We start from the raw sequence: 230,686 nt of genomic DNA on the forward strand, positions 1-230,686 counted from the left end.
ACTTCATAACTTCATCAACTTACTGGAAAACAATGGACAACAGGGCACGCGGGCGCGGGGCTGCTATCAACACGCCCAACAAATTCTTCAAGCACGAGATCGAGTACACCTCCGAAGACTGGCAGCAGTGGGAGGATCCCGAAGTTAATCCCAAAACACAATTCATCGAAGAGGAATCCAAGACGCTCATGAGCGTTTCGGACAGTCCTGATCTGCCCAATTTTCATTCGATCAATCCCTACCGCGGCTGCGAGCACGGGTGCATTTACTGCTATGCCCGTAATTCACATGAGTATTGGGGCTTTTCAGCCGGATTGGATTTCGAGACTAAAATTGTAGTGAAAAAGAATGCACCGCAATTGCTGGAAAAGCTTTTCAATTCTAAAAAGTGGGTGCCACATCAAATTCACATTTCCGGAAATACGGATTGTTATCAGCCGGGCGAGAAAAAGTACAGGCTGACACGGCAGTTGCTGGAAATATGCCTGCGGTACCGAAACCCGGTGAGCATTCTCACCAAGAACGCATTGATCCTTCGAGATCTGGATGTGCTGGAAAAAATGGCCAAGCTGAATCTCGTTCACGCTGCGCTTTCCATTACCTCGCTGAATGAAGAGCTGCGAAGCGCATTGGAGCCACGGACGGTGACGGGCAAAAGGCGCCTGCAAGTATTGAAAACGCTCAGCGACGCCGGCATTCCGACGGGAGTGATGACAGCACCGATCATTCCGGGGCTGAATGACCAGGAAATCCCTGCGCTGATACAAGCCATTGCCGAGAATGGGGCATTATGGTCGCATTACACGGTGGTGAGGCTGAATGGAGCGATCTCGACGTTGTTTGATGAATGGATCCATCACCATTTTCCTGACCGGGCGGCGAAGGTATTGAACCAGATCAAAGAATGCCACGGCGGAGTGGTGAATGACTCGCGGTTTGGGATCAGGATGGTGGGCGAGGGGAACTTTGCGGAGCATATCAGGCAACTGCATGAACATTCCTGCCGGAAATACCTTGCCGGACGCGAGTTACCTCCATTGGATACCTCGCAATTCATGCGGGCCGGGCAAATGCGGCTTTTCTAGGACCGCGAAAATCCATGCCTAATCGTGTCTTCGTGGCATTAATACCTTATTTTAGTCTTCCTAATCCCAATTACATGAAAACAATAGCATTAGCCATAAGCCTGGCCACCGCATTAGCCGCCAACAGCAATTGCGTCAATTCCACTTCCCAGAAAAGTCCGGCCATGGCGGATTCGCTTTCGTCGGCACCCGAAGACGTGCTCAAAGCGAAAGGCCCGACCACAGGCGCGGACCAGATTTCAAAATATCTCGACTATTTGAAAGGCAAGAAAATAGGCATTGTCGTGAACCAGACTTCCATCATCGGCACTAAACCTATAGTGGATAGTCTTGTGGCATTGGGCGTCAACATCGTCACCATTTTCGGCCCGGAACACGGTTTCAGGGGCACAGCCAGTAATGGCGATAAAGTAAATGACAGTGTCGACCCGAAAACCGGTATCCCTGCCATTTCACTTTACGGGAAGCTCAAAAAGCCGACAAAAGAACAAATGGCCGCCATTGACCTCATGATTTTCGACATACAGGATGTAGGCGCGCGCTTTTATACCTACATCAACACGCTCGGGCATGTGATGGAGGCATGCGCGGAGAACAACAAGGAAATGCTGATCCTGGACCGCCCCAATCCGAATGGTTTCCTCGTCGACGGCCCTATCCTCGAAGACCATCTGCATTCAGGGATCGGGATGTACAAAATACCCATCTCGCATGGGCTCACGATCGCGGAATTTGCCCAGATGATCAATGGGGAAGGTTGGTTGCCGAACAAAATGCAATGCAAATTGAAAATCATCAAAATAGCCGACTACACCCACGACACACCCTACGTGCTACCTGTAATGCCTTCACCGAACCTCAATACCCAGCAATCGGTGATGTTGTACCCGCATATTTGTATGTTCGAAGGCACGATCCTCAGCCAGGGGCGCGGTACGTATATGCCTTTCACAGTATTGGGGGCGCCGTTGCTAAAAGGGAAGTACGACTTCTCATTCGCCCCACACAGCATCAAAGGGATGAGCGAAACGCCGCTGCACCAGGATCAGGAATGCTATGGCCTCGATTTGCGGAAATATAACCTGAAAGACATCCGCAAAAGTGGTAGGATCCATCTGAAATGGCTTATCGAGCTCTATAACGCGTATCCTGAGAAGGAGAAGTTCTTCGACATGAGCCAAAGCAAGCAGATGGGTAATTTTGACAAGCTATCCGGCACGGAAAACCTCAAAAAACAGATTATCGCCGGTACATCCGAAGAAGAGATCCGGAAAAGCTGGGAACCCGGACTGGGGCAGTTCAAGGAAATGCGGAAAAAATACCTGATTTACCCTTAGTAGTCTCAATAACAGACTTTTATAAACAAAACATCCCTGAGAAAACTCCCAGGGATGTTCAATTATTCTCAACGATATTTAATTAAAACTGATAGCGATTTAGTTTAGGTTTATATGTTAGTATCGTGTGTCTTTGAAAACAAATGTGTGCATAATGCTCAATATCATGCCATAAATGCTCAATCGACTTAATTACGTTTTTTGTAGTAAAACAGATGCCTGGACCTCATAAAAACTTTAAAAATTTATTGAAGCCCAGGCTTTCTGTCGGGGTAAAGTATATATGAATAATAGAAGAGGGTGTTTACGTGCTATAAAATTACTTCGCATATAAGTCCTCAACAAATCAAAGGGGTGAAGCATAAGTTTCTTGGGGTGAAATCAGCGAAAACGTAAGTAACCGTTTTTCGAGCGTACGCTACTAATTATCAGGAGAAAGTCTTGATGCGGCTAAGCAGTTCCGTCCGGTTATCGTTGGTGATCGGGATTTCAATGTCGTTGATCATCACATGTACATAGTCGATGGCCGTAATGGCGTTCAGATTGACGATAAACGACTTGTGCACCCTGAAAAAATAGTTGGTAGGAAGCTGCTGAAGCATGTTTTTCAGCGTCTCGCGGATCGTGTATTTTTTCTTGGTCGTGTGCAGCTCCAGATAGTTGTCGTCGCTGCGGATATACAGAATGTCGGTAAGCATGATCTTGGTGAACATATGCTTTTCCTTGATAAAAAGCGCATCCGTGATCACCGTCGTGTCCTCCTTCTCCTCCGCTGTAGTTTCGCCCGCGAGCGCCGCCAAACGGTAATTTTTCAGGGCCAGCTTTACAGCTGTATACACCGTAATTTTCTGAAAAGGTTTCTGCAAAAAAGCGTGGGGTGCTGCCTGTAATGCAGCATTGACTACCGCTATGTCGTCGTGTGCAGAAAGAAAGAGGAAAGGGATCTTGAAATTTTCCCGTATATAATGTGCCAGATCGATACCGGTTTGATAACCATTGAGATTGATATCCAGCAGAGCGAGGTGAAAGACCTTACTGTCGAGGAGTTCTGTGGCAGTCGTATAGTCGGTAGCAATATCGTTTGCTTCGTAGCCGAAACCATTGAGCAAAAATTGAAGGTGTTTCGCAATGATAAAGTCGTCCTCAACGATTAGAATATTCATTTTTGATGTAGACAGCCTTTGCCCGCCTTAAAATGTGAATGTAGATGGTTTTTATTTTGAATCAGCACGGTAAAAGAGCCGCACCTGCAAATTGTAGGATAATATACGAATTAATTACAAAGTAGGATTTACATGCAATATCGAACTATTTTTCGAAACGGGCTCCCAAACTATCCTGTTCAATAAAGTAAGGGGAAAATGTCCGATCCCACAACCGGCTGTGGTAATATGTAAATAGTTTTACGAAGAGCGTTACGGCAAAACCCGACATTTTTGCTTTGATTTATTTAACTTAATACCCGCATAATTATATCTGCTCATTATCCAGGCTCCAAATTTTTTGCCGGTTCGCACATCCGGCGTCATACACATGGCGTATATATGCCAGAATGGTTGTTAACACCGCTTTTACCCTTCGTTAATAATTGCTTGTAAACTCCCGGGTTATCCCCGGCACCGGTTCGCTTTTTCCGGAATTTCGGCCTTTTTCCAGGGTCGGGATTTGCATCGATGTCTTTGCGCTTTACGATCACTTTAATTCCCGTTTCCGTATCTAAACTTTTACCCCATGCAAGTTTCTATGTTGGATCCTTGCAGGTTCAGGAGAACGCTTCTGTGCCTGTTGTTACTGCCTTGTGCGCTAAGCAGTCTGGCTTCGAGCCACCGCGAAGCGCCACTGATTTCCAATGATCCGCTCGCCGATAATACGGATTTGTACGCTTTTAAAAGTCCTGATGATCCTAATTCCATCACGATTATCGCGAACTACATTCCGTTCGAATCGCCTGAGGGTGGCCCCAATTATTTCAATTTCGGGCCTAATGTGCGTTATGAGATCCATATCAAGAACCAGGCCGGAACGCCGGGCGACGATATCACGTACCGCTTCACGTTTTCCAGCACAAACGAGGACCCGACGACTTTTTTCAACATCAGGCTGGGTAAACAAAACCTGAAAACCACCTACAAATGCGAGAAAAGTACCGATGGCGGCCACAGTTTCACGACTATCATCGCGAACGGCGTCGTGCCTCCCAACAACATCGGACCGCGGTCTATCGAAGGTAAAACGGTCGGACTGGAAGCTCCTGACTACAACTCGCTCGTAGAAAAAGCCATTGCAACGGCTTCCAGCGGCGAAAAAGTGTTCTGTGGTCCGGTCGATGACCCATTTTTCGTGGACCTCGCAGGTGCGTTCGATGCAGGTAATTTCAGGCCGGAAGGAAACACCACCAACGCGCCTAAGGACGGTCTGGCGCGCTTCAATGTGCACACGATCGCTTTGAAAATCCCTGTCAACCTGTTGCAAAAGAACGGCAAAAACGTCGCCCAGGCAGCCAACATCCTCGATCCGGATTACGTGATCGGCGTGTGGGCCTCTGCGAGCCGCCAGATGATCAAAACGCTTTATAATGGCGGTGATGTAGGTTACGACGGCGACTACGTTCAGGTTTCGCGCCTGGGTATGCCGCTTACCAATGAGGCGGTCATACCGCTGGGAATGAAGGACAAATGGAATGCTACGACGCCCTATGCGGGACAGGACCTTCAATTTGCCAAGTACTTCACCAACCCTGAACTCGCCCTTTACATGGACGATTCCAAGTTTGGAGCAGCGGTACCATCGTTGAGCGCCCTCCGTATTCAGACGAATTCCCTGGGTGCATTTGACTTCCGCAACGGCAGGCCGGGATTGTACGGGTTGAAAGGCTCTTCAGCATTGACCGGCACGGCGCTGGACGATGCGATATTCGGTACCCTGCTGCTACCCGACAACGGCAGTCCGCGAGCGGTGGATTTGCTACCTATATTCTACACGGGTGTTCCCAACCTGGCCCCTTACCAGCTTGCGACGGGGAAAAACAACAATCCGCTGGCAAAAGGAAAGCCGTTTATCAATAATTTCCTGCCAACACTTGGCGACATGCTGCGGCTGAATATGGCTGTACCGGCAACACCACGTGACGATCCGAAATTCAGCCACCTGGGTTTGGTTCAGGCTGCCGTACTGGGCATTACCGATCCGGCTTACAATGCCAACGCCAACCTGCAATGGATCCCGAATATGGATGGTTTCCCGAATGGCCGCAGGCTGGAAGACGACGTGACGACCATCGAATTGCAGGCCGTATCAGGTGTGGTACTGGCGGCGGTGGGCTTGTTCTATGACGACGCTACCCCGCAGGCACCGGTTTCACAGCAATTGCTGAACGTCCTGACCTTCACTGCCGGACCTACGAAAAACGATGCTGCCCTGAAAGGTACTTTCCCTTATTTGGCGAATCCCTGGAGAGGTTACGACTATCCTGAAAAAGCCCGGTTCTGATCCCACACTTTTAGCAAGAATAATATGAAAAATCTTCTTTATCTGATCGGGCTATGGGCGATCATTTGTACCGGGGCTCCCGCGGCAATGGCCTCCTCGCACCGCGAAGCGCCACTCATCTCAACGGACCCGCTGGCGGACAACACCGATGTTTATGCATTTAAAAGTCCGGTGAACAAGGAAAACATTGTGCTCATTGCCAATTACATTCCATTTGAACACCCTGCCGGTGGTCCTAACTGGTATTCGTTTGGCGAAAACATCCGCTACGAAATCCATGTAGATAACAATGCAGGAACTCCCGGCGCGGACGTCATCTATCGCTTTACTTTCAAGAAAATGAATGAGGACCCGTCCACATTCTTTCTGATACGTCTTGGCAAAGAAAACCTGAAAACCACCTACACCTGCGAAAGGAGTACCGATGGCGGACACAGCTTCTCGACCATCGTTTCGAACGGCATCGTTCCTCCGCCGAACATCGGGCCGCGCTCGATCAAAAGCACGCCGGTTGGGCTGGGTTCGGAGTACAATACATTGGTGGATAAGGCCATTATGACGGCCAGCACCGGAGAGAAAATCTTCGCCGGTCCCGTCGACGACCCTTTCTTCGTAGATCTGGGTGGAATTTTTGACCTGGGTAACGTCCGTAAATCGGGGGCGCGCGACGGTGTCGCGAAGTTCAACTGCCATTCGATCGTGATCGAGGTGCCTGTTTCCACATTGCAGAAAAGCCATAAAACCGTAGCCGAAGCCAGTAACATCCTCGATCCAGATTACGTGATCGGTGTTTATGCGTCGTCGAGCCGCAGAAAGATCACGACCCTTTACGGTGGTGGAGATGTAGGTTATGACGGCGATTGGGTGCAGGTGTCGCGTCTTGGAATGCCGCTTACCAACGAGGCGGTGATCCCGATAGGCATGAAAGACAAGTGGAATGCCACTTCGCCTGCGAACGATTTGCAGTTTGCCAAATACTTCACAAACCCGGAACTAGCATTGTATATGGACGATTCGCAGTTCGGAGGCGCAGTTCCCGGACTCGCTGCATTGCGTATTCAAAGCAAATCCCTGGGGTCGTTCGACTTTCGTAATGGTAAAATGGGCCTTTATGGTTTGAAAGGCAATCCCGCGCTGGATGGTACCGCCTTGTCGGAAGCCGCATTCGGAAGCGTGCTGCTCCCCGATGCGACCAGTCCGCGGGCCGTCGACATCCTACCTATTTTCTACACCGGTGTACCCAATTTGCCACCATACCAGCTTGCAACAGGCAAAGCAGGTAATCCGCTTGCGGCAGGTAAGCCATTTATCCATAACTTTTTACCAACACTTGGAGACTGGCTGCGGTTGAATATGGCCGTGCCGGCTACGCCTCGTAATGATCCTAAATTCAGTTCATTAGGGCTCGTTCAGGCGGCTGCACTGGGATTGACCGATCCGGCCTACAATGGTAACAAGGATTTGCAATGGATACCTAATATGGATGGTTTCCCGAATGGTCGCCGCCTTGAAGACGACGTGTCTACGATCGAATTACAGGCTGTGGGTGGAGTGGTACTGGCAGCCATAGGCTTGTGGTACGACGATTTTGTACCGGGAACCTCTACCACCCCCGTTACACCCAACCTTGTTAATGTGCTGTCATTCAATGCGGGTGTGACCAAAAACGATACCACGCTGAAAGGAAACTTCCCGTACCTTCAAAATCCATGGCCAGGCTTCCGTGGCCCGGGCTACGAAGGACCTGCGCCGGGTGGTATGGAACCGCTGGCGGTAACGATCGAAAATTTCGATTGCCTTACCGGTGGCTTCATGTTCGGCCATACCGGCGGCATACCAGGCAACCCTGTGGAATATTCTGCTGCGGGTGTGGTTAATGGCGTGTGGGGTACTAGCGTGAGCCGGATGGTTGAGTCCGAACTTTTCAAAGACGCGAACAGCAGTGGTGTGCTGTGGTTGAAAGCACGTTACGTAGGCGACCCGTCTTCGGAGGTGACCATGAAATTCGATTTCCGGGCCTATTGCGGGAGTAAAACCTTGCGGCAGGGCGCACCGGAGGCCGAGGAATCTTCCACTTCCCTGAAAGCGGTGGTAATGGGTAACCCGAGTACGACGGACGAGGTAGTGATCGAAATTCGAGGAGCTGCCGGCAAAGCAGTACGTCTGGACCTTGCTAACAGCAAAGGTCAGGTGATTGGTCAGCAGAACATCGGAAAAGCGGTCGCCAACGAAAGAAGGGTCGTGAAACTGAACAGCCAGCCCGGTATTTACTACCTGCGGGTTATGACGGCCGATGATCGCTACACAGTAAAAATTCTCAGAAGATAAAAACACGATGCCGGGGGCGCCTGCTCCCGGCATTTAAAATCTCCTTCCGCATTTAATTTGAAAGCCTTATGAAAACTTATCTTTCAATTATACTTATTGCATTGCTGATAGCGGTAACGGGTTGTGGCAAAAAAAAGCAGCATAATGAAGCAGCCAAACAGCCGGCGGCCCCGGCCGTTACCAACGAAATTCCGGCATTATATGAAAGGCAGGGCGAGCTCGCTTCGGCGACCGAATGGGCAAAGACCAAGGACAAAGTGAAAGAATTAAGGCAAAAGGTCAGTGAGAACCCCTCGGACGTGAAGCCGCGGCTCCAAATCGCCGTCATTTACCTCTCCGAAGCCCGCATTACCGGAGAGCACCCTTATTATTACCCTGCCGTACTCAAAATACTGGACGACGTACTGGCCATCGAACCGCAGAACTTTGAGGCTACCACATTTAAAGCTTCGGTGAAAATGTCGCAGCACCAGTTTGCCGAAGCGCGCGACCTGGCAGAGCGTGCCCGCAAAATCAATCCAAACAATGCCTATGTATACGGCGTGCTGGTGGATGCCAATGTGGAACTGGGCAACTACGACGATGCCGTGGCAATGTCCGACAAAATGCAGGCTTTGAAGCCATCACTCGAAGCCTATTCGAGGGCATCTTACCTGCGGGAAATTTATGGAAACTATCCCGGTTCGATTGAAGCCATGAAACTGGCCGTTGATGCTGGATTACCCGGTTCGGAACCACAATGCTGGGCTAAAAATACATTAGGTCACCTTTACGAAACTACCGGCCAATTGAAACAGGCCGAAATCCAATACCAGGAAATACTCGCCATGCGCCCGAGCTACGCCTTCGCGCTGCGCGGGCTCGCACAGGTACACAAGGCTGCCGGCCAATACGACAAAGCGTTGGCTGAGCTCGACAAGGCCGCGAAAGTGATGCCGGAATTTTCTTTTCATGAAGAGATGGCCGATATCTATGCATTGCAGGGTAATAAACAGAAAGCGGCCGACAAATACCGGGAAGTAGCTAAAATGCTGGACGAAGATGCCCGGTCGGGACATTCCGTGGATCTTGAACTTTGCAAGCTGTATACCAAAACAAACCAACTCGACTCGGCTATTGCCTTCGGATTGAAGGAATATGCCAAACGGCCGAAGAATATAGATGTAAACCATGCATTGGCAGCCGCGTATTTTAAGGATAAAAACAATGACAAGGCAAAACAGCATATCAAGGTAGCATTACGTACAGGCAGCCGCGATCCGGAGTTACTTCAGGTGGCGAGTGCCATTGCGGTCGCTACGGGAGATAAGGCACAAGGCAACCGGCTTTTGGCGCAGGCAAGAAAAACTAATCCTAGATTTGTGCTCTGACGGCATTTCTATTTAATATCCTTTTCCACATGAAGAGATTTACGCTCCTGTTTTGTTTCCTGATCGTAAGCCTGCGCGCATTGGCTCACCTGGGCGGTATTTCAGGGGTGGTGTACGACCAGTCGAGCCGGCTGCCGCTCAAAGATGTGACCGTGCAGCTTTCGGGAACAGGGAAGGTGACCACTACCAACGAACTAGGTCAATACCGGTTCGAAGACCTGGTGGCGGCAAAGTATAAGGTAGAACTCTCGCACGTGAGCTTCCAAGCACAGGTGTTGGAAGTGAGTGTAACCGACGATGAAACGTCCTTTCTGAAAACCGAATTGGCCGGCGCAAATGTAGAGCTGAGCGAAGTGACGGTTTCGACCCGGCGGGCGCACGATCAGCAACTGATCAGCAACCTCGATATCCGTTTGCGGCCCATTACCAACTCGCAGGAAATCCTGCGCATTGTGCCGGGGTTGTTTATCGGGCAGCACGCGGGCGGCGGAAAGGCCGAGCAGATATTCCTGCGCGGCTTCGATATCGACCACGGAACGGACATCCGGCTGACCGTAGATGGAATGCCGGTGAATATGGTCTCCCACGCGCACGGCCAGGGCTATGCAGACCTCCATTTCGTAATTCCGGAGCTTGTCAGTGGAATTGATTTCAAAAAAGGGCCTTACACGACCGATAAGGGCAATTTTAGCACCGCAGGCTGGGTCGACTTCCGTACCAAGGACGCGCTGGATAAATCGTTCGTAAAGCTGGAAGCGGGGCAGTTTGATACTTATCGCGCAGTAGCGGGCATTGATTTGCTAGGACAAAAGGGTCGGGAGAAAAACCAGGCGGCATACATTGCTTCGGAATATTCATTTACCAATTCCTATTTCGATAACCCGCAGCATTTCAACCGGTTGAATCTGGTAGGGAAGTATCACGGGCACATTACACCCAATACAAACCTGACTTTGACAGGCTCTACATTTTGGAGCAAATGGAACCATTCGGGCCAAATCCCCGACCGTGCGATTGAGTCAGGACTCATCGGTTTTTACGGCTCCATAGATCCAACCGAAGGCGGTGAAACGAGCCGTACCAATTTCAATGCTGAGTTTGTGACGGTTACCCCGCGGAATTTTGTGATCAAAAACCAACTCTTTTACAGTAATTACAATTTCGAGCTGTATTCCAATTTTACATTCTTTCTCGAGGATTCGCTGAATGGCGACCAGATCCGGCAGAAGGAACGGCGTAACCTTTATGGTTATAATGGCAGTATTTCAAAGGAATCTTTCATCGGAAAAAACAGCTGGGTAACCACGCTGGGCGTCCAATATCGGCACGACCTCACCCGTGGTACCGAGCTTTCGCACACCAAAAACCGGACGGAAACGCTCGAACATGATAAGCTGGGAAACATCAATGAACTGAACGCATCTGTATACATCGACGAAGTGGTGCGCTTTAACGACCGCTTCTCGATGAATGCAGGCGTTCGCGTCGATTATTTCAGGGACCAGTATGAAGACCTGCTCCCCCGGGCAGTTACCAACCAGCATGCGGGCGATGCCATTGTTTCTCCCAAACTCAATTTTTACTACACCTTTAATCCCAACCTGCAACTATACCTGAACACCGGCAAAGGCTTCCATTCCAACGACACCCGCGTGGTGGTGCCGCAGGGAGGAAAGCAGATCCTGCCGGGCGCATACGGGTCGGACCTGGGCGTGATCTTCAAACCATTTCCTAAAATGGTCGTGAATGCGGCCGCGTGGTATTTGTGGATGGAGCAGGAGTTCGTGTATGTAGGCGACGCCGGCGTGGTGGAGCCGAGCGGCAAGTCCCGCAGGCAGGGGCTCGACTTATCAGTCCGGTACCAGCTCACAAAAACGCTTTATGCAGATGCCGATTTCAATACGGCCAGGCCAAGGGCCGTGGGTGAAATGGAAGGAATGAATTACTTGCCTTTGGCACCCATATTCACGTCGGCAGGAGGGCTATCCCTGCAAATGCCGAACGGCCTGAACGGCTCGCTGCGCTACCGGCACATCGCCAACCGGCCTGCCAACGAGGACAATTCCATTGTGGCAAAGGGGTATTTTGTCAGTGATATGCAATTGAATTACACCAAAACGAAATACAGCGTCGGCCTTTCGGTTCAGAATTTGTTCAATACCAAATGGAAGGAGACGCAATTTGCGACGGAGAGCCGGTTGAAAAATGAAACAGAGCCGGTGGAAGAGATCCATTTTACGCCGGGTACGCCGTTTTTTGCCAAGCTAGGCGTGACGCTCTTCTTCTGAGGGTTGTGGTACTTCGTGCTTTTTGTGTCGGCCCGTAAGGCCAAAAATAATCGCGGTCACCGCCAAGCCAACAAAAAACCAAAGGCTGAGCTTCCAGTTATGGTACACAATAGCAAGCAGGCAAAGTATGGAAATCGCAAGGGCGATGGCCGGAAAGTAGGGGAATGCGGGTACTTTAAAGGGCCTTTCGAGATGAGGTTCTTTATTCCTTAATGCAAATAACGCGACCATACTGATAATGTACATGACTACGGCGCCTAATGCAGCGAGAATAATGACCTGGTCGGTAGTACCGAGCGATAATGCCAGACATCCGGCGATCCCGCCCGCGATCAGCGCCCAGTGCGGCGTCTGGAAACGCGCATTCACATTTCCCAGGAATGAAGGGAGGTAGCCTTCGCGTGCGAGGGCGAAAATTTGCCTTGAATAACCAATGATCGTTCCATGAAAGGATGCGATAAGGCCAAAAAGTCCCAGACTGGCGAACAGCTGGGTTAGTCCGCTGTCACGACCGAGTACAATACCGAGTGCCGCCGGAAGCGGGTAGTCGATATGGCTGAGTTGCTGCCATGGGGCAACGCCGCCCGTAAAAACCATCACGGAAAGAGCCAGTACTACTAAGGTCAGAATTCCGTAAATGTAACCCCGCGAAATCGTCCTTTTCGGGTCTTCCACCTCTTCGGCGACCATCGCCACACCTTCGATCGCCAGATAGAACCAGATCGCGAAAGGCAATGCGGCAAACACACCGGTCCATCCGAAAGGCATCGGTTCGGAAACAAACGTGTCATAGGAAAAATGGGGGGCAACGATGCCGATGTAAATCAATAGCTCCAACACTGCTAGCAAAGTGACTACGAGCGAGAATGTGGCCGATTCTTTGATTCCAAGCAGGTTAATCAGGATGAAAATCACGTAGCAGGCAAAAGCGACTTCCAGCACCTGCAAATTGGGATACAAAAAATGGGTGTAGCTGCCCAATGCAAATGCGATGGCTGGTGGTGTAACCAGGAATTCTACTAATGTGGCGTAACCCGCTATAAGCCCGCCCCAGGAGCCAAAGGCCCGGTAGGCGTAGGAAAACGGCCCGCCAGCTTGCGGAATCGAGGTGGTCAGCTCCGTAAAACTGAAAATAAATGTCACGTACATGACCGTCACGACCAGTGTCGCAATGAGAAAACCGATGGTACCTGATACGCCCCAGCCGTAATTCCAGCCGAAATACTCGCCCGAAATGACAAGGCCGACGGCAATGGCCCAGAGGTGGATCGGTTTAAGAACTTTTTTGAGCGCAGCGGATTGTTCGGCAGACATGAAGGATAGGTTAGACTAATTGATGGCAGTACAATATAGTCTATAACTCTTCCAAAGCCATTTGATACTATTGAAAAATTATCGCAGGCCGTATTTTGTTTTGCAAAACTACCTGGGAGCAGTACGAAGGTAGTCGCCGAGCTCGCGAACCTTGTCGGTATTGAGGTAATCGACGTCCAGGGCCATCATGGTTTTCCAGGAGTTGATATTGTCGGGCGTGGCCCATATTCGCACCTTTTTGCCCAGGTCGTGCACTTCGCCGATCATCTTCTGGATCTTCTTTTTATCCTTTTCTAAAATGGGCCCTTCGCCGTTCCATTTGGAATACTTCTGAAATGCCTGGCTGATCAGCCCCACATGCGCCAGTTGCGCGGGGGTGTAAACGTTTTCGGGGCGGCCGTCGAAATAGATGAAATTCGGGTATTGCTCGAACAGGGTGGGGTCGGGAACATTACCGCTGACGACCACTTTGACACTCCCCGTCGGTGCAAAGATGTTTTTGTGAGGTTCCAGCACCTTGATCAACGCCGCCAGCGTAGGTTCGCCTTCCGTTTTAAGATCGATCAGTAATTGCAGCGGAATATTGTCCTGGGCGTAAATCCGCCCGCCGTTCTGTTCTGTTTTTTGAAGAATCGGAAGCAGGTATAATGCGGTGAAAGTCCGGTCGGGGCGGATGTCTTTCAGGTTATGGGCAACAAAAAGCGTATCGTTGACGAGGAAAATATCGGCTTCCATTGATCCGAACTGCTGCTCATATGCGTCCGTAAACGGGTGTGCCCTTTCATAATCATTGTGCGAATGTGCCTGGGCAGTAGAATAGGACTTAACGCTTTGGGCCGCAATGAATTGAATGGACAGACTGACGCTGATGAAGAATGTAGTGATTTTTTTCATGGGCAAATAGGCGGATCGTAGTAACGGGGAATAGTTCGATAACGCAATCATTACCAGTTTGATTTCCCTGTTAAAGAATTTTCTACGGATTTTTTGGGATAAAAGGAACAAATTTTCAGGCAATGCCGGGATCGTTTTAGAATATCATTATTTTTAGCCCTACTTATTACAAACTGATACCTGATAAATTGACGCCTGCATGAGCCAGAATTCTCCTCTTTTCCGAAAAAAAACCGTCGACCAGATTCTGAAAGATGCCCATGAGGGAAGCGGAGGAGGGCTAGCTAAAATACTGGGGGTGCGGGACCTGGTTTCGTTGGGGATAGCTGCCATTATCGGGGCAGGTATTTTCAGCACCATCGGAATCGCGAGTTATAATGGCGGACCTGCTGTTTCGCTGTTATTCGTTTTTACAGCTGTCGCCTGCGTTTTCACGGCATTGTCGTATGCGCAGTTCGCGAGCACTGTGCCGGTGTCCGGCAGTGCATACACGTATGCGTACGTTGCTTTCGGTGAATTGTTCGCGTGGATCATCGGCTGGGCCCTCATTCTCGAATACGCGGTTTCCAATATGGTGGTGGCGATTTCCTGGTCACAGTACTTTGTGAGCATGCTGAACGGTTTTGGCATTAATCTGCCAGGCTGGCTGACGATAAACGGGCAGACGGCACGGGAAGCATTCCTGAAATTACAGGCGTCGGGCGCGTCAGCACTTTCTGAATATGAGCGTTTTGCAGCTAACGCCTATGAAACTGCCCCTGCAATCGGCGATTTTCACATACTGCTGAACCTTCCGGCCGGATTGGTCACCCTGCTGATAACCGCGCTTGTTTACATTGGAATACGCGAATCCCGGACGGCAAGCAATATCATGGTTGTCTTGAAGATCGGCGTGGTATTACTGGTAATCCTGGCCGGGGCATTTTATGTAAAACCTGCAAACTGGTCACCTTTTGCCCCGAACGGTGTGAAAGGTGTGCTAAGCGGAGTCGCTTCGGTGTTCTTTGCATTTATCGGATTTGATTCGATATCAACGACGGCCGAGGAATGCCGGAATCCGCAGCGCGATATGCCCAGGGCGATGATCTATTGCCTCGTCATTTGTACCGTATTATATGTGCTCATTACGCTTGTGCTTACGGGAATGGTGAATTATACCGAGCTGAAAGTGAGCGACCCGCTGGCATTTGTATTCCAAAAAAATGGCCTGGATTTTATGGCGGGCGTCATTTCGGTAAGCTCGGTAATCGCAATTACCAGTGCATTGCTGGTTTACCAATTGGGCCAGCCGAGGATCTGGATGACGATGAGCCGCGACGGCCTGCTTTGGAAACGTTTTGCCAAAATCCACCCTAAGTACCAGACACCATCGTTTGCGACGATCGTAACGGGTTTTGTGGTAGGTATTCCGGCATTGTTTTTCAAAATGGATTTCTTCGTCGACCTCACGAGCGTGGGGACTTTCTTCGCATTCATCCTCGTGTGCGGCGGCGTGCTTTACCTCGATCATAAAGGCATTTCAGCGAGATCCAAATTCCGGGTGCCTTATATCAATGGCAAATATCTTGTAGGTATATTGTTCTTCCTGGCGATATTGGGGATCCTTACTTACGGACAAAGTGTAATCCTCGAATGGAGAATGCTCAGCTTTACGGAAATTATGGAGCATAAGCTATTGACCATTATCTTCTGGATCACCTGGTGTACCCTGTCGATATTGAGCTACCAGCATAACTTTTCCGTGCTTCCCGTGGCGGGAATCCTGACCAATTTGTACCTGATGACCGAACTGGGAGCCTCTAACTGGCTGATCTTCGTGATCTGGCTGGCGATAGGTCTCGTGATTTATTTCAGCTACGGATATAAGCAAAGCAAACTGGCAAAAAAATAGGGAAGCGGTGAGCTTCCATATTTCCTAAAACACCAGCGTAAACACCGTTCCCTTTCCTACCTGTGACTCGACGTTCAGCTGCCCGTTGTGTTGTTGCAGGATCTGTCGGGAAAGGCTTAATCCAATCCCGGAGCCGGTTTTTTTGGTCGTGTAGAAAGGAATGAAAATGTTCTCCAGTGCCTCAGGTTCGATGCCGTCACCATTGTCGGCCACTTCGATGATGACCGTGCCGTCGACCTGGTAAGCGGAAAGCGTGATGAGCCGGTCGGTCTGATGGGAGAATGCCTCGGAGGCGTTCTTAATAAGATTGATCAACACCTGCTGAATCTGGCTGGCATCGGCTTTTACGGTCAGTAATTCAGGTTTAACCGACAGTTTCCAAAGCACGCCGGATTGCGTCAGTTCGGTTTGAAGCAATTGTAATACTTCCTGCAAAAGCTCGGCGACGCCCAGGTTGGCGAATACGGGCTTGGGCAACGTCGTGAAGTCGCGGTAGGCGTTCACGAACTGCATCATGCCTTTGCTGCGCTTTTCGAGGGTCGATAGCGCTTCTTTCAGATCATTTACAGCCTCCTGGTCGCTTGTAGAGCGCTCGATATCTTCATTCACAATCAGGCGCATGGTACCCACGAGCGATACGATGGGCGTCATCGAGTTCATGATCTCGTGCCGCAGCACCCGGGTAAGGTTTTGCCAAGACTCGACTTCCTGTTGCTGCAACTCAGTTTGAATGTTCTGCAAAACCACAATTTTGACCCACATCCCACGGAGTTGAATGGCGGCTGCCTGCAAAGCGAGCGGCTGGTCGCTGGGCGTGCGGTAAAGTTCGCGCACCCCGGTATCGAGGTCGGAAATGAGTTCGTACAGGCGTGGATGCTTGTCTTTAAGCTCGATCAGCTGGTGCAGGCGGTAAATGCCCAGCATACGCAATGCGGCGTTGTTGATCAGGTTTACCTGGCCGTTGGCGTCGAAAGTGATAAGGCCCGTTCCGATGTGCTGGACAATGGTGTTCAGGTATTGCAGGTTCGCCTCTTTCTCTGCACGCGCCTGCCTGAATGCCAGTAAGACTTCATTGAACTGCTGGTTGAGTTCCTTGAACGTGCGGCCCATTTTGTTGTCGGACCGGAAGTTGATAGTAAAATCCGAATACCGTACGGATTCGAGGAAATAGGTCAGCTTGCGGTTGACATTCGTAACATACTGGTACAGCAGCGAGCCTTGTATGAATATGAAAATGGTGCCCAGAATGTACACCAGCGTTTCATTGGTGTGCTTGGACGCGAGCCATGCGAGGGCAACGACACTCAGGACAATTATTGCTATCCTGATCATAATCATAATACTGAAATGCCGGAGTCCGATCATGCGGGGAAAGCGGAATAGGGTCGGGGGTTAGTTTTCGGTCACACTTTGCGGCACGCCCGACATCTCGTTCAGAATGTACTTTTCGAGCGAAGGGATCTTGTAATGTGCCATATTAAACTTTTTATCTTCAAAAACTTCCGCCGCAGGTACCGAAATCGTGATCATACCCGCCGCGTGGGCTGCGCGCAGGCCAGCGTGTGAGTCTTCAAAAGCAATGCATTCTTCGGGCAAAACACCCAGTTTCCTGGCAGTTGTCAGGTATACGGCCGGGTGAGGCTTGGTGTGTTCTTCCAACTCGCCCGAATGCCAGGTGTCAAAATAGTCAATAATTTCGAGTCTTTTTAATACGCCTTCAATGAGCTCCATATGCGAAGCCGAGGCAACCGCCAGTTTCAGCCCCTCCTTTTTCAGTTCTTTGACCAAAGCAATGGCGCCGGGCATTGCTTCGGCACTTGCCAGAATGTCGTGATGCGCCTTTTCCAGTATTTCCATTTCCAGCTCTTCGAAAGTTGGCGTGTTCCAGGGCTGGATTTGGTGACAGAAATCGAGAAATAGCTTGATAGATAAGCCGGTACTTTGAAGGCGAAGCGCGTCGGTGATTTCAAAATTTACTTTTTGCATGACAGAACGGGCCGCTTCCGTCCACATCGGTTCGGAGTCGATAAGCAAGCCGTCCATGTCGAAAATTGCCGCTTTGATCATGATCAGGGGAGTGTATGGATTTTTGATAACCACCCAAAACTACTACATTCGTCGGTCACGAAGAAGGACCTTTGGTGAAAAGGGACGAACGGGATGAAAGGGACGAAAAGGAGGAAGGGGATGAAAGGGAGGAAGGGGATGAAAGGGAGGAAGGGGACGAAAGGGAAGAAGGGGACGAGAGGGAAGAAGGGGACGAAAGGGAGTGCATTCAGTTTCCCCTTTTCCTTCCTCCCTTTCCTCCTTCCTCCCCTTCATCCCATCTTCCTTCCTCCCATTAAAAAGCAACAACAATGGCTATTCAGTTACAAGCAAATCTGGAAAAACTGCGCGGCTCGGCTCCGCTGGTTCATAACATTACCAATTTCGTTGTAATGAATTTCACCGCCAATGCATTACTGGCAGTTGGGGCGTCGCCCGTGATGGCGCACGCGGTGGAGGAAGTAGAGGGGATGGTTTCGATTGCGGGAGCCCTGGTTATCAATATAGGGACGCTTTCCGGCCATTGGGTTGAGGGAATGAAGCTTGCCATGAAAAGGGCGGCCGAGCTCGGCAAACCTATCATCCTCGACCCGGTAGGCGCTGGTGCGACGACGTACCGGAACAAAGTGCTTACCGAACTGCTGGAAACGGCGCCGCCGACCATTATCCGCGGCAACGGTTCGGAGATACTCGCATTGGCGGGCGCAAATGTTCAGACGAAGGGCGTCGACAGCACCACGGATTCCGTCGATAGCATCGGCGCCGCACAGGCGTTGAGTGTGCGCTTCGGCTCGGTTGTAAGCGTGAGCGGGGCCGTGGATGTGATCGTGTATGGCGACCGCACCGCCTGGGTTTCGAATGGAGTGCCTCTGATGACGAAAGTGACAGGTATGGGATGTTCCGCATCCGCCATTGCGGGGGCTTTCGCGGCAGTTTGCAACGATCCGTTCGAAGCTGCTGTTTCGGCTGCGGCTACCATGGGTGTTTGCGGGGAACTGGCATACCGGAATGCGAAACTGCCCGGTTCGTTTCAGATTGCGTTTCTGGATACCTTAGCGGAGGTGAGCCCGGCACATCTGGCCGAATTGAGCAGGGTTAAGTTTGAATAACTGTATTTTGAAATGCATATAAATTCAAACCTCGAACTGTATTTGGTAACCGACGAGGCTGCGTGCCTTGGCCGCGACTTTTACTGGGTCGTGGAAGAGGCCGTGAAGGGTGGTGTTACAATGGTGCAATTGCGGGAGAAATCGCTTTCGACCCGCGCATTTATCGATCGTGCAAAGCGTTTGAAAAGCCTTTTGGAAATTTATAATGTGCCATTGATCATTAATGACCGCGTGGATGTGGCTTTGGCCGCGGATGTAGACGGCGTTCATATCGGGCAGAGCGATATGCCTTTTCAAATGGCCCATCGTTTGCTTGGCGAGGGGAAAATTATTGGTTTGTCGGCGGAAAAGCAGCCCGATGTGCTCGAAGCGGAGCATTGGAACCTGTCGTATCTTGCTGTAAGCCCATTGTTTGCTACGCCTACCAAGACCGACATTGAAAAGCCCTGGGAGATTGAAGGGTTGCAATGGGTGCGGCAGCAAAGCCGACATCCGCTGGTGGTCATCGGTGGGCTTCATGCGGGCAATGTCCGCGAGGCAGTAATGAACGGCGCAAGCGGCATTGCGGTAGTATCGGCGATTTGCAGCGCACCGTCGCCGCGAGAGGCTGCGAGGGAACTTAAAACAATTGTTCAGGAATCAATGTTATGGCCGGCCAAGACTACTTCCTGACAACACCTGACCTTAAAAAACATTCATATGAACCGCTACCCAACTGTACTTACCATTGCCGGATCCGATAGCGGAGGTGGCGCAGGCATCCAGGCCGATCTGAAAACGATTGCCGCACTGGGAGCCTACGGGACTTCGGCCATCACGGCACTTACTGCCCAGAATACCCGGGGCGTAAGGGCCATACACTCCGTGCCGCCCGCTTTCTTGCAGGAACAGTTGGAAGCTGTTTTTGAAGATATAACCATTGATGCCGTTAAAATCGGTATGGTTAATACCGTGGAAGTAGCACTGGTGATCGCGCATGCGCTCGATCGTTTCCGGCCGCGTTTTGTGGTTTTCGACCCGGTGATGGTGTCTACCAGCGGATCGAAACTCATTCAGGACGAAACGGTTGCGGTGCTATGGGAAGAGCTTTTTCCCCGCGCGGATCTCATTACTCCCAACCTCGACGAGGCTGAAATACTAATCGGCGGCAAGATCCGTACCCCGGCAACCATGAAGGGAGCAGCGATTCAAATGGTCGAAAAAGGATGTAAGGCCGTGTTGTTGAAAGGTGGTCACCTCGTAGCGCCGACAATCTACGACGTATTGGCGCAGAGCGGGCAGGCGCCGCTGATCCTTGAATCGGACTATATTGAAAGCCGGAACGTACATGGTACGGGCTGCACATTGTCGTCGGCCATCGCCACATACCTGGCCAGGGGCTATTCGCTGGCGGAGTCGATCATTTTCGCGAAGGACTACATTGCCGGTGCTATCAGGGAAGGCAAAGACGTCGTTACAGGTCATGGTCCCGGTCCGCTGAATCATTCTTTTTCACCACTTTCCATGCAGATTCTTTCATGAAATTTACTGATTTGCTCTGGGCCGAGGCGCTACCCATCTTTGAAAAAATACAGCAGCATCCCTTCAATCAGGAGCTGAAAGAGGGCACATTACCGCTCGAGAAATTCAAATTTTACATTTACCAGGATTCCCTCTACCTCGCTGATTTCGCGCGGGCCCTGGCCGTAGCGGGTACAAAGGCCGGTAACAGCCACGAGTTGCTCGATTTCCTTCAATTTGCTCAAAATGCCATTCTCGTAGAACGGGCATTGCATTTGGGGTACTTCAAGGAATATGTCATCGACTACCAATCGGGTAAAGCGCCAGGCTGTTTTGCCTATACCAATTATCTGATGGCTACCAGTGCATTTGAATCCTACGAAGTGGCGGTCGCCGCGTTGCTTCCCTGCTTTTGGATTTATAAACAAATCGGTGACTATATCTACGCCAACCAGGCCACACCCAATTCCTATCAGAACTGGATTAATGCTTACGCAGGAGAAGATTTCGCCCATTCGGTGCAAAAGGCGCTGGATATCTGCAACCAACTCGCCGAAAATGCGTCGGAAATCACGCGAGCCAAAATGATTGAAGCTTACGTAACCGCTTCGCGCCTCGAATATGTTTTTTGGGATAGCGCATACCAATTGGAGGAATGGCCAGCCTAAGGGGCCACGCCGCCCACCAACAACTATTCCTGACTACTTTTGCCCCCTCCTGACTACCCCTGACTACTCTTGACAGTCCCCGCCTACCACCCATGACGACTCTTGACGATCATTGACAATCCCGAACGTTACCCAGCCGCCAGAAACACCTGTGTCCCAAAAAAATTGTCATAACTTTTAGGGTACCTCATTGCTGAGTTGTCAGAATTACAAAACAACCAGCCATGAAAAAATTTATCCTGACCATAATGGCCGGGGCCGTGAGTGCCCTGGCCATTGCCCAACCTGCCCAGACCGTCAAAGGACGCGTCGTCGATACCGAATCGCAGCAACCGGTGATCGGAGCTAATGTGATCGTGACTACGGTGACACCCATCATCGGCGGGGTGACTGATACCGAGGGGAATTTCCGCATTGAGAAAGTGCCCGTCGGCCGGCATTCGTTTAAAATCACCAGTATAGGATATGACGATGCATTCGTGCAGGAAATTAATGTCGGCTCGGGAAAAGAGGTCGAATTGAATATCAAGCTGACGGAATCGTTCCGGGCTCTGAATGAAGTCGTTGTAAAAGCCCAGAAAGAAAATGGCGCGCCTTTAAATGACATGGTAAGCGTGAGCGGCCGCTCGTTCACGGTGGACCAGACGAAGCGTTTTGCCGCATCTGTGAACGACCCGGCACGGATGGCGATGTCGTTTGCCGGCGTAGCGGCTACCGATGATGGCAGTAATCAGCTCATCATCAGGGGGAACAGCCCGAAAGGAATGTTGTGGCGGATGGAAGGCGTAGAAATCCCGAACCCGAACCACTTCGCGCAGGAAGGGGCGAGCGGAGGAGGTATTAGTGCATTGAGTGCCAACGTGCTGGGTAACTCCGACTTTCTGACGGGCGCCTTTCCCGCAGAATACGGTAATGCAACATCCGGTGTTTTTGACCTCAAACTCAGAAAAGGGAACAATGAAAAACGTGAATATGCAATGCAGGCCGGGATTCTCGGGCTCGATTTCGCCGCCGAAGGTCCCATTGGCACCAGGGGCGGTGCTTCTTATCTGGCCAATTACCGCTATTCTACTCTTTCCGTGCTTAATAAGATCGGGGTTAATCTTAATGGCGATGCTTCGATCGATTTTCAGGATGGCGCTTTTAAGGTATATATTCCTTACGACGATAAAGTGGTGGTAAGCGTCTGGGGCTTAGGGGGCATTAGCACGTCAAAGGTTAATGATGATGATTTTAAGGAAACTTTCAAGTCTAACCGTGGAATGGTTGGCGTGAACTATCTCCGGTATATCAATAGTAAATCCTACATGGAGAGCATTGTTTCGTACTCGGCGACAAGCCAAACCGGGGATTTTTATGACAAAAATATCGACGCAACTTACCAGCAGAAATTTGTAAACCAGGTACTTAGGCTCTCCTCTTTATACAACTACAAACTCAATGCGCGCAATACGGTGCGTTTGGGGGTGGTTATCAATCATATGGATTTTAACCTCTACGATAAGGATAATGAGGACGGTCCCTATGAAATCAATGTGGACAGGAAGGGGAATACCCAGCTGTTTCAGGCCTATGCGCAATGGAAGTCGCGTCTAACACCCACCGTTACTATGAATGCGGGTTTGCATGGTATGCTGCTGGCACTGAACAACCGCTATTCGATCGAACCGAGAGTGGGCCTGAGATGGGCGGTTGCCCCGCGTTCGACGGTTAGTTTCGGGGCAGGTTTGCATAGCAAGACAGAATCCATTTCGACTTATTTTGCCCAGGTAAAAGTGTCGGACGGTAAAACTGATTTATTGAATAAAAACCTCAAACTGACCAAATCAGCCCATTTTGTAGCAGGATATGAATTCAGGCCGTCGGCGAGTTGGCGGGTGCTTGCAGAAACTTATTACCAGCACCATTATAATATCCCGATCGGCCCTGTGAACACGACCACGCCCTATTTGCTCCACAATTCGCAGTTGAATGAGATCAGCGGTTTTGTGAGCGATTCACTGACGAGCGATGGAAAAGGAAGAAGTTATGGTTTGGAATTGACTGTCGAGAAATCGCTGACCGCCGGCATTTATCTGATGAGCACGACTTCGTTGTATCAATCCAAATACACTGGCCGCGACGGTATCGAGCGCGACAGCCGCTTCAATGGCAATTATGTGCAGAACTTCCTCGCGGGTAAGGAATGGCGGGTCGGCAAGAGCAAAACCAACATATTCGCGGCAAATATCAAGCTTCTTGCCGCTGGCGGTAACCGTACCACGCCGATCGATCTGGAAAAATCAAGGGAAAAGAGCCGCACGGAACGGGATTGGTCGCGCAGCTATTCCGAGCAACTTCCTGCCTATTTCCGTGGCGACCTGCGTGTGAGTTACACCAAAAACAAAAAGCGCACAACCTCGACCATTTCGCTCGATATCCAGAATGTGACCAACCGGCTGAATGCATTCGACCGCTATTACAACAAGAAGGAGGACCGGGTGAAGCTGATTACCCAGACAGGTATGCTGCCGATCCTGAATTACCGGCTGGAATTCTAGGTGCTCTTTGGAACGGTTGTTTTATGAATTCTGGCTCAAACCAAAATTTCAACGGATCTAAAAACAACGGTTATGGAAAAGGATTTTGAAGATAATCAGGCCATTAAGAAACTGAAAACGCTGGCTGAGGATATCCGGTTCTGTATGTACACGACGTACGAGGACGGCCGGATCGTATCGCGGCCGATGACGACGCTGGACATCGACGCCGAAGGTAATGTGTGGTTCTTCACCAGCAGGCATACCGGGCTTGTGAAAGATGCGCACCGCGGCGATCCCGTAACATTGATTTACTCAGACCCTAAAAACAATACTTATCTGAGTGTGTCGGGCACAGCCTCGATCGTGGAGAGCGAACGCCGTAAGGAAGAACTGTGGAATCTGATGTCGAAAGCCTGGTTTCCGGGTGGAAAGGATGATCCGGATCTGGCAGTTCTCAGGGTTACCACACAAGAAGCTGCTTATTGGGATAGTACTTCTTCCAAAATGGTCGTATTCTTTTCGATGCTCAAAGCGGTGATCACGGGCAGTACACCGGATGGAGGGGATCATGGCAGGTTGAATCTGGTGTAGATGTATATATTGAATGCAAAAGAGGCGGTCGGGATTCCCGATCGCCTCTCTGCTTTATAAAAGGCAGACGCCTTTACTCTACACTTGCTTCCTCGTTCACATAGGCCTCTGCCAGTTCGGTGAGCTTGTGATCAGTTTCACCTTCCTGGTCGAGCGTTAGTTGCAGCATATCGGCTACGTCGTTGTGGCCCAGCGTGCGGGCGATGTTGCGTAGGGTACCGTATGATGCCATTTCGTAATGTTCCACTTTCTGTGCGGCCATAATCAGTCCACAGTCGCGTACCATCGTGCCTTTGTCGGTATTTTCCAGGATTTCGTTTGCTTCTTCGATCAGCCCTTCCATTGCCGCACATTTTTTGGCCTGTGCTTTTTCGCCGATCAGCCCGAAAATCTCTTCCACGCGTGCTGCGTGTTCTTCGGTTTCAGTGGTATGCTGTTCGAATGCGGCTTTCAGCTCGTCCGATGTGGTATTTTTAGCCATTTTCGTGAGGGCCTTCGCCAGGTTCTTTTCAGCCCAATAAATGTCTTTAAGACCATCTACAAATAATTCTTTCAGCTTATTGCTTTCCGCTTCGGTGATTTTCTTAGGACTTGTTTTGCTTTTTGTCGCTTTCATGATCATAAAGTTTTAATGGTCGTGGTTTTGTTGAAGTGATGGCGATCGCCATCCAGTTGCGGCATTGTTTTTAAAAATCCATACCAGCAGCCCAATCCCGTTTGCGGCAAGTCTGTGGCCCATCCTTGAAGATATTCCTACACATATACGTGGGGCGCGGGCCTGAAAGAAGTGGGAATACTTTTTTAAGCCAGCACGATAAATCATCTGACATCATGAAACAACGGAAACCATTTAAACCGGTCATCATCATCCTACTCCTTGCCGCTGTCGCCTTCGGGGTTTGGTATTTCTTCAAAAAGAGTAAGCCCGACGCCGTTACAGGCCTCAAACCACATGTAGAAATGAGCATTGCGCACATTAGCGATGTGACGGACAGTACGATCAAAATGAACCTCAAAATGCTCGTCAACAATCCACTGCCGGTGGGCATGCATTTGAAAAACATCAACTATGTCGTGAAAATGAACGGCACGACGATCGTAGAGGACCATTACGATCAACCATTGGAAGTAAATGCAGCCGACAGCTCATTGCTGACATTACCCGCCAAGGTCAAGATCAAAAAACTCCGTATCGAAGGCGACGATCTGGCGGCAAAAGGACAGGATAGTGCCGAGTATCATTTCAAAACCATCCTGCATTTTGAAAAGTCGTTTCTCGGCAAGGATTCACTGGTACTCGAAATGGACAAACGGCTGCCGCTCTACCGCCTTCCCATGATCAAATTGGCGGGCTATGATTTCAAAAAGCTGGGGCTAAAAGAATCGGACATTGTCGTAAAAGTGGAAGTTACCAATCTCAACCCGTTCTCACTGGAATTTCAGGATCCACGTTATGCCATGGATCTGGGAAAGCAAAAGCGCTTTGCCGAAGGAGCTGTGACGGGTATCACGAAGGTGAAATCCAAGAGCAAAGACATTTACGAAATTCCTTTGTCTGTAAGCCTTGGAAAAGTGATCAAAGCAGGGGCTCAGATGATCGGCAAAGGGAAGGAACTGCCTTTTACATTCTATTTCAAAGGTAAGATCAAGTCGGAGAGCGAAGTTTTAAACAATAGCGATATCAACCTCGTCATGGACGGAGAATTGAAGGATGTGGAGGCTTTTCAGAAGAATTTGGGCAGGGAATAGAAAACCCGGGCAATGTGAAGTTGCCCGGGTTAATGCCGGTTAAACAGTTACTGTTTGTCGAACCAGATCGTCATTTCATTCGCACCGCGGTTGGCCCATGCGTAGTAGGGGATCAATGTAATGTTCTGCTCTTTTGTTTTCAACACATTAATACCACCGAGTATTTCTTTTTGATAGGAAGGCGTAAATTCCTGTGTGCCGGATATTTTAATGGAAAGTGCTTTTCCACCATTGTCATGGCCTTCCGCGCAGTAAAGTACCGGCCCGCGCTCGATCGCGACCTTGCCCTGGTTGCTTTTCAGCTTTTCATTGGCGATTACCTTGCGCACGGGCATGTCCAGCACGAGTTCGATCACATCTCCCTTTTTCCAGGTACGGTTCAATTTCAGGTAGCCGTTTTCAATGGTAGCTTCCGTTTTTTTGCCATTGATAATCAGGTCTGTGGGTTTGGTCAACTTGTCTTCATAACTATATAAATCACCCGGAATGGCCTCACCTGTTGCCCAGCCAGGAATGCGGATATGGAGCGGGAATGCGCTGCTCTTTTCCGGGTCTATCTGAATGCGGATATTTCCCTGCCATGGATATTGCGTCTGCTGGGTAATCTGAACCGCCGTGTTCGGAAGTTTGATGTCCGCTTTTGTATCACCGAAAAGATTGATAACTAATGTATTACCCTGCGTTGCATACATATAGGCAGGCATCGAAGGCAGGAATCGCGAGACATTGGTAGGGCAGCAAGCGGTACCGAACCATTCGTGCCGTACCGCCCCGGAGCCTTTGTTGAAATCATTGGTGCCGTTGGACGACATTGGATTGACATAAAAGAATGTATTGCCCTTTACACCCATTCCCCCCAGAAAACCATTGTAAAGTACTCGCTCGAAGACATCCATATATTTTGCCTCGCCGGTCAACAGGTACATTTTATGGTTCCAGAGCATGTTCGCGATCGCGGCGCAGGTTTCTGCGTAGGCATTGTCGTTGGGCAAAATGTAGGGTTTATCGAATGCTTCGCCGTCCTCCCGAGCGCCCATTCCGCCCGTTACATATTGTTTTTTAAATGTCGCATCGTCCCAGATAGCGTGCACGGCTGCATCATTTTTCGGGTCGGGTTGCAGACTGAGCAGATCGGCTACGCCCGTATACAGGTATTGTGCGCGCACCGCGTGCCCTACCGCCTCGCGCTGGCGCACGAAGGGAACCTGGTCCTGGAAATAGGCGGGCCCCAGCTTGTGCTCGTCGAGGAAGAGGGTGCGCTTGTCGGAACGGCCGCGCATATCGATGAAGAATTTCGAAAGGGCAAGGTATTCGGGCTTGCCTGTGACGCGGTAGAGGCGGATCAACGCGAGTTCGGTTTCCTCATGGCCAGGTACCACCACTATTTGTCCCGGTTTTGGACCAATGGTTTTGACCAGATGGTCGGCATTTTTGATAGCGATATTCAGCAATGTTTTTTTACCGGTGGCCTCATAATGTGCTACGGCCGCCTCGTAAAGGTGGCCCACGTTGTAAAGTTCATGGCTTCCGTTTTCGAACGAATAGCGGTAGGGACCGGCGATCCAGTCGTAGGAACCGGTGGTATCCTTATTAATGGTCCTGATGGTATAGAGATACCCGTCGGGCTCCTGTGCCGCCGCAAACAGCGTAATCAGCGAGTCGAGGTAATGGTCGAGTTTCGGGTCGTATTGATTTTGAAGTACATAGGAAGCGCCTTCCACGACTTTGAAAACATCAGAATCATCAAAGCGCGCGCCTTTGAATACCCCTTTCTTTAATCCGCCAGCGACGGCAAAGTTGTCGAAGCGCCCCGATTCCTCGCATTGATGCAATGCATGCGGGATGGTCACCGCCCGGGCGATCTCAACGCGATCATGCCAGAAACCAGCGGTGGTTGTAACGTTTTTCAGCGGAACGGGTTTGATGCCGCCGGTTTGTGCAAATAGGATGTGGGTAAAAAGAACGAGGATGAATATAGGAAGCGATTTGGTCATCGGAAGTACAAAGTTGGAATGCTGTTGAGCTTTTAATCAGATCTAAACCCAAAAAACATGCCAAGTTTGTACTTCCGTACGGCTTGATACTGCTTAGAGGCCGTATTTTTCCATCCGTCGGTAAAGCGCTGCGCGGCTGAGACCCAGCTCACGGGCTGCGTCGGTGATGTTTCCATTGAAGCGTTTCAAGGCTTTGATGATCATCGTTTTTTCCATGTCTTCGAGGTCAAAACCGGTTGCGGTGGCAGGCTGCCCGGCCGAACTTTTGAGGAAAAGATCATCAGGTTGCAAGGTTTTTTCCTGTGAAAGGATCACCGCACGCTCCACGGCGTGTTGCAGTTCCCGGATATTGCCCGGCCAGTTGTACTGCTGCATTTTCTTGACCAACGCATTGCTGATATCGTTGACGGGACGGTTATACTTTTTGGCGTATAGTTTGAGATAATATTCGGCCAATGCACTGATATCCTCGGGCCTGTCGCGCAAGGGCGGTAGTTCGAGTTCGATGGTATTGATCCGGTAAAGCAGATCCTGGCGGAATACCTTGTCGGCTACCATTTTTTCGATATTCATATTCGTCGCGCACATCAGGCGGACGTCCAGCGCAATGGGCTTGTTGGAGCCGACACGGGTTACTTTACGTTCCTGAATGACCGTCAACAGCTTGGCCTGCAATGGCAGTGTCAGGTTACCGATTTCGTCGAGGAAAATGGTGCCGCCTTTGGCTTCTTCAAACCGGCCGGCGCGGTCTTCTTTCGCGTCCGTAAATGCCCCTTTCACATGACCGAACAGTTCGCTTTCAAACAATGTCTCGCTGATCGCGCCCAGGTCGACGGCTACAAATGGCTTGTCCGCACGTTTGGAATGCTGGTGAACATGCTTGGCGAGCTGCGTTTTGCCGGTACCGTTTTCTCCTAATATGAGCACATTAGCGTCGGTTGCCGCCACACGCTCGGCGGTCAGCAGTACCTGGCGCATGCTATCGCTGGTGGCTACTATGGCATCGGATGCAGCCTTATTGTTGTTTTTCTTGCTATCGTCCTTGGATTTCTCTTCCTGAACCGGTACGATCTTGTCTTTGCCGCCTTCCAGGGCCGTGCTGATCGTCGCTAGCAGTTTGTCATTTTCCCAGGGTTTCAGCACAAAATCGATCGCTCCGGCCTTGATCGCGCGGATAGCCATTTCTATGTCGCCGTAAGCGGTGATCATAATCACCTTTGCAGCCGGATTGATGTCCAGGATGCGGTCGAGCCAATGGAATCCTTCACGACCGCTGTTGACGTCGCGGGTGAAGTTCATGTCGAGCAGGATCAGGTTGTAATCGCCGTTGGTGACGAGGAATGGCAGTTTTTGGGGATTCTTTTCTATGTCGACCGCTTTGGCGTGCCGTTTCAGTAAAAGTTTGGCGGCACTGAGCACGTCAACATCGTCGTCGATAATCAGGATTTTGGCTTCTGATAGTAGCATGGCTGTTCTTTCTTGTGGTGCGCAGGCGGGTTAACACTGCCGGATAAGGACTTAACGCAATTGTTTGTCAAGATAAGGACGCAATTTCAAATATTATTTCCTAACAAGCTAAAATGTCACTATTTTACCTTAAAAACGCCCTAAAAGCGGCTTGTCCGCGCCCGAACAAACTTGTCCGATAACGAACATTATTCCCGGTGTTCTGAATTTAAATTATATTGATTTTCAGATGATTAGATAGCGTTGTTTTCTTTGGCATAGTGATTGGACTATAAAAGCCAAATACAAAGGCGAACTCAATCACTAGCATATAATGGAAGTTAAGACACCTAACTCGACAAGCAGCAGCAACGGATTTTCCGGAGGATCAACAATGGACCGAGTCAAACCCAAGAAATTCTGGAATACCAAACGCATCAGTATTATTGGCGGTAGCGTTTTGCTGGTATCATTTCTGATCTATCAGTTCTTTTTTGCCGATAAAAGAAGCAAGCTGAATGTGGAGCAGGATAAACTGACAATATCGACAGTCCAAAAAGGCAAATTCGACGAATTTATTGTTGTAACCGGGGTGGTTCAGCCACTTAAAACCATTCAGCTCGATGCGATCGTGGGTGGTTATGTGACCGAGAAACTGGTTGAAGGCGGTAATATGGTGAAGCAGGGCGACGTGCTGCTCCGCCTCGAAAACCAAAATCTGAAGCTGAGCTTTCTCCAATCGGAAACAGAGGCAAGTCGCCTGGTAAACGATCTTCAAAATACACGTCAGAACTTGAAAGTGGCGCGTTTTACGCTGCAAAAGACGTTGAGCGACCTCGATTTCCAACTCGATCAGGCGAAAGATGCACACGACCGTAACGTGAAGCTCTATAAAGACAAGGTCATTCCGGAAGCGGACTACCTGAAAACGAAGCGTGAATACGAAAAGCTGGTAAGACAACGCGAAATCGAAATTGAATCGCAGAAATACCAGGAAGAAAATGCCAAAATGCAGATTAACCAGCTCGAAGGAACTTTGGCCAGCACGCAGAAAAACGTGAGCCTGTGGCGCCAGACGCTCGACAACCTCGTCGTAAAAGCACCGGTATCGGGCCTGTTGTCGTCCATGAATATAGAAGTCGGTTCCAACATCAGCCAAGGCCAGAATATCGGCCAGATCGACGACCTGAATGGTTTCAAAATGCGTGTCAGTGTGGATGAACACTACTTGTCACGGATTTTCGTCGGGCTGAGTGGCTCCATGGAGTTCAACGGCAAAGACTACGGTTTGAAAATCATCAAAATATATCCGGAGATTTTGAGCGGACGTTTCGAAGTGGACATGAAGTTTGACAACGGCGCTCCCGAGCTGGTAAAAAGAGGTCAGTCTGCACCGATCCGTCTCCAACTCGGCCAGCCTTCACAGGCAACATTGCTCCCGGTGGGCGGTTTCTTCTCGGAAACAGGCGGAAACTGGGTGTATGTGGTAGGCGACGGCGGCAAGCGTGCTTCGAAACGTAAGATTACGCTAGGCCGTAAAAACCCTGAATATTTCGAAGTACTCGAAGGTCTGCAACCCGGTGAGAAGGTGATTACCAGCTCATATGAGAACTTTGGGGATAACGAGGTGTTGGAATTTTAATTGGGAAGAAAGGGAGGATGGAGGAAGGGGAGGAACGGTGAGTGGGTGAGCTTAGAAGTTTGTTTCTCTTGTTTTGATCAGGTTTTGAATCATCGCGGACAGGAGGCGGCTTTTGGAGATAAGTTCTGTTCCTTTTTCCCCGCTTATCAAACCCGTTGCCATGGCGATGTAAATTTGGGTTCTTAGTTCACCGGAAGATCCTTTTGCAATTCTTAAAAAACGTATAAACTCTTTGTTAGAATGACGCTCGAAACCCTCAGCAATGTTAGACGGAACCGAAACCGCGGCTCGGCACATCTGATCTTTGAGACTAAAATCACGGCAAGCGTCGAGCGTTTGATAAACATGGATGGATAAGTTGATCCCATCCTGCCAAATTTTTAAATCTTCAAATTTTTCAACTTTTGACATAACTAACAGGATTGATGAAAGATAAGGGCAATAATAACCATTTTCCCCTTCCTCCTTCCTCCCTTTCCTCCAAGCCTTTAAAACAATGATCAAAATCAGCAACATGCACAAGGTGTTTTCTACGGAAGAGGTAGAAACAACTGCCCTCAATGGGATTGACCTGGAAATTAAGGATGGCGAATTTGTGGCTATCATGGGACCTTCCGGTTGTGGGAAATCGACTTTACTGAACATCCTCGGATTGCTCGATAACCCGAGCGAAGGTTCGTATGAATTTTACGGCACGGAGGTAGCGAAAATGTCGGAACGCCAGCGTGCGCAGATCCGCAAGGGTAACATCGGTTTCGTGTTCCAGAGCTTTAACCTGATCGACGAACTGACGGTTTATGAAAACGTGGAGCTGCCGTTGCTTTACCTCAAAACACCTCCCGCAGAACGCAAGGAAAAAGTAGAGGCTGCGCTTACCCGTATGAACATGATGCACCGCCGCAATCACTTCCCGCAACAGTTATCAGGTGGTCAGCAGCAGCGTACCGCCATCGCCCGCGCCGTGGTTGCCACGCCGAAGACTATTCTGGCGGATGAGCCGACGGGTAACCTTGACTCCAAGAACGGAGAAGAAGTAATGAATCTGCTAAGCCAGTTGAACGGTGCCGGAACGACGATCCTGATGGTAACGCACTCGCCTTACGATGCCGGTTTCGCACACCGGGTAGTGAACTTGTTTGACGGCAAGATCGTGACTGAGAAAATACATGTTTAGAAATCCTCCGGCTATTGACGACTAGCGCGGCTTTATAGCAGGAACCTTTGACGCGGGGCAGAGGCCCCCTTGAATGCAATGTGGAGTCCCAGACCGGATCCCCCGGCCGAAGCTAGTTTGAACAATATGCCAAATCTAACCATGAAGAAAATCTTAACCATCCTTTTGGCCGGCGCAAGCACGCTGGCCATTGCCCAGAAAAGGGCTTACCTGAGCAGAAGCATCGATGACGACGGCAGAAAGCTGTCGATAAAAATTTCCGGAACGCTGGACGGCAAAGAGGTCGATATCGATAAGACGTTCGACGTAGATGGCATGAGCCAGGAGGACCGCGAGGCATTACGCGATAAGGTATTATCATCCATTGCCGAGGGAAATCTGGAATTACCTGCCCCGAAAGGCGTTTGCAAGGAATCGGTTGCCGTAGCTTCGCCTTCACCTAAGCGCAAGCCCAAACCATCGGCGCCTCCTGTTGCCCCTAAACCTTCGGCCGACGAATGGTCGGATGATGGCGTATCCGATGAAGGTCCGGAAACAATGGCATTCTCTTCCAATGAGATGAATGCTGAAATGATTTCCTCGGGCAAAGGTTTTATCAAAGAACCCGCTTCAAAGTATCCGAAAGATTTTTCGAGGCACGTGCGCTACAATTCCGAAACGGGCGAGATGTTTATCAAATACAGGTTTACAAAGGATGGCGATGAGTATATCTACGAAAAGACCGTGAATGCCGCCGAAAAATCGGAAAAAGAGCGCCAACGGATTATCGAAAAATTTGAATGCGAAATGGGCTTGCCGGGAAACGGCATGGAAATGTAAAAGCTTGAATTAATGCTAAAAAACTATCTGAAAATTGCCTGGCGGAATCTGCGTAAACACAAGTTTTACACGTTTCTAAACATATTCGGTTTGTCGCTTGGGCTGGCGAGCTGCCTGCTTATCACGCTTTATGTGGTCGACGAGCTGAGTTATGACCGCGCATTCGCGAATGCCGACCGTATTTTCCGGGTCAATGCGGATATCCGTTTTGGCGGAGCTGATATGTCGCTCGCAGTAGCGCCCGATCCTTTGGCATTTACCCTGAAAAAGGACTATCCTCAAATCGAGCAGGTAGTGCGCATGCGTGAAAACGGCAGCCAGCTCGTACGACGGGCGGATGCAGCTGAGAATTTAAAGGAAGAGCGCGTTTTCTTCGTCGATTCTACATTCTTCAATGTCTTCTCCGTACCTCTTTTGCAAGGTGACCCCAACACGGCATTGCATAATCCGCAAACTGTTGTGCTCTCGGAAACAGATGCCCGGAAATATTTCGGAGATGCTAACCCGATGGGTAAGGCGTTGATGGTGGATAACAGCGTTACGTATACCGTTACGGGTGTTATGCAGGACATTCCCGCACAGTCACACATGCGCGACCTGAATATGTTGCTTTCCATGAGTTCAACAGAAGAAAGCAGAAGTAACGCCTGGGGTAGCCATAATTTTAATACTTATATCCTGTTCCGTGAGGGAGTTAATGCAAGGCAGTTTGAGAAAAATTTCGAAACTGTTTTGCAAAAGTATACTTCCAAATGGATCAAGACCTTTCTGGGCTCCACGCTGGACGAGGTCAGGAAATCGGGCAATTACCTCGTTTATACATTAATGCCGCTTACGGATATCCATCTGCATTCGGATCGCACGGCGGAGATTAATGCAAACGGCAACATCCAGTATGTCTACATTTTCGGTGTAGTCGCTATTTTTCTGCTGGCCATTGCCTGCGTCAATTTCATGAACCTCGCCACGGCGCGCTCGGCCAACCGGGCAAAGGAAGTGGGCGTACGCAAGGCATTGGGTTCGGAACGGTCGTCGCTGGTGAGCCAGTTCCTGACTGAGTCGGTAATGCTGAGCTTCTTTTCTCTCGTTCTTGCGATGCTGATCGCCTACCTGGCGTTGCCGTTATTCAACAATCTGGCCAGCAAGCAAATCCAGTTCCCAATCACGAATATGTGGTTCTGGTCTGTCACGCTGCTTACCGGCAGTATAGTAGGCGTGCTTGCGGGAAGTTATCCTGCATTTTTCCTCTCGGCATTCCAGCCACTGAAAGTTCTGAAAAATACGATCGAGCTTGAAGGGAAGGGAAGCGGTTACCTGCGGAATGCGTTGGTAGTATTCCAATTCGTCATTTCTGTAATGCTGATTGTCGGTACGGGCGTTATTCATCGGCAGCTCAACTACATTCAAACCAAAAAGCTTGGATTCAATAAAGATCAAATGCTGATTGTGAACGATGCTTATGCATTGGACAACCAGGTAAAGGCATTCAAAGAGCAGGTTTTGCAGCTACCCAATGTGGAAAATGCCACGGTTACCAGCTTCCTGCCGACACCTTCTTCCCGCACGGACCACACGTTTTTCCCCGTTGGTCAGATGCAGCAGGACAAGGGCATCAATATGCAGAAATGGGCTGTGGACTACGATTTTGTGAAAACAATGCAGCTCAAAATGGCCAACGGCCGCGCTTTTGAAGAAACATTCCCGTCGGACTCTACAGGTATTGTCATCAACGAGGCCGCAGCAAAAGTGCTGGGCTATGCGGATCCGATTGGTAAGAAGATATTTGGTTATGAAGACGCGGCATTAACGAAACGGGTCGACAACACCATCATCGGAGTCGTGAAAAATTTCCATTTTGAATCGCTCCGGAAGAATATCGGTGCATTGAGCCTTATCCTTTCCAAAAGCTCGGGCTCCGTAGTGTTCCGCATGAAAGGCGGGGATGCACAGCGAACAGTAGAGCAAGTGGAAGCACTCTGGAAGAAAATGGCGCCCGGCCAGCCATTCAATTACCGGTTCATGGACCAGGATTTCGATAACGTCTATCGCAGCGAACAGCGGGTAGGGCAGATATTTATCACTTTCGCCACCATTTCCATCATTATTGGTTGCCTGGGTTTGTTCGGCCTGTCGGCGTTCACAGCCGAGCGCCGCACGAAGGAGATCGGTGTACGCAAAGTGCTTGGAGCGAGTGTCGCCAATATTGTAGCCCTGCTTTCCAAAGAGTTTATCAAGCTGATTGTCATAGCCATCGTTATCGGCAGTCCGATCGCCTGGTTTGGGATGAACCACTGGCTAAGCGACTTCGCTTACCACGTCGACCTGGCCTGGTGGATGTTCGCCGCGGCAGGATTGCTGGCGATCGTTATCGCATTGCTCACGGTAAGTTTTCAAAGTATAAAAGCTGCGCTGATGAACCCGGTGAAGTCTTTGAAGTCGGAGTAGGTTATTGGAGTTCGAGGTAGGGATTGATAATTGTCAGTTGATGTTCAACAACGAAGTCATGTTGAAAATCCTCTGAATAAAGAATTTCGCAGCCCGCCAGTAATGCAGATGCGACAATAATGCTATCAAAGACTTGAAAGTCATATTTGATCACAAGATCGCGTGCTTTGAGCATGATTTCATGATCCATGCCGATAATCGTACAATCCTCAGTTAATGTAATGCAGTGATCAATCAGAATTGCCTTAGGTGGACGTAACAGCCGGTTTAATACATTGACATACTCTGAAATAACCTGGCTCGATATGACAGGTAAATTCCGGACAATATACTTTGAGATCTCGTTTTTAAAAGTTGGTGTGTCTTCATGAAGGTAAATAAGAACATTCGTATCGACAGCAATTCTATTCGTCGTAGTTATTTGCTTCATTCCTATCAAATTTCCAGTTAGTAAGGTCTACTTTCAGGTTAGATAAGGAATCGTTGATTTTTTTCATTCTGGCATCGGTATCGACAGGAATTGAGGAGCCGACTTCAACAGCAGTCACCTCAATTTGCTTTCCAACCATTTCCTTCGGCAGTGTTAGAAGGTATGAGTCAGTAGCAGGGACAATAATTTTTCTGACCAATTCCATAGTGTCTGAATTTACTGTTAGTCAAATATATCAAATAACATATTGTGGAACCTATTTATTCCATAACCAATGAACAAACGGTATGCTTAAAAACTATCTGAAAATCGCCTGGCGGAATTTGTTGAAAAACAAGATGTTCAGCTCGATTAACATCCTTGGGCTGGCGCTCGGAATGGCCTGCAGTTTGCTGATTATGCTTTGGGTGCAGGACGAAATCAAAATGGACCGGTTTCATGAAAACGACGCCCGGCTTTATTCGGTCATGGAAAACCAGCATTATTCCGGGGAGATCAACACCTACGCTGCTACGCCCGGGATTCTGGCAGAGCATATCGTGAAAGACATTCCGGAGATTGAAAAGGCCAGCCAGATACTTTGGGAGGTTCAACCGGTTTTGAGGGCTGGAAATGTATTTGACAATGAAAAGGGCCGCTATGTGCAGGGCGATTTTCTGTCGATGTTTTCGTTTAAACTCAAACAGGGAGATGCCCGGACAGCCCTCAAACGCCCCGACGGCATTGTGATTTCCCAAAAACTGGCCGACAAATACTTCAAAGGCCAGGACCCGATGGGAAAAGCGATGCGCGTCGACAATAAGGACGACGTTGTGGTTACCGGGATACTGGAAGAGATTCCGCGGTATTCGTCTATGAAATTTGACTTCATCATGAGCTACGACCGCTGGCTCAAAGGTGCTGCCTGGGCAAAGGAATGGGGCAATAACGGTCCTCGCTGCGCGGTATTACTGGCAAAAAATGCTGATATCAACAAGGTCAACGCAAAGATCAGGGGTTATATCAAAACCAAAAATAAGGACAGTAACGTCGATCTCTTCCTGATCAATTACGGGGAGTCGTACCTGTATTCAAACTGGGAGGCGGGCAAGCAGAACGGCGGCCGCATAGAGTATGTGCGGATGTTTACAGTTGTGGCGGTATTTATTCTGATCATTGCCTGCATCAACTTCATGAACCTGGCCACAGCCCGTTCGGTGAAAAGGGCGAAAGAGGTGGGCTTGCGCAAAGTGGTAGGCGCTTATAAGACAAGCCTGATCGCGCAGTTTATGGGTGAGTCGATCCTGATTACGCTGCTTGCGCTAGTGGTCGCGATTGCGATTGTATTTGCATTGTTGCCTGGTTTTAACTCCCTGACCGACAAACAACTCTCGCTCGATTTTCTGGACCCGGCATTTCTACTCCTGCTGCTGGTACTGACATTGATCACAGGCCTTGTAGCCGGAAGTTATCCTGCATTGTTCATGTCGTCGCTCAACCCGGTCACGATTTTGAAAGGTGCATTGAAGTTCAAGCCGACTGCTACTTATTTCCGGCAGGGACTGGTGGTATTTCAGTTCGGATTGTCGATCCTGCTGATCCTTTCAATGATCGTCATTTACCGACAGATAGATTATATCCAGCATAAAAACCTCGGTTTCAGTCAGGAAAACCTGCTTTACATTCCTGATATCGAAAATACAATGAGTACTAATTTCGATGCATTCAAGCAGGCGCTCGAAGCAGAGCCAGGCATCAAGTCGGTGGCGCGCTCACAGGCGAGCCCGCTGGCATACGGCAGCTCTACGATGGGCGTAAACTGGCCCGGCAAGGACACGACCAAGCAGTTGCTTTTCAACGTGAACCCGGTGGGCTTCAATTTTATCGAAACGATGGGTGTCAAGCTGATCGATGGCCGCGATTTCAGCCCTGCATTTGGAACGGACACTTCCAATTACCTGGTGAATGAAGCGGCTGCGAAGAAGATCGGCTACAAGGACCCTGTCGGCAAGGAACTGACCATGTGGGGTAAAAAAGGCAAGATCATCGGTTTGATGAAAGACTTTCACATCGGCTCGCTACACGTGGCGATCGAGCCTTTGATTATTAGCCTTCAACCTAAAAAAGAGGCATGGGGAGTAGGTATGGTACGTGCGGAGGCAGGGAAAACAAAACAGGCGATCGAAAGCCTCGAAAAGGTTTTCAGACGGTACAACTCTGGCGTGCCGTTCAAATACCATTTTGCGGATGAAGAATTTGGTAACCTGTACAAAGCCGAAACGGTTGTCGGTAAGCTCTCCAATTACTTTGCATTTCTGGCCATTTTTATATCCTGTCTGGGGTTGTTCGGCCTGGCAGCATTTACCGCCGAGCAGCGGACGAAGGAAATCGGAGTGCGCAAGGTACTGGGAGCCAGTATTTCAAATGTAGTTGGGATGCTGTCGGCTGATTTCCTGAAACTGGTAGGCATCGCCGCTATCATTGCATTCCCTGTCGCCTGGTATTTCCTGAATGGTTGGCTTGAAAAATATGCCTTCCGGATCGATATGGAATGGTGGTATTTCGCAGTCGCCGGTGTGGCCGCCTTGCTGATAGCACTGCTTACGGTGAGTTTCCAGGCGATCAAGGCAGCGCTGATGAACCCGGTCAAATCATTGAAATCGGAATGAAAGGAGAGGGAGAAAAGGGAGGATGGAGGAAGGGGAGGAAAGGAGGGATGTACCCCTCTTGGTAACTTCCCTTCCTTCCCTTCCACCCCTTCCTACCTTTCCTCCCTTTTCTCCCTTTTCTCCTAATAAATAGAGCCATGCTAAGAAACTATTTTAAAATCGCTGTCCGAAATCTGACGAGAAACAAGGTTTTCTCGGTGATTAACATTGCAGGATTATCTCTCGGGCTTACCTGCTGTATGCTCATTGTCCTCTATACCAAGGACGAGGTGAGTTTCGACCGCTTTCAGAAGAACAGGGACCAATTGTACCGGATAATGGTCACCCACTCGGACGAGCACGAAACCCGCACATTCGGAAGCACAAATGCGATCCACGGGCCGACATTCAAGCAGGACATTCCGGAGATCAAAGAGGTGATCCGGGCTCAGAGCAATTCTTTTGTTATTAAAAAAGGTAATGAGGTACTGAAAGAGGATGTACTGTTTGCGGACGCACCTTTTTTCTCCGTTTTCTCGATGCCATTGCTTTCCGGCGATCCCAAGACGGTGCTGTCGGATATTCACTCTATCGTTCTGAGCGAGGATCTTGCTGAAAAATATTTTGGCTCAAAGAATGCGGTGGGGCAGACGATGAACCTGAAAATCGGGGATGAATTTGAACCGTTTATAGTGTCAGGGGTAGCGAAGCGCTGTCCTGAAAATTCATCTGTTCAGTTCGATGCCGTGTTGCCTTTCGCATATCAGGAAGCAAAGGGCTGGACAGATAGCGAATGGATGGGTTTTTATATGAATACTTTCATTTTGCTGCATGAAAAGGCTGATTATCATGCGGTAGTGAATAAGATGAACCAGGTTTCGAAAAGCAAAACAATTGTCGAGCCTGGTAAGGAGAAGGATCAAAACCAGTTCGTCTTCGGCCTGATGCCTTTTCTCGATATACATTTACAAAGTAACAACGGCGACCTGCGTAATGGCCTGGACCACGCCAGTAGTCCCATCTATTCATACATATTGTCGGGTATCGCCATTTTTATTTTGCTGATAGCCTGCATCAATTTTGTAAACCTCACCGTGGCGCGTTCCCTTAACCGGGCGAAGGAGATCGGCGTACGGAAAGTGGTGGGCGGCTTGCGGAAACAGCTGATTTACCAGTTTCTGGGCGAATCATTTTTGCTTTCGTTCCTCGCATTTGCCCTGGCGGTTGTTTTTACGCAAATAGCCTTGCCGGTTTTCAATGAGCTTGCCAACAAACGACTGGCACTTTCGTACTTGCTCGATACCGGCCTGGTGTCCGGTTATGTCACATTGTTTTTCATGACGAGCCTTGTGGCGGGCATGTATCCTGCGCTGGTACTTTCGGGTTTCAGCCCGGTCCAGACGCTTTACAACCGCACGAAGCTGACACAGAAGAACTATCTGACGAAAGGACTTGTCATCTTCCAGTTCGCATTGTCGGTGTGCCTCGTCATTGGCACCATTGTGATTTATTCTCAATTCAAATATCTGACTAACAAAGACCTGGGTTATAACGACGAAAACCTGATGAGTTTTAATTTGGGCCGTGGTCGTCCGGACAAGGAAGTAATGGGGGTTGTTCAAAACGAATTGAGGAACACGGCCGGGGTAGCCTCTGTGGCGGCATTCAATGGCAACTATAACAGTACCGGTGCCAAAATCGACGGGCATGAGATCGGCTTCGGCTACATTGGTGTGAGCGATGAATTCCTGAGCACATTGCAAATACCGGTGCTGAAAGGGCGGAATTTCTCCAAGAGCTTTTCTACTGATCCTGAGGAAGCTATTGTGGTTAACGAGGCATTCGTGAAGCGCGCAGGACTGAAAAATCCGATCGGGCAGGAGGTGAATTTTGAATGGAAGAATAAAAAAATGAAGATCATCGGCGTGATTCGTGATTATCACTACGCGTCTTTAAAAGATACCATCAGTCCGTTGGTACTGACCCAGGACCCGAACTATCGGCTCGGCACCATCTTCGCGAAGCTCGATAGCAAGGATGTTCCGGCGACGATCAAGGCCATTGAGAAAATTTTCCGGAGCCATATCAAAACCCTGCCTTTTGAATACAAATTCGAAGATGAAGCAAACCTGAAGCGTTACGAATCCGAGGCGAAGTGGAAGCAGATGATCACGCTCGCTGCGGTATTGTCGATTTTTGTTTCCTGCATCGGCCTGTTTGGCCTGGCCACATTCAATGCCGAAATGCGGGTTAAGGAAATTGGCATCCGTAAAGTTCTGGGCGCGTCCGTCGCCAGCATTACTACGTTGCTTTCGATGGATTTTGTCAAACTCGTCATCATCTCGATCATCATCGCTTTGCCGATTTCCTATTATGGCGCCAATATGTGGTTGCAGGATTTTCCTTACCGCATCCCCATGTCATGGTCGTATTTCGCCGTGGCAGCCGTGTTAGCCATTGCGATCGCGGTGCTCACGGTAAGCTACCAAAGTATCCGGGCTGCAATGCTGAATCCTGTTAAATCTTTGAGAACGGAGTAGATGGAGAGGGGAAAGGGAAGAAGGGGATGAAAGGGAGGAAGGGGATGTAGGAAATATACATCCTCCCTTTCCTCCTTCGTCCCTTTCCTCCTTCGTCCCTTTCCTCCTTCGTCCCTTTCCTCCTTCGTCCCTTTCCTCCTTCCTCCCTCTCCTCCCTTTCCCCAAATCCTTTTCCAAATGCTGAAAAACTACTTCAAAATCGCTTTCCGTACACTGTGGAAAAACCGGCTGTTTACTGTGATCAATGTGCTGGGGCTTTCGCTGGGATTGGCCAGTGCGGGGGTTCTGATTCTTTTTATCCAGAGAGGTATCACGTTCGATACCTTCCACAAAGACAACGACCAGATCTATTTTGTGCAGACGGCTGATGCTACCTCGCGTTATAACCAGACCGTTTACCCGATTCTGGGCCAAATGGTTAAAACCTTTCCGGAGATCGAAACCGGTACGCATGTGCAAGGGTGGAATGATGTGTGGCTGAACCGGAAGAGTAAAGATCTGCAAAGGCGGACGAAATATGTCGACAGTACTTTTTTCGATGTTTTTTCCTTCCAATTGAAATACGGAAATGCCACTGCCGCCTTGAAGCGAAAGCAATCGATTGTATTAAGCGACCAGACTGCCGAAGCGCTTTTCGGAGACATTAACCCGGTCGGTGAGACCGTGACAGTGGAGGATTCCATGTCTTTCACGGTAACAGGCGTGCTCGAACCGGTCCCGGCGAATTCGTCCATCCAGTTTGAAGTACTGCTTCCCATATCCAATCTTGAAGACAATAAGAACTTTGCATCCAATGCCGACTGGTACAATACTTTCACCTCCGTCTATCTCAAACTGCGGAAGGATACGGATGTGGCTAAGCTGGAAGCTCAATTCCCTGCTTTTGTCAAAAGCCACTTCCATGCAGAGGGGCAGAAGAGGCAGATCCGCATTGCGCCGCTTGCAGAATATATCCATTACGAGAATCCCAACTTTCGGTGGATGATTTACGGTGCGCTGACTATTGCCGTGTTTATTGTATTGATTATCAGTATTAATATGGTCAATCTGAACACCGCAATGTCGTTCACCCGCGTAAAAGAAGTGGCCGTACGGAAGGTAACCGGCTCGACGCTCGGACAAGTGCTGGCACAATTCTGGACTGAATCGGCGCTGGTTTTGGTGGGTTCGCTGCTGATCGCTGTCGTGTTCGGGATATTGTATCTGGTACCGCAGTTCAACGAATTCAGGGAGGGAAGGATGCAATTGGTAGTCAACTGGCAGCAGGATTCGGCTACGTTTCTTACTTTGATGGGAATCATCGGCCTCATTACGTTCGTGGCAGGTACCATTCCAGCGGCCTACCTGCACAGGCTTGACTTACGGGATACCCTGAAAGGAAAGCTGGCGGGCAACCCCGGATCGGGAAACTGGGCGCAGGGAACGCTGATTGTGGTTCAGCTGGTGATCGCCATTGTGCTGGTAATAGGGGCGATAGCGGTTCGGTGGCAGATCAACTTCATGCGGCAGGCAGATACGGGTTTCAAAGGAGAGAATGTTGTTGTAGTATCATCGGATCTGCAATACAAAGACGAGAATGCGGCTGTCCGGCAGTTTGTTCCTATTCTTAATGGGTTAAAACAAAATTCAAAAATCGAAAGTATTGCTATTTCGGGCATTGTTCCGACACGCTATTGGAGCAACTATAATGTATATACGCCTGAGGGAGAAGATCAGAAAAATATCCGCTTGCGCCATGTCGGCACAAGTACAAATTACACCGGCACCTATGATATCCGGATGGTGGAAGGGAGGGATTTTTCGGAGGAACTCGACCGGAATGGTGATCAGCATCCGGTAGTAATCAACGAGGCGGCCCGCAAGGCGTTCGGCTGGAAGAGCGCTGTTGGGAAAAGGCTCCGGCAGGGTAACAATGCGGAGGTTTACACGGTGGTGGGAGTGATGAAGGACTTTCATTACGGCCCCTTGAAAGAGCGTATCGAACCATTGTTGCACTGGTACGACGGCCCACCAAGCCTGAACAGTTACCTTACATTGAAATTTGCCGACATTTCCCAGGCGAAAGGGGTCTTAGCCGGCCTCGAAAAGGCGATGAAGAAAATACCTTCCAGGCGCCCGTTCCAGTATTTTTACATGCAGGAGGAGCTTAGCCGGCAGTATAATGACCTCGACGGGATTTGGAAAATGGTCAATTTTGTGACGCTATTGGCAGTAGTAATCGCATTGGCAGGCATTTTCGGCCTTGTATCGCTCGCTGCGAGCAAGCGCACAAAAGAAATTGGTATCCGTAAGGTGCTTGGCGCCAGTGTGCAGGGGATTGCCGTGCTGCTCTCCCGCGACTTTGTTATCCTCCTTATTATCGCCATGTTGGCGGGGCTGCCGCTGGCTTACACTTTTGTGGTCAAATATCTCGCGAGCTTTGAATACCATGTTAACTTGCCCTGGTACATTTTTGTGCTGGTTGCGCTGGGAGCATTGCTGCTCACAATTTTGACCGTCGGGTTCCAGGGAATCAAAGCCGCATTGGCGGATCCGGTGAAGAGTTTAAGGAGTGAATAGCGGGAGTTAATGGATTGCTGGATATTGCTTAACTTTAAGAAAAAATGACCTATGGAACTTAATAGAATCACTTTTGATCCGAATGTCATGGGCGGGAAACCTTGCATCAGAGGAATGCGGGTAACAGTCGGGGCGATTGTGGGGTTGATTGCTTCGGGCAAAAGCTTCGATGAAGTGCTGGAATTTTATCCGTATCTCGAAGTTGAAGATATCAGTGAAGCACTGGCCTATGCCGCCTGGCGTGCGGACGAGATTGAGATTCCTTTTCAAGCTGCATGAAGATACTGATCGATATGAACTTGTCGCCAGTTTGGGTGCAATACTTCTCAGAAAATGCGTTCGTGTCGAGGCACTGGTCTCAAATTGGCAAAGCTACCGATCCTGATAAAGTAATTTTCGAGTATGCCAAACAGAATGGTTTTATAGTATTTACTCACGATCTTGACTTTGGAGCGATTCTTGCCGCAACAAATGCCAAAGCACTCAGTGTTTTCCAGATTCGCAGTCATAATCTTTTACCTGAGGCCATCGGGCCAACGGTATTGAAATGCTTCCATGATTATGGCGACTTTTTGAGATCGGGATGTTTGATAACGTTGTTTGATCAGAAATCAAAAATCAGGTTGCTGCCACTGAATTAGTCCATATTTACAATATCGAACAAGAGTGTCCAGTTTCGGACACTCTTTGTTGTTATATTGGAGTTTATTTAATTGATTATGAGCTAATTGATTTAATAATAGCTGGTTGGTACAATTATTCATTCCAAAATCCCGGAATGCAATCCGTAGCCCAGCCATGATCAAAAACTATCTGAAAATTGCTTGGAGAAATGTCTTGAAAAGCAAGATGTTCTCTGTTATCAACGTCTTCGGCCTCTCGGTCGGGATGACCTGTTGCATGCTCCTGCTGCTTTACATTCTGAGCGAGGTTTCGTTCGATAAGCATCAGGAGCATGTCAACGATTTGTACCTGGTGCGCTCTGAGAATGTGCAGCCGAATGGGGAGAAAATGGATAACCCGCGCGCGCCGGCGCCTTACGCGCATGCGCTGAAAGCCGAATATCCGGAAGTGGTGCAGGCCACGCGCCTCTGGCAGAATTTCTTGGAAGATAAGGCACTACTGACGGTGGAGCAGCCCGGAAAAGACCCGCTGTCATTCTACGAAACCAAAGGCACACACGTCGATTCGACGTTTTTTGACGTTTTTACCTATCAATTCCTGGAAGGCGACCACCGGACGGCGCTTGACGATCCGCATTCGATCGTGCTCTCCGATGTTCTTGCCCATAAGCTTTTTGGTAACGAACCTGCATTGAACCGCACCGTGAAAGTAGGCGGAAAGACGGGGCATAACGAGAACTTCAAAGTCACGGGCGTATTTCGAGACGAAAGTACCCGGTCGCACATAGACGCTCATTATTTTGTATCCTTCCAGGTTGGCTGGATAGGCGATTACCTGCGGCAGCCCGACCTCAATTTCACAAACAACAACATGTTTTACCACTACCTGCGCCTCAGGCCAGGTACGGATGCGGCGGCTTTCGAGGCGAAACTGCCTGCCTTCATTGAGAAATATGCGCGCAAAGACCTTAAAATCGCGGGGTATGATAAGAAACTAGTCTTACTGGCTGTCAGGGATATTCATCTTTTCAGCCAGATCGACCGCATTGTGTCAGCTACCACGAGCTCAACCTATCTGTATGTTCTGGCATGCATCGCCGTATTTACGTTGCTGATCGCCTGCATCAATTTCATGAACCTCGCCACCGCGCGCTCCGCGAAACGGGCGGCTGAGGTAGGTATGCGTAAGGTGATGGGCGCGGGCAAGGGCAGCCTGGTTGGCCAGTTTCTGGGCGAATCCATGGTTCTTACATTTCTTGGCCTCGCGATCGCCATGGCGCTTGTAGTGATATTGTTGCCATTCTTTAACCAGCTTGCCGACAAGTCGCTGGATGTGCATGAGCTTCTGCAACCGAAAATTGTCGGCGGATTTGTGTTGCTGGCATTGATCACCGGCTTGCTGGCAGGAAGCTACCCGGCGTTCTATTTGTCGGTGTTTAATCCGCTGGACGTGATCAAGGGGCGGTTTGTGAATTCGGTATCCGCTACTACATTGCGCCGCGGCCTGGTGGTGTTCCAGTTCGTGATTTCGATTGGTTTGGTAGTAGCTACGATCGTTATTCAGGGCCAGATCCGTTTCATGAAAAATCAGCCGCTCGGCTTTACAAAAGACCAGCAGATTGTAATTCCTTTCCGGAGCGAGGAAGCGCGGCATGCTTACGCTGCATTGAAAAACGAACTTTTGCGGGATAGCAGGATCACGGCTGCGTCGGGGACGGCCTATTATCCGGGTATTCTCAATCCGAGTGATATGTCGGTTTATTTGCCGGGGCAGACGGTGAATGACGATAACATAATCAAAACCAATTGGGTAGCGCCGGATTTTATGGAAACGATGGGTTTCAAGCCGGTGGTCGGACGTATGTTCTCAAAGGAATTTCCGGCTGATACGAATTACAAAATAGTAGTTAACGAGGCTACACTCAGGAAATTCAATGTGCCGCTGAACAAGGCGATTGGCCAAAAGTTCCTGTTCAACAACGGTGGCGATACGCCAGGATCGGTAGAGGTGGTAGGGGTTGTCCAGGATTTCCATTTTCAGGATTTACATAAAGTCATCGAACCTTACGCTTTTTTCCTGAACATGGATCCGAGTTATAACTACCTGATCGCGCATATCGACGGAAAAGATGTGACGGCCGCGCTCCCATTCATAGAAAGTAAATGGAAGTCCCTCGTGCCCGGCGAGCCTTTTGCATACACATTTCTGGATGAGGATTTTCAGAAGAACTATGCAGCCGATACACGGACTTCGAGGCTGGTCAATGCCTTTACCATTATTTCAATTCTCATTTCCTGCCTCGGATTATTTGGCCTGGCTGCCTTTGCCGCCCAGCAGCGTATCAAGGAAATTGGGGTGCGAAAAGTGCTTGGGGCCTCGGTGGCTAATATTGTGGGGCTGTTATCAGGTGATTTCGTGAAACTCGTGGTCATTTCCATCGTCATAGCCACCCCGCTTACCTGGTATCTCATGAACCGTTGGCTGGACGATTTTGCCTATAAAATCAGCCTGCAATGGTGGATGTTCGCCGGGGCAGGTGCATTGGCGGTGATCATCGCATTGCTTACTGTAAGCACCCAGGCTATCAAAGCAGCTATTACGAACCCTGTGAAATCGTTGAAAACGGAATAGGGAATAAGGAGAAAGGGGAGGAAAGGGAAGAAGGTGAGGAAAGGGATTTTCCCAGTTCCAGTCCCTCCTCCCTTTCCTCCTTCCTCCCTCTCCTCCTTATTCTTCCAAACACACCTTCTTATGTTTCAAAACTATATCAAAATCGCATTGCGCAACCTTTGGAAGAGCAAGGGTTATGCTTTTATCAACATCGTCGGATTGGCTGTCGCTTTTTGCGTCAGTGTTTTTCTATTTCTGACGGCCTACTTTGCGCTGTCGTACGATGATTTTCACGCAGACAAAGACCGGATTTACGAGCCCTATTTCTTTTCGAATGACCCGGAGCGCGTAGATCGCACGGCCTCGATGCCGTTTCCGATCACGCCCGCATTGAAGGCCGAATATCCCGACATTGAGGCCGTTGCCAGGATCGTCAACGGGTCGGATGTGGTGGAGTATAAAGGGAAATATCTCGACAAGAACATCAAGTTTACCGAGCCGGATTTTTTCAGGATCTTTTCATTTCCGTTCATCCAGGGCAATGCACAAACGGCCTTGCAGGACCTGAGCAGCATTGTGATCACGGAACATATGGCAAAAGCCGTCTTTGGGAAAGAAGACCCGATGGGCAAGCACATTCAGCTGGGATTACAGGAAAACAAGAAGGAGTATGTAGTTAGCGCGGTTCTCGCAGACTTTCCGGAGAACTCATCGCTGCAATTCGACGCCTTCATACGCAGCGAGAATGTTGGCGGGTATCAGCATCAAAAGGATCAGTGGGACGCATTTTCTCACAATATTTTCCTGAAACTGAAACCCGGAGTGGACAAGCTTGCATTTGAAAGAAAACTGAAACCCTTTACCGCCAAGTACTTTGCGGAAACGATTACAAAACTTAAAAAGAAAGGCGCCAAACCGGACGAAAGAGGGGATTTGTATGCGCTCAGGCTTCAAAAACTCGAAGACATCCACTTTAACCGGGAGATCTCGGGCGGTAAGGAAGGATCGCTGATCTACGCGTTAATGGGTATCGGCCTGTTTATTCTGCTGATCGCCTGCATCAACTTTATCAATCTTAATGTCGCCCGCTCATTTATCCGCGCCCGTGAGGTGGGTGTGCGTAAGTCGCTTGGGGCGCTGAAACAACAGCTGTTCTTTCAGATCTGGGGTGAAGCCGGCGTGATTTGCTTTCTGGGTTTTTTGACCGGTATCGTGCTTGCAATACTTTTATTGCCGGCATTCAACACAGCTTTCAGGTCCAAACTCACTTTGGAATACATTTTCGAGCCTGATAAGATCGCATTGCTGATCGGGTTGTTTTTGTTTGTGACGTTGTTGGCGGGTGGTTATCCCGCATTGCAAATGTCGAAGTTTAATGCCGTGGAGGTACTGAAAGGTAAAGTGTCTCTGAAAAAGCCGGGGATATTAAGAAACTCGCTCATCGTCGCACAGTTTGCGTTATCGAGCCTGCTGATTTGCTGTACGATCATTGCAGTACAGCAAGTGGATCATCTTCGCAAGCAGCCGCTGGGTTTTAAGAAAGAGGAAGTGATCAGTATTCCGGTTGGGAACAAGGTGAATGGCCAGACTGCATTGCGCAGAATGCGTAACCGCCTTGCCGACGATCCCAACATCGTAAGCATTACCGGTTCGGGTGTGAACCTGGGAACAGGTCGTGACCGGAGTACCTCGCGCAGCTCCATCGGCTTCACATTCAAAGAGCGAGAAGTAGAAACCGACTGGCTGCATATCAGCTATGACTATCTCAAAACGCTCAACATCAAGCTGATCGACGGACGGGAGTTCAATCCCGCCTATCCGACCGACTCGATGGGAAGGGTTATCATTACCGAAAGCATGGCCAAAGCCATCGGCGAAAAAAATCCCGTTGGCAAGTTCTTCCAGACCGACACTGCCGGTATAAAACATCAGATCATCGGCGTGGTACCTGATTTTAACCTGTATTCGTCCAAAACAGACAAAAAGCCTATCACGATGTACCTGTCTCATACGGAGGGTATCGGCTATATTTTTGTGCGGGTTAGGCCACAAGCCCTGGCGTCGTCGATGGAGAAGCTGAAAACGGTCTGGAAGGAGATTACGCCGGAGTCGGAATTTATCGGCTCATTTCTCGATGAAAACACTAATAACTGGTACAAAGAGGAAGAACGGCTTTCCCAGATTTTCGGTCTTGCGTCCGCCGTTGCGGTGATATTATCGTGTCTGGGGCTATTCGCGGTGGCATTAATCGTCATGGAGCAACGCACGAAGGAAATCGGCGTCCGGAAAGTACTTGGTGCGAGCATCGCAAGCCTTGTCTTCGTACTATCCAGGGATTTCGTAAAACTGGTCCTTATCGCGATCCTGATTGCCACACCGGCCGCCTGGTATTTCATGCAGCTATGGTTGGATAACTATCCCTACCGCATTGAAATCAGTCCGCTGGTATTTGTCGGAGTGGGAGCGGCGGCGGTGCTCGTCGCGGTGGCAACGGTTAGTTTCCAAAGTATCAAAGCAGCCCTGATGAACCCGGTGAAGTCGCTGAGGAGTGAATAGAGTCAATTTAGGAGGACCTGAACGATCGGTTGATAGCGTTCGAATTTTTCGTCGGATGAGATGATCGGTATTTGTTCAGAAGTTGTCGGGTGGCTTCCTCTATGCTCACCTTGAACTGGGGGAGTTTTCCAAGTTTAAGTTTGATCGATATTTCGATCAGGCTTATCGGGCTGATAAGTAGCGTGTTGGTTGGGTTTTCAAGAATATTGCGGACCTGGGGTTTGAGAAGGGAGTTGTCTTCCAGTGACCAGATGGCAATTTGTGTATCCAGAAGGTATTTAATCAAAGCATATAGTCGTTTAGGTCATCCAAGGGAGCATTAAAGTCATCGGGAGTTCCGACCTTTCCTTTGAGGCCGCCTAGTTGGCGTCTCGGGCGGATCGGTTCTTCCATTTCTTCCAGGAACGTTACGACAATCTTTGATCTTTTTTGGATCGCAGGAATTTCGTCTAAAGTGATTTTCCCGTCTTCATAAACTCCGCTAACCGACGTCAACATAGCCATATCATTTGATTGTATTCAAAAATAGAAAATAAGATGCCATGATCAAAAACTATCTGACGACCTCATTCAGGAACCTTCGGCGTAACTGGAATTTTACATTAATCAACATTACAGGCCTTACATTGAGCCTTGCTTGTTGCCTGCTCATCTTTTTTACCGTGCGGTATGAGCTGAGTTTCGATGCCCATCACAAGAATGCCGAGCGGCTTTACCGGCTGCTCAATCATAGCATCGAGGATGGCGAGAAGGGGTTCAGTGCAGGGATTCCGCTTCCGGCCCTGGCCGCGCTACGCAATGACTATCCCGAGATCCGCGAGCACGTCACGTGTACCTACGGCCTGCGTGAGACGCTGATCACGGTTACCCAGGGCACTGAAAAGAAGAAATTTTCGGATCCCGGCTACAATATCGCATTCATCGGCCCCGAGTATTTCCGGATGTTCGATTATAAATGGCTGAAAGGCTCGCCTTCACAAGCACTTAAAAATCCTGGCTCGGTGGTTCTGACGGAAGGCCAGGCGCTAAGGTATTTCGGGGACGCGGACCCGATTGGTAAGAGTATAAGAGTAAGGAACCAAATGGATTTCGTCGTGACCGGCATCGTGGCCGACCCGCCTGCCACGACCAACCTGCCGTTCACAACAATGCTCTCCTTCGCCTCATTGAAGGAATTTGGCGCGTTTACGAACTGGGACGATTGGGTTTCGACCTACGGAGGTGGTCAGGTGTATCTGATGTTGCCCAAAAATGTAAGTGAGGCACAGTTTGAAAAACAGCTATTGGCATTCAATAAAAAATACAGAAAACCGAAGGACGCTGAAAAGGTAAAATTCGTTTTGCAGCCGGTAAAGGACATTCATTTTGCCACAAAGACGGGTAATTACGCCAACCGCTCGATCAGCAAGGGGATGATCTGGGCCATGTCGCTGGTCGGGGTTTTTATCCTGATCACCGCTTGCGTGAACTTTGTGAACCTCGCCACCGCACAGGCATTGCGCCGCTCGCGTGAGGTGGGTGTGCGAAAAGTGCTCGGCAGTACCCGCGGACAGTTGCTACGCCAGTATTTCTCTGAAACAGGGATCATTACCGTATTTTCGGTGATCCTGGCATTGATTTCTGCGCAGCTGCTGCTGCCTTACATTGCGGGTATTCTCAATATCCAGACGCTGAATGTGGTGTTTTTCAAGGATCCGGCTATTTTGCTTTGCTGTGTGGTGTTGACGGTTGTTACCACTTTTCTCGCCGGTTTTTACCCCGCATTGATTGTCTCCGGCTATCAACCGGTGTTAGCGTTGAAAGGAAAAATGCGCACGGCCGGAAGTAGTCAGTCTAATTTGCGCAGAGGCCTGATTGTGCTCCAATTTTCGATTTCGCAGGTAATCCTCATCGGGACGCTGATCGCATATAGCCAGATGAAGTATTTCAGTACGCTCGACCTGGGCTTTGAGAAGGACGAGATCGTGACGATCGCTATACCTGAACAGCCGGAAGGGAAGCTGGAAGCGCTGCGGCAACAGGTGAGCGCGATCCCCGGCGTAAAATCCATTGCATACAGTGCATTTACACCGATGTCGAGAAGCAATTGGCAAACCGGATTCAGATATGAAAACGACGCGGAAGACCTCGATTTTACCGTCGTAATGCGCCCGGCCGATACTGCATACTTCAATACTTTCGGACTGAAAATGGCCGCGGGAAGAATGTATTTGTCAGCGGACACGATCCGCGAGTATATCGTGAATGAAGCATTTGCCCAAAAACTGGGCTTTAAAAAGCCCGAAGAAATTATAGGTAAGCGGCTAACGATCGGCGGGGGAAATGTGAAGCTCCCGGTAGTGGGTGTCGTGAAAAATTTCAATACGTACTCGCTTCACCAGGAAATTATCCCGTGCGTCATGACGACCATGCGTGACAACTACCGTACATTAAGTGTAAAGCTGGATAAAAACGCCGGATTGGAACAGATCAACCGGATCGAAAAGGTATGGGCGGAGGCTTTCCCGGATTATTTGTTTAAATACACTTTCTACGACCAGACACTGGATAGTTTTTATGAAAAGGAAGCTAAGTTCTTCTCGCTCTTCAAAATACTGAGTTTCATCGCCATTTTTATCGGGTGCCTCGGCTTGTATGGCGTGGTAGCGTTTATGGTCGAATCGCGTACGAAAGAGATGGGCATCCGTAAAGCCATCGGAGCGTCGGTGATGAACATTTTTGGACTGTTTTCAGTCGATTTTATCAAACTGGTAGTCATAGCATTGGTCATTGCGTCGCCTATTGCCTGGTATTTTATGAATGAATGGTTGCAGGATTTCAGCTATAAGGTGAGCATCAGCTGGTGGCTTTTTGCCGTGGCGGGTGTAGCCGCGGTACTGATAGCGCTGGTTACCATCAGCTTTCAGAGCGTCAAGGCTGCGATGACTAATCCGGTAAAAGCATTAAGAAGTGAATAATCAACTGATTACAGATGCAACCGGCGGACTGGTTTTTACATCTTTCGCGAAATGCATACTAAACGCTCATTCCATCTGACCTGGCCATGATCAAGAATTATCTCGTAATCGCACTCCGAAACCTTCTTAAAAACAAAGTTTATTCTCTGATTAATATCGTCGGACTGGCAGTAGGTATAGCGGTCACCATGCTGATCGGGCTGTGGGTGTGGGATGAACTGTCCTATAACAAATACCACAAAAACTATGACCGCGTGGTGCAGGCGTGGATCAGCCAGACCTTCAATGGCGAAACCGGGACGGGTACCGCGGTTTCCATTCCGTCCGTCACCGAAATGGCCACCAAGTATCCGGCAGACTTCAAACATACTGCGCTGGCATCCTGGAATTTCGGCCATTTGCTGGCCAATGGCGATAAGAAGATTAATAAGACGGGCATGTGGGCGCAGCCATCTTTTCCGGAAATGCTGGGCCTGAAAATGATCCGGGGCGATTACAGCGCATTGAAAAACCCTGGATCGGTCGTGATCTGCGAGTCGTTGGCGAAAGCACTTTTCGGAGAAGTGGATCCTCTGAACAAGACGCTCAAACTCGATATCAAAAAGGATGTGAAAGTGACGGGCGTTTATGAGGATGTTCCCTTCAATTCGAGTTTCAATGAGCTGTACCTGATCCTGCCCTGGAACGACTACCTGCAAGCAGAGGGCTGGGTGAAGGAGGCACAAACACAGTGGGGTAACCACTCTTTCCAATGGTTTGCTCAGGTGGCCGACCACGCGGAGATCGCAACGGTTTCCCGCAAAATCCGCGATGTGGAAATGCCGCATGCATTCTCCAAAACCGATAAGCCGCAATACATGCTCCATCCAATGAGCCGCTGGCACCTGTATTCGGATTTCAAGGACGGGCAGAATGTCGGAGGGCGCATCCAGTTTGTTTGGCTTTTCGGTATTATCGGCGCATTTGTATTGCTTTTGGCCTGCATTAATTTTATGAACCTGAGCACGGCTCGCTCAGAGAAACGGGCCAAGGAAGTAGGTATCCGGAAGTCGATCGGTTCGCTTAAAAGCCAGCTGGTATTCCAGTTTCTGAGCGAATCGTTCCTGGTGGTGATGTTCGCGCTGGTGCTCGCGATCCTGATCGTACTCGTTTCGCTACCCGCATTCAACGACCTCGCCGGCAAACATGTGAAGTTTCCGTTCTTCTATTGGCAGTTCTGGTTGACGCTGATCGTCTTTGCATTGTTTACAGGCCTGGTGGCAGGCAGTTACCCGGCATTTTACCTGTCGTCGTTCAACCCGTTATCGGTTTTGAAAGGAACCTTCAAAGTCGGGAAATACTCGGGAGTGCCGCGGAAAGTAATGGTTGTGTTGCAGTTCACGGTATCGATTACCCTCATCATCGGGACGATCATCGTATTCCAGCAAATCCAGCACGCGAAGGACAGGCCGGTTGGTTACGACCGTCAGGGGCTTTTGCAGATTAATATTTCTCCCAATTTGTGGGGCAAATACGATCCGTTGCGTGACGATCTCCTTAAAACAGGAAGTGTATACGAAATGAGCGAATCGTCGAGTCCTACCACGGGTATTTATTCCAATCAGATCGGGTTCGAATGGGAGGGGTTGGAACCAGGCTCAGTGCCGCTGTTCGGTACCATTGCCTGTACGCACGATTTTGGTAAAACGATCGGTTGGAAAATCATCGACGGCCGCGACTTTTCCAGGGATTTCTCAACGGATACGGCCGCTTTTGTCCTTAATGAATCGGCCGTGAAGCTCACGGGCCTGAAAAATATCATCGGCAAAACGATCCGTTACAATGGCAAACCGCGGCAGGTTGTGGGCGTGATCAAGGATATGGTGATGCAGTCGCCCTACGAACCGGCGGTACCGACTATCTTCATGCTGAACTACGAATGGGCTAACCTGGTCAACGTGAAACTCACACCGGGAACGCCGGTAGACAAGGCTTTGAAGAAGGTAGAAGCAGTTTTCCGCAAGCACGATCCGGATTCGCCGTTTGAATTCAAGTTTGCCGATGAGGAATACGACGCCAAATTCCGGGCTGAGGAGCGGATCGGGAAACTGGCCCGGGTATTTGCCGTGCTGGCGGTGTTTATTTCCTGTCTTGGGCTATTTGGACTGGCAGCTTACACGGCCGAGCAGCGTACGAAGGAAATTGGTATCCGCAAAGCGTTAGGCGCCAGTGTCGCGCAGATGTGGGCGATGCTTTCCAAAGAGTTTGTCTACCTGGTCGTAATCTCCTGCGTCATCGCCTCGCCGATCGCACTCTATTTTCTGAGCGACTGGCTGGATAAATATGAATATCACATTAAACTGAGCTGGGTGGTATTCGTTGTGGCAGCGTTGCTGGCCGTAGCCATTACGTTGCTAACCGTCAGTTTCCAGGCGATCAAGGCGGCGCTTATGAACCCGGTAAAATCGTTACGGAGTGAATGATGCTTTCAGTTACTATCCCATTCGTCGATTAAAACCCAAGGACTATCTACCAGCAGTGACATTTCGCAGATTGCGTTTCCAGTGCGTTAAACTTAGGGGGGAAATATGCCTCTAAAAGACATAAACAAACAATTTAAATACTGGAAACCATGAAAAAGATCATTTTCGCCATCGCTGCAATCGTTACTTTCTCAGCCGGAAACTCTTTCGCTCAGCGATATAACAGACCCAATCCTGCCGTAATCGACGCCCGCGCCGACAATGCTGCCGAGGAGTTCAAAATTAACAAGCTGGACGAAATTGTGAAGCTTAGCCGCAAACAGGAAAATCAGATCAAAAAAATCGAAAACAGATATGATCGCCTGATTGGCAAAAACCAGAGATACCATACCTATCAGGGCATGAAGAGACTCGAAGAGGAGAAACAAAAGGAAATCCTGTCTGTACTGACCCCCGTGCAACGCCAGCGCCTGTTCGCCTATCAGCACCGGTTTGAAAACCGTTACAACCGCAGAGGGTAACCGATTGAAAAGATAGCCATCAACGAACGGCCAGGTCTCAGGATCTGGCCGTTTTATTGAGCAATATCCATTTGTTTCGCAGAAAATAGTCAAGCAATATAAGACCCGACAGCCCGATGACCGTAAGTATAACGGGCTGTGGAATGGTGGAGAATTTTTGGTTGAAAACCTGATTCGATATCATCAGCCCATTCAGCTTGTCGGAAAATTCGGACTGCGGCTCGTTACCGGGCAGAAAAAAACAAGCGATAATCAATGCCGCCCAGGCAGCGGCGATCCAGTACCAGGTTGGGCGTGATATGACGGGTTTTGGTGCGACGACCTTCCGGCTCGCCTGAATTTGCGCCATCACCTCCCCGCTGAATGCCTTGGGGGCTAGGTCAACAGCATTTTGCTGCACCAAGGCGTGGAATGCCGCTTCCTCGCGTAGGTGCAGCATAACCGCCCGCGTGAATGCGTCCGAAGGTATGTCACCCCCCGTTTCCCGGATCAGTTTTTTGAAATGCTCTTCCTGTTTGTCCTCTATCGGCTTCATAATTCCCGCATTATAACAAAAATTGCAATTCTTTGCCCAAGACCTTTCTGGCCCTGAACAGCTTTACTTTCACATTACTGTTCGAAAGACCGGTTATCTGTTCAATTTCTTCGATAGGGCTTTCATTCAGATAATATAAGGTGATGATCAGCGCTTCCATTTTGGGCAGGCGGTTGATCGCCTCCTTCACAAACTGCTCACGTTCACGGGCCTGCAAGCTTTCAAGCGGCGGTGGGCTGTGTTCGTAATGGTAATTTTCTTCCAATTCATCATCAATACTTTGCAATGCGAGGCGGGGCTGCTGTAATTTAGAAACTGCCGTTCGGTAAACGATAGTGTAAAGCCAGGTAGAAAATTTGGACTTACCTTCGAAGCTGGCGATTTGCATATAAGCCTTCACAAAGCTCTCCTGCGCCGCATCCTCCGCGTCCTGCGCATTCGAGAGGATCTTCACTGCAATGGTGAATGCCATGTTTTTATACTTGTCGACCAGATAAGTATACGAGGCCAGGTTGCCCTGCTTTACATTCTCAATATGGACCCGGTCGTCTTGGTTTTTCATGCATTCGGTGGCTCGCCTGCTGATTAGACTGCATTGCGGTAAGGTCGGTTACAATGTCGGGGCGATATTTTTTGTGAAATTTTTTTTGGAGTAAAACTGTAACCGGAAATACCCCGCCGCTGTCCAATGGGTAACATTCGAAATTTAACCATCTTTTAGTCATGAACGGCGTACTTGTTTCTGTTGCAGCTTTTTTGGGCATTTTCGGGATTGTCTATGTGTTCCTGATGACGCGCCACCGTGAACGTATAGCGTTAATCGAGAAGGGCGCCGACGCTTCGATTTTCACGGACAAGAACCAATCCTACTACCCGACGCTGAAATTCGGTATGCTCTTCGTGGGTATAGCGCTCGGCATACTGATGGGTAATTGGCTGGATAAAACCTATGATTTCAGTAAAGGAACGGCTTACCTGGCTATGGTATTCCTTTTTGGGGGTACCAGTCTCATCCTGAATTTTCTCGTTGAAAGATATTTGAACAGGTCCCAACCATCGGAAAGGCATTAAGGGGCTGCCGGTCAACTGCGTTATTCGCCGTCCATCACTTAATTCGAAAAATCAGGCCTAGTACCTTGCATCGCAAAGTACCTTCCAATACATTTGTAATGTCAAATTTAGGTTAGTCTGTATTGGTATATCAATATAATATTTATATTTAATTTATTGATATATTGATCATCGTCCGAAAGAGCCCAAATCTCTTGCGGGAATTCCTATGCCCATTCAAAAATCTATTAGCCATGAAAATTTTATCCATGAAAACATTATTCCAACTACTCATGTCCATACTGATCCCGGGGTTGATTTGCTGCCAGGATTCGTTCGCGCAAGTTGTTCCCACAGGAGGGAGTATCAAAGGCATTATTGCCGATTCCGCTAGCGGTAAGGTGCTGGATTTCATTACCGTTAACCTGATGAAAGACAAAACCACCGCCGTGAAAGCCGATTTTTCCAAAGCCGACGGTTCTTTTGCTTTTCAAAACCTAAAACCCATGAAGTACGCGCTGGTACTGGTTGGGGTGGGGTATAAAAACAAGACAATAGACGTAGATCTGACGGATAGCACGCGTAAGCATGTCGATTTGGGCAATATCATGATCAGCTCGCAGGCGGTAGGGCTTAAAGAGGTGACGGTTACGGCATTGAAACCGATCGTCAAACAGGAGGTAGACCGGATCAGTTACGATCTCGAAGCCGATCCGGAAAGCAAGGTTTACAGCGTGCTCGAAATGATGCGGAAGGTGCCGTACCTGTCGCTCGATGCCGAGGATAATATCTTTCTCAAAGGCAATTCCGATTTCAAGATCCTGATCAACGGAAAACCGTCGAGCATGGTGGAACGGAGCTATAAAGATGTGCTGCGCAGCATGCCGGCGTCGTCTATCGTGCGCATCGAGGTGATCACCACGCCGCCTGCGAAGTATGATGCGGAAGGCCTGGCGGGGATTATCAACATCATTACCAACAAAAAAATCGATAATGGTTATAATGGTACGCTCAATGTCAGTGAACGCTTCCCGACGGGCGGACCGGGAGTTGGTGGCTCGCTCTCGGCCCAGCTCGGGAAGATCGGAATGTCGCTGAATGCGGGTTTGAATCAGTATAAAAACCCTTCTACCCAGACGATCTCGAACCGTACCACGACCGGCACTAATCCCACGGAACTCGACCAGCGCGGCTGGAATGAGAGCAACAACAAGAACGGCTACATAGGCTACGAGATCACTTACGAAGCCGATACGCTGAACCTGCTGAGCGCGCAACTGAATGTGAATGGCGGACGGAACCGCTCGAATGGCTATCAATCGTCGCTGCTGAATGCCGGTGATGAAATCCTGCAACGCTATAATGTAACGAACGATAATTCCGATCGAGGCAACGGACGCGACGCAGCGGTAAATTACCAGAAGGGTTTCAAAGCGGACAAGAACCGCCTGCTGACTTTCTCGTACCGGTATTATGGCTACGATAACAAGCAGACCGGCAACCTCCTTATCGCCGACCGCATTAATTACGACCGCCCAAATTACCGGCAAATCAACGACCAGAGCTTTTCGGAACAGACATTCCAGGTGGACCTGGTGTACCCGGTCAAAAAACTGAATATTGAAGCGGGTTTGAAGGGCATTATGCGTGATAATAAAAGCGATTTTAAATACGCGATTTTCAACCCGGAGACCAATTCTTACGACACGGATGCCGCGATGAGCAACAAATACAACAATACCCAGAAGGTTTTCGGCGCTTACAACACGTATCAATACAATTTCAAAAACTGGGGTGTGAAGGCGGGCGCACGTGTGGAGCAGACGATCATCGACGCCGATTTTATCTCGACCGATTCAAAAGTGAAGCAGAATTACTTTAACCTTATCCCTTCTGTGTCGATTAACCGGAAGCTTAAAAACAATGCGGGGATCAACTTCGGGTACACTCAGCGCATTCAGCGCCCGGGTATCTGGCAACTCAACCCATTCGTCGACCGTTCCAACCCGAGCTACGAACGGACCGGTAACCCTGACCTCCGGCCTGCGTATGTGAACGATTTGCAATTGAGCTTCAACAAGGCGAAAAAGGGAAACATCAATTTCGGGATAGGATATACGCATTTCAAAGACCTGATCTTCCCGATCGCTGTTTACAATCCCGAAACGCAGATCACACGCACTTCCTACGGCAATACTGGCCGTGCACGACTCATCAGCGGTAACCTGAATGCGAATTACCCATTCACAAAAAAATGGAATTTCAGCACTAATTTCCGCATCGCGCATGGTAAGGTGACGGGCATTGTGAATGGCGTTGAAATCACTAACAGCGGGGTAATGTACCAGTTGTCGGTTTCGACAGGCTATAAGCTGCCGAAGGACTGGCGCGTGAATGCGAACTTCAATGCGAACGGACCGGGTGTCAACCTGCAAGGCACCACGAATTCGATTCAAAGCACTTCATTCAGCGTGAATAAGGATGTGATAAAGGACAAGCTTTCACTTTCAGCTGCTGTGAGTAATCCCTTTACGAAATTCAGAAGGTACCATAATGTGACCTTCGGCCCGGATTTCGATCAATTCACCGACCGTTGGCAGTACTTCCGGTCATTCAATTTCAGCCTGAACTACAAGTTTGGGAAATTGAAAGACGGCATTAAAAAGAATAAAAGAGGCATTCGGAACGACGATGTGCAGAATGGAGGAAACTAACAGCAAATGCCGGGCCCGACAGCCCGGCATTTTTTTAATCTGTCAGATATTGATGCGCAGGTACTACAAGCGCTTTCATGCCGTCCCGCTCGAATTCGTCGGTCTGGTTGAATGTAACGAGCGTTCCCCCATTTAGCCCGAAATGTGCTATGGCTTCAAAAAGGCCCTTTAATTCGCGATCCATATTGTCGTGGTTGAGATCATAGCAAACCTGCACCACCTTCCGCACAATCCCTTTTTCCGACAGCACAAAGTCGCATTCGCCCTTTTCTGAGAAATAGTAGATTTCCTTGTAATTTCTGCGCAGATGTAGGAAAACGAGGTTTTCGAATACACTGCCGAAATCATCCGTAAACGAGCCGGAGTTGGCATTCACAACCCCCGTGTCGATCGCGTATACCTTACGCGGATTGATGAGCTGCCAGGACAGAGAGGTTGGCCTTTTGTGCCTCTGCGACGCTTGCTATGGTACTTTTTAAGATCATTGCTCTGCTTTACAATTCGACGTTACAATTTTGTATGCTAATATCAAACAAAAGTGTCTATTACTAAAATACACTTTTATCTATTATAGGTTAATATATTGACCGGTGTCCGGTTTTGGACACCTATTTTCGAATAAGTATTTGATATTGAGTGGTTTGATGTGGTGGTACGGATTTGTTGACTGATGGTTTAAATCGACAATCAATGTCTGTCCGCTACACCTATGCTCAAAAACTATCTTAAAATCGCTGTTCGAAGCCTTTTCCGGCACAGAACATATGCACTGATCAACATCCTGGGATTGGCAGCGGGGATATGCGTGTCTACGCTCATATTGATGTTTGTCGTCCACGAGCATAGTTACGACCGCTTTCATGCCCGGCACCGCGACATTCACCGGGTATTGGGAAAGGTAAAAATGGGCGACAATGAGTTCCAGATGAATGCTTTCGCCGCGAGTTTCGGGCCCGCACTGGCGGAAGGCGTTCCGCAGGTGTCGGATTACGTGCGGATTTTGCCCTCGTACAGAAACGTTGCCATTGCCGATCCTGCACGGAAAGCGGAAGCGGTCCTGGAAAAGAATGTCATGTTCGCCGATCCGTCGTTTTTTAAAATATTTAGTTTTCCGCTTGAAAAAGGGAATCCGGCGGAGGCGTTGCAAAAGCCGTTTACGATGGTGGTTTCGGAGCGTACGGCGGTGAAGTATTTTGGAAAAGCGGACGTCATCGGCAAGGCGCTGTTGTATGAAGGCAAGCACCTCGTTCAGATTACCGGCGTGGCCAAAAACCCGCCTTCCAATTCTTCGCTGGACTTTGATTTTGTTATTTCCAGTGCTACCTATCCCGCATTGAGCGAGGCAAACCATAAAAATTGGGAAAACGGAGGCGGGATTTTCAACGTGTACCTGCTTCTGAATTCCGCAGACTCGAAAGCGCTTGTAGAGAAAGGTATCAATCGCGTTAGCCATTTAAAGGAAGGTCAGCCTGACCTAAAACCGCAGTACACGCTGGAAAGCCTCGACGACATGCACCTCGGTGGGGCGTTCAACGAAGCCGGGAACAGCAAACTGATCCCGATTTTCACAGCTGCCGCCATAGCTATTCTAATGCTCGCGCTCTTCAACTATATGAGCCTCACCACCGCGCGGGCAACGCAGCGCGCACGTGAGGTGGGCGTGCGGAAGGTCGTAGGCGCCACCCGTGCGGGCCTGAGTGGCCAGTTTTATATGGAATCAGCATTGGTGTGTTTACTGGCTTTCGGTCTGGGACTGCTGATGGTTTTTTACCTGAGTCAGCCGTTTTATGCGCTGCTGGGTTTGAAAATCGATACTTCTTTTGTGATATCGCCTTTCTTTTTGTCGTTCCTGGCTGGTCTATTGGCCATTACCGCATTAGTCGCGGGGAGTTACCCGGCGTTCGTGTTGTCGGGCTTCGCGCCTTTGGAAGTGATCAAAGGGCGGTTTACGGGCAGTATCGGCGGGGTAGGTGTGAGGCGCGTTTTCACCGTTTTTCAGTTTGCGGTTTCGATGGCGCTCATCGTCGGAAGCCTGATCGTGCGCGAACAGCTCGCTTTTATGCAAAGGAAGGACCTCGGGCTTAACAAGGAGCAGGTGCTGAGTATTCCCCTGGGGCCGTCGATGGCCGCCAATTATATTCCCTTCCGGAATGCGGTGCGGCAGCAGGCCGGCGTGTCGAGCGCGACCTTTGCGAATGTGGGCCTCTTCAAGGGGTATAATATGTTTTTTCTTCCGAACAAAACCACCCAAAAAGACATTTCGGTCGCGCAAATGGTGGTGGATGAGCAGTTTGTGGGTACCCTTGGACTGAAATGGAAAACACCGCCGCAGGTGGGAAAACGCACCAACCAGGCCCTGTTGAATGAACTGGCGGTTGCGCAACTTGGCTTCAAAGGCGACCCGATCGGGCAGCAGATTAGCGAAGGCATGAACCTGGACGGAATAGTAAAAAACTTCGACTTCACGGACGTGCAGCATGGCGCCAGGGCAATGATGCTGTCGGTAGCGGGCGATACGACAAACATGCTGCGCATGCCCGGCTCGTCACGGGGTGTGTTGTATGTGCGGATGGGCGCGCAGGCGGACATGGCCGGCAGCGTAAAAGCAATAGGCCGACTTTTCAAAAAATACGATCTGGAAACCCCTTTCGAATATTATTTCCTCGACGAGGCATTCAACGAGACATTCAAAAACGAAATGCGTCTCTCCGGCATGTTCTCGGTATTCACGGCACTCGCCATTTTCATTGCCTGCATGGGGCTCTTCGGACTTGTTACGTTCACCACGGAAACGCGGACAAAGGAAATCGGCATACGGAAAGTGCTCGGCGCCACGGCTGCGGGCATTGTGGGCATGCTTTCGAGGGAGTTTGTTGTGCTGGTACTCGTATCGGGTGTTATAGCCATGCCTGTTGCCTGGTACTTTATGTCGCATTGGTTGGAGGATTTTGCTTACCGGATCGGCGCCCCGCTGTGGGTGCATTTCGCAACGATCGCCATGATGCTGGTTATAACTCTTCTGACCGTGGGCTTCAAGGCCATACATGCAGCGACGGTCAATCCAGCGGCCTCTTTAAAGAATGACTAATAGTTATGTCAGATACCGTGCTTCACAAACTTGTGACCCGCCGAATATCAGAATTCCGCTCAGCTGTCCGTTTTCGGACAGCTGAGTTTTTGTTTTAGGAGGTTATGTTTTGATTATCAGATGGTTATTTATTTTGGTACACATTTAATATAGGTCAGGTTTAAAGCCTTATTTACCTGACAGCCATGTTAAAAAACTATTTCAAAATCGCCTTCCGCAATCTTTGGAAGCACAAGGTATTTTCGTTGATCAACATCCTTGGACTAACCGTCGGGATGTCGGCCTGCCTGCTGATTTCGCTGTACGTCAATTTCGAGCTGACTTACGACGCGTTCCATTCCAAATCGGACCGCATTTACAGGTTGGTGACCGACGTGATCACACCTTCCGAAACGATTAATGCAGGCATTACTTCATGGGCATACGGCCCGACGATCAAACAGGATTTTCCCGAAGTTGAAGCCTATGCACGCATTAACGGTGGCAGTTTCCTGGTACGGAAGGGAGATCTCAAATTTCAGGAAGAAGCAACGGTCTTTGCCGATTCATCGCTTTTCCGGGTTTTTGATTTTAAATTAATTCAGGGCGATCCTAAAACGGCACTGAAAGAGCCGCTGAGCCTGGTTTTTACGGAAAAGGCCGCTAAAAAGTATTTTGGTGAAATCGATCCTGTCGGGCAAACCTTGCTGCTGTCGGGGGAAGGCCTTCCGGCGAAAGTGACTGGGGTTATGAAAGATATCCCCGAGAACTCACTCATTAAAGGCGATATGTTCGTTTCGATGACCACCATGACCCAGCGTTTCAACCGCGGTATCGACGATGAATGGGGTAATTTCGGCGCAACGACCTACTTGCTTCTGAAACCAGGGACGGATAGCAAAGCTTTGGAAAAGAAGTTCCCGGCCTATCTCCAGCGCCGTGCGGGCAAGCTCATGCGGGAGTCGAAAATGTCGTATAAGCTTTTCCTGGAACCGCTGCTGGACGTGCATTTGCGTTCGGAGCGAGATGTACCGGAAAAGGGCAGCATAAGCAACGTATATGTGTTCTCGGTTGTTGCTGCATTTATTCTGCTGATCGCCTGCATCAACTTCGTGAACCTCACTACGGCGCGTTCGGCGGAGCGGGCGAAGGAAGTAGGGATACGCAAGGCGGTAGGAGCTGCCAAAGGATTGCTGGCGAGCCAGTTTGTGAGTGAATCGGTATTGCTTTGTTTGATCGCCTTTGTGTTTTCAATCACGCTTTCGGCTGCGCTGGTACCGTTATTCAACAATCTGGCAGGCAAAGTGATCGTTTCCGGCATATTTGCCGATCCTTTATTTCTGATATACATGCTGGTGGCCGCAATTCTGATCGGGGTACTGGCCGGTATTTATCCGGCATTGGTACTATCGTCGTTTGAGCCGGTAACGGTTTTGAAAGGAAGGTTTACGACCAGTATCAAAGGTATTTTGTTGCGAAAAGGGCTGGTGACGGTTCAGTTTGCTATTTCGATTGCGCTGATTATTGCAACGATGATCGTCTATATTCAGATGAACTATATGCGTAACCGGGACCTCGGTTTCAGCAAGGACCAGATGCTGGTGCTCAACACGGAGGGTGACCCCAAGCGGCAGGCATTCAAAGAGTCGCTGAACGGGTTGGCGGGCGTAAAATCTACCGCGGCATCATCGAGTGTTCCGGGTAGCTCGAACCCCGGCGCGTATTCCGAAATCGAGAACAGGAGCGGTGATTTGCAGGTCGCGAACCTGGACCTATATTTCGTAGATTTTGACTATATCCCGCAATTTGGCCTGAAAATGGCAGCCGGTCGCCCGTTTTCGAGGGAGTTTGGCACGGATACTACCCAGGCGATGGTGATCAACGAGGCGGCTGTGAAACTTTTGGGTTATGCCAAACCCGAGGATGCGCTCGGGCGCCGCTTCAAGCAATGGGGGCGCGAGGGTAAGATCGTCGGCGTGATTAAGGACTTCCATTTCCGGTCATTGCAGGAAAACATCAAACCACTCACCATGCGTATTGAGCCCGGCGGGGCAAATCTTGTTTCGGTCAAGATTGAAGGTAACCGTTTGAAGGAAACCGTCGCCGCTGTGGAGGCGAAGTGGAAAGAAGCGATTCCAGGCAGACCGTTTAGCTACTATTTTATGGACGAGTTCTTCGACCGACAATACCGCAGCGAAGAGCGGTTTGAAAAGCTGTTTTTCAATTTTGCGGTCCTGGCGATATTCATTTCCTGCCTGGGCTTGCTGGGGCTGGCGTCTTACAGCACCACGCAACGCACGAAGGAAATCGGTGTGAGGAAGGTTATGGGCGCATCCGTTGCCAGCATTGTGGGTTTGCTTTCCAAGGATTTTCTTAAACTAGTACTCATAGCGTTCGTGGTGGCGTCGCCCATTGCTTACTTCGGAATGGACCGCTGGTTGGAAAACTTCGCTTACCGCACCGATATTTACTGGTGGATATTCGCGATTGCCGCCGTAATGTCTATTGCCATAGCGTTCGCGACAGTCAGTTTCCAGAGTATCAAGGCTGCTGTGATGAACCCGGTGAAGAGCTTGCGGAGCGAGTAATTGACTGCCCGGTTGCACCGTCCCGTTCCAAATCGAACGGGACGTGTCCGATAGCGAACACCTTTGATTTGTTTTGTTAAAATATAAAAAATTGATTTTCAGGTAATTGTGATATTGTTATCGACTGGTGCATAATTTGACTATCAAACCGGTACATCCATCCGTCCACCCTCGTAACCGGCGCAGTTATGATATCCAGTTATCTGAAAATCGCCCTTCGGAGCCTTTGGAATAAGAAGGCCTTTGCTTCCATTAATATCCTCGGGCTTGCAGTCGGATTAGCGACGTGCATGCTGATCCTGCTCTTCGTGCAGCATGAGTCGAGCTACGACCGATTCAACAGGAATGCGGACCGCATTTTCAGGGTCACATTGCATGGCCGGATCGGGGGGAATGACATTAATCTCGCGGGGGCGTCCGCTCCCACAGGACCCGCCCTCATGCGCGACTACCCGGGCGTAGAGGCGTACACAAGGCTCAATACCAATGGTACTTTCCTTGTTAAAAACGGAGAAAGGCGCTTTTTGGAAGAGCGGGTCATTTTTACCGACTCTAACTTTTTCAATTTCTTCTCCATACCGCTGTTAAAAGGCGATGTCAACCGTGTGCTGAAAGAACCGAGAACCGTCGTTTTAACCCAATCAACCGCATTGAAATACTTCGGGAACGATGATCCGATCGGGAAGAGCCTGACGATGGGAAGTATGGGTTTGTTCCGGGTTACAGGCGTGTGCGAAGATGTACCTTCTAATTCACATTTCCACTATGATTTTTTCGGATCGATGAAATCCGTCACGCTGGGTGAAAAATGGCTGTCGAGCGGTGCGCACACTTATGTTTTGCTGCGCAAAGGCTACCCTGCTGAAAAACTTACCGCCCGGATGCCTCAGTTCGTCAGAAAATACATTGGTCCGGAAATCCAGGAGTTCCTTGGAATAAGCTACGAGGAGTATTTGCGCAAAGGCGATAAGTTTGGTTTCGCGTTCCAGCCGCTAACCGACATTCATCTCACTTCCAATCTTGAAAACGAGCTGGAAGGGAACAGCAATATCAAATACATTTACATATTCACGGCCATCGCCGCATTCATTCTCCTGATTGCCTGCATCAATTTCATGAACCTTTCCACGGCCGGCTCGGCGGGTAGGGCCAAGGAGGTGGGCGTCCGCAAAGTAATGGGTTCGGTGCGCCAGCAACTGATGGCGCAGTTCCTTACCGAATCGATTTTGGTAACGCTTTTCGCACTTTTGGTCGCTTTCGGGCTGGTAGTGCTGCTATTGCCCGGATTCAACGACCTGGCAGGGAAGCAGTTTGATCTGCAGTCCATTCTCAATGCCCGAATGATCGCATATGCATTGGCCGGGTGCCTGGTCGTAGGCCTGCTGGCAGGAAGTTATCCTGCATTTTTCCTTTCGGCATTCAGGCCGGTGGCGGTATTGAAAGGGAGCATTCAGGCAGGTGTAAAAAGCGGTCGGCTTCGGAATACCCTGGTGACTGTTCAATTCGTCGTTTCGATCGCCATGATCATCGCTACCATGGTCGTTTACCAGCAGCTGCGTTTTATTCAGAATAAAAATGTGGGTTTCGACAAAGAACATGTGTTGATCCTGCATGACACGCATTTGTTGGGCGATAAAGCAAAGACTTTCAAAGAACAGCTGGCCAGCCTTTCGGCAGTAAGCAGCGTAACCCTTGCGGGGTACCTTCCTGCCGGCTCCTCCAACAACGGAACGGACGGTTTCCTGCCCGAAAATGCCGACAACAATATCACCCCGTACCGTTTTACTACCTACCAGGTCGACGAAGACTATCTGAAAACGCTGGGTATCGGCATGGCATCAGGCCGCAATTTTTCCAAAGCCTTTGGCGGCGACAGTGCGTCTGTACTGATTAATGAGGCCGCTGCAAAGCAATTTGGTTGGAAAAACCCGATCGGAAAGCGTATCAGGACCATCGGCAACGGTACGCCGGAGAGCAGGAAGTTTTATACGGTCGTGGGCGTGACCAGAGATTTTCATTTCCGTTCGATGCACGAGCGCATTGCCCCATTGGTGATGTTTTATGGTGGAGATCAGTATCAGATAGCGCTTCGCATTCAAACGCAGGATATTCCGGGTTTGCTTAAAACACTGGAAAAGACCTGGAAAGCTACATCGGACAACCCGTTCGCCTATTCATTCCTGGACGAGCGTTTCAGTAAAATGTATGAATCGGAGCAGCGGGTAGGGAAGCTGTTCGGGATTTTTGCCGGACTTGCGGTGGTAATCGCCTGCCTAGGTTTGTTCGGGCTGGCCACATTTACGACCATCCAGCGCACCAAAGAAATCGGCGTCCGTAAAGTGCTCGGCGCTTCGGTATTGAGCATCGTGTCGCTACTCTCCAAAGATTTTGTAAAACTCGTCGGCATTGCCATCGTCATCGCCTCGCCGCTGGCCTGGTATGGGATGCACAGGTGGCTATCGGATTTCGCCTACAAGGTCAGTATCGAATGGTGGGTATTCCTGCTGGCCGGTGTGCTCGCGGTAAGTATCGCTCTGCTGACGGTGAGTTTTCAGAGTATCAAGGCGGCGTTGATTAATCCGGTGAAGTCGTTGAAGGCGGAATAGGGATGAAAGGGAGGAAGGATGAAAGGAAGGCTGAAAGGGAGGAAGGGGAGGATGGAGGAAAGGGAGGAGGGATCCGCTTCTCCATCGTTCCTTTCCTCCCCTTCATCCCCTTTCTCCCTATTTTCAAAAAAATAAATCATGCTAAAAAACTATCTGAAAATCATCTTCCGCAGCCTTTGGAAAAACAAGGGGTATTCGGCCATCAATATTGGAGGATTGGCGATCGGGATGGGTGTGGCTATGCTGATCGGCTTGTGGATTTATGACGAACTTTCGTTCAACCGCTATTTTAAAAATTACGACCGGATAGGGCAAGTGCTGCAAAACCGGGTGGAGCATAGCGAGAAGAAAACGTGGTTCTCTCTGCCGGTGCCGTACGTCCAGGAGTTGAAAACACATTATGCCGGCAATTTCAAACGCATTATCGCTTCCACCCAGACCGGTGAGAAAATTCTTACGTCCGGCGACACGAAACTATCCCGCAACGGACATTTTATTGAAGCCGGGGCGCTGGAAATGTTCGGGCTTCGCATGGTAAGCGGCTCGTGGTCGGCGCTGGACGACCAGCAGGGCATTATTCTCTCGCAATCAACCACCCACGCACTTTTCGGTGACGTGAATCCTATGAACAAGATTGTGAAGGTTGATACCGACCTGAACCTGAAAGTGACAGGCGTTTATGAGGATTTTCCGAAAAATACCCGATTCAGTGATGTGCAGTTCATGGGCTCGTGGGATTATTTCCTGGAAAAAAACAGGTGGATGAAGGATAAGAAGTGGGACAACCACGCGATCTGGATCTTCACACAACTGGCGGATAATGCCGATTTTGGAACAGCAAGCAAAGCTATCCGCCTTTCAGAGCTGAATGCGATCCGTAAAATGGATGATATGCGGGAAGAAGCCGCCACCCGCCCCGAAATGTGGGTGCATCCCATGAAAGACTGGCATTTGTACTCCGACTTCTGGAATGGCGCTGTGGGCGACGGGCCTGTAAAATACGTATGGATGGTTGGTCTGATCGGCTTTTTTGTGCTGTTGCTGGCTTGCATCAATTTTGTAAATCTGAGTACTGCGCGCTCGGAGACGCGCGCAAGGGAAGTGGGTGTACGCAAGGCGATCGGTTCAATGCGAATGCAGCTCGTCGGGCAGTTTTTCAGTGAATCGCTTCTCGTCGTGGTATTATCGTTCGTGGTTGCGCTGGTCGGGGTGGTATTTTCGTTGTCATGGTTCAATAATCTGGCTGCGAAGCAAATGATTATTGCCTGGGATAATCTTTATTTCTGGGCTTATAGTGGAGGTTTTGTACTGCTTACATCCTTGCTCGCGGGTGGTTATCCGGCCATTTATCTCACGTCATTCCAGCCCGTGAAAGTGCTCAAAGGCTCGGGTACATCGCTGAGAACGCATTTCGGGCGATTTGCCTACACGCCTCGGCAAGTTCTGGTGGTTTTGCAATTCACCATTTCCGTTACGCTGATCATCTGTACTACCGTCGTATACAGACAAATCAGATTTGCCAAAGAGCGGCCGGTCGGCTACTCACGCGACGGGTTGGTGATGATACCGATGAAAACCGACGATTTTTACGGAAAAACAGACATTATCCGTACCGAACTGAAGAATACCGGCATGGTGGAGGAAGTTGCCGAATCGCAAAGTCCTGTTACCGGTGTATGGTCGTCTAATGAGGGATTCAACTGGAAAGGAATGCCGGAGGATTTTGTCGAAACTTTTGCTACCCTGACAGTTTCGCCTGAATATGCCAAAACGGTCGGCTGGCAATTTGTAGGCGGCCGAAATTTTTCAAAAGACTTCGCGTCCGATACTGCCGGCTTCGTCATCAACGAATCTGCCGCACGTCTGCTGGGTGTTGCCGACCCGGTTGGAATGGTCGTTTCATGGAAAAGTCAATGGATGACCAACAACATCCGCAAGTCGTTCACGGTCCTCGGCGTCGTGAAAGATATGGTTATGGAATCGCCGTTCGCCCCTGTCAAACCGACCGTTTTCTTTCTCTTTGGGTCTCCCAACTGGATCAATATCAGGCTGAACCCGCATGTGAGTTCGGCTACGGCTTTGCCCGCTATTGAAAATGTATTCAAAAAACTGGTGCCCGCAGCGCCGTTCGAGTACAAGTTTGCCGACCAGGAGTACGACGCCAAGTTCAGAACGGAAGAGCGGATCGGAAAGCTGGCGGGCTTTTTCGCCGTGTTGGCTGTTTTGATCAGTTGCCTCGGCCTGTTCGGACTGGCCTCTTTCACCGCAGAACAGCGCACGAGGGAAATAGGCATCCGCAAAGTGCTGGGCGCATCGGTAGTGGCATTGTGGCGTATGCTCTCCACAGACTTTGTTCTATTGGTGGCTGTCGCGAGCCTTATTGCCGTGCCATTGGCCTGGTACTCAATGAACGAATGGCTCGAAAACTACCAATATCGTACGGAAATCAGCTGGTGGATATTTGTTCTCGCAGGTGCGGGCGCCCTGGCGCTCACACTCGCGACGGTGAGTTACCAGGCGATCAAAGCGGCTTTGACCAACCCTGTAAAGAGTTTAAAAATGGAATAACGAAGAATGGAGGTGTAATACCATTTCGTCCCTTTCCTCCTTCCTCCCTTTCATCCTTAGAAATAAATCATGATCGGTAGCTACTTAAAATTCACGCTTCGAAGTCTGACGAAACATAAGGTTTACGCCGGGATCAATCTCATTGGCCTGGCCGTCGGGATGGCCGGGGCGATTGTGATATTCCAGTTGGTGAAATACCATCTCAGCGTGGACAGGTACCATGCCAATGCCGGCAGAACGTATCGCGTGGTGGTGGATTTGCATCTTGAAGATGGTTCGGTAGAGCAGGAGCGAGGTTCGGCATTTGTTTTGCATGAAACGTTGAAAAAGGAGTTTAGCTACGTAAAACAAGCCGCTTATGTAGCGCATAAGGAACTGACAATCCGGATCGACAGCGACGGAACCTCCCGTAAATTCCTCGAAAAGGACCACCTGGTTTTTACGAATTCGGATTTCTTTAAAATATTCGATTACAAATGGATCAGCGGCAATGCTTCCGCCATGGCTGCGCCCAATCAGGCCGTGGTTACAGAACGGTACGCCCGGAAATATTTCGGGAGCGGCAATGCAATCGGGAAGGTAATCCGCGCCAATAACCGCGAAAATCTTGTGGTCGCAGGCATTGTTGCCGATTACCCCGAGCAGACCGATTTCAGGCAGGATGTTTTCGTTTCGCTGCCTACCTTAAAAAAGGTCGTCCTGGAATACGGCTACGAAGACTGGGGCTGGATCGACAGCGCGCGCGAAACTTTTATTACGCTTCGCTCGCCGGAAGACAAAGCCGCATTTGAAGCACAAATGCCTGGATTCGCCGCCAAATATTACGGTCCTGACGGCAATGTATTCCATTACCATTTGCAGGACTTGCCGGATGTGCATTTCAACATTGCATACGGCGGAAAGATCAAATACAGCACGATCACCCTGCTGGCTACTGTCGGTATATTGCTCATTCTCATCGCCTGCTTCAATTTCATCAACCTGTCGACCGCACAGGCGTTCAAGCGCGGCAAGGAAGTAGGGGTTAGAAAAGTGCTGGGTGTCTCGCAGGCGCAGGTTTTCTGGCTTTTTATACAGGAAACAGCATTACTAACCCTGGCCGCAGGAGCAATGTCCGTAGTGCTCGCCTGGCTTTTTGCGCCGATGTTAAGTCAATGGCTGGGCCTGAATGTGCGTATTGATATTTTCCGGGATCCTCAGTTACTGACTTTCTGTGCGGTACTGTTACTGTTTGTCATCATGCTGGCCGGCGTTTATCCGGCTTTTGTCATTTCCAGGTTCAACCCGGTGAAGGCGATCAAGGGATTGTTGAAGGAGAATAACCGGAGCTTTTTTTCGGTAAGAAAAGGGTTGGTGGTGACACAATTCAGCATTTCATTTGTCCTGATCGCAGTATCGACGCTCATCGTCCTGCAATCGCAATTCCTGAAAAATAAGGATCTGGGAATCAATAAGGATCTGATCCTGCATTTGAATTTGCCCGAAACAGAAACCGGCAAGCTTAATGCATTGCGCAACGAACTATCGGCACTGCCCGAGGTAACCGACCTGTCGTTTTTCAGGAGTGCCCCGTCGGTACAGATGAGTGGCGGCGGGACGATCAAATTCGAAAATCGAGATTGGGAGAAATTTGTGGCGCGGTCGAGGGCTGCGGATGATCATTTTGTGCAAACATATGGATTGAAATTAGTCGCAGGGCGCGTTCCGGTGCATTCGGATACGCTCAATGAGCTGCTGATCAACCGGAAACTGGTACGGGCACTGGGACTGAAATCGCCCGAGGCTGCATTGAACCGAAGGCTTCACGTGGGTGATGCGGGAAAAACCGGCACCATTGTAGGCGTATTGTCCGATTTCAACAACGGCGACCTTTACACAGGTATAGAGCCGACGATCGTTTTTGCGGATCAATCACGTTATCGCCGGGCGGGAGTGAAGCTGAGCCGCGTAAATGCCTCGACGATCGGGCGGATTACCGCGGCCTGGCAGAAGCAGTTTCCCGAAAATGTTTTCGAATACAGTTTCTATGATGATGAAATCGCCAAGTTTTATCAGCGCGAAGAACTCGCAACGCGCCTGACAACCACTTTTGCTTTGCTGTCGGTGTGCTTGTCGTGCCTCGGACTTTTCGGGTTGGCCATTTTCGCCATCGAGCAGCGGACCAAGGAAATAGGCATACGGAAAGTGCTCGGCGCCTCGGTAGCAGGGATTACCGCCATGCTATCGATGGATTTCCTGAAACTCGTGCTCATTGCCATCGTCGTCGCGAGCCCGGCAGCCTGGTACTTCATGCACCGCTGGTTGCAGGACTTCGCTTACCGCATCGAAATCCATTGGGGGATTTTCGTCTGGGCAGGTTTTCTCGCGACCGGTATCGCGGTATTAACGGTTAGTTTTCAAAGTATTAAGGCGGCGTTGATTAATCCTGTTAAGTCATTGAAGGCGGAATAGGGAGGAAAGGGAGGAAGGATGAAAGGGAGGAAGGAGGAAAGGGAGGAAGGAGGAAGGGGAGGATGGAGGAAAGGGAGCAGGAATCCGCTTCTCCATCGTCCCTTTCGTCCCCTTCCTCCCTTTCTTCCCCTTCCTCCCCTTCCTCCCACAAAAACAAGATACTATTATGATCCAGAGTTATCTAAAAATCGCATGGCGTAACCTGATCAAGGATCGGCAGTTTACGCTGCTTAACCTGTTGGGCCTTTCGACGGGACTGGCTTGTACGTTGCTGATCTACCTCTGGGTGGTTGACGAATTGCGTGTGGATAAACACAATGAAAAGGATGCGCATTTGTTCCAGATCATGGTCAACCAGCCGCATGAGGATGGTATCAAGACAGGCGAACACACGCCGGGCTTGCTGGCCGATGCGTTGAAAGCGGAAATGCCCGAAGTGGAACGGGCGACGACCGTGGTGCCGGCAGAATGGTTTTCGAACAAAGGGGTTATATCGGCAGGGGAGACCAAATTGAAAGCGGGCGGGCAGTTCGTCAGTCACGATTACTTCGAGGTGTTTACCTGTCCGTTCACGCAGGGCAATGCCAGTGCCGTAACAGGCGACAAGAATACGCTGGCGCTTTCCGAAGAAATGGCCGAAAAGCTCTTTGGTACCCAACGAAATGTCGTTGGAAAAGCCGTCAAATGGGACGAGGGGCAGTTTAGCGGACTTTACCGGGTGGGAGGCGTATTTAAAAATAACCCGCGCAATGCGAGCAACCAGTTTGATATACTCTTCAATTTCGAGCAGTTTAAGGCGCGCCGGCCGGGTATGGAGAACTGGGGCAATAGCGACCCCAATACATTTGTAATACTCAAAAGTGGCGCAGAACTGTCGCTCTTCAACGAAAAGATCAGGCATTTCCTGAAATCCAAAAGCAAGGATAGCGATTTTCAACTCTTCGCCATTCGCTATTCGGACAAATACCTGCATGGGCAATTCGAAAATGGCGTGCAGACGGGCGGGCGCATTACGTACGTGAGGCTGTTTTCGGTGATCGCAGTGTTCATCCTGGTGATCGCCTGCATCAATTTCATGAACTTGTCCACCGCCAGGGCGTCGGGCCGCATGAAGGAAGTGGGGATCAAAAAAGCGGTAGGGGCGCAACGGAGCTCGCTGATTGTGCAGCATTTGAGCGAATCCCTCCTGCTTACGTTGGTGTCGTTGCTGATCGCGATAGGTATGGTCACGCTCCTGTTGCCGGAATTCAATAGCATTACCGGCAAGCAGATCAGGCTTTCACCCGACCCGACGCTGATTTCTGCGGCATTGGTCATTACGCTCATAACCGGCTTGCTGGCGGGAAGTTACCCGGCATTGTACCTGTCCGGTTTTGATACTGTTTCTGTTTTGAAAGGGAAACTGAGAAATACTGCGGGAGAGTTGCTCGTCCGGCGCGGGCTGGTGGTGTTCCAGTTCGCCGTGTCGGTGATTTTTATCGTTTCGGTCATTGTCGTTTACCGGCAAATCCAGTTTATCCAGAACCGGAACCTGGGTTACAACCGCGACCACATTATTCATTTTGAAATACCACTTGAAATGGATTCCCTGAAATTAAAAGCGGCGGAAGCATTTCTGGGCGAAGTCAGGGACATACCGGGTGTAGTGAATGCGTCAAGCTACTATCATAACCTTACAGGCCAGCACGGCGCGATCTCCGGTTTTGAATGGCCAGGCAAACCTGCCGGGACAGATATCGAGTTCTCGAATCTGGAAGTAGGTTATAATTTCATGGAAACGATGGGTATGGCACTGCGTGAGGGACGGTTTTTCTCTCAAAACGAGAATGCGCGTAATGAAATCATATTCAATGAGTCGGCCATTAAAAGTATGGGACTGAAAGACCCCGTAGGCAAAACGGTGAAGTTCTGGGGAATGGAGCGGCAAATCGTAGGCGTGGTGAAGGATTTCAATTTCGAATCGCTGTATGAGCCCGTGAAACCCTGCTTCTTCCAGATGTACCCCATTATGCCGAATGTGATGGTAAAGATCCGCAGCGGCACGGAGGAGCAGACGATCGCCCGTGTGCGGAAGCTTTTTCAGGACTACCATAAAGGGCTGGTGTTCGACTACCAGTTTATGGATGAAAACTATAAGGCACTGTACGCGTCGGAGCGTCGGGTAGGTGTGCTATCCGGCTATTTTGCCGGGCTGGCAATCGTTATTTCATGTCTCGGACTTTTCGGATTGGCCGCATTTACGGCCCAGCGGCGGCAGAAGGAGATCGGTATCCGCAAAGTGGTAGGTGCCTCGGTCGGTAACGTGGTGGCAATGCTATCCATGGATTTTATCAAACTCCTGCTGATCGCGGTGGTGATTGCATTCCCGCTTGTGGGCTGGGCAATGCACAAATGGCTCGACAACTTCGCATTTAAAATCAGCCTTGACGCTGGAATTTTTATATCCGCGGCGGCCGGCCTTACGCTTATTACACTGGCAACAGTAGGCTACCAGGCCATGAAGGCGGCGCTGATAAATCCTGTAACAAGTTTGAAAAGGGAATAAGGAGAAAAGGGAGTAAGGAGGAAGGGGAGGAAAGGATGAATATTACGCTCCCCCTTCTCCTTCCTCCCCTTCTTCCCTTTCCTCCCTTTCTTCCTTTCATCCCTTTTCCAAAAACAAAAACAAGCCATGCTAAAAAATTATCTCAAAATCGCATTACGTAATCTTGTCAAAAGCAAAGGTTACTCGGCTATCAATATCGGCGGGTTGGCTGTGGGGATGGCCGTGGCTATGCTGATTGGCCTTTGGGTTTATGATGAATTTGGGTTTAACCGTTATCACGCCAATTACGACCGCATTGCCAAAGTGGTGGAGCGGGGTGTTTTCGAGGGAAAAACCTATGACGGCGGCGAGCATACGTCATATCCGTTGGGAAAATACCTGCGCGAGCACCACAAGGATGATTTCGAATACGTGATCCAGTCGTCCTGGACCGATGAGCACATATTAGCTTATAAGGACAACAAGTTTACCAAAAAAGGTGCCTACATGAGCGCGGAGGCACCGCACCTGTTCACGCTGCGTATGCTGCGGGGCACGCGCGACGGACTTAAGGAACCCAACTCGATCGTCATCTCCAAGTCGGTGGCGGAGGCGCTGTTTGGCAACGTAAACCCGATGGACAAGATTGTGAAGCTGGATAACCGGTTGGATATGAAAGTGACGGGCGTTTATGAGGACCTGCCCTACAATACCGAATTCCGTGAATTAACCTTCATAGCGCCCTGGGATTTGTATGTGGCTACGCAGGATTGGGTCCGTGAAGCGCGGGACAAAGAGCAATGGAACAACAACTCATGGCAGCTGCTGGCACAAATCCGCCCGAATGCCACCTTCGAAGGGGTTACGGAAAGAATTAAAAACATCAAAATACAACACACACCGGAAGCCCGCTTCCTGAAACCTCAAAACTACCTGCTACCGATGTCGAAATGGCATTTGTACGGCACCTGGGACGACTCAGGGCAAGCAGACGGGCGCATTCGGTATGTATGGCTTTTTACAATTATCGGGGCTTTTGTGTTGTTGCTGGCATCGATCAATTTTATGAACCTCAGCACTGCCCGCTCCGAGAAGCGTGCAAAAGAAGTGGGTATCCGCAAGGCGATCGGTTCGGTAAGGGGGCAGCTGATCAACCAGTTTTTCAGCGAATCGTTCATGGTCGTCTTCCTGGCTTTCATTTTCGCCATCCTCATTGTCGTGCTCGCTTTGCCGTCATTTAATGAGATAGCCGACAAACGGATCGGGTTTCCCTGGGATAATGGCTATTTCTGGCTGGCAGGTTTTGCGTTTTGCTTCCTGACCGGGCTTTTGTCGGGCAGTTACCCGGCTTTTTACCTGTCGTCGTTTCAGCCTGTGAAGGTTTTGAAAGGGACGTTCAATGCCGGCCGGTTCGCTTCGGTGCCTCGTAAGGTGTTGGTCGTGTTGCAGTTTACCGTATCCGTGACGCTCATTATCGGTACCGCTATCGTTTACAAGCAGATCCAGCATGCCAAAAACCGTCCGGTCGGCTACGACCGGAACGGACTGATCACCGTCGAAATCAACACCCCCGAGTTGTACAGTCAGTATAATAGAATTCGGGCAGAACTGCATGAAACAGGCGCGGTTGAAGAGATGTCTACTTCCTCATCCCCGTCGACGTTCCTGGGCTCGAACAACGGCGGTTTCACCTGGCCGGGCAAGGATCCTGATTTGCACGAGAACTTCGGTACGATCGGCGTCTCACACGATTTCGGCAAAACGGTCGGCTGGCAATTTATCGGCGGCCGCGATTTCTCCCGTCAGTTCTCCACCGATTCGTCGGGTATGGTGATCAATGAATCTGCGATGAAATACATGGGTTTCAGGCAGCCGTCGGATATTGTGGGACAAACGGTGAAATGGGGCGACAACCCTTACAAAGTGGTAGGGGTGATCCGCGATATGGTCATGGGTTCACCGTTCAGCCCCGTACGTCAGACCCTATTTATGGTCAACTACGGATGGGCGAATTTCATCAGCATCAAACTCAAACCGGGGCTTCCGCTAAGACAATCGCTGGCGAAGGTGGCGGCAGTGTTTCGTGAAGTCAATCCGGGCGGACCATTTGACTACAAATTCACGGATCAGGAATATGCATTGAAATTTGCAGCCGAAGAACGCGTTGCCACACTGGCGACCGTGTTTGCAGCGCTGGCCATCTTCATCAGCTGCCTCGGGTTGTTTGGTCTCGCGTCCTTCACCGCCGAACAGCGCACGAAGGAAATTGGCGTACGTAAAGTGCTCGGAGCCTCTGTCTCGAACCTATGGGCACTGCTATCCCGCGAATTTGTGCTGCTGGTGATCATTTCGTTCCTGATTTCAACGCCTACCGCATGGTATTTCCTGAACAACTGGCTTCAAAAATATGAATACCGGACCGACATCCCCTGGTGGATCTTCGCGGCCGCGGGCGGCGGTGCGATGCTCGTCACGCTGGCAACGGTAAGTTACCAGGCAATCAGGGCGGCGTTGCTGGATCCGGTGAAATCGTTACGTTCTGAATAGGGGGAAAGGGAGGAGGGAGGAAAGGGATTATCCCCCTTACCCCCCTTCCTCCCCTTCGTCCCCATCCTCCCTTTCCTCCCCTTATTCCTTTCTTCCCTTTCCCCAAACAAGAAAAAACATGATACGCAACTATTTCAAAATCGCATTGAGAAACCTGCTGAAAAGCTTCGGGTATTCTACTATTAATGTCGGTGGGCTTTCGGTGGGTATGGCTGTGGCGGTGCTGATCGGGCTCTGGATTTTTGATGAGGTGTCTTTTGACCACTATCACCGGAACCATGGCCGTATCGGACAGGTGTGGCAATTTGTGCAATTCGGGCCGGAAAAGTCGGCGTATAATGTGGTGCCGTTACCGCTTGCGGAAGATATGAAGGAGCATTATCCTGACTTTGAGGAGGTCAGCAAATCGGCCTACCGCGACATCATTATTTCCAATGGCGATAAGATGTTCTCCAAATCCGGGCAGTACGTGCAGCCTTCGTTTACGAAAATGATGTCCGTACGGATCGTGGCCGGCAGCGATAACTTAAAGGACGTGAATTCGATCCTGCTATCCGAGTCGTTTGCCCGATCCCTTTTTGGAAATGCCAATCCCGTCAACAGCATTGTAAAGCTCAACAGTAGCCGCGATGTGAGGGTTGCGGGGGTATTTGAAGATATTCCCAATAACAGCACATTCAGGGACATGCAGGTGCTTGCGCCCTGGGATCTTTTTATTGTTACCGATCAATCGGCGAGGGGAGCGGAGAAGACTTGGGACGAAAACTCCTACCAGATATTCGTGCAGCTCAGGGAAGGTGCCGATTTTGCGACGGCCTCGGCAAGGATCAAAGATTCGCGTATGAAAAGGGAGAACCCGCCGGGGTACAAACCGGAATTTTTCCTGCATCCGATGGACCGCTGGCACTTGTATTCTGATTTTGAGAACGGTGTAAATACCGGCGGCCTTGTCACCTTCGTCTGGCTCTTCGGTACCATTGGCGTTTTTGTGCTGTTGCTGGCCTGTATCAATTTCATGAATCTGAGTACGGCCCGGTCCGAGAAGCGCGCGAAGGAAGTGGGTATCCGCAAGGCCATCGGTTCGGTCAGGGCGCAGCTGGTAAGCCAGTTTTTCAGCGAATCGCTGCTGGTAGTGATGATCGCATTTGTGCTGTCGCTGATGTTGGCGGGACTCGCGCTGCCCGCTTTCAATGAAGTAGCAGGGAAGAAGATCACATTACCGCTTACCAACCCGCTGTTCTGGATCGCCGGGATCGTTTTCAGCTTGCTCACGGCCATGATTGCCGGAAGCTATCCGGCGCTCTACCTTTCATCTTTCCAGCCATTAAAAGTGCTGAAAGGAACGTTCAAGGCAGGCAGGTTCGCCGCATTGCCGCGTAAAATGCTCGTGGTCACTCAATTTACAGTGTCCGTGACGCTGATCATCGGTACGGTTGTTGTTTTCAGACAAATACAACATGCTAAAAACCGCCCGGTAGGGTACGAAAGGGAAGGGCTGATTGAAGTGGATATGACAACAAGGGCTCTCCACGGGCATTACAACGCATTGAAAAACGACCTGATGAATACCGGTGTGGTAAGCGGCTATTCGCAGTCCTCGGGTTCGATGACGGTCCAGAATGGAGGGGTAACCAATCTTTCGTGGCCGGGTAAAGCCCCGGATGCGGTGCCTTTGCTGATGGCCAATCATATTTCCCATGATTATGGCAGAACGGCAGGCTGGAAGTTGATCCAGGGAAGGGATTTCTCCCGCGCCTACGCGACAGATTCAACCGCCATGATCATCAACGAATCAGCATTGAAGCTGATGGCTCTCAAAAAGCCGCTGGAATCGATATTGAACTGGGGTGGAAAAGAGTACCGGGTGATAGGGGTGATCAAAGATATGGTCCGCGAGTCGCCGTTCAGTCCAACAAGCCCATCATTTTTTGTAGTCAACTACCGGAACACGAATGTGATCAATATCAGGCTGTCGCCTTCGGTTGGCGTGAGCGACGCATTGGAAAAAGTGGGGACGGTTTTCCGTAAATATGATCCGGGCAGTCCATTCACTTACCAGTTTGTGGATGAACGGTTTTCGAAGAAATTTGCCGACGAGGAAAGGATTGGAAAGCTGGCCTCCTTCTTTACGGCCCTGGCGATATTTATCTCATGCCTGGGACTTTTCGGACTGGCATCTTTCGTCGCCGAGCAGCGCACAAAAGAAATCGGGATCAGAAAAGTACTCGGTGCATCCATTGCCAATCTATGGCAGTTACTATCGACTGATTTTATCCTGCTGGTAATGCTTTCCTGTGTTATCTCCGGGCCTATCGCCTGGTATTTTATGAGCGGCTGGCTGCAAAAATACTATTACCGTACCGAGCTATCCTGGTGGATTTTTGCCGGTACGGGCTTGGGAGCGCTTGTGATCACATTACTAACGGTGAGCTTCCAGGCTATCCGTGCCGCGCTTGTTAATCCGGTGAGGAGTTTGAGGGCGGAATAGGGCGATCGGAAGGTCGCCCCACAATTCATTCTCCGGTAACAAATATTCCCGCGCTCATCTTTATCTTGCAGAGGAAATCTTTACCGCACGAATCACTTGTGTAGAACCTTTACTTTCCGTGTTGCCGCGTTTCTTATAGCTATTTCCGGGCCGCTTTTTGCCCAGAAGCGTACGCTTATATCCAACCTCGGGGCGAGTGTCGAAGCGGGGGCGTATCTTTCTTCCAATGGGGAGACGCCATTCTGGCTTCGGACCAACCAGTTCGGTGCGGTACCCGACCGTGCTACGGCAGGTGTTTTGCAAGCGACAGCGCGGAAAAACTATACGTTTTATGATAGCCTTGCAGGCCGGCCGAGAAAGTTCGATTGGAGTGCCGGGGTGAGTCCTGTCGGCGTGTATAATAAAGAAAACAAGTTTGAATTTGTGCTCCCGGAGGCCCATGCGAGCGTGCGGTACAGGCGCGTGGAGCTATGGGTAGGGCGCCGGCGTGAGGTAATGGGGTTGGGAGATACTACGATGTCGTCCGGATTTTATTCGGTGTCGGGGAATTCACTTCCCGTGCCCAAAGTGCAGATCGGCACGGTTGGCTTTTCTCCGTTGAAATTCACGGGGAATTTTGTGGCTGTGCATGCCGGCTTTGCGCACGGGTGGTTTAATACAGACTATATCCAGGGCGTGCGGCTGCATCAGAAGTTTGTGTACCTGAGGTTGGGCAAACATAAAAGCAAATTTTACGTCGGCTTAAACCACAACGTGATGTGGGCAGGGCATTCGGAATACCTGAAACTGCATCCTGAACTGGCGGTGAATGGTGAGCTGCCATCCTCGTGGTCCATTTATCCTAATGTAGTGCTGGCATTTACTTCCAAAAAATGGTTTGAGAAAAATGGCTATGGTGCATTCGACAGCTATCGTGTCGGCAACCATTTGGGAAGCTACGACATTGCTTTTGAGACAAAGGTTCATGACTACCGCCTGTTTGTATACCATCAACATCCTTTCGAGGATGTTTCGAGTATGCTTTTCAAGAATATCCCTGACGGGCTTTACGGTATTAACCTGAAGCTTCTGACAGGAAGCGGGGGAAATGGATTGGCGCTTACGAATCTGACTTTGGAATTCCTTAGTACCAAAGACCAGTCAGGCTCCGAGTTTTACATTCCCGGAAGCAAATACCAGGGGGCCGATAATTATTTCAACCATACCCAGTATTCGGAAGGTTGGTCGTACCAGGGCCGGACGGTCGGGACGCCATTCATGATCCCCGGCAAGGACATGGACCAGTCGAAGCTCGTGAATTACCGGTTTTTCCCAAATAACCGGGTGAATGTGTTTTACCTGGGTGCACAGGGGAAAACAGGCCGATCGCTGACACTCACATTAAAGCTTTCATACAGCAAGAATTTCGGTACGCCAGGCGCCGACTTCGATCCGCCAAGGGCACAATTTTCATCGGTGCTGGGCGCGCAGTATGCTGTTCCCGGGTTGAAAAATACCAGCATTATCGGCCGCGTTGCTACCGATCAGGGAGAGATTTTCAGGAAGAGAACCGGTGGGTATATCGGTTTTCGGAAGGACTGGTGAGAAGTCCCGGCAGGGGATTTTCCCGGTTGTCCATCGGCGAACAAGATTGTCCGAATTCGGACAGTTTTAAGGCTTTTTACTTCATTAAGGTGCTGATTATTAAATCGTTGTTTAGGCTGGCATAACTTTGTTGCCGGATGCTGATGCAGTCATTGTCAGGGAATTAGGTTTTCTGGCAATTGTTGTTTTAAACCCTTTTCAGCGCAACGGCATGCTCAAAAATTACCTCAAAATTGCCCTCCGGAACATCTGGAAGAACAAAGTTTTTTCGGCTATCAATATTGTAGGCCTGGCTGTGAGTATGGCGGCCTGCATTGTGATCATGCTATTTGTATTCTACGAGCGCAGCTTCGACAGCATGCATTCCAAAAACATCTACCGGCTCGACGAAGTGCAGAAGTTCGAGGGAATGGTGGCCCCGCAAAAAGTGGCGCTCTCCATGTTCCCGATGGGCCCTACATTGAAGGAAGAGTTTCCTGAAATCCGGCAGTTTGTCAGAATAAATACAGCCGGAAAGATGTCGATGCATTACCACGATCAGCGTATCGAACTTTCACAGGTCTATCTGACCGATTCCAATTTTTTTCAACTCTTCGATTATCCGCTTGTGGAAGGGGAGAGAGTCCAGGTTTTGAAAGAACCAAACAGTGTTGTTCTGACGCAGAAAAGCGCGAAAAATATCTTTGGCAATGCTGATCCGATGGGTAAATATATCAACCATTATGGCCAGGACACGGTCACGCTGAAAGTAACGGGTATCATGGAAGACGCCCCAGCGAATTCGCATTTGCAGTTCGATGCACTTGTCTCCTTCAGTACCGTTGCCAAGCCTGATTTTATGAAAAACTGGGGCGGGAACTGGCTTGTGACTTACCTGGAACTTGCGCCCGGAGCTGATATTGCCAAGACGGAAAAGAAATTCCCCGCTTTTCTTAAAAAACACATGAAGGAAGGTGGCTGGAAGTTCTATGAACTGTTTTTGCAGCCGCTGGCCGACGTTCACGCGCAATCGGTAGATATTACGCACGATTATGTCAACTATCAGAAGTTCGATAAACGGTATACCTATGTTTTTTCGATCATAGCGGCCATTGTGCTCGTTATTGCTTGTGTGAATTTTATGAACCTATCGACGGCGCGTTCGACGGGACGGGCGAAAGAGGTCGGGATCCGCAAGTCCATCGGTGCGCAGCGCTATCAGCTGGCGGGGCAATTTATGGGTGAATCGGTGTTACTGGCGCTGTTCGCTTTGGTACTTGCGGTGGGTATCGTGAAGCTGGTAATGCCTTCGGTGGCCAATTTCAGTCAGCGCAAGCTTGAATTTTCTGTATTTCAAAATCCCGGATTGTTGCTGGTCATCTTGCTGGGAACGATACTCGTGGGATTGTTTTCGGGCCTGTATCCGGCGGCATTTCTGTCGGCTTTCGAGCCCGTGAAGGTTCTGAAAGGCACGATCCGGGTCGGGAAAAGTAGCTTCCGGAATGCATTGGTGATCGCGCAGTTTACCAGTGCGGTGTTCCTGATCATCGCTACCGGTTTCGCCGTGAAGCAGCTGCGGTATATGGTGAATAAAGATCCGGGTTTCGACCGGGAGCAGGTCGTGATCGTGCCTTTAAACTCGAAATCGGATAGGAAATATGATGCATTGAAACAGGAACTGCTCACGAGCTCGTTCATCGAGGCGGTTACAGGCTCGCAGCAGCGCCTGGGAAATAACCTGCATCAGACAGGTGTAGCATTCCAGGGCACCCGCGCGAGACGGGAGCTTACGTCTTCACAGGTGGTTGTCGACCCCGATTACCTGTCTTTGTACAAAATCAAACTGATTGCAGGCCGTAATTTCACGCACAGTGCCGGGGATAATGCTAAAACATACATTATCAACGAATCGCTGGCAAAAGAGCTTTTGAAAGATGAACCGACGCTGACGATGCAGACTTTGATCGGCAAGCGGTTCGGGTTCTCGGGAATGGACTCGCTCTCGACGATCATCGGGGTGTCGGAAGATTTCAACTTCAATTCCCTGCACCACAAAATCGAGACCCTTTGCATGTTTAACCAGAAAGACTGGTCGTACTCCGAGATGTCAATACGCATTAAGGGTAAGAATACGCAGCAGGCGCTTGCTGCCATTCAGTCGAGCTGGAATAAACTTGTCCCGGACCAGCCCTTTACGTATTCATTCCTCGACGAGCATTTTGCCGAAATGTACCGTGCCGACAGTCAGGTAAGCGAGATCGTCGGCATACTGGCGGGTCTGGCGATCTTTATATCGTGCCTCGGGCTGTTCGGTCTGGCTTCCTATTCGGCGGAAAGGCGGATCAAGGAAATAGGGGTAAGAAAGGTAATGGGAGCATCGGTATCAGGTATTGTAGCGCTGCTGTCACGCGATTTTCTCAAACTCGTGTTTACTGCCATCATAATCGCCACACCAATCGCCTGGTTTGCCGTGAGAACCTGGCTGAATGACTTCGCCTACCGGGTAGCAATCGAATGGTGGATGTTCCTCGTCGCCGGGGCCCTGGCAATATTCGTCGCATTGTTCACGATTAGTTTCCAGAGTTTGAAGGCGGCTTTGATGAATCCTGTTAAGAGTTTGAGGGCGGAGTAAGGAGAAAGGGGAGGAAGGGGAAGAAAGGGAGGAAGGAGGAAAGGGTTCTTTATTCCTTTCTCCCTTTACTCCCTCCTCCTTCCTCCCAATAAAATAACGATAACAAATACAGCACCAATGCATTGAATTTTAACCAGATAATCCCATGAGCCACATTGCAATCCCTATCCCACCGCTTCAAGGCAAGCAAGAGATCAAAGTTGAGGTAACGATCAACGGCATCAAGCAGAACCTGTTTTATCGGGTCGAGCTATTTTATTGGGAAGATTGTACCAACCCGGTTGCGCACCGCGCCGACTGTATCAGCGAAATGCTGTCGCATCATGATCCGGAATGGACGGTCTACTATATCGGTGCACCCAACGACGAATTTGTGCCGATCACCTTTGTGAAGAAGGAAAGCAGGAACCTGTTACGTGAGGCAATCGCCTGAGAGGGGGATACTCAGGGACTGTTTTAATTCTTTTTTAATCTTTATATGCAACATTGTTGCATTTGTGGTTTTCCTGAAACTACATTTGCATCATTGTTGCATATAAAGATTTTTTTATGAAAAAGCATTTATTCAAAGTACTATTCTCAATGACATTCGGCGCATTGCTCCTGGCTTGCGACGAAAAGGAAAAAGACAATGTAACGCCTGTTGAAGAAACAGAGTACAAGTTTATCCGTGTGGTGGTGAGTGACGAGACTTCCAGGGAACTTTCGCTGGTGGATCCGGTGGAGCTTACGGCAGAGAAGTTCGAAGCCCAGTTTCCCAAATCGGCGCTTTACGGCACCCAGGGCGGGCGGTTTGGGGCGATCGTAAACGGTGCCAACAACTTTGTACAGCTTTTCGACACAGGCTTCGAAGGCCACGGCGACCATGTGGACGTGAAAGGTACGCCGAAGTTCGGCGCATTGACGGGCGACGGCAATAAGCCAACGCATTTCAAGAGCAAGGGCGACGAGATTATCACTTTTAACGACGGCGACGGTACGCTGAGCATTGCCAAAGAGGCGGATTTCCACACCGCCGGTAAGAAAATGACGCTGATCAACGCCGGTAATGTGGCGCATCACGGTGCGATGACGAAGTTTGACAACGGCACTTACGCGATTACTGTGAAGGACGGCTCTGCGGCAGGCACATTACCTGAGCGTGTGAAGATTATCGATGCTTCCGGGAAAACACTTTTTGCCTCAATCATCCAGACTAAAGGCATTCATGGCAATGCTACCAACGGCAGCATTTCGCTGTTTGGGTCTTCCAGCGGTATTCTGGCCGTGGAGCCGACGGGCAATCAACAGCTTATCCCGCATCCCGCCGATTTTGGCGAGGCGTGGTTCGGCTCTATCCTCGAAGCGAAAGGTGCAGGGAAATTCCTTGGCTACACGGCTGCAAAAGGTGTTTACATCATTGATGTCGCGACCAAATCGGTGACGCCGGTTCTGGTGAGTTCCGATATCATGCAGGCGAAGGTCGATTATGCGGGGAACAATGTGGTGGTGTTGCTGCACAGCGGCGAGCTCAGGATCTACGACTTGAAATCCAATACGCTGAAAATCAGCGGATCGGTATTAGGCGCAACAGCGAAAGATGAAACGCAGAAGCCGCAGTTGGAAGCGACGTCGCGCTACGTTTATATCACGCAGCCGAAGAGCGGGGAGCTGCTGGTGGTAAGTACCGGTAATTTGTCCAAAATCAACAAGGTAAAGGTTTCTGCGACCCCTTACCGGCTGGCGATCCTTGGATTCGAGTCCAGCGAAGGACATTAGCAATGCCCCCCGGCAAGCGTTCTACTTGCCGGGGGCTCAAAACCAGAACTTTTCGGAGCCCTCAACTGGCTTCCATTTGCTTTTCGGTTCGAAGTGGTTCCAGATAATGGACGATACTTTGCGGATCAATGCATATCCCTCATTGTCCTTCTCCCACCGCTGGTCCTCCTGGTTTTTCGTTGCAATGCAAAAAACATAGTCGCCGTGTGGCGCATGGACCATCAATACCTCCGATTTTGCCTGGTTCACAGCCCCGCTTTTGGCCGCTATTTTTACATCCGGGGGTATTTGGGAAATGGCCTCGCCGTCCCAGAACTGCATTCCGAGATAGCGGAACATCCGGTCGCTGGCTGCCGGGCTAACGGCTTTTCCGTTCCTGATCATCGTCACCAGTTCCGCCATTTCACGTGGCGTGGTTACGCCCCAGCCGTAACGTGCCTGGAATTCCTTGCGTCCCGGCGTGCGGGAGTTGACGCGCGTGTTCGCAAACCCGTTTCCATCCAGCCACCGATTGATCGCCTCGCCACCGCCGGCCATTGCCTGTAACCACAAGCTGCCGGTATTATCGCTTTGCGAGATCATGAGGTGGATCACTTTGGGCAGCGCTATTTTTGTGCTGTCGCGGAAAGAACCGACGATGCCGTTATCATATTTCAATGAATCGCGGTAAACGAGCTCCTGGCTGAATTGCAGTTCTCCTTTTTCGATCTTATCAAAAATGCCGCACATGATCGGCACTTTAACCATGCTGGCAGTGGGGTAGAGCGAATCGGCATTGACAGTGGCAATGCGGTTGGTTTTGAGGTTGCGCACGTATACGCCCACCTGCCCGTGAAAGCCGGCGAGAGCGGCTTCGAGTTGGGTAGTCAGTTTTTTATCGACGGCAGGCTTGCCCGTTGCATAGCGTTGAGCAGATAAATTCCCTGCTAACAGCATGAAAAAAATCAAAATCGCGGATCTGGTCATACTATATCAGTTTTGAGCGGTGGCTTCTCCTTTGGTTTTCCCTACTTTTTCTCCACTGAAAATCAGTTTCCCCCAGTATTCGGGATAATGCATATTGATAATGCCCTGCGGTGACCATACCCAGTTGTATTCCGGGATTATTTTACCGGTTTCCGCATTGCGTTTCCGGCTGTAACGGCCCTGCTGGTCCACCTCCTGCTGCCAGTTGACGCGCGAAAAATTGATCCGCCATTCAGAGTCGTCGGCCGGGATGACAGGTTTTACATTTTCAGTTGAAAGCGACGCGAACGGAATGGCGATTTCAACAAACCAGCCTTGGTCCTTATTCCTCGCATCGTTCAGCGTGCCGTTCACCGTTACCGCCGATTTCAGCCCTTTAATGTCCCATCTGAGTTGTGCCCGGCCGCCTTTGCGGTAGGGCTTTGGCAAAAAGAGATCGAATGTATTATTGATGGCATTGATTTCCAGTTCGTAATAATTGTTGGTGTCGCCGTCTGGGTCAATGAATACTTCAAAGTCGTTTTCCAGATACACAATCTGGTCTTTCTTGTCCTGATAAGCCCAGATATGCTCCTCTTCGATTTGTGCTCCAATATAAAGGTAGTTGTCGTCCCAGAGCATCTTCACGCGGGTTTCTTGCAGGGGCAGCGGCTTTTTGTCCCCTTCTATATCTACGAACGATGAGGTCCAGGCGGCTTTTTTCCAGGAACGTTCATCCAATTTTCCGTCGATGGAAATGGTCTTTTCAGCCCGGTAGCAGGTGTAGCTTTTGGACGTCGGCGGGGTTTGTCCCTGTGCCGTGACAGCAGTCATGCCGGTCATCACGGCGAGCATGGAAGCGGTTCGAAAAAAGGGGAATCTGTTCTTTGTACTGATTAAATTAAAATTTTTCAAGATAGGTTAAGGGAATTGTTTAAAGAAGTTAAATATAATGCATTTTACTTCTTTAAAAGGTCGCCAGCCTTGTTTTCGCTGCTGAGTAATGCTTCGAAAAGCTTCCACCTTTTGCTGGTATCGGCCGCTATCCCGCCTTGCGATTCGATGTATTTCCTGACGATATCCTGTCCGTAATTGTAGTTGATGACATAGCTCCTGTACTTGCGGATAAAGCGCAGGTAGTCCGAAGCGCCTTTCCCGGACAGCAGGCAGTAATCGGTAAGCCAGCGTTTGGCCTCCTGTTCGCTCATGCCGTTATCTAGCAACCCACGCGCTACTTCGTTACGGGCATAGTTCAATGCCGAGCGGATTGTGAGTGCTTCGAAATACGCATGGCTCATGGCTGTATCCAAACCGGCAAGCGGCATCAGTACGTTTTGGCAGAATTCCCGTTGTTCATCGCCGGGGAAGGCCATGGAAATGCCGTAATTAGCGCTTCCTTCGGCGATCAGCGATTGCGGGCTGAACAATGGATAAAGGGATATTTCCGTCCAGCCTTTGTCGCGGAAAAGGTTCTTTTCCAGCAATGCATTGTACACATGATGCCCCGGGTACCCCTCATGGCATGCCAGGTCGATAGCCCGCTCGATGTAAATAGGTTGACTCACATTGATCTGGATCACGCTTTGGTAATTGCCTTTATACCAATTGTACCCCGACCAGGGTTTGTCGCGAACATATTCGAGCTTGAAATCTTCGCCCGCAGGGAGCGCATAATGTGCGAGTGTACGTTTACGCGCCTCCGTGATGGCCGTCCGGAACACGGTATCGATCTTGTTCGCAGGGATCAAAAAATGATCCGCCAGCTTCTGGTAACGTTCGGGAATGGGGCCTTGCCCGGGTAGCAGCCGGTCGAGCCTGGCAATAAGGCTTTGAAAATGCTTTTCCTCATAAACCGGCGCCACGGCGTCGAACAACTCCCTGGATTCGGCGTCAAATGGTACGAACGTGCCGGAGAAAAGGTGTATCCGTCTTTCGAATGCAGTAAGCTGGGCAGTTAGCCATTCGGCGCGCCGGACGAGCGTGTCGTTTTTTTGTTCCGATGCAACTGTCGCCAGGGCGCGTTTCAGGGCAGTGGCTTTTTGCAGAAATGCTTCTTCGGGAAGTTGTGAAGTGTCGGTTTTGGCAGGCCGCAACGAGTCAGGCCCGTAATAGGCGTCTACAAAATCGCCGTCGTACTGACCGATGGAAAGCCCCAGTTTAACGTACTCTGTGGCAATGCTGTCGAGTTGGTTGTCTGAGGCGGCTGTTTTTTCGCGCTTGCCGCACGCAGTTGCCATTATCGCGATTGTCAACGCCGTGAAGTATTTTTTGAGCATAACGTCAAGATGTTCAGATGAGTAATCCGATTCGTGAATTCTACAATTCGCGCTTAAAATACACAGCTTATCCGGAAACGCGTACTGGAACGGAAATATTAACGAAGCGCTAACGCCGTACATCTGGCGGTATGAATCTGCAAAAGAGAAAACCATGAACAGCAAAGACCTCCTCTACAAAGAAACAGGACTCGTAGCAAGGCTTAAAAGCAACAACAGGAGCGCTTTCGAGTACTTGTACGACCATTATGCTGGTGCCCTGTATGGTATTATCCTCAAAGTCGTCAAAGATGAAGAGCGGGCTGCCGACGCGTTGCAGGACAGTTTTTTGAAAATATGGCGCAATATCGGATCGTACTCTTCCGACAAAGGGACGCTGTTCACCTGGATGCTGAATATTGCCAGAAATACGGCGATTGATATGTTACGGGCCGAAACTAAAACAGATAATAGGGTGATACGTTTGGATGTCGTCAGGGAGCTGGAACACCAGGGGGCCGACGGGTGGAACCACCTGGTAAACGAGATGGATGTAAAAACCTGGGTTACACGGCTGGCACCCGAGCGCCGTGCTCCGATTGAGCTGGTATATTTTGAGGGTTACACCCACGAGGAAGCCGCAGAAAGGCTGTCTATTCCCCTAGGAACGGTAAAATCGCGCATCAGAAAAGGCCTGCAAGAACTCCGCGCGGTGTTTTCCGTGCCAGAAGTACAACTTGAAATTGCCTAAAATCCTATTTTGGCTTTGATTTATGTTGTAAAAGTAACTCGAGACTTATTTGGTTTATCGCCTGTTTCCTTTCCTTAACGTTCTGCGATTGCCACGTCTGGACGGTATTTTCTACTGTCTTATTCTTATTGAATCTAAATTTATTTGGGGATGGTTGTCTGCAATTCTAAATAGAATGTAGCTAATTGGCTGTAATACAGTAATAAAATGACTGCATTTTATTCGCAGTCAATATAAAGCTTGTAGAAGCCGGGGTTTTTGCGAAAAAAAGTTTTGTCGAAATTCTTCAGTGAAAATTCATTGTTATCCACACAACCGGACATTTCCGGTGAATGCCGTTAGTTCACCAAAATGCCCATTTCGTCCTTAAAAACGGCCTTGATATAAAATTTGGATGTAGAAGTTTTACCTGGTCGACCGTGGTCATTGCGACTAAACAATGATTTTGGCGCTGAGGCCAATAGGGCGGGGACGTACACAAAATCTCCTTGCCAGAACGCATTACTGCAAAATTTTCTTCGGTTTCTTAGTAACCGCCATGTCTGTCCAATAAGCTGGTATGTATTGGGGGATATTGAAAAAGTACTATTAGTAATTTTAAGCAGATATGTAACCAGTTGGAATGATGTAAGAAGTTTTTTGTGCCCTAAATCACCTTTTTTTGGGCAAATAGTTGTAATAATTGTTGTAGAAAAACTTGTTAAAATGGATGTAATAACAATTTAAAATCTGGTATAAACATAATTATTACACGGCTGTCATATAAAAAAAGTACTATTTTTGGATGATCTAATTTTTACCTTTGTAACGTACATTTTGTTGACAGGGCTTTCAGCTAATCAATTACAAATCAAATACGTTATGAAAAATTTTACGTTTCTCTTTACCCTTTTACTATTGAGCCTGGGCTTCGCCTTCCAGGCCAATGCCACAACCAGTTGCGGTTGTGAAAACAACGTTCTGACGAACGGTAGCTTCGAGGACTGGACTAACGGCTGGTCTAAATCCACCGGCACGAACTTCGGTACAGACGACGCATATAATATGTGCGGCAACAAGAATGGTTTGATCTCCGGTGCGGGCCAGATATGGCAGGATGTTACCCTGACAGCAGGAAGCCAGGTGAATCTCAGCGTATATGGTGGAACGCACAACAACGACGAGACTCACCAGTTCAAGCTGATCTTTTATACTTCGGGCGGCAACCAGATCGGTGATGCAGTCGTGAAATCGATGAACTTCGAAGTAGGCAGCGGAAACCAATTGCAACTTTTCACCATGTCGGCGACTGCACCGGCAAACGCGGCGAAAGTTCGTTTCCTGCTTTATTCCAGCGGAAACTATTTTAAAGTGGATGCTGCATGTATGAAGATTACGCCTCCCGCGCCTCCGGTAGACTGCGACTGCGTGAACTCGAACCAATATGTAAAAAATGCAAGTTTCGAAAACGGGACAAATGACTGGTCAAAATCCAGCGGTACAAACTTCGGTACCGACGAAGCGTATGAGATGTGCGGCAGCAAAAATGGTTTGATCATCGGTGCCGGATCTATCTGGCAGGATATCAACCTCGTTGCAGGCGCGAAAGTGGATGTGACCGCGTATGGAGGTACACACAACACGGGTGCAACCCACACGTTCAAGCTTACCTTCTATGATGGTGCCGGAAATAAAATCAACACGGGTGAGGCAGTTACGGATATGAATTATCAAGTGGTCGATAGCAAACTCAAACAGTTTTCGATTTCTGCTACTGCACCAGCGGGAGCGGTAAAAGTGCGCTTCTCCATTAACTCTTCCGGGGATTATTTCAAAGTGGATGCGATTTGTACCACCCTCACCCAACCAGTTACCTGCCAGGAATGTAACGGCAATACCCTTCAAAACCCGAGCTTCGAAAATGGCACCAATAACTGGAGTGTGACCGGTACATTGACGGTTGAGTCGACCTACGCGGTTTGTGGCGTAAATGGCGCTAAATTAAGCGGAGCAGGTAAATTCTGGCAGGACGTAGAGTTGCAAACCACAACCGGAAACCAGGTTGTCCTCAACATCTACGCGGCTTTCAGCACTTCCAACAGCCAGAAAATTCAGCTGGTGTTCCTGAGTGAGGCGCAGGCTGAACTCGGGCAGATTACTAAAGACGTAACAAAAGCGCTAAACGACGGAACCTGGGGCCTTGAAAAATATACTTTAAGCGGAACCGTTCCGTCTGGTACCAAATATGTGCGTGTGTTGCTGTCGTCTAACGGAAACGATCTTCTGGTCGACAACGCATGTCTTACTTTCTCCGGCCCGCCTTTGCCGGTAACATTGTCGGTCTTCTCTGCGAAAAAAGAGGGTGCAGTAGCGCAATTGACCTGGGCTACAACCGCTGAAACCAACTCGGCTTACTTCGAAGTACAACACAGCCAGGACGGTAAAAACTGGACAGCGCTGACACAGGTAGAGGCGAAAGGCGAGAGCCGGGTACTTGAAACATACACCTATACGCACACTAATCCATTTGCGGTGAACCTTTACAGGCTGAAAATGGTGGATCTGGACGACACATTCGCTTACAGTGCGATCAAGAGCCTGAATTTTGATGGCCAGGAGCAGATGAATGTTTATCCGAACCCAACCGTCGACCGTATCAAAGTGACGAGCAACCAGCAAATCACAAATGTGAAGGTTTATGCCCAGACAGGTGCATTGGTGATGAACACGACACCGGATTCGGCTAACGAAGTAGACCTGACAAAGCTGTCGCAGGGAACCTACTACGTGAAAATCAACAACGGTCCGCTGATGCGTAAGATCCTGGTCGTGAGATAGGCTTCCGAAGCAATCGGATCTCACTTTCGAAAACCCTTCGTCCACAGTTTCAGGACGGAGGGTTTTTGTTTACATATTAGTTTTAACTTTCGCATTGAAAAGGTAACCGGCACAGGCTTGGAAACAGTTATTAACCATCATATAAAGGAATCGGACTACAGGCCGACAACGACGAGTCCACTATCGCGGGGGGATTTTGGAAGCGATTTCAAATGGGGCGTGGCTACGGCGGCTTACCAGATCGAGGGCGCAGTGTATGAAGATGGCCGGAGCGACTGTGTCTGGGATGTTTTTGCCAGAAAAAAAGGCAAGATCCGGAATGGCGACCATGCGCGGCATGCTTGTGATTTCTACAACAAGTATGAGCAAGACCTGGAACTGGTAAAAGAATTGGGTTTCGAACAATTCAGATTTTCGTTGTCATGGTCACGGATATTACCCGATGGCCACGGACGTGTGAACCAGGCCGGTGTGGACTATTATAACAGGTTGATCGACAAATGCATTGCCCTTGATATAGAACCATGGATTACCCTGTATCACTGGGATTTGCCTCAAATACTGGAAAGGGCCGGTGGCTGGAAAAACCGGCGTATTGTGGAATGGTTCGCCGAATATGCGGCCGTTTGTGCGAATGCATTTGGCGACCGGGTGCAGCACTGGATTGTCCTGAATGAGCCCATGGCCGTGGCCGGGCTTGGCTACACCACGGGGGAGCACGCGCCGGGGAATAAGGGCATTCATAATTTTCTGCCGGTGGTTCATCATTTGGCACTGAGCCAGGCGGAAGGCGGCAGGGTTTTGCGGCAGTTATTGCCCAATGCGCGCATTGGCAATGCGATTTCCTGCTCGCAAGTGATCCCCAACAGCCAGAGCGCGGCGGATATCCGCGCGGCGCGACGGGCAGATGCGTTGATGAACCGGCTTTTCATCGAGCCGGCATTGGGGCTTGGTTATCCGAAGGATGCATTCCCTTTTTTGTCGAATATTAAAAGGTTCATGCGCGAAGGTGACCGGGAAAAATTGAAATTCGATTTCGATTTCTGGGGGTTGCAAAACTATTTTAGCGTGGTGGTACAGCATTCGTACCTGGCGCCCGTGATGTGGCTGAAAGAAGTGCCTGCTACGCTCAGGAATGTTCCTACGACGGGTTTGGGATGGGAAATCAGTCCTTCGGGCATGTACGAGATATTGAAGCAGTTTCAACAGTACAAGGGCGTTCGTGAACTGGTCATTACGGAGAACGGCGCGGCATTTAAAGATAAACTGAAAGACGGGAACGTGGAAGATCACGGAAGGCAGGCCTATTACCACGACTACCTCGATGCGGTTCTGAAAGCAAAAAATGACGGCGTAAACATTACCGGTTATTTCGCGTGGACGTTACTGGATAATTTCGAATGGGCACATGGGTACTCAGCACGCTTTGGCCTGGTTTATGTCGACTTTAAGACGCAGGAAAGGACAGTGAAGGAGTCAGGGAAATGGTTTGCCGGATTTCTTAAAAATCAAAAATGGGAACCTGTTTCCAACTAATTCGAAAAAGGGTGTGTCTACCGCTCATATTAAACCCCTTTAACCATGAAAATCCTGATTGTTTTATTTGGCTTGCTGGCGTGGATAAGTTGCCATGACGAAAGTGACGATATCAACGAACAGGTTTATGAAGTGGATGCAACCTGGACAAATATGCTCGCTACCGATGGCTGTTCCTGGCATTTCACCATCATTTCTCCGGATTCGACGATAACGTTTCTACCCAGTGAAGCGTCCCGTGCCAAGATAGAGAAGGAACTGGGTAAGATCGAAGACTATTACAGTTTCACGCCTGTTCACCTGAAATATAGTCTGACGGGTGCGAAAGGCACCGTGCAATGCGGCTGGGGCCGCACTGCGACGTATGACGAAATTAAAGTCATTGAAATTCACAAAAAGTAATCCCTACAAATGGAGGATATTTTTCGCCTCCTGTTCGGAATAATAAGGACCTAATTCCGCTTCATCAATAATCTCCTGCACCTGCTCTTCTGTGGCAGGTGTAGCTTCTTTAGAGCGGTAGCTTTTTCCATCAGGACGCTCTTCTTCAAATACAATTGTGCCCTTCCTTTGCAGGTTCTGCAGAATGTCCAGTACCAAATTCTCCTCTGTTTCGCGGACGGCTTTTACGCGGTATGTTTTCATGATCTTTTTCTTGTTTAAAGCTTAAATTGCAAAAACTATACCGGCTTCAGACTTTTAAGTAACTCCGTGCAACCTGGCTGTCGTTATTTGCATCATTGATCAAACAAATCAGGAATCCCATGAAAATTAAACAACTACTTACTTTCGTCCTGTCTGCGCTATCTTTCTTAAGCGCGTGTGCACAAGGCGATGATGACAAACCTTACGTGACTAAAAATTTCAACGGCTCGGCCCTTAAAGAACTGCAAGTAGAGACTTCCGGTGGTTCGATTTCCGTTACCGGCGGACAATCGGATGGTTTCAAAGTGGAAATGTATGTGCGCGGCAACGGCTGGAACGGCAATAAGAACCTGACCAAAGAGGAAATAGAAGACAGACTGGAAGATTACGACATCCTGATTGGCACCGAAGGCGGCAAGGTCCTAGCGACTGCAAAGCGCAAAAACAACTTGCAGTGGAACGAGAAAAGAAGTATCTCCATCGCATTTAAAGTAACAGCCCCGCGTAATGTGGCCACCAATCTCAAAACCAGTGGCGGAAGCATCAAAATCGCTTCTCTGACAGGCGAGCAAAATTTTTCCACCAGTGGAGGAAGTCTTAAAATCGACGATCTCGACGGGATCATCCGCGGCCGTACTTCAGGCGGAAGCATCGATGTGGCGCATTGCAGCAAGGACATTAACCTCCACACCAGCGGAGGAAGTATCAAGGCCAACGAGCTGAAAGGCAAGATCGAGCTGAAAACATCCGGCGGGAGCATTGAACTCAATCAACTCAACGGTGATATTCTGGCACATACCAGTGGCGGAAGTATCCGTGGTGAGGGTGTGGACGGTTCGCTTGACGCCGGCACTTCGGGTGGTTCTGTCCGGTTGGCCGGGGTTTCCGGGAGCATTCGGGCAAACACCAGTGCAGGCAGCATTGAACTGGAATTGAAATCGCTCGGTAAATATGTGGATCTCTCCACATCAGCTGGCAGCGTGCGGGTAACGATGCCGTTGGATAAAGGCGTTGACCTAAACCTGAGAGGCAACCGGGTGTCTATCCCGCTGAAAAACTTCGACGGATCTGCGGAAAAAGATCGTGTTCAGGGTAAAATGAATGGCGGTGGTATTCCCGTAACGCTGTCGGCCAGTGCGGGCGGCGTTTATGTAAATCAGTAAGACATACCTAATTCGATGTACACGAATGAGCAGGCGGTTTACCGTTTGCTCATTCGTGTTTTTAAACCTGTTACCAAATCGCTAATGCAGCGTCAAAAGGGGAAAACAATCCCGACGTATGTATCAGAGAATTCTAAACAGTTTACAGGATTTCTTCGGAATATCCCGCAAAGAGGCCCGCGGAGCGCTCATGATGATGCTATTCTGCGTGATGACCATTTGGACACCCTTCTTTTTCCGGCGCTGGATTTTGCCGCTCGTGCCAACAGGCAGTCCGCCGCCGGAGCGTAAAATGCTCGATAGCATTGCCCTGCTGTTGGAGAAACAGCAGATTTCCTATCACCGGGAAAAAAAGCGGTCGCCTGCGCGTGAGGCACCACTACTTTCAGAACCAATAAAACTGACTCATTTTGATCCTAACAACGCTTCCGAAAGGGAGCTCAGAGGAGTCGGTATTCCCGCATTTATAGCCAAGCGCATTGAAAAATTCAGAAGCAAGGGAGGCCAGTTCCGTCGTAAGGAGGATTTATTGAAGATCTACGATTTTCCACAGGACCTGTATGCACGGCTGGAAAACTATGTAGTAATCCCTGCAGAGGATGGAAATGCCCAAAACGCAGGTAATAGTGTGCTTAAACCCCAATCTACCGCCATCAGGGAAGCCGGGCGTAGCAACCAGGCATTCGATATCAACCAGTGCGATACGACCGCGCTCATACGTCTGCGGGGAATCGGCGGCAAGCTTGCCCAGCGTATCTTAAAATTCCGCGACGGGTTGGGTGGGTTTTATTCAACAGATCAATTTAGCGAAGTGTATGGGCTCGATTCACTTGCATTGTCGGAGTTGAAGCGCTATGCGAAGGTGGCTAGCCCGGTTAAGAAGATCAATATCAACACCGCCACAGCCGACGAGCTTGGGCGCCATCCTTATTGGCGGAACCGTAAACAGGTTCAGGTACTGATGAATTACCGAACGCGGCACGGGCCGTTCCGTTCGCTGGAAGAATTGCGGAATGTGAAAGTGCTGGACGACGCGACGATACAAAAAACAGGGCCATACCTGTCGTTCTGATGGTATGGCCCTGTCGCAGGAAGCAGTATTTGCTAGAAGTTGGGTTTCAGGAGGTACTTCGAGTAGAAAGTATCGATCACTTTCACAGCCTCGTCGGGCGTATCTACCAGGCTGATCAGTTTGAGGTCTTCCGGATTGATATTGTGCTCGGTAAGCATAGTTCCCTTGATCCATTCCAGTAACCCCGACCAATAGGCAGTACCTACAAGGACGATCGGGAAACGGCCGATTTTTTTCGTCTGGATCAGTGTCATGGCTTCGAAAAGTTCGTCGAGTGTACCGAAACCGCCGGGCATAACGATAAAGCCTTGCGAGTACTTGACGAACATTACTTTACGCACGAAAAAGAAATCAAAATTGATGCTCTTGTCGTGGTCGATATAAATGTTGCTATGCTGTTCGAAAGGCAGTTTGATATTCAATCCGACCGATTTTCCGCCCTGCTGGAATGCACCTTTGTTACCGGCTTCCATAATACCGGGCCCGCCGCCGGTGATCACACCGTAACCGTGGCGCACCAGTTTCGCCGCAATATCCTCTGCGGTTTTATAGTGAGGGTTGTCGGGCAATGTACGGGCTGAGCCGAAAATCGAAACGCACGGGCCTATTTTAGCCAGTTTGTCAAACCCTTCTACGAACTCAGCCATGACTTTAAATACAACCCATGAGTCGGCACTCTTGATCTCGTTCCAATTGCGGTCTTCAAACGCCTCCTTGATCCTTTTCTCGTCCTCGGGAACCGCCGGGTTGAGGAGGGAAACATCAACTAATTCTCCATTCGTAGGTTTCACTTCTTCACTCATATTTAGAAATCCATTGAGTTGTTGATAAGTATAATGGTAACTTTGTGCCATTAACACCAATAATAAAAAACTTTTCACTCTGTCCGCCGTCGTTAACGAACGGTGGGCTGTAATTAACAAAAAAGTAATGAGAAAAATTGCTATCGGCTCCGATCACGCAGGTTTCCCCTACAAGCAACCGGTTATCGACTGGCTTACCACCAACGGTTTCGAAGTGAAGGATTTCGGAACATATAGCGCTGACTCGGCGGATTATGCGGATTTCGCACATCCGGTGGCAAGCGGTGTGGAAAGCAATGAGTTCGAAAAAGGTGTGCTGCTTTGCGGAAGCGGGCAGGGCGTATGCATTACCGCGAATAAGCACCAGGGCGTACGTGCCGCGCTTGTATGGGATACGCCGCTGGCACCTTTGGCCCGCCAGCATAACGATGCGAATGTGATTTGTTTTCCCGTGCGTTTCATCGAACTCGAAACTGCGCTGGCAAGTCTGGAAGCATTTTTGAGCACAGAATTCGAAGGCGGCCGTCACCAGACGCGCGTCGACAAGATTTCCTGCTAGTAAGCCCTTTGGTAAATACCTTTCCAGGGGCTCTGGATATATTGCTTTTTCAATGCCGGGACCCGGTTCAGGAGTTTCGGCATAATATTCACTTTGTCAATCACATATTCGGGCGGGTCTTTGCGGAAATTATCATAGACGTGGATCACGCTGTCGAAATTGTCGAGATTCTGTAAATCGTAGCTGGCCAGCTCCCAGTTCAGATAGGGCGTGGCCGTGTCGTTGTTGATATATTCCCCTGAATTCTGCCCGAGAACGAGAATGCGCTTGCCGCGGATCTGTTCCGGTAAATCGGCTGCTTTGGCCCGGAGGTTTTCCAGCTTGCCCATCGAAACACCCGGCAATATGCCTCTTAATCCCTGATACTGTATTAAAACGATCATCGCGCCCATGAGCGTGAACTGCAATTCATCGGCCCAGCTGTTCTTTTTGAAACTCTGAAAGTAATGCGTAGCAAAGAAAGCCGCTGGCGGGATGAAGATCACAAACTGCATGGGTGCCAGGAACTGCATGAGCGGAATGGTGAATACCGCCGCGATAAACCAGAGCGCCATAACCTGTTGAATGCGCGTTTGGTAGTTGACAAACCGGAGCGTTGTGAAGATCCGCATAAAACCCATGATCCCGAAGCCCAGGGGCAGCAACAGCGACGCTAGCAGGGAAGAAAAGTCATTGAGGTTATATTGTTTTACCTGGAATACCGAGGTCAGCAGGTTCCGGTTGAGGCTTTCTATGCCATTGTTCAGATAGAAAAACAGCACGACCATCAGCAGCGGAAATATCGATCCGAACAAGCCGAGCAGGTGGTGCCGGAAAGTGGAACCCGTGTAGAAGAGCAATGCCAGAAATGCCCAGACCATAAACAGTGACGCCGGAAGGTAGAACAGCGTGGCAACACCGATATAGATACCCAGCTCAAAAACCTGCGTGGTTACTTCCCGTCTGACAAGCATTTTAACAATGGAGCCGAATGCGAACAACAGAAAGGTATTGGCGAGTAGCATGGGCGATAATGTACCCATGTCGAAGGAAATATTCAGAAACAGCGCGTATAATGCACCTGGCAGGAACGTGCGCTCGGGGAAAACGTCGCGGGAATGGATAACATAATTGAAATACAATATCTGCACCAGCGAAACGCCCATCGCAGCCAGCTGGTACACCCATTGGGCACGGCCGAAAAGGCTGTCGATGAGCCAGTAGGTGAGGCCCGAGAACGGGCTTACGTTGTCCCATACGTCGCGGTAGAGCATAAACCCGCGGCCCATTTGCTCGCCTACCAGCATCCAGTTTAGTTCAGGGATCAGCAGCGGTGCGCCACCCAGGAAAAAAGGGAGGCGGAGCAGCAGGAAGAATACTACTAAACTGATGGTCTGGTACCGTGCATTTACGCGAAAAAAACTAAGCAAGCGGCTGGTGGATTAGGTATCTGACGGGAAATAAGTTTCACGAAATTACAATGCCGGGTTCTACAAAAACAAAATAAGTATGGATATTTGTACTTATTGAAAGGAGAGAGGGAATGATTTAGGAGATGTTGGTTTACATTGTCCTAACTGGTGAACCAGGATGTGCGGTCAGGACCGGCAAAATCCCTCCAATTAACGTTCACAATATGGAATCGAAAAGACAACAAAAAGTAGGCAGGCAAATTCAGAAGGACCTGGGAGAGATTTTTCAAAAGGATGCGCAGCACCTTACCAGCGGCGCCTTTGTGACGATCACCGCCGTGCGGGTTACACCCGATCTGAGCATCGCCAGGGCTTATCTGAGCTTTCTGCCTGATAAAAACAAAACTATGCTGTTGGAGACGATCCGGGAAAATACCCGTTTCGTCCGGCAAAAACTCGCCGAGCGTGTCCGTCACCAGCTGAGGATTGTTCCCCACCTCCAATTTTATATCGACGATACGGCCGAATATGCGGCTAAAATGGATCAGTTGTTCGCGGACCTGGTAATCCCGCCTGCACAGCCCGACGAGGAGGAAGATACCTACTGATCAAGTTCGAGCCACCATGGACATTTCCTACCGGATTGCCGTTCGCTACTTTTTTTCGCGTAACAAAAGGAGTTTCATCAGTCTGATCGCCCGCATCGCTATGGCCGGTGTGGCGGTAGGGACTATGGCTATGGTGGTGGTATTGTCGGTGTTCAACGGGATGGAGGATCTTAACCGCAAGATTTTCAAGACATTCGATTCGGATGTGCGCATTGTACCTGCGGAAGGCAAACGGTTCAAAATGACGCCGGCGCTGATGAATGAATTGAAAGCTGTGAATGGCGTAAAACTGGTCACGAAAGTGATCGAGGACAATGCGCTGGCCCGGTACGGGAACCAGCAAACGATTGTCCGCCTGAAAGGTGTCGACAGTACATTCGAACAGCAGCGACAGCTGGATACCGCCATGATCGAAGGTACGCTGGCCCTGACAGGCAACAACGGGACGCCCTACGCGGTCATCGCCGAAGGTGTGCGGAATGCCCTGTCGATTTCACTCGAAGATATATTCACCCCGCTCGAACTGCTTTATCCGCGCACCGGTTCCAAAACGCTTAACCTGACATCGCCCGAAGCTTTCAACCAGCTCAATTTGCGGCCGGGAGGGGTATTTTCCATAGAATCACGCTACGACGACTACATTATCGGTCCCTTAAAACAGGTCGAAGGCCTGATGGGATACCAGGGAGAGCTTACGGCGCTGGAAATTTTCATCGCGCCGGGATATACGGAAAAGGATGTAAGCGAGGAAATCGGAATGAAGCTGGGCAAGGCTTTTGTAGTGAAAGACCGTGACTCGCTGAATGCCGATCTTCTCCGGGCAATAAAAATGGAAAAGCTTTTTGTAGCAGTAACCCTTTCGCTGATTATTTTAGTAGCTGCAATCAATATCTTTTTCTCGCTCAGCATGTTAGCCATCGAGAAAAAGAAAGACGTTTCGATGCTGTATGCGATGGGTGCAACGCAATCGCTGATCCGGAAGATCTTTATAGCGGAAGGCGCGATTGTGGCGTTTTCGGGCGCCATTGCGGGTCTTCTGGGCGGGATCGTGATTTGCTGGCTGCAAATGCGGTACGGATTTGTTTCGATGGGTATGACCACCTCGCTGGTGGATGCTTACCCGGTTAAATTAATTTGGGAAGACATACTCTACACGGGCGTAATTGTCGTTATGATAACTATGGTTGTTTCGTACATCCCCGCCAGAAGGGCAGCGGAAGCGGGTGCGCTGCTGCGGATATGACGTGATTTGACAACACCAGAGAATCGTTTATTAACTTATTTACATTGACTTACTTCCTAGCAATCAATCAGAAAGCGGATATGACCGGTGATATTAAAAGGCCTTCTTTGAACCGATTGATCTTTACAGTTTTTGGCATACTTTCTCTCTCATTCAGCGCCTTAGCGGGTGTGGATGCTGACACACTTTACAGAAGAAACCCAGGTACGGTAACCAAGCAGGGCCCTTACCGCCCCGAAAGAGCCCGCAAGAGCGATATTTTGTATACCCGGCTCGATGTACAGCTGGATTGGGTGAAGCAACAAGTACCCGCATCGGCCATCTTGAAATTCAAATCCCATTTTTATCCACAGAATGTTCTCGAACTGGATGCAAAGGGATTTGATGTAAAGGGGGTTTCATTGCTGGATACCAATACTGAATATGGGGACCTGACGACGGAAGAAATTGCCGGAAAAGTCAAAAAGAAGCTGGAATTCACCTATGACAAGCGTAAGCTCACCGTCAAGCTGGGCCAGGAATACACCCGGAAGGACACGCTTTTTGTAAAAATAGACTATATAGCGAAGCCCAACGATGTACCGAGGGGCAAGGAAGACGACAGCGCTTCCGATAAAGGGCTATACTTTATCAATGCCGATGGCCTCGACGAGGGCAAGCCTCGGCAGGTATGGACGCAGGGAGAAACCGAGGGCAGTTCCTGCTGGTTTCCGACGATTGATGCACCGAACCAGAAGTTTACACAGGACATTTATATAACGGTTGACAGCACCTACAAAACGCTTTCGAACGGCTTGCTGGTAGAGCAGCTGGAAGGTAAAAAAGGTATGCGGACCGACCATTGGAAACAGACGAGGCCGCACGCGCCTTACCTGGCCATGATAGCGGTCGGGGATTTTGCGGTGGCGAAGGATATGATGCCGAATGGGCTGGAACTGAGCTATTATGTGGAGCCGAAATATGGTGCCGATGCACAGGCCATCTTCGGCCGGACCCCGGAAATGATGGGTTTTTTTACGAATATTTTCGGCGTTGAATATCCCTGGGAAAAATACGCGCAGATTGCTGTAAGGGATTTTGTAGCCGGAGCCATGGAAAATACAACGGCGACTGTTCACGAAGAAGGCGTACAAAACGACGCCCGCTCGCTGGTAGATGGTAACTCCGACGCCGTGGTCGCGCACGAATTGGCCCACCATTGGTTCGGGGATTATGTGACGGCCGAAGAATGGGGGCAACTTCCATTGAATGAGTCGTTTGCCAACTATGCGGAATACCTTTGGAGTGAATACAACGACGGCCGCTTTGAGGCGGATTGGGGTAATTTGCAGGAAACCAAGGAATATCTGGCAGAATCGGAAACCAAACAGGTACCGATGATCCGCTACTTCTATAAAGACCGCGAGAATATGTTCGATGCCCATTCTTATGCCAAGGGTGGCCGCATTCTGCATATGCTACGGGCGCTGGTAGGGGATGATGCCTTTTTTGGCGCTTTGCAACAGTATCTCAAATCCCACGCATTTGGTACCGCCGAGATCGACGACCTGCGAATGTCCTTCGAAAAAGTGACCGGCCAGGACCTGAACTGGTTCTTCGACCAATGGTTCCACCGCCCCGGGCATCCCGTATTGAAGATCGACCAACAATATGTGGCTGCGCAGGGAAAGGTGCTTTTAAAAGTAAAACAGACACAGGATACAGTGGCGACAACGGTATACCGGTTGCCCGTAAAAGTGGATGTGTGGGTGTCGGGCAAAAAGAGCCGCTACGATGTGGTGGTGGACAAAGTGAATCAGACGCTTGAATTTCCTGCCGCTAAAAAACCTGATCTGGTGATATTCGATGCCGAGGCGAACTTGCTGGCCGTGATCGAGCATGATAAAAACAGGCCGGAAATGGAATTTCAATATGTGAATTCCGACCGTTTCCTGCATAAATACGATGCATTGTCCTCTCTCGAAGGCGCGTTGGCCGACACGACTGCCAGAAAGATCCTTGTGAAAGCGATGGACGATCCGTTCTGGAAACTACGCCAGATGGCGATTAGCAATTTCGCGGAATATGCGGGTGAAGGGTTTGCAGATATTGAAAAAGTAATCCAGAGTCGTGCTCAGACCGACCCGCATCCACAGGTACGCTCCGAGGCGATCATTACCCTGGCATCCTTCGGTGACAATAACAGCGATCCGATTTTCAAAGCGGCATTGGCTGACAGCTCTTACCTCGTAGCATCGGTAGCCATTGAGAAATATCTGATGAGCCAACCTAACGATGCTGCGGAAGTTGCCGCACAGTTCGAGAACTCGCCTAACGACGCGATCATTACGTCGGTCGGGAATTACTATGCAGGCCTTGCCCAGCCGGAGCGGTTCGATTGGTTCCTTACCAAAATGAATGCGATGAAGCCGACGGAGAAATATAATTTCCTGCAAGTTTTTGGTAAATACCTCATCAAATCAAAGCAGGATATTCAGCGTAAAAGCATTCCTATCCTCGAAGGCCTCGCGCGTGACAATTCTTCCTATTTCGTACGTTTTGGCGCATTCCAGGCCCTAGGCCTCCTTACCGACATTCAGGGTGTAACCGCGCTTCGGAAAGACATCCGCGCAAAAGAAACCGAACCGAAGCTGAAAGAAATGTACAGCCAGTTTGGCGATTTATAACAATACCGCACACCGCAACGTGAGGAGGGAGGTTAGGGGTTGTCACTAATAGTCAAGGGTTGTCATTTGTAGTCAGGTGTTGTCAAAAGGTCAGTTGTTGTATTCCAATGATTACTCCTGACAATACCTGACTTTTTTATGACCACCCCTGACCACACCTGACAAATTCAGTTACGTCGTCGCATCACTGCGGATCAAGATAATAGTCAAGGTTTTCCTTCGTGATAATGTCTAGCGGCAGGAATTTGATTGCGGGGATTTCCTTTTTGAAAATCAAATGGTTGGCCAGCTGGTGAATGCCCCAGTAACCTTGTCCGAGTGGGTTCTGGTTGATGAGGAAATCGATAATGCCTTTGTTGAGGTATTGCTGGTTGGGGCCGATCAGGTCATAGCCAACCAGTTTGATATCCTTCAACGCATTTTTTTCGAGGTAAGCGGCTACTTCGAATGCTTTTGAATTGGTAACGTATACCGCACCGAGGTCGGGATATTGTCTGCGGATCTCATCCAGTTGCTTATCCAGGCCCTCTTCTTCCGGGAAGTTGATTTCCTTGCTGATCACCTTGAATATACCGTCCAACTTTTCGCCTTTGAAATAATCGCGGAAACCTTCTTCCTTGGTAATCAAATGCGCCGAGTTGGAAATATCTTCATTGACATGTGCTACCAGCACCGTTGCCGGTGAATGCAGGCCGAAGCGCAGGATTTTAGCTGCCAGCGACCCGCTGCGGTACGAATCCTGACCAATGTAGCACAATGGGTTCACATGCTCGATCTGCGTGTTGAAAAGCACATAAGGAATGCCCATTTCGGCCCATTCTTTGAAAAACGGCAATGCCTCCTTGTAGAATATCGGCGCGATCAGCAGGCCGTCGGGATGCTCGCGGCCCACTTCCTTTGCTTTGGCGATAAAGGAGGTGTCGGAATGTGAGTTGAATATGAATTTGGTGATATGAACACCGTATTGCCGGAGCTCTTTCTCAGCCTTTTCAAGGCCGTTATGCGGCGCTTCCCAGTAGGAATCGAGGTTGGGGTCGGGGATGAGGGCTGCCAGATTGAAAGCCCGCTGCGATTTCAGGGACTGGGCAATCAGATTCGGTTCGTAGTTCAACTCCTTAATAATGGCCAGGATTCGCTCACGTACGTCGTCGGCTACTCTGCCGCGGTTGTGTAAAACACGGTCCACTGTGCCTTTGGAGGTCTGTGCTCTCTCCGCTATATCTTTGATTCTGACAATTTTCTTTTTCACTCTTGACTATAATTCAGGGATTTTTTATTTCCATTCAGCAAATCTAACAAGTAATTATGAAGATGGAGGAAATAGTGTGTTTCTAGTAAAAGGCAACTATGGTGAACAAAATTTTTCAAATTTTTTTTATGATAAATTTGAGGTTTTAAACATTGCCCGTTAGCTTTACCTGACTAAAAACTACTATTTGTGGTAACTATCGTGTACGAACCCGGTGTTTCTTTTCAAATGCGTGCTCGAACACTTTTTTTAAATATTGTTAGGAAAAACCATTTTGACAACTAATTTTGTAAATAAGATAAGAAAGAAAATTTTATTCTTTAATATTCCTAACCTTTAACCGTTTCAGGAATTCAATTATTGAAATTCCTATATCCTAAACCTAAATGAAGCGTACGGCCTGGTCTGTACGCTTCTTTGTTTTTTATCCCTGCCGGAATTCGATCGTAACATCGTCGCTGTCGACGTAGGACGAGCAGGTGAGTATCCAGCCTTCGGCCCGGTCGCGGTCGGTAAGTACCTCGTTTACGCTCATATGCACTTTCCCGCTCGTACAGACAGCCGCGCACGACGAACATCGTCCGCCCTTGCAGCTGTACGGCAGTTGTATGCCCTCCGCGAGCGCGGCATCCAGTACCGTCGAATGTGCGGGTACGAGAAGCCCATACGCAGCGCCCCGGAAATGAAGCATAATGCGATGCGGGTTCGAAACGGGAGGAGGTGGAGGCGGGGAGGTGATCACGAAATTTTCTTTGCGGATCTGTGCGCCGGAAAAGCCCATGAAATGCAGCGTTATCTCCGTCGATCGCATGAGATCGAATGGCCCGCAAATGAAGAAGCGTGCGTTCTGCCGGCTGAAACGAATGGATTTCCCGATGAGTTGTTCCAAACGCGTATTATTAATGCGTCCCCGGATGCCGTTCCAATCGTCGGTTGGCTGACTGTGAATGTGGATGACATTGAGCCGCTCGGGAAAGCGTGCGTGCCATTCGGTAATGTGCTGCCAGAACAGGGTGTTGCGGACGTTCCTGCTGGCGTAAATCAGCGTGACATGGCTTTCCGTTTCCTGTGTAAGGGTTTGTTTTAGCAGGGAAAAAAGCGGTGTAATGCCGCTGCCCGCGCCGATCAGCACGATATCGCGTGCGCCGTTTTCTTCCTTTTCCAGCACAAACCTGCCCGATGGCGCCAGGGCTTTAAAAATATCACCGACTCGGACATGATCGATCCACAGGCGGGAGATTTCCCCGTTCGGTACTCTCTTGACGGTTATGGCAGGAAATGCATCTACGCCTGGTGCCGAGCTCATCGAGTAGGAGCGGCGTACTTCGTGGCCATGCATATCGATGAGGAAGGTGAGGAACTGGCCAGCCCGATAATTGAATTTACTGCCGTCGGTAGTTTCAAAAACGAAGGTCTTGGCGTCGTCCGTTTCCCGGATGATCTCGCGGAGCTTTAATGATATGGTGTCGTCTGCCATTTGCCTGACTCAGGGATTGGATAATAAGTTAAGTGCCGTTGGGCCGTTGCTGGTTCCACAGTGCCTCATATTCGGCCAGAAGTGCCCAGCAATGCGCCTCGCACGTCCAATGCATATGCACGAGCGGACTCGCCGACAGCCGGTAAAGCAGCGGGTTCTCGTACGCGGTAAGCAATCCTGCTATAAAAAAATGGAAGCCTTTAAAATCCTTTTCAGAGAAACTTTCGACTGGAACGCGCCCGGTTGGTTGGCCAAGCCGGATGAGAGAAGTCGCCAGCAAAACCTGGTCCATACGGTTTTGGGTGATTTTGAGGATTGTTTTGCAATCGTCGATCAATTGCTGGCGGATAGGCCGCAATGCGGGCGGATCAAAGGCCGCTATGAGCCTTGAAACATGGTAAATGATCAGTGGCGTTCGAGGGTACTGGTGTGCACAGCGGAATGGCGCCTCGATATACCGACTCGTTTCAATTACCGAACGGATATATTCAAGACTGGCTTCGTCGTGCACATTCAACGGCAGGTTATAATGTAAAATGCAATACAGCATATTGCTTAGCACGCTCACATCGAACTCGACATACATATTCTTGCCAAACCAGGTAGAATAGGCGGGCAGCAGCTTGTATTCAGGATAGGTGTTCCTGATCCAGAGCCTGGTACCATTGGCGTGTAGCGCCAGTTTTTCTTTTAACCAAAATAACTCCTCCTTCGAAGGATCGGTGGTGAGATAGGCAAATGCGGTGTCATCGATGTCGTCGGGAATGCGGAAATGTTCGAAACGATGAAACCAGCGACCGTTCGGGAAATGGCGCGAAGGCTTGGTTTTCCAGAAATTATAGGTTTTTAACCCATCCTTGTTTTGGAAGTCGGGGTAGTTGGCAGTTACCCGCTTATGGATCGCGTCGATCTGTGCCTGGCTTGCCGCATTGCAATATTTCCGGATAGATTGGAGAGTGAATGCGGTGATCGCCGAAAAGAACATTGTCGTGTCCGGCCGCCGGTAGCCGATCAGGGAATTGGACCTTTGTGCCGGAAACAGACCTTTTGGGAAAAGTGCATTACCGGTCGATTGTAATGTCTCAATGCGGTCTATAAACTTTTCCAACGGTGGCTTCATGCGCCGAAACTAACAAAACACATCAAAAAAAGAAACCCTGCCGGTTCGGGACAGGGTTTCCATGAATAAGTTCAGGCATTAAACGCCTTCTGCAACTACTTCTTTTACGTCGGGCACCATGCGGGTCAGCAGGTTTTCGATACCGGCCTTCAACGTCAATGTCGACGACGGGCAGCCGCTGCAAGAGCCTTGCAAAAGCACCTTCACGACGCCAGAGCCTTCATCGAACGAATGGAAGTTGATCGCACCACCGTCCGATTCAACGGCCGGACGTACATATTGGTCTAACGCAGCTTTGATTTTCTGAACCGTATCGGAATCCCGCGCATCGACGATCAGCGTATTGCTATCGATCGTCTTTTGCTCGAACACCGGGTGGTTTTCTTCGAAATAGATTTTGATGAATTGCTTCGTATCGCGCAAAACCTCTTCCCAGGCAATATCGTCGCCTTTGGTAATGGTAATGAAGTTGCTGGCGATGAATACGCGCTTCACATGTGGAAACTGGAACAGATCGGCGGCAAGCGGCGATGACTTGCCCTCTTCCAACGCTGCTTCCAGTGAAGGGTAGTCAAAAGAAAGCCCGTCGGGTACCAGCTCGAAATTCAGAACGAATTTCATCGAGTTGGGATTGGGGCTCAATTCGGTATATACAAAAATAGGTCGTGACAGCATTGGGACGGTCGATAATGATTGGGTAAAACAACTTTCCGGCTTAGAGAACACCGAATGCGGGCTTTTGGTTTGGCAGCGGGCGCATTAACCACTAAAAGACCCGTCAAACTGATGTCTGACGGGTCTTTTATCTTTCGCGAAAATGTGCTCGGCGTGTGGATTACGCTTCTGCAGTTGCTTCAACCGCGATCGGCTCGATGTGAACGTAAGATCTGTTTTCACGGGTCTTACGGAACACTACGTTACCATCAACCAATGCGAACAATGTGTGGTCGCGGCCGATGCCTACGTTCTTACCTGGGTTATGCTTGGTTCCACGCTGACGAACCAGGATGTTACCTGCTTTTGCCAACTGGCCACCGAATAATTTTACACCGAGACGTTTACTTTCCGATTCACGTCCGTTTTTCGAGCTACCTACACCTTTCTTATGTGCCATGATATCTTATACTTAAATTGTAATTTCCTGATTTGAACTGATTCCGGCTTCCGCCAGGTGAATTAGGCAACGATTTCGTCGATGCTGATTTTGGTCAGATACTGACGGTGACCGTTTTTCACACGATATCCTTTGCGACGTTTCTTTTTGAAAACGATCACTTTCTCACCTTTAAGGTGTTCAAGAACAGTTGCTTTTACAGAAGCACCTGCTACTGTCGGAAGACCTACCTGTACTGTGCCTCCGTTATCAACGAGAAGGACTTTGTCAAATACAAGTGCAGCGTTCACGTCACCTTCAAGCCTATGCGTGAAGATTTCGCGACCCTTTTCAACTTTAAATTGCTGACCTGCGATTTCTACGATTGCGTACATGTTAATAATTATATTAAACCTGGATTCAAAATTTGAGGTGCAAAGATAAAAAGAGAGTGGCAGAATCACAATGCATTAGGTGGAATATTCCTGTTTTTTTAATATCTCGCAACATGGCAAGGCCGCGTTCAGGGTAATGCGCAACCTGGTTGTCATGTAACGGGCCTGCGGCGCATTTGAACTATATCTGCCCGATGTGGTTAAAAATGCGCAAAAAGTTACCTTTATATGTTTCGGAGGAACTCCCGCGTTTAGACATTGAGCGTTTTGAAATGCCTTAACAAAGTTTAACACCTAGCGCTTTTACTTTTACCTGATATTCGGGTCGAAGAGACAGTAGATTTAGAAAACATGAAAATAAAAGTCAGTCGTTGGGGTTTGTTGGTACTGTTTTTCGCATTGATCGGCCGACCGACCGGTGCGGAGGGCATCGAGGAAGGCAAGCAGGGGCAGGGGGGATACCAGGTCGGCGATGCCGTATCGAACTTCCGTTTGAAAAATACCGATGGAAATATGGTTTCCCTTTCGGATTTCGCTGGCTCAAAAGGCGTGATCGTGGTGTTTACCAGCAATCATTGCCCGTTTGCAAAGGCTTACGAAGACCGGATCATCGCGTTGAATACTAAATTTGCAGGACAGGGCTACCCTGTGATTGCGATCAACCCTAGTGACCCCGGGACGCACCAGGACGATACTTTCGAAAAAATGAAGGAACGTTCTGCCGCCAAGCACTATGGTTATCCTTATCTTGTGGATGATACGCAGCAGGTAGCGCGGAAATTCGGGGCCGGTCGTACGCCGCAGGCATTTGTGCTGCAAAAAAACGGCGCACAATTTTCCGTACGGTACATGGGCATGATCGACGATAACCCGCAGGACGCCGCCGGTGTGACAAAACTGTACGTCGATGAGGCGGTGACCAATCTTGCGGGCGGTAAACCCGTGGTGACCACCGTCACGAAACCGGTAGGCTGCGCCATCAAGTGGAAAAATCAGTGATTTTTGAAGAAAATTACCCTATGATCAGAATTTTAATACTCCTCCTCGCTGTTGCATTCTTATTTCCGGTAGCCGCCCAGGCACAGACTAAAAGCAAGAAATTCTCCAATGAAGGGGAGTTTACGAACAACTGCGAAGGCCCGGCTGTCGACGAAGACGGGAATGTTTATGCCGTCAACTTCGCACGGGACGGTACGATTGCACAGATCAGCAAAAAAGGTAATGCCAGTTTTTTCGTGACCTTGCCCAAAGGCAGCACAGGTAACGGAATCCGGTTTGTCGACAAAAACACTTTCTACGTAGCCGATTTCACGGGCCATAATATCCTGAAAGTGGATATGATCACCAAGGATGTTTCCGTTTTCGCCAACGAGCCGAAGATGAACCAACCGAACGATCTGGCGGTAACTGCCTCCGGTCATATTTTCGCTTCCGATCCAAACTGGAAAGAAGGTACCGGGCAAATATGGCACATTACTCCCGAAGGAAAAGTAAACCTTGCCTTTGGGAACATGGGCACTACCAATGGTATCGACGTAAGTCCTGACGAAAAGAAGTTGTACGTCAACGAGAGCGTACAGCGCAATGTGTGGGCGTTCGATCTGGCGGCCGACGGGACATTATCCAACAGAAAATTGCTTCACCATTTTGAAGACGGCGGCATGGACGGCATGCGCTGCGACGTGCACGGTAATCTGTACATCGCACGTCACGGTAAAGGCGAGGTAGCCGTGCTTTCGCCCGAAGGAAAAGTAATTCATACCATTCAAACAATCGGAAAGAAGGTTTCGAACATCTGCTTCGGAGGCAAGAATGGTAAGACCTGCTATATTACTTTACAGGACCGCGGTTGTCTGGAAACTTTCAAAGCCAAAACCGTGGGCAGGGAATGGGCGATGATGAAAGCATTCGCGGCCAACAGTAAAAAGTAACCTTTCTTTGATTTAAATCCAGCCAGTATTCTTGGAGTTTTGATTTGTTTATTATTAACTTTGTATTTCAAAGTACTTTAAAAACAAACTTAAACAATGCTGAGAAACCTGGTCAATTATCTGGAGGGCAATTTGAAAGTAGCGCTCCTTGCATTTGTTTCTGCCGCTGCGATGGCATTATTGTCGGTCAGGATTGTCCTGGAAAACTGGAATTTTATTTTTCTGACCTGGAACCTGTTTCTCGCCTGGGTACCGTTGCTTTTCATTAAATGGGTTTGGGAAATGGAGAAGCGTCAGCCGGCGCCCTTTGGGATACTGATGATCTACCTTTCGGTATGGCTACTGTTTTTCCCCAATGCGCCTTACATCATCACCGACCTGAAACATCTGCGCTCCGTACCTGAAAATATGATCTGGTACGATGCATTAATGATCTTTACGTTTTCGCTGGCCGGGTTTATGACAGGCCTTTACAGCATCCGCATTGTACACCGCATCATAGCCCATCGCTGGAACGAACGTCTGGCATGGTTCGCGATCCTGAATTCTATGATCCTGAGCGGATTTGGGATATTCCTGGGCCGTTATGGGCGTTGGAACAGCTGGGACATCGTCACACAGCCGGGTGCGCTCGCACGGGGCATTTACCACAGCATGAGGGATCCCCTGGCGATCAAACACACCATTACGTTTTCGTTCGTGCTCATGTTGTTGTACTTTGCGTTCCACATTTTTGCCGAATTGAAACAACATGAACGGACCCATCGATATTCTTAAAGCCGTCCGAAGCTTCCGCTACGCAGGTGCGGGGATTTACAGCCTGTTCCGTTACGAAAACAATGCGCGCATTCACCTGATAGCCTGCGTAGTAGTCGCCATCGCAGGCATCTTTTTCAGCATATCAGCTACTGAATGGTGCATTATAGTGATCCAGATCGCGCTCGTATGGGCAGGGGAAGCATTCAATACCGCTATTGAAAAACTGGCGGACCTCGTCTCGGCCGATTATCATCCGGTCATTAAAGTAGTGAAGGATACCGCAGCCGCCGGCGTATTGCTGCTCGCCATATCAGCGGTGATCGTTGGAGGGATTGTTTTTATTCCCAAAATCCTGCTGCTTTTTTAGTGGGTATCCACCACACTTGACTATTTCTGACAATCACTGACTGATATTACATTTATCACGCTTATGAACCCGAATCAGGATTCTTTGCACACTTTGAACGAGATCCGCAGCCTGATGGAGCGGTCGTCCAAATTTCTTTCACTCAGCGGGTTGAGCGGGGTTTTTGCCGGAATTTTTGCACTTATCGGTGCCGGGGCAGCCTACATTCGCTTTAAAACCGACTGGCTGGCCGACATTCTGATCCCGCTTGGTACCTACAACGGCCATTCGCGTGCGGACGTGATCCAGTTTCTGCTGGTGGACGGTGTTTGCGTACTCGTGTCGTCACTTGCGGTAGGTATTATCCTTACCGTGCGGAGAGGACGCAAAAAGGGGCTTACCGTATGGAACGGCAGTTCAAAGCGATTGCTGATCGCGATGCTGATTCCCCTGATAACGGGCGGGATATTCGCGCTGGCGATGCTGCATTATGGTTTCATCTGGCTGGTCTTTCCCGTGACGCTGCTTTTTTACGGTCTGGCGCTGGTGAATGCAAGCCGGTTTACTTATCCGGAAGTGTTTTATATGGGTATTTCTGAAATCGGAATAGGCTGCGTCGCTTTATTTTTGACAGGCTACTCGCTGATATTCTGGGCAATAGGCTTTGGTCTTTTGCACATTATTTATGGCCTTACGATGTACAACCGTTACGAAAGAGAGAAACTTCCAGGCGAGCAGCTCCCAGGCGGGAAATCGGGTGTGGCAGTGGTGCTTTTATTGCTTGTTACGGGCTCGGTGTGTTCGGCGCAGGTGCGGGTGCCTTCGGACAGCATTGCTTCGAAAGCAAGAAAATGGTACGATAAGGAAACCATTTATTTGAGAAATGGGAATAGTTTTGTCAAAAACAATGTCGTTTACACCGGACAAAAGGCGTTGAAGAACGAATTTATGATTTCGCCGGCCGGCCTGGGCCTCTATCTGAAATCGAGAAGGACGCGAAGCATTGGCCTTGTCATTTCGTTGGCCGGATCGGCTGGTTCGGTGATATCGTTGCTTACGGGCAACCGCGATAATCTGAAGACCTTTTTCTGGGTGTCGGTAGGAACGGGCCTTGTGGGCTCGGGATTTACCATGGCAGCCAACAATCAACGCGACCAGGCTGTGTGGCTCCGCAACCGCGATGCTATGCTGTTTCTGGAAGCCAATCAATAACAGGGTGCGGGCGATCCGTCGCCCGGTGCCCGACGTCCTCGTAACAGGAGCCTGTAATGGAGTGGTTAGAAAAGTTTAATAAGGTATTTGAAAGCAAGATCAGGCTTGGGCTTATGTCCGTGCTCGTGGTAAACGATTCCCTTAGTTTTAATGAATTGAAAGAACTGTTGCAGCTCACCGACGGCAACCTCGCCTCGCATTTGAAAGCATTGGAAGAGATCAAGTACATCGAGTTCCAGAAGCAATTCAACGGCCGCAAGCCGCTCACGACCTATAAAGCTACCGAGGACGGGCATAAGGCCTTTACCGAGCATTTACAGGTGTTGGAGAATATGATCAAGCAGAATTTGTGATAGGAGAGAAAAGGGAGTAGGGAGGAAGGAAAAAGGAAAGGGGTGCTACGTTTCGGAAGCACCCCTTTCTTTTTATTATCGATCTGCTTTTAGAACTTCACAGGAACCGAGAAGCCTACTTTATCCCATTGGAAATCCAGGGAGGTGTCTTTTACCTGGAAAGTCAGTTTTTCTTCAGATGCAGGATAGCTCTTATTTGGAACCTTCACCTCTAGCACGTTTTTAGCTTTGTGCTTTTCGTATTCGTAAGCACCCCATTGGCCCAACTGGCTGTTCAGGATTAAAGTCCATTCTTTTTCGTCGGGAATGGCTACCAATGTGTAGGTTCCCGCTTTTACAGCCTTGCCGCCGAACGTCCCGTCTTTCTTGAAAGTGATTTCAGTAGCCTGGTCGGCTCCGATGCGCCATGGCTTGCCGTACGGTTCAAGGCTGCCGCTTCCGGGTTTTCCAAACAGGACACGGCCTTTTTTGGATGGCTGGCCGTAGGTAATGCTCATATTTTTACCGTCGGTGGTAACATGCGGGCTTGCAGGCTTTTTTTCTTGCGCGGATGCCCAGGTGAATGCGATCAACGTGAGGAAAAGCGATAACAATGTGGTTTTCATAAAGCGTGTAATTTTGGTAATGGATTGGTGGTTTAAGAAATACAAAGCAGCAAGTAAGGCATTCGAAAGTTGCGAATCAAGCGGGTTGTGCCCAAAAACAGCGGAATAGCTACGCTGTTAACAGAGATTAACATTTGCAGCGCCTGAACGGTGTTTTTTGTGATTTCAGTTTATATTTGAATAATGACTTCTGAAACAAACCCATCCGTTAGAACCCGTTTTTTCGATACTAAAATCGAATTCCTGAAAGGCGTGGGCCCACAAAAAGCCGCACTGCTGAACCAGGAGCTGAATATTTTCACTTTCGGCGATCTTATCCAGCATTATCCTTTCCGACACGAAGACCGTAGCGTTTTCCACAGAATCAGCGAGCTGAACGAACAAATGTCCGCCGCGCAGGTGAAGGGGCGTTTGCGCGAGTTTGCCGTAATCGGCGAGGGGAATAAGAAAAGGCTCGTCGGGCAGTTTCAGGATGGAACTGGCTATTTGGAACTCGTGTGGTTCCAGAGCATTTCCTGGTATGAAAAGTGGCTGAAACGCGGCGGGGAGTATATTGTTTATGGAAACCCCGTGCTCTTCGGCGGAAAATGGAGCATTACCCATCCGGAGATAGAGGTGCTGACGCAGGAAAACGCGACGGCCGGCTATTGGCAACCCATTTACCCTCTCACTGAAAAGCTGCGAAAGAAGTTCCTCGACAGCAAGGCGATTAGTAAGATGGTGCGAAGTCTGCTCGAAATCTCGCATACACACATACGGGAGACACTGCCTGAGCCGCTTACCCAGAAATACCGCCTGATTTCCAAAGCGCAGGCCCTGTGGCATTTCCACCTACCCCAGGATGCCAGGACCCTGCACCAGGCGCAACGACGTTTGAAATTTGAGGAGCTGTTCTATAACCAGTTCAGGCTGATCAAGAACAAGCTGCTGCACAAAATAGAATATCCGGGACTGATATTTGATAAAACATTACTCGTAAAGGAGTTTTACGAGCAGCATTTGCCTTTCAAACTCACGGGCGCGCAGATTCGCGTGCTGCATGAGATCCACGAAGACCTCAAAACCGGCAAGCAAATGAACCGCTTGCTGCAAGGTGATGTAGGTTCGGGAAAGACGATCGTAGCGTTTATCACCATGCTTTTTGCATTGGATAACGATGCACAGGCCTGCCTCATGGCGCCCACCGAAATTCTGACCGACCAGCATTACCAGGGCCTCAAGAAGTTCGCGGACCTGCTGGGGGTCAATATTGCCAAACTGACGGGTTCCACAAAAAAGAAGGAACGCGAGATCATTCACCGCGACTTGCTGAATGGCACTTTACATATCATCGTAGGTACGCATGCGTTGATAGAAGATGCTGTGCAGTTCAAAAATCTTGGACTTTGTATTATCGACGAACAGCACCGTTTCGGGGTAGCACAACGTGCGAAACTTTGGGCTAAAAACAAGCATATCAACCCGCATATGCTCGTGATGACGGCTACGCCCATTCCACGTACGCTAGCGATGACATTGTACGGTGATCTCGACATTTCGGCTATTAACGAACTGCCAGCCGGCCGGAAGCCCATTAAAACCGTGCATCGGTTCGACAAGCACCGGTTGTCGGTATTCGGGTTCCTGAAAGAGGAAATAGCGAAGGGACGGCAGGTTTACATGGTGTATCCGCTGATCGAGGAGTCGGAGAAAATGGATTTGAAGGACCTGATGGACGGCTATGAAAGTGTTGCTCGGGCTTTCCCCGGTGTTCCTCTCAGCATTGTCCATGGCAAAATGCGCTCTCAGGACAAGGATTTCGAAATGGGCCGTTTTGTGCGCGGCGAAACGAAAATCATGGTTGCAACGACGGTAATCGAAGTGGGCGTGAATGTCCCGAATGCATCGGTGATGGTGATCGAGAATGCGGAGCGTTTCGGTCTGTCACAGTTGCACCAGCTGCGCGGCAGGGTAGGGCGTGGCGCAGAGCAGTCGTACTGTATTTTAATGACTGATTATAAGCTTAGCAAAGACACCAAGCTGCGGATCGAAACGATGTGTACTACCAACGACGGTTTTGAAATAGCGGAAGTGGATTTGCAACTCCGCGGTCCGGGCGATATTTCGGGAACGCAGCAGAGCGGATTGGTAGATCTGCTGGTGGCCAACCTAGCCCAGGACGGTGAGATATTGAAGGCTGCGCGTGCCTCTGCGGAAGAAATTCTCACCGCTGATCCCGATCTGCTCCAGCCGGTTCACCACCCTATTCGCAGTCATCTCGCAAACCTGCGTAAGGAAGAAACCAACTGGAGCCGGATCAGCTGATCAAGGTTTTATTTCACGGATCTCGTTTGCGAATTCATAGGTCTGCGGGCGTGTCACGTGTAATGCGGCACCCAGAGAGGTCGCGTACGGTAAGTCTGACACGTAAACTTTGTGGTTTGGATAATGCCGCGCCAGGAGCTTGGTGAATATTTCGTTGCGGGCGAATCCGCCATCTACATAAATAGCATGCACGTCGTTGACATTCACCAGGTTCAGGGAGACGAACAGCAGCTCTGTCAGCCCTTTTATTAAATGATGGTATGCAGCCTCTGCCGATGCGAATGCGCTGATCTGCCACTCCTGCGTATTTGGTTCAGGGAATGGGCCGTTGCCGGTCATGCAGGCGGTGTAGAATTTAGGAGTATCCTGTTTCAGGATTTCGTCATCAAACACTACTTTTTTATAAAAATCAGGCGCTACGTGGAAGTATTCGGCAATGCGTGCCACCTGGTAATCGTGCTCGCGGCCCATGAAAAGACGTGACGCAGTGACGCCGCTGCCTTCGGGCGTGAGATAATTCATACAGTCGCGTTCAAGCTGATAGGAGGTCAGCGGTTTCGAAGCGAATGAGTTGAAGTTGATACACCACGTACCGGTCGAAAGCAGCACAAATGGCTTTTTGACAGCCATCCTGTAAGGTATCAATGCCGACGAACTGTCGTGCAGCCCGAAGCCCGATTGGATACCTTTGTCGCCATGGCGGTAAATGAACGACGAAGACGCCAGTACCGGCGCCAGCTTTTTATGAATGCCTTCCTGTTTTACCCATTCGTGGTAGTCCCACATTTCGAAGCTCCACAATGCGGTATGGCAGCCCAGCGAAGTGTAATCGCTCACTTTGCGACCGGTAAGGAGATACAGGATGTATTGCGGCAAATGTAAGGTTGTAGCAATCTGGCTGTAAATTTCCGGTCTGGTATGTTTAAGCCAGTACAGTTGCATACCCGAGTTGAGCATCCCCATGGCCGGTGAGCCGGTTTGCAGCGAAATGCGGGTAGGATCGCCGTAGGTGCTGTAAAATTGCCTTAAAAGATCTTCCGGGAACGGTTTAAGGTACGAATACAGCGGGGTAAGCGGCCGGTTTGCGGCATCCAGGTGCACCAGGCTCGCACCATAGCCAGCCACATTCACGGCTTTGATGTCGAATTCCGGGTTGGCCAGCAATTCGGCCCAGCGGTCCTGCACCCATTTGGTCAACAATTCACAATCTTCGGTAGGGAAGCCGTCTTCGTCAACTGTTTCTGGGAGGGATTCTGAAAACTCATGAACGATATCATACTTTTCGTTGAAAAGTACATACTTCTTATTGGTCCTGCCAATATCAAAAACCGCTGTTACTTTCATTACTGGAATATCACTTTTTTACCCGGAAATGTATTTTTTCGGTCAATATAGTGACTTTACGTTAAAACCAATACCCTTATTTATTCTTTTAAAATCTTTGTAAAAAACCACAAAGCGCAGGATACTTTCAGACTGATTTTTCCAGTATCGGGCGGAACACTTTTGTCCACCTTTTGTAACCTTCCTCGTTCATATGCAGGCTGTCACTCACGAAGATGGCGCCATCCGGGCGGCCGTTTTTGAGCATCACCGGCCACACGTCGATGTAATGGTGGTTCTTATCTTTTTGAATATAATCCTGGATCAGTTTGTTGGCCCTGATCACATCCTCGCGCTTCGCCCACCGCGACGGTGAAGGTTTCAGCGACACGCCGTAAAGCTGCACGTCCGGCAGCTTCTCGCGAAGCTTTTTTACAAGCGTCACATACGCATCGCGCACCTGCTCGGGCGACTTCGGTTTTTTCCCAAACATATCGTTCTCACAATAGATCACGACGGTCTTCGGTTTGTATTTGGTAATCGTGCGATCAGAATAATGGATCACTTCCGGCAGCGTAGAGCCTCCGAAGCCGCGGTTGATAATGGGTAGCGGGGCGAGATCTTTGTCGGCATTCACCCATTTGGTAAATGAAGAACTGCCTGTGAAAACTATTCCGCCAGGAGCAGGCATGTGCTCCGCGTCTCTTTTCTCAAATTCTTTAATAGCATTTTCCGAACGGGTGACCTCGTAGTCAGGCTCCCAAGGGTCGGCAAGGTTGGTTGTTTGTGGTTTATGGCACGCGCTGAATGCAGCGATGAGGACAATGAGAAGGTGTTTTTTCATTATAAATAAAAGTGGATATGGCTCTATAAGCCATATCCACTGGGATTTTAATGTGTTTTGGAATGATTAATCCTTAAAAAAGTAGCGCAAGCCAAGACCGACAGATGGGACGGTGATAGTGGGGGATAACTTGTAGTCGAAAGTATTGTTTCGCGTAGTCTCTGTGGTGCTCTTGGTTTTTGCGAACGAGGCAGTGGTCGAAATCAGATTGCCAAAGCCAAGCGAAGCGGTAAGCCACCAACTTTCATTCAATGCGTAGTAAGCTCCTGCCGAAACACCGAATTGTAACGAAAAATTGTTGCTCCGTTGCTCAGAATCCGCATTCGGAGAACCATAGGATTTTCCGTAATCGTATAGTGCGTTAATATTCGGGCCTCCGAAAATGCCGAGCTTGTCATTGAAGTGTTTGTAGTACTGCCAGAAATAACCCGTACCAACACCAAATCCGGTGAGTCCGCTATTGATATCCGTTTTACCATTGTTGTAAATGATACTCTTACCACCGCCCAGCGAGGAGCTTAGGTTCCAGCCACTGGCCCTGTTTGCCGTACGGAATTTTCCAAAACCTGCGTAGAAATTATAGCCGTAGCCGTTCGTCGACGGGAATTCTGAGGGGTTCTGATTAGAAAAATTAATCCCCGCTGTGGCAGAAACAAATCGTTTTCCTTCGTATTGAGCAAAAGTGGCGTTGATCGAAATTGCGACAAGAAGCCACGTAAGAAGTAATATCTTTTTCATAGCTGATTTAGTTTGATGTGGTAAGATACCATGAAGCTCTTATGCTGAAATACTGCTGGATGTTTGATGTGAACCCGGCGTTAAACCCGAAAGAGTTGATACTATTGAGGTTAGAGTAGTTGAGGTTCAGCGACAGTACATTTGCGTCTGCTTCGAGCGCAAAACGCGGGGTTATGCGGTAAACGATGCCCGGCAAAATGTAGGCTCCGGCTCCGAAACCGTCATTGTGCTCCTTTTCCGTATCGGTCCCCTTCGTGGCGCCCCTCAGGTACGAGAGATTTAAACCCGGCTGCAAAAAGATCGCCCATTTTGGACCGAGGGATTTGTACCGGCGGATAAAGGGCGAAAGCGTCAAGCTCATGAAGTTGTTATGAATGTCGTAATCGTTTCCCCAGCCGTCCTGACTTTGCTTGTTAAAACTGAAAAATGGGGTGAAGCGCAGCCCAAACATGGTGTTGTCCTTGTAGAACTTCCCGAACTGGATAGAGGGGCTGAGACTCTGGTTCCCCAGTTTTGCCTCAGTGCCGGTGTTTGATTTGTAAACCTGGGTGTTACCGGAAAAGCTGATGGTAGCGCCCCAGTGCCTTGTTCCTTTATCAAACTGCGCTTCCGCGTTCCCTGCCAGCAGCATCATCCCCGGCAGTAACAATAGAAAAAGTTTTTTCATGGTCCATTGAATTAGTTGTAGCACCAATTTACAAACCATAATGTAACCGCCTAATTATTTAAATTTATTTAACAAAAAAAGAAGCAGCCAATGCGCCTGGCTGCCTCTAAGAATTACCGATACCAAATTTAACCTAACAGTCTTTGGGCTGTAAGCTTTAAGCCTTAGGCTATAAGCTGAACCCTTTAAAATGTCGTAACTATTACAGCTTACGGCCTATTGCTTAGAGCTTAAAGCCCCCTAAAATACCCCCTGCCAGTTGCCCTGACGGTAGTATTGTAGTAATCTTTGTTGCATGAGATAATCATACTTAGTCTGAATGGCAATGCCTTGTGCCTGTGCCAGTTTCGCTTTGGAAAGCGTGTATTCAAAAATACTGGACACACCCGCATTGAACTTGCTTTCGACCACCGCGAATGCGGCTCCCAGCGATTCTACCTGTCCTTCGGCCGCAGCATGTTTATCAGCCATGGCATTCAGGTTCAGTACGGCGGTTTCGATCGCCTGACGGAGTTGCTGATTGGTAATGTCCAGCGTATTTTGGGCCTGGCGCTCCTGCACTTTGGCCAGCTCCACACGCGGCCGGGTTACCCAGCGGCCCATGATCGGGATGTTCAAGCCCAGGTTGATGTAGCCGTTTCGCGTCGCATTCAATTGTTTGAAATAATCCAGGTTATCGTTCGTCGAGGCATAGAATGCCCGTACATTGGTACTGAGGTTCAGCGAGGGGAAATTAAGCGCCTTGATCGACTTAACGAGGTACTTGTAGCTTTGGCGGTTCAGCTCGGCGCTACGGATCTCGGGGAACGATTTGGAGGCATTTTCATAAAGCTCCAGCGCATTGGCCGCAGCGGGTGCTACATTCTCCTTAGGCAGCAAAGGTTCGAATTCTACATTGTCGTCGGGTGTGACATTCATTCTCTGAAACAATGCCAAACGAGCCGTTCGATAATTGCTAAGCGCAGTCACTTGCAGGTATTTGTCGTTCGCAAGCTGGGCCTTTATCTCAGCCAGGAGGTTGTTCCCGGCAGTTCCTGCGTCTACCTGTTTTTGCACTTTATCGACCTGCTGTTGCGATGACGCTACCTGCTGGTCGGCAGCTTCCAGCAATGCCTTCGTTGCCAGTACATTCACATAGCCCTGCATGAGCAGGATGGTCTGTGCATTCAATACGGCAGTCCGGTTCTCTATGGCCGATTCTTTGAGCAATGTCCCCTGGCGCGTTTGATTTTGTAGTTTTCCGCCCTGAAACACGGGCATTTGAAAACCGGTACTGATCGAATTGTAGCTGTAAAGCTGATCAATGTAGGCATTGGTATATTGGTCAATGCTCCGGCCAAGGTTAAGGCTCTGGTCAGCCGTAATGTAAATCTGCGGGAAAATCTGTGACTTTGTCTGCCGCAACTGCGCCTGTGCCGCTTCCGCCTGCAACGATCCTTGCTGGTAAAGCAGGTTGTTTTTTGCCAGCAGGTCTACGCAATCGGCGAGGCTCAGCTTGGTTTGCGCCTGCCCGAGTAACGGCAGGAGGCAGAAAAGTAAAATAAAACGTTTCATGGCTAATAGATTGAGTTAGGTCACGCCAGCCATCCGTCCTTCAACCGTACGATCCGGTTGCCGTAACCCGCATTCAATTCCGAGTGGGTTACCTGAACGATGGTGACTTTGTCTTCCTGGTTAAGTTTCTGAAATAATTCCATGATCTCGATCGCCTGCTCTGAATGCAGATTTCCTGTCGGTTCGTCGGCGAAGATCACTTTTGGATTGTGCACGATCGCGCGGGCTACACCTACAAGCTGCTGCTGGCCGCCCGAAAGCTGGTGCGGGAACAAATCTTTTTTTGCGACCATATTGAAGCGATCGAGCAATTCGGCTACGCGGCTCTTGCGCTCGGACGACGACGTGCCCTTGTACAAAAGCGGCGTCTCGATGTTTTCATAAACCGTCAGTTCGTCGATGAGGTGGTAGGCCTGGAACACAAAACCGATGTGGTGGCGGTGCAATTCAGTACGTTTCTTTTCGGATAATTTCTGGACCGGTTCATCGAGGAACAGGTACTCACCCTCGGACGGTTCTTCCAGCAAACCAAGTATGTGTAACAGCGTGGATTTACCGGAGCCCGAAGGCCCCATAATCGATATAAATTCACCTTCTTTAATATTCAAATCAATGTGGCGCAACACGTATGTTTTGCCAAAACCTGCCGGGTAATATTTGGATATCTTTTCTAACTGGATCATAAAAATTTGAAGTTTGAGATTTGGTATGTAATTACGGACAACCTGTTTTAAAAACAAATGCTTACATCCGCCTCTCTTATGCCAGTCCTATTTTAAAAAGCCTTGCCAAAAGACTAATTGGCTGATTGTCATATGTTTTTGAATTGATGCGGACGCGCATACGTCCGATACCGTACAAAATGTGTACGCAATCGGACGCATGCAGGATACTGCGCCAACCGGAGAAAAAGGTGGTTATTCGGACCGTAAAACCGTTACCGGATCGACTGCGGCAGCCCGTAATGCCTGTGCGAACACGGTAACCAACGCCAGCACCAGCGCCACGGCTCCGGAGCAGGCATATATCCACCAGGGCAAGCCGGCATGGTAGGCGAACTGATCGAGCCAGGAATGCATCAGGTAATGCCCGGCCATGGAGGCGATCACGATCGCAGTGACGATGATCTTGATGAAATTTTGGGAAAAGCCAAGGGCAATGTCGTAGCCCGTAGCACCTAGTACGACCCTTATGCTCGTTTCGCGCCTGCGTTGCGCGATGGCAAGGTGTGCGAGCCCGAAAAGCCCCAGGCTGCAAATAAGGGCTGCGACGATTGTTGCGATCGTGATGATCTGCTGCCAGCGTAGCTCCGTTGCATAGGCGCGGGCGTTTGCGTCGTGCAGGAATGTGTATTCAAAAACGGCGTCGGGCAGTATCTTTTTGAAGGTCTTTTCAAGCTTCTCAATGGCATAATACTCCCTGTTCTGAATAATCTTGATCCATAATTCTCCGCCACCATAGCGCGTGCTCATCGGCATGATCATCGGCCCGATGCGTTCTTTGAGGGAATTGAAATGGAAGTCGCCCACTACGCCGAGGATGGTCAGGCCTTGCTTGCCGAAATAGTCGTCAGGCATGAATGTCTGACCGATCGGATCGGTAATGCCCGCCTTTTTGACAAAGGCTTCATTCACCAATACCCCTGAGGTTTCGTCGGATGTAAACGCAGGGGAGAAGTTACGGCCTTGGAGCAACTTCATTTCCAGCATCGGGAGATAATCCGCGTCGACCGTACGCACACTTGCGAGCATTTTTTGCCCCTTCACCACTACATCACGGTTCCCAAATTCGCCCGCAAGCGAAATTGCCCGGAACGCAGGATCACCCGCCAGTTCGCTTCGAAAACGGTTATGGATCTGACGTGCATCGCGCACGCCCTGAATAGCTATTTTAACGATCTGATCGGGATTATAACCGAGATTTTTGGAGCGTATAAAATGCATTTGCCTGTAAAATACGACACTCGCAATGCCCAGCAGGATCGCCATCGCAAACTGGAAGACCATCAGGATGTTACCGGTGCGATGTCGGCCACCAAGCCTGATTTTCGAATAAAGTGTTTCCACCGGGCTCAACCTCGAAACCAGCCAGGCCGGGTACAGCGCGGCGCAGACGATATTGACCAGGAACACCCCGGCCATCGAAGCGAGCAAACCGGGACTCCAGAGTGCGGTAAGCCGTATCGCCTTTTGCGACAAATGATTAAAAGACGGCATGAACAAAATGACCAGTAACAGGGCCATAACCATCGACACGGCGATTAGTAGCGAAGATTCCCCCAGGAACTGTATGATAATCGCCCATCGGCCGCTGCCGGTCGCCTTCCGGATGCCTACCTCTTTCGCGCGCTTCATCGAGGAGGCAATATGAATGTTGATAAAATTGATACTCGCCATCAGCAAAATAAACCCTGCCATGCCGACGAAAATATAGGCGTAAATTGGACGGCTCGTGTTCACAATGCCCGATTCGCCGTTCTGGTTGGGTATTTCCCGACCGTTCAGGTGAATGTCGGTCATTTTTTGTAATCCATAGGTAATGGCGGAAGTTTCCGGATGGTCTTTGCGCTGGGTTTGTGATAAGGTGCCTGCAATGCGGTTGAATTTCCGGACCACCTGACCTGGCAGGGCGTCGGGGCGCAGCACGACGAATGTTCCCAGGTAGGCGTTCAACCAGCTTGCATCGTCGAACGATACCTTCATGAACTCGAAAGGAAACAGGATGTCGAACTGAACCGAAGAGTTGGCAGGCAGATCTTCGGCTACACCGCTAATGACGAGTGGTTTCCCGAGTCGCATTGCGGAAGGATCGGCGTCCATTTGCAGCAGCTCGCCGGTCACATCGGTGCGGTTGAAGAGTTTGAGGGCCGTTCGTCTGGTAATGACTACCGAATTGACGTTTTGCAATGCAGTACGCCTGTCGCCATGCAGCAGCGGGAATGTGAACACGTCAAAAAACGAAGCGTCCACAAAGAGTAGTTGTAATTTGAAGGCATTATGTTCGTGCCGCACATCGCCGTAAATGTCCCCGCCCATGACGCGCGCATAATGCGAGATCTCAGGCATACGTGCCTGAAAAGCAGGCCCTTGTACCTGCCCTGTGCCACCGGTAACGATCACCTCGCCGTGCTCGCGATAGGTGCTGGTGATGCGGTACAGATTCGGGCTATTGCGGTGAAAGTGATCGAAGGAGCTTTCATCGCTGATATAAAGGGCGGCGAAAAGCATACCCGCAGTACCGACAGCCAGGCCGATGACGTTGATCACCGCATACAGCCGTCCCTGCCAGAGCTGACGCGCTGCAATTTTAAGAAAGGTTTTGAACATGGATTTTATCAGAGATGAACCTCCATTTTGTAGCCTACACCGTGAATAGCAGTGATTTTGACTTGTGGATCAGCGGCCAGCATTTTGCGGAGGCGTGAAACAAATACATCGACGCTCCGGCCGACTATTACGCCTTCATCTTCCCAAACCGATTTCAGGATGGCATCCCTTTCCAAAACCTGGTTGATGTTTCTGGCGAACAAGGCCAGCAATTTGGCCTCACGGAACGTCAGGGTTTGGGTAGTTTGGCTCGTGCAAAGCGTTTGGTTGGCGGTATCCAGCCACGAATTACCGAATACAATCCGCGAATGCAGAGCAGAGACTTCAGGCGAGTCATTTTCCGGTTTTCTTTTGTGTCGCGACCGGTTCCAGGCAATAAAACCAAGCCCCGCCAATGTACCGCCGGCCGAAATCAGTAACCAGGCATTGCCGGAAGTTTTGGGTTTTGGAGCTTCGGGTGAGAAGCGGATTTGCAGCATATAGCATCCCTCATCGCGCGAGCGGCCCATGCAAGGGACGCCCCCAGGCTGTTTCAGGTCGAAGAACTGGTAACCCAGCTTTACTTCGCTGGTCTTACAGTCCAATACGGTGACGCTATACGGCCGGTCGATATGGTAAGAGTCGAAGGATTGTTGTAAGATTTCAGGCAGCTTGTCGTAGTCGAACATCCGCTCCATTTGTACCGAAAAAGTGTTGGCATCCGACTGCTTTACCGGCGGGATCGCCGATAGCGAATCACCATTGGCACGGAGCAGGAGGTGAACAGTGCGCCTGAGGGACAGATTGACATTTTCAGAGAAGCGAACTGCATCGCTATTAGCCACAGCCATGCCCGACAGCCCGGCGCATAAGGCGGTCAACATAAATCCCCTGCAAATCCCCTTCAAATAACCCATCATACCGGCTGGAACCAATTACCAAATTTAATGAATTTCAGCATTTGTCCTTTTTCGGATTTAAAACATAAAACCATTGGAATTGCGGAACAATCTGCGAGTTTTTAATGGTAATTACTTTCTGAGCGGCTTTATCGGCAGAACCCACGGGATCGACCACCAACTGATCGCCGACCTGTGCGAATTTCAGTATTTCGGCGACCTCGTAATACATCACCGCGTGGTTGTGCGCATAGGCCTCCGCGTCCACGATCTTGCCGTTACGTTTCAGATAAATCAGGAATGGAACGGGTATTTGCTTATCCGAAACCGGGTCAGCCTTCACCAGGGACAGCACACCGCGGGTAACATAGGCGAATTGTTCGGTGGTAACTACTTTCCCGTTTACGAGTAATGGATTGTTATCAGCCGGATCGGATGATTTCGGTAATGCAACCGACGCTTGCAACGAGCATAGCAGGATCATTGCAGGGATGATTCTAATGGCTTTGATATTCATACAGGACTTGTTTTTAGGTGAATGCAGTAGGAAGCGCTCAAAAGTACCGAGGCGAGGCAGCTGTACAAACAAAAGCCTGTAAAACATTGTAAACGAAATGTAAAACATTGGATTTGGAATTTTAACAGCCTTTTATAGCATTCCGTGGGTAAAACACATTAATTTTCAGTTAAAGCAGAACATTCTTTCCGGTCGCTGATGTTGCTTTTTTATCACACCAAAACACGGATTTGAAAACAGTAGCCTCCAACGACCCGTACGCAGCACTCCGCTATTCTGACTTTCGGTTCTTTGTATCCAATTCTTTCCTTTTCTCTGCCACAATCCGCGTTCAGGAAGTGATCGTGGGATATGAATTGTATAAAACAACGCACGATCCGCTCGCATTAGGACTGGTAGGGCTGGCGGAGGCAATCCCGTTCATTTTTACATCGCTGTTTGGAGGCTATGTGGCCGATCAGAAAAACAAAATCACGATCATGCATATTAGCCTGGTGGTGATTTTGCTGGGTTCGGGCATTCTCTACACAGCTTTTCAGCCGGGTGTCTACGGTAGGCTTGCGGAATGGCAGCACCTGGCGGTCATCTATTCAGTTTTTGGCTTGATAGGCTTTGCGAAAGGCTTTTATTCGCCGGCGGCAAGCTCGCTGAAACCCTTTCTGGTGCCGCGGACGATCTATCACAACTCATCTACGTGGAGCAGTTCTTTTTCGCAGGCGGGTGCCATTGTCGGGCCGGCCGCGGCGGGTTTTCTCTACGCCTATCTGGGGCTTACTGACACGTTGCTGATCGTTATAATCAACTTTCTGATCTGCTGGGTTTTGCTGGGTATGGTTAAAACCCGCCCCGAGTTTCCGAAAATTGTGACGCCGATTGTGGAGAGCCTCAAAGAGGGTTTTAAATTCGTTTTTAGAACGCGCATTGTGCTGTATGCCATGACCTTAGATCTGTTCTCGGTGCTTTTCGGCGGTGTAATCGCATTGCTGCCTATTTTTGCGGAGGACATCCTGAAAGTCGGCCCGGAAGGACTTGGGTTACTGCGCGCGGCTCCTTCCATAGGTTCGATGCTAACGATGTTTGCGATGGCCTATTTTCCCCCGACACACAACGCCTGGCGCAATATGCTCGTTGCTGTGGCCGGGTTCGGCGTCTTCACGCTGGTTTTTGCTGCCTCTACCAGCTTTATGCTTTCCTGCGCGGCCCTGTTTGCAACCGGCGTGTTTGATAGTGTGAGCGTTATCATACGCCAGACAATCCTTCAAATTTACCCGCCCGATGAAATGCGCGGCCGCGTGGCTGCCGTCAACGGAATATTCGTCAGCTCCTCCAACGAACTCGGCGCCTTCGAGTCAGGCGTGATGGCCAGGGCATTCGGCACCGTTCCCTCCGTTATGATGGGAGGCGTATTGACGCTCATCGTCGTCACCTGGGTCTATTTGCGCTCGAAGGATTTGTTTTCGGTGAAGTTGAGTTAATCATTCTTCAAGCTCTTCACCGGGTCCGTGATCGCGGCCTTATACGTTTGCGCGCCTACCAGTGCGGTGATGGTCATTCCAAATATCACGGCAATGCCTGCAAATACCTCCCAGCTAATTTCGATACGGTAGGCATAGTTTTTCAGCCATTGATTGCCCAGCAGGATGGCTAATGGAAATGCGACCAGGATCGCCGCGCCCAGGATTGCCAGAAACTCTTTCAGGAACAACATTACGACGTGCAGGCTGGTTGCTCCCAACACCTTACGAATTCCTACTTCGCGTGTTCGACGGGCTACATTAAGCGAAACCATACCCAGAATGCCCAAAAGCACGATGACCACGGAAAGGACCGTGGCGACGCTGGATGCTTTTTTTAGCTGAATTTCAGACTGATATAACTTTTGCAGGGATTCACCCACGAATACGTATTCAAACGGGGCATCGGGCATCAGCACCCGCCATTTTTCCTGGATGGCCGCCATAGAGCGGCCAATGTTGCCCGGGTTGAGACGGATGCTCAGGTAACGGTAGAAATTGGTGCCGCGGACATCAGCGAATACCAACGGCTTGATGGCCTGGTGCATGGATCCGAAGTGGAAATCTTGTGCTACACCCACGATAGTTAAAGGATTTGGATAGGAATGTACGCGCACTTGTTGGCCCAGGGCCTCCTGCGCGCTTGCGTACCCGAGCGATCTGACTGCCGTTTCGTTCATGACGATACGGTCGGGCTGGTAGGCGGTGTTCGGCCGTTGGAGAAATTCGCCCGTTATGAGTTTGACATCATACGTTTGCGCATATGCGACATCCGTTCGCAGTAAGGTGGCCGAAACGGCCTTTGTGGAATCCTGGCCGGGCTTGTAGAAGCTACTATTGCCCCCGTTCCCATTCGGAATCTCGTAGGAAAGGCTGATGTTTTTAATCTCTTTGAGTCTCGCCAGGCCGTCGCGGACCTGTTCCATTTTAGCCAGCCCGCCGGGCGTCCAATCGCGGGGAACGCCCAGGGTGACCAATGATTCTTTGTTATACCCCAGATTTTTATTAAAAAAATAATCGACTTGTCGCGCCACAATGCCGGCGCCGGCAAATACAAACAATGCAATGACAAATTGTGCAGCGATGAGCGAGCGCCGGAACAGAACGCTGTCCCTAACCGACTTCAGTTTGCCCTTCATTGACTCCACGGAGGGAATCCGCGAAAGTACCAGCGCGGGGTACAAGCCAGCCAGTAATCCGACGAGCACGGCAATCAATACCGGTACAATCAGCGCATAGGGCATCAGCGACCAGAGGGATGCCACTTCTTTGCCCAGAATATCGCTGAAAACAGGTCGTAACAGCTCGTACATTCCCAGGGAAAGTACCATCGCCAACAATGCCAGCAGGATGGATTCCGCCAGAAACTGCCCGATAAGCTGCCGTTTCAGGCTGCCAAGCACTTTCCGGACGCCGATTTCCTTCAAACGGGAGGATGAACTGCCAATTGAGATATTCACAAAATTGACAATCGCCATCAGCAAAATAAAGAAGGTGATGCCTGAAAGGGTCAGGATCATCTTGTTGACAATGCCATTGTTCGCTTCGCGGTAATATTCGTTGAGCGGGGTAAGGTAGACTTTGAGGTTAGCTTTGACGGCTTCCGGCGCGTGCGTTGCGAGCTCCTGTGCAATGGGCCTGGCGAGATCAGCTGGGGTAACGCCGTCTTTCAGTTCGATGTAGGTAACCATTATCGCAAAGTTCCAGTTGTCTTCCGAGCCTTTACGGCCTTCCAGGCTGCTGAAAGGAAAGAAAATCTCGGCTTCGCTGCTAAGCAAATGGGTGACCGAATTGAATGGAGGATTCTTCATCACTGCGGTGATTTGGTACTCCTGCTTGCCGCCCAGGAAATTATGCAGGGTAAGCGATTCACCCACGACATCCGCCCGGCCGAAATATTTCATGGCCTTATTTTCGGTAATAACGATCGAATTGGGCGTATTCAATGCCGTTTTTGCGTGCCCGTGCAGCAGCGGGAAGCCGTACATGGCAAGGAGGGTAGAATCGCTCGTCTGCACATCTTCCCTGAAATGCTTGTCGCCCCGCGATACGGCTACCGTAATGGCGTCGTAGCGATAGTAGTTGGCGACCAGATTGGGGTAATCTGTTTTCAGCGCTTTTCCCAGCGGCCCGAGGGTGGTAAGGTCCATTCCCATATCAGGGTCGGTCCACTGGCTTCGGACGATGTACTGGTTACGTGCATTAGCCAAATTGCGGTTGACCTGCCATTCGCCCCGGAGGTAGCTTATCATTAAAAAGGTAAACGTCATCCCGACGGTGAGCCCGAGAATGCTAACCAGCGAATAAAACCGGCGTTTCAAAAGGTTCCGCCAGGCGATTTTGAAGTAGTTTTTCAGCATGTTTCAAAACTAACCGATTTTTAAGCTGCTGAAAATCAGTGTCGCGGTGTTTAACTATTTTTAACACTGCGCAAGCTCCCCACACTGTCTCTTTCTTCCCTTTTCCCTTTCCTCCCTTAATCATTCCTCAAAGTCTCTGCCGGATTGGTAGTCGCTGCTTTATAAGTCTGAATGCCGATTGTGAGCAGGCCGATTACCCCGAGGCTGCCAATGCATGTCAGGAATACGCCGGGGCCGAGACTGGGATGGTAGGTAAAAATATTGAGAAACAGCGAACCCAGCCCATAGCCAATCGGCATTGCGATGACCGCAGCGATCAGGATCAGTTTTACGAATGAGCCGGATAGAAGTCGCATGATCTGTGCCGTGCTGGCCCCCATTACTTTTCGCACGCCTACTTCTTTCACACGTCTGGCGGTGGAGTAGGTGACCATTCCCAGTAAGCCCATCGCAGCGATTGTGAACACGACCAGCACCAGCAAATCTGTGATCTTCTGATCTTCGTTTTCTAGGTAATCGTCATGGAGTTGTTCTTCATACCAGGAATACACAAACGATTCGTGCGGGTGGTACCGTTTCCACGTTTTACCCAATGCAGCAGCAAGGCGGTCGCGATCGGCTCCCGGGGCTATTTCCAGCGAAAGTACCTTGGTTTCCCGCGGATCGAATGCGAGTACCAGCGGTACTACCGGCAGCTCGTAACGCATGAAGCAAAAGTTCTTCACAATTCCCGACACGATCACCTTCGTCTCGTTAAGAATAATGGTTTGTCCCACAGCCTCCCTAAAATTTTTCCAGCCGAGCGACTCCGCCGCTTTCTGGTTCAGGACCGCAAAATGAACGGTCGTATCAGTGGATGCGGGCACGTTTTCACCGGCGATGAATTGCAGTCGCATATTTTCAATAAAATTCCCGTCGGAGGAATAAATATAGGCTTCCACGCGATTCGGAGAGTTTTGCTCTGACAACGGTGCGAGTTTAGCTTTTCCCGCACCTTCATTCAGCGTGGCGGAGGTGAGGCCCACGCGTCTCACGCCCGCTTCCCGGCTCATTTCATTGGCGAGGAGCTTGAAATCACTGTCGGGCACCAGCGGAATGTTCAGGATGTTCTTCCGGTTGAAATTCTGGTTGTCGTTAGCCATATATTCAAACTGGCTGTTCATAATGCCGGTACCGGTCATGAAGACCAATGCGACCACGAACTGGATAATGGTGAGGGTTTTCCGGAAACCGAATTTACCCAGACTTGTGGGCGCCATTTCACCTTTCAGGATTTGTACAGGCTGGTAGGACGACAATATCCGTGCAGGCAAAAGACCCGCCAGAAAGCCGGTGAACAGTGTAAAACCGATAAAGATCGCCCAAAGCATGCGCGTATCGTTTACCTCCCAGGTTAGCCAGCCTACCTGAACATACTCTTGCAAAAGCACCAGCCCGAGGTACCCAATCACGAAAGCGAGCAAAGCTATCACGGTGGTTTCGACAAGAAACTGGCTGATCAGCTGAGACTTTTTCGCGCCTGCGACCTTGCGTACACCCACCTCACGTGCGCGGCTGAGCGATCGCGTGAGTGTGAGATTAATGTAGTTGAAACCGGCCAGTACGATAATGATAAGTGGAATAAGCAGGCTGACACCCATTTTCCAGATGGGCTCTACGGACGGATTATCCAGCAGTCCTTCCCAGTCAGGTGAAATTTCAGATAATGCCTGGCTGCGGAATGAGTGCGTTTTGATATCCTTGAAACGGGCAGTCTTCTGACTTTCGGTGGACGCGCGCGCGAGCGCGCGGTCGAGATCTGCGCGGGACGAGCCTTTGGTAAGCAGAGCGAATGTGTAGGTGTTGTAGCTGAGCCAGTCGTCGGCTTTAATATCGGTTCGCACCAGCGGCAAGGTAGCCATAGATACTACGATATCAGCATTCAAGTGGGTACGGAATTTTTTAATTGGTTTAAAAACGCCGGTAATAGTGAACGTTCCTATTTCCTTGCTTGTGAGGGTTTTGCCTACCGGGTTGGCGTTGCCGAAGTACCGTTCCGCCATGTCGTGCGTAAGCACGGCCGTCCAGGGTTCGGTTGCGGGTTTCCCCTTTTCAAGCGGGAATCCGAATATTTCAAAATATGCGGGTTCTGCGTAAAGTCCGTAAGTGCGGAGCGTTTTAATGCCGTTACTCAGGTTTCCACCAAAGGAACGGTTGATGCGCACCGTCTTTTCGACCACACTTTGGCCATCGGCCAGCTTTTGTCCGAGCGGAAATGGCGTCGACGCGAGGGAATGTTTTTCACCAACATTGTCAATGGCATCCGTGAGGATACGGAATGTGCGTTGCGGATAGGGATGGAAAGAGTCCTTTTCAAAGCTGCTCTGCACCTGGATCAGCTGCATAAAGCAAAAAGCCATCGCGAGGCCTAGGCCGACAACGTTGATGAAAGAAAACAGCTTGTGCTTCCAAAGGTTACGGATGGCGATTTTCAGGTAGTTTTTTAACATGATGTTTTGTTTTAGGGAGGAAAGGGAGGAGAGGAGGAAGGGGAGGAAAGGGGGGAAGGGGAGAAAAAAACATCCTCCCTTTCCTCCATCCTCCCTTTCCTCCCTCTTATTCCGCTCTCAAAGCTTTCACAGGATTCGTCAATGCCGATTTCAATGCTTGCGAACTCACAGTTACCAGCGCTATGACGATCGCGACGATGCCCGCCAGGGCGAAGACCCACCAGGACAGCGTCTCCCGGTATTCGAAGTTTTGCAGCCACTTGCTCATGGCATAGACGGCTATGGGCGTACCTATGACGATCGCGATGAGGACTAATTTTACAAAGTCGCGGGAAAGCATGAGTACCACATCCCGCACGCTGGCGCCGAGCACTTTCCGGACGCCGATTTCCTTAGTCCGGGCTTCGGCCGCGAATGCCGCCAGACCGAATAGCCCGAGGCAGGCGATGACGACCGCGAGTATCGCAAATGCCAGTAACACATTTCCCTGGCGTTTTTCTGCCTGGTATTGTTTGGCAAAATTTTCGTCGAGAAACTGAAATTCGGGATGTGCCTCAGCGTCGAACGATTTGTAAACTTCATCAATGTAGGAGAGCGCTTCGGACGTTTTGGCGGCATTGATGCGCACATACACATTATCCTGCTCCGACGGCGGGGCGAGCTGGATTACCAGCGGCTCGATCTTATGTTGCAGGGAATAGATGTGAAAATCGTTCGTTACACCCACTACGGTCAGTTCTTGTACTTTGCCCTCGCCATCAGCAGGGTAGCGCAGCCGTTTGCCGACGGGGTTTGCCCAACCCTGTTTTTTCACTAATGCCTCATTCACCAGTACTGAACCGGAGAGGTCGGCAGGTGAATTTTTAATAAAATCACGGCCTTGCAGAAGCTTGATCTCCATCGTGCGCAGGTAATCGGCGTCGGCCATGAAACGCTGCGTCATTTGGGTGGTCGAAGGCATTTCGCCGCCATTGGTTTCGACAAACAGTGCGGTGGATCCGATGCTGTTGTTGCCGATCGGGTTGCTGGCCGCTGCGGAGCTTTCGATGACCGGATTTTGTGCCAGTTTTTCCTTCAATGCGCCCACCTGGCTCCTTACCTCATTTTTATCAATATGAAAAGTAAGTACCTGATCTTTATTGAAACCCAGGTCTTTATGACTGACATAACTGATCTGCCGGTACACAATGCCCGAGCAGGCGATCATCACAACCGTAGCGGCAAACTGGAACACCACCAGTGACTGCCGGAACCCCGCGCCGCCTGCCTGACTGCCCAGCTGCCCTTTCAATGCGATAACCGGGCGATAACCCGATAGCATTAGTGCCGGATACAGCCCGCTGAGCAGGCCGATCAGGATAAGGAACGCGCCGCCAATGCCTAGGGTGGCAAGGCCATTGTTGTGAAAATCGAGGCTCAGGGATTTTTCTGCCAGGTGATTGAAAAACGGTAATGCGGCCGTTGCCAGCAAAAATCCCACAAACCCTGCCAGTATCGTCATCATAAAAGACTCAGTCAAAAACTGACCTATCAACTGGAAACGTTGCGACCCAATGGCCTTGCGCACACCTACTTCGCGCACGCGTTTGAGCGAGCGGGCCGTGTAGAGGTTCATATAGTTGATGCAGGCAATAATGAGGATCAGCAATGCAATGGCCGAAAAAATGTAAACCGTGTTGATATTGCCGTTAGCACCGACCTCGTAATCCAGGCGTGAATGCAGGTGAATGGACGTCAGCGGTTGCAAATGCATGTGGTAATCCGCGTTACCCATTTGTTTTGCCAGGTATTTGGTATAAAAGCCGGGGAACTTGGCTTCGAGCTTCTTCGCGTCGGAGCCTTCCTTTAAAAGAACGTAAGTATATAGGTCGCCACTCTGCCAGCCGCCGGTGTAATCTGCCGGTAATGAGCGTAATGCACTGAAATTCAAGTGGGAATTGGTGGGGACGTCTTCAATTACACCCGTAACGACATTGGGGTAGTTATTAGAGAAAAAAACCGTTTGGCCCATTGCCTTCGAAGCGTCGCCGAATATCCGGGTGGCGAGGGTTTTGGTCAGGACGATTTTCTGTGGTTCACGCAATGCCGTCGCAGGGTCGCCGTAAATGAACGGGTAAGTGAATACGTCGAAAACGGATGCATCCGTGAAGAAAACGTCGAATGCGTCAACCTGCTTTTCCCCGAAGCGGATTTTTCCGCCGCCCTCCGTGCTGATGCGTACGGTCTTTTCGATTTCAGGATAGTCATTCTGCAATGCGGGGGCGAATGGCGCCGAGGTGGGAGCGAGTTTGAAACCGCCGGTAGCCCATTCCGCCTCCTGGGTAACGCGGAAAACACGGTCGGCTTTGGCGTGGAAGCGGTCGTAACTCAGCTCGTCGGCTACGTAAAGCACCATAAGCCAGACGGCGGCAATGCCGATCCCGAGTCCCAGGATATTCAGTCCGCTGAACAGCCGCTGCTTGCGGAAGTTCCTGATAGATATTTTGAGGTAGTTGAATAGCATAAGTCAAGGTTTGTTAGTCAGTGCCTATGAAAGGGACAATTTATATGCCAATGCAGTTTTTGCCTGATATTAAGTCGATTACGGTCATGTTAACGTGTCTGGATGTTCGCTAACGGACATTTCTGTTCAACGGCGTACGCGCAATCCTGGAAAATTAAGACCGGATTTCCGTCCGGCGATGAATGCGCAATGCCACCAAAATCCCTAATTTTGCCAAATTCATGATTTTGATGGATTTAATAGTCTTTTTTCTTATTGATTTTTAAACAAATAGAATGAGCCAGGCACCTGCTACCTCTTTGCAAGACATTGTTGGGCACGCGAAGGAATACGGTTTTGTATTCCCTTCTTCCGAAATATATGATGGACTACAAGCCGTTTATGATTATGGTCAGAATGGTGTTGAACTAAAAAATAACCTGAAAGCTGCCTGGTGGAAGGCTATGACGCAGCTGCATGACAATATCGTAGGTATCGATGCGGCGATTTTCATGCACCCGCTCACCTGGAAAGCATCGGGCCACGTCGACGGGTTCAACGATCCGATGATCGACAACAAGGATTCTAAAAAGCGCTACCGCGCCGACCAGTTGCTGGAAGGTAAGGCAGAACAATACGAAAAGGACGGTCAGCCCGAAAAAGCGAAAGCATTGCTGGCTGAAATGGGCCGTTTGCTCAGCGCCGAAGACCTGAATGGCGTTCGTGAGCTGATCATTGCAGAGGGTATTAAATGTGCGGTATCGGGCACGGCCAACTGGACGGAAGTGCGTCAGTTTAACCTGATGTTCAGCACGCAGGTGGGATCTGTAGCGGAGGATGCCAATATGATCTATCTCCGCCCGGAAACCGCGCAGGGTATTTTCGTGAACTTCCTGAATGTGCAGAAAAGCGGCCGTATGAAGGTTCCTTTCGGTATTGCGCAGATCGGTAAGGCATTCCGTAACGAGATCGTGGCTCGGCAGTTCATCTTCCGTATGCGTGAGTTCGAACAAATGGAAATGCAATTCTTCGTGCGTCCCGGTACCGAGGAGGAATGGTACGATAAGTGGAAAGAGGCTCGGATGAAGTTCCATAAGGCAATTGGCCTGCCTGCCGAAAAGCTGAAATACCACGATCACGAAAAGCTGGCGCATTATGCGAAAGCGGCTGTTGATATCGAATTCGAATTTCCGTTCGGTTTCCGCGAAATCGAAGGTATCCACTCCCGTTCCGATTTCGATTTGCGCAACCACCAGGAACTTTCGAAGAAAAAACAACAATACTTCGACGCCGACCTGGATGAGAATGGCAAGCCTTACGGTAACTATATTCCTTATGTGGTGGAGACATCAGTTGGTGCCGACCGTCTTTTCCTGGCGACATTCTGCAATGCTTATACTGTGGAATCGGTGGGCGAAGGCGACAGCGCGAAAGAACGCACTTTCCTGAAACTGCACCCGGCATTGGCGCCTTTTAAGGCGGCTGTGTTGCCATTGGTTAAAAAGGACGGTCTGGCAGAGAAAGCGCAGGCTTTGGCCAATTCGCTGAAATCGTCATTCCGCACAGTTTACGACGACAATGCGGCGATTGGCAAGCGCTACACCCGCCAGGATCTGATCGGTACGCCGTTCTGTATTGTAGTGGATTACCAGACGATGGAAGACGACACCGTAACCATCCGCCACCGCGATTCGATGGAGCAGGAACGTGTTCATATTAGTGAATTAAAGGAAAAAATTGGTTATCAAGTGGCTATCGAGCGCATTCTCGAAGCCATTTAAGTGATCGTTCGAACTTACAACGAGGGTTGCTTTTCCGGAAGCAGCCCTCGTTTTGTTTTTAAGTGGAAACAAATGCCGGTCCGGTAGTTTCTCCCACAGGAAAATGACTATTGCCTTTCGGTCAATGATAGGCCTGGTGAATCACTATTGATAGCTATAATGCCGATTATTTAGTAACTAGGCGGCTTTTAGAACACCAATCCGAAGTGAAATGATCAATCAGCTATACGATACTTCGATGAGCCTGCTTACCGATCTGTACCAGCTCACCATGGCCTACGGCTACTGGAAATCGGGCAAGGCAGAGCAGGAAGCGGTCTTTAACCTTTATTTCAGAAAACACCCTTTTCAAGGCGGATTTACAGTCACGTGCGGGCTCAGCAGCGTGATCGAATACTTGCAGGAGTACCGTTTTAACGACGACGACCTGGCCTACATCGGCTCCCTCACGGGCAGCGACGGCAATAGGTTATTTGATGAAGGTTTTCTTGAATACCTCCGCAAAATGGAGTTTCAATGCAGCATCGACGCCATTCCGGAGGGAACGGTGGTATTTCCAAACGAGCCGCTGCTTCGTATTCAGGGACCGATATTGCAATGCCAACTCCTGGAAACGCCGCTCTTGAACCTGATCAATTTCCACTCGCTCGTGGCTACCAAAGCTGCACGAATGCGCCTGATCGCGAAGGACGACGCATTGCTCGAATTTGGACTGCGCCGCGCACAGGGGCCCGACGGGGGCGTAACGGCAAGCCGGGCGGCTTACATCGGCGGATTCGATGCTACGTCCAATGTGCTTGCTGGAAAATTGTATGATATTCCCGTGAAAGGCACGCACGCGCACAGTTGGGTAATGTCTTTCGACAGCGAATTGGAAGCTTTTGAAACCTATGCGCAACATATGCCGAACAACGTCACGCTGCTCGTGGATACTTACGATTCGCTGAATGGCGTACGGCACGCCGTGGAGGTGGGAAAGCAACTGCGCGCCCATGGTCACGACCTAGCTGGCATTCGCCTCGACTCGGGAGACCTTGCCTACCTAAGCATCGAAGCGAGGAAAATCCTGGACGAAGCGGGTTTCGAAAAAACGAGCATTGTAGCCAGCAACGACCTCGACGAGTACATTATAGACAGCTTGAAAATCCAGGGAGCGAAAATTAATGTGTGGGGGATCGGCACAAAACTCGTCACGGCTTATGACCAGCCAGCATTAGGCGGCGTTTTCAAACTCGCGGCCATCCGTGCGGATTCCGGCGAATGGGATTACAAACTGAAACTGTCGGAGCAGGCGATTAAGGTGTCTACCCCAGGTATTCAGCAGGTCAGGCGGTTCAGGGATGCCGGCGGGTTTGTTTCGGATATGATATTTAATATCGAAACGCCGCTGATCGGGAAGGCCACGATGGTGGACCCTTATGACTTCACGAAAAATAGGTCTTTCGCGGAGTCAGTGCATTATGAGGATTTGCTCGTCCCGGTTTTCGCGCAAGGCAGGCTGATCTACAAACTACCGTCCGTTCATGACACTCGGAAGCGGTTGCAGGAGCAGCTGGCACATTTTTATAAGGGAATTAAACGATTTGTAAACCCGCATACCTATCCGGTGGGACTTGAAAAGGATTTATTTGAATTAAAAACCAACCTGATTTTTAAACTTCGCGCCGGCAATGAGGCGTGAAATAACTTAGTATGCAAGAGTTAACACATCCGAACAGTGAGATCCTCAAAGATCTGATCAGTTACAAAATGCCATTTGGTAAGTACAAGGACCAAGTGATCGCCGACCTTCCGGTTTCTTACCTCGAATGGTTCTATCGCGAAGGTTTCCCGTCGGGTAAGCTGGGTATGTTACTGGGTACCATGCTGGAAATCAAGATGAATGGGTTGGAATTTCTGATCCAGGGACTGCGAAAGGTGGCATAACATCGTTTTTGGTACAGGCACGACGCGCGCACCCGGGCCTATGCTCCGGGTGCGCGCGTATACAGGTTCTCCCGCTTGACGAAAATGAACTCCGCTGGTATTCTACAAAGTGTGACCTTTTCAGATGCTTACGTATAAAGGGATATTAAGTATTGATTCACTATTCATCCCGTACGTCAATGTCTTACGTAAAGATTTGGATACATGCTGTCTGGGGGACCAAACGCAGACGGCCCGTTTTACAACCGCCAATCCTGGCGCAACTTTGTCGGCATATCCGCGAAAATGCCAAAAACTAAGAAATACATGTTGACCGGATCAATGGTCATCACGATCATATCCATGTGCTGATGCTGCTGAAGAGTGAGTATGGCATATCCAAGCAAATGCAGCTTCTAAAAGGTGAAAGTGCCTTTTGGGCTAACAAGATGAAATTGGTGGGCGGCAATTTCGAATGGGCTGATAAATATTTTGCCGCATCCGTCAGCGAAAGCAGGCTTCCGTTTGTGAGAAGGTATATCGATAATCAGCAGGCACATCATGAAAAGCGGAGCTTTTTGGAGGAGTTTGGGGCCTTTGCACGGGGTATCGGATATGATGGTGGGGACTTTGGCTAAAGCCGGTTGCGATGGGGGCGCTGTGTCCCAAGGCTGAAGCCTTGGGTTGTGGTGATGGCTCGGTGTGTCCCGGGCCTAGTGTGGCGCTTGGTGTGGATGTCAGGGGTTGGTATGCTATATCCTGCGCGATGGGTGTATCCCAAGGCTGAAGCCTTGGGTTGTGGTGATGGCGCGGTGTGTCCCGGGCCTTGCGTGGTGCTTGGTGTGGATGTCAGGGATTGGTATGCTATATCCTGCGCGATGGGGTGTGTCCCAAGGCTGAAGCCTTGGGTTGTGGTGATGGCGCGGGGTGTCCCGGGTCTAGTGTGATGCTTGGCGTGGATGTCAGGGATTGTATACTATATCCTGCGCGATGGGGTGTGTCCCAAGGCTGAAGCCTTGGGGTGTGGTGATGGCTCGGTGTGTCCCGGGTCTAGTGTGATGCTTGGTATGCATGTCGGGGGCTGGGATATGCTGCGCTGCGCACAGCCTGGCACGTGGTCGGGAGCGTATCGCGGGGCTTCAGCCCCGGTACAGCAGGCCTGGGAGGTGGGTAGAGATATCCGAGCGTGTCTCGGACATCTCGGTGAACCCAGGGCTTCAGCCCTGGGTTCCATAGTATGACAGACGATTGGCTTTAGCCAAAGTCCGACGCAGGGTCACTTCTTCTCCGGCATCAGTACCACTTTGATAAAATTATCATCGTTGAAGTACTTTTGCGCGGCAGCTTTGGTACTGGCGACGGTTACCGATTTAAGTAACCTGTCTTGTTCGAAAACCTCATTCAGATCATCGCCGAGGAACGTATTGTCGTCCAGGTAGTCGAGCCAGAAGCCGTTGGTTTTTAGTGCTGTCTCTGTTTTTCGCTGTGTTTCTGCAACGAATTTCTCGATATCCTTCTGATCTGCACCGTTCGTTTTGATCTTGCCGATCTCCTCCTGGGCCCTTTTCACCAGTTTGTCCACATTCTCGGGCGCACAACCAAAGCCGATTGAAAAGCGATAATGGCCGCTAGGAAACTTGTCAGTACCCTCCGAAACGCTCACACCGTAAACCCCGCTTTCTTCCTCCCGCAGTGACTCGATCAGTTTGATTTGTAAAATCTCCTGTAATGCTTCGATCTGGATATTGTTCTCCGGATTGTAGTCATACTCGCCGCTGGATACCAATGTTACCCTGCTTTTAGGCTCCAAACCTTTGTAAATCACCTTTTCGATGCGCCCTTTCGGCGGGAAAATGCCGGGATGCTTGAAGGTATCGTCGCGATCGCTCGATGGCAGGCTGCCCAGGTACTTTTCGATTAGCGGTTTGATGGCCTCCGGTTTAAAAGCACCCACAATGGTGAATACAAAATCCGAGGCATCGGCGAAGCGGTTTTTGTAAATTTCAAATGCCCGGTCGAGATTCACTTTGTCGATACTTTCCGGTTTCAGCGGCTGCCGTTTCGGGTTGTGGCTGGTCAATACGGCATTCAACGAGTCGGAATAGACTTTCTCCGGGGTCAGTGTTTTTTGCATATTTTCCAGATATGCCTTTTGATTCGCCAATATGCCGGTTACCACATCAGCATCTTTGCGCGGCTCCGTGAAATAAGCGTAGATGAGCTGTAATGTCGTTTCCAAATCTTTGGGATTGGTATTACCGCCGATGCCCTCTGTCAGCTCGCTTACGTACGGGCCCGCGCTGGCGGTCTTGCCGGCGAGGAATTTTTGCAGCTGCGTCTGGTTATAAGGCCCTACACCGCCCGATTGAACGAGGTAGCTCGTGAAAATCCCCGTTTCGCGTTCGTCTGGGAAAAGCGAATAACCGCCTTTGGCAGTAGCCTTAATCAGAATTTCGTCGTTTTTGAAGTCGGTTGGTTTCAGCAATACTTTCACTCCGTTCGACAATGTGAGCTCGGTGACGCCCAGTTTTTCCAACGTCTTTTCAGCCGTAACCTTTCCCGGAGTGGGCTCGGCTTTCAGCAATGGCGCGTCCACAACGTCGTCCACATAGGCGGTCACGTCTTTCCCGGCTTCGTTCAGCAGCGAACGGATATCCGCTTCGGTAGGAAGTGTCTCCTTACTCTTTTCAGGCCCCATGATCACCACAGCCCTGTTTTTATCGGTAATGTATTTTTTTGCCAGGCCGTTGATCTCCGCCAGCGTCACTCCATCTAGGTGCTTTTTGGCAAACTCGAAATAAGCTTCCGCTCCCATAAATGCCTTTTCGTGAAGGAAATGGTTCAGGTATTCCTGCACATGGCTGGCCGACTTGGTTTTGTCCCGCTCCTTGTAATCTTCCTCAATGGCATTGTAAAAGTCCTTCTTCGCCCGATCGAGTTCAGGTTGGGTAAAACCGAATTTTTGGACCCTGGCATTTTCTTCGAGCAAGGTTGTCAGCGCGGTTTTCATCGAAGCCGCGTCTTTGGCGAGCGCGATGGAAGTGTATGAGTCCAGGTTTCCGAGAAAATCACCATACTGGCTCGCACCGTAGAGAAATGGCGGGTTGGCCTTTTGGGTAAGTTCCTGCATCCGCTGGCCCATCATCGCATTGTACAATTCCTGCGCAAAGCTATTCCGTACGTCCTGCAAGGATTTCTCTTTGGTATTCGGTTGTTTGTAAATCAACTGAATGAGATTCTGCGGGTATTCCGGGTCGGTCACTATGGCCACTTTGGTAGAACCGTCGAGCGGAATATCGTAGCGCGTGCGTTTTTTAGGATTGACAGGCGGCTTAATGGAGCCGAATTTCTGCGTAATCAGTGCCTCCACTTTCGCTACATCAAAATCGCCCACGGCAATCACAGCCATTAGGTCGGGGCGGTACCAATCCTGGTAAAATGCCTTGATGGTTTCGGGTTTGAAGCTTTTGAGAATGCTGTCCTTGCCGATCGGTAGCCGCTCCGCGTAGCGTGAATTGTTGAGGATCACTTTCAGGAATTTGTCGCGCATGCGTTGCTGTGCTCCCCGGCCCATGCGGGATTCTTCCAGTACCACGCCCCGTTCTTTTTCGATTTCGGAAGGGTCGAGTAATGCACCATTTGCCCAGTCTTCAAGTACCTGAATGCCCTTTTCGAGCAATCCGGCGGAATCGGTTGGGATAGGCAGCATGTAAACGGTTTCGTCAAAACCGGTATATGCATTCAAATCGGCACCGAAACGCACGCCTGTTTTTTGCAGGAAATTGACCAGCTCATTTTTGGGAAAATGTTTGGTACCATTAAAATTCATATGCTCCATAAAGTGCGCGAGGCCTTGTTGGGCATCCGTTTCCAGTACCGAACCCGCCTTGACAGCCAGCCGCAGCTCCGCCCGGTTTTTGGGCTCAGTGTTCTTTTTAATGTAGTAGGTAATTCCGTTTTTCAGTTTTCCGGTCTTTACACTGGGATCGAGAGGGATTTTTTGAGTGCTCAGGTTCTGCGCCGACACTGTCGCGACAGAAATTACACCCCATCCGGCCAAGCATAATGCTATGAACGCCTTTTTCATTTTTCTAATTTTAATTTTGATGAAATTCAGGAGGGGCGAAATATATTGTTAAAGATCGCGATTGCAAAGGGTGTGCTGGAAATGTTTTATAAAAAGAACGCCGGTATCGTAAACGCAACACCGGCAGTTCATTTTTCTGAAAAAGTGTACCTAATGTGTTATTTAACAGGCTCCCGTAGAATGGTTTTAAGCTTTTCCGGTGGCGTCTTGCGGAAGTCGGACAAGTAAATTTCGTGATGCAGCCCGTTTCGGCCAAGCGCATTGGCGGTCATGAAATCATTCAGTTTTGCCAGCGTTTCGGGTTCACGATCGAATGGTCCGGTATGCAGTATTTGCACCACTTTACCTTCTTCGATTTCAAAATAGGAGACCTCCCGGATCGCCTCCTGGCCTTTTGAAGCAAAACAGGCCGCTACGGCCGTTTGCACGTCTTTTTCTTGCACATAATCAGGAATGCGGATCAATAGCCGGTATTCCCATTCGCTGCGGGGGATAGCCTTGGGCGAGTCGGCGATCGAAATGCCGGCGAAGCGCTGTTCATCATACCACCATAAGCCTTCCAGTTTGGACACGACAAAATCCCTGCCTTTTGCTTTGAATGCAAATTTCAATGCGTATGCTACCGGGTAAATCGCCTGGATTTTTTTGGCAAAATTCTCACCTGACGGATCTCCTTTACCCGTAATGGACAGATATTGCGCCTTTTCGATGTTTAGGATTTCGGGTTTGGCTTTTGCCGTGTAGTAACTTTTGAAATGTTTGACAAGATCGAGTTTGTCCATGGCTCTGTTAGTCTTTGTTTGATAATGGTGCAAATAATAGCCGCATTTTGACAACAGTATGGCAAGAACCCTGGAAAAATTTATGGTTTCGCAGGACATTTAACCGGTTCGAAATACAAACCTTTTTCGAAATCCAGCTTCGACCGATCCTTGAAAATCATGACCCCGGCGGAATCTTTCATCTCTCCAAACCCCTCGACCCAGCCTTCGCCTTTTTTGCGAAAAACCACTTCCCTGGCCGATTGTGTTCCCTCGGAGGTGAATGTGTAGTGCGCAAAAATTCTGTCAGCTGCTATCGTTCCGGTAATGGTACCGTCATTCCGGTCTTTTTCGAAAAAGGCGTAGGATAGTTTGCCGGAAACGGTGCTGTCGGCGATTTCGAGGTTTAGAAACGCCGAATCCTTTTGGGTCTGGTGTGCGAAGCAGTTGTTCGTCGCAGGCACTTGGGTGGTTTGTTCAATAGAAATTGTGCTGTCGATAGCATTGTCTTCTGAGCCGGTTTTGCCCGAACATGCGCAGATCAACGTTGCGGTCAGGGATATAAGAAGGCTTGGTGCTGTCATAGTAGTTCGCGATGAATGGTTTGAAAACAGGCGGAAGTTAACAGTTTTGGCTTTTTCATCCAGCTGATTTCAAAAATCGTTAAGGCGTACAGCGCTCGTAGCATCAACGCGCGGCCGACTCCATCCGTGTAATTTCCGTCACTTCGACGGTCACAAACCCGAATTCTTCAGTCACGATACCGCGTATTTTGTAAACACCTTTGACCGACGCATTCACTTTGGCGGCGGCCGTGGGGAAATGGACGGTGTCGATAAATTGACCTTCATAATCCAGGAACGTACCGAATTGCATCGATTCGCCACGTGCCGTCCGGGTGTTTTTGAGCGCAACCAGATATCCATACTGGACCACTTCCTGATTCACATAATTTTGAAGATCGCGCGCCATCACGCTTTTGGGTAATGGGTTTTTCAACAGATTGAATGGGCTGCAAAGCGGAAAGCCAAGCAATTCGATCTGATCGTAGGCATCGTCGAGAATGGACGAATGGAATTCTGGGAGTTCAAAATCTTTGATTTCGGTATGAAACAGTTGCTTTTGAGGTACTTTGACCGGCGTGGTACTCAGCCTGAAATGCGCTTTCCAGAGCAGTGTTTTCTTCCCAATGCCTGTGAACCTGAATGCATCGATCCGGATCAGGATGGTGAGCTGTTCAATGGAGATGGGTACACGGTCAAGGAAATCGTTGAGCGACGTAAATGGCCCGTCCTGCCTGCGGGCGCTGAGGATCTTGTCGATGGTTTTCTCTTCCAACGCATTCAGAAACTGCATTCCGAGGTAAATCTCTTGCCCTTCGATGGTTGCCTGGGCTTCGCTGTGGTTCACACACGGCGCATGTACGAGCGCCCCGAGCATGCGCGCCTCGTGGATGTAGAGCTCGGGCGCGTAAAAGCCGCCGCCATTATTGAGGACGGCCACCATAAATTCCAGTGGAAAGTAGGCTTTCAGAAACAATGTCTGATAGCTTTCGACGGCATAGGACGCGGAATGCCCTTTTGCAAAAGCGAATCCGGCGAAACTGGCGATCTGGTTCCAGATTTCCATTGTCATTTCCTCGTCATAGCCCTTGCTCCGGCAGTTTTTGAAATACTTCTTTTTAACGCGCTCAAACTCTTCACGTCCCCGGAATTTCCCGCTCATGCCGCGGCGGATCACATCGGCCTCGCCCAATGTAAGCCCGGCAAAATAGTGCGCAACCTTGATTACGTCTTCCTGGTACACCATAATGCCGTAAGTCTCTTCCATTAGTTCCAAAAGGCGCGGGTGCGCTTCGTTCCGTTTTTCGGGATGGCGGTGGCGCAGGATATACTCACGCATCATGCCGCTCTTGGCCACGCCCGGCCGGATAATGGAGCTGGCTGCCACGAGCCCGAGGTAGTTGTCTACTTCCAGTTTTTTCAACAGCATCCGCATCGCCGGAGACTCCACGTAAAAGCATCCAATGCATTGTGCCTGCCTGATCAGGTCGTTGATTTTCGGGTCGGTTTTGAATTTCCTGACATCGTTAATATCAAAATCCGTTGCCTCCGGGCGGTTGTAACGAATGATTTCAAGGGTTTCCTTGATCTTCGCAAGCCCGCGCTGGCCCAGGATATCATATTTGTTCAAGCCTACATCTTCGGCAATCACCATGTCGAACTGGGTCGTGGGAAAGCCTTTCGGCGGGACGTCGGTGGCAGTAAAATAATGCATGGGCCGTTCCGAAATCAGGATTCCGCCTGCGTGGATGCTCAAATGGTTCGGCTGGTTATTGGTTTGCAAATAATCGGCGTACTTAATCACGAGTGCCGACAGCTGGTCGAGCTTTTTCGGATCGTACTTTCCATTGCTCAGTGCATCGATTTCATAGGCTGGTAAACCGAAAACTTTTCCGAGCTCGCGCACGGCCGAGCTGTGTTGGAACGTGCTGTACGTTGCCAGCAATGCAGCCTGGCCGTTTTTGCCGTAAGTATCAAAAATATAGCGGGTCACGTCCTCGCGGTCCCGCCAGGAGAAATCGATGTCGAAATCGGGTGGGTTTTTACGGTGAAGATTAATAAACCGCTCGAAATACAGATCCAGCTCGATCGGGTCGACGTTGGTGATGTTGAGCAGATAGGCGATGATGCTGTTCGCCCCGCTACCACGGCCGACATAGTAATAACCCTTCCGGCGGGCATAGTTCACAATGTCCTGGTTAACGAGAAAAAAAGGCACGAAATTCTGCTTCCGGATCATTTCCAGCTCCTTCGCTATCCGGTCGAAAATTTCATCGGTAATGTTGTCGCCGTACCGGTAGCCAAGCGCCTGGTAGCTCATTGATCTCAGCCGTTTGAAATCTTCTTCTTCGCTTTTACCGAATAGTTTCAGGTTTTGATGTTCACGTTCATTGCCGAAGCTGAAATGGATATTGCATTCGTTCATCAGCTTGCGGGTATTGTCGAGGATCGCGCGGAAATCCTTTTGTTTGAAATGATATTCCAACACTTTCGCCTGCACGATCTGCTCATTTTCTTTAGCCGTTTCAGAAACCGACAGCTTGCTCAGCAGGGTATTGCCGTCGATAGCCCGTAACAACCGGTGCGCATTGAATTCCTTCTTGTTCCGGAATGTGACGGGCTGCTGGATTACGAGCCTGTCCCTGAACCGGTGTAGCGGCGAGTAATGCAGTTTGTCAAGGTCCTGCATAGAAATGCCGATGTACTCATTCGGCCGGAATTGTTCGCGGCGTTCTTTGTTGAGTTTTTCAAATGGATATATAATTGCTACGTGCTCCATTTCAGGCGCGTGGTCGGGAAACGGGGCGTTTGTTAGCTTTTGCGCCGACAGGTAAGCATTCAATGTTTGAAAACCAATGTTGTTCTTCGCCAATGCCACAAACTGCTGCGTCACGCCATTGCGGAAATCAATCCCGACAATCGGTTTAATATCGAACCCGGGCGCCATGCGGATAAAATTCAGGCACCCCGACGTGTTATTAATGTCCGTCAGCGCGACACAGTCGTACCCGTGTTCCCTGCAAAGTGTAAGGAGTTCATCCTCAGGAATAGTCCCGAAGCGAAGGCTAAAATAAGAGTGACAGTTGAGTAGCATGAGTATTTGAAAAACTGAACTGAATGCTTACCTTTGGCGTTACTAACGCAACCCGATATGATTCTCGATTTCTCGTCCAAGGACACCGAAAAAATATGGCTTGGTGAAAGGGTTGCGAAGTTGCCGCTGGAAATTCAGCAGATAGGTAGAAGGAAGTTGAGAATGCTCCATAACTCACAAAACCTGGCAGATCTTCGCATTCCTCCTTCCAACCGTTTGGAGAAATTAGCTGGGAACCTGAAAGATTTTTACAGCATACGGATTAATGATCAATGGCGGATTGTATTTAAGTGGCTTGATGGGAACGCTTCCGAAGTAAAAATTATCGATTATCACTGATTCCGATGGACACATTAAACAACATTCATCCCGGCGAAATACTGCTCGAAGAATTCCTCGAACCGATGGGTATTTCTGCTTACCGGCTGGCAAAGGATACGGGCATTCCGCAGACGCGCATCAGCGAGATCATCAAAGGGCGGAGACGTATCACTGCCGACACTGCGCTTCGTTTCAGTAAATATTTTGGAACCACACCCAAGTTTTGGCTTGGATTGCAGGACGATTACGATCTGGAAGAAGAGCAGCATCTGATTTCTGTTGAATTAAATAATATAAAGACTTTGCAGCCCAAGGCGGCCTGACCTGCGCTAAGCATTCCTATGTGCCGGAACAATGGGCGGTTCGCCGTTGAACGGGTTTCCCATGGCGCCAATGTCGGAGATTCCCATGGTACTGGCCCAGGTCAGGATCTGGTCGCCGTCCTTGTTATAGGCGTATTTGGTTTTAATATAATCCATGGCCTGGTACAGGTTCAGCCGTTCTTCGGTGTCGTCGAAAAGATTGATCTGATAGTTTCCTGTCACCAGGTCGCTGAAACTGACCCCTACCAATCTCACCATCGTGCGCCGGTTGTAAAGCTGGTCGAAGAGCCGTTCTACATGGGGGATCAGTACATGATCCGCCGAAGTGTAGGCGATTTTCAGCTGCCTGGAAAACGTATTGAAATCGGAATAGCGGATTTTTACCGAAACGCAGGAAGTCAGTTTTTCGCCCGTCCGCAACTGGAAGGCCAGTGTTTCGGCCATTGCCCTCACCATCTCACGCATTTTCCGGACATCGCCCGTGTCCTTCCCGAACGTCCGCTCGCTGGAAATCGATTTGCGCTCGTGAAAAGGAATGATCGGAGAGTTGTCCAACCCATTTGCCCGGTTCCAGAGGGCAACGCCGTTTTTGCCCAAAACCTGCCCCATTATTTCCATAGGCATTTCCTGAATCGTTTTCACATATCGGATTCCCAGGTTATTAAGTGTCTGATTCATTTTTTCGCCTACCATCGGGATTTTCTGCACCTCCATTGGCGCTAGAAAGACTTTTTCCGTACCGGGTTCCACCCGAAGTTGGTTATTAGGCTTTGCTTCCCCTGTTGCCACCTTGGAAACAAGTTTGTTAGTTGACAGTCCAAAGGAAATCGGCAGACCGGTTTCTCGGATAATGCGTTGCCGCAATTCGCTTGCCATTCCATAGCAATTGAAATATTTGTCCATCCCCGATAGGTCCGCATAAAACTCGTCGATACTTGCCTTCTCGAATACAGGTACATTCTGGCTTATTATCTCACTCACTTCCTTCGAATGTTTGGAATACGTTTCGCCGTTGCCACGAATGACGGTAGCCTCCGGACAGAGCATACGCGCCATTTTCATCGGCATGCCGGAATGCACGCCGAACTGCCTCGTTTCGTAACTACAAGCCGCTACTACACCACGATCGCCGGTGCCGCCGACGAGTATGGGTCTGTTTTCAAGCCGGCTGTCCTGCTTGCGTTCTACGGATACGAAAAAGGTATCCAGGTCAAAATGTAGTATCGCACGATCCACTGATGTTTGGATTTTTTACAAATTAATGGATTTATTCCAAATATATGGATCATATCCATTTATTGAAAGGAATTATTCCAAAATTTTTGTAAGTTTGGAGAGTCAAGACATTGTTAACCGTTAGTCATCACACATACCCTATGGCGATTGATGAAGAATTCAGACGTTTCAAGCAGATCAGGGAAGAGCTCAACCTGACCCAGGCGGCATTTGCCGAAGAACTGGGGATCAGTGCAACCACAGCCGACATAGAGCGGGGGCGTACGCGCATACCCGGGCAGGTGGTGAAGGAGCTGCTCAAAAAATACCACATCAACCCGCTCTGGCTGTTTGGGGACAGTTCCCAGAAATACCTCCACGCAGACAAGGTATTCGTCAATCCGAAAGTTGTGACGGTCGATCAGGCCGGAAAGGATAACATTGTGCTCGTCAGTGCCAAAGCGGCGGCAGGGTATCCCAATAATATCGGCGACGCGCAATGGTTTGAAGCCTTGCCCGCCTTCACGATCCCGCTGCCCGAATACCGTAATGCGACATTCCGCGGTTTTCAGGTGGAGGGCGACAGCATGACGCCCGCTATACAGTCCGGAGAGTGGATTTGGGCCCGTGCGGTGGATGACTGGGATGGGCTGAATGATAAGAACATGTATGTGATAGTAACTGTTGATAGTGTGCTGGTCAAGAAGATCAGGAAAGAAAAGGATTCTCCTTTTGTAAACCTGATATCCCTTAACCCCGACTATGCTCCCATACGCGTCGACCGCAACGAGATCCGCGAAATATGGCAGGTCAACAGTAAGCTGTCCTTCGATCTGGAAGCGGACAAAACGGAAGTGAGTTTGCAAAGCCTGCATCAGGAAATGCGGGAGTTGCGGCAGGAAATGAAGAAACTGGTGAAATAGGGTTGCCGAATTATTGGGATCGAACGGATTGAGCAGGAGCAGGTTTTCGATTCCGGCAAAATCCGATGTATTGCTTGTAACTAACGTGATCTCGTGGACGATTGCTGTGGCGGCAATAATAGCATCGGGTAGTTCCAAATTGTGTCGTCTCCGCAGTTCGGCTGCTTTTTTCCTAATATCCTTTTGGAGTTCAAATGAGAGTGATAAGTCTACAAATAAATTGACCAAATCAAGGTCAAATTGGGTGGCTGTTTTCCAACTAAAAAGCTCTATTTCGGTGATTACTGAAAAACATATTCGCGCGTTTTGGGCAAGCTCATCTACCACCTTTTCCGCGTAAGGCGGAAGATGTTGTTGAACATAGTAAATGGCGATATTTGTGTCCCAGAGATAGGCCTGATTCATTTGCCGCGCAATTCCTTTAATTGACGTTCAACTTCTTCGATCGGTTGCTTGGTCATTTTGCCTTTCAGGAAACGTATGGCGCTTGTGTCCTTAATTTGCAGGGTGCTTTCGTGCAGACGAATCAGGTTTAGATTTTCAAGGTTCTTTAAAAGATCGAGCGCCTTTTCGTTGAGGATATCGATTTTGATGGTGTGTTGCATAGCGTGATAGATTAGCTTTTTATGATTATTCAAAGTTAATCAATCAATATTGCAATCCAAAAGGACGTCGCTTCTACACCTCTTCTGAAATCAATTGCTTCTCATATAGCTCCTTATAAGCCCCATTTAGCGCCATAAGCTCCGTGTGGGTTCCTTGCTCAACAATGTGACCGTCGTCCAGTACCACAATTTTGTCGGCGAGTTTGGCGGAGGAGACGCGGTGGGAAATGATCACGGAGGTACGTTGGTCCATAATCCGCTTCATGTTGTTGAGAATAATGTTTTCGGTATTGGTGTCGACAGCTGAAAGACAGTCGTCGAGGACAAGGATTTTGGGGTCGCGGGCGATGGCGCGTGCGATTGACAGCCGTTGCTTTTGGCCGCCTGAGAGGGTAATGCCTCGTTCGCCGAGCATGGTTTCGTACCCCTGCGGGAAGTCTTTGATGTTGTTGTAGAGATCTGCGTCTTTCACAGCCTGCTCGATCCGTTCAAAAGGCATGTCCTCGGTGCCGAACCGCACGTTGTTCTGAATGCTGTCCGAGAACAGGAACACATCTTGCGGCACGTAGCCGATCTGGCGACGGTAACCATGGACATCGTAGTCCTTCATCGGAATGTCGTCGATGAGAATCTGGCCTTCGGTGGGATCGTAAAGCCGGCATAGCAAATGCGCCAGCGTGCTTTTTCCGGAACCGGTCGTGCCGAGGATCGCTACGCTTTCGCCTGCGTCTATCGTCAAATCGAAATCATGTAATGCTTTAATGCCCGAATCGGGGTAAACAAAGCCCACGTGACGAAAAGTAACTTTTCCGTTCAGCGGCCTGCTGATGTTTTTCTCAGAAACGAGCGTCGTTTTTTCATTCAAAAACTCGTTGATGCGGAGTTGAGACGACGCGGCGCGCTGGATCTGGCTGGTTGTCCATCCCAATGCCATTACCGGCCAGGTAAGGATATTGACGTACAATATAAATTCGGTGATATTACCCGGCGTGAGGCGGCCGTTGATGATTTCCTGACCGCCGATAAAAATGACCAGGATGTTGCTCAGGCCGATCAAAAGGAGAATGATAGGATAGAAGAACGCATCGACTTTTGTAAGGCCCAGCGACTTGTTTTTGAATACTTCCGCCTCCTTTTGGAAATTGGTAAAAGAACGGCCCTCCTGGACAAAGGATTTGATCACGCGTATGCCCGAAAATGCTTCCTGTACGTAGGTTGAAAGTGCCGAAAGCTGCTTCTGAATTTCCTGCGAACGTTTCATTATCATGCTGTTGACCACGTAAACGCTTATCGAAAGAACAGGCAGTGGCAGTAACACATAGAGGGTCAGCTTGGGGCTTACCGAGATCATATAGGATATGACGAGGAAGAACAGCACGATCAGGTTAATGCCGTACATGAGCGCCGGGCCGACGTAAATGCGGACGTTGCTCACGTCTTCCGAGATCCGCGCCATGAGGTCGCCTGTGCTGTGACGGCGGAAGAATGCGGCTGGAAGCGTCTGGTAATGCTGGTAGATGTCGTTTTTGAGTTCGAATTCGATGTGGCGGGACATGACGATGATCGTTTGCCGTACCAGAAAAAGGAATATTCCTTTTAGCAACGCCATCAGCAGGATCAAAAAGCCGTAGAGCAGGATGCTGAACGCGAAAATGTCATACATCTCGCTTTGAAGCGATACGCCATTGAAGAGGTAGTAAATGTCGAGTGTTTCGATCACCAGGTCGAGCGCGTAACGCACCAGTTGGGCAGGGATAATGCCGAAAAGATTGGATATGATCGTAAAAATGATACCCAGAATGAGGTACCATTTATATTTCCACAAATATTTGTTTAGGGATTTTAGTGCTTTCACCTGTTCAGATTTTTGTCGATGGCGCAGGACGCTTTCTGAGCAACATCCTATTTTACCAAAACGTTGCAAAATTAAAAGGACGGGCTTCAATTTTCCGATTGTGAACAAAATAGTCTAATTTTGCGGTCGATTTTAAAAACATCCCATGCAGGGTACGCACAGAATGGCCCCTGCAATACATGCAGATACGTTCTTTGATTTACTGTACCTTTTATCCAAATAGTATTCCGGCTTATGCTGAATAGAAGATTACTAAGAACCAAGGCGGTTCAGGCACTTTATGCGCGGCAGCTCACAGCCGATGCGAACCGTTTACTGGCACTCGACCATATCGAAGAGGCATTTGCACCAGACCTCAACTCCATGGAGTTTCAGGACAAGAAAAAACTCTCGGGAATGAAGCGACTGGCGAATATGACACTAGACGAATTCATCAAGAATGGCAAGCCCAACGAAGACGAAGAAATTCCCGATCGGGTATTGCGAGTGGCCCGAACGGCCTATGAGGCATACAACCGGCAGACTAGTTCGGATGGAGAAAAACTCGTTAGGAGGGTTTTGAATGAGACGGAAACGATTTATGTTGACTTCATCAGGATCCTGTCGATGCTGATCGAACTTTCACACCAGTCAAAAATCGACCGCGAGCGCAGGTACGAAGATCCGGAGGCGCCATTTCCCAAAGAATCGGGACTGGATAGCAACCGGGTGATCAAGGTTTTGCAGGAAGATAAACCGCTTGAAGAGGAGATAATCCGCAGCGGCATCAACTGGACTAACGAAATGAACCTGATCCGGAAGATTTACCGGGAGGCATTGAGAAAGGACGAAACTTACGAAGCATATTGTAAATCGGCGACACATACGCCGGAGGAAGACCAGGAGATTATCCAGCACATTCTGCGCCAGGTTATCCTCAAACACGAGGTATCGCTCGATTACCTCGAACAACGCGATCTTTATTGGGCAGACCACAGCGAACTGATCCGCAGCCTTGCGATCAAAACTTTGCGTACTGCCGATTCTGCCCACACATTCCAGCTAGCGCCGCTTACCAAGGATTGGGAAGAGGATAGGGCATTTGTGGAAGAACTTTGCAAAATCGTCGTGAAGGAAAGCGACCAATATGATATTTATCTGGAAGACCAGCTGAAAAACTGGGAACTGGAAAGGATCGCACTCGTGGACCTTATTATCCTCAAAACGGCCCTCGCGGAACTCATCCATTTCCCGGGTATCCCGGTGAAAGTCACCATCAACGAGTTTATTGAGATCGCAAAAAGGTACAGTACCCCAAAAAGTGGTAAGTTTGTGAACGGCGTCCTGGACGTGCTTTCGGTCAAACTTGCGAAGGAAGGCGTGATCAGAAAAAGCGGGCGCGGATTGATTGATAATAAGTAAAAGCTGACGAAATTGTGGCCGGGTATATTGGAACAATTTTTGGAGGCCATTATAAATAAATGAGCTGACACCCGTTTGCAGCAAAAAAACAGCAGAAATCATGAGTAAAACCAGTAATAGTTTAATCGCATTCCTGACGGGCTGTGCCACCGGCGCGGCATTGGGTATCCTGTACGCTCCCGACAAAGGAGAAGTTCTGAGGACACAACTCACATACAGACTCTCGAAATACCGGGAAAAACTGCAAGAAGTCATTCAGGACCTGGTGGACAAAAAGGATCAGCCTGATAATTTTTCCAGAACGGAAGGCGAACGTGTTGTGAACGATGCACGCGAAAAAGCCGAAAAGCTTTTGGAAGATGTAGACCGCCTCATGGCACAGATCAAAGGCCAGGCCAGCGAATAACATTTATGAAAAAAATAGCTCTTTTCGCGTTTCTGGGATTAGCTGTTGCTTTTTCCGGTTGCTCCAAAAATGAAAAGAACGGCGAGCAAAAACAGGCAAATTCGAAACTGCCTGTTTTTGCTTTGATCGATAGCACGGAATATAACTTCGGCACGATCCAGGAAGGCGCCATTGTGGAACACGAATTCAAATTCCGCAACGATGGTGAATACCCGCTGATTCTCAATAATATCAGCTCTTCATGCGGGTGTACAACGCCCGAATGGCCCAAAGACCCGATCGGGCCGAAGCAAACTTCGAGCATCAAGGTCCGTTTCGATAGCAAACACAAGGCTGGTCCTCAGGTAAAGACCATCACTGTTTATGCCAATACGGAACCGGCAAATATAGAATTAAGGCTGAAAGGTATTGTGAATGCAGCTCCTCAGCCAGCAGCAGCAGATTCGGTAACGGCAAATAAGTAACCGTTGCGTCGCAGCACTTCGTAAAACATTTATACAACCCATCTACTACAATGAATTTTTCTATTTTAGCACAGGCAGCCGGCGGCTCACAAGGCATGATTTACCAGGTCGTAATGTGGGTCGGTATCATCGGGGTATTCTACTTTTTCATGATCCGTCCCCAGCAGAAAAAGCAAAAAGAGCAAAAAGAATTGCTTAACAATCTGAAAAAAGGCGATCAGGTAGTGACAATCGGTGGAATCCATGCCAGGATCTATACGGTAGAGGACGCTACGGTTACGCTTGAGTTGGACAAAGGTGTCAAACTGACGGTTGACAAATCCGCCATTTCGCGTACCATCGCCGGGTAAAACTAATCATGAACGGCATGCATTGCCGCCAATGCATGCATTTTCAAAATTGTTGTGAGTCAAGTCCCACCCAACCAGAACAGGATCAAGACGTTTATAGGATGCTTGCTTGCAGCGTCCTTTTTTTGGTTAATGAATGTCCTCAACAAGGACAATTATTCTCTTAAACTGAATTATCCGTTGTCGATTGAATACGATAATTCGGCTTATGTGCCGATGCAGCCGCTTCCCAAAAGGATTTCGGTGAATGTAACGGGGGACGGCTGGACACTGCTTCAAAAATCCTGGTTGAATTTCAATGCCAATCCGGTGGTATACCGCGTTCAAAATCCGAATGTGGCTAACTTTATTAACTCCACCACGCTTACGGAACAGATCACGGAAATGTTCCCGAACCTACACGTCAACTATGTGGTAGCAGATACTTTTGAACTTAGTTTTGAGCCCAAAATCAGAAAGATCATCCCTATCCGTGTCGATAGCACCGGGATTGACATCCGCGAAGGATATGTGATTTCGAGCTTTATCAATGTATCACCCTCGCTTATCTCAGTAGACGGCCCGGTATCGCAGATCAAATCTTACCCGGATACGATCAAGGTCCGCGTACCGACACCGAAAATTCAGAACAATTACGACGAAAGTCTGCCTATACCGTTGCCGGTTTCCCCGCTTGTGGAAGTGAGCCACCGCGACGTGTACGTGAGCTTCGAAGTCGCGCAGTTCCTCAGCGCACCACCGCAGCAATAGCCTTTAACCAACAATTCCATGGAGCTTCCACTTCTGATAGGTGTTACCGGAGGTATCGGTTCCGGCAAGAGTATGGTTTGCAGGCTTTTTGAATGCCTTGATGTCCCTGTTTACTATGCCGACAGCCGGGCCAAATGGCTTACCAATCACGATCCGGAAATCCGCGAAAAAGTTGTAGCCTTACTCGGACCGGAAGCTTATGATAGCGCGGGGCTTTATAATACCCGGTTTGTGGCGTCCAGTGTGTTCAATAACGAGCCGTTGCTGAAAGCGCTGAACGCTATCATTCACCCTGTTGTGCTCCGGGATACCAAGGAATGGGTGGCTCAGCATACTGGATTGCACTATGTTGTGAAAGAGGCTGCCATTATGGCAAAGGCCGGTCAGGCCAATGCCGTCGATTACGTCGTTGTGGTGGAGGCGCCTGTCGAACTGCGCATTCAAAGGATATTGCAGCGGGATAAGCGCACTGAACAGGAGATCAGGGCGATTATCGAGCGACAGGTATCCGACGAATCCCGGCGGGAAATAGCGGACTATATCGTGTACAACGACGATGCTTCTGAGCTGATACCGCAAGTCCTGCGGCTCCATGAAATTTTCAGGAAAGAGAAATCTACGGGTATCTAAAAATCCACATCCAGCCCTAATGCCTGCTTTAATTCCAGCAGGTAAGGGTTCTTTTCCGCCATAAAATTGAATTTCTCGGCAGGCGTGTAAGGTAGTCTGTTCACCTCCTGGGGCGCAACACGGGGATTGATATCCAGTTTGGGTGCATCGAGTCGCGATTTCAGAAAACCCAGCAATTCATACCGCACATTCATTACCGCATCCTGCTGGTGATCATTATCCAGCGCGATTTCGATTGTCATACCGTTCAGCTGAATTTCCCGGTTCAGGGTGATTTGCTCGGTTGTTGAATTGCCTGCCTGGAGGCGCTTCTGGGAGAATTCATACCAAAAGCGTTGCAGGTTCGCGAGGGTAAGTTCCTCTTTTTTAGTGTTGTTTGAAGCAGCCGTGTATTCAACCGTCGGTTTTGCAGCCTCTTTTGCTGCCTGAGCAGGAGGAGTTAGCGAGGCTGTGAGTGAAATTGTGTTTTTAAGCCGCGAAGACGCGGTCTGCTGCACGGCGGCTTGTTGAGGCGCTGCCGAGGGTTGCCCAACGGCTTGTGCGTGGTGGCTTCCATTGGATGACTGGCTATTGGCGGGCGCGGCAGGTTGAGGTGCGACAGTGGCCGGATTGTTCAGGGATTGTTGAGGCTCAACTTTTTTTTTTGCCGTTTCATCAACGGCGGCAAGAGAATGAAGTTGAAGAATCTGGGGTAAATTGGCGAGTTTCATCAAACAGAGCTCCACATGTAGCCGCTGGTTTTTCGCCGATTTATAATTGATATCGCATTGCCCCGTAATGCTTAGCGCCGACAGCAGAAAACTCAAATCTGCCATGAGCGACTGTTCGAGGTATTTCCGCTCAGCCGATTCGGAAACCTGCAATAAGGTAACCGTCGCCGGGTCTTTGCAAACGAGCAGATTCCGGAAGTGTTCCAGAAGGCCGATCACAAACAGGTGTCCATCGAACCCCTTCCTTAAAATTTCATCAAAGAGTATCAGCGAGCGTGCAATGCTACCCGCAGTAAGCGCGTCGGTGATTTTGAAATAATAATCGTAATCGAGGATATGCAGGTTTTCCAGCACCGCCGCGTAAGTGAGGTGGTTATTGGTGGAAAACGTAACATTCAGGTCGAACATCGAAAGAGCATCCCGCAAACCGCCGTCGGCTTTCTGGCCGATCAGTTCCAGGGCTTCATGCTCGGCGTTAATACCTTCCTTTTGAGCAATATCCGCAAGGTGGTGCGCAATGTCCTTCGACTGGATCCTGTTGAAGTCGAAAATCTGGCAGCGCGAAAGGATCGTGGGCAGTATTTTGTGCTTTTCCGTCGTTGCGAGGATGAAAATCGCATAGGAAGGCGGCTCTTCCAATGTTTTCAAAAACGCATTGAATGCAGCCTGCGACAGCATGTGCACCTCGTCGATGATATAGATCTTGTATTTCCCGGTCTGGGGCGGGTATCGCACCTGGTCGATCAGATTACGGATGTCTTCCACCGAGTTGTTGGAAGCCGCATCGAGTTCGTGGATATTGAAAGAAGCGTTGTTCTGGAAGCTCACGCAAGACTCGCATTCGCCGCAAGCCTCCACATCGTCGCCCAGGTTCTGGCAGTTGATTGTTTTCGCCAAAATGCGCGCGCAAGTGGTCTTGCCTACACCGCGGGGACCACAGAAAAGGAAAGCTTGTGCTAAATGATTGGTGCGAATGGCATTCTTTAAAGTGGTAGTGATGTGCGACTGCCCTACCACCGAATCAAAGGTGACGGGACGATACTTCCTGGCCGAAACAACGAAATGATCCATGGTGCAAGATACTTCCGTGCACTGGATTTTCAAAGCCGTTACTTCGTCACGAGCGGGTAAACACGCACGTAGTCGATCTCCATTTTTTGTGGGAAAATGCTGTCATCCACGCCCTTTTGCCCGCCCCAGTTGCCACCCACGGCGATGTTTAAAATTAAATGAAAAGGCTTGTCGAACGGCCATTCGGGCCACCGATAACCTGCTTCTTTTTTGAATGTAAAATAGGCATTGCCATCGACGAGGATCGTCACCGTTTCGGGCGTCCATTCGCAGGTGTACGCGTGAAAATCCTCGGAGAGCCCTTTTACTACGATATTGTTGCCCTTATTAGTTTTGATCGCGTGGTTGAATGCCTTTGTATGGATGTTGCCGTGCAGGCGGTCCTGATCGAACCCGACGTGCTCCATGATATCGATCTCGCCATTGTCCGGCCAGCCTTTGTTGCCATAATCCTTACCGCTGGCCAGCATCCAAATCGCAGGCCATGTCCCGCGTCCCTTTGGTAACTTTGCCCTGATTTCGAACTTTCCATATAGAAAGTCTCCTTTGCCCTTCGAAACCAGGCGTGCCGAGCTGTATTGCTGCTTACCCGACCGCTCCTTAATGGCCGTAATCACCAGATTGCCGTTCTCCACCTTTGCATTTTCAATCTTGTCCGTATAGTTTTCCAGCTCGTTATTGCCCCAGCCGTGATCGCCCAGGTCGTAGCCCCACTTGGCCGCGTCGGGCTTGCCCGTGTAGTTGAATTCGTCCTGCCAGGAAGGGGTGGGGGCGAATTCGTGCTTCGCAGTTAATGGCGGGCTTTTCGCTGGCTGGGCGCAGCTTGTCACCGAAACAAATATGGCCAGGCAGCCAAAGCTCAAAATTCGATTAAGTCCAGGCCTATTGTCTTTCATTCTTTCTTTTTGGATCGATTTTGTTTTCAAAAACAGATATATCCATCCTGCGCAGCAAGGCATTGGCTTCATCCAATTTTCTTTGCACAAAACTTTCTTCTTTTGTGCTGATTTCTTCAAGTACTTTTCTCGTCCCTTTCATAGTTTTTGTTCGATTACGTAAAAGTCAAATTGACAGTTCTGAGCGTAAGGGTACAACGTATCATTTTTGAGGCCATGTATTATAAAACGCTCAGAAATTTGGTTAAATTCTCTTGCAATGGCAATGCTGTAGAGTCTGTGCCGACGTGAGTCGCTTCCCCTAAACAACAAATACGCACCTGGTTTTTGCGTATAAAAGTCGTTGATGATATGAAATACAGTTGCCAGTACCATTTTCAAATCGCTATTTCGGGATTCCGAAATGTCGGACAGGGTCCCGTCATTAAGAATGTCGAAAAGGGCTAGATTAAAGACGTTTGACACGTCGGTCCGGGTGATTCTGACTACCTTTTTAACCGTCTTTTGGGTACTAATGCTCTCAAACTCGTAACGGAAATCTGTGTTAGTGGAGGTGTACGGGTAATGCTTCTCCTGCATAAGGTGACTATTATATTATAGTGTGTTTGAGATCTCCCTCAAACATATAAAAAATCCCTTTACACCAAATTATAAATTGCTAAACGCCAGCATTTAGTGAAATCCTGAGGTTTCATGCTTAATTTTGTGGCCCGCTTGTTGTTTTTTATATAATGAAGGAGATAAAGTTGAGTACGGAAGTTGCCCTGGTTGCCCCTGATTCGAAGATTGACCATCAAACTAAAACATTAACGATCGGCTCGTGTTTTGCCGAAGTATTGGGAGGCCAGCTGGCGGGGTATAAGTTCGATGTACTTAATAACCCATTGGGTACGGTGTTTAACCCGCTGACGATCTGTAAAATACTGGACAGTGCGGTGGAAGGGAAAAGGCCCAATCCGGCATTGTTCCTGCAAAATTCCGACCAAATCTGGCTGCACCACGATTTCCACTCATCGCAATGGGCTACGGGTCAGGCCGCGCTGGATGCCCAGCTTTCGGATCAGCTTGATGAAATCCGTGAATATTTGGCGGAGGCGGATTTGCTGGTGATAACATTGGGTACCGCATATGCGTACAGGCACCGGAAGACAAACCTGATCGTCGGCAACTGCCATAAGGTTCCCAGTGATCGTTTCATTAAGGAGCTCCTCCATTTCGATCAGATTACGATCGCATTCGAGCAGTTAATCCAGAAGTTGATACCCTATAACCGCAAGTTGCGCATTCTGCTCACCGTAAGCCCCGTGCGCCACACGCGTGACACGCTTGCGCTCAATCAGGTGAGTAAATCGACATTACGGCTCGTAGCTCACCGGCTTTCGGAGAAATACAAGCACGTGGATTACTTTCCGTCGTATGAGATCATGATCGACGAGTTGAGAGATTACCGGTTTTATAAGGAAGATCTGATTCACCCGAGCGCTGTTGCGGAAGATTACATTTTCAATGCATTTGTCCAGACCTATATGGAACCGGAGGCATTGAAATTCATGAAGGAATGGGCATCAGTGCGGGATAGCCTGGCACATCGCCCGCTGCATGGTTTTACGTCCGGACATCTTAAAATGCTGAAATCGTTGTGGAGCAAGCTCAATGCGATATCCAGAAATGTGGATGTGTCGGCAGAAATGGAGGAAGTGGAGCGAAGGATCGGACAATTTCCGGGAATGTGACAAACTCATTGGGTACATTTCGTGTTGCATAGTATTAAGTCATAGTACCAGCCATCATAATGGGAGAATTTACAATCAATAAAGAGAAAGTATTGCAGGCATTGAGTACTGTGGAAGAACCCGATCTCAAAAAAGATCTGGTGACGCTCGGTATGATCCAGGATATAGAAATAGGCGTAAACCAGGTGCGGTTTACAGTAGTACTCACCACCCCCGCTTGCCCTCTTAAAGAACTGATCAAAAAGAATTGCGAAAATGCAATCCATGAGCATCTGAGCCCGGATGTGGAGGTGATTATCAAGCTCACGGCAAATGTAACTACGACCCGTCACACAGGCCCTTTAATTCCAGGCGTGAAAAACGTGATCGCGATCTCTTCCGGAAAGGGTGGAGTAGGCAAATCGACTGTTACGGCAAACCTCGCGATGGCGTTGCACCGTTCAGGCGCGAAAGTAGGCATCATCGATGCGGATATTTTTGGACCCTCAATTCCGTTGATGTTCGGAGCGGAGGATATGCAGCCGACGATCACGCCCAAAGACGGCAAAAACTATATCAACCCGATCAGGCAGTACGGTATTAAAATGATGTCGATCGGCTTCCTGACGCCCCCCGATAGTGCGGTGGTGTGGAGAGGACCGATGGCCAGCCAGGCGTTACGCCAGTTTTTTGGCGATACCGACTGGGGCGACCTGGATTACCTGCTGATCGATTTGCCTCCCGGCACCAGCGATATTCACCTGACGCTCGTACAAACCGTCCCGGTAACCGGTGCAGTGGTGGTGACGACGCCTCAGAAAGTAGCATTGGCCGATGCCGTAAAAGGATTGTCGATGTTCAAACAGCCGCAGATCAATGTACCGATTCTGGGCGTAATCGAAAATATGGCTTGGTTTACACCCGAAGAGCTGCCCGATCACCAATACCATATTTTTGGAAAAGGAGGCGGGCAGTCGCTGGCGGATAAATTCGAAGTGCCTTTGTTGGGCCAGATCCCATTGGTACAAAGCATTAGAGAGGCTGGGGACGAAGGTCGTCCGGCGGTAATGAATACTAATCCGATCGTCAATGATGCGTTTATGGATGCTGCGGAAGCACTGGCGCAGCAGGTGGCGATCCGGAACGCGTCGAAGGCCAGGACGCAGCCTGTCGAAATCCAGGTTTAGCAGTTAGTAACTGAATGATTTGATTTTTTGGATATAATCTTGCATCTTAGCAGACAGACTTTTTAACAATGGATTCAAAAGAAAAAACCATAGAATTGATCGAGCAGGCGCTCGAAACGGTGCGTCCTTACTTGCACGCAGACGGAGGCGATGTGAAATTGGTGGAGCTGACGGACGACCTGACTGTGAAGCTGGAACTGCAAGGCTCCTGCCAGAGCTGCCCGATGAGCGCAATGACTTTCCGGGCCGGTCTGGAAGAATCGATCCGCAAAGCTGTACCCTACATTAATAAGGTTGTTTCCTCGAATGTGCCCGAGCTGGCATAATAGCGGAAAACTTATATCCGATATTGGTCAAAAGCAGTTTCCTGTACGGGAAGCTGCTTTTTGCGTTTTAATCGCCGCGGTAACTAACCATAAATTGATTCCTCCCGATTAGTCGCTTATATTGCGGGCATCATTGGAATGCATTAATCAGGATTGTTAACATGCGTATCGGAATTTTTTTTGGAGGCCCTTCCCGCGAACGGGAAATATCATTTGCAGGCGGTAAAACAGCATTTGAATACCTCGATAAGTCACTTTTTGAGCCGGTACCGGTTTTTGTGGACAGCTTTGGGAGATTTATCCTGCTGCAAAAAGAGCTGATGTATTCGACTGAAATCCGCGATTTTTACCCTGCTCCCGGCATTCAAAAAGATGGCTTCAAAACTTATATCGAGTCCTTTCCTGAACTCGCCGCGGCCGGAGTACCCGCCGAAACCGGTAAGCTGATAGCTCCTTCCGAATTCAAGGACTATTTCGACTTCGCGTTCCTGGCCATGCATGGTCCTGATTGCGAGGACGGGGCCATTCAGGGCCTACTCGAATGGTACAAAATCCCATATAGCGGTCCCGGTTTAATGGGCTCTGCTGTGGGTATCGATAAGATATTACAAAACGAAATGATCGCCCTTGTCAACGGGCAGGAAAAGAAGAGCTGGACGCTCCGCTATAACCAGTGGATACCTAAAGATTACCCGCTGCTTTTCCAGGTATTGAAAAAACACCTTGGGCTGCCCCTGGTGATCAAGGCACCACATCAGGGCTCGTCTATCGGCGTTGCCATTGTGAAGGACGATTCGCTGGAAGAGTTCGTATCCGCCGTTAATCAATGCTTTTTCCAGATCGAGCTGGATGCGGATACCTGGAAAGAGTTTGACGAGGCTGAAAAACTGGCCTGGGGACAAAAAATAGCTAATCTGGACGAAGGAATTGGTTTTCCGGTCGTGTTGAGCGGAAAAACGATCTATCATCCTACGACGCTGATCAGCGAGCTGGAAATCTACTTCTCGGAAGGAAATAACCACGTGCTGCTGAGTAGTTCCAATGCCGAGGACCAGGTACTGGTTGAAGAATTTGTGAATGGGCAGGAATTTTCCTGCGGCTGTATCCAGTTCGACGACGGTTCTCCGCTCGCATTGCCGCCGAGCGAGGTGATCAAAATGGTGAAGGTCTTTGATTTTAATGCAAAATATAAGCCCGGCGCCAGCCGTAAGCGCATTCCCGTGGATACAACCCTGGAAAAGAACCAGGAAATCCAGCAGATGATCGCCAGCGTGTTCCAGCAACTGGGCATCAACGCGTGTGTACGGATTGACGGATTCCTCACCGAAAACGGCACAATCCTGCTCCATGACCCGAACACAATTCCTGGAATGTCGCCTACTTCCTTCATTTTCAAACAAATGGCTGAAATAGGGCTGAACGTGACACAGGCATTGACATACCTGGTCCGCCAATCACTCCGCGAGCGCATACGCTCGGGTAAGCAAACGTGGGCGCTTCGCGCATTGCTCGAAACGCTCGATAAGCAAATCGCTGCCGGCCTGACAACCGATAAACCGGTTGAGCACATTGTTTTTGACCCAACCGACGAAGCATATGTCGAAGCAAGACGCCGATATGGCCTTTTAAATGCGGAAGGCAAGGTGACCCCGGTGCCGGTACTCAAATCCACCGACGGCCAATTTTATAAACTTCCCAATCCGTTGATGTTCAAGGAGTATGTCTCGGATGTGGAGGAGCTCCTGCACGCCGAACGCCATCCGTTACTGGTTGAAACTTCGCAGCGGGCTGCGGCTCTGACCGCCTTTTTTGCAGGCGAGGTATCCTATGATGTTGCCCTAATCGATCATCCCGTATCCTGATCGTAAGTGGGCGCGGGTTACTTGTGATGGCTCATTATGAGTAATTTATGAGCGCTTAAATTTTTTCAATTTTCTTCCGGTTTCTGGTGTTTTTGGAAACCGGTTTTCTAAATTGGGTAATTATTGAAATTCATTCCTTTCGAAAAATTGACGGATTAATGGCACAAGGAGCTGAAAAAGTTAGGTTAAGTCTTCAGAAAGAAAACAAGGGATGGAAGAAGTGGGGACCTTACCTGTCGGAGCGTCAATGGGGTACGGTACGGGAGGATTATAGTGGGAACGGCGACGCCTGGAACTACATTACCCACGAAATGGCCCTGTCCAAAGCATACCGCTGGGGCGAAGACGGAATCGGTGGTTTTTCTGACAACAAGCAACATATATGTCTTTCGTTCGGATTTTGGAACCATAAAGACAAGATACTGAAAGAGCGTATTTTCGGCCTTACTAACCGGGAGTCGAATCACGGAGAAGATGTGAAGGAAATGTACTATTACCTCGATAGTACGCCTACACATTCGTATACCAAAATGCTCTATAAATACCCGCAGCAGCCATTTCCCTATGACAAACTGCGACAGGAAAACGGGCGCCGCGGCAAGCAGGACCCGGAATACGAGATCATGGATACGGGGGTGTTCGACAACGACGAATACTTCGATATCTTCATCGAGCACGCCAAGGCCGACGAGCAGGATATCCTCATGAAAGTGACGGTTTTTAACCGCGGTGCCAACGACGCGCCGATCACCGTGCTGCCGCAAATCATGTTCCGGAACACCTGGTCGTGGGGGTACGAGGCGTTCAACTACAAGCCGATCATGAACGGTATTTCCAACCGGCTGATAGAAGTGACGCACCGGAAACACGGGAAGTATAACCTGTACCTCGACGGTGCGGATGAACTGCTGTTCTGCGAGAATGAGACTAACTTTAAAAAGCTTTACGGAACGGCCAACAATACGGCTTATCCGAAAGACGGTATCAACGATTATATTGTAAGCGGCCAGAAATCGAATACAGTTAATCCGAACAACATCGGTACAAAAGCTGCGGCGCGTTTTACCAAAACCATCAAAGGTGGCGAGAGCGCTACTTTTCGCCTGCGTTTTGTGAACCATTCGATTTCGGAACCCTTCGGTGGTTTTGAAGACTTGTTCAATAAAAGGATCCGCGAGGCCGACGAGTTTTATAACGATTTGCAGGGGGACGTGACTGACAGCGACCTTCGCTCGATCCAGCGGCAATCGTACGCCGGAATGCTCTGGAGCAAGCAGTTCTATTATTATAATGTATACGAATGGCTGAAAGGCGATCCTGCCCAGCCAGGGCCCAACCAGGGCAGGAAATGGGGACGAAACTCGGGCTGGAAGCATTTGTACGCCGCCAATATCATTTCCATGCCCGATAAATGGGAGTACCCGTGGTTCGCGGCCTGGGATCTGGCTTTTCACTGTGTGCCGTTGGCCAGGGTCGACGCCGATTTTGCCAAAAGGCAGCTCGAAATCCTCCTGCGCGAGTACTACATGCACCCCAACGGGCAGATACCCGCATACGAGTGGAATTTCTCGGACGTAAACCCACCGGTACACGGCTGGGCAACATGGAAAGTCTACGAAATCGACCGGGAGCAGAATAATGGCGTAGGGGATATTGAATTTTTGGAAAAAATATTCCATAAGCTACTCCTGAACTTCACGTGGTGGGTTAACCAGAAGGACGATACCGGCAACAATATTTTCAGCGGAGGCTTTCTGGGACTTGATAATATCGGCGTATTCGACCGCTCGACGCCCATGCCTTTCGGCGGCAAGCTGCAACAGGCTGATGCGACGGGCTGGATGGCGATGTACACTTTGAATATGCTTCGCATTTCGGTGGAAATAGCGCTGGTACACCCGGTTTACCAGGATATGGCTTCCAAATTCTTCGAACACTTCCTACATATTGCGGGTGCGATGGAGTCCATTGGAGGAAAGAGCCAGTCGATCAGTCTCTGGGATGAAGAGGATCAGTTCTATTATGACGTGATTCATATTCCGAATGGTCAGAGTATTCTTTTGAAAGTACGTTCGATCGTAGGGCTAATACCACTTTTCGCAGTTGAAATACTCGATCCACAGAATCTGGACAAAATGCCGGTATTCAAACGGCGCGTTGAATGGGTATTGGCCAACCGTCCCGATCTCGCCCGTCTGATTTCCCGCTGGTTTGAATCAGGGAAAGGAGAAAACAGGTTGCTTTCGATCCTGCGTGGACACCGGATGAAGATGATCATGAAACGGATGCTCGACGAAAGTGAGTTTCTCTCGGACTACGGCGTGCGCGCATTGTCCAAATACCACGAAGAGAACCCTTACAAATTCTACATCAATGGGGAAGTATTGCAGGTCGATTACACACCGGCGGAGGCATTGACCGACATTATGGGCGGTAACTCCAACTGGCGCGGGCCGATCTGGTTCCCGCTTAACTACCTCATTTTTGACTCTCTGATGAAATTCCACAGCTACTACGGCGAGGATTTCATGATCGAATACCCGACCAATTCCGGTAACCTCACGACGATCAAGGACGCAGCGATGGCGATTGCCTGCCGGTTGATCGATATTTTCAAGAAGGATTCAGAAGGAAAACGCGCGGTGTACGGCCACGACGAGAAAATGCAGAAGGACCCTAATTTTAATGACCACGTTCTCTTTTACGAATATTTCCATGGGGATAATGGTCGCGGCTGCGGCGCAAGCCATCAGACGGGCTGGACTGGCCTGGTAGCCGAATTGATCCATAAAACCGCGAAAGAGTCGTTTTCCGCCGTCGAAAAGGAACCGCTGGAAATCGGTAAATAAGGACAGCACATACATTTTTAATTCTCTTAATAAATTCTATTTAACTGATTATGACTGCAAAATTGGAACCGAATGTGATGACCAAAGTGAGCAGCTGGCTCAACGGTGATTATGATATCGATACGAAACAATCCATTCAACAACTGATCGATGAAGGTAACGATACTGAACTGACGGATGCGTTTTACAAAGACCTCGAATTCGGAACAGGCGGTTTGAGAGGGCTGATAGGCATTGGTTCCAACCGTATGAACCGGTACACGGTGGGTACAGCCACACAGGGATTGGCGAATTACCTCAACAAAGCCTTCCCGAACGAAGAAAAAAGCGTGGCGGTGGCTTACGACAGCCGTATCAAATCGGATGAGTTTGCGAAGATCATTTCGGATATTTTCTCTGCCAACGGCATTTCGGTTTATCTTTTCGAGGGCCTGCGCCCTACGCCGGAACTTTCCTTCGCGATCCGTTTGCTGGGTTGTAAAAGCGGGGTAGTAGTAACGGCTTCGCACAACCCGAAAGAATATAACGGCTATAAAGCCTACTGGAACGATGGTTCGCAGGTAGTTGCCCCGCACGATACCAACATTATCAACGAAGTAAATGCCATCCAGTCGATCGACCAGGTGAAATTTGACGGCGACAGCTCGAAAATTACCAAAATCGGTGCCGAGGTGGATGAGAAATATATTAACCATATTCTGTCGCTTTCGATCTCGAAAGGAGCATTAGAGCGTCAGAAAGGCCTCAAAATCGTTTATACGCCATTGCACGGTACCGGCGTGACGCTCGTGCCGCAGTTGCTGGCCAAGATGGGTTTTGAAGCGGTAACAATCATTGAAGAGCAGGCAGAACCAAAAGGTAACGGCCAGTTTCCGACGGTAGTTTATCCTAACCCTGAGGAAAGCGAAGCGATGTCTAAGGCCGTTGAAAAGGCGAAGGAGATTGACGCGGACCTGGTAATGGGTACAGATCCCGATTCGGATCGCGTAGGGATCGCGGTGAAAAACCACCATGGTGAAATCCAGTTGCTGAACGGAAACCAGACGGCGAGCGTGCTCATTTATTATCTCCTGAATGCATGGAAAGATGCCGGAAAGCTCACTGGAACCCAGTTCGTGTGTAAGACCATCGTTACTACCGACCTGATCGACAAAATGGCGGCGGCCTACGACGTGAAATGCTACAACACGCTGACCGGTTTCAAATACATTGCGCAGGTTATCCGCGAAAAAGAAGGTAAGGAGCAATTCATCGGTGGGGGTGAAGAAAGCTACGGTTATCTGATCGGCGACGCTGTACGCGACAAGGATGCAATCGCCTCATGCGCGATGATCGCCGAGCTGACGGCCTATGCGAAAGATAAGGGCCTGAGCCTTTTCGACATGCTGATGGAAATCTACAAACAGTTTGGTTTCTATTACGAAGGACTGATCTCGCTCACCAAAAAAGGCAAGTCAGGCGCCGATGAAATTCAGCAAATGATGGCCGATTTCCGCACTAACCCGCCCAAAAGCATTGCAGGTTCGCCGGTTGTGAGGATGGACGATTACAAAGCATTAACCACAACTGATTTCAAATCGGGCAACACCGCTTCCATTCCATCGGGCGAAATGGGGATCGAACCATCGAACGTATTGCAGTTCTTCACCGAGGACGGCACGAAGTTCACTTGCCGCCCATCCGGTACGGAGCCGAAGATCAAATTCTACGTGGGCGTACGCGCCGCGCTGGAAAAGAACGAAGATTTCGACAGCGTTTATGCTTCGTTGAAAGAGAAGGTAAAGGCAATCGGCGAGGAGTTGAATTTGAAATAGTCCTTATTTAAGGTATATAAATGCGAAGGCGGCTCGAATGGGCCGCCTTCTGTTATTTGGTGTATACAACAATGTATTTTCGTCGTGCATTGTCTTCGAGCAGGCTGATACGCTCAAACTTGGAAAACGGAACCTCGTTAAGTTCCACGAATGTTGAAGGACTGGTATTCAGGTAGAATGTGGCATTTTTGTGATATTCAGAAATTCGCAAGGTGTTATCAGCCGATTTGCCGAATCCCTCTTTGGTAAAAAATCGATCAGCCAATGGCCCATTGAGAAGTTGGCGGGTGAATGTAGAGGTCGTGTGGCCTCCCAAGCTCTGGCCAAGTTTGTATTCAAAATGGGCTACTTCATATTCCTTCGCAATGGCAAGCGCTTTCTGATAATCCTGCTCCATCTCTTTAAGAAGCGGATTTGGTGGAAGCTGTCCCATTCCATGTCCATATCCGGAAATGTATCCGGAGTAACCTTTCATCGGCCCAAACTCACTTTCGCTATGTTCCTCGCCTGCACCATAATCCCCTTTTGTGTCGATACGTACCGATACTGCGGTGATATACTTCTGCAAAGGATCGAATTGTATTCTGTTGATCTGGAAATTCTGCCCGAATTTTTCAATAGCAGCTTTTATTTCGTTAATGTCTTCCCAGGTCATTAACGGGGTAATTGCCCAGTACAAAGTCTGTTTGACGATCAATACCCCTTTTGTTGACTTCTGTTCGGAGAGAGTTTGAGCGGTGTCGTTGACAGCAGGGTTAGGTGCGATTGTTTCGACGTGTTTTTGAGTATTGCTTTCGATTGCTTTCTCGTTCCCGGTTTTGGCAGAATCGGTTGGCTTTGCATTTACGATCACTTCCCCAATCAGCGGTTGAACAAACGGCCGAATTTTCACCGGCGCCAGTTCCACGATCTGGTCGCGATACGGCGCTACAAAAGCTGACGAAATGTAAACCAACGCCAGCACGCTTAAATATTTGCCCCACACCAGGTAATGCGACGGCTTTCTGTTCATCATCTTAACGCGTTTTTTAAGCAGCGACTGGGCAAAAGAATTGGTCAAAGGCAGCTCTCGCGTACGCATCACCGCCTTGAGTAGATTATATTGGTACACCTTTCTCTCAAAACCATTATCCAGCACAGCGCGGTCGGCGAGGTATTCGAGGTTTTCCTGCACCAGTCTTTGATGAATCCAGGCCAAGGGGTTAAACCATAGGCAGATCCGTTGTAATTCAACCAGCAAAAGATCGGCACTGTGCCATTGCCGGACGTGCTCGGTTTCGTGGGCAATAATATTGTTCAATTCCGACTCCGAGTGCTTCGATGGGTCGAGTATGATCCATTGGAAAAAGGAATAAGGTGCTGAGCCGCTGATATGCAGAATGGAAGTGCCATCGACACATTGTTCTGCCCGTCCTTTTGCAATTACAATGAACAATTGGCTTATCTGAAAAAGCAATCGGGCAGCGAGAATGATTACGCCAGCGAAATATACCATTAGTATCCAATCAACCGCCGACATGGAAGGTGCTGCGTTTTGTAGCGTTGCCTCAAAAGAGGACGACTGTATCGTAGCGATCGGTTTGGCCAGCAGGGGAAGCTTCCCCACAACTTTGGGAATGCTTTGGTGAAACTCATTTTGCACTTCTACCGGCCCCCAGCTCGGCAGCGATACTAGGGGTAATGTCCAAGCAGCAGCTACATTCAGCCACAGCAGCACGCGGTTCAGTTTAGAAAACGTTTCAAACTGGATCAGCCAGCGGTAGGCCAATGTCAGTACAGCCAGTACCAGACTGACTTTCATGAGGTAAGGGATCAGCATAAAGTCGGCGGATTAATGTGATACATCCAAATACGTTATTCTCCTTCTTCAATCATCCGGATAATCTCGCGCAGATCGTCCGGTGTTACTTTTTCCTGTTTTGCGAAATAAGCCACCAGATCTTTGTAAGAATGGTTGAAATAGCCTCCGACGACTTTGCCCAACACAAAATGGTTCTGGTAATCTTCCTGCTTCACAACCGGAAAATATTCATAGGTATTCCCGAATTGCCGGTGCGCTACATAACCCTTTTCTTCCAGGTTCCGGATAATGGTCGAAACAGTATTGTAATGCAGCTTCGGTTCAGTGAAAAGCGGAAGCATGTCTTTCACAAATGCGGCGCCCAGCTTCCATAGCACCTGCATTACTTCTTCCTCTTTATTGGTCAGCTTTTCAAGTTCCATGTCGTAAATATTAAAACTATTTTTATAGTTAACAAACTATTTTTCTAGTAATAATATTTTTTGAGGTAGAAATTGGGAAACTATGCCAGGCAGTGGATAAGTGATATTGTACCGCTGGCTAATCAATATGTTACCTTTTGTTGTCTTATTGAGACTTGAAGTGATACTTTTTGAAGAACGAATTGTAAATTACAGGTATCATATAACGACACCTAGCTAACTGATGATGAAAAAACTACTTCACAACAACTTCATGTTATTGTGCTTCGCAATGGCCATTTGCTGGGATGCGGCACGGGCGCAAAATGGTTCTGTTTCGGGAAAGGTAACCGACAAGGACGGTGTTGAGATCCCAGGCGTGAATGTAAGTATCAAAGGGACCTCACAGGGTACCTTAACCGACGAGAAGGGCGGGTACTCCATTCAGGTAGGACCTCGCGAAACATTGGTATTCAGTTTTATCGGTTTCAAACGGAAGGAACTAGTACTGGGAAACCAGCGTGAACATGTCGATGTGCAGCTGGAACCCGATGTTTCGATGCTCGATGAGGTGGTGGTAACCGCCCTCGGGCAGACGCAGGAGAAGCGTGCGATCGGCTATTCAGTGCAGTCCATCCGGGCCGATGAGATCCGGGAATCGGGGAATCCGAATATGGTTGGCGCCTTGCAGGGGAAGATCGCCGGAGCGGTGATCACCGGTTCGGGTGGTGCGCCTGGTGCAGGGGTAAATATCATTCTGAGGGGCATTACCTCGCTCAGCGGCAGCGCCGATAACCAGCCGCTGTTCGTCATCGACGGCATTATCATCAGCAACGCCACCACGGCCGGAAATCCGTTGCCCAGCGCAGGATCGGCTTCGCCGGGAGCCTCGGAACAGTTTGCGAATACCAACCGGGCGGCCGACATTAACCCAGACGATGTCGAAAGCATTTCAGTCCTCAAAGGCCCCGCTGCGACGGCGCTTTACGGTTTGCGGGCTTCCAATGGAGCGATTATCATCACTACCAAACGCGGCAAAGCCGGTAAGCTGAATGTTTCGGTTTCGCTGTCAGGAGGTATTGATGTGCTAGGCAAATCGCCGGATATTCAGACCCGCTTCCTGCAAGGGCGTTTCGGGGAGTTTATTTCGCCTACCGAAGTGCGCCAGCGGACTCCCTATCAGTCGTTCGGGCCGTCGGTTATCGGTAACACCACCGACCACATTTATGACAACTTCCGCGGGTTTTACCAGACCGGTTTTCGCACCAACAACAATATCACCCTGACCAAAGGAAGTGAAAAAGGCAACATTTACGTCTCCGCGGGACATAATTACCAGCAGGGGATCGTGCCAGCCACCTATTTCGAAAGGACTTCCGCCAAGATCGCCGGGACGTACAATTTTACCAGGCGGTTCTCGGCTTCCGGTTCGTTCAACTACATACGCTCGGGTGGCAAACGTCCGCCCGCCGGTGATAAATCGGTGTTCAGTGCTTTGTCGTACTGGCCGAATACCTACGATGTCAACGATTACCTGAATCCCGACGGGTCTTACAAGAACCTTCTGCCCGGTTTTACGGATAACCCGGTTTATCTCGTCAAAAAGAGCCCAAGGATAGACGCCGTTAACCGCTACATCGCCGATCTTACCTTGAACTACAATATGACCGACTGGCTTACTGCCAAATATCAGCTGACCATGGACGCTTTTAACGAGCGGCGAAAGCGCCAGGTGGACAGTACTTTTGATGTCGGTACGGCGGTGAAGGGCTTTCTGATCAAGGAAAACATCAATTACCGCGAAATCAACTCCAATTTATATGTAACGGCCACGAAGCAGTTCAACGAGAACTGGAATGGCTCATTGATGGTCGGCAACTCGGTGGTCGGGAGCAAGCGCCCCGACAGCTATTACGAAAGGGGAGAAGGCTGGAAAGCGCCGTTTACCGACGAGATCAGCAGCTACCGCAACCAGCAAAGGCGCTTCTATTCGCCCCTGCAATACCGGATCGTGAGCTTCTTTGCGGATGCCAAACTGAGTTATAAGGAAATGCTCTATCTGAACGCCACGGGCAGGAACGACATTGTTTCGACGCTCCCCAAGGCAAATAATTCATTCTTCTACCCCTCATTCAGCGCCGGCTATATTTTTACGGAAAATCTTCCCAAAAACAATATTCTCAGCTACGGAAAACTGCGCGCTTCATGGGCACAGGTGGGCAAGGGTACGGACCCGTACGTGATAGGCGTGTATTATGAGCTGGCCGACAACTTTCCCTTTGGCAATACGGTACCCGGTTATGTCAGGCGCTCTACCACCGCGGCGGATAACCTCAAACCGGAACGGACCACTTCCATTGAATTCGGCACCGAGCTGCGCTTTTTCAGGAACCGGCTCATGCTCGACGCTACCTATTTTACGATGGATAGTAAAGACCAGATCGTCCGCGCGCCGGTTTCCAATGTCTCGGGCTATTCATTTTATTATACCAATATCGGTTTGATCCGTAACAAAGGGGTCGAATTACTAGCCACTTTCAAACCCGTGACAACGGCCCGTTTCACCTGGGATATATCGTTGAATTTTACAAAAATGTCGGGCAAAGTAATCGAAATGCCGGATGAGCTCGAAGAAATCTCCTATTTCGATAATGGTAGCCGGGGCGTTTTGAAGGTGAGGGAAGGCAGCAAGCTGGGAGAACTCTGGGGGCTCGATTATTTGCGCGCTCCCGACGGTCAGTTACTCATCCAGGCAAATGGCCTGCCGCTTACGAGCCAGGTGACAGTCCCATGGGGTAATGCGCTGCCCGACTGGACCGCCGGTTTAACCAATACCTTCAATTACCGGGGATTAGGCCTCTCGTTCCTGCTCGAATGGCGACAGGGCGGCGACGTAGTCGACCTGGGCGAGCGTAATGCATTCCGCGCGGGGTCGATCAAGATCACCGAAAGACGTTATGAGCAGGTTGTATTTAAAGGGGTAGTAGAGCAAAAAGGCGCCGATAATTCAGTGACCTATGTACCCAATACCAAGGCGGTTATCCTCGACGATTCGTTCTATAACCCATCCACTGCGCGCTACATGGGCAACTCGGCGCAGTTAAATATCCAGGATGGCTCCTGGTTCCGGCTGAGGACGGTGAGCCTTTCCTATGCGATACCAAAGGCGACATTGGCCAAATCTGTTTTCAAAGGCGGCGTGCGGTTCAATTTTACAGGTACCAACCTTTTCCTGAATACACCTTTCCGCGGGTATGATCCGGAAGCACTCACATTTGGCTCCGGTACCAATATCATCGGTTTTGTGGGGCGGAACAACCCGGCAACGCGCAGTTTTCAGTTGGGTATCAATGTTAATTTCTAGGAAAACATGAAAAATATCAGACCTATATTCAAAATGCTGCCGCTGCTGGCCTTGCTGCTGACGGGCTGTGACAAGTTTCTGGACGTCAATACGGACGAAACCCTTAAAGGCGATGCTACGATGCAGGAACTGCTTCCGACCGCACAGTTTTACACGGCTGAGGCAAGTTTTCAGCAGGCTTACGTCGCCTGCCAGTATGCCCAGCAGCTTGGCAGTGCATTAGGCGCCAACGGGATCGATACTTATGCCGAAACGGACAATACCCTGGGCTGGTCGAACCTCTACCTGTATGCCTTGCCGCAGCTCAATGTGATTATCAAAAAGGGGCAGGACGAGGGCGCCCCGGCTTATGTCGGCATTGCAAAGGTACTGACGGCCTATAACCTAGGCCTGGCGACGGTCAATTGGGAGAACATACCTTACACCCAGGCCGATCAGAAGAACTTTTCCCCTGCATATGACACGCAGGAGCAGGTCTATGCGATAATCTTCAAGCTGCTGGACGAGGCGGTGACGGAACTTAGCGGAAACGCGGGTGTTAAACCCGGACAGGACGACCTTATTTACCAGGGCGATCTTGGGAAATGGACCCGCCTGGCCCATTCATTGCGGGCCCGTTATTTGTGGCACGGCTCGTTGCGGAATCCCCAGCAAGCCGCCGAAAACGCACTGGCTGCACTGGAAAAGGGCATGAAGGACAATGCGGATGATTTTCAATTACAGTATAATTCCAAAAACCTAAGTCCCTGGTACAGTAAAGTAGCGATTCCGAATACTACGGGAAACCTCTCTGTTACCTTTACGAATACGATCGTAGATCTTTTCAATGGCACTACGCAGGGCATTGCCGACCCTCGTTTATCGAAAGTGATAGGGATCAAGAATAACCAGACCGTCTATTCCGGCGTAATACCGGGCTCCGGCAGCGGCTCGACGGTCGATCTGAACAACAAAGCATGGCATTCGAATATCGATTCGCCGCTGGTCATGATGTCCTATTCGGAGTTGAGAGGAATCGAGGCCGAGGCGCGGCTGATCCAGCATGGCGGCACCGGTACGTCCGCGGCCGGGTATACGGCATATCTGGAAATGATTTCTGCCAATATGAAGAAAGTGGGGGTTGAAGAGGCCGACATCGATCAATTCCTGAAAGATGCGAGGATCAACGTAGGAGCTTCGAAATTGACTGCGCAGCATATTATCAAGGAGAAATTCAAATCCATGTTGCTGGTAGGCGACATCTGGACGGATGTCCGCAAATACGATTACCTCGATTTCCCGATGCCTGCCAATCCAAACCCCGATTTGCAAGGCAAACGCATCCAGCGCATGAAATACCCCGATTCGGAGATTACCCGTAACTCCAAGACTGTGCTCGCCAACCAGAAAGACCCCGAAGCAACCATGTGGCTGATCAACAAGTAGATTTATCTCTAACTGAAATATTATGAAACTGATTTTGAAATATATCCTTGCCTGTCTGATGGCGACGTTGCTGCTCACAGGCTGCTATAAAGAGCCCGATTTGTTCGAGGACCTGCTGGTCAGCAATGGAAAAGTGGCACAAATAGCGGTGGTCTGGCTGGGTGACGCGAAGGTTTACAACGCGGCTGGCGTGTTGCAGACTACAACGACGGTAGATTCGCTCAGTACTGTAACTGTGAATATCGAATATACCTCGGAAGTGGCCGTCAAAGAGTTTAGAGTCTACTCGGCACCAACGGCCACCGGATCACAGACGCTTCTCGCGACCGTACCGGCGGGCGCTCAGAAATATGATGCCGAGCTTCGGAATTATATCATGAAAGTGCCGATCACGGCGCCGAAAGGCAAAAATGTGACTTCAATCATTTTCGCTGAGATTACCTCGGAGAATTCACTGGCCTCGTCCAAGAAGAGCGCGACGCTGAAAACGAAGCCGTAAGTGAAAGGGATATGCAACGTTCGCAGGGTATTTTGAGTATCGTTTCAAACTTTACAAACTCCTCATTTATCTTTGAGGTTTAAAGCTTTGAATATTTGATGCGCCCGGTTTTGAACTGCATATCCCTTACCCGTTGCTTATTGATATTGGCCCTGGCTGTGCTCATGCATGCGGGCGCCTACGCGCAGCAGGCGGGAACTGTTACACTCAGCGGCAAGGTTACCGACGAAAAAACCGGTAAACCGCTGCCATTCGCCAATGTTTTTATCAATAATTCTACCATAGGAACTAACTCCGACGAAAATGGGAACTATCGCCTACCGAATCTGGCGGTTGGAAACCTGGAACTTGTAGTATCATTTCTTGGCTATGAAACCGTTAAGCAGACGCTCCGCTTCGAGCAGCCGGGCGCCAAAACGGTTGTTTTCAAACTACGGGAAGGACAGGAACTGAAAGGGGTAACGATCGTAGCAAAAAAGAATAAAAAGCGTGAGAAGCATTTGAAGATCATTATCCGCGAATTGCTGGGAAGAGGCAAATTCAGCAAGTTGTGTAAAGTGCTTAACCCCGAAGCATTGCGGATTTCGGAAGACGACGACGGGCATCTTGGCGCTCAGACAACCCAACCGCTGATCATTGAAAATTATGCATTGGGTTACCGCATTCACCAGGATCTGGATGATTTCGATTATTTCAACGGCAAGGTGTATTATGGCGGTGCCACAAGGTTTGAACTTCTCGTACCCAAAGACGATGCGCAGCGCAAACTGTGGCGGGCCAACCAGAAGGAGGCCTACAAAGGGTCCCTGAAACACTTGCTGACCAGCATGGTGGCCGACAGCTTGCAAGAGCAGGGTTTCAAAGTATTCCAGGCCATTCCCGATTCGCTTAGGATTTTCAAATCCGTCAGGAGTGTTAATGGATATAATACGATTGCCAATCACATTCATAACCGGATAGAACCCGTGCGGGGTATGCGGCTGGTGCGGCCGGGCGAATTGCCTAACGAGCGGCTGGTGGTTTCGCTTACCCAGCTGGAAGTATTTAATATGAACAGGCATGGCAGGTCGCCCTATGCCGATATGCCCTACGCTTATACCCAGATCACCCTTCCGCAAGGATACATGGTCACCACACCGCAAGGCTGGGTGGTAATGCCCATGGGTTTCGAGATTGCCGGCGATCTCGGCAACGACCGTTTCTCAAACCTTCTTCCCGCCGACTGGAAACGCGACGAATAAATCCACTCTTTTGCGTATAGCGGATGCCGTAACTGATGGTTATGGCACTCACTTCTTTGTGAGTGCCAACGGCCGCGCGCGCAAATGCACCGGTGCGCACGGCACTTTTGTAACTCTTTTTTAAATAAAATAGGATAATATCGTACAATATAGGTTTCCTTAAACGATTAAAGGGCGTTTTTTGCTTTAAATAGGTGTGTAACCGTTGGTGATATAATGTGACATTATTTTATCCATTTTTAGCACTATTCTGTCAAAAATTAAAATCATGTATTTTATCTGTATAATTATTTGATTAAATAGTGATAAATTTACTATGCCTAATAATTATTAACCTAACTAGGGAATATGAAAATAATCTACAAAAATCCCAGGCGGGATTGCTTCACTCTCCTCCTTCTATTTCTGACTGTTTTTACAGCTATTGCACAGGATCGAAGAGTGACCGGCGTTGTGTCAGATCCCGCTGGCACAGGAATCCCCGGAGCTACCATTCTGATTAAGGGTACGCAGATCGGGTCGAATACGGATGCAGAAGGACGTTTTGCAGTAAATGTCAGATCGGACAAAGATGTGCTTGTCATCAGCTTTGTCGGCTACAAAACAAAAGAGATCGTCGTGGGTAACCAGTCGGTGATCGACGTGAAAATGGAAGACGACGTATCGGCGTTGGAAGAAGTGGTTGTTACCGGTTATACGACCGATAAACGCCGTGAAACTTCCGGTTCGGTAGCGCTTGTAAAAGCCAAAGACCTCACGGCCGTTCCATCCGGAAACGTCGAGCAGCAGTTGCAGGGCCGTGTGGCGGGTGTGACGGTGATTACGAACGGTCAGCCCGGTACCAACAGCCAGATCCGCGTACGCGGCTTCGGTTCTTTTGAAGCCAACGAACCATTGTACATTGTGGACGGGGTTCCAGTAGGTTCGACCGATTTTCTGAACCCGGACGATATCGACCAGACCACCGTATTGAAGGATGCAGCCGCAGCATCTATTTATGGAGCGCGCGCCGCAGCGGGCGTCGTCGTTTATACGACCAAGAAAGGGACCCGCAACAGAAAGCTGAGCGTTACTTATGATGGTCTGGTTGGTTTTACAACCCCTGGAAGTGGACAGAAAATGATGAACCCGACGGACTTCGCCGACTGGACCTGGAATGCATTCCGCAATTCAGGCTGGAAGCCGGGCGACAAAAACTGGACGCACCCGCAGTTCGGTACCGGGGCAACGCCAGTGATTCCCGACTACCTCATGGTGGGCGGAACGTATGGTGTTACCGGTAATGTCGATCTGGCAGCAGAACGCAAAAAATACAACGTTGACCCTACGGCAGGATCGGTTTATCAGGTGGTAAGAGCAAATCGTGCAGGTACGGACTGGTATGATGCGATCACACGCACAGCACCTGTAACCCGCCATTCGCTGGGCTTCTCAGGAGGTGGTGAAAATGGCCGTTACTTTGTCGGATTGGGTTTGCAGGATCAACAGGGTATTCTTTTGAATAACAGCTTCAAACGTTACACTTTCCGGGTTAATACCGAGTTTAATATCCTCAAAAACCTGAGATTCGGAGAGAACATTCAGGGTACGTATCGCCAGGTGCTGGGTATCGGCGGAGCGAATAACGGCCAGGGTGTGGCGAATGACGAAAACGACATTCTAAGCGCGTTCCGTATGCCTTCGATTATTCCTGTTTACGACGAGTTTGGCGGCTACGCAGGAACGGCGGCAAAAGGTTTCAACAACCCGAGAAACCCGGTGGCTACCAGGGATGGTATGAAAAACAATAACGCCTTCAATGCGAACGGCTTTGGTAATGTATACCTGGAATTCGATCCGATCGAAAACCTGACCTTACGGTCAAGCCTTGGAGGCCAGTATAACAACTATACTTACTGGAACTATTCACGCCGCCAATACGAAAACTCCGAAAACAACTCGGCAGTCGGCTACGGCGAAGGTTCTGGATACCGCTTTGCATGGACATTTACCAACACCGCGCAATACCGGAAGACATTCGGTTTGCATAATCTGGATGTTTTGGTAGGTCAGGAAGCATTGAATACCGGCGTAAGCCGCGATTTGCAGGCCTCCGGTCTGAACCCGTTCTCGAACGACATCAACTATGTGAACATGTCCAACGTATCGTCGAAGGTGACCAACAGTCAGCTCAACAATGGGGTGACGTTCTACTCGCTGTTCGGCCGTTTGAACTACATATTCAATGACCGGTACATTGTTTCCGGGGTGTTACGTCGTGACGGTTCTTCACGCTTCGGTGCGGCTAACCGGTACGGGGTATTCCCGGCGGTGTCGGTGGCATGGCGCGTTACTTCAGAAAACTTCATGAAAGGAATCACTTTCCTGAGCGACCTGAAGATACGCGGAGGTTATGGTACAATGGGGAACTCCAATGCGGTACGTCCCGACAACCAGTACAGCTTGTATTCGGCGGGTATCGGAACATCCGCATATGATATTACGGGCTCCAACACCAGTGCTGCTGAGGGATACTACCGTAGCAAACTCGGCAATGCGGATGCGAAATGGGAAACCAGCGTAACCAAAAATATCGGTTTTGATGCGACATTTTTCAATGGCAGACTGGATGTGATCCTCGATTTGTGGCAGAAAGATTCCAAAGACCTGCTCTTCCAGAAAGGTGTAGCCGCCGTTGTAGGCTCGGGTGCGACGCCCCCATACGTAAATGCGGGAACCATTACCAATAAAGGTATCGACTTCCAGATCATCACAAAAGGCAAAGCCGGCAGCAAGCTAGGTTACGAGTTGAATGTAACGGGTAGTGTTCTCAAAAATGAGATCGGTGACCTTGGCGGAGATAAATACCTGGCGGGTATCAACCCGGGTTACCGCGGTTTGCAACCCATCCGTAACCAACTGGGCTATTCGCTTTCAGCATTCTATGGCTATAAGGTATCAGGCCTATTCCAGTCTCAGGAAGAAGTGGACCGCGCGCCGGCTCAGGATGGAAAAGGTATTGGCCGCTTCCGTTACGAGGATATCAATGGCGACAACCTCATCAATGCCGACGACCGCACGTATCTGGGTAGCCCGGTTCCGAAATTCACAGGCGGTTTGAACCTGAAACTGACTTATATGAACTTCGAGATAGAAACTTACATGTACACCTCGGTAGGCAACAAGATTTTTAACGCTTCAAGATGGTTCACTGATTTCTATCCTTCTTTTGCCGGTGCAGCCATTAGCGAAAGGGTGAAAGACTCATGGACGCCGTCGAACACGGGTGCTACTATTCCCATTTTCGAGAGCGCTTCTAATTTCAGTACCAACACGCAAGCCAACTCGTTCTACGTGGAAAACGGCAATTATGTGAGAATGCAGAACATCTCGCTGGGCTATAACCTGCCAAAAACATTGCTCTCCAAGTTGAAAATGCAGAAACTGAGACTTTATGCCTCAGCCAACAACATTTTCACGATCTCCAAATATCAGGGACTTGACCCAGGTGTAGGTGGCAATGCAGATACGCAATTCGGGATCGATGTAGGTAACTATCCTGTAACAAGGAGCTGGGTTTTTGGTGTGAACCTTGGTTTCTAAATCCAAAACAGGCTGTTTCTACATTGAATGAATCATTAATATTCTGAACCGATGAAAAAAATATTAACAAATAGTATGGTGATAATCACCGCTTTGATGACGGTGTTCTTCTCCTGTAAAGAAAGTTTTCTGGAAAAGCCGGCGACAGGCGCGGTAAGTGAAGGGCTTCTTACATCCACAAAAGGACTGGAAGGAGCGCTGATCGCAGTATACGGCCAGATCAACGGCAAGGGAGCGGGCGGCCGGATGGCTAGTCCGAGCAACTGGGTTTGGGGAAGTATCCGCGGCGGCGATGCTAACAAAGGCACCGACCCCGGCGATTACAGCGACATCAACCCGATCCAGCGTTACGAATACCTGAGCACTCAAGGGGTTATAGCTGAAAAGTGGCAGGGTAACTATGAAGGGATTTCACGCGCCAATGCCGTGCTGCGCCTCGTAGCTAAGGCAGATGCCGATGTTACAGATGCAACCAAGACGAGAGTTTCTGCCGAGGCACGTTTCCTGCGCGCGCATTACTATTTCGAGCTTAAAAAGACATATGGTAATACGCCCTATGTTGACGAATCAGTGGATTATGGCACGGGTATCGAAAAGGTGAAAAACGATGCAGACCTCTGGCCGAAAATCGAGGCGGATTTCAAGTTCGCGTTTGATAATCTGCCGGCAACGCAGGATGCAGTAGGACGCGCCAATAAATGGGCGGCAGCATCTTATCTGGCCAAAACGTATTTGTATCAAAAGAAATACACTGAGGCCAAAACACTGTTCGATCAGGTCATCGCTAACGGACAGACTACCAACGGTAAAAAATATGCGCTGGTGCCGAAATATGCCGACGTATTCCGTGCTTCGAACGACAACAACACGGAGTCGGTATTTGCCGTACAGGCAGCGGCCAATACGGGTAGTGTAAACAATGCGAACCCTGAATTTGACCTTAACTGGCCTTATAACACAGGCGCGAATGGCCCTGGTAACTGCTGCGGTTTCTTCCAGCCAAGCTTCGAAATGGTCAATTCGCACCGTACGAATGCTGACGGTTTGCCATTGCTGGATGGTTCATACAACGCGGATAAGAATGCTGTGGTATCGGATATGGGTTTGCTTTCCAAAGACAAATTCACCCCTGACGCCGGTAATCTCGATCCTCGCCTCGATCACTCGGTCGGACGTCGCGGTATTCCATTTCTCGACTGGATCGATCACCCAGGAGCCGACTGGATCCGTAATCAGGCAAATGGCGGTCCTTACAGCCCCAAAAAGTATGCTTATTACAAAACGGACGTAGGTTCTTTGCAAGACAACAGCTCTTGGACACCCGGCTACACGGCAATCAACTACACGGTGATCCGCTTTGCCGATGTGCTCCTGATGGCGGCAGAGGCAGAAGTTGAGGCCGGAACATTGGAAAAGGCCCGCGAGTATGTGAATATGGTGCGTACCCGCGCGGCAAATCCTGATGGTTTTGTGAAGAAAGGCGGCGCCCCTGCGGCGAAATATGTGATCGGTACTTACAAAGCTGCCTGGACAGACAAAGAGGTGGCACGTGCAGCAGTCCGTTTTGAAAGAAAACTGGAACTTAACCTGGAAGGCCACCGGTTCTTCGACCTCGTGCGCTGGGGTGTTGCCGAAAAGGAATTGAATGCATACCTGACTTTCGAATCGAAACAACTCACAGGAGCATTGGGCAACGCGAAGTTTGCAGCTAAATACGAACTACTACCAATACCGCAAAGCCAGATAGACATTCAAGGTGCGGACGTCCTGAAACAGAACCCTGGTTTCTAAGCATTTCAAACCTGACTAATTTATGGGAGATGGTATTTATTTACCATCTCCTTTTGTTAATTTCGAGTATCCTGATTCCGTCAACTTATTGCACCTCGCTAATGTTCGTTAAGCGCTTATTTCCTTTATTAGTAGGAACTGCCCTGCTTGTATCCTGCAAAAAAGAACTCAAAACTTTCACTGAACTGCCTGCCGACGAAACAGGTATCCGCTTCTCCAATCGAATCGCCGAAAATGATACGATGAATATCCTGGCGTTTGAGTATGTCTACAACGGAGGAGGCGTGGCGCTGGGCGACTTCAATAACGATAGCCTGACCGATGTGTACTTTACCGGCAATACGGTCCCCAACAAGTTGTATTTGAATAGAGGAGATTTCAAATTCGAAGATGTGACCGAAAAAGCCCGTGTTGCACCAGAGAACAAATGGTCGACCGGCGTGGCTTTGGTAGATATTAATAATGACAAATTGTTGGACATCTACGTGTGTGCATCCGTACGTGAGGTGGCACAGCAACGCGAAAACCTGCTCTATGTAAACCAGGGACTGGGCAAGGATAAAGTGCCGGTTTTCAAAGAGATGGCTAAGGAATACGGGATCGCGGACACTACGCACACAACGAATGCGGCGTTTTTCGACTATGACAATGACGGCGACCTGGATCTGTTCCTGATCGTCAATGAAATGGATGACAATAACTTTCCCAATAAATACCACAAAAAGATCGTCGACGGCTCGTCGCGCCGCACGGACAGGCTCTACCGGAATGACTGGGACTCAGAGACGAATCATCCGGTTTTTACGAACGTATCCAAAGAAGCGGGAATCCTGATCGAAGGTTACAGTTTGGGGATCAATGTGACGGACGTGAACCAGGATGGCTGGAAGGACGTGTACATTACGAACGATTACCTCACCAACGACATACTCTACATCAACAACGGTAATGGTACGTTTACGGACCAGGCCGCAACTTATTTCAAGCATACCTCGCATTCGGCGATGGGCAACGATGTGGCCGATATCAACAATGACGGACTGGTAGACGTAGTGGCTGTTGATATGATGCCGGCGACCAACCGCCGCAAAAAAATGATGACGCCTGCGAACAGCTACGTGACTTATCAGAACAACGATCTTTTTGGTTACCAGTACCAGGTGGCCAGAAACACCTTTCAGCTAAATATGGGAAGCTCAACCCGGGACGGTAAGTCGCCGGTTTTCAGTGAAATAGGGCTGCTCAGCGGCATTGCGGAAACGGATTGGAGCTGGACGCCCATGGTTACCGATTTTGATAATGACGGCCTTCGCGATATCATCATTACCAACGGCTTCCCAAGGGACATTACCGACCTCGATTTCATTGCTTATCGAAACGAAGTATCGAGCATTATGGCGCCAATGATGATGCTAGATTACATACCCAGCGTCCGGGTCCGGAATTTTGCATTCAAAAATAAAGGTAACCTTGCCTTCGACGACGTTACCAGCGATTGGGGTATTGAAACTCCCGGATTTTCGAACGGAGCGGCCTATGCCGATCTGGATAACGACGGTGACCTGGATTATGTCGTCAACAATATCAACGACTCGGCATTGGTTTACCGCAATAATAGTGTCCAGCTGAGGCCGGCGGAAAGCAATTACCTGCGCATTGCGTTTAAAGGAGATCGTTACAACAATGCGGGGATCGGTGCCATTGCGGAAATTACATACCCGGACGGGAGAAAGCAGGTCGCCGAGAACTCGCCTTACCGCGGATACTTGTCGACTGTCGAACCGGTTTTGCATTTTGGGCTGGGCAAGGAAAAAGTCTTGCAGGTGAAGGTTACCTGGCCGGGGGGCAAAAGCCAGGTGCTCAAAAACGTAAGCGCTAACCAGTTGCTGGTTGTGAACGAGAAGGATGCCTCAATGGCCCCGGCGCCTGCCACGCCTGCGGCGAGCCCGATTTTTACAGATATTACGGCCGATCTAAATGTATCCTACCGGCATGAGGAAATGGATGTTATCGATTTTAACGTCCAAAAATTGCTACCGCACAAGATGTCGCAATTCGGGCCGGCACTTGCGGCAGGAGACGTGAATGGCGATGGGCTAGAGGATGTGTTTGTGGGAGGTGCCTATCTGCACAAAGGCCGTTTTTTGCTTCAACGGCCCGATGGGAAATTTACCGTTGCAGATCTGTTGCCAGGGCCGGAAGGTTTTGAAAAGACATCAGAAGACATGGGTGTACTACTTTTCGATGCCGATCGCGATCAGGATCTGGATCTTTATATTGTCAGCGGCAGCTATGAACTCAAGGAGGGCTCCGATGCATTGAAAAATGCATTGTACCTGAACGATGGGAAGGGGCATTTTACGCGTGATATGGCTGCATTACCTGCATTCCTCGTCAACGGTTCTTGTGTAAAAGCCGTCGATTTCGATCGCGACGGCGATCTGGATTTGTTTGTCGGCGGCAGGGTGGAATCTGGTAAATATCCGAAGCCGGTGTCGAGCTACCTCTTACGCAACGATTCCAATGGCGCGACGGTACGGTTTTCAAATGTCACATCGGTTGCAGCCTCCGAACTGGCGGGTATCGGATTGGTTTGTGATGCACTTTGGACCGATTACGACAACGACGGCTGGACGGACCTTTTACTCGCAGGAGAATGGATGCCTCTGACATTCCTGAAAAACGAAAAAGGTAAATTCAAAAAAGTCACTACCGGCCTGGAAGCGAAGAAAGGGTGGTGGGGAAGCCTCGTTGCGGGGGATTTCGACAACGACGGGGATATGGATTACATCGGCGGAAACCTGGGCATGAATACGCTTAGCAGAGCTTCGGAAAGCCGTCCCGTGAGCGTGTATGCGAAGGATTTTAATAATGACGGGTATTTCGATGCGATTCCGACTGTCTTTTACAAGGCGCAGGATGACACTTACAAGGAATTTCCCTACAACACGCGCGACGACATGGGTAAGCAGGTGATCCAGGTGCGCCAGCGTTTTCAGGAGTACGGCAAATTTGCAGAATCGGCATTGGGAGATATCCTGAAACCGGAGGAGTTGAAAGATGCATTGCATTTGTCGGCCACATGGATGAAAAGCAGTTACGTAGAAAATCTCGGTGGAGGCAAGTTTGCCATCCGTGAATTGCCTGTTCAGGCGCAGTTTGCCCCTCTTTTTGGAATGATCGCGGACGATTTTGATCAGGATGGGAACCTCGATCTGATGCTTTCAGGAAACGATTACGGCTCAGAGGTATCGGTGGGGCGGTACGATGCCATGTATGGGCTTGTCCTGAAGGGCGATGGTAAAGGTGGTTTCCGCCCGCTTAGTATTTCGGAAAGTGGCTACATGGCTAATGGCAATATGAAGGGGCTGGTGCGCCTGGCTTCGTCCGATGGCAAATGGCTTTCGGTTACTTCGCAAAACCGTGACCTGCTACGCTTTCATCAGGCTGCCAGGCCGATGCGTAAAGTGGGGCTTGCTACCGGCGAAACTTCGGTGTTACTACGTTTAAAGAATGGAAAATCAAGGCGGGAGGAGCCTGGTTACGGCTCGTCGTTCCTGTCCCAATCGAGTCACGCATTGTTTCTGCCCGACTATGTTTCGGCCGTAACTGTCACGGACTCAAAGGGAAATAAGAGAGAGTTGAAATAGATTGCTAACACCAAGCAAGCCGCTGTGATCGATGGGCATTTTGCCCGGTTCAGGATCACAGCGGCTTTTTTGTTGAAATATAAATTTTCCAATTTGTGGTCGTTTTTACCTGACCATTAAATGTTTATATCTAAATTAATTATATAAATTAATTTAGATATTCAATCAAATAACTTTCTCGTCCTGTAATAGATATTTTGTCTGTCTACTGAGGGTACTGGGATGATTTTTTGTAACTATTAATTTACTATAATATGCTGATTTTGTGTTATTTGTAATGTTGACACTTAATTCAGAGCAGATTAAAATTAGATTAAAATCGCATCCTGATCGCCGCTTTTTCTTAGAAAAACTCAATTCCTGCTACCCTTTATAAATGAAAAAGTACAATTATATATTTGATTGAATATATTTTGTAAATATTAGATTATTTAATGATGTCAAATGAATATTTTTGGGTGGAATCTATATTAACCTAACTAAATACGATGAAACAAAACTACCTTCACCTGGGACGCAGGCCGGTTTTTTGCGTGCTTCTGTTCCTTATCTCTCTGACAGCTTTTTCACAGGATATCACCATCACCGGAAAGGTTATGGATGAGCAGTCCGGTTCCAGCTTACCGGGAGCTTCTGTCACACTCAAAGGTTCGTCGACTATTGGCGTCACTACGGACGCGGACGGCAAATATTCCATTAAAGTGCCTTCCAGCGCCCAGGTACTGGTCTTTTCATTTATCGGTTACACAGCCAAAGATGTGGCGATTGGCAACCGGACGGTAATCGACGTGTCGATGACCAGCGACGTCAGCGCGCTGGAAGAAGTGATCGTGACCGGTTACGGTTCGCAGTCGCGGCGCGACATTACCGGCTCGGTAACGACCGTAAATGCGAAGGATCTTCAATCTGTTCCGGCAACTACTTTCGCACAGCAATTACAAGGCCGTGCGTCGGGTTTGAACATCGTCAACGATGCAACGCCGGGTGGAAATGCAACGGTACGTATACGGGGGTTCGGTACGATCGGTAACAACGACCCGCTGTTCATCATCGACGGCGTACCAACCGAAAACCAGGGTAACCTTAACCCGAACGACATCGAAACGATCCAGATCCTGAAAGATGCGTCGTCAGCTTCCATTTATGGATCGCGCGCGGCAAACGGCGTTGTGATCATCACTACCAAAAGAGGTAAGGTCGGTAAGCCGGTGATTTCATTCAATGCTTATTATGGAACACAAAAAGCCTATAAAGAAGTAGAGGCGTTGAATGCCAAGGAATTGGGTGAATACCTCTATCTGGCAGACAAATACGCGGGTAAAACACCTTCGCACGGCCAGTACACCTACGGCCCGAATGGTGAGGTTACGATACCGGATTACGTATTTCCAAGCAAAGGCAAAGAAGGTACACCGGACGTCGATCCGGCGAAGTATTCGCTCGTGCCTGGTAACATTTATGCGATCACCAAAGCGGCCGATACCAATTGGTGGAGAGAACTTACTTCAACAGCACCCATTCAAAATTATCAGCTATCGGCAACCGGCGGTACTGAAAACAGCCGTTATGCATTGTCAGTGGGTTATTTCAGTCAGGACGGTGTAGTGAAATTCATCGGATACGACCGTTACACCATCCGCGCGAACACCGAGTTCTCGACCAATAATAAGCGTTTCCGGGTAGGAGAGAACCTTGCGGTATCGTTTGACAACAGAAAAGGAGGTTTTGGGAACAACCAGGAACAAAACGCCGTATCAGGGGCCTATAAGCACCATCCATTGCTGCCTATTTATGATATCAAAGGCAATTTCGCAGGTTCCCGCGGTTTGAACCTCGGTAATAACTCGAACCCTTACGCGACGTTGTTTCGTGAAAAGGATAACCGCACTTACCGCCTGCGTGCATTCGGTAACGTATACGGGGAGTTCGACATTATTCCAAACCTGACCGTTAAAACGAGTCTGGGTATCGACGGTGTTAGTCAGCGTGGCCGCTATATAGGTCGTGCTAACCCTGAATATGTGGAAGGTAGCTTCAACAACGGTTCGACTGCTACCGATTACTATTCATATCAATGGGTTTGGACGAATACTTTAAGTTACTCCCACAATTTTGGTACAAACCATAAAGTGGACGCGTACATCGGCGTGGAAGCTATCCGGGAGTTCGCTGAGGAGTTCGGTGCTTCCCGTTCAGGTTATGCATTTGAAATACCATCCATTATCAATTACCTGAACCTCGGTGATGCGACGAAAGCGACCAACTATGGTGGTGTGAACAGGGATTATAGCCTGTACTCACAATTCGGAAAGGTCAACTACGCTTTTGCAGACAAGTATCTGTTCCAGTTCATCCTCCGTAACGACGCGTCTTCCCGTTTTCAGCAGGCTTCGAGAAATGCGGTGTTTCCCGCATTCAGCGTGGGTTGGAGGTTGTCGGATGAAAACTTCATGAAATCGGTAAGCTTTATCAACGACATGAAACTGCGCTATGGCTGGGGTAAAACCGGAAACCAGAAAATCGGGGACTATAATGCCTATACCACTTACCGTGCAGACATTTTCCATGCGGGATATCCGATCGACGGTTCGGGAAGCCAGCCTACCATCGGCTATGATGCGTCTTCCTTTGGGAACCCGAATGCGAAATGGGAAACCACCACATCCAATAACATCGGTCTCGATGCGACTTTCCTGAACGACGCATTAACCCTCGAATTGGACTTTTGGAACAGGAAAACTACCGACATGCTTTTCTCGACGCCTATCACGTTTACAGCGGGCGATGCGAATGCGCCTTCTTTCAACGTAGGCCAGATGACGAACAAGGGTATCGACCTGGGGCTTTCATACCGCAACACCGCCATGAAAGGCGAACTGCGTTACGGTGCTTCTGTGAACTATTCGATGTACCGCAACACGGTTGACAAGCTCGACGAGAGTGAGAATACCAAGTATTTCGGTGCAGGTTCACGTGTGCCCGCGGTGACGCTCACACAGGCGGGGCTGCCAATCTCGTCCTACTACGGTTATAAAGTGCTGGGTATCTTCCAGTCCGATGAAGAGGCGAAGGCCTGGGCACCTTACGGCTCCTACAACAAAGCAGGCAAGTTCAAAATTGCGGATATTAATAATGATGGTAAAATCACCGATGATGACCGGACTGTTATCGGTAACCCGCACCCCGATTTTGTTTATGGTGTGAATTTGAATATCGGTTATAAGGCTTTCGATCTGACTGTTTTCGGTAATGGTGTGGTGGGTAATGAGATATTCAGCTACCTGCGTTATTTCACGGATTTCAATACCTTCCAGGGTAACCGCGCTAAACGTGCATTGTATGACGCCTGGCAGCCAAATCACAAAGAAGGTACTGTGCCTATCATGGACGCTGACGACCAGATCAGTAGCCGTCCATCGAGCTACTTTGTAGAAAAGGGCACTTATTTCCGCCTGAAAAACGTGCAGCTAACTTACTCCTTGCCTAAACCGGTTGCTGCGAAGATCGGTTTCAGCAATGCGCAGATCTATGTACAGGGACAGAATATGTTCACAGTCAGCAAGTACACCGGTTTGAATCCTGAAATCCAGACTGGTGAGGACCGTACGCTTGGATTCGACGGCGGCTATATGCCAGTGTCACGGACATTCCTGCTCGGCCTTAACGTATCATTCTGATAACCGGTTTTTCTTCTGATCTCAAAAATTCAACATATATGAATTCAAGACTTGTAAAATACACGCTGTCGGTGGGTCTGGCAATCGGGATTGTCTCGGCTTGCAAAGACTCGTTCCTAAGCCGCGATCCGCAAGGACAATACAGCCCAACGGCTCTTAAGACTCCATCAGGTGTAGAAGGCTTGCTCGTGGGCGCTTACGCCATGATAGACGGGCAGGGCCTCGATGGCCAGGATCCGTGGAACAACGACATCCAGAGCTGGGTTTTTGGCGGGATTGCTTCCGATGACTCTTATAAGGGCACCGATGCAGGTGATCAGCCAGAGGAGTCGTTTATTGAGAAATGGGACTTTCAACCTACGAACAACCACATTAAAAACAAATGGCGCGGATTGTACAAAGGGATTGCCCGTACGAATGATGTGATCAACACTTTGGCCGAGGTGCCGGAGGTGAGTGACGCACGCAGAAAGCAGATCATCGCCGAAGCGCGATTCCTGCGCGGACTTTTCCATTTCGAAGCTAAAAAAATGTGGAAAACGATTCCTTACATCGATGAGACGGTTTACAAACTAGACGATCTTGAAAGTACCAAGATCCCGAACGATAAGGACGTGTGGCCTATGATCGAGGCCGATTTCAAGGCTGCGTCGGAAGGTCTTCCGGAAGCACAGTCGCAGGTGGGACGCCCTACGAAATGGGCCGCATTGGCATTCCTGGCTAAGGCTTATATGTATCAGGGATGGAATGTTACTACCGGGGCTGCTAATGTAGCTGTTTTGCAAAAAGCCAAGCCTATTTTGGAGCAAATTATCGCATCCGGTAAGTTTTCGCTTGCTCCAAAGTTTGAGGATAACTTCCTGATCGCCACCCGTAACAATGCTGAATCGATCTTCGAAATTCAGTACGCGGTTTCCAGCGCGTCGGGCGATGCCGCGGATGCAGGTGTCGGTCTGGCCCACCCATACATTGACCCATGGGGTTGCTGCGGATTCTACCAGCCTTCTCAAAACCTGGTAAATGCATTCAAAACCAGTGCTACCGGGTTGCCTTTGCTGGATAATTTTAACGACAGCGATGTGAAAAACGACCAGGGTCTGAAGTATTCCGATCCTTTTGAGCCTCACACGGGCCCACTCGATCCCCGTCTGGACCAGACGGTCGGCCGCAGAGGTATTCTTTTTAAGGATTTTAAAATCCACGGCAGCGACTTTATCCGCGACCAGACTTATGCTGGTCCTTATTCTCCGAAGAAGCACATTTCCGAGAAGGCAGGTTTTGGTATCAATGGCTGGGGTAACCTTTCCAGCAATAACTATCGCATTATGCGATACGGTATGATCCTGCTCTGGCTTGCTGAATGCGACGTGGAGCTGGGTAACCTGGAAAATGCCCGGAAACTGGTAAACCAGATCCGCACACGGGCCGCTAATCCTGCTGGATTTGTGAAAAAGGCTGTTCAAGGCTCAAAATCCAGGGATGATTATACCGTACTGAATGAGCCGGCCGCAAACTATGTGATTAAAACTTATGACCAGCCGTGGACAGATGCGGCTACCGCGCGTAAAGCGGTCCGTTTCGAAAGTCGCCTTGAATTCGCGATGGAAGGCCACCGTTTCTTCGACTTGCAGCGTTGGGGAATTGCCGCCGAGGTATTAAATGCGTATGTGGCCGTTGAAGCCAACAAAAGAGTTTACAAAAAGGGAGCTGTGTTCACCAAAGGCAAAAACGAATTTTTCCCGATTCCCCAGGAGGCAATCGACCGGTCATACAAGGCGGGAACAGCTACGCTCACACAGGACCCTGCGTATAAATGATTTTGGTTAGTTAAAACCAGTATTTGTTAAGCGTTTGTAATCAGAAAAGCCCCTGCGAAGACGCAGGGGCTTTCTTAGTTGATGAAGTTTTTGAAATAATCCTAGTTTACATCGATTTCCTGTGCAGGTTTCTCCGAGCCGGGTACGATCGGCAGCGTCAGTTGCAGGATGCCGTTGTTATACTGGGCGCTGATGTTTTTGGTATCGACGGTAGTATCGATCATGAACGTCCGCTGGAACGAGCTTTTGCTGAATTCCTGTCTTATCCAGTTGCGCTTCTCGCCCAGGTTATCTTTGAGCTCATAGGAAATGGTAAGTTCCAATCCCTGGACGTTGATTTTAAAATCCTCCTTGCTGCGGTCGGGCGCGAATATGAGCATTTCGTAGCTCGTGTCGTTTTTGACAATGTTAACGGGTACGCGAAACTCGCGCTGCGGGCCGAATGGCCTGCCAAAATGGTCGTGGCGCATTCCAAAGCCGCGACGTCCGAATCTGTTATCACACATAATAGTTGATGAATTGTTTGATGAATGAATATGCATTGTTTATACTTTTTGAGGCGAATAACCGAACGGGTCGGCAAGGTATTCCCTCGGGCGTTCGCCAAAATCGCCGTGGGGATAGTCGTAGAAGCTGGCATGGTAGCGGCGCCATCTGCGGTATCGCCTTCTAGCTATAAATCTGAAAATCAAGCCGAAAAACAGAAAGAAAAAGAATACCTTAAAAATCAGAAAAGGAAGCGCGAAGAAGAACAGTCCTGCCAGGACCGCAGCCCCTATTGTTTTTAGAATGACGATGAACATGGTCTTTGTTGTCTGGTTCGATGATAATATGTGCCAATTTGCGGCTACATGATTACAGACGTCCGGCGAAAGAAATTACTTTAAAGTGGTAGGAAAAATAAAACCCGGCTTGCGGGCCGGGTTAGTGACTATCATATGTTTTCGGGTGGCTTCCTTCGCCGGTTCCACATTTCCTGGCGGAACTTGATACGCTCTTCGTCGGTCATTTGCATCCATTTGTTTTTCCACGCGAGGATCTCTTCGCGACGTCCGCGGCCGAAACGCCGGTTGAACCGCTCCCATTTGTTGTGGTACGGGTGATGGCCCGGCCCTCTGAAACCTCCGAAGAGTACCTTGCATAAAACGAACAAACCTACCGCCTGCCAGTAGCTGATAGGGTTAAAGTTGGCCGCAGCGGGCAGAATGGCATTCCAAAGCCATTGCACAATTGCTCCGAAGGCGAGTGCTGCGATCAGGATAAAAACCGGCAGCGCAAGCCGAAATCTTCTACCTCTGTTTTGCGGGTTCATCATGGTCGACAAATTTAATAATTTACAAACTCCCGGTACACACTTTCGAGCCGTTCGCGAAGATGGCGGACCGCGTAGCGTTTACGGGAAATTAAGGTTTTGATATTTTCTCCGGTACGATCGGCGATCTCCTGAAAGGTCTGGTCTTCGAGTTCGTTCCATATAAACACTTGCCGCTGGTTTTCCGGAAGTTCGTCCAGGGCAATGTTGAGTTGTTCCCAGAAAAGGTCTTTCAAATAGGCGGATTCAGGTGTATTGTCGTCGGCAAGTAGGATGTCCTTGAAATGGAATTCGCCATCCTCGTCTTCATAGCCAAAATCTTCGAGCGATTCCGGCTTCTGTTTACGGTATTTGTCGATGATCCGGTTACGTGCCACGCGGTACAGCCAGCTACTCATCTGCTCGATCGCCTCTATCTCCGGAACGGTGCTAAGCTGGTACCAAACATCCTGCAAAATGTCCTCGGCATCCTCATCGGTATTGACGCGTTGCCGGATGAATCCCAGCAATTGCTTGCCATAGGATGTGACGGTTTGGATGATATTTGGCTTTTTCTGCGACAAACGGACTTTTTGAACTATTACAGATTGGCAGACGGCTGACGTTCGGAAATACTTTAAATGGTAATGATATTTTTGTTTCGGAAAGCGCGAATTGACACTAAGTCAAAGAGGTTCGTGTCTATTCGCGGCCGCTGCGGTGCCTTCGTGGTAAATCCTACTAACTGAGTATACTGTTTAAAAATATTCAAAAAGTGCAAAATATTACAATTGTACTATTCCAATGATACTGGCAGATTTCAAACGACTTGCTGTATTTTTCCTATAATCATATAACTATTCCAATATTTATAGATCATTGAAAAAAGAACTTTGGCTTGTCTAAATCGGTCTTATTGACTTTTAATCACAATGTTGGATACCTTTGTAATGTCCAAAGAGCAAAAATCGATAACGAACAGTCGCTTTAAGAGCTTAAACAGGTAAATGCCTGAAAAGTACAAATTGGTAACATTGAATCAGACATTAAACATTAAAAATAAAATGAAAAAAACTATCTTGACAATCGCAGTTTTGGTGGGAGTATCAACTGCAAATCTTTCAATCGCTGCTGATAAAGTAAAAGAAAACAGCGCTTCTATCGAGCTGGTTTCGGGCGCAGAATTGAAATTCAAGCTGTCTCTTGAAAACGTGAAAGAAAGATCTTCACTGGTTATCAAAGACTACACAGGAACAATCGTTTACAGCACATCGATCCCTAAGTCTGAAAACTACACTAAGATTTTCGACCTGTCGAATCTTGCAGACGGAAATTACAGCTTCGTAATCAACAATGGCAGCGAAATCTCTACAAAGCCATTCGCGATCTCAACTGAGACAAAACGTCAGGTAACAGCCGTTATCAAATAATAGCGACCTGCTAATAGGCAACAAAAAAGGCAGTCCGGACTTTCGGGCTGCCTTTTGCTTGTTTATGGCGACGGTTAATAAGCCATTACTTTCTTTTCGCTGCTGCTCTGGAATGCCAGGTCGATGACCCGGCAGGTGCGTAAAACCTCTTCCGGCTTCACAGCCAGTTCGGCACCATTCACGACGGCGTCGTAAACATTTTGGTAAAACGGCATATAGTCGCCGGCTTCACTTTCCACAATCCCCGTAAATGCGGCGCTGTAAAGCTTGCCCCAGCGATCTTCGGGCTCCAAGCCCCACGGCTTTTCGGTAGGCAGCACGTTCTTGCGCAAAGTCTCTTCCTGCGGATCAAGGCCGCCTTTGATGAATGACCCTTTCGTGCCGTGCAGCACATAGCGCAAATGGTTTTCATACACCATCAGGCTCGATTTTACGATTACCGATTTGTCGGCATAACCGAGGCGAATGTCGAAATAATCATCGATTTCGCTGTTGGGACGGACAATTCGTATATCTGCCGTCACCGTTTCAGGCTCGCCGAACAGTACCAATGCCTGGTCGATCAAATGCGGGCCGAGGTTGTAAACATTGCCGCCCACGGGAACGGCACGTTCTTTCCATGAACCGGCCACAGCCTCGCGGTAGCGGTCGTACCGGCATTCGTATTCGATAATATCGCCCAATTTTCCTTCACCAAGCAGTTTTTTGATCGTAAGGAAGTCAGAATCCCAGCGGCGGTTTTGGTAAGCGGTCAGCACCAGACCTTTTTCTTTTGCGAGTTTCACCAACTCGCGGGCTTCCTCTTCGGTGGCCGAAAAGGGCTTTTCGATTACGACGTGCTTACCGTTTTCGAGCGCGTCCATCGCGTATTGGAAATGTGTGTCGTTGGGTGTGCATATGAAAACCAGGTCGATGGCCTCGTCACTGAGTAGCTCTTCCACTGACCGCGTATTATCGATCGTCGGGTCAAATTCCTGCGCTTCGTTTTTGGACCTTTCGACCACCGTTTTGATCTTGAAATTCGGGTTGGTACTCAGGAAAGGCGAATGGAAATATCGCCCCGACAAACCGAAACCGATTAAACCGACATTAAGAATTTTTGAAGGCATAGTTTTAAATTTTGCTTTGGCACAAAGGTAACCTTCCACGAAAACTGAGCAAGAAACCCGTGCAGGTTGTTAAGGATTGATGTTTGAGATTTTGGCTCGGAATACCCTTACGGCAACGCAAACGCCACATACCGGTCGCCGGATTTGGTATTCAACTTTCCGCCACCACAGGCTATGACGACATATTGCTTCCCATTCACTGAATAAGTACTTGCCGAAGCGTAACCAGCTGCCGGTAACGCAGCTTGCCACAATATTTTACCCGTTTCCTTATCGAACGCCCTGAACTGCTCGTCGCGGCTGGCGGCGATGAATATCAGGCCGCTTGCAGTTACCAGCGGACCTCCGTAGTTATCAGTGCCCGTGGGTGGAATGCCTTTGGCGGTCAGTTCTTTGTATTCGCCGAGCGGTACCTGCCATTTCCGCTGGCCGGTGTTCAGGTCGATGGCCGTTAATGTGCCCCAGGGCGGCTGACTTACCGGATAGCCATTCCGGTCGTACCAGCGGTTGTAGCCGGTATGCTGGTAGGGAACCTGGGTTTTGGAATTAATCGTAATGCTTTCCTGACGTTCCTGATTGGTAAGGTACGCGATGATTGCACTTCGCTCTGCTTCCGAAATGTGCGTAAATGACGGCATCATTCCCCGGCCATTCTTCAAAATCGCCTCAATCTGGACGGGTTTCAAACGTTTTTCCAGGTTCGCGAGCGAAGGGTAGGAGCCATCGTGGTTACCCATTTTATCGGCTCCATGGCAGGCAGCGCAGTTGATTTGGTAAAGTTCGGCGCCGGTTACGCCTGTCGTGTTTTTAGGGATTTCTTTTTTGATAAGTGACGTATAAACCGGGATTTCCTTGGCCGGGACGTACATTATACCGCCTGGATCGGTCGCGGCTCCTCCCCATTGTGCGCCGCCGTCCGTGCCGGGGTAGAAGATCGTCATGCTGGACGTGATGGGAATGTAGGCGCTGCCGGTTTTCGCTTTGGAAAGCAATTCGGTGAGCGAATCGCGGTCCGCGACAAATGCATTGAAATCTTTTGAAGTGAATGTCTGCCGGGTAAATGGGACTGGTAATGTGGGAACAGGCTGCGTAGCGCTTACTTTTTCGCCTTCGATGGCCGGGAAATTAAACGCTGTCTCCCGGATCGGGAACAGCGGTTTTCCGGTAACCCTGTCGAGAACGAATACGTAACCTTGCTTGGTCACCTGCACGACCGCATCTACGCGCTTGCCCTGGTGCGTGACGGTCACCAGGTTTGGCGGGCAGGGCGGGTCGCGGTCCCAGATGTCGTGGTGCACGAGCTGGTAATGCCACAAACGTTTGCCGGTTGCGGCATCGAGTGCGATGAGGCAGTTGGCAAAAAGGTTATTGCCCGGCCGGTTACCCCCGTAAAAATCATAGGCGGCCGAACCAGTGGGAATGTAAACGATCCCGCGGGCGCGGTCGATGGCCATACCTGCCCAGGCATTGGCGCCCCCGAAATGCTCCCGCGCATTGGCAGGCCACGTTTCGGATCCGAATTCGCCTTTGGCCGGAATCGTGCGGAACGTCCATGCCAGCTTGCCCGTACGCACATCATACGCACGTACATCCCCGAGGAGCGCTGTTTCGGACTCGTTAACCCTCGCTCCGGTGATCAGCAGGTTTTTATAAATCGTATTGGGCGTGTTGGGTGTCACATAGTCATCCGCACCGGGGCGCTCGATCCCGTTTTTAAGATTTATCCGGCCATTTTCGCCAAAGGTTCGTATCAAAGAGCCGTCGGCCGCATTCAATGCATAAATCCATTTTCCAGCCCCGAAAAAAATGCGATTTTCCCTGCCGTCTGACCAATATGTAACTCCGCGACTGGTAGTACCGCCATTGTCGGTAATATCGGTTTTCCAGATTTGCTGTCCCGTGGCTGCATTCAACGCGAATGCCTGTGTTCCCGCCGAAACACCATACAGAATGCCGTCAATCACGATGGGATTGCATTGCATTTGCGTCCGGTTGCGTGCCGTATCCGCACCGCCGGACGCGTACGTCCACGCGACTTTGAGTTGCGTTACATTATCTCTGGTGATCTGGCTCAAAGCTGAATAATGACTGCGGGCGCCATTACCATTGTATTCCGGCCAGTTCTGGTCGGTTGACTGTGTGCTGATCACAAAACCGGATAATGCAGCCCACAGTAGGATGGGTGTTAGTTTCATGGCATGCGGCCTGAAAGTTGGTTAAGCAGCTGCCCAGAGTTCTTTCAGCTTTTGCAAATCGCGTTTCATGGCATCGAAAACCACTTTTTTGTCCACCGTAATTTGGAACGCACCCTGATCGGCCCCGCCCAGCGGATATTCAAGGTGAAGGCAGATCGGTACATCCACTTTCAGGTCTTTCAGCAGTTTAAAATAGGTTTTAAAATCCACCATCCCTTCTCCCAACGGCACACTTTTCACAGCCCATTTACCACTATTATTCTTTTCCCAATAAAAATCCTTGATAACGATCGTCTTGATGTGCGGACGGATCAGGTTGAAACCCGTCTGCCAGGAAAGCCCGCCTTCGACAGTGGCGTGGCGGATGTCGTATTGCGCTCCCATTGTTTTGGGATTGGCTTTCTGAAGGATTTGCCAGATCTCGAACATCGATGCACCTACCATCCTCCCCGAATGGTTCTGGTAACAACCGTGAATACCCAGTTTATCATTGAGCTGACTCAATCCCGCCATTTTAGTACCGAACTCACCGAGCTGCTCTGGAATCGCTTTTTGTTCGTCATAGCGGTACCAGTTCATGCGGTAATATTTGAAACCTAGTTTTGCCGCCGTTTCAAGCAGTTTTTTGTCAACCGGGTTCGCGGCATCTTCCACAGCCGTACAAAACATTTGCGGCGCAAGCCCTACTTTCTTCATCGCTTCGACGGCGAGCGGAAGGTCGGTTTCTACTTTTTCGGGCAGCACATGGCCTTTGGGGCGTACAGTCAGATCGATACCATCGAAACCAAGCTCTTTGGCCACTTCCGCCATATCCTGGTAATTCAGGAATTGCAGGTGTTTAGAAAAAATATTGACTTTCAGGTCGTCTGCCACCCTGCTCGTCGGGTTTCCGAGCGATTCGTGTGTCAGTGAAGGGATTATACTGCCGGCGAGGGCACTATTAATGAGGAATTCTCTGCGCGATAGGCTCATGGGTTTGTTCAGGATTTGGTAATGATAAAACGATGTTTGCCTTTGGATTTTAATACTCTGCTCGTGAGTACAATGCGGGTGACCGGGTTGCCGTCCCATTTGGTTTTGAAACTGTTGTATTCCATGCCTTCGGTGGAAGGGAGTTCCGTGGAAACGGTCCAGGTCTTCGGATCATAAGTGAGCGAGACTGTTTTTTTACCGGAGGTCGTCAGGATGATTTTGCCTGGCGTGCCGGTATCGACTTTGCAAACAGTCATAAATATTTGCTGCAATGAGTCGGGTTTCTGTCTGAGGGCGTAATCATCGGATATTTCGACGGCATTTTTACTACGATTGAGCTTTACCAGGCGGTTCCAGTTTTGTACGCCCGCTTCCTGCGGATAAGCCGGAGCAATGTCCATCGCCAGCGAAGCTTCCTGTTCGGAGAGAGTGCTTTTGACGTTTCTCGCATTGAACTGCTTTCCGGCAGGCTGCCCGATCCCGTTAATGATCGGCAGGTTATGGTATTTCGATTGCGTAAACCAGAGCTCGTACCTTTTAGAAGAAAACGTCCGTGCCGTATAGTTACCGCGGCCGGCATCGACAATCACCGGTTCGCCATCGGCATACACAATAAAATCGCCGACGTCATTGTGGTTGTGACTTTCTGCATTGTGGCCGGCGTGTGTAGCGAGGTACAGGCCATTGCCGGAACGTGCGGTGAGTACTTCAATATCGGAAAGCCAGGATTGCGTAACGGGTTTGTATGTTTTCGCCTGATCCTGCTTCAATTCCGAAGTAGTGATCAGGTTCCAGACCTTCCTTGGACGCTGGTAGCCATTACCCCCGGTTATCGAGCCAAACTGGCCGTAAGCCCATTCGCCAAATGCCGTCAGTTCCGGGTCCTGAACGGCCTTCCCAAACCGGTAGAGCATTAGCCCGTCCGGTTTGAGTTTGGGATCGGCGTCGGCGAAATTGACGAAATAGTCGTTGGCGATATGGACTTTATAAATATAGGCGGCCATTTTACGGACCAGGTCGTGGTCGTAAATATTGATTTTCCCATTGGTAGCGCTTTCGAGGATCGCGAGGGCGTCGTAGGCACTTGCGCCGGCGGCAAACCAGTAGCTAGGTCCTTCGTCGCAGCCGCCGTCATCGCCCAGACTGTTGAAATACCGGTCGAGGAACACCATATACTGATAGGCATTATCCCTGCGCTTTTGGGCATCTTTTTCCAGCAGAAGATCGGCGATGAGTAGGTTGGAAACGATCCATGGGTTCCAGTTATTGACAGGGTTGTTGGTGCTCAGCCAGGTGTAGCGTTTGGCGTCTTTCAGCGGTTCGAATATCTTTCTATTGGTTTCAAAATAAATGCGCGGCCTGACGAGCGGGGACATTTTATCCAGTTTTGAGCCCAGAAAATAGTCCGTGAGTGCGAGTACTCCGGCCGTTTCTGCGCCAAACAGATCGACCGTCGGGTCCTGCACGTCGGGGAGGCCATTTTTGGCCTTTTGTGTGTTCAAATGCGCGGGTACGCCCCAGTAAGTTTCTTCGCAAATGGCCCATACGGAGTTCAAAATGGCCTCCATGAACCGGTCTTTGTCTTCCACCACTTCGGCCAGCACAAGGGCCATTAATTGATTCCTTCGCCCGAACGAAGCCGCTGCGTGGCGTTCGCGATCGCCACTGCGGGTGAAGTCGAGCAGAAGGCTTGCGGTAACCAGCGGAATGGGCTTTTCGAGCGCGTCTTCACCTGCTTTGAGGATTCGGGCGAGTTCGGCCGGGTCGGTTTTGCTGCGCCATTCTTCGGGAGTTTTAGGATATGGTGTCCATTTGTCAATCGGAATCAGGGCTTCGCTGAATGCGCTTTGCGTGTATTTCTGTGCTAAAATGTTGCGCTGAGTGACCTGGGCACCGGCATGCTGCACGCCTGTGGGCAATGCGATCGCCAGGGCAAACGCCAGTAGTAGTCTGATCATAACGCTGTGGTTTAGGAAGTTGAATGTAATTGAATATAAGACTCCATTACTCAGTAGAATCACTTACTTCGGCCTTTAATTTAAATTTAAATAGTACAAATTCCTGAAAAAATATGAACACTGAACGTTTGAGCCGCCGCGATTTCCTGAAAGCAGGTGCCGTTGTTTCTTCCTTCATGATCGTGCCCCGGCATGTGCTCGGGCGAGGTTACCGGGCGCCTAGCGATATGGTCACGCTGGGTTTTATCGGCTGCGGGCGGCAGAGTGGCGGTTTGCGCAACCGCTTCCTGGATACGCAGGAAACGCGCATTATTGCCGCCTCGGACGTTTACGCGATCAAGCAGGATACGTTTGTGCATGCGACCAACAAATGGTATTCAGAAAAGCTCGGAGAGGGTACTTATAAGGCTGCGACGGGTATCAAAGACTTCCGGGAGCTGCTTTCGAGAAAGGATATTGATGCTGTGGTCATTGCGGCGCCGGATCATTGGCATGCAGCGATGTCGGTACGCGCGGCCGAGGCGGGAAAGGATATTTATTGCGAAAAGCCCCTTTCCTTGACGGTTAGGGAGGGGCGGGCTATGGTGAATGCCACCCGAAAGCATAACCGCGTGTTCCAGACCGGAAGCATGCAGCGTTCGGCGCCGGAATTCACAAAAGCGGTGCAACTGGTACGGAGCGGCACCATCGGAACAGTGAAAAAAGTGTATGTAAATGTAGGCGGGCCGCCAAAAGTGTGGGACTTGCAGGGCGAAACAAAGCCAGAAGGACTCGACTGGGAGCTGTGGATGGGGCCTAATACCATTGAAAGGCCTTACAATAATGAGCTCGCGCCGACTATGGATGCCAAGTTTTGGCCTAAATGGCGCGATTACGTCGAGTTTGGCGGAGGAGGTATGACCGACTGGGGTGCGCACATGTTCGACATCGCGCAATGGGGACTGAATATGGATGCCAGCGGACCCACTGAACTGGTGTATTCCGAACCTGGCAAAGGTTTGGTCTATAAATATGCTAATGGCGCAGAGATCGTACACCGCCCGATGGAAGGCAAGCAGCATTGCCATTTCGTCGGCTCCGACGGCGAGGTTTTCGTAGCACGCGGAGAGCTGAGAACGACGCCGGAGCCGTTGAAAGAAAAGGTCTTTAATGAGGGTGATGCCGGCGTTTACGTTAGTACCAACCATTACAAGGACTTCCTGAATGCGATCCGGACAAGGAAGCCGCCTATTTGTGACGTAGAAACCGGGCACAGGACAGCATCGGTTTGCAACATCGGCAACATCGCGTACGGGTTGGGGCGTTCGCTGAAATGGGATCCGGTTAAGGAAGATTTCGAAGGGGATAAAAAAGCCAGCCAGCTTCTGGGCCGCCCGATGCGTAAAGAATGGAAAGTCTGATGCCGTAGAAGGCATAAAATTACCGCGGGTTTTTCCAAATTGTGTATTTTTGTAACATGATTGGACAACCCACGGTTATTCGTTTTAAAGAACTCGACGAGCTTGGACGCGTATCCGAAGCACTTTTGGGGCTTGGTGCGGAAACGCCCGTCTGGCTCTTCGAAGGCCAGATGGGAGCCGGTAAAACGACGCTCATCAAGGCATTGTGCAGCCATCTCGGGGTTACCACGCACGTGCAGAGCCCCACTTTCTCGCTGGTGAATGAATATGACGCGGGGGGCAGAACAATCTATCATTTTGATTTTTACAGGATTAAGGACGAAACGGAAGCCCTGGACATGGGCGTGGAAGAGTATTTCGATTCGGGGGATTTCTGCTTTGTCGAATGGCCGGGTAAGGTGGAGAGCCTTTGGCCGCTCAATTATATGCAGCTGCATCTGGAAGCAGATGAGAGTGGCATGAGAATATTGGAAGTTACCAGGGTATAAGAGGTCACATTTAGTTAGTTACAGTTTCACTTTCATTTTGCTAGTCAATGGCACAACCTCAGATTACCGGTTTTGAAGAGCTCGCCAAGCAGTCGGTGCTGTACCCCCAGGAATCATTAATGGCCGTCCGGAAGGACCAGAACTCACTGCATATCGGCTTGCCGAGGGAGGTTTCGTTACAGGAAAACCGCATCGCGCTCACGCCCGACGCGGTGGCTATCCTGGTCAGGAACGGGCATGAAGTATGGGTAGAGAAGGACGCAGGCAAAGGAGCCAACCTCTCCGACCATGAATACAGTGAGGCAGGCGCGAAGATCGTCAGCAGCCCCAAAGAGGTGTACCAGGCCAATGTGATCCTGAAAGTGGAACCGCTGGTGGAAGAGGAGTTTGGTTATGTAAAATCTGGTACGACGCTGATTTCCGCGCTCAACCTTCCCGCTTTGGAAAAGCAGTATTTTGAAAAACTCAATGAACTGAAAATAACGGGCATCGGCTATGAGCTGATCGAGGACAAGGTGGGAGGGAAGCCCATTATCCGGGCCATGGGCGAGATCGCCGGCAGCACCGTGCTGCTGATTGCAGCCGAATATCTGTCCACACCGAATGGCGGCCGGGGCGTTATCCTCGGGGGCATTACCGGCGTGCCGCCGACGAAGATTGTGATCCTGGGAGCAGGCACGGTAGCGGAGTATGCTACACGCGCTGCCCTGAGCCTGGGCGCGGACGTGAAGGTTTTTGACAAACATATTTATCGCCTGCAAAGGTTGAAATACTCGATCGGGCAAAACCTGTACACGTCCATTATCGATTCCGAAACGCTGGCGGAGGCAATAGGCCGCGCAGATGTGGTGATCGGTACCATGCGCGCCGAAAACGGCCTGAGCCCGATGGTGGTAACACGAGAAATGGTATCGAAGCTGAAACCGGGTTCAGTGATTATCGACGTGAGCATCGATCAGGGCGGGTCGTTTGAAACCTCGCGTATGACGACGCACAAGAACCCGATTTTCAAGTATAATGAAGTCATTCACTATTGCGTACCCAACATCCCGTCGCGCGTGGCGCACACGGCGAGCACGGCGCTTAGCAATGTATTTTTGCCATTTTTGCTGCAAACGGGTACAATTGGCGGAATAGAAGAAATGATTTATGCCAATCGTTGGTTTATGAAAGGAGTGTATTGCCACAAAGGCACCCTCACCAATTCCCACATAGCCCGCAGCTTTAATATGAGGTATAAGGATCTGACGTTGCTGCTGGCGGCGAGAATGTGAAGGGGCTTTAAGCCGTAAGCCTTAGGCTTTAAGCTTTATGTATTTTTTAACAATTAAACTTATCTGTACTGATTGGGCAATTAGCTTACAGCCTACTGCTTATAGCTTATAGCTTATAGCTTACAGCCTACTGCATACAGCATATTACAAATATGATCAACAACAGCAATGAAAACACCCTGATGGATGATGCGAATTCTCCGGATTTGAATCAGAAATTGATGGGATATATATCGCAGGATTTTGTCAAGGTCGCCGACCAGCTTAAAGAGGCTTCATACCAGATCCGCAAACGCGGGTTTTCAGACTACCCGATTTTTGCCGTAACCAACAACGAGGTCGATCTGGGAGTGCTGCTTTTCGATTCGAGCGAGCTGACGAATAATTATGTTTACAAAGCGTCTTATCTTCAGGAATTTGTCGACCGCAAGCTCATCGGGGAAGAATCGGTGCTGCTTTTTACGGAGAATTACAAAAATCCGGAAGAATTCTGCTGCCTGTTTGCGCTGATCGGGGAGTTTTCGGGTTTCGTGTACGTGCCTTATCCCGAAGATTAGCCCGCGGGTGTCGGTTGAAAATTGGTGCAAGGCCGCTAAATAAACAGTTGGAACGCTTACTGGATCGTGGGGATCGGGTTCCCGGATTTTGTTTTAGTTTTATAAATTAATAATTTGAAACTCAGCTAAAAAATCCCCCGTCTATGGAATCTAAACTACTTCTCGAGAAGGAACTCGAGCCAATTTTCCTTCAAAAATTTCCGCCATTTTCAGAGAGTGTTAAGGAATTTCTCGTGCAATATGGTCCTTACATTATCCTGGTGCTTTCTGTTATCGGCATACTGGGCTTGCTCACGGCGTTGGGCTTAGGTGGCGCGGTATTAGGGATGGGGGGGGTTACGGCGGGTATTGCATTCAACGCTTACGTAGGTATCGCAATCGGTATCGTAACGCTGGTGATGTATCTGATGGCCTTTTCACCGCTTAAAGCGCGCAAAAGGGCTGGTTGGAACTTGCTTTATTACGCATTGCTGCTAGGCCTGATAAGCAATCTTATTCAATTGTACCTACTGGGCTTTATAGTGGGCGGTCTTCTCGGTTTCTGGGTTCTTTTCCAGATCCGCGAAAAATACGCTTAAATATTAACGGACATGTTCCGGGCGAAGCGGGCGGATTATTCCGCCCGCTTTTTATTTTTGCCTTTGATCAGCCAAATGAGGCTTTTATACTTGTGGTTGCCGCGCGCCGGGAAATTACTTCGCATATTTGCGTTTACACCGTTTAGAGATTTATGAACATCATAGAGGTAAGGAATGTAACGAAAGAATATTCCAGCCATACCGCCCTGGACAACGTCAGCGTATCTATTCCCAAGGGCTGCATTTTCGGGCTTTTGGGGCCGAACGGGGCGGGAAAAACGTCGCTGATCCGCATTATCAACCAGATCACCGGCCCTGATAGCGGACAAGTGTTGTTCGACGGTGTTCCGCTTAACCCCGACCATATTTCGAGGATCGGTTATCTGCCAGAGGAGCGCGGACTTTACAAAAAAATGAAGGTGGGAGAGCAGCTGCTTTATCTTGCGCAGCTCAAAGGCCTTTCGCAAAAGGAGGCGATGGAGAAGCTGAAAACCTGGTTTATTAAATTTGACATCAAAACCTGGTGGGATAAGACGATCGGCGACCTATCGAAGGGAATGCAGCAAAAGGTGCAGTTCGTTTCGACCGTCCTGCACGAGCCTGATCTGATCATTCTCGACGAACCATTCTCCGGTTTCGACCCGATCAACGCCAATCTCATCCGCGATGAAATTCTGGAACTGAAACAAAAGGGCAGTACCATTATTTTTTCCACCCATAGAATGGAAACCGTGGAGGAGCTCTGCGATCATATTGCGTTGATCCATAAGTCGCGCAAGGTACTCGACGGTCCCAAAAGGGAGATCAAGGAGCAATTCAAGACGCATACTTATTTTGTTGAATACAAAGGACATCTCGATGAACTGGACCCGATTTACCAGATACTCGACCAAAAAATAACCGAAGACGGCTACATCCGCTCCAATATTCATCTGGATGGTGACACGAACGCCAATGCATTGCTGCTCAATCTGCTGTCAAAGGTCGAGATCCGCGCTTTTGGTGAGAACATTCCGACCATGAGCGAAATTTTTATGAAGGCCGTCAATGAAGTTCCGGAGGCGTAGCGCATTCCATTCACAGTGATTAATCCGAAACCCATGCGAAATATATTTCTGGTTATTAGAAGAGAATACCTGGTAAGGGTCAAAAAGAAGTCGTTCCTGATTATGACGCTGCTGGGACCGCTGCTTTTTGGGGCTTTCTACGGGACCGTATTCTGGGTAGCGATGAGTTCGATCGATACCAAAACAGTACAGGTGCTCGACGAAAGCGGGCTGTTCGGAAAGAAATTCAAAGATTCTGAAACGCTGAAATTTCAATTTATCAACAAAAGCATCGACTCTGCGAAAGCAGCGTTCCCGTCCAGCGAAGCCAATGCGCTCGTTTATATTCCCGCGAATGTGATCAAGGCGCCGAAGAGCGTGCGGATTTACGCAGCCAAGAATGTGAGCCTGGATTTGAAATCGGACATTGAGAAAGTTATTGAGAAGGAAATTGAAGACATTAAACTGGCAGAGGCGGGCATAACGCACCAAATTCTGGAAGATTCTCGCGTAAATGTCAGTTCCGAAACGATCAGCCTGAGCGAGGAAGGCGAAAAAACGAGCAATTCCGGAGCGGCGACCGTAATTGGCGGCATTTGTGCATTCCTGATCTATATGTCGGTATTCATTTACGGCACGCAGGTCATGCGCGGGATCACCGAGGAAAAGACCAGCCGGATCGTGGAAGTGATTATTTCGTCCGTGAAGCCGTTCCATTTGATGCTTGGCAAGATTATCGGCGTGGCATTGGTGGGTTTAACCCAGTTTGTATTGTGGATATTGCTTACTGCCGCGGTGACGAGCGCTACGACGGCCATTATCGGTGGCAGGATGTCCAAAGAATCTGTGCAGGTAGCGAAAGAAATGCAGAAAGCGCAAATGCCCGCGCAGGCCGCAGCGGCCGGTAACGTCGAAAACCCGGTAACTGAGGTGCTCAACGCTGTCGGAAGCCTCAATATTCCCCTGATCGTCGGGTGCTTCCTTTTCTATTACCTGGGTGGCTATTTGCTTTACAGCGCGTTGTTCGGAGCGGTGGGAGCGGCCGTGGACAACGACGCCGATACCCAGCAATTCATGCTTCCTATTACTTTGCCCATTATTTTCTCCTTCGTTTTTGCCCAATTCGTTCTCCGCGACCCCGATGGCACGCTGGCGTTCTGGACATCCATTATCCCGTTCACATCACCGATCATCATGATGGTGCGGATCCCCTTCGGTGTACCGGCTTGGGAGTTGGTACTGTCGATGATACTGCTGATACTGGGTTTTATGGGCACCACCTGGATCGCCGCCCGCATTTACCGGGTCGGCATTCTCATGTACGGGAAAAAAGTAAGTTACAGGGAATTGGTGAAGTGGATATTTTACAAATGACTTCGGCTGTCGGCTTTGAGCATGTTTGCAACTGACTTGGGCTTTGCCAAAGCAAAAGTTCGATAGCCGAAGTCTGAAAGCCGAAGTCCCCTTTAACGTTTTTTAAGATTCCCAAACCGTTGCTGTTGTGGTTATTTTGCTAATTTTGGCCGATCATTGATAGAACTGCTCAAAAAGAGTCGCCATCTTTGCGCATTGTGCATATAACTTTTTCAAATTTACCGTCTTTCAGATGACCCGTTTCAACCGTACCAACAACCTTACGGGTTGGATTGTCTTTGCTATTGCATTCATCACATACGCCCTTACAGTCGAACGTACTGCCAGCTTTTGGGATTGCGGGGAATTTATAGCCTGTGCATTCAAATTGCAGGTTCCTCACCCTCCCGGCGCTCCTTTCTTCCTGCTGATCGGCCGTATTTTCTCTCTTTTCGCATTAGGTGACCTGCTGAAAGTGGCATACTGGGTCAACATGGTGTCTGTATTGAGCAGCGCATTTACGATCCTCTTCCTATTCTGGACCATTACCTTGCTGGTTCGCAAGCTGGTTGCTAAAAGCGACGAAGAGCTTACCCAAGCGGATACGCTTCTTGTAATGGGTGCCGGTATCGTCGGTGCACTGGCTTATACCTGGTCCGATTCGTTCTGGTTTTCGGCAGTAGAGGCCGAGGTTTATGGATTGTCGTCCTTCTTTACAGCTATCGTCATCTGGGCCGTGTTCAAATGGGAGCGTATCCAGGATCCTGCGGCCGAGAACCGCTGGCTGATCCTGATCGCCTATCTGGTAGGGCTTTCTATCGGTGTTCACTTGTTGAACCTTGTAACAATCCCTGCGCTTGCACTGGTTTATTATTTCAAAAAATACGAGAAAACCAGTGTTTTAGGAGGTATTCTTGCATTTGTTGGTGGTCTGGTTGTTTTGGGGATCATCAACTCGGGTATCATTCCTGGCCTGCCGAGCGTAGCAGGTAAATTTGAAATATTCTTCGTAAATACTTTGGGGTTGCCCTACAAATCGGGGGTGATCTTTTTCATCATATTGTTTATCGGTTCGTTGATCTGGGGAATCCGTTTTTCCCAAAAGAAAGGCAATGTGCTGCTCAATACCAGCTTGCTTTCACTCGCATTTGTATTGATCGGATACGCCAGCTACCTGATGGTACTGGTACGTGCCGAATACAACCCGCCCATTAACGAAAACAATCCGAACGACGTACTGAGTTTCGTTTCTTACCTGAAACGTGAGCAATATGGCAGTCGTCCGTTGTTGTACGGGCCGTCATTCGTGTCGCGTCCGGTAAGCCAGAAACGTGGTGCGCCTATGTACCGCAAGCAGGATGGCAAATACGCGATTTATGATTACCGCCCTGAATACGAATACGAACCAGGGGCCAATATGCTGCTCCCGCGTATGTACAGCACGCAGCCAGGCCACCCGCAATTATACATGCAAATGACCGGTTTGGCGGAAGGTCAGAAACCGACCATGTCGCATAACCTCTCTTTCATGTTCTCCTACCAGATCGGCCACATGTACTGGCGGTATTTCCTCTGGAACTTCGTTGGGCGTGAAAGCGATGAAGAAGGCGCAGGTAATATGACGCCGTGGGATGTTTCTACAAAATACCCTGAGCCTATCGCAAAAAACAAGGCGCACGACAACTACTTTATGTTGCCGTTCCTGCTCGGATTGTTCGGTATTGTGATTTGCTATTTCCGGCAGAAACGCGATTTGCTGGTTTTGGGACTGTTATTTATCCTGACCGGCGTGGCGTTGGTCGTTTACCTCAATTCCCCGCCGACCGAGCCACGCGAGCGTGACTATATCTATGTAGGTTCTTTCTATATCTTCTGTATCTGGATCGGCTACGGCGTTATTGCCATTGCGGATGCGATCGGCAAGTTTGTAAAAAGCGGTACGGCCCGTGCGGGCGTTGCGACCGCCCTTGGTCTGGTAGTACCGGTTATTATGGGTACCAAAGGCTGGGATAACCACAACCGCGACCACCGTTACCACTCGGTTGATTTTGCTAAAAACCTGCTCAACTCCTGCGCGCCGAATGCGATCCTTTTCACAGGTGGCGATAACGACACTTTCCCATTGTGGTACGTGCAGGAAGTGGAAGGCTTCCGTACAGACGTACGTGTATGTAACCTGAGCCTTTTGGGTACCGACTGGTATATCGACCAGATGAAACGTCGCACCTACAAATCGGAAGCGCTACCGATCTCGCTCGACAAGAACAACTACGCATTTGGAAAGAACGATATTGTTCCATTCTATGAAATACCGAGTGTGAAAGCGGGTATCAACCTGAAAGAATATCTCGGACTGGTAAAACAGGAAAATAAGGCTATCCAGGTACCTTTGACCAGCGGTGATATGACCTCGATTCTGCCGTCGTCGGTATTGTTCCTGCCGGTGGATGCCGAGGCTGTGAAAAAGATGAATATCATCAAAAGCGACCTCGTTCCATTCGTGAGCGATTCGATCAGCTGGACGATCGGTAAAGGTGATTTGTACAAATCTGACCTGATCATGCTCGATATCATCGCTTCCAACGATTGGAAACGTCCTATTTACTTCTCATCAACCCTGGGCGGATCGAGCTACCTGAACCTGAAAGAATACATGCAGCTGGAAGGCTATGCCTACCGCCTGCTGCCGGTGAAAGTGCCGGGTGCAAGTGATGGTTACGTGAATGCCGACGTGATGTACAATAATCTGATGAACAAGATGTTCTGGCGCGATCTCGATAATTCGAACACTTATTATGACAATACGTACCTCGGCTCACCCGTGGCGACAGCGCGCATTGCATTCCTGCGCCTTACGGGCCAGCTCATCGCAGACGGTCGCAAGGAAGAAGCGAAAAAGGCCATTGAGCGCTCACTGACCACGATGCCCGACAAGAGCATTCCATACGACCAGTTCTCGGCCAACTTTATAGGCCCGTTGTTCGACCTGGGCGAAAGCAAGAAAGCACTTGAAATCGCTGAAACAATGGCCCACCGCGCCGACGAAGTATTAACCTGGGCAAAGAACAATTCGACCACCCGCCGCCGCGACAGCAATGTTTATCTATACATCATGCAAGTGATCGTACAGGAGTGCCGCGACGCGAAGCAGGAAGCCGCCGCGAAGAAATATGAAGCGATCTTCCAGAAGCATCTGGCTGCGTTTAATATGTATGGTGGAGGGCAGTAATAGAAAAGAAAAAGACGTCAAAAACGAAAGCGGTCCCGGAAACTCCGGGACCGCTTTCGTTTTTGACGGGTATGTTTTATTCAACCTTTAACCTAACCCAAACCAACCGATGATCCGAGCTCGACTCCCGCTTTTCCACCAGCTCGGCCATCGGCTCGCCCTTCGCAGGCCAGAAAACACCGCTGTCGACGATTTGAAAACCCTTGCGGGAGGGTAGCACGTAATCCGCGCGCATGCGCCAGAATGCGGTGTGGTTTTTGGCAAATGCATTGGTGGGAGAATGCTCGGCGCCGCCTTGGCTGGCTGGGGCAGTGCCGCCGTTTATAGCTGAGTTATTGATCAGCTGCCGGATACCGTCAGGAATTGCATTGCCTTCGTCAGGCGATGCATTCTGGTCGCCCAGTAAGACGAATGATGCATTCGGGGCAAGGCCGCCTTTTTTGCCGTTGTCATCATAAATGTAGTTTCCCTTGCCTTGGGTAATGTAATCGTTCCAGAAGCGGATTTCGTCGTGGTTACGCTTGCCGTTGCGGTCCTCTTTGCCGTCGAACGAGGGCGGGGTAGGGTGGCTGGCGAGGACGTGGATGGTTTTGTTGCCTACTTTCACGGGTATGTCCCAATGCGATTTCGAAGAAAGCGGGAATTGCGCCCAAGCCTCCGGGGCGTACCATTCGGCGCCGTCTTCGGTGGTGGTTTTTAATGCATCAGGCATGTCCTTCCATTTGAAATGCTGGAATGTCCGTACCGCTTTGGCATCGATCGGGAAGCGCGACAGAAGTACCATTCCGTACTGGCCGGGGTAATTGCCGAACCCCCAGGCGTCGGAGCCATATTGTTCCTTTTTGCCGTTCCGGTCGAGGTCATAAGGCGTCGGCTGGCCCGTGTTGACCGTGGAATAGTAGTAGTAAGGATAGTCGATGCCTTTCGCGCCATTCGAATCTTCTTTCAGATAAGCCTTCACAAACTGCGCCACACCTTCCTGCGGGTTTTTGATGTAATCGAACTCGTTGAGCAAAATCACGTCCGGTCGCACGGTCTTGATAATCTGCGCGATGTTTTTGATTTGCGGGTTGGAGCCGGAAGCAAGTTCCTTGATCAATACCTTTTCTGAATTGCCCGGCGTGCCTCGCGGGAAGTAGTTTTCAGCCTCCATACTCACGTTGTAGGTGGCAAAGGTAACGGTGGAGGGCGTCCCGGTGGAAGACGCGGTTTGTGCGGCTACCAGTCCCGGGCAAAGTAATGCGCCGGAAAGCAACAGAGATTTCATTGCGTATTGTTTTGGTTGTGAATGATTGATGATGAATGCGGATCGCCGCTATTGGTGTCAAGCAAAAAGAGCCGCTCCGGTTACGAAGCAGCTCTTTTGTAATATTTATTGAACAGGCATGATCAATGGAAGAAGTCTTTCATTTTATCAAAAAAGCCCTTTTCATTCTTGCCTGGTTTCGGCTGGAAGTTCGGCGAGTGACGGAGCGATTCAAGCGTCGAACGCTCGTCCGAAGTCAGTTGCTGGGGCGTCCATACATTAATATGCACCAGCTGGTCACCTTTTCCATATCCATTCAGGTCTTTGATACCTTTGCCTTTCAGGCGCAGAATCTTGCCGGCTTGTGTTCCAGACTCGATATTAATGCGCGCCTTTCCGTCAATGGTGGGTATTTCAACCGAGGTGCCAAGTGCCGCATCGACAAAGCTCAAATGCATATCGAATATCACATTATTGCCGTCTCTTTTCAGCAATGCATCCTCCTCTTCCTCGATGACGATCAGCAGGTCGCCCGCGACACCTCCGCGCGCAGGAACGTTTCCTTTGCCCGACATCGAGAGCTGCATGCCTTCCGCAACGCCACCCGGGATATTCAGCGTGATCAGGTCGTCTTGCAGCAGGCGTCCTTCGCCCGCGCAGGAGTCGCAACGTTCGCTGATGATCTTGCCATCTCCATTACAGGTAGGGCAAGTCGTGGTCGAAACCATCTGGCCAAGCATTGTGCTCACCACCTTGCGCACCTGCCCTGTTCCGTTACAGCCGTTACAGTTGGTCAGCGACGTGCCGTTTTTCGCGCCATTGCCGCCGCAGGTGTTACAGGTAACGTGTCTTTTTACCTTAATTTTCTTCTCAACACCATTCGCAACCTCTTCAAGGTTCAGTTTCAGCTTGATGCGAAGATCGGAGCCTCTCCGGACGCGCCGGCCGTTTCCGCCCTGGCGGCCGAAAATATCCCCGAATGGGCTGCTATCCCCGAAAATATCCCCGAATTGTGAGAAAATGTCATCCATCGTGAAGCCGCCGCCAAAGCCGCCTGCCCCTCCGCCGGAAGCGCCGCCCACACCGGCGTGCCCGAACTGGTCGTAACGCTGACGTTTGTTGTCGTCGCTCAGGATGCTATATGCCTCTGCCGCCTCTTTGAATTTGTCCTCCGCCGTAGGATCGTCGGGATTCTTGTCCGGGTGGAACTTGATCGCGAGCTTGCGGTAAGCCTTTTTGATTTCATCCGCGGAGGCGCCGCGATCCACGCCAAGGACTTCGTAATAATCTCTTTTCTTTGCCATTTTTAATTACTGATGTATCCCGTAAGGAAGGTTGAGGGCATTAGGCGCCTACGATTACTTTGGCGTAACGAATAACCTTGTCGTTCAGGTAATAACCTTTTTCAATTTCATCGATCACCTTTCCTTTCAGATCTTCCGACGGAGCGGGGAACTGCGCGATGGATTCATGGAGTTCGGCGTCGAAATCAGCGCCTTTGGATTCCATGGCTTTCAGGCCTTTGGATTCGAGGGCTTTGTAAAGTTTGGTGTAAATCAGGTCCACGCCTTCTTTCAATGCTTCAATCTCGGTAGAAGAATCAAAAGAAACTTTGGCGCGTTCAAAATCGTCAACGATCGGAAGGATAAGTTTCACCGTATCGGCGCTCGCTCCCGAGATCATTTCCAGTTTTTCCTTGGCTGTGCGGCGGCGGAAATTTTCAAAATCTGCATAAAGGCGCAGGTATTTGTCTTTCAACTCGGCAATTTCAGCCTTCGCAGCGTCCAGCGGATCCGCTTTGGGTGCCGCGCCGGAGGGCGCGTCACCCGTAATCTCCTGGCCTGCATTGTCCAGGGGTACATTGTTGGAAATTTCGGAATTTTCTTCGTTTACCAGATTGTCAGTTTCCAATGAAGCTTTATCCTCGTTCATTTCGTAATTTTTGTCTTGATCTATGTTGAATTCTGTATTTTCTGGCATGGTTTTTCGCAGTTACGTGTCTTTTTGCAACAGCCATTTTACTCCTAAATTACTTTGCCACGGCTAAATTACTGACAAGATGGCATTTTACAATCAATTTGTAACTTTGCAATATGACGGCAGCAGATATCGTAAGGCAGGAGAGGAGTCGGTTTATCAAGGCAAAAGCGCTTGAAAGTGGCTTTGATTTTTGTGGTATCTCAAAGGCAGAGTTCCTCGAAAGCGAAGCTCCGCGACTCGATAAGTGGCTGTCACTGAATCACCACGGTGCCATGGCCTACATGGCCAATCACTTCGACAAGCGCCTCGATCCGACCAAACTCGTTGAAGGTGCTAAGAGTGTGATCTCCGTCCTGCTTAATTATTATCCCGAAGAACGCCTCCCGGAAGGTGACGACGACCTCAAACTTTCCAAATACGCTTACGGCACCGATTACCATTATATATTAAAGGAAAAACTGAGCGCGCTGCTTATGGCCATTCAGGAAGAGGTAGGAGAAGTAAACGGTCGCATTTTCGTCGATTCGGCGCCGGTAATGGACAAGGTGTGGGCTGCAAAAAGCGGTTTGGGATGGATCGGCAAGCATTCCAATTTGCTCAACCGCGAAATGGGCAGCTTTTTCTTCATCGGAGAAATCATCTGCGACCTGGACCTCGCTCCCGACAGCGCCACCGGTGATTATTGCGGTACGTGTACTAAATGTATTGACGCTTGCCCGACTGACGCCATCACAGGTCCTTTCGTAGTCGATGGAAGCAAATGCATCAGCTATTATACAATCGAATTAAAGGAGGCCATCCCCGAGGAAGTAAGAGGGAAATTTAACAATTGGATCTTTGGCTGTGACATTTGTCAGGACGTCTGTCCATGGAACCGTTTCGCGCGTCCGCACACGACCCCACAATTCAATTTACCTCAGGAACTTGCCGGCTTTTCGAATGGCGACTGGCGGGAGATTACCGAAGAAGTATTTCGCGAAATATTCCGCAGATCGCCCGTCAAAAGGGCCAAATACGCCGGTTTGAAGCGTAATATCGAATTTGTTATATCCGATGAATAAAAAGCACAATTATATCTGAAACCTCTTATATTTGGGCCGGGGAGTACCTTTCGATGACTGAATAAAACACTCAACACAATGAGAAAACAATCTGTCAATCTTTGGGCCGTGCTAGTATGCGTAGTGATAGGTCAGATAGTGCCAGCGTTGTGGTATGGCATTTTTTCAGAACAATGGATGGCATTGAATGGCTTCACAATGGAGCAGATCAAGTCGGCCACCAGCCCGGTCCCTTACCTTGCCAGTATAGTCTCCACCTCCTTCATGGCCTACACCATGGCCTGGATATTCACTAAGGTCCCCGTCAAATCTCTCATCACGGGTTTTCTCATCGGGCTTTTGTTCGGCATTGTCTTCGTATTGTTCGAAACGATCGTGAAGGACATGTTTTCGATGAGGCCATTAGCCCTCTCGCTCATCAATGGCGGCGTGAGCGTTATCGTGTACGCACTCACGGGTGCGATCCTGGGCGCGTGGCGCAAATACGAGTAGCCTATTCATTCTTCATCTTGCTTTTATACTAGTTGGCGTCCGGTGTCACCCTCGGTGTGCAGTACTCCCTTGTTGTCATAATTGTGTTTTTTGTAGACAAAATATGTGACCTTTCAATTTTGTCGGTGGAAAATAAAAACATCGAATACGCATTTGTGTTTCGAGCACGCAGCCAAATCCGGGGCGTCCTAATAAATGTATGTAAGACAAATAATATTTTAAGATGATTGAAAATTGGCATTTTAAATGCTTTTAAATGCCGTTTATCCGAAATATTAGTTTAGTACAATTAAAAAGAAGCGAATAAGTTGCTTATTTGTGTTAATAGGTTTAAATTTCTAAGAATTCCAAATAAACCCAACTTACCTATGAGCAAAGCTTTACAGTTTGTGCTGCTGACATTTCTGTCTGTAGTGCTATTTCTTAACACATCATACGCCCAAGACCGGCAGGTTACCGGTAAGGTGAACGATGAGAACGGGGCCGGGCTTCCTGGTGCCAACGTCCTGGTCAAAGGGACTACGAGGGGGACGAATACGGATGCGGAGGGTAATTTCAGTTTGAATATCAGTGGAGCTGCAACGCTCATTATTTCTTCTGTGGGCTATACGTCCAAGGAAGTGGCAGTGTCGGCGAACATGACGAACGTTACGGTGTCCATGGATGCCGATGTGCGTAACTTGGGTGAAGTGGTTGTCACTGCGCTGGGTATCAGTAAAGAGCAGAAGACGCTCAGCTATGCGACCCAGATGATCAACACTGATAACTTCTCCAAAGCACGCGAACTAAACGTGGCCAACTCGTTATCCGGTCGCGTGGCAGGTCTGGATATCGTTCGGTCGTCGTCAGGGGTGGGAGGGTCTACCCGTGTTGTTTTGAGGGGAGACCGATCGATTACAGGAAATAACCAGGCACTGATCGTAGTGGATGGGGTTCCGATCGATAACTCGAATTTCAGCCCTGCCGATAACTCGAATTTTACGCCTGGCAATGCAAACGGCGGCCGTGACGTAAGCGACGGCATTTCCAGTATCAACCCAGACGATATCGAATCGATAAACGTATTGAGGGGAGCATCTGCGACAGCATTGTATGGTAGCCGTGCTGCCAATGGGGCATTACTTATTACGACTAAGAAGGGAGCAGTAAGAAAAGGAATAGGCGTAAGCGTAAACAGCACTTTCCAGATGGAGCGCGCCATGGAATTACAGGATTTTCAGAACGTATACGGCCAGGGTGTAGAAGGTAAGGCTGCTGCCGGCAGTGAATTTAGCTGGGGCGCTAAAATGGAGGGGCAACAGGTTCCTGCATGGGGGCCTGATCCAGACAATAAGGGAAAGACTTATGCCTATTCACCTCAGCCCAATTCTTACAAGGATTTCTATTCAACCGGAACGTCTATCGCAAATTCCGTCGCGCTCACGGCCGGCAATGAGAAAGTTCAGACGTATTTTTCTTATACCAATACCGCTGCGAAAGGCATTGTTTCGAACAACAAGTTGAGTCGTCATAACTTCAATTTTCGCCTGTCAAGTCAGATCACAAGCAAACTCAGCTTTGACGGTAAGGTCACTTATCTGAGTGAAAAAATAGAGAACAGGCAGCAGACGGGAGAGGCGTTTGCTAACCTGCAGCGCCATATTCTAAGGTTGCCAAGAAGTATATCGTTGGAACAAGCCAAAGATTTCGAATATGTGGATCCAAAGACTGGTAAGACATTGCAAAATTATTGGAATCCCGGCTCTAACGGTGGGCAGAACCCTTACTGGATAAAGAATAGAGTGCTTGCCCTGGATAATAGGGATAGAGTCTACGGGTTTACCTCTCTGAATTACAAGATTACGCCGTGGTTCACACTGATGGGACGTGCCGGATATGATAAGTACATCGACAAGTTTGAAGGTAAATGGTATACCAATACTTATACGATTGCGGATTTTGGAGATTATCAGACGAATTGGCGGGATAATTCGGAGCTTAACCTCGATTTGTTCGGATTGGTAAGCAAACAGTTCAGTGAAGATTTCAAGCTGGACGCTACAATAGGCGGTAATATCCTCAAACGAGATTATGTGAACCATCAGACTTTGAATAATGGCCTCAACCGGGATAATCTTTTTGTTACTACCAATGCACGAAACTCGGTCACTAACCGGTCCGTTGCACAAACCCGCAAGCAGGGTGTTTTTGCCTCGGCTGATTTGATCTGGAAAGATGCGTTGACAATTTCCGCCTCGGCTAGGAACGACTGGTCGTCAACACTACCGACTGCCAATCAATCTTATTTTTTCCCGTCCGTGGGCGCTGCGGCGGTGTTGACTAGCCTTTTTGAGCTTCCGCAAGCCATTTCTTTCGCGAAAATAAGAGGAAGTTATGCCCTTACCGGTAATGATGCGGCTCCATATCTTTTGACCCAGACTTACTCTTATATAGCGGGCGGAAACACCGGATACATTGTTCGTGACAATGTTAAACCTTTTCCAGGATTGAAGCCGGAATTGACAACTGCACGGGAAATAGGTCTGGAAGCTAAGTTTTTGCAAAGCCGCATCGGTTTTGACCTGACTTTGTATAATAGTAATTCAAAGAACCAGTTGTTCAAGGTTGCGCTATCGCCAGCGTCGGGATGGAGTTCTGAGTATATCAATGCCGGAAATGTTCAGAATAAAGGCGTCGAGGTTACATTTAATGTTGTTCCGATAAGAAATGGCGACTTCTCCTGGAATATTGACTTGAATTACGCGAGGAACATCAACAAAGTTATCAAGTTGTCGGACAGGCTCTCAATACTCCCGCTTACTAATGACTTTATGAATTTTATGCAGGCGGAAGAAGGAAAAGCCTTGGGTCAAATTTATAGCCGGGGTTTCCAGCGGGACGAGCAGGGCCGCATTAAGGTGAGTGATAAAGGAGTGCCTTTGGTGACGCCCGGGACGACCGTTTCCCTTGGAACAGCACGGCCGAAATGGACAGGTGGTATCACCAATCGATTTAGCTATAAAGGCTTCAATTTGAGCTTCCTCGTCAGCGGTCGAATCGGGGGTATTGTGACCTCCTTCACCAACGCAGTTATTTATGCTGACGGCGTGACAAAGGAAACCCTGGCCGGACGTGACGGTATGGTCGTCGATGGGGTACAGGCTGACGGCAGCAAGAATACAGTTTCAACCACAGCAGAAATTTACTGGAAAGCTGTTGGAGGGCGTAATGCGCCTATAGGGGAGGCTTTTGCTTATAGCGCATCCAATATCAGGTTGCGGGAAGCGACGCTGGGTTTCAGTCTTCCACAGAAAATTCTCGGAAAGTCACCTTTTCAGAGCGCTTCGCTCTTCGTTGTCGGCCGTAACTTATTTTTCCTGATGAATAAGGCAAAAGGATTCGATCCTGAACTGGTTGCGGGTTCCGCGAATACGACGGTGGGATTAGAGTCTTTTTCGATGCCTTCCACACGCTCACTGGGCTTGAATCTTAACCTGACATTCTAAAAATTGTAAATCTGAAGCAAATGAGAAGGAGCTATAAATTAATTTCATTCGCTCTCCTTGCGACCGTGGCAGTAGGAACCTATTCCTGTACGGATAATTTTGAGGAGATCAATACAAATAAAACTAAACTGACTTCGCTGGATGAGTCAGGAACGGAAAATGCATTTGCAGCCGCGCAATACCGCTCTATTCAGGCAAGCTGGCAGACTTACCAAAGTCTTTTTGCCGACTTGCAGGGCCAGTATTTTGCGAATATAGCTCAGAACTTCGCCTCCGATCGAAACGTAATGGTGGGGAACTGGCTTAATGGAGCATGGAACGGTTTTTACGGAACAGCCGTCCCCGCTCTGCTTGGAGTCCTTGAAAATACAGGACCTGGTGGGAAATATGAAAATGCAGGGAAATTTGCGATGGCAAATATCTGGAAGGTATATATGTATCTTCCGAGAACTGACTATTGGGGGCCGATTCCTTATTCCAAAGTAGGCAGTGGTGAGGCATCTGTTCCCTACGACTCACAGGAATCTATTTACAAGGACTTTCTAGCAACGCTTAAGACTTCGACAGCAACCTTGGAGGGCCTTAAAGGCACAACGATTTTTGGTACTGTAGACCAGATTTATGCGGGGGATGTAAACAAATGGATTTTGTTTGCCAATACATTGCGTTTGCGGATCGCCATGCGTATGTCCAAAGTTGAACCAGCGTTGGCGAAAACGGAAGCGGAAGCGGCTGTTGCAGGCGGTACTCTGGCAACAAATGCGGATGATGCATTTTTGAAAGTGAATGCCAATTCATTCAATCCGATGAATCAGGCTACGGCTTGGAATGAATTTCGAATGAGCGCAGCTATGGAAAGTGTTTTGAAGGGCTACGCAGATCCCCGGATCAGTAAATTTTACGCACCGGTTCCGGGTACTACCAATTCATTTAAAGGATTGAGGAACGGATATACGCAGGGACAGCTCGAAGCACCAGAGAATAAGGCTAATGCAACTTCCAATGTAGCCGACATTTTTTTACCGGCAGTACAGGCAACGAATCCTTTTGCGATCATGTATGCTTCAGAGGCTTATTTCCTGAAAGCTGAGGGGGCTTGGAAAGGTTGGAATATGGGAACCGGTACTGCAAAGGAATTCTATGAAAAAGGTATTGAAACGGCCTTGAAGCAGTGGGGCATTACCGATGCAGCCGCAATTACCACCTATATCAATGGAACGACCGCTCCGGTGGCATTGTCCGATTTCTCGAAATCTCCCCCTTTGTCGGATATTCCGGTAAAATTCTCCGCAGACCCAACCAAGCAACTCGAACAGATCATTACGCAAAAATGGCTGGCAAACTATCCAAATGGTCACGAAGCTTGGGCCGAATATCGTAGAACTGGCTATCCAAAACTTTATGCACGTATAAATTCGGAAAACCCTGATACCCCCAAAGATGCGGTATTAAGGAGAACGCCTTTCGTGATTGGCGAGCAGCAAACAAATGCTGCTGCTCTAAAAGACGCGATTACCAAACTCGGTGGCGAGGATAAATCCAGCACCCGCCTGTGGTGGGATAAGCCCTGATCCCGAATTTTTGAACTATATCTTTTAAGCAAAAAGGCAGACCTCACGTCTGCCTTTTTGCAATACCATATCGACCCATGCGAAAATTTCTACTACTGCTCGTTCTCGTATCCGGCTGCAAGCAGGACGATACCCTGTTCACCCTCCTCGATGCGGGCAAGACCGGCGTCGATTTTAACAATTATATCGATGAGGATGAAGAAAACAACGTGCTGCGGTATGGCTATTTCTATAACGGCGGGGGTGTTGCGGCGGCAGATTTCAATAACGACGGGCTGATCGATTTGTACTTCACCGGCAATATGGTGGCTAATAAACTGTACCTCAACCGCGGCGACATGGAATTTGAGGACGTTTCGGAAAAGTCCGGAACAGGCCTGAATGAGGGCTGGAAAACGGGCGTGTCGGTGGTGGATATCAATGACGACGGGTGGGTGGATATTTTCGTGAGCCGCGCAGGTGCGCAGGACCCGAGGCTGCGTACGAAGGTATTGTATGTCAACAATGGGAAAACGGCCGATGGCATCCCGACTTTTACAGAGAAAGCTGCCGAATACGGCCTGAACGACGCTTCGTACACGACGCAAACCGTTTTCTTCGATTACGACCGTGACGGGGATACCGACTGTTTCCTGCTTAACCATTCCCTGCAGAAATACGCGGGGTTCAGCAACTTGCTCGCAGACTACCGCCAGCAGCGCAACGAGGCATATGGCAACAAGCTGCTCCGCAATGATGGCGGAAAATTTGTAAATGTGACCGATTCGGCCGGGATCGTTTCCAATGTACTCAGCTTTGGCTTGGGAGTGAATGTCAACGATTTCAACAATGACGGCTGGCAGGACCTTTACATTGCCAACGACTACAACGAGAACGATTACCTCTATCTGAACGAAAAGAACGGGAAGTTTAAAGAAGTGATCCGGGAAGCAATGGGTCACGTATCACTGTACTCGATGGGTACCGATGCCGCCGACGTAAACAACGACGGGCTGATGGATGTTTTAACGCTGGATATGCTCCCGGCAGGCAACGAACGCATTAAACTGACATCCGGCGACGACAACTACGACAAATACCAGCAACTGCTCCGCGCGGGTTTTCATGACCAGAGTATGCGCAATATGTTACAGCTCAATAGTGGTACTAAGCCTAATGGTGTGCCTGTTTTTAGTGAAATAGGCCAGCTGGCAGGCATTTCGAATACCGACTGGAGCTGGGCGGCACTAATGGCCGACTTCGATAACGACGGCTGGAACGACATATTCATTTCAAATGGCTATGCCCGGGACTATACCAACATGGAATTCCTGAAATACTCGGCCGATAAACAAGTTCAGAGCAATCAAGGAGGCGACGCGCCCAAGCAAATGGAGATCATCGCCCAGATGCCGCCGATCAACGAGCCGGATTATATTTACCAGAACCAGAAAAACCTGACGTTTACGAAAAAAAACAGGGAATGGGGTTTTGAAAAGAATAACCAGTCGAATGGCGCAATCTATGCCGACCTCGATAACGACGGCGACCTGGACCTGGCGACGAACAATGTCAGCCAGAAAGCGTTCATTTACCGCAATAACGCCGAGAAGATGCCTGGTGCCAATGCATCTTTGCGTGTCAGACTGTCATCGCCCAAATATGCTTACCTGGCAGGCGCAAAGGTTACTTTATATAGCGATTCGCTTACACAAACCCGGAATTTTATTCCCGTTCGCGGGTTTCAGTCGGCTCAGTGGGACGCGCTGCATTTCGGTTTGGGCGGCAGTCCGCTGGGCGGCAGTCCGCTGGGCGGCAATCCGCTGGGCGATTCGCTGATTGTAACGTGGTCGGATGGCAGCCGGCAGGTATTGAAGGTGATAAGCGGGAAAGAGGTAACGCTCCGGTATGCGGATGCCCGAAAGGCTGCCGACGCTCCGGCCGGTCCGGGACCGTTATGGGAGCCCGCTACGCTCATCGACTTTACCCACACGGAGGATGCGCGCAACGATTTCCGCATTCAGACGCTGCTACCTGCCATGCTGAGCTACCAGGGCCCGCATTTGGCCCAAAAAGACCTTAACGGCGATGGTGCCGATGATATTTACATCGGGGGCGCGAGGGGCCAGTCGGGCGCGTTGTTTGTGAGCAGGAACGGTGCATTCCAAAAGTTGCCGCAGGCTGCTTTCGAGGCCGATGCCGCCTTTGAAGATGCAGATGCGGAGTTTTTCGATGCCGATGGCGACGGGGACCAGGATTTGCTCGTGACGAGTGCCGGTTACGAGCTCAATGCGGGTGACCCGCTGCTAATGCCGCGGCTGTACCTGAATGAGAAAGGTGATTTCAGGAAGGCGCCATTTCCGGCTGTTGCGCCCAATGCCTCCGTTGTCGCTGCCGGGGACGTGGATAAGGACGGTGACCTGGATATTTTTCTCGGTTCGAGGGTAACACCCGGCCGTTTTCCGGAAAGTCCCGGAGGTGTGCTGATGGTTAATAATGGTAAAGCCGGATTTTCGGACGAAACCGGAAGCCGCGCCCCGGAGCTTCGAAATGCGGGTATGATCACAGATGCGGTCTTCCGGGATCTCGAAAAGGATGGATTTCCCGAGCTGATATTAACTGCCGACTGGATGCCGGTCAGGATTTTTGGCAATGGTAAGGGTAAATTGATCGATTTGAGTAAGAAATGGGGGACTGCTGACCTGAGCGGCTGCTGGAATGTATTGCACCCCGCCGATCTCGACGGGGATGGCGATACCGATTTTGTGGTTGGAAATATGGGTACTAACTGGCAATGGAATGTGACTTCTCCCGGCGGTTTGGAGCTGTATGCAGCTGATTTCGATAACCTCGACAGGATCGTTCCCGTTGTGGCCCTGAACGAGGACGGCAAGCAATACCCTTATGCAAGCCGCGACGAATTGCTCGACCAGATCCCTTCATTAAAAAAGAAGTATCCTGATTATGTCAGCTATTCCAAAGCTGTGCTGTCCGATATGCTGCCGGCCGGTAAGCTGAAAGAAGCTAAGAAGTTCTTCGTCAACGAGTACCGGACTGGTATCCTTGAAAATGTGAATGGTAAACTGGTTTTTCGCGCCTTGCCGGTTGAAGCGCAATTCGCACCGGTACATGCGATTGTCGTTCACGACATGGATGGGGACGGAAAGCCGGATATTGTGTTGGGGGGAAACACGAGGCAGACCCGGGTAAGAATAGGAAAGAACGACGCCGGTTTAGTGCAAGTGTTTTCAAATGTGAATGCTTTGAAATTCAATTATTTGCCTCAATATAAAAGTGGCTTTTACGTGCAGGGCGACGTTCGCGCGTTGACCATTTTACGGGCAAACGGCGCACCCTATCTGGTGGGGGGCGTTAACAATGCACCCTTGATCAGTTATCGTTTCAGGAGGTGAAAAATTAATTTTTGATTAAAATTCTTCAAATGCCCGAAAGCTGCTGGTAGTGGTTTCCGGGCATTTTTTTGTGGATTTCGTATATAAAGAGCAGAAGATACCGGCAAATTCAAATGTTAAAGTAACCGGATTCGCTCGGTCGTAGACATCCGTTTTATTCGTAAAAGGTTTTTTATATTTATTAAAGGAATATTAAAAATATAACCTAAATACAAATCGTTTTTAAAATTATTTAATTATAAATTATTTGATGATATTTGCCATCAACCGGTTTTTGCTTCGCAATTATTCGGTCTTTACCAAATTTAACCTATTTAAAATTTACTAATTTATCGACCTATGAAAGAAAAGCTACGCATGGTCCTGGGGAAAGGGATTATCCCCCTGGGGCTATTTCTGCTTTTTGCATCGTTGACCTCCTTTGCTCAGGAACGGACTGTTACTGGTAAGGTCATCGATGAAAAAGACCAGGGACTCCCTGGTGTCTCAGTAACGGTGAAAGGAACGACGCGGGGTACCAACGCGGATGCGGACGGTAACTTTTCGCTCGCAGGGGTAAAGGATGCAGATGTGCTGGTATTTAGCTCAATCGGCTATTTGAAGCAGGAAATGGCTGTTGGAAGCCGCAGTACGGTGGACATCAAGATGGTGCCCGACGTGGCGAATCTTGAAGAAGTAGTTGTGACGGCTCTTGGTGTATCAAAAGAGGCACGTAAGCTGGGTTATGCAGTGACTACTATTGGTGGTGACTTGATGACCAAAGCAAGAGAAACGAACGTGGGTAACTCGCTGGCCGGCCGTGTGGCGGGTTTGAACGTAAAAGGAACGAGCGGCGGTCCTGGTGGTACTGCCAAGATTTTGATGCGGGGTATGCCAAGTATGAACTCAGGTGGTGCACCGCTGATCGTTATCAATGGTGTGCCTATGGATAATACGCAGCGTGGTAGCGCCGGTGAATGGGGTGGTGCCGATGGTGGTGACGGTTTGGGTAATCTCAACCCGGACGATATCGAGTCGATGACTGTTCTGAAAGGTCAGGCTGCTTCGGGTCTTTACGGTACACGTGCTACGAACGGTGTAATCCTGATTAAAACCAAATCAGGCAAAAAGGGCGATTTTTCGGTGGATTATAACCTAAACTACTCGCTTGACGCACCACGCGATATGACCGATTTCCAATATGAATACGGACAAGGTATCGGTGGCCAGAAACCTACTACCACCGCATTGGCGCAGCAAACTGCTCGTATGAGCTGGGGCGCGAAACTGGACGGCTCGGACATTGTCCAGTTCGATGGCAAAACTTATAAATACTCTGCTCAGAAAGACAATGTGAAGCACTTCTATCGAAATGGTAGCAACTTTACCAATAGTGTTTCGGTAAGCAAAGGTGGCGACAATGGTTCATTCCGCTTGTCATTGGCCAATCTGGACAACAAATCGATCATCGAGAACAGCGGGTTGAAGAGAAGAACTTTCAACCTGACTGCTGACCAGAACATTACCAAAAAATTGAGCGTGAATGTGATGGCTAACTACATCATTGAGGACATCAAGGGTAAGCCAATCCTTAGTGATGGTCCGATGAACGCTAACAATGGTATGTTCCTAGCCACGAACATCGATCAGCGCATCCTGTCTCCGGGGTACGACCCTACAACCGGAAGGGAAATCGTGTTCTCGGATGATGAATACGTTACTAACCCGTATTTTGTAACCAACCAGTTTGTGAACGATGTGGATCGCAAAAGATTGATCACGGCGGTGGCGACGAAATACCAGTTTGCTGACTGGATTTATGCCCAGGCACGTATCGGATATGACAATGCCAATGACCGCATTTTCAAAGTGACTCCATGGGGAACTGCCTATTCAAATGGAGCAAAAGGCGGATTGGATGAGTTGTCCAATGCACAACGTACCGAAATGAACATTGACGGTTTGGTGGGTATCAACAAAACCTTCGGTGACATTTCGCTTGATGCGATTGCGGGAGCAAACGTTCGTAAAAACTGGTATGAGAAAGTAAGCGTTGGCGGTAGCCCGTTTGTATTGCCTTACCTGTATAGCTGGAACAACGTGGTGAACTTCAACCGTAATTACGAAGTGGCAAATAAAGAGGTTCAGTCAGCCTATTATAGTGTTGACCTGGGTTACAAAGGTATCCTTAACCTGAGTACAACCGGTCGTTACGACGTTTTCTCATCGCTGCCCAGCGCAAACAGAAGCATCTTCACACCTTCGGTAACGGGTGCATTCATCTTTACCGACATGCTGAATGTGTCGAACCTGAGCTTCGGTAAAGTTCGCGCCTCTTACGCCCGTACCAGCGGAGAATTCGACCCTTATCAGACAAGCCAGTATTATAGTGTCGGAAATCCGATTACAGGTATACCTACCGGAAGTTTCCCCGATGCGTTGCCTAACCTGTTTCTCAAACCTTTCACCAAATCAGAGCTTGAATTTGGTTTGGAATTGAAATTCTTCGGAAACCGTCTGGGCTTGGACGCATCCTATTACAGCCAGAAAACCAAGAATGAAATCATGCCGGCAACTTACAGCAGCGCTACCGGTTACCTGACTGGTGTAGTTGGCACGGGTTCCACTCAAAACCGTGGTCTGGAATTGATGCTGACTGGTTCGCCTGTCAAAACTTCCAAATTCGAATGGAATGCATCTTTCAACCTTACCTCGGTTAAAAACAAAATCCTGGAAACAGATGCTGACAACAACCCGATCACACTCGGCTCCAACCGTGCAACGCTGGGTAATGCTGTTACAGCGTTCGTAGTGGGCGAAGCAGGTCCGCAGATCCGTGCTTACGACTACAAATATGCGTCGAATGGCCAGATCATCGTGGATGAATTCGGCATTCCGGTCAGGGGTGAGTTGAAAAACTACGGTACTGTGCTGCCTACACTTTATGGTGGTTTGAACAACGACATCCGCCTGGGTGACGTGAACCTTTCGTTCCTCGTAGATTACAACTTCGGAAATAACATCCTTTCTGCTACCGAGAACTACGCTTACCGTCGTGGTTTGGCCAAAGAAACCCTGGTAGGCCGTGAGGGTGGCATTACAACTGGAGTAACAGAGAGCGGCGCGGCAAATACAGTGACCGCCACTGCGGAGAAATATTATACCGGGCTAGCCAACAACGTAACGGCTATCAGCGTGGTGGACGGCGACTTCATCAAACTGCGCCAGGTAACATTGGGTTACAGCCTACCTGCGAAAATGTTGGAAAAATGGCCTTTGATCCGCGCGGTGAATATCTCCCTGGTTTCTCGGAACCTGTTCTATTTCATGAAGAAAGCGAAGAATATCGATCCGGAAGCTACTTTTGGCGCTAACCTGAAATACTCGGGTATCGAAGGTACCAGCTTGCCTGCCACGCGCAATTATGGTGTTAACGTAGCCTTCAAGTTCAAATGAGCATTAATATGAAAAAGAAAATAATCAATATGATCGTCCTCGCAGGCCTGCTTCCTTTGGCTTGTACGGACAAATTCGATGAACTGAACACCGACCCTACCAAGGCGTCGGGTGAAACGTTCGATCCGAACCTGCTATTGCCATCCGTTCAGTTCAATCATGCGAATGCAACAGCAGGTTACAACGGTACGATCCTTTTCCAAAGCATGTGGGTACAGATTTTGTCTTCCACAACTTCTGGTGCAGCCAACTATTATTCCAATGCCGACAAGTATGTGATTTCGAGCAATACGAACTCCTACCTGGCAAGCTCTTGGAATACCGGCTACCGTGCTGCCAGCCTCGCTTATGAAATGGAACAGTTGACGAAGGATAAGCCAGCCCTGGTGAATCTGACCAACGTCGCCATCATCATGCAGGTACAGGCGCTCGCGACGATCACCGATATTTACGGCGACATTCCTTATACGCAGGCGTTGCAGGCGAAATCAGGCATCACGCTGCCTGTTTACGATACCCAGGAAAGTATCTACAAATCGCTTCTGACTCGCCTGGATGCTGCCGTAGCTGCATTGAATCCTGCTGCTGCTATTCCAGCCAACGATTCGTTTGCAGGATACAAAGGTGATATCTCGAAATGGAAGAAGTACGGCTACTCCCTGATGCTGAAACTGGCTATGCGCCTCACCAAAGCTGATCTAGCTACTGCTAAAACCTATGCGGAGAAGGCAGCGGCAGGCGGTGTGTTCACCAGTGTGGCAGACGATGCCTACATTGTAATGGACGATGCGAATGGCTATACCAATGGTAACGGCGCTGCACTGTCGACGCCTGCGGATATTTATCAGGTAAGATGGAGCAAAGTGATGATCGACTACCTGAAAGCGGGCAACGACCCACGTTTAGGTAAGATCGCCGAAGTGCCTGCGGCTGGTCTCGCGGCCAACCAAAGCATTACCATTGCTGGTGACGCTACGCCTGCCAATCAGCTGGGTCTGCCAAACGGCTACGATATGAACGGCGGTGCAACCGACATTACCAAGTCGGCAGGTTACCCCGGTGGAACCGGTACCGGCGGCGATGTAACACCGATCGGCAAATATTCTCGTCCAGCTGGCATTTACCGTTCAAGAAGCGGGCCGATTTTTGTGCTGAGCTACGCTCAAACCGAATTGTTGCTGGCAGAAGCTGTAACCCGTGGATTTGCGGTAGGTGGAACAGCGGCTGCGCATTATAAAAACGGTCTTTCTGCGGGGATCCAATCTGTGGGCAAATATGGCGCCGCGGCTGTGATCGACGCTGCAACTGCCGATGCCTATGCGGCTGCGCATCCATTGGATGCTGCCAATGCATTGAAGCAGATCAAC

169 protein-coding genes and 1 pseudogene (1 of these 170 cut by a window edge) are annotated in these 230,686 nt (G+C 49.5%); 104 read left to right on the forward strand and 66 right to left on the reverse strand.

Annotation, left to right across the window (positions count from 1 at the left end):
- Positions 1-32 precede the first annotated feature (32 nt).
- Together AAHB90_RS19680 and AAHB90_RS19685 are read left to right on the forward strand one after the other, a co-directional pair.
- Entirely contained in the window at positions 33-1,085 is a 1,053-nt protein-coding gene (locus AAHB90_RS19680) for a PA0069 family radical SAM protein (RefSeq protein ID WP_342087095.1), read from the forward strand.
- 74 nt (positions 1,086-1,159) lie between these two features.
- Positions 1,160-2,422, forward strand: coding sequence for an exo-beta-N-acetylmuramidase NamZ family protein (locus tag AAHB90_RS19685; RefSeq protein ID WP_342086912.1), 1,263 nt, complete (start codon positions 1,160-1,162; stop codon positions 2,420-2,422).
- A gap of 428 nt (positions 2,423-2,850) precedes the next feature.
- Here AAHB90_RS19685 and AAHB90_RS19690 read toward each other — a convergent pair whose 3' ends face one another.
- Positions 2,851-3,585 carry a LytR/AlgR family response regulator transcription factor gene (locus AAHB90_RS19690; protein WP_342086913.1) on the reverse strand — a complete coding sequence of 245 codons (735 nt, stop codon included), beginning with the start codon at positions 3,583-3,585 and terminating at the stop codon, positions 2,851-2,853.
- 568 nt (positions 3,586-4,153) lie between these two features.
- On the opposite strand from AAHB90_RS19690, the gene AAHB90_RS19695 reads away from it, so the two are divergent.
- The 4 genes from AAHB90_RS19695 (at position 4,154) to AAHB90_RS19710 (ending at position 11,897) form a co-directional block, all read left to right on the forward strand.
- Positions 4,154-5,911 carry a DUF4331 domain-containing protein gene (locus AAHB90_RS19695; RefSeq protein ID WP_342086914.1) on the forward strand — a complete coding sequence of 586 codons (1,758 nt, stop codon included), beginning with the start codon at positions 4,154-4,156 and terminating at the stop codon, positions 5,909-5,911.
- Positions 5,912-5,935: 24 nt separating this feature from the next.
- On the forward strand, positions 5,936-8,239 hold the full coding sequence (locus tag AAHB90_RS19700; RefSeq protein WP_342086915.1) for a DUF4331 family protein: 2,304 nt from the start codon (positions 5,936-5,938) through the stop codon (positions 8,237-8,239).
- A 68-nt stretch (positions 8,240-8,307) separates the two neighbouring features.
- Positions 8,308-9,609, forward strand: coding sequence for a tetratricopeptide repeat protein (locus tag AAHB90_RS19705; protein ID WP_342086916.1), 1,302 nt, complete (start codon positions 8,308-8,310; stop codon positions 9,607-9,609).
- 29 nt (positions 9,610-9,638) lie between these two features.
- Positions 9,639-11,897 carry a TonB-dependent receptor gene (locus tag AAHB90_RS19710; protein ID WP_342086917.1) on the forward strand — a complete coding sequence of 753 codons (2,259 nt, stop codon included), beginning with the start codon at positions 9,639-9,641 and terminating at the stop codon, positions 11,895-11,897.
- Here AAHB90_RS19710 and eat read toward each other — a convergent pair.
- Both eat and AAHB90_RS19720 read right to left on the reverse strand, forming a co-directional pair.
- Positions 11,874-13,211 carry an ethanolamine permease gene (gene eat, locus AAHB90_RS19715; RefSeq protein WP_342086918.1) on the reverse strand — a complete coding sequence of 446 codons (1,338 nt, stop codon included), beginning with the start codon at positions 13,209-13,211 and terminating at the stop codon, positions 11,874-11,876. The genes AAHB90_RS19710 and eat overlap by 24 nt on opposite strands.
- 108 nt (positions 13,212-13,319) lie before the next feature.
- A complete protein-coding gene (locus AAHB90_RS19720) occupies positions 13,320-14,105 on the reverse strand; it encodes a phosphatidylinositol-specific phospholipase C/glycerophosphodiester phosphodiesterase family protein (protein WP_342086919.1) in 786 nt (261 codons plus the stop codon).
- A 199-nt stretch (positions 14,106-14,304) separates the two neighbouring features.
- On the opposite strand from AAHB90_RS19720, the gene AAHB90_RS19725 reads away from it, so the two are divergent.
- Positions 14,305-15,996 carry an amino acid permease gene (locus tag AAHB90_RS19725; protein ID WP_342086920.1) on the forward strand — a complete coding sequence of 564 codons (1,692 nt, stop codon included), beginning with the start codon at positions 14,305-14,307 and terminating at the stop codon, positions 15,994-15,996.
- Between the two features lie 24 nt (positions 15,997-16,020).
- Here the strand turns inward: AAHB90_RS19725 and AAHB90_RS19730 are convergent, their stop codons facing one another.
- Positions 16,021-17,334, reverse strand: a complete 1,314-nt coding sequence (locus AAHB90_RS19730; protein WP_342087096.1) for a sensor histidine kinase — start codon at positions 17,332-17,334, stop codon at positions 16,021-16,023.
- 54 nt (positions 17,335-17,388) lie between these two features.
- Complete coding sequence (hxpB, locus tag AAHB90_RS19735) at positions 17,389-18,063, reverse strand: hexitol phosphatase HxpB (protein WP_342086921.1); 675 nt, start codon at positions 18,061-18,063, stop codon at positions 17,389-17,391.
- Between the two features lie 290 nt (positions 18,064-18,353).
- Between hxpB and thiM the strand changes: the two genes are divergently transcribed.
- The 6 genes from thiM (at position 18,354) to AAHB90_RS19765 (ending at position 24,432) form a co-directional block, all read left to right on the forward strand.
- Entirely contained in the window at positions 18,354-19,151 is a 798-nt protein-coding gene (thiM, locus tag AAHB90_RS19740; protein WP_342086922.1) for a hydroxyethylthiazole kinase, read from the forward strand.
- Positions 19,152-19,163: 12 nt separating this feature from the next.
- Positions 19,164-19,823 carry a thiamine phosphate synthase gene (gene thiE / locus AAHB90_RS19745; RefSeq protein ID WP_342086923.1) on the forward strand — a complete coding sequence of 220 codons (660 nt, stop codon included), beginning with the start codon at positions 19,164-19,166 and terminating at the stop codon, positions 19,821-19,823.
- Positions 19,824-19,850: 27 nt separating this feature from the next.
- Positions 19,851-20,672, forward strand: coding sequence for a bifunctional hydroxymethylpyrimidine kinase/phosphomethylpyrimidine kinase (thiD, locus tag AAHB90_RS19750; RefSeq protein ID WP_342086924.1), 822 nt, complete (start codon positions 19,851-19,853; stop codon positions 20,670-20,672).
- The gene (gene tenA / locus AAHB90_RS19755) at positions 20,669-21,319 is read left to right on the forward strand and encodes a thiaminase II (protein ID WP_342086925.1); all 651 of its coding nucleotides are present in this window, start codon (positions 20,669-20,671) and stop codon (positions 21,317-21,319) included. Before thiD ends, tenA begins: the two co-directional genes overlap by 4 nt.
- Positions 21,320-21,543: 224 nt before the next feature.
- Positions 21,544-23,859 carry a TonB-dependent receptor gene (locus AAHB90_RS19760; protein WP_342086926.1) on the forward strand — a complete coding sequence of 772 codons (2,316 nt, stop codon included), beginning with the start codon at positions 21,544-21,546 and terminating at the stop codon, positions 23,857-23,859.
- 72 nt (positions 23,860-23,931) lie between these two features.
- Positions 23,932-24,432 (forward strand): pyridoxamine 5'-phosphate oxidase family protein, encoded by a 501-nt coding sequence (locus AAHB90_RS19765; protein WP_342086927.1) that lies wholly within the window; start codon positions 23,932-23,934, stop codon positions 24,430-24,432.
- A gap of 73 nt (positions 24,433-24,505) precedes the next feature.
- Here the strand turns inward: AAHB90_RS19765 and AAHB90_RS19770 are convergent, their stop codons facing one another.
- The gene (locus AAHB90_RS19770; RefSeq protein ID WP_342086928.1) at positions 24,506-25,048 is read right to left on the reverse strand and encodes a YciE/YciF ferroxidase family protein; all 543 of its coding nucleotides are present in this window, start codon (positions 25,046-25,048) and stop codon (positions 24,506-24,508) included.
- A 215-nt stretch (positions 25,049-25,263) separates the two neighbouring features.
- Here AAHB90_RS19770 and AAHB90_RS19775 point away from each other — a divergent pair, with 215 nt between their 5' ends.
- Positions 25,264-26,181, forward strand: a complete 918-nt coding sequence (locus tag AAHB90_RS19775) for an LEA type 2 family protein (RefSeq protein WP_342086929.1) — start codon at positions 25,264-25,266, stop codon at positions 26,179-26,181.
- Positions 26,182-26,228: 47 nt separating this feature from the next.
- On the opposite strand, the gene AAHB90_RS19780 is transcribed toward AAHB90_RS19775, so the two are convergent.
- Positions 26,229-28,175 (reverse strand): glycoside hydrolase family 127 protein, encoded by a 1,947-nt coding sequence (locus AAHB90_RS19780; RefSeq protein ID WP_342086930.1) that lies wholly within the window; start codon positions 28,173-28,175, stop codon positions 26,229-26,231.
- 93 nt (positions 28,176-28,268) lie between these two features.
- A complete protein-coding gene (locus tag AAHB90_RS19785; RefSeq protein ID WP_342086931.1) occupies positions 28,269-29,642 on the reverse strand; it encodes a sigma-54-dependent transcriptional regulator in 1,374 nt (457 codons plus the stop codon).
- 373 nt (positions 29,643-30,015) lie between these two features.
- Between AAHB90_RS19785 and AAHB90_RS19790 the strand changes: the two genes are divergently transcribed.
- Positions 30,016-31,263: an efflux RND transporter periplasmic adaptor subunit gene (locus AAHB90_RS19790; protein WP_342086932.1), complete on the forward strand. Its 1,248-nt coding sequence runs from the start codon at positions 30,016-30,018 to the stop codon at positions 31,261-31,263.
- 51 nt (positions 31,264-31,314) lie between these two features.
- Here AAHB90_RS19790 and AAHB90_RS19795 read toward each other — a convergent pair whose 3' ends face one another.
- On the reverse strand, positions 31,315-31,674 hold the full coding sequence (locus AAHB90_RS19795; RefSeq protein ID WP_342086933.1) for a four helix bundle protein: 360 nt from the start codon (positions 31,672-31,674) through the stop codon (positions 31,315-31,317).
- 85 nt (positions 31,675-31,759) lie between these two features.
- Between AAHB90_RS19795 and AAHB90_RS19800 the strand changes: the two genes are divergently transcribed.
- The 3 genes from AAHB90_RS19800 to AAHB90_RS19810 all read left to right on the forward strand — a co-directional run bounded on the left by AAHB90_RS19800 (position 31,760) and on the right by AAHB90_RS19810 (position 35,701).
- A complete protein-coding gene (locus AAHB90_RS19800) occupies positions 31,760-32,437 on the forward strand; it encodes an ABC transporter ATP-binding protein (protein ID WP_342086934.1) in 678 nt (225 codons plus the stop codon).
- A gap of 141 nt (positions 32,438-32,578) precedes the next feature.
- On the forward strand, positions 32,579-33,256 hold the full coding sequence (locus tag AAHB90_RS19805) for a hypothetical protein (protein WP_342086935.1): 678 nt from the start codon (positions 32,579-32,581) through the stop codon (positions 33,254-33,256).
- 12 nt (positions 33,257-33,268) lie between these two features.
- The gene (locus tag AAHB90_RS19810) at positions 33,269-35,701 is read left to right on the forward strand and encodes an ABC transporter permease (RefSeq protein WP_342086936.1); all 2,433 of its coding nucleotides are present in this window, start codon (positions 33,269-33,271) and stop codon (positions 35,699-35,701) included.
- Position 35,702: 1 nt separating this feature from the next.
- On the opposite strand, the gene AAHB90_RS19815 is transcribed toward AAHB90_RS19810, so the two are convergent.
- Both AAHB90_RS19815 and AAHB90_RS19820 read right to left on the reverse strand, forming a co-directional pair.
- The gene (locus AAHB90_RS19815) at positions 35,703-36,131 is read right to left on the reverse strand and encodes a PIN domain-containing protein (protein ID WP_342086937.1); all 429 of its coding nucleotides are present in this window, start codon (positions 36,129-36,131) and stop codon (positions 35,703-35,705) included.
- Complete coding sequence (locus AAHB90_RS19820) at positions 36,106-36,336, reverse strand: hypothetical protein (RefSeq protein ID WP_342086938.1); 231 nt, start codon at positions 36,334-36,336, stop codon at positions 36,106-36,108. The genes AAHB90_RS19815 and AAHB90_RS19820 overlap by 26 nt, the downstream gene beginning before the upstream one ends.
- A gap of 82 nt (positions 36,337-36,418) precedes the next feature.
- Between AAHB90_RS19820 and AAHB90_RS19825 the strand changes: the two genes are divergently transcribed.
- From AAHB90_RS19825 to AAHB90_RS19855, 7 genes are all read left to right on the forward strand, one after another.
- Positions 36,419-38,779 carry an ABC transporter permease gene (locus AAHB90_RS19825; RefSeq protein ID WP_342086939.1) on the forward strand — a complete coding sequence of 787 codons (2,361 nt, stop codon included), beginning with the start codon at positions 36,419-36,421 and terminating at the stop codon, positions 38,777-38,779.
- A 137-nt stretch (positions 38,780-38,916) separates the two neighbouring features.
- Positions 38,917-41,298: an ABC transporter permease gene (locus AAHB90_RS19830; RefSeq protein WP_342086940.1), complete on the forward strand. Its 2,382-nt coding sequence runs from the start codon at positions 38,917-38,919 to the stop codon at positions 41,296-41,298.
- A 177-nt stretch (positions 41,299-41,475) separates the two neighbouring features.
- On the forward strand, positions 41,476-43,857 hold the full coding sequence (locus AAHB90_RS19835) for an ABC transporter permease (RefSeq protein ID WP_342086941.1): 2,382 nt from the start codon (positions 41,476-41,478) through the stop codon (positions 43,855-43,857).
- 51 nt (positions 43,858-43,908) lie between these two features.
- Positions 43,909-44,136: a DUF433 domain-containing protein gene (locus tag AAHB90_RS19840; protein ID WP_342086942.1), complete on the forward strand. Its 228-nt coding sequence runs from the start codon at positions 43,909-43,911 to the stop codon at positions 44,134-44,136.
- Positions 44,133-44,498: a DUF5615 family PIN-like protein gene (locus tag AAHB90_RS19845; RefSeq protein WP_342086943.1), complete on the forward strand. Its 366-nt coding sequence runs from the start codon at positions 44,133-44,135 to the stop codon at positions 44,496-44,498. The genes AAHB90_RS19840 and AAHB90_RS19845 overlap by 4 nt, the downstream gene beginning before the upstream one ends.
- Positions 44,499-44,655: 157 nt before the next feature.
- On the forward strand, positions 44,656-47,112 hold the full coding sequence (locus AAHB90_RS19850) for an ABC transporter permease (protein WP_342086944.1): 2,457 nt from the start codon (positions 44,656-44,658) through the stop codon (positions 47,110-47,112).
- A gap of 120 nt (positions 47,113-47,232) precedes the next feature.
- Complete coding sequence (locus AAHB90_RS19855) at positions 47,233-49,647, forward strand: ABC transporter permease (RefSeq protein ID WP_342086945.1); 2,415 nt, start codon at positions 47,233-47,235, stop codon at positions 49,645-49,647.
- A gap of 7 nt (positions 49,648-49,654) precedes the next feature.
- Here the strand turns inward: AAHB90_RS19855 and AAHB90_RS19860 are convergent, their stop codons facing one another.
- Together AAHB90_RS19860 and AAHB90_RS19865 are read right to left on the reverse strand one after the other, a co-directional pair.
- Positions 49,655-49,933, reverse strand: a complete 279-nt coding sequence (locus AAHB90_RS19860; protein ID WP_342086946.1) for a type II toxin-antitoxin system VapC family toxin — start codon at positions 49,931-49,933, stop codon at positions 49,655-49,657.
- Positions 49,930-50,145, reverse strand: coding sequence for a hypothetical protein (locus AAHB90_RS19865; protein WP_342086947.1), 216 nt, complete (start codon positions 50,143-50,145; stop codon positions 49,930-49,932). Before AAHB90_RS19865 ends, AAHB90_RS19860 begins: the two co-directional genes overlap by 4 nt.
- A 44-nt stretch (positions 50,146-50,189) precedes the next feature.
- Between AAHB90_RS19865 and AAHB90_RS19870 the strand changes: the two genes are divergently transcribed.
- The 3 genes from AAHB90_RS19870 (at position 50,190) to AAHB90_RS19880 (ending at position 55,587) form a co-directional block, all read left to right on the forward strand.
- Positions 50,190-52,604: an ABC transporter permease gene (locus tag AAHB90_RS19870; protein WP_342086948.1), complete on the forward strand. Its 2,415-nt coding sequence runs from the start codon at positions 50,190-50,192 to the stop codon at positions 52,602-52,604.
- A gap of 86 nt (positions 52,605-52,690) precedes the next feature.
- On the forward strand, positions 52,691-55,066 hold the full coding sequence (locus tag AAHB90_RS19875) for an ABC transporter permease (protein ID WP_342086949.1): 2,376 nt from the start codon (positions 52,691-52,693) through the stop codon (positions 55,064-55,066).
- Between the two features lie 149 nt (positions 55,067-55,215).
- Positions 55,216-55,587 carry a hypothetical protein gene (locus AAHB90_RS19880; RefSeq protein WP_342086950.1) on the forward strand — a complete coding sequence of 124 codons (372 nt, stop codon included), beginning with the start codon at positions 55,216-55,218 and terminating at the stop codon, positions 55,585-55,587.
- A 37-nt stretch (positions 55,588-55,624) separates the two neighbouring features.
- On the opposite strand, the gene AAHB90_RS19885 is transcribed toward AAHB90_RS19880, so the two are convergent.
- The gene (locus AAHB90_RS19885) at positions 55,625-56,122 is read right to left on the reverse strand and encodes a hypothetical protein (RefSeq protein WP_342086951.1); all 498 of its coding nucleotides are present in this window, start codon (positions 56,120-56,122) and stop codon (positions 55,625-55,627) included.
- A 10-nt stretch (positions 56,123-56,132) separates the two neighbouring features.
- Complete coding sequence (locus tag AAHB90_RS19890) at positions 56,133-56,684, reverse strand: RNA polymerase sigma factor (protein ID WP_342086952.1); 552 nt, start codon at positions 56,682-56,684, stop codon at positions 56,133-56,135.
- 161 nt (positions 56,685-56,845) lie between these two features.
- Here AAHB90_RS19890 and AAHB90_RS19895 point away from each other — a divergent pair, with 161 nt between their 5' ends.
- Together AAHB90_RS19895 and AAHB90_RS19900 are read left to right on the forward strand one after the other, a co-directional pair.
- On the forward strand, positions 56,846-57,193 hold the full coding sequence (locus AAHB90_RS19895) for a DUF6249 domain-containing protein (protein WP_342086953.1): 348 nt from the start codon (positions 56,846-56,848) through the stop codon (positions 57,191-57,193).
- Positions 57,194-57,441: 248 nt separating this feature from the next.
- Positions 57,442-59,886: an outer membrane beta-barrel family protein gene (locus tag AAHB90_RS19900; RefSeq protein WP_342086954.1), complete on the forward strand. Its 2,445-nt coding sequence runs from the start codon at positions 57,442-57,444 to the stop codon at positions 59,884-59,886.
- A gap of 34 nt (positions 59,887-59,920) precedes the next feature.
- Here the strand turns inward: AAHB90_RS19900 and AAHB90_RS19905 are convergent, their stop codons facing one another.
- On the reverse strand, positions 59,921-60,316 hold the full coding sequence (locus tag AAHB90_RS19905) for a DUF4143 domain-containing protein (protein WP_342087097.1): 396 nt from the start codon (positions 60,314-60,316) through the stop codon (positions 59,921-59,923).
- Between the two features lie 279 nt (positions 60,317-60,595).
- Here AAHB90_RS19905 and AAHB90_RS19910 point away from each other — a divergent pair, with 279 nt between their 5' ends.
- The 12 genes from AAHB90_RS19910 to AAHB90_RS19965 all read left to right on the forward strand — a co-directional run bounded on the left by AAHB90_RS19910 (position 60,596) and on the right by AAHB90_RS19965 (position 86,678).
- The gene (locus tag AAHB90_RS19910; RefSeq protein WP_342086955.1) at positions 60,596-62,974 is read left to right on the forward strand and encodes an ABC transporter permease; all 2,379 of its coding nucleotides are present in this window, start codon (positions 60,596-60,598) and stop codon (positions 62,972-62,974) included.
- Between the two features lie 185 nt (positions 62,975-63,159).
- Positions 63,160-65,541, forward strand: coding sequence for an ABC transporter permease (locus AAHB90_RS19915; protein ID WP_342086956.1), 2,382 nt, complete (start codon positions 63,160-63,162; stop codon positions 65,539-65,541).
- Between the two features lie 188 nt (positions 65,542-65,729).
- Complete coding sequence (locus AAHB90_RS19920) at positions 65,730-68,147, forward strand: ABC transporter permease (protein ID WP_342086957.1); 2,418 nt, start codon at positions 65,730-65,732, stop codon at positions 68,145-68,147.
- A gap of 138 nt (positions 68,148-68,285) precedes the next feature.
- On the forward strand, positions 68,286-70,715 hold the full coding sequence (locus AAHB90_RS19925; protein WP_342086958.1) for an ABC transporter permease: 2,430 nt from the start codon (positions 68,286-68,288) through the stop codon (positions 70,713-70,715).
- A gap of 69 nt (positions 70,716-70,784) precedes the next feature.
- Positions 70,785-73,166 (forward strand): ABC transporter permease, encoded by a 2,382-nt coding sequence (locus AAHB90_RS19930; RefSeq protein ID WP_342086959.1) that lies wholly within the window; start codon positions 70,785-70,787, stop codon positions 73,164-73,166.
- A 166-nt stretch (positions 73,167-73,332) separates the two neighbouring features.
- Positions 73,333-75,711: an ABC transporter permease gene (locus tag AAHB90_RS19935; protein WP_342086960.1), complete on the forward strand. Its 2,379-nt coding sequence runs from the start codon at positions 73,333-73,335 to the stop codon at positions 75,709-75,711.
- 126 nt (positions 75,712-75,837) lie between these two features.
- Positions 75,838-78,237 carry an ABC transporter permease gene (locus tag AAHB90_RS19940; RefSeq protein ID WP_342086961.1) on the forward strand — a complete coding sequence of 800 codons (2,400 nt, stop codon included), beginning with the start codon at positions 75,838-75,840 and terminating at the stop codon, positions 78,235-78,237.
- 118 nt (positions 78,238-78,355) lie between these two features.
- Positions 78,356-80,725: an ABC transporter permease gene (locus AAHB90_RS19945; RefSeq protein WP_342086962.1), complete on the forward strand. Its 2,370-nt coding sequence runs from the start codon at positions 78,356-78,358 to the stop codon at positions 80,723-80,725.
- A gap of 96 nt (positions 80,726-80,821) precedes the next feature.
- Positions 80,822-82,309, forward strand: coding sequence for a capsule assembly Wzi family protein (locus tag AAHB90_RS19950; protein ID WP_342086963.1), 1,488 nt, complete (start codon positions 80,822-80,824; stop codon positions 82,307-82,309).
- 211 nt (positions 82,310-82,520) lie between these two features.
- Positions 82,521-84,920, forward strand: coding sequence for an ABC transporter permease (locus tag AAHB90_RS19955; protein WP_342086964.1), 2,400 nt, complete (start codon positions 82,521-82,523; stop codon positions 84,918-84,920).
- A gap of 145 nt (positions 84,921-85,065) precedes the next feature.
- On the forward strand, positions 85,066-85,353 hold the full coding sequence (locus AAHB90_RS19960) for a hypothetical protein (protein WP_090151229.1): 288 nt from the start codon (positions 85,066-85,068) through the stop codon (positions 85,351-85,353).
- A 116-nt stretch (positions 85,354-85,469) separates the two neighbouring features.
- Positions 85,470-86,678 carry a hypothetical protein gene (locus AAHB90_RS19965; RefSeq protein WP_342086965.1) on the forward strand — a complete coding sequence of 403 codons (1,209 nt, stop codon included), beginning with the start codon at positions 85,470-85,472 and terminating at the stop codon, positions 86,676-86,678.
- Between the two features lie 36 nt (positions 86,679-86,714).
- On the opposite strand, the gene AAHB90_RS19970 is transcribed toward AAHB90_RS19965, so the two are convergent.
- The 3 genes from AAHB90_RS19970 to AAHB90_RS19980 all read right to left on the reverse strand — a co-directional run bounded on the left by AAHB90_RS19970 (position 86,715) and on the right by AAHB90_RS19980 (position 89,899).
- Positions 86,715-87,644 carry a serine hydrolase gene (locus AAHB90_RS19970; protein ID WP_446717916.1) on the reverse strand — a complete coding sequence of 310 codons (930 nt, stop codon included), beginning with the start codon at positions 87,642-87,644 and terminating at the stop codon, positions 86,715-86,717.
- Positions 87,645-87,650: 6 nt separating this feature from the next.
- Positions 87,651-88,478 carry a carbohydrate-binding family 9-like protein gene (locus AAHB90_RS19975; RefSeq protein WP_342086966.1) on the reverse strand — a complete coding sequence of 276 codons (828 nt, stop codon included), beginning with the start codon at positions 88,476-88,478 and terminating at the stop codon, positions 87,651-87,653.
- A 104-nt stretch (positions 88,479-88,582) separates the two neighbouring features.
- Complete coding sequence (locus AAHB90_RS19980) at positions 88,583-89,899, reverse strand: hypothetical protein (RefSeq protein WP_342086967.1); 1,317 nt, start codon at positions 89,897-89,899, stop codon at positions 88,583-88,585.
- A gap of 154 nt (positions 89,900-90,053) precedes the next feature.
- On the opposite strand from AAHB90_RS19980, the gene AAHB90_RS19985 reads away from it, so the two are divergent.
- The 4 genes from AAHB90_RS19985 to AAHB90_RS20000 all read left to right on the forward strand — a co-directional run bounded on the left by AAHB90_RS19985 (position 90,054) and on the right by AAHB90_RS20000 (position 95,384).
- Positions 90,054-90,629, forward strand: coding sequence for an RNA polymerase sigma factor (locus AAHB90_RS19985; RefSeq protein ID WP_342086968.1), 576 nt, complete (start codon positions 90,054-90,056; stop codon positions 90,627-90,629).
- Between the two features lie 861 nt (positions 90,630-91,490).
- The gene (locus AAHB90_RS19990) at positions 91,491-93,446 is read left to right on the forward strand and encodes a T9SS type A sorting domain-containing protein (RefSeq protein ID WP_342086969.1); all 1,956 of its coding nucleotides are present in this window, start codon (positions 91,491-91,493) and stop codon (positions 93,444-93,446) included.
- A 117-nt stretch (positions 93,447-93,563) separates the two neighbouring features.
- On the forward strand, positions 93,564-94,982 hold the full coding sequence (locus tag AAHB90_RS19995) for a GH1 family beta-glucosidase (RefSeq protein WP_342086970.1): 1,419 nt from the start codon (positions 93,564-93,566) through the stop codon (positions 94,980-94,982).
- A gap of 45 nt (positions 94,983-95,027) precedes the next feature.
- Positions 95,028-95,384 carry a hypothetical protein gene (locus AAHB90_RS20000; RefSeq protein ID WP_342086971.1) on the forward strand — a complete coding sequence of 119 codons (357 nt, stop codon included), beginning with the start codon at positions 95,028-95,030 and terminating at the stop codon, positions 95,382-95,384.
- 3 nt (positions 95,385-95,387) lie between these two features.
- On the opposite strand, the gene AAHB90_RS20005 is transcribed toward AAHB90_RS20000, so the two are convergent.
- Positions 95,388-95,627: a hypothetical protein gene (locus AAHB90_RS20005; RefSeq protein WP_342086972.1), complete on the reverse strand. Its 240-nt coding sequence runs from the start codon at positions 95,625-95,627 to the stop codon at positions 95,388-95,390.
- 119 nt (positions 95,628-95,746) lie between these two features.
- On the opposite strand from AAHB90_RS20005, the gene AAHB90_RS20010 reads away from it, so the two are divergent.
- Positions 95,747-96,790, forward strand: coding sequence for a DUF4097 family beta strand repeat-containing protein (locus AAHB90_RS20010; protein WP_342086973.1), 1,044 nt, complete (start codon positions 95,747-95,749; stop codon positions 96,788-96,790).
- Between the two features lie 118 nt (positions 96,791-96,908).
- Positions 96,909-97,862 (forward strand): ComEA family DNA-binding protein, encoded by a 954-nt coding sequence (locus AAHB90_RS20015; protein WP_342086974.1) that lies wholly within the window; start codon positions 96,909-96,911, stop codon positions 97,860-97,862.
- 32 nt (positions 97,863-97,894) lie between these two features.
- Here the strand turns inward: AAHB90_RS20015 and AAHB90_RS20020 are convergent, their stop codons facing one another.
- The gene (locus tag AAHB90_RS20020) at positions 97,895-98,665 is read right to left on the reverse strand and encodes an LOG family protein (RefSeq protein WP_342086975.1); all 771 of its coding nucleotides are present in this window, start codon (positions 98,663-98,665) and stop codon (positions 97,895-97,897) included.
- A 127-nt stretch (positions 98,666-98,792) separates the two neighbouring features.
- Between AAHB90_RS20020 and rpiB the strand changes: the two genes are divergently transcribed.
- Entirely contained in the window at positions 98,793-99,224 is a 432-nt protein-coding gene (rpiB, locus tag AAHB90_RS20025; RefSeq protein ID WP_342086976.1) for a ribose 5-phosphate isomerase B, read from the forward strand.
- On the opposite strand, the gene AAHB90_RS20030 is transcribed toward rpiB, so the two are convergent.
- Positions 99,221-100,633, reverse strand: a complete 1,413-nt coding sequence (locus tag AAHB90_RS20030) for a hypothetical protein (RefSeq protein WP_342086977.1) — start codon at positions 100,631-100,633, stop codon at positions 99,221-99,223. The genes rpiB and AAHB90_RS20030 overlap by 4 nt on opposite strands.
- Before the next feature lie 206 nt (positions 100,634-100,839).
- On the opposite strand from AAHB90_RS20030, the gene rbfA reads away from it, so the two are divergent.
- From rbfA to AAHB90_RS20045, 3 genes are read left to right on the forward strand one after another with little or no spacing between them, the layout of a single operon-like run.
- Positions 100,840-101,223 carry a 30S ribosome-binding factor RbfA gene (rbfA, locus tag AAHB90_RS20035; protein WP_342086978.1) on the forward strand — a complete coding sequence of 128 codons (384 nt, stop codon included), beginning with the start codon at positions 100,840-100,842 and terminating at the stop codon, positions 101,221-101,223.
- A gap of 16 nt (positions 101,224-101,239) precedes the next feature.
- A complete protein-coding gene (locus AAHB90_RS20040) occupies positions 101,240-102,466 on the forward strand; it encodes an FtsX-like permease family protein (RefSeq protein ID WP_342086979.1) in 1,227 nt (408 codons plus the stop codon).
- A 44-nt stretch (positions 102,467-102,510) separates the two neighbouring features.
- Positions 102,511-105,132, forward strand: coding sequence for a M1 family metallopeptidase (locus AAHB90_RS20045; RefSeq protein WP_342086980.1), 2,622 nt, complete (start codon positions 102,511-102,513; stop codon positions 105,130-105,132).
- Between the two features lie 184 nt (positions 105,133-105,316).
- Here AAHB90_RS20045 and AAHB90_RS20050 read toward each other — a convergent pair whose 3' ends face one another.
- The 6 genes from AAHB90_RS20050 to rplU all read right to left on the reverse strand — a co-directional run bounded on the left by AAHB90_RS20050 (position 105,317) and on the right by rplU (position 110,466).
- Positions 105,317-106,381, reverse strand: a complete 1,065-nt coding sequence (locus AAHB90_RS20050; protein ID WP_342086981.1) for a LacI family DNA-binding transcriptional regulator — start codon at positions 106,379-106,381, stop codon at positions 105,317-105,319.
- Positions 106,382-106,805: 424 nt separating this feature from the next.
- Positions 106,806-107,858 (reverse strand): ferredoxin--NADP reductase, encoded by a 1,053-nt coding sequence (locus AAHB90_RS20055; protein ID WP_342086982.1) that lies wholly within the window; start codon positions 107,856-107,858, stop codon positions 106,806-106,808.
- 28 nt (positions 107,859-107,886) lie between these two features.
- Positions 107,887-108,978 (reverse strand): hypothetical protein, encoded by a 1,092-nt coding sequence (locus tag AAHB90_RS20060; protein WP_342086983.1) that lies wholly within the window; start codon positions 108,976-108,978, stop codon positions 107,887-107,889.
- 78 nt (positions 108,979-109,056) lie between these two features.
- On the reverse strand, positions 109,057-109,653 hold the full coding sequence (locus AAHB90_RS20065; protein ID WP_106596132.1) for a NifU family protein: 597 nt from the start codon (positions 109,651-109,653) through the stop codon (positions 109,057-109,059).
- 160 nt (positions 109,654-109,813) lie between these two features.
- Positions 109,814-110,092, reverse strand: coding sequence for a 50S ribosomal protein L27 (rpmA, locus tag AAHB90_RS20070; RefSeq protein ID WP_342086984.1), 279 nt, complete (start codon positions 110,090-110,092; stop codon positions 109,814-109,816).
- A 62-nt stretch (positions 110,093-110,154) separates the two neighbouring features.
- Positions 110,155-110,466, reverse strand: coding sequence for a 50S ribosomal protein L21 (gene rplU, locus AAHB90_RS20075; RefSeq protein WP_015814326.1), 312 nt, complete (start codon positions 110,464-110,466; stop codon positions 110,155-110,157).
- A 351-nt stretch (positions 110,467-110,817) separates the two neighbouring features.
- On the opposite strand from rplU, the gene AAHB90_RS20080 reads away from it, so the two are divergent.
- The 6 genes from AAHB90_RS20080 (at position 110,818) to AAHB90_RS20105 (ending at position 115,067) form a co-directional block, all read left to right on the forward strand.
- Positions 110,818-111,465, forward strand: coding sequence for a thioredoxin family protein (locus AAHB90_RS20080; RefSeq protein WP_342086985.1), 648 nt, complete (start codon positions 110,818-110,820; stop codon positions 111,463-111,465).
- A 20-nt stretch (positions 111,466-111,485) separates the two neighbouring features.
- Entirely contained in the window at positions 111,486-112,397 is a 912-nt protein-coding gene (locus AAHB90_RS20085) for an SMP-30/gluconolactonase/LRE family protein (RefSeq protein ID WP_342086986.1), read from the forward strand.
- A 96-nt stretch (positions 112,398-112,493) separates the two neighbouring features.
- On the forward strand, positions 112,494-113,174 hold the full coding sequence (locus tag AAHB90_RS20090) for a DUF1361 domain-containing protein (protein WP_342086987.1): 681 nt from the start codon (positions 112,494-112,496) through the stop codon (positions 113,172-113,174).
- A complete protein-coding gene (locus AAHB90_RS20095; protein WP_342086988.1) occupies positions 113,149-113,523 on the forward strand; it encodes a diacylglycerol kinase family protein in 375 nt (124 codons plus the stop codon). Before AAHB90_RS20090 ends, AAHB90_RS20095 begins: the two co-directional genes overlap by 26 nt.
- Positions 113,524-113,586: 63 nt before the next feature.
- Positions 113,587-114,714, forward strand: coding sequence for a hypothetical protein (locus AAHB90_RS20100; protein WP_342086989.1), 1,128 nt, complete (start codon positions 113,587-113,589; stop codon positions 114,712-114,714).
- Positions 114,715-114,770: 56 nt separating this feature from the next.
- The gene (locus AAHB90_RS20105) at positions 114,771-115,067 is read left to right on the forward strand and encodes a winged helix-turn-helix domain-containing protein (RefSeq protein WP_015814332.1); all 297 of its coding nucleotides are present in this window, start codon (positions 114,771-114,773) and stop codon (positions 115,065-115,067) included.
- An 89-nt stretch (positions 115,068-115,156) separates the two neighbouring features.
- Here the strand turns inward: AAHB90_RS20105 and AAHB90_RS20110 are convergent, their stop codons facing one another.
- Positions 115,157-115,672 carry a DUF2911 domain-containing protein gene (locus tag AAHB90_RS20110; RefSeq protein WP_342086990.1) on the reverse strand — a complete coding sequence of 172 codons (516 nt, stop codon included), beginning with the start codon at positions 115,670-115,672 and terminating at the stop codon, positions 115,157-115,159.
- 183 nt (positions 115,673-115,855) lie between these two features.
- On the opposite strand from AAHB90_RS20110, the gene recG reads away from it, so the two are divergent.
- A complete protein-coding gene (gene recG, locus AAHB90_RS20115) occupies positions 115,856-117,976 on the forward strand; it encodes an ATP-dependent DNA helicase RecG (protein WP_342086991.1) in 2,121 nt (706 codons plus the stop codon).
- Here the strand turns inward: recG and AAHB90_RS20120 are convergent, their stop codons facing one another.
- The 9 genes from AAHB90_RS20120 to AAHB90_RS20160 form a co-directional block, all read right to left on the reverse strand.
- Entirely contained in the window at positions 117,977-119,320 is a 1,344-nt protein-coding gene (locus AAHB90_RS20120; protein ID WP_342086992.1) for an FGGY-family carbohydrate kinase, read from the reverse strand.
- A 127-nt stretch (positions 119,321-119,447) separates the two neighbouring features.
- On the reverse strand, positions 119,448-120,143 hold the full coding sequence (locus AAHB90_RS20125; RefSeq protein WP_342086993.1) for a GDSL-type esterase/lipase family protein: 696 nt from the start codon (positions 120,141-120,143) through the stop codon (positions 119,448-119,450).
- Positions 120,144-120,209: 66 nt separating this feature from the next.
- On the reverse strand, positions 120,210-120,881 hold the full coding sequence (locus AAHB90_RS20130) for a hypothetical protein (RefSeq protein WP_342086994.1): 672 nt from the start codon (positions 120,879-120,881) through the stop codon (positions 120,210-120,212).
- Positions 120,882-120,888: 7 nt separating this feature from the next.
- On the reverse strand, positions 120,889-121,548 hold the full coding sequence (locus tag AAHB90_RS20135) for a hypothetical protein (protein WP_342086995.1): 660 nt from the start codon (positions 121,546-121,548) through the stop codon (positions 120,889-120,891).
- 240 nt (positions 121,549-121,788) lie between these two features.
- The gene (locus AAHB90_RS20140; protein ID WP_342086996.1) at positions 121,789-123,102 is read right to left on the reverse strand and encodes a TolC family protein; all 1,314 of its coding nucleotides are present in this window, start codon (positions 123,100-123,102) and stop codon (positions 121,789-121,791) included.
- A 20-nt stretch (positions 123,103-123,122) separates the two neighbouring features.
- Entirely contained in the window at positions 123,123-123,785 is a 663-nt protein-coding gene (locus tag AAHB90_RS20145; RefSeq protein ID WP_090151138.1) for an ABC transporter ATP-binding protein, read from the reverse strand.
- A gap of 234 nt (positions 123,786-124,019) precedes the next feature.
- Positions 124,020-126,428 carry an ABC transporter permease gene (locus AAHB90_RS20150; protein ID WP_342086997.1) on the reverse strand — a complete coding sequence of 803 codons (2,409 nt, stop codon included), beginning with the start codon at positions 126,426-126,428 and terminating at the stop codon, positions 124,020-124,022.
- Positions 126,429-126,436: 8 nt separating this feature from the next.
- Complete coding sequence (locus tag AAHB90_RS20155; RefSeq protein ID WP_342086998.1) at positions 126,437-127,291, reverse strand: winged helix-turn-helix domain-containing protein; 855 nt, start codon at positions 127,289-127,291, stop codon at positions 126,437-126,439.
- Between the two features lie 70 nt (positions 127,292-127,361).
- Positions 127,362-127,823, reverse strand: a complete 462-nt coding sequence (locus AAHB90_RS20160) for a hypothetical protein (RefSeq protein ID WP_342086999.1) — start codon at positions 127,821-127,823, stop codon at positions 127,362-127,364.
- Between the two features lie 230 nt (positions 127,824-128,053).
- Between AAHB90_RS20160 and AAHB90_RS20165 the strand changes: the two genes are divergently transcribed.
- The gene (locus AAHB90_RS20165) at positions 128,054-129,298 is read left to right on the forward strand and encodes an MFS transporter (protein ID WP_342087000.1); all 1,245 of its coding nucleotides are present in this window, start codon (positions 128,054-128,056) and stop codon (positions 129,296-129,298) included.
- On the opposite strand, the gene AAHB90_RS20170 is transcribed toward AAHB90_RS20165, so the two are convergent.
- The 3 genes from AAHB90_RS20170 to AAHB90_RS20180 all read right to left on the reverse strand — a co-directional run bounded on the left by AAHB90_RS20170 (position 129,295) and on the right by AAHB90_RS20180 (position 136,689).
- Positions 129,295-131,697 carry an ABC transporter permease gene (locus tag AAHB90_RS20170; protein WP_342087001.1) on the reverse strand — a complete coding sequence of 801 codons (2,403 nt, stop codon included), beginning with the start codon at positions 131,695-131,697 and terminating at the stop codon, positions 129,295-129,297. The two genes, AAHB90_RS20165 and AAHB90_RS20170, sit on opposite strands and share 4 nt — an antisense overlap.
- Positions 131,698-131,813: 116 nt before the next feature.
- Entirely contained in the window at positions 131,814-134,186 is a 2,373-nt protein-coding gene (locus tag AAHB90_RS20175; RefSeq protein WP_342087002.1) for an ABC transporter permease, read from the reverse strand.
- Positions 134,187-134,292: 106 nt separating this feature from the next.
- Positions 134,293-136,689 (reverse strand): ABC transporter permease, encoded by a 2,397-nt coding sequence (locus AAHB90_RS20180; RefSeq protein ID WP_342087003.1) that lies wholly within the window; start codon positions 136,687-136,689, stop codon positions 134,293-134,295.
- A 275-nt stretch (positions 136,690-136,964) separates the two neighbouring features.
- Here AAHB90_RS20180 and AAHB90_RS20185 point away from each other — a divergent pair, with 275 nt between their 5' ends.
- The 4 genes from AAHB90_RS20185 to AAHB90_RS20200 all read left to right on the forward strand — a co-directional run bounded on the left by AAHB90_RS20185 (position 136,965) and on the right by AAHB90_RS20200 (position 140,992).
- Positions 136,965-138,449: a glycine--tRNA ligase gene (locus AAHB90_RS20185; protein WP_342087004.1), complete on the forward strand. Its 1,485-nt coding sequence runs from the start codon at positions 136,965-136,967 to the stop codon at positions 138,447-138,449.
- Positions 138,450-138,660: 211 nt separating this feature from the next.
- Positions 138,661-140,130, forward strand: coding sequence for a nicotinate phosphoribosyltransferase (locus tag AAHB90_RS20190; RefSeq protein ID WP_342087005.1), 1,470 nt, complete (start codon positions 138,661-138,663; stop codon positions 140,128-140,130).
- A gap of 11 nt (positions 140,131-140,141) precedes the next feature.
- On the forward strand, positions 140,142-140,375 hold the full coding sequence (locus tag AAHB90_RS20195; protein WP_342087006.1) for a DUF3820 family protein: 234 nt from the start codon (positions 140,142-140,144) through the stop codon (positions 140,373-140,375).
- Between the two features lie 302 nt (positions 140,376-140,677).
- The gene (locus tag AAHB90_RS20200; RefSeq protein ID WP_342087099.1) at positions 140,678-140,992 is read left to right on the forward strand and encodes a transposase; all 315 of its coding nucleotides are present in this window, start codon (positions 140,678-140,680) and stop codon (positions 140,990-140,992) included.
- Between the two features lie 638 nt (positions 140,993-141,630).
- Here AAHB90_RS20200 and AAHB90_RS20205 read toward each other — a convergent pair.
- The 4 genes from AAHB90_RS20205 to AAHB90_RS20220 form a co-directional block, all read right to left on the reverse strand.
- Positions 141,631-144,441 (reverse strand): M16 family metallopeptidase, encoded by a 2,811-nt coding sequence (locus tag AAHB90_RS20205; protein WP_342087007.1) that lies wholly within the window; start codon positions 144,439-144,441, stop codon positions 141,631-141,633.
- A 158-nt stretch (positions 144,442-144,599) separates the two neighbouring features.
- Complete coding sequence (locus AAHB90_RS20210; protein WP_342087008.1) at positions 144,600-145,223, reverse strand: GyrI-like domain-containing protein; 624 nt, start codon at positions 145,221-145,223, stop codon at positions 144,600-144,602.
- Between the two features lie 80 nt (positions 145,224-145,303).
- A complete protein-coding gene (locus AAHB90_RS20215) occupies positions 145,304-145,786 on the reverse strand; it encodes a hypothetical protein (RefSeq protein ID WP_342087009.1) in 483 nt (160 codons plus the stop codon).
- A 103-nt stretch (positions 145,787-145,889) separates the two neighbouring features.
- Positions 145,890-148,859, reverse strand: a complete 2,970-nt coding sequence (locus AAHB90_RS20220) for a DNA polymerase III subunit alpha (protein WP_342087010.1) — start codon at positions 148,857-148,859, stop codon at positions 145,890-145,892.
- 57 nt (positions 148,860-148,916) lie between these two features.
- On the opposite strand from AAHB90_RS20220, the gene AAHB90_RS20225 reads away from it, so the two are divergent.
- Both AAHB90_RS20225 and AAHB90_RS20230 read left to right on the forward strand, forming a co-directional pair.
- Positions 148,917-149,198 carry a type II toxin-antitoxin system RelE/ParE family toxin gene (locus tag AAHB90_RS20225; protein WP_342087011.1) on the forward strand — a complete coding sequence of 94 codons (282 nt, stop codon included), beginning with the start codon at positions 148,917-148,919 and terminating at the stop codon, positions 149,196-149,198.
- 5 nt (positions 149,199-149,203) lie between these two features.
- Positions 149,204-149,503: a HigA family addiction module antitoxin gene (locus AAHB90_RS20230; RefSeq protein WP_342087012.1), complete on the forward strand. Its 300-nt coding sequence runs from the start codon at positions 149,204-149,206 to the stop codon at positions 149,501-149,503.
- Between the two features lie 6 nt (positions 149,504-149,509).
- Here the strand turns inward: AAHB90_RS20230 and dinB are convergent, their stop codons facing one another.
- Positions 149,510-150,739, reverse strand: coding sequence for a DNA polymerase IV (gene dinB / locus AAHB90_RS20235; RefSeq protein ID WP_342087013.1), 1,230 nt, complete (start codon positions 150,737-150,739; stop codon positions 149,510-149,512).
- A 140-nt stretch (positions 150,740-150,879) separates the two neighbouring features.
- Here dinB and AAHB90_RS20240 point away from each other — a divergent pair, with 140 nt between their 5' ends.
- Positions 150,880-151,641, forward strand: a complete 762-nt coding sequence (locus tag AAHB90_RS20240; protein ID WP_342087014.1) for an XRE family transcriptional regulator — start codon at positions 150,880-150,882, stop codon at positions 151,639-151,641.
- A 66-nt stretch (positions 151,642-151,707) separates the two neighbouring features.
- Here the strand turns inward: AAHB90_RS20240 and AAHB90_RS32830 are convergent.
- The 3 genes and pseudogenes from AAHB90_RS32830 to AAHB90_RS20250 form a co-directional block, all read right to left on the reverse strand.
- Positions 151,708-152,046: pseudogene (locus AAHB90_RS32830) on the reverse strand (type II toxin-antitoxin system VapC family toxin); the annotation flags it as partial.
- Positions 152,043-152,246, reverse strand: a complete 204-nt coding sequence (locus AAHB90_RS20245) for a hypothetical protein (RefSeq protein ID WP_342087015.1) — start codon at positions 152,244-152,246, stop codon at positions 152,043-152,045. The pseudogene AAHB90_RS32830 and the gene AAHB90_RS20245, both read right to left, overlap by 4 nt.
- A 73-nt stretch (positions 152,247-152,319) precedes the next feature.
- Complete coding sequence (locus AAHB90_RS20250; RefSeq protein ID WP_342087016.1) at positions 152,320-154,101, reverse strand: ABC transporter ATP-binding protein; 1,782 nt, start codon at positions 154,099-154,101, stop codon at positions 152,320-152,322.
- A gap of 234 nt (positions 154,102-154,335) precedes the next feature.
- Here AAHB90_RS20250 and nusB point away from each other — a divergent pair, with 234 nt between their 5' ends.
- From nusB to coaE, 6 genes are all read left to right on the forward strand, one after another.
- Positions 154,336-155,502: a transcription antitermination factor NusB gene (nusB, locus tag AAHB90_RS20255; protein ID WP_342087017.1), complete on the forward strand. Its 1,167-nt coding sequence runs from the start codon at positions 154,336-154,338 to the stop codon at positions 155,500-155,502.
- A gap of 100 nt (positions 155,503-155,602) precedes the next feature.
- Positions 155,603-155,908, forward strand: coding sequence for a YtxH domain-containing protein (locus AAHB90_RS20260; RefSeq protein ID WP_090151559.1), 306 nt, complete (start codon positions 155,603-155,605; stop codon positions 155,906-155,908).
- A 5-nt stretch (positions 155,909-155,913) separates the two neighbouring features.
- A complete protein-coding gene (locus AAHB90_RS20265; RefSeq protein WP_342087018.1) occupies positions 155,914-156,372 on the forward strand; it encodes a DUF1573 domain-containing protein in 459 nt (152 codons plus the stop codon).
- A gap of 50 nt (positions 156,373-156,422) precedes the next feature.
- Positions 156,423-156,722: a preprotein translocase subunit YajC gene (yajC, locus tag AAHB90_RS20270; RefSeq protein WP_342087019.1), complete on the forward strand. Its 300-nt coding sequence runs from the start codon at positions 156,423-156,425 to the stop codon at positions 156,720-156,722.
- Between the two features lie 132 nt (positions 156,723-156,854).
- On the forward strand, positions 156,855-157,472 hold the full coding sequence (locus AAHB90_RS20275; protein ID WP_342087020.1) for a hypothetical protein: 618 nt from the start codon (positions 156,855-156,857) through the stop codon (positions 157,470-157,472).
- 18 nt (positions 157,473-157,490) lie between these two features.
- Positions 157,491-158,102 carry a dephospho-CoA kinase gene (gene coaE, locus AAHB90_RS20280; protein WP_342087021.1) on the forward strand — a complete coding sequence of 204 codons (612 nt, stop codon included), beginning with the start codon at positions 157,491-157,493 and terminating at the stop codon, positions 158,100-158,102.
- On the opposite strand, the gene AAHB90_RS20285 is transcribed toward coaE, so the two are convergent.
- The 4 genes from AAHB90_RS20285 to AAHB90_RS32835 are packed head-to-tail and all read right to left on the reverse strand — an operon-like array spanning position 158,099 to position 161,358.
- Positions 158,099-159,883, reverse strand: a complete 1,785-nt coding sequence (locus AAHB90_RS20285) for a DNA polymerase III subunit gamma/tau (RefSeq protein WP_342087022.1) — start codon at positions 159,881-159,883, stop codon at positions 158,099-158,101. The two genes, coaE and AAHB90_RS20285, sit on opposite strands and share 4 nt — an antisense overlap.
- A 38-nt stretch (positions 159,884-159,921) precedes the next feature.
- Positions 159,922-160,779 (reverse strand): glycoside hydrolase family 16 protein, encoded by an 858-nt coding sequence (locus AAHB90_RS20290; protein WP_342087023.1) that lies wholly within the window; start codon positions 160,777-160,779, stop codon positions 159,922-159,924.
- The gene (locus AAHB90_RS20295) at positions 160,766-160,921 is read right to left on the reverse strand and encodes a hypothetical protein (protein ID WP_342087024.1); all 156 of its coding nucleotides are present in this window, start codon (positions 160,919-160,921) and stop codon (positions 160,766-160,768) included. The genes AAHB90_RS20290 and AAHB90_RS20295 overlap by 14 nt, the downstream gene beginning before the upstream one ends.
- On the reverse strand, positions 160,918-161,358 hold the full coding sequence (locus tag AAHB90_RS32835; RefSeq protein ID WP_446717917.1) for a DUF6934 family protein: 441 nt from the start codon (positions 161,356-161,358) through the stop codon (positions 160,918-160,920). The genes AAHB90_RS20295 and AAHB90_RS32835 overlap by 4 nt, the downstream gene beginning before the upstream one ends.
- A 152-nt stretch (positions 161,359-161,510) precedes the next feature.
- Here AAHB90_RS32835 and AAHB90_RS20300 point away from each other — a divergent pair, with 152 nt between their 5' ends.
- The 6 genes from AAHB90_RS20300 (at position 161,511) to AAHB90_RS20325 (ending at position 170,529) form a co-directional block, all read left to right on the forward strand.
- On the forward strand, positions 161,511-162,512 hold the full coding sequence (locus AAHB90_RS20300) for a GSCFA domain-containing protein (RefSeq protein ID WP_342087025.1): 1,002 nt from the start codon (positions 161,511-161,513) through the stop codon (positions 162,510-162,512).
- Between the two features lie 59 nt (positions 162,513-162,571).
- Positions 162,572-163,678: an iron-sulfur cluster carrier protein ApbC gene (apbC, locus tag AAHB90_RS20305; protein ID WP_342087026.1), complete on the forward strand. Its 1,107-nt coding sequence runs from the start codon at positions 162,572-162,574 to the stop codon at positions 163,676-163,678.
- 68 nt (positions 163,679-163,746) lie between these two features.
- The gene (locus AAHB90_RS20310; RefSeq protein WP_342087027.1) at positions 163,747-164,004 is read left to right on the forward strand and encodes a NifU family protein; all 258 of its coding nucleotides are present in this window, start codon (positions 163,747-163,749) and stop codon (positions 164,002-164,004) included.
- A gap of 161 nt (positions 164,005-164,165) precedes the next feature.
- The gene (locus tag AAHB90_RS20315; protein ID WP_342087028.1) at positions 164,166-165,866 is read left to right on the forward strand and encodes a D-alanine--D-alanine ligase family protein; all 1,701 of its coding nucleotides are present in this window, start codon (positions 164,166-164,168) and stop codon (positions 165,864-165,866) included.
- A 158-nt stretch (positions 165,867-166,024) separates the two neighbouring features.
- Positions 166,025-168,715 carry an MGH1-like glycoside hydrolase domain-containing protein gene (locus AAHB90_RS20320; protein ID WP_342087029.1) on the forward strand — a complete coding sequence of 897 codons (2,691 nt, stop codon included), beginning with the start codon at positions 166,025-166,027 and terminating at the stop codon, positions 168,713-168,715.
- Positions 168,716-168,765: 50 nt separating this feature from the next.
- Entirely contained in the window at positions 168,766-170,529 is a 1,764-nt protein-coding gene (locus tag AAHB90_RS20325) for a phospho-sugar mutase (protein ID WP_342087030.1), read from the forward strand.
- A gap of 52 nt (positions 170,530-170,581) precedes the next feature.
- On the opposite strand, the gene AAHB90_RS20330 is transcribed toward AAHB90_RS20325, so the two are convergent.
- Entirely contained in the window at positions 170,582-172,348 is a 1,767-nt protein-coding gene (locus AAHB90_RS20330) for a M56 family metallopeptidase (protein WP_342087031.1), read from the reverse strand.
- A 35-nt stretch (positions 172,349-172,383) separates the two neighbouring features.
- Positions 172,384-172,752, reverse strand: a complete 369-nt coding sequence (locus AAHB90_RS20335; RefSeq protein ID WP_342087032.1) for a BlaI/MecI/CopY family transcriptional regulator — start codon at positions 172,750-172,752, stop codon at positions 172,384-172,386.
- A gap of 223 nt (positions 172,753-172,975) precedes the next feature.
- Here AAHB90_RS20335 and AAHB90_RS20340 point away from each other — a divergent pair, with 223 nt between their 5' ends.
- The 9 genes from AAHB90_RS20340 to AAHB90_RS20380 all read left to right on the forward strand — a co-directional run bounded on the left by AAHB90_RS20340 (position 172,976) and on the right by AAHB90_RS20380 (position 193,777).
- On the forward strand, positions 172,976-176,095 hold the full coding sequence (locus tag AAHB90_RS20340) for a SusC/RagA family TonB-linked outer membrane protein (RefSeq protein WP_342087033.1): 3,120 nt from the start codon (positions 172,976-172,978) through the stop codon (positions 176,093-176,095).
- A gap of 6 nt (positions 176,096-176,101) precedes the next feature.
- Positions 176,102-177,520, forward strand: a complete 1,419-nt coding sequence (locus AAHB90_RS20345) for a SusD/RagB family nutrient-binding outer membrane lipoprotein (protein ID WP_342087034.1) — start codon at positions 176,102-176,104, stop codon at positions 177,518-177,520.
- Between the two features lie 22 nt (positions 177,521-177,542).
- Positions 177,543-178,019, forward strand: a complete 477-nt coding sequence (locus AAHB90_RS20350) for a hypothetical protein (protein WP_342087035.1) — start codon at positions 177,543-177,545, stop codon at positions 178,017-178,019.
- A gap of 140 nt (positions 178,020-178,159) precedes the next feature.
- The gene (locus AAHB90_RS20355) at positions 178,160-179,260 is read left to right on the forward strand and encodes a carboxypeptidase-like regulatory domain-containing protein (protein WP_342087036.1); all 1,101 of its coding nucleotides are present in this window, start codon (positions 178,160-178,162) and stop codon (positions 179,258-179,260) included.
- Between the two features lie 348 nt (positions 179,261-179,608).
- A complete protein-coding gene (locus tag AAHB90_RS20360; protein WP_342087037.1) occupies positions 179,609-182,842 on the forward strand; it encodes a SusC/RagA family TonB-linked outer membrane protein in 3,234 nt (1,077 codons plus the stop codon).
- 51 nt (positions 182,843-182,893) lie between these two features.
- Positions 182,894-184,633 (forward strand): RagB/SusD family nutrient uptake outer membrane protein, encoded by a 1,740-nt coding sequence (locus tag AAHB90_RS20365; RefSeq protein WP_342087038.1) that lies wholly within the window; start codon positions 182,894-182,896, stop codon positions 184,631-184,633.
- A 101-nt stretch (positions 184,634-184,734) separates the two neighbouring features.
- Positions 184,735-188,283, forward strand: a complete 3,549-nt coding sequence (locus AAHB90_RS20370; protein ID WP_342087039.1) for a VCBS repeat-containing protein — start codon at positions 184,735-184,737, stop codon at positions 188,281-188,283.
- Between the two features lie 488 nt (positions 188,284-188,771).
- Positions 188,772-191,960, forward strand: a complete 3,189-nt coding sequence (locus tag AAHB90_RS20375) for a SusC/RagA family TonB-linked outer membrane protein (RefSeq protein WP_342087041.1) — start codon at positions 188,772-188,774, stop codon at positions 191,958-191,960.
- Positions 191,961-191,998: 38 nt separating this feature from the next.
- Positions 191,999-193,777, forward strand: a complete 1,779-nt coding sequence (locus AAHB90_RS20380) for a RagB/SusD family nutrient uptake outer membrane protein (protein WP_342087042.1) — start codon at positions 191,999-192,001, stop codon at positions 193,775-193,777.
- A 101-nt stretch (positions 193,778-193,878) separates the two neighbouring features.
- Here the strand turns inward: AAHB90_RS20380 and AAHB90_RS20385 are convergent, their stop codons facing one another.
- The 4 genes from AAHB90_RS20385 to AAHB90_RS20400 all read right to left on the reverse strand — a co-directional run bounded on the left by AAHB90_RS20385 (position 193,879) and on the right by AAHB90_RS20400 (position 195,652).
- Complete coding sequence (locus AAHB90_RS20385; protein ID WP_342087043.1) at positions 193,879-194,283, reverse strand: Hsp20/alpha crystallin family protein; 405 nt, start codon at positions 194,281-194,283, stop codon at positions 193,879-193,881.
- A 39-nt stretch (positions 194,284-194,322) separates the two neighbouring features.
- Positions 194,323-194,580, reverse strand: a complete 258-nt coding sequence (locus AAHB90_RS20390; RefSeq protein WP_342087044.1) for a hypothetical protein — start codon at positions 194,578-194,580, stop codon at positions 194,323-194,325.
- A gap of 131 nt (positions 194,581-194,711) precedes the next feature.
- Complete coding sequence (locus AAHB90_RS20395) at positions 194,712-195,092, reverse strand: hypothetical protein (protein ID WP_342087045.1); 381 nt, start codon at positions 195,090-195,092, stop codon at positions 194,712-194,714.
- Between the two features lie 11 nt (positions 195,093-195,103).
- The gene (locus AAHB90_RS20400) at positions 195,104-195,652 is read right to left on the reverse strand and encodes an RNA polymerase sigma factor (protein WP_342087046.1); all 549 of its coding nucleotides are present in this window, start codon (positions 195,650-195,652) and stop codon (positions 195,104-195,106) included.
- Positions 195,653-196,132: 480 nt separating this feature from the next.
- Here AAHB90_RS20400 and AAHB90_RS20405 point away from each other — a divergent pair, with 480 nt between their 5' ends.
- Entirely contained in the window at positions 196,133-196,498 is a 366-nt protein-coding gene (locus tag AAHB90_RS20405) for a hypothetical protein (RefSeq protein WP_342087047.1), read from the forward strand.
- Positions 196,499-196,572: 74 nt separating this feature from the next.
- On the opposite strand, the gene AAHB90_RS20410 is transcribed toward AAHB90_RS20405, so the two are convergent.
- The 4 genes from AAHB90_RS20410 to AAHB90_RS20425 form a co-directional block, all read right to left on the reverse strand.
- On the reverse strand, positions 196,573-197,607 hold the full coding sequence (locus tag AAHB90_RS20410) for a Gfo/Idh/MocA family oxidoreductase (RefSeq protein WP_342087048.1): 1,035 nt from the start codon (positions 197,605-197,607) through the stop codon (positions 196,573-196,575).
- Positions 197,608-197,714: 107 nt separating this feature from the next.
- Positions 197,715-199,802 carry an outer membrane protein assembly factor BamB family protein gene (locus tag AAHB90_RS20415; RefSeq protein WP_342087049.1) on the reverse strand — a complete coding sequence of 696 codons (2,088 nt, stop codon included), beginning with the start codon at positions 199,800-199,802 and terminating at the stop codon, positions 197,715-197,717.
- Positions 199,803-199,823: 21 nt separating this feature from the next.
- Positions 199,824-200,774 (reverse strand): sugar phosphate isomerase/epimerase family protein, encoded by a 951-nt coding sequence (locus AAHB90_RS20420; protein WP_342087050.1) that lies wholly within the window; start codon positions 200,772-200,774, stop codon positions 199,824-199,826.
- An 8-nt stretch (positions 200,775-200,782) separates the two neighbouring features.
- Positions 200,783-202,732 carry a heparinase II/III domain-containing protein gene (locus AAHB90_RS20425; protein ID WP_342087051.1) on the reverse strand — a complete coding sequence of 650 codons (1,950 nt, stop codon included), beginning with the start codon at positions 202,730-202,732 and terminating at the stop codon, positions 200,783-200,785.
- A 113-nt stretch (positions 202,733-202,845) separates the two neighbouring features.
- On the opposite strand from AAHB90_RS20425, the gene AAHB90_RS20430 reads away from it, so the two are divergent.
- From AAHB90_RS20430 to AAHB90_RS20465, 8 genes are all read left to right on the forward strand, one after another.
- Positions 202,846-204,132, forward strand: a complete 1,287-nt coding sequence (locus tag AAHB90_RS20430; protein WP_342087052.1) for a Gfo/Idh/MocA family protein — start codon at positions 202,846-202,848, stop codon at positions 204,130-204,132.
- A gap of 56 nt (positions 204,133-204,188) precedes the next feature.
- A complete protein-coding gene (gene tsaE, locus AAHB90_RS20435; protein WP_342087053.1) occupies positions 204,189-204,620 on the forward strand; it encodes a tRNA (adenosine(37)-N6)-threonylcarbamoyltransferase complex ATPase subunit type 1 TsaE in 432 nt (143 codons plus the stop codon).
- Positions 204,621-204,667: 47 nt separating this feature from the next.
- Positions 204,668-205,894, forward strand: a complete 1,227-nt coding sequence (locus AAHB90_RS20440; protein WP_342087054.1) for an alanine dehydrogenase — start codon at positions 204,668-204,670, stop codon at positions 205,892-205,894.
- Between the two features lie 152 nt (positions 205,895-206,046).
- Entirely contained in the window at positions 206,047-206,451 is a 405-nt protein-coding gene (locus AAHB90_RS20445) for a hypothetical protein (RefSeq protein ID WP_342087055.1), read from the forward strand.
- 143 nt (positions 206,452-206,594) lie between these two features.
- Complete coding sequence (locus AAHB90_RS20450; protein ID WP_342087056.1) at positions 206,595-207,029, forward strand: hypothetical protein; 435 nt, start codon at positions 206,595-206,597, stop codon at positions 207,027-207,029.
- A gap of 152 nt (positions 207,030-207,181) precedes the next feature.
- The gene (locus tag AAHB90_RS20455) at positions 207,182-208,096 is read left to right on the forward strand and encodes an ABC transporter ATP-binding protein (RefSeq protein WP_342087057.1); all 915 of its coding nucleotides are present in this window, start codon (positions 207,182-207,184) and stop codon (positions 208,094-208,096) included.
- A 33-nt stretch (positions 208,097-208,129) separates the two neighbouring features.
- The gene (locus AAHB90_RS20460) at positions 208,130-209,449 is read left to right on the forward strand and encodes an ABC transporter permease (protein WP_342087058.1); all 1,320 of its coding nucleotides are present in this window, start codon (positions 208,130-208,132) and stop codon (positions 209,447-209,449) included.
- 232 nt (positions 209,450-209,681) lie between these two features.
- Positions 209,682-212,657, forward strand: a complete 2,976-nt coding sequence (locus AAHB90_RS20465; protein WP_342087059.1) for a glycosyltransferase family 117 protein — start codon at positions 209,682-209,684, stop codon at positions 212,655-212,657.
- A 76-nt stretch (positions 212,658-212,733) separates the two neighbouring features.
- Here the strand turns inward: AAHB90_RS20465 and AAHB90_RS20470 are convergent, their stop codons facing one another.
- The 3 genes from AAHB90_RS20470 to AAHB90_RS20480 form a co-directional block, all read right to left on the reverse strand.
- Positions 212,734-213,924 carry an endonuclease/exonuclease/phosphatase family protein gene (locus AAHB90_RS20470; RefSeq protein ID WP_342087060.1) on the reverse strand — a complete coding sequence of 397 codons (1,191 nt, stop codon included), beginning with the start codon at positions 213,922-213,924 and terminating at the stop codon, positions 212,734-212,736.
- Positions 213,925-214,046: 122 nt separating this feature from the next.
- The gene (dnaJ, locus tag AAHB90_RS20475) at positions 214,047-215,207 is read right to left on the reverse strand and encodes a molecular chaperone DnaJ (RefSeq protein ID WP_342087061.1); all 1,161 of its coding nucleotides are present in this window, start codon (positions 215,205-215,207) and stop codon (positions 214,047-214,049) included.
- Positions 215,208-215,247: 40 nt separating this feature from the next.
- Positions 215,248-215,883, reverse strand: coding sequence for a nucleotide exchange factor GrpE (locus AAHB90_RS20480; RefSeq protein WP_342087062.1), 636 nt, complete (start codon positions 215,881-215,883; stop codon positions 215,248-215,250).
- A gap of 113 nt (positions 215,884-215,996) precedes the next feature.
- Here AAHB90_RS20480 and queG point away from each other — a divergent pair, with 113 nt between their 5' ends.
- The 7 genes from queG to AAHB90_RS20515 form a co-directional block, all read left to right on the forward strand.
- On the forward strand, positions 215,997-216,944 hold the full coding sequence (queG, locus tag AAHB90_RS20485) for a tRNA epoxyqueuosine(34) reductase QueG (RefSeq protein ID WP_342087063.1): 948 nt from the start codon (positions 215,997-215,999) through the stop codon (positions 216,942-216,944).
- Positions 216,945-217,022: 78 nt separating this feature from the next.
- Positions 217,023-217,436, forward strand: coding sequence for a DUF1761 domain-containing protein (locus tag AAHB90_RS20490; protein WP_342087064.1), 414 nt, complete (start codon positions 217,023-217,025; stop codon positions 217,434-217,436).
- A 368-nt stretch (positions 217,437-217,804) separates the two neighbouring features.
- Entirely contained in the window at positions 217,805-220,921 is a 3,117-nt protein-coding gene (locus tag AAHB90_RS20495) for a SusC/RagA family TonB-linked outer membrane protein (RefSeq protein ID WP_342087065.1), read from the forward strand.
- 20 nt (positions 220,922-220,941) lie between these two features.
- Positions 220,942-222,492, forward strand: a complete 1,551-nt coding sequence (locus AAHB90_RS20500; protein ID WP_342087066.1) for a SusD/RagB family nutrient-binding outer membrane lipoprotein — start codon at positions 220,942-220,944, stop codon at positions 222,490-222,492.
- 77 nt (positions 222,493-222,569) lie between these two features.
- Positions 222,570-225,884 (forward strand): VCBS repeat-containing protein, encoded by a 3,315-nt coding sequence (locus AAHB90_RS20505; RefSeq protein WP_342087067.1) that lies wholly within the window; start codon positions 222,570-222,572, stop codon positions 225,882-225,884.
- 339 nt (positions 225,885-226,223) lie between these two features.
- Positions 226,224-229,319: a SusC/RagA family TonB-linked outer membrane protein gene (locus AAHB90_RS20510; protein ID WP_342087068.1), complete on the forward strand. Its 3,096-nt coding sequence runs from the start codon at positions 226,224-226,226 to the stop codon at positions 229,317-229,319.
- Positions 229,320-229,327: 8 nt separating this feature from the next.
- Positions 229,328-230,686, forward strand: partial view of a SusD/RagB family nutrient-binding outer membrane lipoprotein gene (locus AAHB90_RS20515; RefSeq protein WP_342087069.1) — the 5' portion only. Its footprint extends 246 nt past the window's final position; 1,359 of the gene's 1,605 nt are visible here — the first part of the coding sequence; it begins with the start codon at positions 229,328-229,330; its stop codon lies off the right edge, out of view.

Source organism: Dyadobacter sp. OTU695 (genome assembly GCF_038440355.1).
Classification (GTDB): domain Bacteria; phylum Bacteroidota; class Bacteroidia; order Cytophagales; family Spirosomataceae; genus Dyadobacter.

Excerpts from the sequence above, each read along its gene's own strand:
- AAHB90_RS19725 (WP_342086920.1), top strand. The coding sequence starts at position 14,305 with ATGAGCCAGAATTCTCCTCTTTTCCGAAAAAAAACCGTCGACCAGATT.
- apbC (WP_342087026.1), top strand. The coding sequence starts at position 162,572 with ATGGGAGAATTTACAATCAATAAAGAGAAAGTATTGCAGGCATTGAGT.
- AAHB90_RS19815 (WP_342086937.1), bottom strand. The coding sequence starts at position 36,131 with ATGAAGCAAATAACTACGACGAATAGAATTGCTGTCGATACGAATGTT.
- AAHB90_RS20460 (WP_342087058.1), top strand. The coding sequence starts at position 208,130 with ATGCGAAATATATTTCTGGTTATTAGAAGAGAATACCTGGTAAGGGTC.
- AAHB90_RS20055 (WP_342086982.1), bottom strand. The coding sequence starts at position 107,858 with ATGGCAGACGACACCATATCATTAAAGCTCCGCGAGATCATCCGGGAA.
- thiM (WP_342086922.1), top strand. The coding sequence starts at position 18,354 with ATGGCTATTCAGTTACAAGCAAATCTGGAAAAACTGCGCGGCTCGGCT.
- AAHB90_RS19915 (WP_342086956.1), top strand. The coding sequence starts at position 63,160 with ATGTTAAAAAACTATTTCAAAATCGCCTTCCGCAATCTTTGGAAGCAC.
- AAHB90_RS19945 (WP_342086962.1), top strand. The coding sequence starts at position 78,356 with ATGATACGCAACTATTTCAAAATCGCATTGAGAAACCTGCTGAAAAGC.
- AAHB90_RS20110 (WP_342086990.1), bottom strand. The coding sequence starts at position 115,672 with ATGAAAACCACATTGTTATCGCTTTTCCTCACGTTGATCGCATTCACC.
- AAHB90_RS19845 (WP_342086943.1), top strand. The coding sequence starts at position 44,133 with ATGAAGATACTGATCGATATGAACTTGTCGCCAGTTTGGGTGCAATAC.
- AAHB90_RS20100 (WP_342086989.1), top strand. The coding sequence starts at position 113,587 with ATGAACCCGAATCAGGATTCTTTGCACACTTTGAACGAGATCCGCAGC.
- AAHB90_RS20220 (WP_342087010.1), bottom strand. The coding sequence starts at position 148,859 with ATGCTACTCAACTGTCACTCTTATTTTAGCCTTCGCTTCGGGACTATT.
- rplU (WP_015814326.1), bottom strand. The coding sequence starts at position 110,466 with ATGTACGCAATCGTAGAAATCGCAGGTCAGCAATTTAAAGTTGAAAAG.
- AAHB90_RS19880 (WP_342086950.1), top strand. The coding sequence starts at position 55,216 with ATGAAAAAGATCATTTTCGCCATCGCTGCAATCGTTACTTTCTCAGCC.
- AAHB90_RS20495 (WP_342087065.1), top strand. The coding sequence starts at position 217,805 with ATGAGCAAAGCTTTACAGTTTGTGCTGCTGACATTTCTGTCTGTAGTG.
- AAHB90_RS20320 (WP_342087029.1), top strand. The coding sequence starts at position 166,025 with ATGGCACAAGGAGCTGAAAAAGTTAGGTTAAGTCTTCAGAAAGAAAAC.
- AAHB90_RS20275 (WP_342087020.1), top strand. The coding sequence starts at position 156,855 with ATGAATGTCCTCAACAAGGACAATTATTCTCTTAAACTGAATTATCCG.
- AAHB90_RS20375 (WP_342087041.1), top strand. The coding sequence starts at position 188,772 with ATGAAACAAAACTACCTTCACCTGGGACGCAGGCCGGTTTTTTGCGTG.
- AAHB90_RS20020 (WP_342086975.1), bottom strand. The coding sequence starts at position 98,665 with ATGAGTGAAGAAGTGAAACCTACGAATGGAGAATTAGTTGATGTTTCC.
- rpmA (WP_342086984.1), bottom strand. The coding sequence starts at position 110,092 with ATGGCACATAAGAAAGGTGTAGGTAGCTCGAAAAACGGACGTGAATCG.
- AAHB90_RS19955 (WP_342086964.1), top strand. The coding sequence starts at position 82,521 with ATGCTCAAAAATTACCTCAAAATTGCCCTCCGGAACATCTGGAAGAAC.
- AAHB90_RS20315 (WP_342087028.1), top strand. The coding sequence starts at position 164,166 with ATGCGTATCGGAATTTTTTTTGGAGGCCCTTCCCGCGAACGGGAAATA.
- AAHB90_RS20470 (WP_342087060.1), bottom strand. The coding sequence starts at position 213,924 with ATGAAATCTCTGTTGCTTTCCGGCGCATTACTTTGCCCGGGACTGGTA.
- AAHB90_RS19890 (WP_342086952.1), bottom strand. The coding sequence starts at position 56,684 with ATGAAAAACCAAGACGACCGGGTCCATATTGAGAATGTAAAGCAGGGC.
- AAHB90_RS19985 (WP_342086968.1), top strand. The coding sequence starts at position 90,054 with ATGAACAGCAAAGACCTCCTCTACAAAGAAACAGGACTCGTAGCAAGG.
- AAHB90_RS19685 (WP_342086912.1), top strand. The coding sequence starts at position 1,160 with ATGAAAACAATAGCATTAGCCATAAGCCTGGCCACCGCATTAGCCGCC.
- AAHB90_RS20005 (WP_342086972.1), bottom strand. The coding sequence starts at position 95,627 with ATGAAAACATACCGCGTAAAAGCCGTCCGCGAAACAGAGGAGAATTTG.
- AAHB90_RS19885 (WP_342086951.1), bottom strand. The coding sequence starts at position 56,122 with ATGAAGCCGATAGAGGACAAACAGGAAGAGCATTTCAAAAAACTGATC.
- AAHB90_RS19710 (WP_342086917.1), top strand. The coding sequence starts at position 9,639 with ATGAAGAGATTTACGCTCCTGTTTTGTTTCCTGATCGTAAGCCTGCGC.
- hxpB (WP_342086921.1), bottom strand. The coding sequence starts at position 18,063 with ATGATCAAAGCGGCAATTTTCGACATGGACGGCTTGCTTATCGACTCC.
- AAHB90_RS19865 (WP_342086947.1), bottom strand. The coding sequence starts at position 50,145 with ATGTTGACGTCGGTTAGCGGAGTTTATGAAGACGGGAAAATCACTTTA.
- AAHB90_RS20405 (WP_342087047.1), top strand. The coding sequence starts at position 196,133 with ATGAAAAAAACTATCTTGACAATCGCAGTTTTGGTGGGAGTATCAACT.
- AAHB90_RS20500 (WP_342087066.1), top strand. The coding sequence starts at position 220,942 with ATGAGAAGGAGCTATAAATTAATTTCATTCGCTCTCCTTGCGACCGTG.
- AAHB90_RS19810 (WP_342086936.1), top strand. The coding sequence starts at position 33,269 with ATGCTAAAAAACTATCTGAAAATTGCCTGGCGGAATCTGCGTAAACAC.
- AAHB90_RS20445 (WP_342087055.1), top strand. The coding sequence starts at position 206,047 with ATGATCAACAACAGCAATGAAAACACCCTGATGGATGATGCGAATTCT.
- AAHB90_RS20505 (WP_342087067.1), top strand. The coding sequence starts at position 222,570 with ATGCGAAAATTTCTACTACTGCTCGTTCTCGTATCCGGCTGCAAGCAG.
- AAHB90_RS20380 (WP_342087042.1), top strand. The coding sequence starts at position 191,999 with ATGAATTCAAGACTTGTAAAATACACGCTGTCGGTGGGTCTGGCAATC.
- AAHB90_RS20180 (WP_342087003.1), bottom strand. The coding sequence starts at position 136,689 with ATGCTATTCAACTACCTCAAAATATCTATCAGGAACTTCCGCAAGCAG.
- AAHB90_RS19820 (WP_342086938.1), bottom strand. The coding sequence starts at position 36,336 with ATGGAATTGGTCAGAAAAATTATTGTCCCTGCTACTGACTCATACCTT.
- AAHB90_RS20095 (WP_342086988.1), top strand. The coding sequence starts at position 113,149 with ATGAACGGACCCATCGATATTCTTAAAGCCGTCCGAAGCTTCCGCTAC.
- AAHB90_RS19800 (WP_342086934.1), top strand. The coding sequence starts at position 31,760 with ATGATCAAAATCAGCAACATGCACAAGGTGTTTTCTACGGAAGAGGTA.
- AAHB90_RS20065 (WP_106596132.1), bottom strand. The coding sequence starts at position 109,653 with ATGCTGTCACGACCTATTTTTGTATATACCGAATTGAGCCCCAATCCC.
- AAHB90_RS20210 (WP_342087008.1), bottom strand. The coding sequence starts at position 145,223 with ATGGACAAACTCGATCTTGTCAAACATTTCAAAAGTTACTACACGGCA.
- AAHB90_RS20360 (WP_342087037.1), top strand. The coding sequence starts at position 179,609 with ATGAAAATAATCTACAAAAATCCCAGGCGGGATTGCTTCACTCTCCTC.
- AAHB90_RS19895 (WP_342086953.1), top strand. The coding sequence starts at position 56,846 with ATGAACGGCGTACTTGTTTCTGTTGCAGCTTTTTTGGGCATTTTCGGG.
- AAHB90_RS20240 (WP_342087014.1), top strand. The coding sequence starts at position 150,880 with ATGGCGATTGATGAAGAATTCAGACGTTTCAAGCAGATCAGGGAAGAG.
- AAHB90_RS19765 (WP_342086927.1), top strand. The coding sequence starts at position 23,932 with ATGGAAAAGGATTTTGAAGATAATCAGGCCATTAAGAAACTGAAAACG.
- AAHB90_RS19925 (WP_342086958.1), top strand. The coding sequence starts at position 68,286 with ATGCTAAAAAACTATCTGAAAATCATCTTCCGCAGCCTTTGGAAAAAC.
- AAHB90_RS20385 (WP_342087043.1), bottom strand. The coding sequence starts at position 194,283 with ATGTGTGATAACAGATTCGGACGTCGCGGCTTTGGAATGCGCCACGAC.
- AAHB90_RS20230 (WP_342087012.1), top strand. The coding sequence starts at position 149,204 with ATGGACACATTAAACAACATTCATCCCGGCGAAATACTGCTCGAAGAA.
- AAHB90_RS20105 (WP_015814332.1), top strand. The coding sequence starts at position 114,771 with ATGGAGTGGTTAGAAAAGTTTAATAAGGTATTTGAAAGCAAGATCAGG.
- AAHB90_RS19690 (WP_342086913.1), bottom strand. The coding sequence starts at position 3,585 with ATGAATATTCTAATCGTTGAGGACGACTTTATCATTGCGAAACACCTT.
- AAHB90_RS20300 (WP_342087025.1), top strand. The coding sequence starts at position 161,511 with ATGAAGGAGATAAAGTTGAGTACGGAAGTTGCCCTGGTTGCCCCTGAT.
- AAHB90_RS20390 (WP_342087044.1), bottom strand. The coding sequence starts at position 194,580 with ATGTTCATCGTCATTCTAAAAACAATAGGGGCTGCGGTCCTGGCAGGA.
- AAHB90_RS19695 (WP_342086914.1), top strand. The coding sequence starts at position 4,154 with ATGCAAGTTTCTATGTTGGATCCTTGCAGGTTCAGGAGAACGCTTCTG.
- AAHB90_RS19775 (WP_342086929.1), top strand. The coding sequence starts at position 25,264 with ATGAAACAACGGAAACCATTTAAACCGGTCATCATCATCCTACTCCTT.
- dnaJ (WP_342087061.1), bottom strand. The coding sequence starts at position 215,207 with ATGGCAAAGAAAAGAGATTATTACGAAGTCCTTGGCGTGGATCGCGGC.
- queG (WP_342087063.1), top strand. The coding sequence starts at position 215,997 with ATGACGGCAGCAGATATCGTAAGGCAGGAGAGGAGTCGGTTTATCAAG.
- AAHB90_RS19680 (WP_342087095.1), top strand. The coding sequence starts at position 33 with ATGGACAACAGGGCACGCGGGCGCGGGGCTGCTATCAACACGCCCAAC.
- AAHB90_RS19980 (WP_342086967.1), bottom strand. The coding sequence starts at position 89,899 with ATGCTCAAAAAATACTTCACGGCGTTGACAATCGCGATAATGGCAACT.
- AAHB90_RS20130 (WP_342086994.1), bottom strand. The coding sequence starts at position 120,881 with ATGAAAAAGATATTACTTCTTACGTGGCTTCTTGTCGCAATTTCGATC.
- AAHB90_RS19700 (WP_342086915.1), top strand. The coding sequence starts at position 5,936 with ATGAAAAATCTTCTTTATCTGATCGGGCTATGGGCGATCATTTGTACC.
- AAHB90_RS19705 (WP_342086916.1), top strand. The coding sequence starts at position 8,308 with ATGAAAACTTATCTTTCAATTATACTTATTGCATTGCTGATAGCGGTA.
- AAHB90_RS20125 (WP_342086993.1), bottom strand. The coding sequence starts at position 120,143 with ATGAAAAAACACCTTCTCATTGTCCTCATCGCTGCATTCAGCGCGTGC.
- AAHB90_RS19770 (WP_342086928.1), bottom strand. The coding sequence starts at position 25,048 with ATGAAAGCGACAAAAAGCAAAACAAGTCCTAAGAAAATCACCGAAGCG.
- AAHB90_RS19730 (WP_342087096.1), bottom strand. The coding sequence starts at position 17,334 with ATGATTATGATCAGGATAGCAATAATTGTCCTGAGTGTCGTTGCCCTC.
- AAHB90_RS20245 (WP_342087015.1), bottom strand. The coding sequence starts at position 152,246 with ATGCAACACACCATCAAAATCGATATCCTCAACGAAAAGGCGCTCGAT.
- AAHB90_RS19990 (WP_342086969.1), top strand. The coding sequence starts at position 91,491 with ATGAAAAATTTTACGTTTCTCTTTACCCTTTTACTATTGAGCCTGGGC.
- AAHB90_RS20425 (WP_342087051.1), bottom strand. The coding sequence starts at position 202,732 with ATGATCAGACTACTACTGGCGTTTGCCCTGGCGATCGCATTGCCCACA.
- AAHB90_RS20060 (WP_342086983.1), bottom strand. The coding sequence starts at position 108,978 with ATGAAGCCACCGTTGGAAAAGTTTATAGACCGCATTGAGACATTACAA.
- AAHB90_RS20150 (WP_342086997.1), bottom strand. The coding sequence starts at position 126,428 with ATGTTCAAAACCTTTCTTAAAATTGCAGCGCGTCAGCTCTGGCAGGGA.
- AAHB90_RS20290 (WP_342087023.1), bottom strand. The coding sequence starts at position 160,779 with ATGAAAGACAATAGGCCTGGACTTAATCGAATTTTGAGCTTTGGCTGC.
- AAHB90_RS20085 (WP_342086986.1), top strand. The coding sequence starts at position 111,486 with ATGATCAGAATTTTAATACTCCTCCTCGCTGTTGCATTCTTATTTCCG.
- AAHB90_RS19795 (WP_342086933.1), bottom strand. The coding sequence starts at position 31,674 with ATGTCAAAAGTTGAAAAATTTGAAGATTTAAAAATTTGGCAGGATGGG.
- AAHB90_RS19870 (WP_342086948.1), top strand. The coding sequence starts at position 50,190 with ATGATCAAAAACTATCTGACGACCTCATTCAGGAACCTTCGGCGTAAC.
- AAHB90_RS20175 (WP_342087002.1), bottom strand. The coding sequence starts at position 134,186 with ATGTTAAAAAACTACCTGAAAATCGCCATCCGTAACCTTTGGAAGCAC.
- AAHB90_RS20260 (WP_090151559.1), top strand. The coding sequence starts at position 155,603 with ATGAGTAAAACCAGTAATAGTTTAATCGCATTCCTGACGGGCTGTGCC.
- AAHB90_RS20365 (WP_342087038.1), top strand. The coding sequence starts at position 182,894 with ATGAAAAAAATATTAACAAATAGTATGGTGATAATCACCGCTTTGATG.
- AAHB90_RS19805 (WP_342086935.1), top strand. The coding sequence starts at position 32,579 with ATGAAGAAAATCTTAACCATCCTTTTGGCCGGCGCAAGCACGCTGGCC.
- AAHB90_RS19855 (WP_342086945.1), top strand. The coding sequence starts at position 47,233 with ATGTTTCAAAACTATATCAAAATCGCATTGCGCAACCTTTGGAAGAGC.
- AAHB90_RS20160 (WP_342086999.1), bottom strand. The coding sequence starts at position 127,823 with ATGAATATCAAAGCCATTAGAATCATCCCTGCAATGATCCTGCTATGC.
- AAHB90_RS19970 (WP_446717916.1), bottom strand. The coding sequence starts at position 87,644 with ATGACCAGATCCGCGATTTTGATTTTTTTCATGCTGTTAGCAGGGAAT.
- AAHB90_RS20080 (WP_342086985.1), top strand. The coding sequence starts at position 110,818 with ATGAAAATAAAAGTCAGTCGTTGGGGTTTGTTGGTACTGTTTTTCGCA.
- AAHB90_RS20265 (WP_342087018.1), top strand. The coding sequence starts at position 155,914 with ATGAAAAAAATAGCTCTTTTCGCGTTTCTGGGATTAGCTGTTGCTTTT.
- AAHB90_RS19935 (WP_342086960.1), top strand. The coding sequence starts at position 73,333 with ATGATCCAGAGTTATCTAAAAATCGCATGGCGTAACCTGATCAAGGAT.
- AAHB90_RS19830 (WP_342086940.1), top strand. The coding sequence starts at position 38,917 with ATGCTAAGAAACTATTTTAAAATCGCTGTCCGAAATCTGACGAGAAAC.
- AAHB90_RS20480 (WP_342087062.1), bottom strand. The coding sequence starts at position 215,883 with ATGCCAGAAAATACAGAATTCAACATAGATCAAGACAAAAATTACGAA.
- AAHB90_RS19780 (WP_342086930.1), bottom strand. The coding sequence starts at position 28,175 with ATGACCAAATCGCTTCCTATATTCATCCTCGTTCTTTTTACCCACATC.
- AAHB90_RS20420 (WP_342087050.1), bottom strand. The coding sequence starts at position 200,774 with ATGAGCCTATCGCGCAGAGAATTCCTCATTAATAGTGCCCTCGCCGGC.
- AAHB90_RS20325 (WP_342087030.1), top strand. The coding sequence starts at position 168,766 with ATGACTGCAAAATTGGAACCGAATGTGATGACCAAAGTGAGCAGCTGG.
- AAHB90_RS20170 (WP_342087001.1), bottom strand. The coding sequence starts at position 131,697 with ATGCTGAAAAACTACTTCAAAATCGCCTGGCGGAACCTTTTGAAACGC.
- AAHB90_RS20415 (WP_342087049.1), bottom strand. The coding sequence starts at position 199,802 with ATGAAACTAACACCCATCCTACTGTGGGCTGCATTATCCGGTTTTGTG.
- rbfA (WP_342086978.1), top strand. The coding sequence starts at position 100,840 with ATGGAATCGAAAAGACAACAAAAAGTAGGCAGGCAAATTCAGAAGGAC.
- AAHB90_RS20185 (WP_342087004.1), top strand. The coding sequence starts at position 136,965 with ATGAGCCAGGCACCTGCTACCTCTTTGCAAGACATTGTTGGGCACGCG.
- AAHB90_RS20090 (WP_342086987.1), top strand. The coding sequence starts at position 112,494 with ATGCTGAGAAACCTGGTCAATTATCTGGAGGGCAATTTGAAAGTAGCG.
- AAHB90_RS20430 (WP_342087052.1), top strand. The coding sequence starts at position 202,846 with ATGAACACTGAACGTTTGAGCCGCCGCGATTTCCTGAAAGCAGGTGCC.
- AAHB90_RS20155 (WP_342086998.1), bottom strand. The coding sequence starts at position 127,291 with ATGTTGACCGCCTTATGCGCCGGGCTGTCGGGCATGGCTGTGGCTAAT.
- AAHB90_RS20440 (WP_342087054.1), top strand. The coding sequence starts at position 204,668 with ATGGCACAACCTCAGATTACCGGTTTTGAAGAGCTCGCCAAGCAGTCG.
- AAHB90_RS20370 (WP_342087039.1), top strand. The coding sequence starts at position 184,735 with ATGTTCGTTAAGCGCTTATTTCCTTTATTAGTAGGAACTGCCCTGCTT.
- AAHB90_RS20195 (WP_342087006.1), top strand. The coding sequence starts at position 140,142 with ATGCAAGAGTTAACACATCCGAACAGTGAGATCCTCAAAGATCTGATC.
- AAHB90_RS19900 (WP_342086954.1), top strand. The coding sequence starts at position 57,442 with ATGAAAACATTATTCCAACTACTCATGTCCATACTGATCCCGGGGTTG.
- AAHB90_RS19975 (WP_342086966.1), bottom strand. The coding sequence starts at position 88,478 with ATGCTCGCCGTGATGACCGGCATGACTGCTGTCACGGCACAGGGACAA.
- AAHB90_RS19760 (WP_342086926.1), top strand. The coding sequence starts at position 21,544 with ATGAAAAAATTTATCCTGACCATAATGGCCGGGGCCGTGAGTGCCCTG.
- AAHB90_RS20000 (WP_342086971.1), top strand. The coding sequence starts at position 95,028 with ATGAAAATCCTGATTGTTTTATTTGGCTTGCTGGCGTGGATAAGTTGC.
- AAHB90_RS20490 (WP_342087064.1), top strand. The coding sequence starts at position 217,023 with ATGAGAAAACAATCTGTCAATCTTTGGGCCGTGCTAGTATGCGTAGTG.
- AAHB90_RS19910 (WP_342086955.1), top strand. The coding sequence starts at position 60,596 with ATGCTCAAAAACTATCTTAAAATCGCTGTTCGAAGCCTTTTCCGGCAC.
- nusB (WP_342087017.1), top strand. The coding sequence starts at position 154,336 with ATGCTGAATAGAAGATTACTAAGAACCAAGGCGGTTCAGGCACTTTAT.
- AAHB90_RS20295 (WP_342087024.1), bottom strand. The coding sequence starts at position 160,921 with ATGAAAGGGACGAGAAAAGTACTTGAAGAAATCAGCACAAAAGAAGAA.
- AAHB90_RS20140 (WP_342086996.1), bottom strand. The coding sequence starts at position 123,102 with ATGAAACGTTTTATTTTACTTTTCTGCCTCCTGCCGTTACTCGGGCAG.
- AAHB90_RS19960 (WP_090151229.1), top strand. The coding sequence starts at position 85,066 with ATGAGCCACATTGCAATCCCTATCCCACCGCTTCAAGGCAAGCAAGAG.
- AAHB90_RS20395 (WP_342087045.1), bottom strand. The coding sequence starts at position 195,092 with ATGATGAACCCGCAAAACAGAGGTAGAAGATTTCGGCTTGCGCTGCCG.
- recG (WP_342086991.1), top strand. The coding sequence starts at position 115,856 with ATGACTTCTGAAACAAACCCATCCGTTAGAACCCGTTTTTTCGATACT.
- AAHB90_RS20340 (WP_342087033.1), top strand. The coding sequence starts at position 172,976 with ATGATGAAAAAACTACTTCACAACAACTTCATGTTATTGTGCTTCGCA.
- AAHB90_RS19840 (WP_342086942.1), top strand. The coding sequence starts at position 43,909 with ATGGAACTTAATAGAATCACTTTTGATCCGAATGTCATGGGCGGGAAA.
- AAHB90_RS20350 (WP_342087035.1), top strand. The coding sequence starts at position 177,543 with ATGAAACTGATTTTGAAATATATCCTTGCCTGTCTGATGGCGACGTTG.
- AAHB90_RS20410 (WP_342087048.1), bottom strand. The coding sequence starts at position 197,607 with ATGCCTTCAAAAATTCTTAATGTCGGTTTAATCGGTTTCGGTTTGTCG.
- AAHB90_RS20510 (WP_342087068.1), top strand. The coding sequence starts at position 226,224 with ATGAAAGAAAAGCTACGCATGGTCCTGGGGAAAGGGATTATCCCCCTG.
- AAHB90_RS19785 (WP_342086931.1), bottom strand. The coding sequence starts at position 29,642 with ATGCTACTATCAGAAGCCAAAATCCTGATTATCGACGACGATGTTGAC.
- AAHB90_RS19920 (WP_342086957.1), top strand. The coding sequence starts at position 65,730 with ATGATATCCAGTTATCTGAAAATCGCCCTTCGGAGCCTTTGGAATAAG.
- AAHB90_RS20205 (WP_342087007.1), bottom strand. The coding sequence starts at position 144,441 with ATGAAAAAGGCGTTCATAGCATTATGCTTGGCCGGATGGGGTGTAATT.
- AAHB90_RS20120 (WP_342086992.1), bottom strand. The coding sequence starts at position 119,320 with ATGAAAGTAACAGCGGTTTTTGATATTGGCAGGACCAATAAGAAGTAT.
- AAHB90_RS19790 (WP_342086932.1), top strand. The coding sequence starts at position 30,016 with ATGGACCGAGTCAAACCCAAGAAATTCTGGAATACCAAACGCATCAGT.
- AAHB90_RS20145 (WP_090151138.1), bottom strand. The coding sequence starts at position 123,785 with ATGATCCAGTTAGAAAAGATATCCAAATATTACCCGGCAGGTTTTGGC.
- tenA (WP_342086925.1), top strand. The coding sequence starts at position 20,669 with ATGAAATTTACTGATTTGCTCTGGGCCGAGGCGCTACCCATCTTTGAA.
- AAHB90_RS20345 (WP_342087034.1), top strand. The coding sequence starts at position 176,102 with ATGAAAAATATCAGACCTATATTCAAAATGCTGCCGCTGCTGGCCTTG.
- AAHB90_RS19850 (WP_342086944.1), top strand. The coding sequence starts at position 44,656 with ATGATCAAAAACTATCTGAAAATTGCTTGGAGAAATGTCTTGAAAAGC.
- AAHB90_RS20135 (WP_342086995.1), bottom strand. The coding sequence starts at position 121,548 with ATGAAAAAACTTTTTCTATTGTTACTGCCGGGGATGATGCTGCTGGCA.
- AAHB90_RS20310 (WP_342087027.1), top strand. The coding sequence starts at position 163,747 with ATGGATTCAAAAGAAAAAACCATAGAATTGATCGAGCAGGCGCTCGAA.
- tsaE (WP_342087053.1), top strand. The coding sequence starts at position 204,189 with ATGATTGGACAACCCACGGTTATTCGTTTTAAAGAACTCGACGAGCTT.
- AAHB90_RS32835 (WP_446717917.1), bottom strand. The coding sequence starts at position 161,358 with ATGCAGGAGAAGCATTACCCGTACACCTCCACTAACACAGATTTCCGT.
- AAHB90_RS20010 (WP_342086973.1), top strand. The coding sequence starts at position 95,747 with ATGAAAATTAAACAACTACTTACTTTCGTCCTGTCTGCGCTATCTTTC.
- AAHB90_RS20015 (WP_342086974.1), top strand. The coding sequence starts at position 96,909 with ATGTATCAGAGAATTCTAAACAGTTTACAGGATTTCTTCGGAATATCC.
- AAHB90_RS20285 (WP_342087022.1), bottom strand. The coding sequence starts at position 159,883 with ATGGATCATTTCGTTGTTTCGGCCAGGAAGTATCGTCCCGTCACCTTT.
- yajC (WP_342087019.1), top strand. The coding sequence starts at position 156,423 with ATGAATTTTTCTATTTTAGCACAGGCAGCCGGCGGCTCACAAGGCATG.
- AAHB90_RS20040 (WP_342086979.1), top strand. The coding sequence starts at position 101,240 with ATGGACATTTCCTACCGGATTGCCGTTCGCTACTTTTTTTCGCGTAAC.
- AAHB90_RS19825 (WP_342086939.1), top strand. The coding sequence starts at position 36,419 with ATGCTTAAAAACTATCTGAAAATCGCCTGGCGGAATTTGTTGAAAAAC.
- rpiB (WP_342086976.1), top strand. The coding sequence starts at position 98,793 with ATGAGAAAAATTGCTATCGGCTCCGATCACGCAGGTTTCCCCTACAAG.
- AAHB90_RS20225 (WP_342087011.1), top strand. The coding sequence starts at position 148,917 with ATGATTCTCGATTTCTCGTCCAAGGACACCGAAAAAATATGGCTTGGT.
- AAHB90_RS20330 (WP_342087031.1), bottom strand. The coding sequence starts at position 172,348 with ATGCTGATCCCTTACCTCATGAAAGTCAGTCTGGTACTGGCTGTACTG.
- thiE (WP_342086923.1), top strand. The coding sequence starts at position 19,164 with ATGCATATAAATTCAAACCTCGAACTGTATTTGGTAACCGACGAGGCT.
- AAHB90_RS20190 (WP_342087005.1), top strand. The coding sequence starts at position 138,661 with ATGATCAATCAGCTATACGATACTTCGATGAGCCTGCTTACCGATCTG.
- AAHB90_RS19940 (WP_342086961.1), top strand. The coding sequence starts at position 75,838 with ATGCTAAAAAATTATCTCAAAATCGCATTACGTAATCTTGTCAAAAGC.
- coaE (WP_342087021.1), top strand. The coding sequence starts at position 157,491 with ATGGAGCTTCCACTTCTGATAGGTGTTACCGGAGGTATCGGTTCCGGC.
- AAHB90_RS20335 (WP_342087032.1), bottom strand. The coding sequence starts at position 172,752 with ATGGAACTTGAAAAGCTGACCAATAAAGAGGAAGAAGTAATGCAGGTG.
- thiD (WP_342086924.1), top strand. The coding sequence starts at position 19,851 with ATGAACCGCTACCCAACTGTACTTACCATTGCCGGATCCGATAGCGGA.
- AAHB90_RS20465 (WP_342087059.1), top strand. The coding sequence starts at position 209,682 with ATGACCCGTTTCAACCGTACCAACAACCTTACGGGTTGGATTGTCTTT.
- AAHB90_RS19930 (WP_342086959.1), top strand. The coding sequence starts at position 70,785 with ATGATCGGTAGCTACTTAAAATTCACGCTTCGAAGTCTGACGAAACAT.
- eat (WP_342086918.1), bottom strand. The coding sequence starts at position 13,211 with ATGTCTGCCGAACAATCCGCTGCGCTCAAAAAAGTTCTTAAACCGATC.
- AAHB90_RS20455 (WP_342087057.1), top strand. The coding sequence starts at position 207,182 with ATGAACATCATAGAGGTAAGGAATGTAACGAAAGAATATTCCAGCCAT.
- AAHB90_RS19875 (WP_342086949.1), top strand. The coding sequence starts at position 52,691 with ATGATCAAGAATTATCTCGTAATCGCACTCCGAAACCTTCTTAAAAAC.
- AAHB90_RS19835 (WP_342086941.1), top strand. The coding sequence starts at position 41,476 with ATGCTGAAAAACTACTTCAAAATCGCTTTCCGTACACTGTGGAAAAAC.
- AAHB90_RS20450 (WP_342087056.1), top strand. The coding sequence starts at position 206,595 with ATGGAATCTAAACTACTTCTCGAGAAGGAACTCGAGCCAATTTTCCTT.
- AAHB90_RS19965 (WP_342086965.1), top strand. The coding sequence starts at position 85,470 with ATGAAAAAGCATTTATTCAAAGTACTATTCTCAATGACATTCGGCGCA.
- AAHB90_RS19720 (WP_342086919.1), bottom strand. The coding sequence starts at position 14,105 with ATGAAAAAAATCACTACATTCTTCATCAGCGTCAGTCTGTCCATTCAA.
- AAHB90_RS20215 (WP_342087009.1), bottom strand. The coding sequence starts at position 145,786 with ATGACAGCACCAAGCCTTCTTATATCCCTGACCGCAACGTTGATCTGC.